Raw genomic sequence first — 226,195 nt, forward strand, 5'->3', positions numbered from 1 at the left:
AGTTGTTGTCCTGAACTGATCGGCCTTGGCCCTGCATGCTGCACTGCCCGTGGTGTTTACCTGATGAACCACGGGCAGTCGCAGGGTTTAATTGCCGCGGTTAAGGGGTGTCTCGGCTTTGGGTAAAGCAGGCTTCACTGGCGTGGAGACTTCGTTCCCCGTGCCCTTGATGCCGGGGTTGGCATTGTCGTTCATGAGCACCGTCGGGTAGTTCTTCTGGGTCCAGGTACGCCAGCTGGAGACGCCAATCATCATCTGCAGCGAGTAATCCAGTGAGTTGAATCCTGGCGTAAAAGGCTCGCCGGATTTGAGGTTACGGTAGAAAGGCGCTACCGCCGCTTCATTGACCTTGCAGCCGGCCACGCGCTCGTAGGTTTCATTGTCGCTGCCGGGAAGCGCGACTGCTCTGAGGCAGCTATCCGGGTAGCTGGGGTTGAACTCTGGTGCACGTTCGCCCCGAGTGTCCATGGCTCGGCCGTGGCAGCTCATACAGCTGGACAGTGGACTGTCGACCGGGCCGTTCATGCGGCCCAAGTACCCCATCTGGTCATCGGGTGCACGCTTGGCGAACATGCGCTTGGCTTCGGGGTTGATCCAGCTCTCTTCAGGACGCTTGCCTGCCTGGTAATCGGCGTAGGTCAGGTTCGGCGAGTTGCCCCACTCCAGACCCACAGCAATCAGATTATCCCAATAGTTGGCCGCTTGACGGTCGCCGTTGAATACAAAGGTACCGAACACCCAGCCGCTATGAGTCGCGTCTGCCTGTTCCTTGACCGCGATATCCATTTGCAGCAGGCGAACTGCCCTTGGCTGGCCGTTACCATCGATGTCGGCTTTCCATACCAGATTGTTACCCTTGAGATAGGGCGCTTCGCTATCGGTGGCATCGGTGAACAACAGCTTGGCGGTGACCGTGCCTACAGGGAAAAGCGTGTTGGTGGTTACGGGCCGTGCCGGGTCTGCCCATACGTTGCCGAAGGTGCTGGCGCCCAATTCGTTGTAGAACCCTACCGCCCAGTTATTCGCCCGCCGTGTCTGGTTGGCGCCCAATTCATGAAAGCGGCTGCGCCTTTCCATGGTCAGTCCGTGGACGGGTTCACGTTTATCGTGCATCCAGGGGGCGTGGTACCAAGGGCGTACGGCGTTGTTCTGCAATTGCCAATCAACTTCGGTATTACCTTCGACAACATAGCTCAGGACCGCGGCCATGTACTTCTCTGGTTCGGTTTTGTAATCAATGCCGCTCCAGGGGAACGCCGCGACAGAAGCGGGCGGTTGCCGGGGGTATTGATTGCTGATGCTGAAGCAGGGGAAATCGCTGATGCAGGGCGCTTTGGCGGAGGTATTGAACTGTTCTATGGCGGCCTTTTCGTAGCCGCTATCGCTGGACAGGGCATGGGCGTTAAGCCCATAGACAGCGGCCACCGCTGTTATGACTGAACACACTATATGCTTATATGACATCGCGCACTCCTTGGGCTTTTTTTCATCACGTGTTGCTGATCAAGTGTTGTTTTAATAAGTGTTAATCACGCGGATCGATGCAAGTTGATCAATCAGGTGCTCGCTAACGACGTCCGCGTCCAATACGCGAAAATGTCTTTGAGCCGAATCTGGATTAGCCGGCTGCCGGGATATCGCAGAACGGATGCAACGCCTGGCGAGTCATTGGCGGGCTGAACGCACCCAAGACCAGAGGGCCAATAGAAAGCCCGCGTGGTGATTACGCTGCGACCTGGATTGCTTGCTGGCATGGACCATCCTGATGCCTTCCCTGGATTCGTGCCGCTCGCGTAATACCGCTGCGCGACTGTGATGTACGGATGGATTGAGTCGAAAGGCTTTTGCTTGGAACCGGCTGCGGATTCAAAGCGGGCTTCACGAGTTCGGAAATGTACTCCGGATCTGATTACGGTAAAACGAATATTTGGCACATCGCCATCATTTCTTGGGTGCTGTGCTTTTTGTTGCAGATAGCCGTCGATATTGGATCGGGAGAGGGTTGATGCAGGCAGACGCTGCGCACGTTTATTCGACGGCGCTATGGCTGGTTTGGTTAATGCGCAGTAGAAGGCAGGGACAGGAAGGTTGCGATGCTTATCGCGAATTGTTGTTGCTTGTGTCGAAAGGTGCGATCTTGATTTCACTTAGGGGGCGCTGAACCTAACTCTCCCAAAGCTAATTCGAGAATACTCAGGCTGGCTTGACTGCAATGCTGCCGATCATGCCTTTTCGAGTGGCTGCGCCTTTTTCAAGACGGTTTCTTCTTCGCGACCCAGGCAGTCATTCCGGTGATGCTTAAACAAGGCGCTGGAGGATGAGGGGCACTGGCGATTGACCATATGCACCGCAACGTTTTTTCTGCAGTTGCTGAAGCGGCCACGCCTAAGCTTGTTCGCGTGTGTTGTGAGGTAGGGCGCATGCGCCCAGAGCCTATGAGACTTGCTGGGCGCGTTCAAGACGGTTTAACGAATGACGGTGCTAGTGAGAACGGGTGGTGTGTCCCCTGCAGTTTCTGTGAATCTATCTGAGTGCTTCATTGCCTTAGCACCGGTTACTTCCCGTAGCGCAACGCTTTCCTTCAGGTACTGGGTTCGATATCCACTCGATACGCCCCAGTAGTAAAAAGCTGTAGCGACAAGGGCTACTACCAACATGTCCCAGCCACCAGTCAGGACACCTATTCCACCAAAATCATCGCTTCCGACGTACGAAAGCAACGCCATGGCTGGCAGATAGAACACTAGCCACAGCGCGGCGCGCAGGTCTTTGGCGAAGCCCTGCCAACCGTTTTTACTTTGGTAGTAAAGGAAGATAGGGAGGGCAGCGATCACCAGGAAGATTACATGACCGGTTAGAGGCCATCTTGCCCAGTACAGAACTAAGGATGCACAGATGAATGCAAAAGGGGAGATTAATCCCATGGCTTTGAGTTTGATGGGGCGTGCTACGTCGCTAGCGTTTTTGCGCAAAGACATTAGGCTAACTGGGCCGGTCAAGAATGAAATGATGACCGCGACTGAAATCACCGCAGCGAGGGTTCCCCACCCCCGAAAGAAAAACAGGAACACAAAGGAAACCACGAGGTTGAAAAACATCGCAGGACGAGGCACATCATAAATCGGATGCAAACTGCCGAAGATTTTCGGCATCGTGTTGTTTTTCTCCATTGCATAGATCATGCGGGCGGTGGTGGCGGTGTAGATTGAGCCGGTGCCGGAGGGGCTGACGAACGCATCGAGGTACAGCAGCATCGCCAGCCAGTTCAGGTTAAGAGCCAAGGCTAACTGTGCAAATGGAGAGGTGAAGTCCAGTCCATGCCACCCTCCTGCAATGCTTGATGGCTCAACAGCCCCAATGAAGGCCACCTGCAGTAGAACATAGACCACCAACGCGATCAGGATGGCTCCCACGAGTGCGAAAGGGATGCTACGTGTAGGATTACGCGCTTCCCCTGCCAGGCTGACAGGACTTTGAAAACCGTTGAAGCTGAATACGATGCCGCTGGTAGCTACTGCAGTAAAAACGGCTGACCAACCGTAAGGTGCAAAGCTGGCGGTTGACGTCATTGCGAAATTTTCAGGATGAAAGCCGCTCCAGATAAGGCAGACACCTGTCAGCGCCGGGACGACCAGCTTGAAAACGGTAATGGCAGTATTGGTCTTGATGAAAAGCTTGACGCCCCAGTAGTTGAGGAAGAAATAGACGAGCACCAATGCGGCGCTTGCAGCAACGCCGAGGTTGGTCAGCTCACCCTTCTCTAGCATTCCCTGTGCCCACGGATATGGCCAGGAGGCCATGTATTGGACGGAGGCAATCGCCTCGATAGGAATGACTGAAACGATTGAAATCCAGTTGGCCCAGGCGGCCATAAAGCCGACTAGCCCACCATGAGAATAACGGGCGTAGCGAACCATACCGCCCGACTCCGGAAACATAGTTCCCATTTCGACGTACGTCAGTGCAATGGCCAGTATGACAACTGCACCGATGACCCAAGCCAATATGGCTGCGGGGCCCGCGATCATGGATGCGTGCCAAGCACCGAATAACCAGCCTGAGCCGATGATCGAGCCCAAGCCGGTGAACATCAGCGACATCGCGCCGATGTTTCGCTTTGAGGTGTGCATGTGGTTCTCCATTTATTTTTTTTATGCGGAGTAAGCCCAAGGCGAGCGAAGCTCGCCTGGGATCAGAGCGCGAATGAGTAGGGATCAGGCGACGTTGAGCGATTGCCAGGCTTTCTGGCGGCGCAGTACGGCTTCCGCTGGCTCGCCCACCAGCTCGGCATACACCGATGGAGCGGTCGCCCCCTCCGTGCTGATCAGCAAGATGCGAGATTCGGCATTGATGCCCACGTCTGCGGCAAGGTTTGAAGACTTGAGGATTTGAATAAGGCCAGAGAGGCCAGCTACGGCTGATTCGCCGGCTACCAGTGGGATATCCTGATTGTTGCCCTGGGCGAGGATGCGCATGGCGTCGACAGCTGCGCCGTCTTCAATTGTCATGAAGTGGTCAACGCTTTCCTTCAGGAACTTCCAAGCAAGAGGAGAGGTTTCGCCACAGGCCAGACCAGCCATGACCGAGTCAACAGAACCTTCAGACTTGGCAGCCTCCCCACTGAGGGCGCTTTGGTACAGGCAGTCAGCCTGTTGAGGTTCAACCATGATGAAGGCGGGACGTTGGGCGCCGTAGACCTCCCAGAAGTAGCTGGCGATGCCTGCTGCCAACCCACCTACGCCTCCCTGAAGAAACACATGCGTGAAGGCTGATTCGTTAGGGCCTGCCTGAGGCGTTTGCTCAACGATTTCTGCCGCAATGGTGCCGTAGCCTTGCATCACGTCACGGGGGATTTCTTCATACCCTTCGTAGGACGTGTCCGACACTACTGTCCAATCGTTCTCAATGGCTAAGGAAGCCGCTTTTTCAACCGATTCGTCGTAGTTGCCCGCAATCCGTACGATCTGCGCACCATAGGTAGCAATCGCTTCTTCACGCTCGATGCTCACATTGGCGTGAAGCACGATAACGCAACGACAACCGATGCTTTTAGCCGCAGCAGCCAAGCCTCGGCCATGGTTCCCGTCCGTAGCGCTGATGACTGTGAAATCGGCGAGCGCTTCTTTGTACTCGCCAGACAACAGGCCGTTGGCTTCAAAGCGCTGCTCAGGGAAGACACGCAGGATCAAACGCACCAACGCTATAGGTGCCCCCAGAGCTTTGAAGCTGCCAAGTTCGGAGCGAGCTGATTCGTCCTTCACCCAAAGCTCACCCACGCCCAAGGTTGTCGCCAGACCAGGGAGTTTTACCAATGGGGTGGCGCCTGGATTGATCCCTTTCCACTGAGCCAGCCAATTGCGGCTCTCAGCCGCTTTCTCGACGCTCATGGTCTGCTTAAGCTCGTTCGGATAGGCTTTGCGAGTTGCATTTTTATTAGCGATCAACATTGATTACTCCAAATTACGGGCAAAAGGGGGCCTCGGCTCATACAGGCAGCAGCCGAAGCACTTGGGATGACTAACGATTCAGGTTCAAGGGCCGATTCAGCGTGAACATTGGGCTGTGCGTTCGGTAATCACCAATGAGTTGAATTGTTCATGGCGTCTTTAAGGATTAAATATTCCCAGAACACAGTCTTATTAATTGATCTGGTGAAATAATATCTCGCTGAACGCTCATTTTTGTTTTGTATTCGGTAGCAAAAACGCAAGTCTGTTCTTCGTTTTCAGCAGTATTTTCACAGATTGCTTGTTTTGCATTTGGATAAAGCTAGGAAGGCTAATCTACCTGGGCTCAAGGGTGAGACCTCCTTCGTCGATTCCCAGTGACGAATGAGTTTTGAAGGAAATGCTGAGATGAGACGTTTTGGGCGGGGCTCAGACAGTACTGCTCTGAGCCCCACTTTCATCGTGGCAGGGAGAAAAAGCCTGAACGGCTCTGATTCGATGTTAGCGCGCGAGGGCTGTGCGTACTACTTCGGCGAAATAACGTGCGCCGGTGGTCAGTACATCATCATTGAAATCGTATTTCGAGTTGTGCAAGGGGATTCCGCCAGTGGCATTCGATTCACCATTGCCGATGAACACGAAATTGCCTGGCACGACCTGGAGGAAAGCGCCAAAGTCTTCGGAGATCATCATCGGATGTACCTCTGCATTGACCTTGTCAGCACCCACAACCTTTGTGGCGGCTTCAACGGCAATCGGTGTGCACTGTTCCCAGTTCACCGTTGGAGCAAACTCATGCGTGTACTCGAACTCACAGGTGGCGCCGTGCATCTCGCAGATTCCCACACTGATTTCGCGCATACGCTTTTCAAGCATCGCCTGGACTTCTGGGGCATAGCTACGGGTATCGCCCTTGATCGTCACGTGCGTAGGAATCGCGTTGCGAATACCGTCGGTGATGAACTCGGTGCAGGAAATGACGGCGGGCACGCTAGGATCGAGGGTACGTGACACGATGGTCTGAAGTGCCAGGACGATTTCCGAAGCGATCACGATAGGATCAATGCCCATATGTGGTCGCGCGGCATGGGTTCCCTTGCCTTTGATGCTGATGACAAAGTTGTCTTCGCTAGCCATGATGCCGCCTGAGCGCGTAGCGATAGTGCCTGCAGGCAAACCAGGCATGTTATGCGCCCCAAACAGGGCATCTACCGGGAAGCGATCAAAGAGACCATCGGCAATCATGGCCTTGGCGCCCCGGCCATGCTCTTCAGCAGGTTGGAAAATAAAGCGAACGGTGCCGTTAAAGTCTCGACTCTCGGTCAGGAGCTTTGCTGCACCCAGGATCATTGTCATGTGACCATCGTGACCGCAGGCGTGCATCTTGCCCGCCGTAGTTGAAGCATGATCACGATCCGGAGCATCTTCGTGGATATGCAGAGCATCCATGTCAGCACGCAGACCAATCACGCCCGTGCCATCACCTACTGACAAGCTCGCCACGAGACCGGTGCCACCAATACTTCGATGCACCTGAAGTCCCATCTCCTGCAAAGCCGCAGCGACGTAGTCGGATGTCTGCAACTCCTCAAATCCGACCTCTGGGTGTTGGTGCAGGTGGTGTCGCCAAGTCACCAGTTGCTGGTGCAGTTCATTTTCGTTAATCACGGGTGCCTCCTTCAATTTTGAAATTACAAAGAGCGATGCCGCTGCCAGTCCTGCTGGCGAGCTAAAACGGATTCGCTTGTTTCGCCGACTAGGGCGCTGTAGACAGAGGGTGCAGTGGCTCCCTCAGTGTTGATGATCAGTACCTTGGATTCGCCGCTCAGCCCCAGCGTCTTCGCTTCATGAGGCGCCATCGCCAAAAGTTGCAGTGCCGCCAGACCTGCGACGCCCGACTCGCCAGCGATTACAGGGATATCGGTTGGGCCGCCTTTGGCCAATAACTGCATCGCGCTAATGGCGTTTTCATCGGAGATGGTCTGGAAGAAATCAATGCTGTTTTCCAGGAAGCGCCATGCCAAGGGTGACGTTTCACCACAAGCCAGTCCGGCCATTACTGAGTCCACCGAACCGGTTGCCCTTGATGCCAAACCGTTCACTGCACTCTGGAAAAGACAATCAGCTTGCTGCGGTTCCACCATGACGAAAGTCGGCCTTTTATCCTGATAAACCTCCCAGAGATAACTGGCGATCCCTGCGGCCATGCCCCCAACTCCTCCCTGTAAAAAGACGTGAGTAAATGGACACTCGCCAGGCGGTGAGTCTTGGGTCTGGGCAATGACCTCTTCAGCAATGGTTCCATAGCCCTGCATCACATCGCGAGGCACGGTTTCATAACCTTCGTAGGAGGTGTCCGAGACTACTGGCCAACCGTGTTTTTTCGATACCTGAGCTGTGTATTCAACGGACTCGTCGTAGTTGCCATCAATACGGACGATGTCGGCGCCAAAGGCGGCGATGGCCAACTCTCGTTCTACGCTCACGTTGGCGTGCAGGACGATGACACACTTGCACCCTACGCTCTGGGCAGCGGCTGCAAGTGCTCGCCCGTGATTCCCGTCGGTGGCGCTCACCACGGTGAAATCACCTAATTCAGCTTTGAATTGACCAGTGATGAGGCCTTTGGGATCAAAAGACTTCTCTGGCATGGTGCGCAGAATTAGCCTGATCAGAGCGATGGGAGCACCCAGGGCCTTGAAGCTCGCGAGGGGTGATCGAGTTGACTCATCCTTCACCATGAACTGCGCAACCCCTAGCTTCTGTGCGATGCCAGGGAGGCTCCATAGAGGCGTGGGCGATTTGCTAAGTTGATCCCAATTCGATAACCACTCGCGGGACTGATGGGCAACTTCGACGGACATGACCGACTTCAAACGTTCCGGGTAGCTTTCCCGACTCGCACGCGGGTTGCAGAACAGCATCTTGTCTTCCTTAATTCTTAACACGAGCGTCCATCGGCTCTTGCACAGCCGCAGGACGCCAGTAGTGAATGGGGTACCAATGAGGCAATGCCTATGGTCAAGCTGTGGCAGTTCGGTACCTGCCTAGGAATTGCCGAACGCGTTCACTGTCGGAGTTGGTGAAGAATTTTTCAGGGGCAGCGCGCTCGATTACGGTGCCTTTGTCGATGAACACGACTTCGTTGGATACGGCACGAGCGAACTCCATTTCATGCGTCACGATGATCATCGTGAACCCGTCTTCGGCGAGTGAGCGCATTACGGCCAGGACTTCCCCGACCAACTCAGGATCCAGTGCTGAAGTAGGCTCGTCGAACAGGATCACCTCCGGATTCATCGCAAGGGCCCGTGCGATAGCAACGCGCTGACGCTGACCGCCTGACAACGACCATGGATAGGCGTCGTGTTTATGGGACAGTCCCACTTTTTCCAACAACTGAACCGCGTGGTCATGGGCTTCCTTGCGGTCAACCTTCATGACATGAATGGGTGCCTCAGTGACGTTTTGCAGGACAGTCAGATGTGGCCACAGGTTGAAGCTCTGAAACACCATGGCAGTCCGTGCGCGCATTGCTGCCAGTTCTCGGTTGGACATTGCTTTTCCGTTGGCGCTTTTCACGCCCATCCGATCACCACCAATGTAGATCTCGCCGCCGTCGGGGACTTCCAGCCAGTTGATGCAACGTAACATGGTGGACTTGCCCGACCCGGATGAGCCAAGGACGCTGACTGTCTGACCCCGTTCAACCTTCAGGTTGATGCCTTTGAGAACTTCGATACCACCGAAGTGTTTGTGGAGGTCACAAACCTCAACGACGGGAGTGTTCTTATTCATGTACTAAACCTCGTTTCTGTGCTCGGCGGCTCAGGCGACGGAGCAATGTCTCTACAACCAGCGTGACTGACCAATACAAGGCAATCACAAAGATGAAAGGTGGGAGAGGGACGAAATATTTGGCCTGCACAGCCGACGCGGCAGCTGTTAAGTCCATCAGGGTGATAATCGACAGAAACGCCGTGTCTTTGAGCAGGCACACGAGTTGGTTACCGAAGAGCGGGCCTGAGCGCATCACCATCTGCGGCAGTAGAATCCGCCAGTACATAGTTGAGTTGATGAACCCGTGGGCGTACGCAGCCTCAGCCTGGCCTGTCGGCAGAGATGTTCTTGCAGCACGCAGAATTTCGGCAAAGTAGGCACCGTGGTAGGTAATCAGCGCGAAGAAACCAGCCGACCAGACATCCAGCCTCAGACCAACGTTAGGAAGCCCGTAGTACAGCAGGTACAGGAAGATCAGGAAGGGAAGCATGCGCATGAGGTCTAACCCCCAGCGAATGAGCTTTCTTGGGATGTTCTCGGTACCCTCCAGAAGGAACGCCAAGAAGCACGCCAGGATGAAAGCCAGTACACCGGATACGCAAAATAGCACCAGCGTATTTTGCAGGCCCTCACCGAACAGGCTCATGTTGTCCCAGATCATTTTAAAACCGTTCATGGGCGCTCCTACATGGCCAGGCGCTTGGCGCGCGAGTCAGCGATTCGCTGGAATCGGACAAGGCCACCAATGATTAAGATGTACAGCAATCCAGCCGCCAAGATGGGTGGCAGAGGGTCGTACGTCACGGCTGCGATCCGGTTGGTGACCCGTGTCAAATCAACGATCCCGATCATGGCAATCGCGGGACTGCTCTTCACCAGAAGAGACATCTCATTCACCAGACCGGGCAGGCTGGTAGTCATCATCTGCGGCAGCATGATTCGACGAAGCGTGAGTCCTGTCGTCATGCCTGCTGCTTTTGCGGCTTCAAGTTGCTCTCTGGAAAAGCTGGTCAGCGCTCCCCGCCAGATTTCTGCATTGAAAGCCGTGGTGTTGATGGTCATTGCAGCGATTGCAACGACTCGTGGGTCTACCTCCCAGCCCATTGATGGCGCGATAACGAAGAGAAAGAGCACCAGCGTCACCATGGGCGTCGCTCGAATCAAGCTAACGTAAACAGCAAGAAACTGACTGACTACCGGGATTTTTGCTGCACGAAGCATTGCGACCACAAGGCCCAGAGCGACCCCTAGAACAATTGATATGCCGGAGATCCAGACTGTCGTCCAGGCGGCGTGAAGCAGAGTGAACCAGTCACTGTCTTCCATCGGTATTTCCTTCGACGTGCTCATTGACTTAGGCAGTCGTGCTCAGTCAAAGAGGGATTTCGACACAGCATCCCTGCTCGTGCGTCGTCGCTGAGCAGGGGAGTGTGGTTGGCTTTATTGCTCAGTCAGCTTCCTGAACTGCTCCACGGAAGATATGGACTCATGTGGCAGATCGTCGAACGATTGCCCCAACCACTTCTTCTGAAGCTCTGCCAATTTCCCAGTATCGCGAAGGTGGTTAACAAACCCGGTAAGGTATTCGAGGAGCTCTGTATTGCCTTTGGCGACCGGCCATGCGATGAAGCCTTTTCCGGAGGTGGCTTCGCCGACTGCGAAGACTTTAGGGCGTTCCTTGACGAGCATGTTCGCTGGGACAATCGAGTTCACGACATAGTCCAGGCGACCATTTGCCAGATCCGCGTAGGCTTCGGGGTAGGATTGGTACTGGACAATCTTGCCCAGTGATCCGCCCATTGTTTTGAGCTTAGCGTCGAGCTGTGTCAGACGTGCGAGTTGTGCGCCACCGGCTTGAACACCTACAGTCAAACCCGAGAGGCTGGCAAGATCCTTGATGCGATCATCGTTCGCACGTTTGATGTAATGCGAGACCTCTGGGGCTACCGGAGCCACAAAGTCAAAAGCGCCCAGTCGCTCTTCAGTTACGCCTGCGCCAGTAATTGCTCCGTCGTATTTGCCGGACGTGATGCCTGCGAGTAATCCTGTCCATGGCATGATGTCTTGTTTAACTTGAAATTTCGCATACTTACGAAGCTCGACGATCACATCTTTGTGAAAACCGTCTGACTCGCCGTCTTTGATGAACTCAAAGGGGTAATAATTGTCCTCTGTTGCCACATTAAGGACGCCTCTTGCCTCGACCTCTTTAAGCGTCGCCGCCTGACTGGCAGACGACGTAAACATGCTTGCACTCAAAATAACAACTGCTGCGCCCGCAGCCAGTAGGTTACCAGCACGTGACGCTAAAGTTTTTTTCGGCGCGTGATTTTTCAGATTCATTGCATGATTCCCAGTTGAATGGTGGCGGGCAGTACCAAACTAAAAGCTGCGGCGTGTTTTGGGATCGCTTTGTTCATGCTTTCTCCATTTCTTATTGTTCTCTGCAGTTGGGAGCAGTCCATACCTGATCAGCAGGATGGGGTGAAATGATCCTACGGCTCCTGCTCCGCACGATTGGCCGAAAATTCCCTTCTGAAATGCATCAATGTTGCAAATTTGGCGTTTTGTTGCGTTGGCTGCCGTGTTCTCCACGTGAAAATGCTGTGTCGACGCAAGGAATCGCCAAAGCTGGTTTTTTTCTGCTGTAATGGCTGAGTCACGTGTGAGATGAATCCCATGAACCTTGATAGCTACGACCGAAAAATCCTCAACCTCCTCCAGGTCAATAACCGTATTTCTCAGAGAGAGTTGGCGGAGGAGGTCAATCTTTCCCCGTCTGCCGTAAACAGGCGGATTTCTGCGCTGGAGTCGGCGGGTGTCATCCAATTCAACGTCAGCATTGTTGATCCCGCGCTCGTAGGGCGACCCATCACTATCATTGTTGAAGTCAAGCTAGAGAATGAAAGGCTTGATCTTCTAGATGAAATCAAAAAACGTTTTGTGAGCTGCCCGCAGGTTCAGCAAGTTTATTACGTTACTGGTGATTTTGACTTCTTGCTGGTGATGAATGTGCGGGATATGGGTGAGTACGAGCAACTCACTCGTGAGCTTTTCTTTTTCGGCAACATCAAGCAATTTAAAACCTTCGTTGCAATGCAAAACAATAAGCGCACGTTTGCAGTGCCCATCGAAAATCAATAACCGAAAGCGGAGGCTGGGGCTGTGGCCCCGCTACCTTGCTGCTCCCATCCACTAAAACCACGAGATACAAGCGTTAGGCGTCCGAGAAAGTAACACTCCACTTCCGCTATAGCTGCGCCTGGGCATCAAATTCTCAATTCTCGCTATGATGCTTAAGCACGGATGCGAGGCTGTTACCTGGAAATCGAACTAAACGTGTGCATACGCCACCGTTATCGCACCACAATAGTGAATGTAGAGGGGTTGTTCAGGAAATATCAACAAGCACTGAAAAACGATGGTTTGCGGTAACACTTATACCAGTGCTGAAATCGACATCGATTCGAATCGTGCTCATGTGGTTACCAACCTAGACTACAGGAAGTGCCTGTTATGAACGCACCCGTGATCTCCCCTGGCCTCAGTCCAGAGCTTTCTAGAAAAATAATCTGGCGGCTTGCTCCCCTTCTTATGTTGATGTACGTGATCAACCAGTTGGATCGAGCCAACGTTGGCTACGCATCGCTTACCATGAACCAGGAAATTGGTATCACGATGGCCCAGTACGGCTTGGGTACAAGTCTGTTCTTCCTGGGCTACATCCTGTTCGAAGTCCCCAGCAACCTTTGTCTTCATCGATTCGGCGCCCGGATGTGGATGATGCGCATCATGGTGACTTGGGGGCTAATCAGCGCCGCGTCATGTCTGATTACCAACGCTACATGGCTGTATATCGCGCGGTTTGCGCTGGGCGTAGCCGAGGCAGGCTTTTTCCCTGGCGTGGTTTATTTCCTGACGCTGTGGCTGCCTACTCGCGACAGGGTCTGGTTGATGTCGTTGTTTGTCATGGCAATCCCGATCACTGGAATGCTGGGCGCGCCCATTTCAACGTTCATCATGCAGAACCTGTCTCTTTTCGGAATGAGCGGCTGGAGGAGCATGATCCTGCTGGAAGCGCTTCCGGCGATCATTATGGGCTTCGTCGTCTTCATCTATCTCCCAGATAATCCCGGCAAAGCCAAGTGGCTAACCACTGTGGAGAAGGACGAGGTCTCTGAAGCGTTGGCGCAGGAGCGCAAAGATGTACCGGGTGCGGTTAACGCCAGTGTCACCGACGTTCTGCGCAACATCAAAGTCTGGGCGTTAGGGCTTGTCTACTTTGGCATCAACGCTACGATCATCAGTCTCCTTTATTTCTTGCCGCAAGTGGTCAAGGGTTTCGAGGCCAGCTTTAACGTCAAGTACAGCGTATTTGAGGTTGGGCAGATCACCGCCATTCCCTTCACGGCGTCGATCATTGCGATGTGCTTCTACGGTCGCTACGTGCGTAGTCGTCCTTTCACGGTCGCCTTCGTTTCCATTCCGATGGTCATCAGTGCGATCTCGTTAGCCAGCGCGCTCTACATGAGCTCACCTATACAGACCATGATCGCCTTCTCCATTGGTGCCACGGGATGTTTCTGCAGCATCAGCACGTTTTGGCAATTGCCTTCCCGGCTACTGAGTGATCGGGGAGCTGCAGCCGGCATCGCTCTTATTACCAGCGTTGGCGTGGCGTCGGGCATGTTTGTGGGATGGTTCATCGGTGCTGTGAAAGACGCCACGGGCTCTTACAACCTGGCGATGCTGGTAGTAGCAGGTTTCATGACACTGAGCGCCATCCTTGTCGCAAGCCTTGAAGCGCAACGCCGAGTTGCGCTGACAACCATAAAAAACTAAGTCCGCTATTGAGACACGCGGTGCCGTGCGCCGCGCTGCCATGAGGTATCAACGTGACCAGCCAAGCCGATATGTACATTCCCAAACCTCTGGGCGGTTCTCTGCCAGTCCCAGAGGCGTTCACCAACGCTTCCCAGGAGAGAGAGCATCGCAAACGAAGTCTTGCTGCGGCTTTCCGTGTGTTCGGCAAACTCGGCCTCGCTGAAGGGATCGCTGGCCATATCACCGTTCGCGACCCAGAGTTCCACGATCACCTATGGGTCAATCCGTATGCCGTTCACTTCTCGAAAATCAGGCCTGAAGACCTCATCCGCATTACTGAGGCTGGAGAGGTCGTGGAAGGTGAGGGGCCGGTAAACGCAGCAGCAGTTGCGATTCATTGCGGGATACACCGAACCAATCCCTCGGTTATCGCTGCCGTACACACGCACTCAGTCTATGGCCGTGCGTTCTCTACACTGCACCAACCGCTGCTTCCGCTAAACCAAGAGGCTTGTGTCTACTTCGAGAACCAAGTGCTGTTCAGCGGAGACGTGGTCGTTTTATCCGGAGATGAAGGCGAGCGTATTGGTCGAGCGTTGGGTAGCAGCAAAAGCGTAATCATGCTTAACCATGGACTGCTGACCGTCGGCAATTCCGTCGAAGCTGCGGCTTATCGATTTATCGCAATGGAGCGATGCTGCCAAATCCAGTTGCTGGCGCAGGCCGCTGGCGAGGTGCGAGCCCTGCCGGATGAGGAAGCTCGGCTGGTCAAAGCCCAGATCGGTTCCGACTATGTCGCATGGTTGGGCTTCAGAGGGTTGATGTCCGCGCACCTGGATGATTAACCCCGCATGCGGTGCTCGGCAGATTCCCGCTGGTAGCTGTCGACTGTCTCAATGAGCCATTGTTCAAAGAGCTTAAACGAAGGGTTCAGCGCGGTATGGTCGGGGTACGCGCAATAGATGAAGTCTGGGTTGGGGAGAGTGGTTGGATGTGCCTGGATCAAGCGTCCTTGGGCAAGCTCTCTCCATATAAGCGAGCGAGGCAACAATGCTACGCCCAGCGACTCCAAGGCAGCGTTGATCGCCATGACGTACATCTCAAAACGGTGGTTGGCCGCTGGTACCTCGCCGGAGTGATGAAGTCCTGCGGTAAGGCTCCAGTCACGCCAGGCATTGGGAATGTCCCTGAGGCTGATACGTGGTAACTGATCTATCTGCTCAAGTGAAAGCGCTTTGCGCCCCTCCATGAGAGCCGGAGAACACACCATCAAGAGGTCGTCGTCATTGAGCAAACAACGCCCCTGCATCCCTGGCCAGAGTGACCGACCGAAGTAAAGCGCAGCATCGAAGTTTGAGTCGTTGAAGAAAATGGGTTGGTCACGGCCAATCAGATGGAGATGGATGTGCGGATATTGACGGTAAAACCCGTGAAGTTTCGGTATCAGCCACTGCGCGCTGAAGCTGACGCCAATGGCAATGTCCAGGATGGTTTCGCGGCTCTGGCGAACCAGTTCCATGGTGTCTCGACGAATTTGCTCAAGGTGGATGCGGATTCTCACCGCGTAACGAGCACCCGCCTCGGTGAGAAGTACCCGCTGGCGCTCTCGCCGAAACAATGTCACCGCCAGCAACGCTTCGAGCTCGTTGATGCTCCTGCTGATGGCGCCGGTGCTGAGCGACAGCTCATCCGCCGCTTTCGCAAAACTTTGATGTCGAGCCGCAGCTTCGAATGCCTGGAGTGCACCCAGGCTCGGGATCCCGTTACGCACACAATGACCTTAGTGATTTCGTTATTTCTATTTAAGCCCAGACAAGTGGTGCCCGAAACGTCATCGCCCACCTGCGTCAACATCTGAAGGAATTTGAGCATGTCTTCATACCATGACTTTCCGTCCACGTCTCTGATCACCGATGCATGCGGCTGGCGCAAAGATCTCCACGCTCATCCTGAACTGGGTTACCAGGAACACCGTACCAGCGGCAAAATCGCCGAGCACTTGGAAAGCTTTGGATTGCAGGTGCATCGCAATATTGGTGGTACGGGCATCGTCGCTACCCTTGACCGAGGCCAAGGGCCCTTCATTGGGCTTCGAGCCGACATGGATGCCCTGCCGATGCAGGAGAAAAGTGAGCACTCTCATCGATCAGTCAATGAGGGGTGCATGCATGCCTGCGGGCACGACGGGCATACCACCATCCTCTTGGCGACCGCAAAGCACCTCTATGATGACCGAGATTTTCAGGGGCGTGTTCATTTCATATTTCAGCCTGCTGAAGAGACCGGCGCCGGCGCCCGGAAGATGATCGAGGATGGTCTATTTGCAAGGTTTCCCATGGACGCGGTGTATGGACTTCACAATTGGCCGGGGCTCTCACAAGGCATGGTCGCGGTAAATCCTGGGGCGATGATGGCATCGCAAGATACGTTTGAAATTTGCATTCAAGGATCCGGTGCGCACGCGGCGATGCCAGAACGGGGTAATGATCCGGTGGTGATCGCAACCCAGCTTGTTTCAGCACTTCAGACCATCGTTTCCCGGCAGATCTCGCCACTGGACTCAGCTGTTTTAAGCGTCACCATGATCGAGGCCGGGACTGCATACAACGTGATTCCCCATACGGCTACCATCCGTGGCACCGTGCGTTGTCTTGATCAGGCTGTGCGTCTGTTCATCCAGGATAAGATCACCACAATGGCTCAAACACTGCCGACCGCTTTCGGCGCGTCTGGAACTGTGGAGTACCGTGAGGGATACCCTGTTACACAGAATGATCCGCAGTGCGCTGAGCATGTCCGTGAGATTGCAAACACCATCCTCGGGGAAGAAAGCGTGAGCTGGGACTGCCGTGCCTCGATGGCCTCCGAGGATTTCGCCTACATGTTGCAGGTTACTCCGGGAGCTTATTTTTGGTTGGGTGCTGATGGGCATACGGACTCTAAGCCCCTTCACCACCCAAATTACGACTTCAACGATGCACTGATCCCTGTTGGCGTGAGGCTTTTCGCAGGGATCGCCAAATCGTATCAATCCAAGTGAGCGGATGATCTACCAATCACGGCCCGTTCATTTGGACGCTGCTGCGCCTTGATCGCCAGCCTGACTGGCACCTTTCTGGTGCCAGCGGAGCAATACCAGCCATGAAACAGGTTCACTATCAGGACGAGGGTCTCTGAGCTCACGCACTCGGCGGAATGGTCTCGTTTAAACGGCGGTGGCGAACAGTGTTTCTGATGGATAAGACGCCTTCCAGACACAAGGCCAGGACTGCTGCGCCTATGGCTAAGTAGGTCGGCCACTGAGTTGGCTTGATCACTTCGCCCAACAACAGGGACGCGCATACCATCAGGATGGGTTCGACGTAAGTCAGCAGACCGTATAGCGAAAGATTCAGCCTTGGAGCCGAAAGGGCTGAGAGTGAGAGAGCGGTTGCACTGATCGCACCAAGGCCGACGATCAGCAGTGGTAGGCGAGCATCGCCGTCCCAACTGCCAAGAAATGAACCGTGCGTGATGAAATAGAGGCTGACCGGCAGGGTCAGGCCCAAGTCGAACCAAAGTCCGCCAAGATTATTCGTACCAATCAGCCTACGCCACACGTAATACATCGGGTAACCCGCGCATACCGCAAACGCGGGCCAAGCGATCTCCTTGGCAACCACCAGTTCGTTGAGCACTCCTAATGCCGCGAGCGCACACGCCAACAATTGAAAGCGGGAAAGCTTGTCCTTGAAGACCACACGCCCCACTACCGCAGTGGTGATCGGGAGCAAGAAATACCCAAGCGAAACATCGAGAGCGTGACCGTTAACCGGGGCCCACATGAATAGCCAAAGCTGTGCGTTCAATAGCGCCGAAGAGAGCACCCGCTTTGCCCAAAACCAACGTTCCCGACGGAGCCGTGAAAGTATCGTCTTCACCTCGCCCCAGTGACCTGTTGTGATCACCAGTACCGTTAAGCACGGCAGAGTCAGCAGCGTTCGCCAACCATAAATCTCTTCTGCATCCATCGCGGTCAGCAGGCTCGTATATCCATACATGACGGCGAACAGCACCGAAGCAAGCACGTTGTAAACCACGCCAAGGGCTGTTTTACCGTTAGTGTTAGACATCTTTTTTTTCGCCGTAGGTTTAGCCCTCTACATCTAGGGCCACGGTTCGAGGTGGTGGGAGCAACATGTGTCGCCTGCTGACCTTCGGGTCACGGGCTGACACAGCCAATACCAAAGGCCGAGGTAGCTCGTGGCCAAAAAACCATTTGGGTATGGATAGTCCGACTGACTGAGATTTTGAATGAGCACGCTACGTTGCTCACGGTGACGCTGGATAAATTATATTTCGGATAAATAGTTTTTTTGCTTAATCTCAGCCTTTTAATGAAATATTATTGAGAAAAATTCTCGTTTCATGATGTTTTTTTTCAGAGGGCGCTAATGAACCTTGATCATTTTGATGTAGCAATTCTAGAAGCCGTTCAGGAGGACGCCTCCATCTCGCAGCAAGATTTGGGCGCGCGGGTCAACCTGTCTCCTGCTGCCGTCAATCGTCGCTTGAAAAGACTGAACACTGAGGGCGTGATCCGGCAGACCGTGGCGGTGTTGGATCCGGCCAGTCTGGGTTACAGACTGACCGTGGTGACCGAGATAGAAGTTGAAAACGAGCGATTGGATCTTCTCGATGAAATGAAGCGGGCATTCTTGGCCTGTCCACAGGTACAGCAATGCTACTACGTCGCCGGCGAATGCGACTTCGTCCTGATTATGTCGGTCAGGGACATGGAGCAATATACAGAGCTGACCAAGGCGCTCTTCTTTGAAAGCAATAACGTCAAGCGATTCAAGACAATGGTTTCAATGAAGAATGTGAAAGTTGGGCTGAGTGTTCCGACCCAAGTCGAGGAGCCTTAAAGCTGGTACAGCTGGTTGTTCAACTCCCTTGTAGGTGGCCATTCGGCTTCGTTTGGCATCTATGTTTTATGGCTTCACTTCACTGTTCATCGATGCGTCAGAAAGATCCTCCTGGCCTGTACGAAACTTCTGAATTTTCTCCCTCGTGTTGTCTACCCGATTTCCCAGGCATAACGTGCGGCTTCGCTGTTTGAGTGACCGGTTTTAGCGAGCCGGAAAAAGGAGTGTTTGAGTGCCACCGACCGTCTCAGGCAACTGTCTGCTTGAGGCATGCTCCATGGCGGCTGTGTGCCGGAGACCTATGGTCTGCCGGTGGACTCCTTAGCCGGTTCGCTAACCGTCACACAGTCGCCACCTTTCATGTTTAGCGACGTGAGGATGTGGCTTTATGCCTAAGGAGCTCTATCAATGGAAAGTTTTTTATCACTTGCCCCTACCCACGACGCTTTCGAACCTGTCGTCTTCATCCGCCACCAGCGCACCCTGCGCGCCGTAGTCCAACACGGCCAGGCCTGGTTCCCACTGTCTGACCTGGCCCGCCTGATGGGCCGATCCCTGACCGAGCGCTGTACCCAGAAACTCGATTCTGACCAGTACCGCACTGTCTGGCTGCTGACCAAGGGCAATTGGGAAGAGTGTCTGCTGATCAGCGAGTCCGGTGCCTTCGCTTTGCTGGTCTATCACTATGTCCCCGAGAACCGTGCACTGCGCCGCTGGCTGGCCCAGGAAGTCCTGCCGGCTCTGGACGGTTATGTTGCCGAGTCGCGGGCTGACAGGCCGGTTATGGCGGATATGCACTGGAAGGGCGGTGTGCTCAGAACACTGCACTGGCACTCGGAGTTGTGGGTCAAGATGCGCGATCTGCCGGAGCTGGTACAGATTCAACACAAGCGAGTACGAGCGTCGTTGTGGCCGCGCTGGATGACTGGCTGGTTTGGTTAGGCGCAATAGACGGTCGGGATGGGAAGGTTGCGATGCTTATCGCGAATAGCCAAAGCCAGATACTGCATGGCTTTGAGGCTATCGTCGGTGAGCTATGGTCACCGGGAGGAGACTGGAGCGGGTGAAGGGAATCGAACCCTCGTTATCAGCTTGGGAAGCTGGAGTAATGCCATTATACGACACCCGCTTTGTGCGCCTGACTTTGTACCAGATAGAGCGGGTTAAATGAAGCGTTGATTTACTGACCGATCATTCAGGCAACATTCGCCGAGAGGCTTTGGTGGGCATCGGCGAATGTATGTGCTTGGTTGGGGCCGGGTACGGCAGGTTTCAAAGAGCAAATGCGTGAGTTCCCTGTGGCTGGTGGTAGGCATGACGGGTATTGCTGGCAGATACCGCACCTGGCTGCAGAAATCCCAGCAGGGCGTGTTTCGAGTCGCGGCAGGCGGCCTTGTTTTCCATGTCGAGGAAATGACCGGCGTCCTGGATGGTGCTGAAGCTGCAGTCTTGCACGTACTTGGTGAAATGGTGGACATCCTGGCCACTGGTGTATTCGTCCAGCGCACCGTTCATGAACAGGACGGGGATTTTGATATTGCTCGCGGCTGCCAGGTAGTTCTGCGGGTCGACTGCCAGCACCTGGGTGATGTGATGATGCATCTGGTCGTATTCGTGCAGGTCCAGACTGCTGACATGCCGATAGTTGAAGCGTTTGAACAACGAGGGCAGGTGCTTGCCGATGGTGTCGTTGATCAGGTGACCGACTTCGTAACGGTTACGTTCGCCCAGGTGTTTCACGCCGCGCAGCAGATAGTCCTGCATGGCGTCGTTGATGACCGGCGAGAACGAACTGACAACGGCTTTCTCGATGCGCTTGGGACGCTGCGCCAAGGCCAGCAGGGTTGCCACCCCGCCCCATGAAAAGGACATGACATGATCGGCATGGAAGTGCTCGATCAGTTCCAGCAGCAGATGGGCTTCTATCTCACGGCTCAGCGGTGCTTCGTGGGTGTTGTGCGGTTTGGAACGACCGGCGTACGGCTGGTCAAACAGGACGATGTTGAACTGTGGGTACAGGTTACGTACGGTCTGCGCATAGGACGCGGTGGTGGCCAGTGAGCCATTGACCATGATGATGGTCTTTTCCGCAGCGTCTGCACGATAGAATTCCGTGTAAACCCTGAACAGTCCTTGTATATCAAGCACAGCGATTTCTGGGCTCATATGTCTTCTCCTGGCGTAGACAAGGGTTACCAAGCAGTCGAAAACGGCCGGCGTTTTTCAACGGCTTGTTACGCGCAAATCAATTTGCACGAGTTTCGTGACAGGTAGGCATATGCCTTGGTTAAAAGCCCATGTCGATCCGAACCATCTGTCCGACAGGTATTGTTATTAGGCGGGCGATTTGTCGTGGGCCTGAATGGCCCTGGTACGGCAAAAAGGTTTCTTAGAATGCGGGTATGACTTGTCGGTCACATGTGGACCGACGTCTGGATTCAAGCAGTCGATCCGGGAACCCGCAAGTGCCGTTCGTATGAAGTCACATTTCGTGGGGTGTGGGCCGACTGACGGTCAGATCGAGTCGACTTCCTGGGCCGTCAGTGCGCGAAACCGGCCCGGTTTCAACCGCTCATCCAGTAGCAAAGGGCCCATGCTTTCGCGGTGCAGGCGCATCACTTTGTTATCGAAGTGGCCGAACATCCGCTTTACCTGATGATAGCGGCCCTCGACGATACTCAGCCGTGCCTGGCGTGGGCCGAGCAGGGTCAGGTGAGCGGGCTGGGTGGTGAGGTTTTCGAAGGCGAAATAGAACCCTTCAGCGAAGCGCGCCACATACCGTTCGTCGATTACCTGCTCGGTTTCAACGTAATACACCTTGGGCAGTTTGGTCTGCGGCTGGGTCAGTCGCCGCGACCACTGGCCGTCATTGGTCAGCAGCATCAGGCCGGTGGTATTGAAGTCCAGGCGCCCGGCGATGTGCAGTTCATGCCGGTCCGGCACATCCAGCAGGTCGAGCACCGTCGGATGCTGATCATCCTGGGTCGCACTCACGCAGCCCATCGGTTTGTGCAGCATGAAGTAACGCGCCGGCTTGCCTGCCTGTAACACCTCGTCGTCCAGTTGCACGAGGCTGAACTCGCGGACCTCGTGCAGCGGGTCACGGGTGGTGTTGCCATCGACCCGGACCCGGCCAGCAATCAAGAGCAGCCGCACTTGCTTGCGGCTGAACTGGGGCAGGTTGCCAAGGAAGCGATCCAGGCGCATGGTCAGGCGCCGTCCTGCGCCAGGGTATCGACAATCCCTGCGCAGCGCGGGCACAGGCAGGCTTTATTGCGCAGGTCATCGGGCAGGGCGGCGAGGCGGGCAGGGTCGATGCTGACACTGAAGCACCAGCAAGCCTGGGCGGCGGTACGCGGATCGGCCAGCGAGCAATCGTTGCTGTAGCCGCATAATGGGCAGCGTTGGGCGATGGCGCTGCTCTGCGGTATTGCACTCATACCGGTACTGCCCGCTCGACGCACACTTGATTGCGGCCGCTTAGCTTGGCCTGATACAGCGCCCGGTCAGCGCGGGCGATCAGATCGTGCAGGTTGTCGTTGGGCAGGCGCTCGGTCAGGCCGACGCTGACGGTGACCTGCAGCATGCTTCCGGAAAAAAAGTAATCGTGTTGCTCAGCCAACCGGCGAATCTGCTCGGCCACGCGCTGGCCGCCGGCCAGGTCGCTGTCTTTGAGCAACACGATGAATTCCTCGCCACCCCAGCGGCAAATCACGTCGGACTGGCGCAGGCAACTCTTGAGGTCTTCTGCGAAGCCCGCCAGCACTGCATCGCCTGCCAAATGGCCATGGGTGTCGTTGAGGTGTTTGAAGTGGTCCAGGTCCAGCAGCAGGGCGGTCACCGGGCCGGGGCTGTCCAGGGTATTGCTGGCCAGCAGATTGAAACCGCGACGGTTGGGCAGGCCGGTCAGGGGGTCGAGCGTGGCCTGGGCTTCCAGGCGGCTCTGGTAGCGGTGCAGGGTCTTGTTCAGTAACAGCATGACGATCAGGGTCACCGCCAGGCAGATCGCCAGGTTCAGGTAGAGTGAATGGCGGATGCCGTCCAGCGCGCCGTTTTCCTTTTTGGTGACGAACAGGAACCAGTTCAGTTCAGGGATGAAGCGCACATTGACGAAGCTGTCAGCGCCTTCGGCGGTGTACTCGTAGCTATCGCTGTTGGCCTGGGGCAGTTTTTCCATGAGCGTGCCCAGGCCGGGCAGGTCCAGCAGCGTCTGGCCGGCCTGCGGATCGTGCGGGCTGCTGCTGGTGCCGGTGAGCACCACAACGCCGCGGGTGTCGACGAAAAATACGCCGCGATCATAGCGCTGCTGGTAGCGGTCGATCAGCTTGACCACTGCATCAACGGTCAGCCCGACCCCGGCGGCGCCGATGAAGCGATTGTTGTAGTCGAACACCTTGTAGTTGATGAAGAAGCTCGGCCGGTCCTGGTTGGCCATGTCCGGATCGAAGCTGATCTCGTAGGGCTCGCTCATGTCCCGAACCCGGTAGTACCAGGCATCGCGGGGTTCGCCGGGCTTGATGGTCTTGAGGATGCCCTTGGCCTGGTAGTAGATCCCGGTCTTTTCGGAAATGAAAAATGAGGTATAGGCACCGTAGTGGTCATGCACCTCGCGCAGGTAGCGGATGATCTGCTCGGGGTTGTTCTCGCCGCTCACCACCCAGTCGCGCATGAAGGTGTCACGCGACATCATTGAGGCGATCAGGGTTGGGCGCACCAGGTCCTTCTGGATTTCCGAGTAAACCGTGTCGGAGGTCAGTGGCAGCTCGGTATGAATGATGTTGTCGCGGATCGAGCTGCGCGAGGCGTAATAGCTCAGCAACGAGGTGACCAGAAAACCGCCTGCCAATAGCAATGCCAAGGTGAACAACAAGGTGCGCTGTGAGGTGATGGCATTGGGAAAAGGCATAACGATTCCGGGTGGCTGGTAAACCGCTGAGGGCGGCATAGTAGACGAAACCTATTGCTGTGCTCTATCACCGCGTGGCCAGCATTTATCGGGCCAGAGTTCTTCAAGGGCTGATCGGGCGCCCCGGCAGCCGTGCAGGCACAGTGTAGACCGGTGCCTGGCCGATCAGCCCCTGCAGCGCGGCGCAGCGGCAATGCACCAGAAGTATCCGGTCGTAATGAATGCCCTGCTGAAAAAGGTTACCGAACAACTCGTCCAAGGTCGCCGGCAGGCGGCCAAACCGGTTGCGTACCGTCAGCACGTCCATCGGGGTCGGTGGCAGTTGTCCGGAGAAAAAACCGCTGTTGCTATTGCGCACTGTCCGGCCGACATCGTCGTAGCTTTCTGCCCCGGCACCCTGGTATTTCGCCAGTGTGTAGTTTTTCAGGCGCCCCGGCAGCGAGGTGCCGGCCAACAGTTTATCGGTGGCGACCAACGGCGGCAGCGCGGGTGTGTGACCGACCGGGCTGGAAATGGCAAACGGGCTGACCCGTTGGCTGACAACCCGGTGCAATCCGGGATCGATCAATATATGGCCGTGAGGCGCATAGGTGTGGATTTGCGTGCCGTTCGGGATTTTCACGGTTTTGCTCCACGGCAGGTGGTAGCCATGGGTGCTGACCACCAAGGTGCGCGCCTGGCCACGGTCTGAGGTCCAAAGCAGGAACTTGCGGCCCAGCTTCCAGACATGCACCGGCAATTGGCCGTACTGCGGGCCGCTGTATGTCCAGCGTTTGAGCCGGCCGCCATTATGAAAGAACGGCTCCAGGCGGGTCTGGCGGGGCATGCTCGGGCCGCCGATCCGTTGTCCCGGCGCCCGAGCCTGAGCAGCGGTACGCAACACGCGCCGGCCGTTGTCGATGAGCTTGCGCTGGGTGTCCAGTATCCGGACAGTGGCCGGGCCCACGCGCCAGAGCGCGAAACTCAAAAGCGATGCCAGTGCCTGTTGTTTTTCCGGGTAGCGACGGCCGGGCAGGTTGGCCATGGCGATATCGGTGCCGAGCACTCCCAGTTCGGTCGCCAGTGTCGCGATGGCCGCCGGTGTCATTGCCAGTGACATGGGCGCCAGCAGCCATTGCAGATGACGCAATTGCCCGCTCCAGTAGCGCAGGGTCTGTTGCGTAGGGGTGACAATCTGCTGACGGGCGTGCTCCAGCGCGTTGGCCCTGAGGGTCTGGCACATGTAGGCAAACGGTTGCCCGGCTGGCAGCGGCTGTTCGTACAGTGACTGATCATGGCGTTGGTGGCGATCGGGCTGATACAGAATGTCGGACCAGGGGCGCAGAATCGAGGGCGGTGTCTGCAGCGGTGCCTGGCTGGTCCAGAACCTGAACAGATAATCCAGGCGTTGCTGATGCCGGTCTGGTACGTAACGCATTACCGTCGTGCGCCAGTCGGAATCAGCCATCGCGTTGAGCAGGTAGCGGTTCATCTGATCGGCGTCGGCGAACTCGATAAAGCCGTTGGCCTGCCCGGCCTGGTACAACACCCGCTGCTTGAGTTGGGCCGGTGCCAGCATCAACAGGCTGCAGCACGGTTGCTGCTCAAGGCCTTCGATGAACGAACTCTGCACTTCAAAGCCCAGTACGCTCCAGCTGGCGGCCGGGTCGCTCAGGGCCTCGACCACGCGGTCGAAGCCGCCACGCTGCAAATTGCCCTGCTTGAGCGCGACGATCGCCTGGCTGATCATCGCGGCGCGCAAGGCGTGTTCCACCTGGGCTTGCTGTTGCGTCCAGAATGTTTCAATGCGCCGGCTGACCAGTGTCAGGAAGTCAGTTCGCTCGATGTGCCCGGCCAGTTGTCGGGCACTGAGCGGCAGTTGTTTATCCGCTTGCCACTGACCCTTACCAGTAGGGTCGTGCCAGATTGCCCACTTGCCACCTTCATCGATGTAGCCCTCGGGCTGTTCAGCCTGATAGCGGCTGATCAATGCCTTGGCGATGTTCATCGGCCGGGTTTCGGGCGTATGAATACGATTGCCAGCCTGACGTACATCGCCCAGCGGGGTTCGTCGTTGGCCAGGGCGCCAGGCGACGAACACCAGGCGTGGGTTGAGATCAAGCCCGTGCTGCTTGTGCAGCCAGTCGCGCATCAGGCCGGTGGCGATGTTCATTGGCGCGGGCAGGCTGTCGAGAATGGCTGGCCGTGCCTGCCACAGCTCTGCGGCGCCGGCCAGTGCCAGCGCCGGTCTGGCTGGCTGCCACATGAATGCGTCGCTGCCGGTCCGCGTAAAAGACTCGGCAGCGCGCTGGCCGGCCCGTTGCAGGGCGTGCATCGGGTCCCCCACATACAGGCGTGCTTCGATCTGGCCGGGTTGTTGGTGATACAACCAATGGCGGTGGATGGCAGAGTCGTTAAGTTCGCCCAGCAGACGTTCGGTCATGTAGCTGGCGTTGTCGCTGATGTATTCGACAGGGCGCCGTCCTGAACCAGGCTGGTGGATGAAGCAGTGTGCAGTTAACGGCGAGCGTACCTGAAACAGCCCAGGCACTACCTCATCACCAAAATGCAACAGCCAGATCTGCGCACTGCGCGACGGGCCAGTGTCGAGCATTGCCTCAGGCGTCTCGGGCGGCTGGGCATAACCCAGCGCATCGAGGGCAAGGTAATAACCCTCGCGGTGCAGGTGTTTGCGCTTGAATTGCCGGGCCAGTTCATCCAGCCAGGACAAACGGGCCAGTTGACGCCAGGTGTCAGCGTGGAGGCGCCAGAACCTGTCAAGCTGTTGTTGGTAGTCGTCTGCCCAGGGTTGGTCGATTATGTGGCGCAGCAAGTCGCTGCGCTTGAATGACGGCAGTTCCGCCAGCGGCGCATCGTCAATCGCTTTGGCCCGCACCAGATACGGCAGCTCTGACTGATCTCCGGCCGTCACCGCCAGCTGGCTCAGGCTCAATTCCAGGCTTTGCTGGTCCGGATCGACGCCGCTATAGGGGCTCTCGATGCGCAACCGCAGCGTGTCCGGGTCCAGCGGTTTACCTGCGGTTTCATGCAGCCAGTCGGTCAGGCGCTTGCGCACATAGCGCGGCCAGGCCGCAGGGGCGTCCATGTCCAGTTGCAGGCTGCGCAGCAGCAGTACCGAGTCGGCCAGCAAGGCATAGCCCGGACGTCTGCGCAGACGGGCCAGTTGCTCAAGGCGCCGGGCATTCAAAAGGCGGGTATCGTCGGTGGCCGGTTCTGGCTCGGGCAGAGGGAGGCGGATATCGAAAAACGGTGAAGTCGCAAAGGCATTGGCAGCGGGCAAACTGTCGGTGCGTTCCTGATCCTGACCGGCAAGCAGTATCGGTCTGGGAGGGATGAAACCGGGATCATGCATGGCAGAGACTCGAATGAGAAAAGCCACGCACTATGTCGTTGTTGTCAGTGCCGATGAGGGTAATTATTTATGGATCGCGCAGAATAACGGTTATGAAATTTTTTGTTGCATTGTCACGAAGCGCCGAGAGGCCGATGGCGTGGGATGCGCGCAACTTTCAGGCGGTTTTCGACGGCCTGGCGACGAATGCTTACCGCACCAGAATCGGTTTTTCCGGTCTTATGTAACGTCCCCCAGAATCGGGCGGATACGCGATCAGCGGCGCTGATTCGCGACCACTCGCGGTCCAGGAGGCCGCCATGTATCGACGATCCCTGCTTGTTCTGTTGGTTCTTTCACTGGCCGGCTGTTATGGAGGCGCCGGTTACTATGAATCGGATGTCTATACCCAGCCTACGGTCGCACGCGGCTATTACGACGGCCCGGGCTACTACCAGGAGCGACGCATCTATGTAGCACCCCCACCGCGCTATTACGGTCCGCCACCGCCCCGTTATTACGCCCCACAGCCGCGTTATTACGGGCCGCCACCGGGGCCGCGGCTCTACGTACCCGGCCGCCCGCCGGGCCAGGCCTGGGAGCATCGTGGCCGCGATTATGACCGCCATCCTGATCGCAACCGCTGGGATGACCGGCGTGATCGTAACCGCTGGGACGATCGTCGCGGCCGCAACCGTTGGGATGATCAACGCCAGCGTGACCACAACCGCTGGGATAACCGGCGCTAACCTTGCCTGATGACTGACGGCGCCTGATACGGCGCCGTTTTCAGGGCGGCGGCGATCAGGTGCATTTGACTTTGCCTGCGAGCTTTTCTAGTGTCCGCGCAACGTTTTTAGCAGGCACCTTCATGACAAGCGACGACCGGATCAAACTCGAACCCAGCTGGAAGCACGCACTGCGTGAAGAGTTCGAAAAACCCTACATGGCTGAGCTGCGCGAGTTCCTGCGGCAGGAACATGCCGCCGGCAAGCAGATCTTTCCGCCAGGGCCGCTGATTTTCAATGCGCTGAACTCAACCCCGCTGGACAACGTGAAAGTGGTGATTCTCGGCCAGGATCCGTACCACGGTCCGGGCCAGGCCCATGGCTTGTGCTTCTCGGTACAGCCGGGCGTGGCGACGCCGCCGTCGCTGGTCAATATCTATAAAGAGCTGCACCGCGACCTGAACATCGACATTCCCAACCATGGTTGTCTGCAATCCTGGGCAGACCAGGGCGTGCTGCTGCTTAATACCACCCTTACAGTCGAGCGGGCCAATGCCGCTTCACACGCCGGGCGTGGCTGGCAGCATTTCACTGACAAAGTGATTGAAGTGGTCAGTGCTCATCAGCCCAACCTGGTATTCCTGCTCTGGGGCGCGCATGCGCAGGGCAAGCGCAAGCTGATAGACGCCACCAAACACCTGATCCTCACCTCGGTGCATCCGTCACCGCTGTCGGCTTACAAAGGCTTTATCGGCAACGGCCATTTCGGGCGGACCAACAAGTTTCTCGAACAGAACGGCCTGACGCCGATTGACTGGCGGCTGCCGGTGCTTTGAGCTGGGCCACATGAACGGGGTTTTGTAGGGGTAATGCCGATCAGTTAAGGGAATTGGCTCATTGTTGCCGTTGATTTTGATCTTCGAGCCGAGATGGCACAAACGACGCCGAACGCGACTTGGGTGCAGGCCGAGGGTAGGCGTCGATTCGGGGGAGAAACCGACATGGATGTCGGTTTCAGGTGCGCTGGGCAGGACGCCCATCGCGCCGGCCCCCGAATCGGCGCCGGACGGAGGGAAGTCTGCCCGCAGGGCGGACCCAAACCAGGAGCAAGCGGTTTTTCCCCATTTTGCCGCTTTCAAAATGGGGTCGCCCAGCAGGGCGAAACCTGCGGTTCAGGCAGCTCGGTAATGGATTTTCCATTGCTCAAAAGAGCGCCGGAGATCGGCGCTACTCTCCTGCGGCTAAGCGCTGTTTCTAACCCAGCGCCGATACAGCGGCTCGGCCAGAAACAGCACGAACAGCAAGCGCATGACCTGCATGGCGGTGACCAGCGGCACCGACAGTTGCAACACCTCCGCAGTCAGGCTCATCTCGGCTATCCCGCCGGGCATCATGCCCAGGGTCAGCGAGCGCACATCCAGATGGGTGAGGGCGCCCAGACCAATGGCCGCGAGGCTGGCGGCCAGCATCATCAGTGACGTGCCCAGCAGGGTGCGGGCCAGAAATGACGGCGCGCGACGAAAGAATGCCCGGTTGAAGTGACAGCCCAGGCCGCTGCCGATCAGCAGTTGCCCCAGTTGGCTGGCACCGTTGGGCAGGCCCAGTTGCAGGTCGTAGCTGATGCTCGCCACCGAGGTGAGCAGCAACGGCCCGAACAGCCAGGGGTTGGGTTGTTTCAGGCGTTGCCATAACCACGCGACCACTGCGCCGCCGAGGCTCAGACCCAGCAGCCAGCGCCAGTCGACGCTGACTGGATGGCTGAGCAGCGCACCATCGCCTATCAGGTATTTGAAAATGGCCGGGACGCACAGCACGACGGCCAATACCCGTAAGCTTTGCGCCGCTGCCACACTGCTGAGGATGGCGCCGTTACGCGCGCCCAGGTTGACCATTTCCTGCGAGCCACCCGGCATGCTGGAAAAGAACGCAGTAGGCCGGTCTTCGCCGGTGCGCAGCATCAGCCACACACCGATCAGACAAGACAGGCCCGTGATCAGCGCGCCGCTGAGGATCAGGCCGAAATGGTCGATGACCTGCTCGACCACGGCGGGGTTGAAGTGCAGGCCAATGCCCACGCCGATGATCAGTTGCCCGAACTTGCGCCCGCCCGGCACCGGGCCCAGTTGCCACGGCGTCAGGCAGCGCACCAGGATGACCGCCAACAGCGAGCCGACCATCCATGGCAATGGCCAGCCGATCAGGCTGGCCAGGTAGCCCCCCGCTACGGCTACAAACGGGGTGGCCCACCAGTTGCGCCAAGAGCTATCAGGCATCAGCCACGGCTGCACGTTGTTTGGCGCGCTTGCGCCAGATGCGGTACAGCGGGAACAGCAGCATGAACACTGTGACTACCCAGACGCCCATGGTAATCGGGCTGTTCCACAGAATGCCCAGTTCGCCATTGGAGATCGACAGCGCCCGGCGCAGGTTCTGCTCCATCAGGCCACCGAGGATGAAGCCCAGCAGAATCGGTGACAGCGGGAAGTCCATCTTGCGCAGGATGTAGCCGAAGATGCCGATGCCGACCATCAGGAACAGGTCGAAGGTCGTCGCGTGGACGGCATAAACGCCAATCGCGGTAATGATCGCGATCACCGGCACCAGCGCCCAGTTCGGCACGGCGAGGATGCGGGTGAAGATCCGGATCATCGGGATGTTGAGGATCACCAGCATGACGTTGGCGATGAACAGCGAAGCGATCAGACCCCAGACGATGTCTGGCTGCTGCTGGAACAGCATGGGCCCTGGGGTGATGTTATACAGCGACAGGGCGCCGATCATCACCGCCGTGGTGCCTGAACCCGGCACGCCGAGGGTCAGCATCGGCACCAGCGCGCCGCAGGCGGTTGCGCCAATGGCGGTTTCCGGTGCCGCCAGGCCACGCATGTCGCCCTGGCCGAACTTGCCGCTGGCGCCCGCGATGCGTTTCTCGGTCATGTAGGCCACAGCACTGGCCAGGGTCGCGCCGGCCCCCGGCAGCACGCCGAGAATAAAGCCCAGCAAGCCACAGCGCAGGTTGACGATAAATACCGCCGCCGCTTCCTTGAAGTTGAACAGCATGCGCCCGGTGGCTTTGACCGCTTCCTGGCCACGATGGGTCTTTTCCAGCAGCAGGAGGATTTCACTGATGGAAAACAGACCCAGCACCAACACCACAAACTGAATGCCGTCAGTCAGATGGATGTTGTCTCCTGTGAAGCGATACACACCGCTGTTGGCATCGATGCCGACCGCCGACAGGAACAGGCCGATCAGGGCCGCGATGAAGGTTTTCAGCGGTCGGTCACCGGCCATCCCGCCGAGGCAGACAATCGCAAACACCATGAGGACAAAGTATTCGGCGGGGCCGAAAGCGATGGCCCATTTGGCCAGCAATGGCGCGAACAGCACCATGCCGCAGGTGGCGATGAAGGCACCAATGAACGAACTCCAGGCAGACAGCGACAACGCGACACCGGCCATGCCCTTGCGAGCCATCGGGTAGCCGTCGAGGGTGGTCATGACCGTGGAGGCTTCACCCGGAATGTTGAGCAGGATCGAGCTGATCCGCCCGCCGTATTCGCAGCCCAGATACACCGCTGCCAGCAGGATCAGCGCCGACTCCGGCGGCAGGCCCAGGGCGAAGGCGATCGGGATCAGCAACGCCACCCCGTTGATCGGGCCCAGGCCCGGCAGCAGGCCGACGATGGTGCCGATCAGGGTGCCAGACAGAGCGGTGACCAGGTTGTAAGGGGTCAGGGCAACGCCGAAGCCTTGGCCCAGATAGCTGAAAGTATCCATATCAATTCTCCAGAACGCTGAGCAAGCCCAAGGGCAGGGGAACGTCCATGGCTTTATCGAATAGCAAGTAGAGGCCGATGCTCATCAGGGTGACCACCACGGCACCGGGCAGCCAGCGGCCGCCATACAGCCTGGCCATGGGAATGCCGATCAGGACGCTGCTGAGAATGAAGCCCAATGGTTCGAACAAGCCGGCAAACACCAGCAGCAGGCCGATGCACACCGCGATCTTGACCAGGGTTTCACGATCCAGTGGCGGTTCGTCCTCGGTATGGACGATGGGCGTGGGACGAAACAGCATGTACAACAGGGCAGCGGACATCAGCCCCAGCATCAGCAGCGGGAAAGCCCGTGGGCCCACCGGTTCGTAAGAAAATGGCGCCTGATAAGGCCAGGCCATCAGCGCCAGGGCCGCACATACCAATAGCAGCACGGCAGCAAGAAGTCGTTGCAAGACCATGATGATCTCCTGCGTTGCGCCTCTTGAGACGCAACGGCTAGTCAGACAAGTGGGTTCTGATTACTGAATCAGGCCAAATTCCTTGGCCAGCAATTTGTAGTCAGCCACCTGTTTCTTGACGTAGGTATCGAGCTCGGCGCCGGTCATGGCAAACGGGAACAGCTCGCGCTGGTCGCGCAGTTTGGCGAAGTCTTCCGAGGCCAGCACTTTGTCGAACGAGGCTTTCCACCAGTTGTAGTCTTCGTCGCTGACTTTCGGGCCGAGGTAGAAACCACGCACCACCGGCCAGACAATGTCGTAGCCCTGTTCCTTGGCGGTCGGGATGTCTTTCATTTCCGGCTCGTCGATGCGCTTGTCGGCGAAGACGGCCAGCAGCCGCATGTCACCGCTGAGGATGTGCGGCATCGAGTCGGAGATGTCGGTACTGCCCACCTGAATGTGGCCGCCGAGCAGTGCCGTGGCAATTTCGCCACCGCCTTCGAGAGCGACATAGCGCAGGGCGCGCGGGTTGATACCGGCGGCCTTGGCGATCAGTGCCGTCTGCATCCAGTCCTGGCTGCCGACGGTGCCGCCGGAGCCGATCACTACTTTGCTCGGGTCGGCCTTCAAGGCTTTGACCAGATCGTCGAGGTTCTTGTAGGGCGAGTCACTGCGCACGGCGATGGCGCCATAGCTGGTGCCTACGGCTGCCAGCCAGCGTACAGCGTTTTCATCGAAACGACCGAATTTGCCCTGCGCCAGGTTGAGCAGCGAGCCGCTGGACCAGGCCACCAGCGTACCGGCATCGGCCGGCCGCTGGGCGACCACCGCGTTATAGGCTACCGCACCCACGCCACCCGGCATGTAGGTCACGCGCATCGGCGAGGTGAGAATCTTCTCGTTGATCAGCGCGCTTTGGACCAGCTTGCAGGTCAAGTCAAAGCCGCCGCCGGGGGAGGCCGGCGCGATGCATTCGGGGCGTTTGGGTTCAGCAGCGAACAACTGGCTGGCCATCAGCATGGCGCCGGCCGCGAGGGCAAGATGGTGCAAGGGTCGTTTCATGGGGCAGTCTCCTGAAGCGTTTCTTGTTTTTAAAGGGTGAAGCAGGGCTGCTGAGAAAATCTCAGGCAGCAGCGTGCACCGGTGTCATCACTGGCATCGGAATTCTGGAAGACGGGATGTAGACAAATGGGGGCGGTGTACCGCGAGCGCAGCGCATCGTGCAGTTCGGGTCAATGAGCGCGCAGCCATGCATGGCGTGGTCATGAGTAAATCCTTTTTATTTTTCTTGTTATGCAGATGCTCGTTGGCACCTTGTGGAACGCTCAGCTTTTCGGGCGTTTGCGCGATGCTAAATCACCAACCTTTCACTAACCTTTCAATGTTGGTTGCCAAATGAACCAAGCAACCTCAAATTGTTTCGGGGCTTCACAGCCATGTACGCCCCTGTACACTCCAGCCGACTCACCCCCTCAAAGGCATTTCTGGAGACCACGATGCGCGTGCTGTTCGTCGAAGATCATCTGCAACTGGCTGAAAGCGTATCCCGGGCGCTCAGGTTGGCCGGGCTGACCGTCGATGTTTTGCACGACGGCGTGGCGGCAGACCTGGCGCTGAGCAGCGAGGAGTATGCAGCGGTGGTGCTGGATGTCGGCCTGCCGCGCATGGACGGTTTCGAGGTACTCGCCCGCCTGCGCGGACGCGGGCGTCACACACCGGTGCTGATGCTCACCGCGCGCAGCGATGTCAAAGACCGCGTGCACGGCCTGAACCTGGGCGCAGATGATTACCTGGCCAAGCCGTTCGAGCTGTCCGAGCTCGAAGCCCGGGTCAAGGCGCTGCTGCGGCGCAGTGTGCTGGGCGGTGAGCGGCAGCAGCGCTGCGGTGCGCTGGTCTACGACCTGGATACCCGGCGCTTCACCATCAACGGCGAACTGTTGACCCTGACCTCCCGTGAGCAGGCCGTGCTGGAAGTGCTGATTGCCCGCTCGGGAAGGGTGATGAGCAAGGAGCAATTGGCCGGCCAGGTGTTCGGCCTGGATGAAGAAGCCAGTCCGGATGCGATCGAGATCTACATTCATCGGCTGCGCAAAAAGCTGGACGGCCACTCGGTGGCCATCGTGACCTTCCGCGGCCTGGGCTATCTGCTGGAAAGCCGCGATGCGCAATGACAGCCTGCGCTGGCGGTTGCTCTGGAGCCTGGCGCTGCTGCTCACGGTACTGATGCTGGCCAGTGGCATGAGCGCCTACTGGAACGGTCGGGAAGTGGCCGACACCGCCTATGACCGAACCTTGCTGGCCTCGGCACGGACCATCGCGGCCGGCCTGACCCAGCGTGATGGCACCCTCAGCGCCGAGATTCCCTACGTGGCGCTGGATACCTTCGCCTACGACAGCGAAGGGCGCATCTACTATCAGGTCAATGACATCAACAAGCGTCTGATCTCGGGCTTCGAGAATCTGCCTTCACCGCCGCCCGGCACCTTGCGCACTGATGACTACCCGGCGCTGGCCAGCTTCTATAACGGTGTTTATCGTGGGCAGGATGTGCGGGTGGTGAGCCTGCTCAAGCCGGTCAGCGAGCCGGGCATGAACGGCATTGCGGAAATTCGTGTGGCCGAAACCCAGGAGGCGCGGGTCGGCATGGCTCGCAGTCTGATGGCCGACACTTTGTTGCGGCTGGGGATGCTCGGTGCCGGTGCCATGTTGCTGGTGTGGTTCACCGTCAGCGCCGCCTTGCGTCCGTTGGAGCGTTTGCGCAGTGCGGTGGAAGACCGTCAGCCGGATGACTTGCGGCCACTGCCGATGGTCGAGGTCCAGCACGAATTGCGCCCGCTGGTCAGCTCGCTGAATCACTTTACCGAACGCCTGCGCCATCAGTTCGAACGCCAGGCACAGTTCATCGCCGACGCGGCCCATGAGCTGCGCACCCCGTTGGCGGCGCTCAAGGCCAGAGTCGAGCTGGGCCTGCGCGAGCATGACCCGCAGCAGTGGCGCAGCACGCTGGAGTCGGCGGCGCAAAGCACCGACCGGCTCACCCATCTGGCCAATCAGTTGTTGTCACTGGCGCGAATCGAAAACGGCGCACGGGCGATTGCCGAGGGGGGCGCGCAGACCCTTGATCTCAGCCAGTTGGCCCGTGAGTTGGGCATGGCGCTGGCGCCGCTGGCCCATGCCCGGGGCGTGGCCCTGGCGCTGGAGGCTGACGAGCCGGTCTGGCTGCGTGGCGAACCCACCCTGCTCAACGAATTGCTCAGCAACCTGCTCGACAACGCCATGGCTCACACGCCTGCTGATGGCAACGTCGTACTGAGGGTCATCGCCCCTGGCATTCTGGAAGTCGAAGACGACGGCCCAGGCATCCCTGAAGCAGACCGTGAGCGGGTATTCGAACGCTTTTATCGGCGTAATCAGCAGAGCGCCGGAACTGGCCTGGGCCTGGCGATCGTCGGCGAGATCTGCCGGGCGCACCTGGCGCAGATCTCGTTACATGACGGGGAGCAGCGGGGCTTGAAGGTGCGGGTGAGTTTCCCGTAGGAGGGGGCGGGCGGCGATCCGCTTCAGCCGCGAAGCGTTCTCTGTAGCGGCCACGCTGCAGGGTGCGGTCAGTACAGCATCCTGCTGGCCTCATCCATGTGCACGCTCAGTTGTCCGCCAGCCGGGTCAAGCCCTAGCTGGGTAAAGGCCGGAAGGTCGACGATGTCTACCTGGGCCAGTGGATGGCTGGTGCCTCTGTTGATGTGCGCGCTGGCCACTTGTACCAGGTCGATGTAGTCCGCCTTTTTCGATACCCGCTGCAGATTCTGGAACTGGCTTGGCACATTGGCCAGCGACTCCTGGAAATCCCAGGTGCATAGCAGGCGTTCGCCGATGGTCGGGTGGATATTGTCGATGACATGGTTGAGGCTGACCGGATCGGCCAGCAGCTCGAAGTGGTCTTCGGCATAGGTCAGGATCGGCAGGATCCCGATCAGGTGTACCAGCCCGGCCAGGGTGGCCTGGTCCGGCTTGAGATGATGATGCCGCTGGCTCAGCGAATAGCAGATGCCGGCCACTTGCAGGCTCTGTTGCCAGATTTCGCGCATCTTCTGTTCGATCACCGGCGACTTGGCGTGGAACATCTGCTCCACTACCAGGCCGATGGCCAGATTGCTGGTGTAATTCACGCCAAGACGGCGAATGGCCGAAACCACGTCGCTGATCTCTACCGCACCACGCAGCATCGGGCTATTGGCGACCCGGATCAGGCGCGCCGACAGTGCTGTGTCATTACCGATTACCCGGCTGAGTGCGGCCACACTGATCTCGGTATCTTCCGCAGCCTGACGAATCTTCAGAGCTACCTCCGGCAAGGTTGGCAGGAACAAGGCATCCCGTTCAATCGCTCTGATCAGGGCCTTTTGTACCTCGGCAGCCATGTTGCTCATGTCAAATCTCGTAGCTGTGGGCTTTTATATGTATGCGGCGGGCTTGCAGGCCCGCCGGATTGGCTCAGCGCTGGATTTCCAGCTTGCTGTCCAGGCTGTAAGGCAGATCCAGAAGCTCCAGGGCCGGGCCTTCGGCACTGCCCAAGTGAACCTGGCCGCCCTCGATGGCGTTATCCTGCAGTACGGCCAGCAGTTCAACGCCGCTGGCGGCCCGTGCGGCGATCACCACATTGCCTACTGCGCTGGCATGCACCGGTGAAAACAGCGCGGCGCCCGGCTCGGGGATTTCCTCGGCTTGCAGGCTCAGGCGATACAGATGACGCTTGAGCTTGCCCAGGTATTGCATGCGCGCGACGATTTCCTGGCCGGTGTAGCAACCTTTCTTGAAACTGACCCCGCCGACTGCCTGCAGGTTGATCATCTGCGGGATGAATTCTTCGCGGGTCGCGGGCATCACCTGGCCAATACCTGCGCGGACCTGGCCCAGCAACCAGTCGTTGAGCGAGCCTTGCGGCAGTTGCGCAACCAGCTGTGCCTGAACCTGCTCGGCCTGTTCAGCCTTGACCCAGAGTTCGGCCCGGCCAGGGCTGACCCGTGTGGCGAGCAGCTCATTGACCTGCACTAGGCTGTCGGTTTCGGCCGGCAGTTCCAGGCCCAGGCTGTTCAACACCTGATCGCCATCTTGCAGGCCGAAGCGCACCCAGGCAGCGCTTTCGTCGGTCAGTTTGGATTTGGAAAACACCGCATACTTGCGCAGGTCCAGCAGTTGCGGCTCGATCAGTTCGCTGGCCATGGCCAGCAGGCAGCCATCGGCTTCAAAGAGGATGCGGAAACTCGACTGCATCCGGCCTTTCTGGGTGCAGCGCGCGCCGAGCCCGGAGCGGGTTGCGCTCAGGTAGTTGATGTTGCAGGTCAGTTGCCCCTGAAGGAACTTGCCGGCGTCTACGCCGCGTACTGCCAGAACGCCCTCATGGGACAACGTGCAGAAAAAAGCTGATTCGGCCATGGTCATCGCAAAATCTAAAAGGAATGACCTACATCATAGTGGTCTGATGACGATAAAGGTATATGCAAGGCTTTTTGACCATCGGGGCGCGACAAGCCCCCGCCGTTCAGGGCGGGGAAGGATAGCGCGGACGGCGTAGCCGTCCTCGGTCGCAGGGGGCGGATGTCAAATAGCCTGATTCGAGCCAGGTCACCCTATGCGCGAGAAGCCTCGGGGTTTAGCCCGAGGTCGAGAGCGCGGACGCCGCAGGCGTCCTGGTTGGGAGTCTACTGTTCTTCGATGTATTGGCGCAGGATTTCAATCGGCACACTGCCGCAGCTAGAGGCGAAGCAGGATGGCGACCAGAGGACACCCCTTCGCTTGAGCCAGGGGTGGAAATCCCCGAACTGCTCACGCAGCAGTCTGGATGATACCCTCTTGAGTGAAGCCACCCGATTCGACAACGCCCCCCATAGCTGGAAAGACCAAACCATAATTCATTCCATGACCCACACCAAGACCCTAAAGCTCCGAATCAAAGACAAGCACGCGAAAACGCTGCTTGCGATGGCGCGCGAGGTCAATCTGGTGTGGAACTACTGCAATGAAACGAGTCATCGCGCCATCCGGGAACACCACCAGTGGCTCTCCGGTTTTGACCTGCAAAAGCTGACCAATGGATTAAGCAAATGCGACGGCGTGCAGATCGGCTCGCCAACCGTGCAGCAGGTTTGCGAGGACTACGCCAAGGCCCGTAAGCAGTTCAAGCGTTCCAGGCTCAATTGGCGGGTGTCCAGCAGGAGCAGCCCCAAGTACAGCCTGGGCTGGATTCCATTCAAGGCTCGTGCCTTGCAATACAAGAATGGTCAGGTTCATTTCGCCGGGTTCAGGTTTGGCCTGTGGGACAGCTACGGTTTAAGCCAGTACGCCCTGCGGGCCGGAAGTTTCAGTGAAGATTCCAGGGGGCGCTGGTATCTCAATATCTGCGTGCAGGTTGAGAGCAAGCCGTGCATCGGCACTGCCGCAGTTGGCATCGACCTGGGCCTTAAAGCGGCGGCAACAACGTCTGAGGGCCAGGTGCTGGTCGGGCGTGAATATCGCACCCTGGAGCAGAAGCTGGGCATCGCTCAGCGTGCTGGCAAGAGGGCACGTGTTCGCGCCCTCCATGCCAGGATCAGGAACCGGCGCAAGGATGCGCAACACAAGTTCTCAACCGCTCTGGTTGAGCGCTGCGCCGCCATTTTCGTTGGCGATGTAGCCAGCGCAAAACTCATCAAGACCCGAATGGCCAAATCCACGCTTGATGCAGGATGGGGCCAACTTAAGACAATGCTGGAGCAGAAATGCCAACGGGCAGGCGTTGTTTTTGAGGTTGTAGCCGAGCGCTATACCACCCAGACCTGCTCGTGCTGTGGAAGCATTTCCACCAGCAGTCCGAAAGGTAGAGCCGGTTTGCGAATAAGAGAATGGACCTGCGTGTGCTGCGGTACAGCCCACGACCGCGATGTAAACGCGGCCCTGAACATTCTCGCGGCGGGGCATCGCCGTCTAGCTGTAGGAATCCACGCTCTTTAGGGCGGGGAGGATGTCAAAAAACCTGTATACTCGCCGCCGGATTTCGAGGAGCGTTTCATGGTCGACGATGTAGAGCTCAATCGCCTGTTCTGGCACAGCCGTCGTGGCATGCTGGAGCTGGACGTACTGCTGGTCCCGTTTGTCCGGGAGGTTTACGCGAGCCTGAACGAGGTCGACCGCGCCTTGTATCGTCGGCTGCTTGAATGCGAAGACCAGGACATGTTCGTCTGGTTCATGCAGCGTGGCGAATCTGACGATGCCGAGTTGCAGCGCATGGTGCGTATGATCCTGGATCGTGTCCAGCCGAAGTAAAGCTTTCGAATGCCGTTGGCAGGCTTCCAGGAGTCTGCTGACGGCTTACCTTGTGGCCCAGACGCTGGCCTGCCTGGCTGTCTGGCTGCTTGATGTTCCCGTTCTGTTGACCCTGTTCGGCTGGCTGGTCTGTGCCGGGCATGCGGCCTGGGTCTTGCCCAGAGCCATTCTGCTCAGCCATGCCCGGGCCTTTCGGGGTGTGCGCCATGGCCGCGATGGCTGGCAGGTCTGGAGCGAAGCACGTGGCTGGCAGCCCGTGCAGATTGTTGCCGACAGCCTGGCTCTGCCGCTGATCATCGTCTTGCGCTTTCGTCCGCGAGCAGGGCAGGGTAGTGGCTGGTTGACCCGCTCTGTATGTATTCCCCGTGATGCGCTGGCGCCGGATACCCACCGACGCCTGCGCGTGCTGCTCAAGTTTGCCCGTTACGCTTGAGAGGTGTCCTTGAGTCAGGCGTTGTAGTTGGCAGGGACCAATACGGTATCAAGGGCTTCAGGCAGCAGTTGCGGATAATCCAGTGTGTAATGCAAGCCTCTGGACTCCTTGCGCTCCATCGCGCAGCGGATCATCAGTTCGGCCACCTGGGCGAGGTTGCGCAGTTCGATCAGGTCGCGGCTGACTTTATAGTTGCTGTAAAACTCGTCAATCTCATCGAGCAGCAAACGTACCCGGTGCTCGGCGCGTTGCAGGCGCTTGTTGGTGCGCACAATACCCACGTAGTCCCACATGAAACGCCGCAGCTCATCCCAGTTGTGCGCGATGATCACATCTTCGTCCGAGTCGGTTACCTGGCTGGCATCCCAGCCCGGCAATTGGGCAGGCATATCGATCTGGTCGAGTTGCCCCACGATATCCGCCGCTGCCGAACGGGCGTAGACGAAGCACTCCAGCAGCGAGTTGCTGGCCATGCGGTTGGCGCCGTGCAGGCCGGTACAGCTGGTCTCGCCGATGGCGTACAGGCCGGGGACGTCAGTGCGACCATGGCTGTCAACCACCACGCCACCACAGGTGTAGTGCGCCGCCGGCACCACCGGGATCGGCTCGCGGGTGATGTCGATGGAAAATTTCAGGCAGCGCTCATAAACCGTCGGAAAGTGCGATTTGATGAACTCGGCCGGCTTGTGGCTGATGTCCAGATAAACGCAGTCGACGCCCAGGCGTTTCATCTCATGGTCGATGGCCCGGGCCACGATGTCGCGAGGCGCCAGTTCGGCTCGCTGGTCGAAACGCGGCATGAAACGTTCGCCATTGGGCAGCTTGAGCACCGCACCTTCACCGCGCAACGCTTCGGTGACCAGAAAGCTCTTGGCCTGCGGGTGATACAGGCACGTGGGGTGGAACTGGTTGAATTCCAGGTTGGCCACCCGGCAGCCGGAGCGCCAGGCCATCGCAATCCCGTCGCCTGAAGCGCTATCCGGGTTGCTGGTATAAAGGTAGACCTTGGCCGCGCCGCCCGAGGCGAGAATGGTGAAGCGCGCTGCATGGGTGTCGACTTCGCCGCTGTTGCGGTTGAGCACGTAAGCGCCCAGGCAGCGTTGGCCTGGCAGGCCCAGGCGCGGCTCGGTGATCAGATCGACGGCCACCCGCTGTTCGAGCAGCTCGATGTTGGGGCGTTGCCGGGACTGTTCCAGCAGGGTCCTGAAAATCGCGGCGCCCGTGGCATCGGCGGCGTGGATGATGCGCCGATGGCTGTGGCCGCCTTCACGGGTCAGATGAAACTCGAACCCTTGAGGCCGTTCGTCGCCTTCCCCGCCACGGGTAAATGGCACGCCCTGTTCGATCAGCCACTCGATGGCTTCGCGGCTATGCTCGACGGTAAAGCGCACGGCGTCTTCGTTGCACAGTCCGCCACCGGCGTTGAGCGTGTCTTCGACGTGCGACTGCACGGTGTCGGTATCATCGAGCACCGCAGCCACACCGCCCTGGGCCCAGAATGTCGAGCCGTCGGACAGGTCGCCCTTGCTCAGGACGGCAATGCGCAGATGCTCGGGTAAGGTCAGGGCCAGGCTCAATCCTGCCGCGCCGCTGCCAATGATCAGGACATCATGCTGAAAATGTTGGCTCATGTATGAATTCCGCGTAGAGCGGCCACTAGTATAAGTAAGGTGGGATCGGCACAATACCCGCGCTTTCATGGCATTGTGAGACCAGAGGCGGGTCCGGATTGTGCGCCAGACTCCGGGTGCGTGCATACCGTTTTTCAGTGTGGTCGTTGTCGATTGCCTGAGTGTCACTGCATGCAGGCGCTCACGCCTGCGGTTATTGGTGCAACGGGAACTTTTCAATGAGCCACGTGCTCAATAGCAGGATGCCTGTAAAGGGACAGCGTCGGCCATGCGCGAGCAGTATCCGCGGCTGATTCGACGTAAAGATTATTTGGCGCAGCCGGCTTCGTTCGTGCTGCGTTTTTCGTGCGGGGCAGCTCAGTGTCCGCAGGAAACTTTGCCTGAGGGGGGAGAACTTTTGTCAAAAGCCCGAGTCTATGTTTGCAAGCCTGAACGATGGCAGTTGCAACACTCCTTCAGGCTCAATGAGGAGTGTTCATGCTAACCCAGGAAGAGGATCAGCAGCTGGTAGAGCGCGTTCAGCGCGGCGACCGGCGAGCATTTGATCTGTTGGTGCTGAAGTACCAGCACAAGATTCTCGGGTTGATCGTGCGTTTCGTGCACGACACCCATGAAGCTCAAGACGTTGCGCAAGAAGCCTTTATCAAGGCCTACCGCGCGCTCGGCAATTTTCGCGGCGACAGCGCCTTCTACACGTGGCTGTACCGCATCGCCATCAACACGGCGAAAAACTATCTGGTGTCCCGCGGTAGGCGGCCACCGGACAGCGATGTGAAATCTGAAGACGCGGAGTTCTACGATGGCGATCACGGCCTCAAGGACATCGAGTCGCCGGAGCGTGCATTGTTGAGGGATGAGATCGAGGGCACCGTGCATCGAACCATCCAGTTACTCCCGGAAGATTTGCGTACGGCTCTAACTTTGCGCGAATTCGACGGTCTTAGTTATGAGGACATTGCGAGCGTCATGCAATGCCCGGTGGGTACCGTGCGTTCTCGGATTTTCCGCGCTCGGGAAGCCATCGATAAAGCCCTGCAGCCGTTGTTGCAGGAATCCTGAGACAGCGGCGCTAGCCAAGAGAGGAACCCGCCATGAGTCGTGAAGCCCTGCAGGAATCGCTGTCCGCGGTAATGGATAACGAAGCGGACGAACTGGAATTACGTCGGGTATTGAATGCCATTGACGATGCTGAGACTCGCGCCACCTGGTCGCGTTATCAGGTAGCACGTGCAGCGATGCACAAGGAGCTCCTGATGCCTCACCTGGACATCTCGGCGGCTGTATCGGCAGCGATCGCCGATGAGGCCTCGCCACTTAAGCCCGGTCGTGGTCCATGGCGGACTCTCGGTCGCCTGGCTGTCGCCGCATCGGTGACCGTGGCGGTGCTGGCTGGCGTACGTCTGTACAACCAGGACGAAATTACCGGTGCACAACTGGCCCAACAGAACCAGCAGCCAGTGAACCTGTCTGTCGCTCAGCCGCAAGGCCCGGCAGTTCTGGCTGGCTACACCACTGAGCAGGCCGGTCCTGCTGCCAATGGTGCGGTCGAAGGTCAGGCAGGTGCTGATGATCAGCGTGTGCCGGGTTATCTGCGCCAGCACGCACAACAGGCCGCACTGAAAGAAACTGAAAGTGCACTGCCTTATGCCCGTGCAGCGAGTCTGGAAAACCGCTAATACCGCTAAGGAAACCTATGCGAGCCACTCCTCTACTATTACCTTTGTTGTTCAGTGGATGGCTAGCCGTTCCAGCGTATGCTGACAATGCGCAAGATCTGCTCAAGCGTCTTGCGCAAGCCGAGCAGCAGCAAAGCTTTCAAGGGGCCTTCGTCTACGAGCGTAACGGTAGCTTCTCTACCCATCGCATCTGGCACAGGGTCCTTGATGGCAAAGTCCGTGAGCGTCTGCTCCAGCTCGATGGTTCTGCCCAGGAAATCGTGCGTGTCGATGGTCTGACGCAATGCGTCAGCGGCACGCTCGTAGAAGGGCTAGCCAATCTTCCGGACCCTTCGGGCCGGGTTCTCGATGCGCGTAAATTATCTGCCTGGTACGACATGAAAGTCGCTGGAACCTCTCGGGTTGCCGGGCGGCCTGCCACGATTCTGGTCATGTCGCCCAAGGATCAGCACCGTTACGGTATCGAGCTGCATCTGGATAACCAGACCGGCATGGCCCTCAAATCGCTGTTGCTCAGTGAGCGGGGCGTGTTGCTGGAGCGCTTCCAGTTTGTCGACTACGACTCTGCGCGGCCGATTGAAGACAAGGTCTTGCAAGCCAGTGGGGACTGTCAGCCTCTGCAGGTGGCAAAGAGCAAACCGGTTGAAAAGCCCGTGGTTTCCAATGCCTGGCACACAGACTGGCTGCCGTCGGGCTTCGAGCTGACCAATCAGTCGGTTCGCGAAGAGCAGGGCAGTCATGCGCGGGTCATCAGTCAGCTATACGGCGACGGTCTGGCGCGCTTCTCGGTATTTGTCGAGCCGGTTGACGGTACCCGGTCTTCTGACATTCGTACCCAGTTCGGTCCCACGGCGGTGGTGTCACGTCGTCTGGGCGTCGGGCAGAACGAGGCGATGGTCACTGTGGTCGGCGAGATTCCCGTCGGCACTGCCGAGCGTATCGCGTTGTCGATGCGTCACTCCGATACGCCTGCCAGTAAATGAGGCGAGCGGGCAGCCGTTGCGCAGAATGTAAAAGGTTTCACTTTGCGCCCGGCTGTCCTGCGGCCTACGATTTGCCTGAGCTGGAAATAAACCGCTGAAATGTTTGGTGAGCTTTGCAAGTTGCAATCAAACGCGTTTTTTTCTATAGGTCACAGCTTTGCAGCTCTGGCCTTTGTCGTTTCTGGCATTGTCAGAAATGAGTCCGGCCGGAATCTGAATCCAGAGCGCGGTGCCTGGGCCTAAGGGCCAGGTTCATGGAACAGTCGCTTTGTATTGCTTAACTTTGCTCGTCAGGAACGGGAGCCGTATGTCGATACTACGCTTGAAATCTTATTTCTCAGTCATGGCTGCTGTGCTGGTGCTGGGTCAGGCTGTTGCTGCTCAGGCCGAGGACCTGCCGGATTTCACAGGGTTGGTCGAGCAAGCTTCGCCAGCGGTGGTGAACATCAGCACCCGCCAGAAAATGCCAGAGCGTGGCATGGCCAGCCAGCAGATGCCGGATCTCGAAGGCCTGCCGCCGATGCTCCGCGAGTTTCTTGAGCGCGGCATGCCGCCGGGGCAGCGTGCGCCGGGGCGTGGCGATCGCCAGCGCGAAGCGCAGTCATTGGGGTCGGGCTTCATCATTTCCAATGACGGTTATGTGCTGACCAACAACCACGTGGTTGATGGTGCCGATGAAATCATTGTCCGCCTGTCTGATCGCAGCGAGCTGAAGGCCAAGCTGGTGGGGACCGACCCGCGCACCGACGTTGCAGTGTTGAAAATCGACGGCAAGGACCTGCCGGTCGCCAAGCTGGGCAGCACCACCAACCTCAAGGTCGGTGAATGGGTGCTGGCCATCGGCTCACCGTTCGGCTTCGATCACTCGGTGACCAAGGGTATTGTCAGTGCCAAGGGGCGTAGCCTGCCGAACGACACTTACGTGCCGTTCATCCAGACTGACGTAGCGATCAATCCGGGTAACTCCGGCGGTCCGCTGTTCAACATGAAAGGCGAAGTGGTCGGTATCAACTCGCAGATCTTCACCCGTTCCGGTGGTTTCATGGGCTTGTCGTTCGCCATCCCGATCGATGTGGCCATGGATGTTGCCAATCAGCTCAAGGCGACCGGCAAGGTCAATCGCGGCTGGTTGGGCGTGGTGATTCAAGAGGTCAACAAAGACCTGGCCGAGTCTTTCGGGCTTGATCGTCCGGCGGGTGCGCTGGTCGCTCAGGTGCTTGAGGACAGCCCGGCCTCCAAGGGCGGGCTGCGGGTGGGCGATGTGATCCTCAGTGCCAACGGCCAGGCTATTGTCATGTCGGCTGACCTGCCACACCTGATCGGTAACCTCAAGGACGGTAGCAAGGCCGAGCTGGAAGTGATCCGCGAGGGCAAGCGTCAGAATCTGACCATCACTGTAGGCGCGCTACCTGACGAGGGTCAGGAAGAAGGTATCCCGGGCACCGGCGCCGAGCGCAGCAGCAATCGCCTGGGTGTGTCGGTGATCGAGCTGACCGCCGAGCAGAAGAAGAGCCTGGAGCTCAAGGGCGGCGTGGTCATCAAAGAAGTGCAGGGCGGCCCTGCCGCGCTGATCGGCCTGCGTGGCGGAGATGTCATCACCCACCTGAATAATCAGGAAGTGGTGTCGGCCAAGCAGTTTACCGAGGTGGCCAAGAGCCTGCCGAAGAACCGTTCGGTGTCCATGCGCGTATTGCGTCAGGGCCGGGCCAGCTTCATTACCTTCAAGCTTGCGGAGTGATTCACTCAGGCTGAGAAGAAAAGAGGGCGGCGCAAGCCGCCCTTGTCGTGCCTGTAGCCGTCAGACATGGGAGGGCGTTGCGGCAAACGTGACGCCTGCGCTTCGCTTCAGGTACAATTCCCGGCTATTTTTCGGCGGGCGACCTGCCTGCGACTTTTTTGAGTGTTGATCCGTGAGTGATTTGAGTCATATCCGCAATTTCTCCATCATCGCCCACATTGACCATGGCAAGTCGACGCTGGCCGACCGCTTCATCCAGATGTGCGGCGGTCTGTCCGACCGTGAGATGGAAGCTCAGGTCCTTGACTCCATGGACCTGGAACGTGAGCGCGGTATCACCATCAAGGCGCACAGCGTCACCTTGTACTACAAGGCCAAAGATGGCATCACCTATCAGTTGAACTTCATCGACACGCCAGGCCACGTCGACTTCACCTATGAGGTCAGCCGTTCGCTGGCGGCCTGTGAAGGCGCACTGCTGGTGGTCGATGCCGGGCAGGGGGTTGAAGCCCAGTCGGTAGCCAACTGCTACACCGCCATCGAGCAGGGCCTGGAAGTGATGCCGGTCCTCAACAAGATGGACCTGCCGCAGGCCGACCCGGATCGGGTCAAAGACGAAATCGAAAAGATCATCGGTATCGATGCCACCGACGCTGTGGCCTGCAGTGCCAAGAGCGGCATGGGTGTGGATGAAGTGCTCGAACGCCTGGTCGCGACCATCCCGGCACCCACCGGCGATATCGACGCGCCGCTGCAAGCCTTGATCATCGACTCCTGGTTCGACAGCTACCTCGGCGTCGTGTCGCTGGTGCGCGTGCGTCAGGGCCGGGTCAAGAAGGGCGACAAGATTCTGGTCAAGTCCACCGGCAAGGTGCACCTGGTCGACAGCGTTGGCGTGTTCAACCCCAAGCACACTGCCACCGCTGATCTGAAGGCCGGTGAAGTGGGCTTCATCATTGCCAGTATCAAGGAAATTCTCGGTGCCCCGGTGGGCGATACGCTGACCCTGAGCACGACCCCTGAGGTCGATGTACTGCCAGGTTTCAAACGTATTCAGCCGCAGGTCTATGCCGGCCTGTTCCCGGTCAGCTCCGATGATTTCGAAGATTTTCGCGATGCATTGCAGAAGCTGACCCTCAACGACTCCTCCCTGCAGTACGCGCCGGAAAGCTCCGATGCGTTGGGCTTCGGTTTCCGTTGCGGCTTCCTGGGCATGCTGCACATGGAGATCATCCAGGAGCGTCTGGAGCGCGAGTACGACCTGGACCTGATCACCACCGCGCCAAGCGTGATCTTCGAGCTCAAGCTCAAGACCGGTGAAACCATCTACGTCGACAACCCGTCCAAGCTTCCTGATGTGTCGTCGGTAGAAGACTTCCGCGAGCCGATCGTCCAGGCCACCATTCTTGTGCCGCAAGAGCACCTGGGTAATGTCATCACCCTGTGCATCGAAAAGCGTGGCGTACAGCGCGACATGCAGTTCCTGGGCACCCAGGTACAGGTGCGTTACGACCTGCCGATGAACGAAGTGGTGCTGGATTTCTTTGATCGCCTGAAATCCACCAGCCGTGGCTATGCTTCGCTGGACTATCATTTCGATCGTTACGAATCGGCCAACCTGGTCAAGCTCGATGTCCTGATCAACGGCGACAAGGTCGATGCCCTGGCGTTGATCGTGCACCGTGACAACGCCGCCTACAAAGGCCGTGCGTTGACCGAGAAGATGAAAGAGCTGATCCCGCGGCAGATGTTCGACGTGGCCATCCAGGCTGCCATTGGTGGTCAGGTCATTGCCCGGACAACGGTCAAGGCACTCAGAAAGAACGTATTGGCCAAGTGTTATGGCGGTGACGTCAGTCGTAAGCGCAAGCTGCTCGAGAAGCAGAAGGCCGGTAAGAAACGCATGAAGCAGGTCGGTAACGTGGAGATTCCACAGGAAGCCTTCCTCGCAGTGCTCAGGTTGGAATAGTCAGGGTCCTATGTCGTCACTAAATTTCCCGCTGTTGTTGGTCATCGCTGTATTCGTCTGCGGCGTGCTCGCGCTGCTTGATCTGGTCTTCCTGGCGCCACGGCGCCGGGCGGCCATTTCCAGCTATCAGGGCAGCGTCGGTCAGCCGGACATGGCGGTCGTTGAGCGCTTGAGCAAAGAGCCGCTGCTGGTCGAATACGGCAAGTCGTTCTTTCCGGTGCTGTTCATCGTGCTGGTATTGCGCTCGTTTCTGGTTGAACCCTTCCAGATTCCATCGGGCTCGATGAAGCCGACCCTCGACGTGGGCGATTTCATTCTGGTCAACAAGTTCTCGTACGGTATCCGCCTGCCGGTGCTCGACAAGAAGGTGATCCCGGTCGGTGATCCGCAGCGTGGCGATGTCATGGTGTTTCGCTACCCGAGTGATCCGAGCGTCAACTACATCAAACGTGTAGTAGGCTTGCCGGGTGACCAGATTCGCTACACCAGCGACAAGCGGCTGTTCGTCAATGGCCAGCCAGTCGCCAGAACCCTGATTGGCAGCGAGCCGGGCACGCTGGGCAGCGCTGAGCTGTACAGCGAGAAACTCGGTGAGGTCGAGCATCAGATCCGTCAGGAAATGAGCCGCTACCGTACGCCGCCTGACACCGAGTGGAGTGTACCGGCCGGCCACTACTTCATGATGGGCGACAACCGTGACAACTCCAACGACAGCCGTTACTGGGATGATCCCAATATTCCCAAAGACGAGCAGGGCATGGTTCCGGACCGCAATATCGTCGGCAAGGCCTTCGCGGTCTGGATGAGCTGGCCTGAGCCCAAGCTCAGCCATTTCCCTACGTTCTCACGGGTAGGGTTGATCAAGTAATTACTGCGGCGCTGTTCGGACAGCGCCGTATGTCATTTGGGAATGTCTGAAGCATCAGTCAGACGGCCTTGGGGAAAAACATGACATTCAACAACAGGCAGTACGGGATGTCGCTGATGGGATTGTTGCTGTTGCTGGGGCTGATCGGCCTGGCAGTGACGATGGCACTCAAGACAATTCCTCACTATCTCGACTACTTTTCCTTGAAGAAGAGCATTCAGCTGGCCGGTCATCAACAAGCCCTTGGTATCGAAACTGTCGATGACTTCTATAGTTATGTCGGTAAGAACATGCAGGTCAATAACATCCAGGATGTAGATTTGAAAAAGGCGTTAAGCGTGAAAGAGGAAGGCGGCAAGTTCAGCGCCCACCTGAATTATGAGCAGCGTGAACATTTGTTTTTCAACCTCGATCTGGTTATCAAGTTCGACGAGCAATTCAGCGTGGCCAAACCGTGAGTGCACCCCTGAGTCGCCTGGAGCGTCAGCTCGGCTATACATTCAAGGACCAGGACCTGATGATCCTGGCATTGACCCATCGCAGCTATGCGGGTCGCAACAATGAGCGCCTGGAATTCCTTGGGGACGCCATCCTCAACTTCGTCGCGGGTGAGGCGCTGTTCGAGCGGTTCGTACAGGCGCGTGAAGGCCAGTTGTCACGCCTGCGTGCCCGGCTGGTGAAAGGCGAGACCCTGGCGCTGCTGGCCAGGGGCTTTGCCTTGGGCGAGTACCTGCGGCTGGGTTCAGGTGAATTGAAGAGCGGCGGTTTCCGTCGCGAGTCGATTCTGGCCGATGCCCTGGAAGCGCTGATCGGTGCGATCTACCTGGATTCGGACATGGCGACTGCGCGCGAGCGCGTGCTGGCCTGGCTGACCAATGAGTTCGACAGTCTGACGCTGGTCGACACCAATAAGGACCCGAAAACCCGGCTGCAGGAATTTCTCCAGTCGCGGGCCTGTGATCTGCCGCGCTACGAAGTGGTGGATATCCAGGGTGAGCCGCATTGCCGGACCTTCTTCGTCGAGTGCGAAGTGACCTTGTTGAACGAAAAAAGCCGCGGCCAGGGTGTCAGCCGGCGTATTGCAGAGCAGGTCGCCGCCGCCGCGGCCCTTATCGCCCTGGGCGTGGAGAATGGCAATGACTGAAACAAACGTGACCCGTTGTGGCTATGTCGCCATTGTCGGCCGCCCCAATGTGGGCAAATCGACCCTGCTCAACCACATCCTCGGCCAAAAGCTTGCGATCACTTCGCGCAAGCCGCAGACCACCCGTCACACCATGCTCGGGATCAAGACCGAGGGTGATGTACAGGCGATCTACGTCGATACCCCCGGCATGCACAAAAACAGCGACAAAGCGCTGAACCGCTACATGAACAAGACCGCCTCGGCGGCGTTGAAAGACGTCGATGTGGTGATCTTCGTGGTGGACCGCACGCGCTGGACTGACGAAGATCAGATGGTCCTGGAGCGTGTGCAATACATCGAAGGGCCGGTGATCCTGGCGGTCAACAAGACCGACCGTCTTGAAGAAAAAGCCGACCTGATCCCGCACCTGTCATGGTTGCAGGAGCAACTGCCCAACGCTTCGGTGGTGCCGATCTCGGCGCAAAACGGTCACAACCTCGAAGCGCTGGAGGCGGTGATCGCCAAGAACCTGCCCGAGAATGATCACTTCTTCCCGGAAGACCAGATTACCGACCGCAGCAGCCGCTTCCTGGCCGCTGAGCTGGTGCGCGAGAAGATCATGCGTCAGCTCGGTGCCGAACTGCCGTACCAGATCACCGTGGAAATCGAAGAGTTCAAGCAGCAGGGCCATACCCTGCATATCCACGCGCTGATTCTGGTCGAGCGTGACGGGCAGAAGAAAATCATCATTGGTGACAAGGGCGAGCGAATCAAGCGCATCGGCAGTGATGCCCGCCGCGACATGGAAGTGATGTTCGATTCCAAGGTCATGCTCAACCTGTGGGTCAAGGTCAAGGGTGGCTGGTCGGACGACGAACGTGCCCTGCGTTCGCTGGGCTACAACGAGCTTTAACAGGCCGTGCTCCGGCCATGCCCAGTCATGGCCGGCAATCTTCTTCTACGAGCTCTCCCATGAGCAATTCCAACGCTCAACCGGCCTATGTATTGCACAGCCGGGCCTACCGCGAAAACAGCGCACTGGTCGACTTCCTGACGCCGCAAGGCCGGTTGCGCGCCGTGCTGCGCAATGCGCGTGGCAAGGCCGGGACCCTGGCGCGACCGTTTCTGCCGCTCGAAGCCGAGTTTCGCGGCAAGGGCGAACTGAAGAACGTATTGCGTATGGAAGCTGCCGGCGTCGGTAGCTGGATGGTCGGTGAAGCGCTGTTCAGCGGCATGTACCTCAATGAACTGCTGATTCGCCTGCTGCCTGCCGAGGATCCGCATCCGGCGGTCTTCGAGCATTACGCTGCAACCCTGCTGGCGCTGGCCGAGGGCTTGCCGCTGGAGCCGCTGTTGCGTTCGTTTGAATGGCGATTGCTGGACGACCTGGGGTATGGCTTTGCCCTGGACACCGACACCAATGGCGATCCGCTGGAAGCCGGCGGCCTTTATCGGCTGCTGGTCGATGCGGGGCTGGAGCGCGTCTGGTTGCTGCAACCAGGTGTGTTCCAGGGCGCAGAGCTGTTGGCCATGGCGCAGGCCGACTGGAGTGCTCCCGGTACGCTGGCCGCCGCCAAGCGGCTGATGCGTCAGGCGCTGGCGGTGCACTTGGGGGGGCGCCCGCTGGTGAGCCGGGAGTTGTTTCGCAAGCCTTGAATAGGCTTTATGCTTTGCGGCCCGCTTCGTCCCATTTTCAGGAGTCCTCCGTGACCCAAAGCTCCCGCATCCTCCTTGGCGTGAACATCGATCACGTGGCCACGCTGCGTCAGGCCCGCGGCACCCGTTACCCAGACCCGGTCAAAGCAGCCCTGGACGCCGAAGAAGCCGGCGCTGATGGCATTACCGTGCACCTGCGCGAAGACCGCCGGCACATCCAGGACCGTGATGTGCTGTTGCTGGCCGAAGTGTTGCAGACCCGCATGAACTTCGAGATGGGTGTCACTGAAGAGATGCTCAGCTTTGCCGAGCGCCTGCGCCCGGCCCACGTATGTCTGGTGCCGGAAACCCGCCAGGAGCTGACCACCGAAGGCGGCCTTGATGTCGCAGGTCAAGAGGCTCGTATTCAGGCAGCGGTGGAGCGTCTGGCCAAGGTGGGCTGTGAAGTGTCGCTGTTCATCGATGCCGACGAGCGGCAAATTGCCGCATCCAGGCGTGTAGGGGCGCCGGCTATCGAGCTGCATACCGGCCGTTATGCCGATGCCCAGACGCCAACGGAGGTGGCCGAAGAGCTGCAGCGCATCGCCGACGGTGTGGCTTTTGGGGTGGGGCAGGGGCTGATCGTCAATGCCGGGCATGGGCTGCATTACCACAACGTCGAAGCTGTGGCGGCGATCAAGGGCATCAATGAACTGAACATTGGTCATGCGCTGGTGGCGCACGCACTGTTCGTCGGCTTCAAGGCCGCCGTGGCCGAGATGAAAGCCCTGATCGTGGCGGCCGCCCGTAACTGAGGTGGCTTTGTAGGGGCCGCTTTAGCGGCGAAGCCTTCGCCGCTAAAGCGGCCCCTACGAGGTTTTGTGTCAGGCGGTGGATTATCTTTTTCAGGCGAAAAGTGGCGATCAGGAGCCAGGCTGTTGCTGTTGTGCCGGCGGTGGGGTCTTGTCCACGCCGGGCACGTGCAGGCTGCCCTCGGTGACCTGATTACCTTCCAGTTGTGGTTGGGTCACCCAGGTCAGGATGTCGTAGTAACGCCGGATGTTGGCTACGAAATGCACGGGCTCGCCACCACGGGCGTAGCCGTAGCGAGTCTTGCTGTACCACTTCTTCTGCGACAGGCGCGGCAGCATTTTCTTCACGTCCAGCCAGCGGTTGGGGTTCAGCCCTTCGTTGACCGCCAGCTTGCGCGCATCTTCCAGGTGCCCGCTACCCACGTTATAGGCTGCCAGGGCCAGCCAGGTGCGATCAGGCTCCGGCACTTCGCTCAGTTGCTCTTTGACCAGCGCAAAGTACTTGGCGCCGCCCTGAATGCTCTGCCGGGCATCGAGACGGTTGGACACGCCCATGGCCTGGGCGGTGTTCTGGGTCAGCATCATCAGGCCGCGTACGCCGGTCTTGGACGTCACCGTGGGCTGCCACAGCGATTCCTGATAACCAATGGCAGCCAGCAGGCGCCAGTCGACTTCTTCTTTCTTGGCTGAGGTCTTGAAGAACTTTTCGTACTTGGGCAAGCGCTCTTGCAAGTGCTGGGCGAAGGTATACGCGCCGACATAACCCAGTACGTCAACGTGCCCGTAGTAACGGTCCTTGAGGCGCTGCAGCGTGCCGTTCTTCTCTGACTTGACCAGGTACGCGTTGATTTCGTTAAGCAGGCTGTTGTCTTCGCCCGGACCCACGACCCAGCGCTGCTTGCGGGTCTCGCCCAGGTCGAAGGCAACCCGCACGTTGGAGAAATACACCTGGTTCATCGCCAGTTCGTTGGAGTCGACCAAGGTCAGGTCGATCTGGCCTTCATCGACCATGCGCAGCAGGTCGACCACCTCAACCGCATCGGACTCTTCATAGTCCAGGGCCGGGAACTGTTTCTTGATCTCGGCCAGTTGCTCGGCATGGCTACTGCCCTTGAGCACCATGATGCGCTTGCCCACCAGGTCGGCGGGGTCGGTCGGTCGTGACTGGCCGTTGCGGTACACCACCTGTGGGGTGACTTCCAGATACGGATGCGAGAAGCGCGCCTGCTGTTTGCGGTTCGGCGTCTCGATCAGGCCGGCAGCGGCCAGCACCGGGCCGCCGGGCTTGCTCATCTGGTCGAACAGTTCGTCGAGGCTGTCGGCGGTTTCGATCTGCAGTTTCACCCCCAGATCGTCCGCGAAATGCTTCACCAACTCGTATTCGAAGCCGGTTTCGCCGTTGCGGTCCTGAAAATAAGTGGCCGGGCTGTTGCGGGTAATGACGCGCAGGACGCCATCCTCCTTGACTCGCTCCAGTGTGTTGGGTTTATCCACACAGGCGCCGAGCATCAGGAAGAGTCCGGTTGCGATGAGCCATCTGACGCAACGAGTGCGAAAATCAGGTCGGGAGAACATTGGCGCAGTATACGCAAAGCGCACCCGGCGCCATATATCGACAGCAAAGCTCGTGTCTGATAAGCAAAAGGGCTTTTTGGCAGCCCGTGACATCCGGGCGCATGCCGTGTAGCCGTTTTGGGTGCCAGAAATGTCGCTTTAGGCTAGAATGCGTGGCCTCAAAGTACACCCCCCTTCCCGAGGCTGTCCCGACGATGTTGATCCTGCGTGGTGCTCCTGCCCTTTCTGCTTTCCGCCACAGCAAATTGCTGGAACAACTGAAACAAAAAGTTTCAGCTGTCAGTGGCCTGTACGCCGAATTCGCTCACTTCGCTGCAGTCACCGGCGCCCTGAGCGACCAGGAACAGCAGGTGCTCGACCGTCTCCTGAAGTACGGCCCGAGCGTGCCGGTTCAAGAGCCTGCCGGTCGCCTGTTTCTGGTAGTGCCGCGTTTCGGCACCATTTCGCCGTGGTCCAGCAAGGCCAGCGACATTGCCCGTAACTGCGGCCTGGAGAAGATCCAGCGCATCGAGCGCGGCATTGCCTTTTATGTACAAGGCCAGTTCGCGGAGTCGGACGCCCAGGCGATTGCCAGCGTCCTGCACGACCGCATGACCCAATTGGTGCTCGGCAGCCTTGAACAGGCCGATGGCCTGTTCAGCAAGGCGCAGCCCAAGCCACTGACCAGCGTCGACGTTCTCGGCGGTGGCCGCGCCGCGCTGGAGCAAGCCAACGTCGAGCTGGGCCTGGCCCTGGCCGAAGACGAAATCGACTACCTGGTGAGCAGCTTCATCGGGCTCAAGCGCAACCCGAACGACATCGAACTGATGATGTTCGCCCAGGCCAACTCCGAGCACTGCCGTCACAAAATCTTCAACGCCAGTTGGGATATCGACGGCCAGAGCCAGGAAAAAAGCCTGTTCGGCATGATCAAGAACACCTATCAGATGCACAGCGAAGGCGTTCTGTCTGCTTATAAAGACAACGCTTCGGTGATCGTCGGCAGCGTGGCCGGCCGCTTCTTCCCGAACCCTGAGACCCGTCAGTACGGCGCGGTGCAGGAGCCGGTGCACATTCTGATGAAGGTCGAGACCCACAACCACCCGACCGCCATCTCGCCATTCTCCGGTGCGTCGACCGGTTCCGGCGGCGAAATCCGCGACGAAGGCGCGACGGGTCGCGGCTCCAAGCCCAAGGCCGGCCTGACCGGTTTTACCGTGTCGAACCTGCACATCCCTGGCTTCGAACAGCCATGGGAAGTCGCTTACGGCAAGCCTGAGCGCATTGTTACCGCACTGGACATCATGATTGACGGCCCGCTCGGTGGCGCGGCGTTCAACAACGAGTTCGGTCGCCCGGCCCTGACCGGCTATTTCCGTACCTTTGAACAAAGCATCCAGACCCCGCACGGCAGCGAAGTGCGCGGTTACCACAAGCCGATCATGCTGGCCGGTGGTCTGGGCAACATCCGTGAAGATCACGTGCAGAAGGGCGAGATCACGGTCGGCGCCAAGCTGATCGTGCTCGGTGGCCCGGCCATGCTTATCGGCCTGGGCGGCGGCGCCGCTTCGTCGGTCGCCACTGGCAGCAGCTCGGCTGATCTGGACTTTGCCTCGGTGCAGCGCGAGAACCCGGAAATGGAACGCCGCTGCCAGGAGGTCATCGACCGCTGCTGGCAGCTGGGCGACGCCAACCCGATTGCTTTCATCCACGATGTGGGTGCCGGCGGTCTGTCCAACGCTTTCCCGGAGCTGGTCAACGACGGCGGCCGTGGCGGTCGTTTCGAGCTGCGCAACGTGCCTAACGACGAGCCAGGCATGGCGCCGCTGGAAATCTGGAGCAACGAATCCCAGGAGCGTTACGTGCTGGCCGTCAGCGTCGAGAACTTCGAGCGCTTCCAGGCCATCTGTGAGCGTGAGCGCTGCCCGTTCGCGGTCGTCGGTGAGGCGACTGAAGAACAACACCTGACCGTGACCGACAGTCACTTCGGCAACAGCCCGGTGGACATGCCACTGGAGGTGCTGCTGGGCAAGGCGCCACGCATGCACCGTTCGGTACAGCGTGAAGCCGAACTGGGCGATGATTTCGACCCCAGCAGCCTTGACCTGGCCGACAGCGTGCAGCGCGTACTGCGCCACCCGGCTGTGGCCAGCAAGAGCTTCCTGATCACCATCGGCGACCGCAGCATCACAGGCCTGGTGGCCCGTGACCAGATGGTCGGTCCATGGCAAGTGCCGGTGGCCGACTGCGCCGTGACTGCAACCAGCTTCGACGTCAACACCGGTGAAGCCATGGCCATGGGCGAGCGCACGCCGCTGGCCCTGCTCGATGCCCCGGCCTCTGGCCGCATGGCCATTGGTGAAACCCTGACCAACCTGGCCGCCTCGCGCATCGCCAGGCTGTCCGACATCAAACTGTCGGCCAACTGGATGTCCGCCGCCGGTCACCCGGGTGAAGACGCTCGCTTGTACGACACGGTCAAAGCCGTCGGCATGGAACTGTGCCCTGAGCTGGGCCTGACCATTCCGGTGGGTAAAGACTCCATGTCGATGAAAACCCGCTGGAGCGACGAGGGCGTCGACAAGAGCGTGACCTCGCCGATGTCGCTGATTGTCAGCGGCTTCGCACCAGTGGTCGACATCCGTCAGACCCTGACCCCGCAACTGCGCATGGACAAGGGCGAGACCGACCTGATCCTGATCGACCTGGGCCGTGGCCAGAACCGCATGGGCGGCTCGATCCTCGCCCAGGTGCATGGCAAACTGGGCAGCAGCGCGCCAGACGTGGACGACGCCGAAGACCTCAAGGCCTTCTTTGCCGTCATCCAGGGCCTGAACGCTGATAACCATCTGCTGGCTTACCACGACCGTTCCGATGGCGGCCTGCTGACCACTGTGCTGGAGATGGCCTTTGCCGGTCACTGCGGTCTGCACCTGTCGCTCGATGGTCTGGCCGACAACGCCAGTGAAGTGCAGGGCATCCTGTTCAACGAAGAACTGGGCGCCGTCATTCAGGTTCGCCAGGACTCCACGGCGGGCGTACTGGCCCAGTTCAGCGCTGCCGGCCTGTCCGATTGCGTTTCGGTGATCGGCAAGCCGGTCAACAACGACGAAGTGTCGATCAGCTACAACGGCGCTGCGATCTTCACCGGCCAGCGCCACGCGCTGCACCGCGAGTGGGCGCAGACCAGCTACCAGATCCAGCGTCTGCGTGATAACCCCGAGTGTGCTGACCAGGAATTCGCTCTGCTGCTCGAAGAAGACAATCCGGGCCTGAACGTCAAGCTCGGCTTCGATGTCAACGAAGACATCGCAGCGCCTTACATCAAGACCGGTGTGCGCCCACAGGTTGCCGTGCTGCGCGAGCAGGGCGTCAACGGGCAGGTCGAGATGGCCGCCGCTTTCGACCGCGCCGGCTTCAACGCCATCGACGTGCACATGAGCGATATCCTCGCTGGCCGTGTCGACCTCAACGAGTTCAAGGGCCTGGTGGCCTGCGGTGGCTTCTCGTACGGTGACGTGCTGGGTGCCGGTGAAGGCTGGGCCAAGTCGGCGCTGTTCAACGCCCGTGCCCGTGACGCCTTCCAGGGCTTCTTCGAGCGCAGCGACAGCTTCACCCTGGGGGTGTGCAACGGCTGCCAGATGCTCTCCAATCTGCACGAGCTGATTCCGGGCAGCGAGCTGTGGCCGCACTTTGTGCGTAACCGCTCCGAGCAGTTCGAAGCCCGTGTAGCGCTGGTGCAGATCCAGGAGTCGCCGTCGATCTTCCTGCAGGGCATGGCCGGTTCGCGCATGCCGATCGCCATCGCTCACGGCGAAGGCCATGCGGAGTTCGCCAGCAGCGATGCGCTGCAACAGGCTGATGCGTCCGGCACCGTGGCGCTGCGTTATGTCGACAACCATGGCAAGACCACCGAAGCCTACCCGGCCAACCCGAACGGTTCGCCACGCGGTATCGGCGGCCTGACCACTCGCGACGGTCGCGTGACCATCATGATGCCGCACCCTGAGCGGGTCTTCCGTGCCGTGCAGAACTCCTGGCGTCCTGACGACTGGAACGAAGACGGCGCGCTGATGCGTATGTTCCGCAACGCGCGCGTCTGGGTGAACTGAGCCGGTGTACAAGCTCGCCTTCTTCGTGCCCGCCAGTCATCTGGAGCCGGTGAAGGCGGCAGTCTTCGCCGCTGGCGGCGGGCGCATTGGCGCTTACGACCACTGTGCCTGGCAAACGCTGGGCACAGGCCAGTTCCGCCCGCTGGACGGCAGTCAGCCGTTCATCGGGCAGAGCGGGGTGGTCGAACAGGTTGCTGAATGGAAGGTCGAGCTGGTCGTCGCCGACGAGCTGATAGGTGCGACAGTGGCTGCGCTCAAGCTCAGCCACCCGTATGAAACGCCAGCCTATGAGGTCTGGCGGCTGGAAGACTTCTGACGATTGACCGTCGATCACCGGTGGGAGCGACCTTGGTCGCGAAGGAGCCGGACCAGACGCAGCCCATGTTGTGCCTGGCAAATGGCTTTCGCGAGCAAGCCCACTCCTACAGGCTACCCTTCAGGGCCTGATCTCGATCAGCGTCCCGTCCTTCACCAGATCCCACACCTCGCGCATGTCGTTGTTCTTCAGCGCAATGCAGCCTTCTGTCCAGTCCAGGGTATGGAAATACCACTCCGGGTATTCTTCATCGATGGGCGTGCCATGAATCATGATCATGCTGCCGGGCTTGACGCCCTCCTTGCGGGCGCGTTCGCTGTCAGCTGCATTGGGGTAGGAAATGTGCATCGACAGGTTGTACTTGTTGCTCGGCTTGCGCCAGTCGAGCCAGTAGAAACCCTCAGGGGTACGTTTGTCGCCTTCCTGCAGCTTGGTGCCCTTGGGGTTCTTGCCCAGCGAAACGCGATAGGTCTTCAACGCTTCGCCGTCACTGATCAACTGCAGTTGCCGGGTTGATTTGATCACCAGCACCTTATCGATGCGTCGCTCTGACAATTTGCCGGTGTTGATCACCTTCTCGCCAACGATCTTCTGTTCGCTGCCCTTGGGCACGATTGTCTGGGTGAAAGCCGCCTGGGAGGCGGATGCGAACGACAGGCACACTACAGCGAACAACCAGCGCATTGACGTTTTCCTGAGGCCGCGTAGCTCGCGGGCCGGGCTTGGGATTATTGGACAGGACGAGAGGGGGGCAGCGCCTGACTATGGACAGGATAGAGCTGTTCGCGCCGGTCTGCGAAGAACCATTCTAGGGTACGCCGGACCGTCATGAAAGCCAGCTCATCCCACGGAATGTCGGCTTCGTCAAACAAGCGCACTTCCAGGCTCTCGACCCCGGCGGCATAGCTCTCGCCGACCAGTTCACCACGGTAGAACACATGCACCTGATTGATGTGCGGTACATCGATCATCGAGTACAGGTAAAGCTGCTGCACACTGGCGCAGGCTTCTTCGACGGTTTCACGGCGCGCGGCCTGCTCGACGGTCTCGCCGTTTTCCATGAACCCGGCCGGTAAGGTCCAGTAGCCCAGGCGCGGCTCGATGGCGCGGCGGCACAGCAGCACCTTGCTGCCCGAAGTCACCAGGCAGCCAGCGACGATGTTGGGGTTCTGATAATGAATGGTCTGGCAATGGTCACACACATAGCGCGCGCGGCTGTCGCCTTCGGGGATGCGCAATGTGACCGGTTTGCCGCAGTGACTGCAGAAATTCATGATGGGTGTTCGATCAGTGAAAGCCGACGCTCATCTTGGCCTTTCGTACAGGCAGTCAGCAAGTTTTCATACACAGTTGCTATGAAGAGAGTCCTGCAAAGGCTTGGGCGCATCGCTGCTTTGGTGCATGATGCCGGGTACAACACGATCGAGATTCCCCATGCTGGATGAGCTACTTCGCCGTGTAGGCAGTCACACGCCAGGTGTCCTGGAGACCGATGAGCGCTTTCCTGAGGCGGCGGTTCTGTTACCAGTGACCCGTAGCGCCGAGCCGGAACTGGTGCTGACCCTGCGTGCCAGTGGCTTGTCGACCCACGGCGGTGAAGTGGCGTTTCCCGGTGGCCGTCGCGACCCGGAAGATCCTGACCTGGTGTTCACCGCCCTGCGTGAAGCCGACGAAGAAATCGGCCTGCCACCAGGGCTGGTGGAGGTGATAGGCCCGCTGACCCCGGTCGTGTCCCGTTACGGCATCAAAGTCACGCCCTATGTGGGCATCATCCCGGATTTTGTCGAATACCAGCCCAATGACGGTGAAATCGCAGCGGTGTTCAGCGTGCCGCTGGAATTCTTCCGCCAGGACGTGCGCGAACACACCCACCGCATCGACTATCAGGGCCGCAGTTGGTACGTACCCAGCTATCGTTATGGCGAGTACAAGATCTGGGGCCTGACCGCGATCATGATCGTCGAGCTGATCAACGTGCTGTACGACGCCAATATCAGCCTGCAACGTCCGCCGCGGCTGTCCGGTTCCTGAACCGCCTATTACAAGAACGCCTGAGGACCTGCCATGAAATACCGCCTGGGATCTGCCCGTGTGCAGACCCACCCTGAAAGCTGGAGCGCGCCCAACGCCACGCTGATCGGCCATGTACGCCTCGAAAAGAACGCCAGCGTCTGGTTCGGCGCGGTGTTGCGCGGTGACAACGAACTGATCCATATCGGTGAGGACAGCAACGTCCAGGATGGCACGGTGATGCACACCGACAAGGGCTGGCCGTTGACCATCGGCAAGGGCGTGACCATCGGCCATAACGCCATGTTGCATGGCTGTACGGTCGACGATTACAGCCTGATCGGCATCAACGCGGTGATCCTCAACGGCGCGAAGATCGGCAAGCACTGCATCATCGGCGCCAATTCATTGATCGGCGAAGGCAAGGTCATTCCGGACGGCTCGCTGGTCATGGGCTCGCCGGGCAAGGTGGTGCGCGAACTGACCGATGCGCAGAAGAGCATGCTCGAAGCCAGTGCCGCCCACTATGTGCACAATGCTCAGCGTTACGCCAGTGATCTGGTGGTGCAGGATGACGATGAATACTGAAGCCCCTGCCGAGAAACCGGTGCGTTCACCCTGCGTGAGCATCTGTGCACTGGATGACAACGACATCTGTACCGGCTGTCAGCGCAGCGTCCAGGAAATCACTGGCTGGAGCCGCATGAGCAACCACCAGCGCCGTGAGGTGCTGGTGCTGTGCCATGAGCGGGCCAAGGCCAGCGGGATACTCTGGACGCTCTGACTCCATCAGCTAACCGAAACCCATCCATGTCGTCTCATGGCTGCTGCGCCAGCCCAGTGGTGTGATGCCACTGCGGCCGCGACTCGACCCAAAGGTGTTTCGCCTTGTGGGCCTCCAGGGGCGTATCCAGGGTAGCCACCGCTACACTGACCCAGTCCGCGAACTGCCCGCCGCTGTTGCTCCAGAACAGCGTCGAGCCGCACTGCGAACAAAACTGCCGGGCCACTGTTGGCGATGACCGGTAAGTGGCAAGCAGGTGTTCACCCCGGTCAATCAGCAAGGTACTGCGCGCCACGCTGGCATAGCTGGCGAATGCCGCGCCATGAGCTTTCTGGCATTGCGTGCAGTGGCAGTGGCTCAAGGCTTTGAGCGGCGCAGATAGCTGGTAGTGGATGGCACCGCACAGGCAGCTGCCTTGGTGGGTCGGTTGCATATTGTAAATTCCCGGTCGATTTGTCGCAGACCAGACGATGTTTCAGCAAGCCCGCAACATCGCTCGTGGTCAGTCCGCCAATCATGATTTCGCGGCGGGTCCTGGACCCAGCCATGACCCGCTGCAACAGCGTCAGTTGTTCAGGCGAGTACTTCGCCGAATAGCGATGGATTGACCATCGGGGCGCGACAAGCCCCGCCGTTCAGGGCGGGGAAGGATCGCGCGGACGGCGTAGCCGTCCCTGGTTACCGTGGGGTGTCTGCTGCTGTTCGATGGACGCACCGCCACAGGATGATGCGAAGTAACATGGCGACACAGATGCCCTTATACGGCGGTATTTCGTTACAAAGACCCCATGGGCATGCACCTTGAAAACACCGTGCCGTCCGCGCCTAATGTCGTCTCCATTGCTCATGGCTCAAGAGCAGTATGCAACGACTTCAAGCCTTCAAGTACGAACTCATGCCAGACGGCCGGCAGGAGCAGCAAATGCGCCGCTTTGCGGGCTCCTGTCGCTTCGTCTTCAACAAGGCGCTGGCATTGCAGAAGGAGCGCCACGAGCAAGGCGAGAACAAGCTCGGCTATGCGGGCCTGTGCAAGTTGCTGACTGAGTGGCGCCATAGCACGCAAACCGCATGGCTGGCCGATGCGCCTGTTCACCCGTTGCAACAGAGCCTCAAGGATCTGGAACGGGCCTACACCAACTTCTTCGCCAGACGAGCCGACTTTCCCCGACTCAAGAAGAAGGGGCAGCGCGATAGTTTCCGCTATCCCGACCCGAAACAGATCAAGCTCGACCAGACCAACAGTCGCCTGTTTCTGCCCAAGCTGGGCTGGCTGCGCTACCGCAACAGCCGCGAGGTGCCTGGCACGGTGAAGAACATCACCGTGAGCCAGTCGTGTGGCAAGTGGTTCGTGAGTATCCAGACCGAACGCGAGATCGATGAGCAGCCCACGGCGCAGGGTGCGGCAGTCGGCATCGACATGGGCATTGCCCGGTTCGCCACGCTTTCGGATGGTTCGTTCTACGCACCCCTCAACAGCTTCAAACGCCATGAGACCGCGCTGTGCAAAGCGCAGCAGGCGATGAGCCGCAAGGTCAGATTCAGCCGCAACTGGAACAAGGCGAAAGCCCGCGTCCAGCGCATTCACTCGCGCATCGGCAATGCCCGCCGCGACTACCTGCACAAGTGCTCTACCACGATCAGCCAAAACCACGCGATGGTGTGTATCGAGGACTTGCAGGTACGCAATATGTCCAGGTCGGCGGCAGGCACGGCAGAGGCGCCGGGAAGAAACGTCCGTGCCAAATCTGGCCTGAACAGGGCCATCCTCGATCAGGGCTGGTTCGAGTTTCGCCGCCAACTGGACTACAAGCTGGCGTGGCGCGGCGGCTGGCTGATTGCCGTGCCGCCGCGAGATACCAGCCGCACGTGCCCTTGTTGCGGCCATGTGTCGGCGGCCAACCGCCAGACGCAAGCGCTGTTCAGGTGTGTGGGATGTGGTTTTGAAGGCAACGCCGATGTGGTTGGCGCGATGAATGTACTAAGGGCGGGACACGCCCGGTTAGCCTGTGAAGTGAGCGCAGAGGTCATGGCGCCAGCAGCAGGAACCCACCGAAGCGACTCGGGGGCGGCTCGATGCCGCGCCTGAGCGCCGTAGGAATCTCCGGCCTTCAGGTCGGGGAGGATGTCAAGGGTTACTTGTCAGCAGGCGGGCATCCTATACGACGTTGAAGGCCAGCGGCCATGGCTTTGTGACGGCTATGCGGGTAGGCTTTGGTGATGGCAAAAAGGCCGGTTTCTGGCTCGAAAATCCGCCTGATTGCAAGATGCCTCTCTTTCTCTTGAAGGAAATTTCCGAGAAAATCCTGACCGCTTGCGCCTGTGCTCCGGGCTGTCTAGGCTGCCCCGCGTCGCTGCTTTCAGCGACAGGGCTTGGCCGCCCGATCAACCATTCATAGGCGCAGCGTGCCATAAAATTCACTGTGGACCTGGTTCTCAGTGTTGCTTCATGGCAACTGTGCGAGGGACACCTTCGGGTGTGCCGAGGTGCCTATGACTCGGTCGGCCAACCCTTGTGCAGTTGCCACCAATTTGCTTGGCCGCGAAGGGTGGTGCTTTCCTCAAGTGCATAGGAGTTTCGCGATGACCAAAAAACTCGTTCCCGATCCACCGACTTCCAGCCCCGTGCCCATTGCGGCGCACGATCTCAACCACTTCGAAATGCAGCTCAACCAGGTCTACGACGTGCTGCGCTGCGCCACCGCGATTGCCTATGAATGTGCCGATAACCTGCAGGGCCAGCCCCGCGATCTGGCCATGGGCAGCATGCACCTGATCGGCCATGCGCGCAAAATGGTCCATGAACTGCTCGATCAGTTGCAGCCGGTGGTGCCGGACACTGATGGTCTGGCGAACTGACCTGCTGCTGGTTATGGTCGTGCACGCGGCGAGCGCTTGACCTCCACTTAACTTGAGGTCTGATACTCGCGCTCCTTCACACCAGGAGCTGCCCTCATGACTCATCGCGCTGCATTCGAACTGTTCAACCCGCAAGGCCTCTACGACCCCACCGGTAACGGCTATTCCCATGGCGCACGGGTCGAAACCCCGGCGCGCTTTGTGTTTCTGGCCGGGCAGGGCGGTGAAGACAGTCAGGGCCTATTGGCCGACAGTTTCGCCGCCCAGGCTCGTCAGGCGCTGGCCAATGTCCGTATCGCCTTGCAGGTCCAGGGTGCGGACTTCAACGATGTGTTCAAGCTGACCCTGCTGATTGTCGATCACAGCCAGCAGCGGTTGGGTGAGTGGGCGGCGGCCATCGATCAGGCCTGGGGGGCGGCAATGAAACCGGCCTGCACATTGATTCCGGTGCCGCGCCTGGCATTGGACGGCATGCTGGTGGAAATCGAGGCGATGGCGGTGATTGCCGGCGGGCATGGCCCTTCATCGGATGCTGGTGCGATCTCCTGAACGCCACCCGCCAGCAGTGTTCCAACTCCATACAAGGCGGAGTTTCAGTGGTCCCGGTCCTTGCCTGGCAAGCAGCCGAGTGCCCGTCACCGCAGTAGTGACGGGCGCTCGGCCGCTGCACTGAGGACACTCACATGAAACCTGAACAACCGCCCGGACCACCCGACCCTTCGCCCATCCAGTTCAGCCCAGCGCCCGCCGTCCAGCCACGAGCGACGCTGTTGTGCCTGAGCCACCTGCGCTGGGACTTTGTCTGGCAGCGACCGCAACAGTTGATGTCGCGGTTGGCCACTGACTACGAGGTGTGGTTCTTTGAAGAGCCGCAGTTCGACGAGCGACCGGAACCGTATCTGGAGGTGCGTGAGGTGGCCGGCGGTATCACGGTGCTGGTGCCATGGTTGCCGCAGGACCTGGGCGAGCAGCGCATCATCAGCCTGCAACGGCAGTTGCTTGATGGCTGGCTGGCGCAGCATCACCAAGCGCCCCTGCTGTTGTGGTACTTCACCCCCATGGGGCTGCGATTTACCCGGCATCTGGTCGGCCAGGTGGTGGTCTTCGATTGCATGGACGAACTGGCGGCGCTGCGCCATGCCCCGCCGGCCCTGGCGGAGCTGGAGCGACAACTGCTGGAGCGCGCCGATGTGGTGTTTACCGGCGGGCTCAGCCTCTGGGAGTCGCGGCGTGAGCGGCATGACAACGTGCACCTGATGCCCGGCAGCGTCGACATCGCGCATTTTGCCCATGCCCGCCTGGTCCAGGCCGAGCCTGCCGATCAGGCTGATATCGGCCGACCGCGGCTGGGGTTTTTCGGCGTGCTCGATGAGCAACTGGACCTTGTGCTGTTGCGCGAGCTGGCCATGCGTCGGCCGCTATGGCAGATCATCCTGATCGGGCCGGTGGCCAGGATCGACCCCGCGAGCCTGCCACGTCAGCCCAACCTGCATTACCTGGGGCCGCGCGACTACCAGACGCTGCCGGCCTATCTGTCAGGTTGGGATGTGGCGCTGATGCCGTTTGCCATCAATGAATCGACACGCTACATCAGCCCGACTCAACCTCTGGAATACCTCGCCGGTGGGCGCCCGGTGGTGTCCACGCCCATCCATGATGTGGTTGAGTGCTACGCCGACAGCGGCGTGGTGAGCATCGCTGCCACCCCGCAGGCGTTTATCGAAGCCATCGGCCTGGCGCTGGATCTGACCCGCCAGCCTGCGCGGCTCCAGGCCTTGGCTGACCGTGCGTTGCAGGGCATGTCGTGGGACAGCACCTGTGAGCGGATCAAGGAGCAGATTGCATCCCTGCGCCACGCCTTGTGATGGCTCAAACGCCATGACATTGGCAGGCAGGATCAGCGGGCGATCCAGGCTGATTTCAACGCAGTATTGGCGAACGCAGCCATTTTGTAGACCACTCTGACCATCGGGGCGCGACAAGCCCCGCCGTTCAGGGCGGGGAAGGATCGCGCGGACGGCGTAGCCGTCCCTGGTTGCAGTGGGGTGTCTGCTGCTGTTCGGTGTACTCACCGCCACAGGATGATGCGAAGTAACACGGCGATACAGTATGCCTTTTACGGCGGTATTTCGTTACAAAGACCCCATGGGCATGCATCTTGAAAACACCGTGCCGTCCGCGCCTAATGGCGTCTTCATTGCTCATGGCTCAAGAGCAGCATGCAACGACTTCAAGCCTTCAAGTACGAACTCATGCCAGACGGCCAGCAGGAGCGGCAAATGCGCCGCTTTGCGGGTTCCTGTCGCTTCGTCTTCAACAAGGCGCTGGCGTTGCAGAAGGAGCGCCACGAGCAAGGCGAGAACAAGCTCGGCTATGCGGGCCTGTGCAAGTTGCTGACCGAATGGCGCAATAGCCCGCCAACCGCATGGCTGGCCGATGCGCCTGTTCACCCCTTGCAACAGAGCCTCAAGGATCTGGAACGGGCCTACACCAACTTCTTCGCCAAGCGAGCCGACTTTCCCCGGTTCAAGAAGAAGGGGCAGCGCGACAGTTTCCGCTATCCCGACCCGAAACAGATCAAGCTCGACCAGACCAACAGCCGCCTGTTTCTGCCAAAACTGGGCTGGCTGCGCTACCGCAACAGCCGCGAGGTGCCTGGCACGGTGAAGAACATCACCGTGAGCCAGTCGTGTGGCAAGTGGTTCGTGAGCATCCAGACCGAACGCGAGGTCGATGAGCAGCCCACGGCACAGGGTGCGGCAGTCGGCATCGACATGGACATTGCCCGGTTCGCCACGCTTTCGGATGGCTCGTTCTACGCACCCCTGAACAGCTTCAAACGCCATGAAACCGCGCTGTGCAAAGCGCAGCAGGCGATGAGCCGCAAGGTCAGATTCAGCCGCAACTGGAACAAGGCGAAAGCCTGCGTCCAGCGCATTCATTCCCGCATCGGCAATGCCCGCCGCGACTACCTGCACAAGTGCTCCACCACGATTAGCCAAAACCACGCGATGGTGTGTATCGAGGACTTGCAGGTACGGAATATGTCCAGATCGGCGGCAGGCACGGTAGAGGCACCGGGAAGAAACGTCCGTGCCAAATCTGGCCTGAACAGGGCCATCCTCGATCAGGGCTGGTTCGAGTTCCGCCGCCAACTGGACTACAAGCTGGCGTGGCGCGGCGGCTGGCTGATTGCCGTGCCGCCGCAAAATACCAGCCGCACGTGCCCGTGTTGCGGCCATGTGTCGGCGGCCAACCGCCAGACGCAGGCGCTGTTCAGGTGTGTGGGATGTGGTTTTGAAGGCAACGCCGATGTGGTCGGCGCGATCAATGTACTAAGGGCGGGACACGCCCGGTTAGCCTGTGAAGTGAGCGCAGAGGTCATGGCGCCAGCAGCAGGAACCTACCGAAGCGACTCGGGGGCGGCTCGGTGCCGCGCCTGAGCGCCGTAGGAATCTCCGGCCTTCAGGCCGGGGAGGATGTCAAGGGGCTTGCCCATCGTCACTCGCAACTTGCTGATCGCCAGCCAGGAACTGTCCCGTCTGGCGGTGCAACTCAATACGCTGGTGGGCAAGTTTGTGGTTTGAACCGTAGGAGCGGATTCATCCGCGAAGCTCTTCGCGGCTGAAGCGGATCGCCGCCCGGCCGCTCCCGGCAATGTTAAGCCTGCGGCCCGAAATTCATCGAACATTGCGCAGGACGAGTGACGCTGTCGGTGGTCTGACGGCAATGACGTCAACCTGGATAGAGTCATGACGCTTGCGCGCATCGGTTTCGCTTGTCAGTACCGCCACCCTGAACGCGGCCTCTCTGAGGTCGAGATCAAACGGGTGGAGAGCCCCTTCAACCCACGTACCACCACCTTGCGCTGGATTAACAGCGTCGAGCCCGCCGTGGCCCAGGCCAGGCTGGTCGAGGTGGTTACGCACAATCTGGATGCGCAACTGCGCCTGCTCGATTACGTGGCGCAGTTGCCACCGGCGCTGCGCATGCTGCGGTTGTCGAGCGATCTCTTGCCGTTCTACAGCCATCCGCAACTGCGCGATTTTTACCAGCAGCCGTCCATCCAGCAGTGGCTGGGCAGTTGTTTCGCTGCGATTGGCGAGCGGGCGCGGGCGGCAGACATTCGGCTGTCGTTTCATCCCGGTCAGTTCTGCGTGCTAGGGTCGGACAATGCCTCGGTGGTCGAAAACAGCCTGGCCGAGTTCGAGTATCACGCCGACATGATCCGCATGCTCGGTTATGGCCGGCGCTTTCAGGATTTCAAATGCAACGTGCATATCGCCGGGCGTTTCGGTGTCGAGGGTATTCGTGCGCTGTGGCCGCGTTTGTCTGAGGTGGCGCAGACATGCATCACCTTCGAGAACGAAGAGAAGAGCTATGGCGTTGATGACTGCCTGCAACTGGCCGATCTGGCGCCTGTGGTGCTGGATATTCATCACTGCTGGATCAACGAAGAGCAGTACATCGACCCCTCTGATCCACGGGTCGCGCAGATCATCGACAGTTGGCGCGGGGTGCGCCCGGTGATGCATTACTCACAACCCCCGGAGCGTTTGCAGGCGCTGGGCTTTGCTGCCGAAGACAAACTGGAAATGAGCGAGCTGCTCAAGGTCGTGACCAAGCGTGAACTGTATGGGCACAGCGAGCGGATGTGGAATCACTGGACCAACGGTTATGCGCGGCAGTTTCTTGAGCGTTTCGACATCATGATCGAGGCCAAACACAAGAACCTGGCCAGCCTGGCGCTTTATCGGGAGTGGCTGCCCGGCCCCGCATAAGGGCCGGGCGGTCGGTTACTTGCCTGGAGTCAGGGTCAGGCGTTGCTTGCCATAGCCGCGCTCGTAGTTCTGCTGCTGCACCGGCAGGATGCTGTACTGCGCCTTGAGCCAGGCATCAATGCTGTTGGCATAGAACGGGCTGGCCGGGTTGCCGGACTGGCCGCTGCTGACCACCGCTTGCAATGGCTCGGCCTGGCTGAAATCAACGATCATGCGCAGGCTGGCGCTTGGCAGTACGTCGAAGCTCTGGCCCCAGGCGTAGGCCGCAGGGTTGAGGCTGCTGTGGTCGCCACCGGCAGGCACCGGGCTGCGCTGGAACAGGCCTTCGCCACCCAGGTGGCGGGCCAGCGGGTTACGCGACGGGGCCCAGTCATAGCGGTGCAGCTTGCCCCATTGCCAGGCTTTACGGTCGCTGCCCAATTGGCTTTCACCGGCGCTGATGGCTGCAGCCAGGCTGCGCGCCAGGATCGCTGGTTTGTCTTCTTTTTGCGGGGTTTTGAGGTCGTCCCAGAACGGGCTGTCGTCGCGGCCCAGCAGGTGGTCGGCCTGCGCCGACCACGACGAGCGGGCATTCGCCACCAAAGCTTGCCAGGCCGGGCTGTCGGCGCCGCCGAGTTCATCCTGAAAGGTCAGCCGGGCACTTTCTTGCAGGAACAATTGGTAGATGGCAGCGTCGGCAGAACCTACGGTCAGGTTGCCGTCGAAGGCCATCAACCGGCTGTAGGCTTCGCGGGCTTTGCCGCGCTCAGCGTCGGGCAGGGCCTCAATGGCCTGCTTGAGCGGCTTGGCCATGCCCGGTGCTTCGAACATGGCTTTGAGTTTGGCGGCGAACAGGGTGCGCTGGTCGTATTGCGCGGCGATGCTGCTGCGCAGGTCCTGCTTGCCGGCGTTGGTCAGTTCCGCGAGGCGTTCGGCGCGCTCCGGGTAGCCCCAGGTGTTGGATAACTGCATGCCGTAGCCTTTGGGGGCTACGCGGTTGTTGGCGGTGCCCAGCCAGCCCTGACGCGGATCCTGGTCGTAAGGGTGGAGCATGGCATCGGCAAAGCCGTCCCAGTCGTAACGGCTGTCCCAGCCCGGTGACGGCAACAGGCCCTGGCCATCACGGCGGTTCGGGTAACGCCCGGTGACCTGCCAGGCGACGTTGCTGGCGTCGGCAAATACCATGTTCAGGCCAATGGCGCGGATTTCCCGGCTGGCATCAAAACCGCGTTCGACGTTGTTGGCGCGCGACAGGTTAAACAGCGCATCAAGGCTCTTGTCGTCCTTGAAGTCCGGGATCTGCAACGCCACGCCCAATGCGCTGGCGGACTCCCCGGCCTGCAACAGCGTGCCGTGGCGGGTGCTGTAGACGGTTTCGCGCACCGGCTGGCTGCCCTTGACCATGAAGGTTTCCTGATGACTCACAGCCGGTTGCCATTTGCCGTCGGCCAGGTACATCAGGCGATTGTTCTCGCGCTTGAGTTTCTCCAGAAACAGGTCCTGATTGTCGCCCTTGAGGTTGCCCATGCTCCAGGCCAGCTTGCCGTTGAACCCACTGAGAAACAGCGGCAGGCCGGCGATGGTGACCCCGGAGGCCTGATACTTGGGCGCGTTGATCTGCACCAGGCTCCAGCCTGATGCGGCGCCCGATGGCACCTGCAGCTCGCTGACCAGCAGGCTTTTGCCGCTGCGGCTGCGTAGCGGGGCGATGGCCCAATTGCTGGAGGCGGCATTGCCCAGCAGGTTGAGGTCGGCCAATTGCAGGGCCACGCGGTTCAAGTCGTTCAGTTCCTTGCCCTGACCGGCCAGGCTCAAGCCCTTGAGCTTGTCGGCCTCGGCAAACGCGATCGCTTCGTCAGGTGCGCTTGGCAGCAGCCAGGCGAGTTTGTCAGCGCCAACCTTCTGGTTAAGCACCAGCGCTGAGAGTTCTTGTTGCAGGTTGACTGACAGGTTGAAGCTCAGCAGGCTGAAAATCAGCGCCGAGTCTTCCGGCTGCCAGTACTCCAGCCGATAACCGGCGCTGGCCAGGTCGCCCGGCAGCTTGTCGCGATAACGGAACAGGTAGGCGTTGACGCCACGGGCGTAGACCTCGAAGAATTTCTGCAGGCGCGGCGATGAACCCTTGTACAGCTCGCTGGCGCTGCGCTTGAGGTTGGCAGCGCGCATCAGCCGGTCCACCGGCAGCGCTTCGGCACCGACCACCTCGGCCAACCGTCCCTGGGCCAGCAGACGCATGCCGAGCATCTGCCCGACCCGTTCACCTGCATGCAGGTAGCCCAGGCTGAACAACGCATCGTGGAACGAGTGGCTTTCGATCAGCGCCATGCCTTGCGGATTGCGGCGGATCGATACGTTTTGCTCCAGGCCCTTGATGGCCACAGTGCCGGCAGACGGCAGCAGGGTCGAGGCATCCTCACCGCCCAACTGGCAGCCGGCAAGGCCGAGAAAACCGGCGGTCGCGGCGGCAAAACCAAATCGGGAAGACAAACGTGAACGGGCGGGCGAGGCCATGGCGAAACTCCGGCGGCGTGGCAACTGCAAAAAGTTGTTACGTTAGTGAGCGGGCAGGCGCTACGCAAGCCGGGAGGGGAGGAATATTTTCAGGGCGCTACATGCTGGTTTATTTGGGCGGGTTGATCCGCGCAGCCAGCGCATAGGCCCGCTGGGTCGCCGGGCGAGCTTCGATGGCATGGAACCAGCGCTTGAGGTTCGGGAAATCATCCAGGTTCTGCTGCTGGAAACTGTGCGGCACGATCCACGGGTAGATGGCCATGTCGGCAATGCTGTACTGGTCGCCGGCCACAAACTCACGGTCGGCCAGGCGCTTGTCCAGCACACCATACAGCCGCGCGGTTTCGTCCACATAGCGTTTGATGGCGTAGGGCACTTGCTGCGGTGCAAAGCGGTTGAAATGGTGATTCTGCCCGGCCATCGGCCCCAGGCCGCCCATCTGCCAATACAGCCATTGCAGGGTTTCCTGGCGACCGCGCAAATCGGCAGGCAGGAACCGGCCGGTCTTTTCTGCCAGGTACTGCAAAATGGCGCCTGACTCAAACAGGCTCAGCGGCTCGCCGCCGTCGGCCGGGGTGTGGTCGACAATGGCCGGAATGCGGTTGTTGGGGGCGATCTTCAGAAATGACGGCTCGAACTGCTCGTTGTTGCCGATATTGACCGGGATGATCCGGTGTTCAAGGCCGGTTTCTTCAAGAAACAGAGTGATCTTGTGGCCGTTGGGGGTGGTCCAGTAGTGCAGGTCGATCATTGACAGCTCCATGCGGTTTACCCGAAGACGTCGTTGTACTCCGGCACAGGACCGGCCTGCAAATGAAAACGGCCTGCAAGGCAGGCCGTCAGGTGTGCTTGGCGATCAGGCGCCGTGGCACTTCTTGAATTTCTTGTCGCTGCCGCACGGGCAAGGGTCGTTGCGGCCAACGTCTTTCAGCGCATTGCGCACCGGCTCCTGGTGGCCGTGGTTGCAGTGCGGGCCATGGACATGACCGTCGTGCTCGTGGTGATGATGGTCGTGGTCGTGGTTGCAGTCAGGACCATGGACGTGGGGCTGGTTCATCGGGGTGTGCTCCAAAATTGAATCGGCGGCCATTATATCTCGCCGTCGACCCCAATACGCACGCTGTCGCGAAACAACAGACCAGTCTTGAGTTTGCCCTCAAGGCGATAAGGGATCGGCTGCCCGCGCTGCTTGAGCTTCTGGGCAATTGGTTTGGCGTGGCGCCACAGGTTGGTACGCACCGGCACCACGAAGATTTCATGGCTGTGCCCGGCGACCAGAAACCAGTCGGTGACCTGATCTTCGGCAAGGATCAGCTCACCCAGCATGATTTTGTAGCGCAAACCGCGCACCAGAAGGCGTGAGTCATTGGGGTTGTCGACCTCGAAATGCAGTTTAAAGTCTTGCTGCAATAGCTGCACTTTGACGGTCTCAACCTTGAGCAGGCGCAGTTGTGGTGGCTGCCAGGCACGTGAACCCCATCCGCTTGAGCAGCCGCTCAAGGTGCCGAGCAGCAGGGCCAGCAGCCAGAGTCGTGGGAATGTCAGTGTCATGCCGATGACCGTCAGGGGCGAGAGTATTGGCAGAGTGTAGGCTATCAGGTTGTTCGTGCGGACAAGCCTGCGCCATACTTTGGATACAGGCTTGAAGAGAGGCAGTGATGAGTCTTTACGAAATCGTCTTCAGCGGTCGGCTGGTAGCAGGTGCCCAGCCAGACAAGGTCAAGGCCAATCTGGCGCGGTTGTTCCAGGCCGACGAGCAACGCATGGCGCTGTTGTTCTCCGGACGCCGGCTGGTTCTGAAGAACAACCTCGACGCTCAGGCCGCCGAAAAGTACCGGGCGACTTTGGAGCGTGCCGGTGCGTTGGCCGAGGTGGTGGATATGCATCCGCGCATCGAGGAAGTGGAACTGGCGCCGCCGCCGGATGCGCCGACCTGGCTGAAAAAGCCCAAGCCGGGTGACGGGCGGTTGCAGGTCACGCCCCGCGACCTGTACATGGCGGCATTCGTCGATGTCGATGCCCCCGACCTGCCGCTGGCCGAGGTCGGCAGCGACCTGCAAGATGCCAAACCTGCACCACAGGCGCCGCGACTGGATCTGTCCGGTATCACTCTGGCGCCGGCTGGCAGTGACATGGGCCAGCACAAGCAGCCCCAGGCCAGACCTGCGCCGGACACTTCACACCTCAAGCTGCTCTGAGCAAGCCTTTGCTACAGCAGGTAGCCGGCACAGCATTTCTTGAATTTCTGCCCGCTGCCGCACGGGCAGTTATCGTTACGGCCCGGCTTGAGCGGCACGGTGGGGTCGATGAAGTACCAGCGCCCCTGATTCTGTACAAAGGCCGAGCGTTCGCGGTGGCTGTGTTCGCCGTGTTCATCGTGCCAGCGTGCGGTGAAGGTCACGAATGCGTGTTCCGGCTTGCCGCCCAACACCTCGGTGTCTTCCACCTCCAGGCCCAGCCAGGTGCTATGCGCGCTCCACTGGGCGATGGCGTTGCGGTCCAGCGCATGTTGTTGGGCCGGCAGCGTGGTGTCGAGCAGGTAATCCACCTGGCTCAAGACATAGGCGCTGTAGCGCGAACGCATCAGCTTTTCCGCGCAGGGTGCCGGCTGGCCGGCATGAAAGCGACCGCAGCAGGCCAGCAACAGATCCCCGCTGCCGCAGGGGCAACTTGCACTACTCATGCATCACCACCAGTACTTGCCAAAATTTTCCGGGTTGGCCCAGAACTTGGCATTCAGCCAGTCGGGCACCTGTTTGTATTCACGCAAATCGTAAGTAAACAGCGTCAGCACCTGTTCATCGCGGCTGAAGCGTTCGCTGGCTTGCAGGGCCAGGGCGAAGAAGTCGGTTTCCTGCCAGCCGCAGGCCTGCAGGTCAGCCAGCACCGCGATGCGGCTGGCGTTGAGGTTGCGGATGCCGCCAAGCAATTGCAGGCCGTCGCGCCGCGGGATGTGTTCAAGGCAATCGACCACCAGCGCCAGGTCGAAGCGTTGGGCGGCCAGTTCGGTCGGCAGTTGCCCGGGCGCGGCGACGGCCAGTTCGGTGTCTGGGTGCGCCTCACGAAAAGCCTGCAGGGCCGGGAACGTTTCGCTGCCGATCAGCAGCAGGCGTTGCGGGGCGTAGCGGTCGAGCAGGGCGGCCAGCGCCTGTTGCGGTGTGCGGGTGGAGAAAGCAGCGGTCATTATCGTTCCTCTTGACTGTGCAAGCGTAGCGTTATCGGCAACGGGCAAGGCCTGAAAGTTTACTGGATCGGCCGGTAAGGGAAATGGCTTTTCGCCGTATGCCTGCACATCGTCTAGTCTGGACCTTTGCGACGATACCCAGTGTGGCAGGGGACCAAACGCCGGTTCGGCGGGCAATTTAATTGTGCCGCGGCGGTGAACCTTCTCGATTTCGCAAAGGACAAACGGTAGCGCACTGGCAAAGTGCCGTCGCAAAAAACCTCCGCGGCAAACCGGCCGCCCCTCGGGAGTGCAGAACAATGAATATGCTTAGGACAGCGGTACCTTTGATCCTGGTGAGCAGTGTGCTGACCGGTTGTGCGGGCTTGCAGAAAGAAGACTGGCCAAAATGTGCCGCTGGCGGCTTCCTCGGTGGCGCGGCGGTGGGGGCGTTCCAGACCGCAGCGGTGGCGGCCAGCCTCGGCGGCGCAGTGGGCGTGATGGCCGGTGCTTATTGCTGGGTGCATGGCGACGGCGACGATGATGGTGACGGCGTACCGAACAGCCGCGACAAGTGCCCGGATACTCCGCGCGGCACGCCGGTCGATGCCACCGGTTGCCCGATCGTGGCCGCGCCTGCACCTGAGCCGATTCCCGCTGCGCCAGCGCCACTGCCGCGTGAAGAGGTAATCAACATCAACAAGGAAGTGCTGTTCGAATTCGACTCGGCGCGCCTGACCGCTTCCGACCGCACCAATCTGGACGTGGTTGCCAGCCGTCTGCGTCAGGAAGCCGCTACCGTGCAACTGCGCGTCACTGGCCACACTGACAGCGTCGGCAGCGATGCCTATAACCAGAAGCTCTCTGAGCGTCGTGCGCATTCGGTAACCGATTACCTGATCAGTTCGGGCGTGCCACGCGCCTCGTTCGTGTCGGTGTCCGGTGAAGGCGAGTCGCGTCCTGTCGCGGACAACAAGACCGCTGAAGGCCGCGCGCTCAACCGCCGCGTTGAAGTGAAAATCAACCGCTGATCCACCGCTCCCTGTACCGGCCCGGCTATGTTGCCGGGCCGGTTATCTGCTCTGCCCCCTGCATTTCCCTGTCGTCACTGGCATTGTGTGCTGGCTTGGCGTTACTGTGCGCGCTGCGCACATGATGCGAAAGCCAAGCGTTTGCATACACGACATGATCAGGGGCCTGAAATGAAGCTGTTCTGGGGGTTGGGAAAAGTGTTGATGCTGGGGTTCTGGGCAGTGGTGCTGATCAACCTGCTGGTTGGTGCTCCCGGTCCCTTTGACGTGGTAATCGACATGGCAGGTTGCCTCATCCTGCTGACCCATCTGTTGGAGCTGGTGCTGTTCAATGCCAGCCTGCGTGGCCGCGCCCAGCCCTGGCGCGATCGCGGCAAGATTCTTGTATTCGGTATCTTTCATCTCCAGGCCATCGGCCGTCCACGCGTCGAGGCTCGTCATGCGTAAATTCCTGTTGCTCGCCACCCTGTGCAGCCCCTTGGCCATGGCTCAGGACATTCAGGTGCAGTCCCATTCGCTGTTGCGCCTGCCGGCCAGTGGCACCGTCTTGCAGGTTCAGCGCCTGGAAGTGGCCGATTACGGCACCTTGCTGGTTCCCGGCGGGGTCACAGACCTGAAGGTCGAACAACTGCTGCTCGGCCACGAAGCCCGGATCGCGATCGTCCCTGGCAGCCAGCCACTGAACGTGCTGATCGGCACGGCGCAACTGGGCACCGGCAGCCAGATCACGGCACGCGGTGCGCCGGGCACTTATCAGAAAGCGCCGACACCGGGACGCAACCTGACCTTGCGTATCCAGGCATTGCAAGCTGATGAGCTCTCGGTGGATGCCCGTGGCGGTACCGGCGCGCCAGGCTACGTGGGCCTGGACGGTGCCAACGGCCAGCCACCGGGTTGCACCTGGGGCAGTGCCGGGCGGGGTTATGACGGTGATACCGGTGGTAATGGCCATGATGGCGCCGCGGGCGGCCAGGTGCGTCTGGAGCTGCCACTGGGCTTTGCCGCCGAGCGCGTCAAGGTTAACGTCGACGGCGGTGCCGGTGGTGCGGCCGGTGAAGGCGGTAAACCAGGCAAGGGCGGTGAGTCCAAGGGCTGCATCGTCTACCGCGCCGATGGCGGCAAGGCCGGCACCGCCGGAGCTGCGGGGCAGGCAGGGGCCGCAGGACCTGCCGGGGTGGTGAACGTACAGCGTTTCTGACCGGCGCCGCCTGAGCGGCTGCGCCGACCTATGACCACAGCGCCGGCCGCGCTGCGGCAAGCGCCACCACCGCCAGGCCGATCAACAGATTGATACCCACCAGCCGGCGGATGCGCCCCAGCACCCCGGCGCCTTCGGCCCACTGTTCGGCTTGCACCGCCTGACGCAGCTCGGGCAACTGTAACGAATGAATGCGTAGAAACACCGCGACCATCACCACATACAGGCCCATCATCGCCTGCACATAACGCGGCGCCAGCTCCAGGCTCGGGTAGTTCAGGCGGGCAAACACCACCCCGGTAACCGGCAAGATCACGATGGCGAGCCACACCCAGGTAAAAAATCGCGGAAACACTTGGACCCATAATCTCAGGCGCAGGGGACCCTCAAGTGCTGCAATGATTGCCGGGCGCAGAATCATCCAGGCGAAGAACATGCCGCCGACCCAGACCAGGGCCGCCAGAACATGCAGGGTGTAGGCAAGAGTCGATACGCTCATGAAGGCTCCTGATGGCGATTTGTCCGACCGCTGACGATGCATTTGCTGCGATGCGTTCAGCGCAGATGGCATTAGCGCGCTATGATAGCGCCCACTTTGAAACACTGAAAATTTATCCAGCCTTTTGCCGTATCCCGAGCCAATGATCAGCACCGAACTCAAAGCCCAGATCCAGGGCGCCTATTCGCGCTTCCTCGAAGCCAAGAGCCTCAAGCCTCGTTACGGCCAGCGCCTGATGATCGCGGAGGTCGCCAAGGTGTTGGGCGATGTCGCGACCGACGATGAAGGGCGGCGTAGCGGGGACCCGGCGGTGGTTGCAGTGGAGGCCGGAACCGGCACCGGCAAGACCGTCGCGTATGCCATTGCCTCGATTCCGGCGGCCAAGGCGGCCGGCAAGCGGCTGGTGATCGCCACCGCTACCGTGGCGTTGCAGGAGCAAATCGTTTTCAAGGATTTGCCCGACCTGATGCGCAACAGCGGCCTTAGCTTCAGCTTTGCTCTGGCCAAGGGGCGTGGTCGCTACATGTGCCTGTCCAAGCTCGACCTGCTGTTGCAGGAGGGTAACCAGAACAGCGCCACTGCCCAGTTGTTCGAGGAAGAGGGCTTCAAGATCGAGGTCGATGAAGTCAGCCAGAAGCTGTTCAACAGCATGCTGCAGAAACTGGCTGGCAACAAATGGGACGGCGACCGCGACAGCTGGCCCCAGGAACTCGACGACCTGACCTGGTCACGGTTGACCACCGACCATAGCCAGTGCACCAGCCGCCATTGTCCGAACTTTCAGCAGTGCGCCTTCTACAAGGCCCGCGAAGGCATGGGCAAGGTCGATGTAATCGTCACCAACCACGATATGGTCCTTGCCGACCTGGCGCTGGGCGGTGGTGCGGTCTTGCCCGACCCGCGCGACACCGTCTATGTGTTCGACGAAGGTCACCACCTGCCCGACAAAGCCATCGGCCACTTCGCCCATTACACGCGGCTGCGCTCCACCGCCGACTGGCTGGAACAGACCGCCAAGAACCTCACCAAGTTACTGGCCCAGAATCCGCTGCCGGGCGACCTGGGGCGTTATATCGAGCAGGTGCCGGAGCTGGCCCGCGAAGTGAAAAACCAGCAGCAGTTCATGTTCGCGGCCTGCGAGCAACTGGCGGACTTTCGTGCCGGTGAAGACACCGAAGGCCGCGAACGGCCGCGCCACCGCTTCGTCGGTGGGGTGATTCCCGAGCATATCCGCGACATCGGCATCGAGCTGAAAAAGGGCTTCTCGCGGCTCAACGACCTGTTTACCCGCCTGGCTGACCTGCTCAAGGAGGGCATGGACGGCGAGGTGAATATCGGCATCGCCAGCCATCAGGCCGAAGAATGGTATCCCCTGTTCGGTGCCCTGCTGGCCCGTGCCCAGGGCAACTGGGAGCTGTGGACCGCCTTCACGGCCGAAGACCCGGACGAAAGCCCGCCCATGGCGCGCTGGCTGAGCCTGGCCGAGAGTGGCGCGATGTTCGATATTGAGGTCAATGCCAGCCCGATCCTGGCCGCTGAGATGTTGCGCCGCAACCTCTGGAATGTCGCCCATGCCGCGCTGGTCACCTCCGCAACCCTGACCGCGCTGGGCAAGTTCGACCGTTACCGGATGCGCTCCGGCCTGCCCAGAGATGCCGTGACAGCGGTAGTGCCCAGCCCGTTTCACCATGCCGACGCCGGTGTATTGCGGGTCCCGGACCTCAAGGCCGACCCGCGCAATGCCGCCGAGCATACCGCGGCGATCATCCGCGACCTGCCGGAGCTGGTCGAAGGCTCCAAGGGCAGCCTGGTGCTGTTCTCGTCGCGGCGGCAGATGCAGGACGTGTTCGACGGCCTGGACCGCGACTGGCGCAAGCAGGTGTTCATTCAAGGCAACCTGTCCAAGCAGGAAACCCTCAACAAGCACAAGGCGCGGGTCGACGGCGGCGAGTCCAGCGTGCTGTTCGGCCTGGCGAGTTTTGCCGAAGGGGTCGACTTGCCGGGGGCGTACTGTGAGCACGTGGTGATCGCCAAGATTCCTTTTTCGGTACCGGACGACCCGGTTGAGGCGGCACTGGCCGAGTGGATCGAAGCCCGTGGTGGCAACCCGTTCATGGAGATTTCCGTGCCCGACGCCTCGCTGAAACTGATTCAGGCCTGTGGCCGCTTGCTGCGCACCGAGTCTGATCGGGGCACCATTACCTTGCTCGACCGGCGCCTGGTGACCCAGCGTTACGGAAAAGCCATCCTCAATGCCTTGCCACCCTTTCATCGCGAGATTTCATGAAGCGCGGTTCACATTGGCTCTGATCGCTGAAACAATGCGAACCGACATTTGACAGGCGCGGCTGAGCCCGCCGCGAAACCGCCAGCCAGGAGCCAAGCGTTGCAGATCCAGGGTCATTTCCAGCTTGAATTCGAAGCCGTACGTGAGGCGTTTGCCGCACTGTTCGACGATCCTCAGGAGCGTGGCGCTGCGCTATGCATCCAGATCGGTGGCGAAACCGTCGTCGATCTGTGGGCCGGCACGGCTGACCAGAGCGGCAGCGAGGCCTGGCACAGCGATACCATCGCCAACCTGTTTTCCTGCACCAAGCCATGGGCGGCAGTCGCTGCATTGCAACTGGTAGACGAAGGCAAGCTGCGCCTCGACGAGCCGGTCGCGCGTTTGTGGCCCGAGTTCGCCGCTGCCGGCAAAGACACCATTACCCTGCGTCAGTTGCTCTGTCATCAGGCCGGTCTGCCGGCGCTGCGTGACCTGCTGCCGGCCGAAGCGCTGTATCAGTGGGACACCATGACCGGCGCTCTGGCGGCCGAAACTCCGTGGTGGACGCCGGGGCAGGGCCATGGCTATGCGGCAATCACCTACGGCTGGCTGGTGGGCGAGATGCTGCGCCGCGCCGATGGCCGCGAGCCGGGTGATGCCATCGTCGGCCGGGTCGCCAAACCGCTGGGGCTGGATTTTTATATCGGCCTGGCCGATGAAGAGTTTCACCGTGTTGCGCACATCGCGCGTGGCAAAGGCAACGCCGGTGACGAAGCCGCGCAGCGCCTGCTGCAAGCCACGATGCGCGAACCGCAGTCGATTACCTGCAAGGCCTTCACCAATCCGCCCTCTATCCTGACCAGTACCAACAAACCTGAGTGGCGGCGCTTCCAGCAACCGGCGGCGAATGGTCATGGCAATGCCCGCAGCCTGGCCGGCTTCTACAGCGGTTTGCTGGATGGCAGCCTGCTCGAATCGGAGCTGCTCGGTCAGATGACCCGTGAGCACAGCCTCGGCCAGGACAAGACCCTGCTGACCTCTACCCGGTTTGGGCTGGGCTGCATGCTCGATCAACCGACGGTCGCCAATGCCACTTATGGCCTGGGCCCCAGGGCGTTCGGTCATCCGGGGGCGGGCGGTTCGGTGGGCTTTGCCGACCCCGATTACGACGTGGCCTTTGGCTTTGTCACCAGTACCTTGGGCCCGTACGTGCTAATGGACCCCCGTGCCCAGAAACTGGCGGGTATACTGCGTGAGTCTTTGCAGTAAGTATTGCTCATAAGTGCTTGTTTAATACCGATTGTCAGTTTCTCTGGTAAAAGCCAACCGTAGAACGGTTTCTTTTTCCACTCTGTCTTGATGCGTGTTATACGACGTTGCTCGCGTCCTTTTGTCTGCCACTTTCGTTGTAGGTCGTCCATGTCCTCGAAAAGAACTCTTGCCATCGCTTTGTGCATCGCCGCCCTGACCGGTTGCGCCCAGACCCCGAAAACCGATGCTGCGGCTGACGCCTCCAGCCCATGGTACTGGCCGTTTGGCTCCGAAGCTGCTGCCGATGGCAAAGCTGACGCGGCGGCCGACAAGGTTGCCAGCAAGCCCGAGGACAAACCCGCTGCCAAGCCTGCACCGTCCATGGTGGCCAAGTCCGAGACCGACAGCCGCTGGTGGTGGCCGTTCGGTTCCAGTGACAGCAAGCAAGCCACGCAAGAAGCCAAGGTTCTGCCGATGCCCGACCCGAAGCTGACCCAAGCGTGGCTGGACGAATATGAACCACGGGTGCGCAGCGCAATCAAGGACAGCAATTTCCAGTTCGAGCGCCGTGACGACCTGCTGGTCATCACCGCCCCGGTCGACTCCTCGTTCAACCCGGATCGGCCGGCCATGCTGCTGCCGGTGACCCTGGGTCCGATTACCCGTCTGGCCAAGGCCGTCGAGGGCGATGCCAAGACTGCCGTGCTGATTCTCGGTCACGCCGACACCAGCGGTGCCAAAGAAACCAACCAGAAGATCAGCCAGGAGCGTGCCCAGTCGGTCGCGGCAATCTTCCGCCTCAGCGGCTTGGAACGTAACCGCCTGAGCCAGCGCGGCATGGGCGCGGTGATGCCGCGTGCCGCCAACGACAGCACCCAGGGCCGTGCCCTGAACCGCCGCGTCGAAATCCTGCTGACCCGCCAAGACACCATGCGCGCGCTGATGAGCCGCTATGACGTACCGGCGGTCGCGCCAACGCTGGTCGCGGTACAGGACGTCAAACCGGCGGCTGCCGCTCCAGCGCCGGCCAAAAAAGCTGCCCCAGCCAAGAAAGACACCGCTAAAAAGGCCGCACCGGCCAAGAAAGAAACCGCCAAAAAGGCAGCGCCAGCCAAGAAAGAAGCGGCCAAGAAAGACACTGCGAAAAAGGCCGAGCCTGCCAAGGCTGTCGCCAAGAAGACCGACGCCCAGGCCAGCAACTGACCTGAGCGGCGACCTGCTGGCGGCCAACATTGACCGCCAGCAGGTCGCCAGCGCTTCAAGCTGTCCTGTGCCGTGCTGTTATGCTTAACTGCCCGGCTCAGCAAAGCCTTGAAGGAGCACCGCCGATGACCTCATCCCTGGCCGATATGCGCCGTGACTACGCCCGCGACGGTCTGACCGAAGCCCAGGCGCCGGATGAACCCTTTGCCCTGTTTGATCAATGGTTCGCTGAAGCGGTGAAGACCGAACACGCGCCGGTGGAAGCCAATGCCATGACCCTGGCAACGGTGGACGCCGACGGTCGCCCGCATTGTCGGGTGCTGCTGCTCAAGGCTCTGGACAGTCAGGGCTTCACCTTTTTCACCAACTACGACAGCGCCAAGGGCCAACAGATGGCCGGGCAGCCGTTTGCCGCCATGACCTTTTTCTGGCCGACCCTGGAACGTCAGGTACGCATCGAAGGGCGAGTGGCGAAGGTCACCGCGCAAGAGTCCGATGATTATTACCAGGTCCGTCCGCTGGGCAGCCGGCTGGGGGCTTGGGCGTCGCCGCAAAGCAGGGTCATTGCCGACCGCGCCGAGCTTGAGCAACTGCTGCACGCCACTGAACAGCGCTTCGCTGACAGCCAGCCGCAATGCCCTGCACATTGGGGCGGCTACCGTTTGGTGCCCGACCGGATCGAGTTCTGGCAGGGGCGTCCGAGTCGCCTGCATGACCGTTTGAACTATCGTTTAACAAATGATGGCTGGATTCGTGAGCGGCTGGCTCCGTAGGATCGCAACTGAATTATCTCCCGCCGCAGCCGTCTGAATATCACTCGGCGCCTGTCTGTATGGCGCCTGAATGAACTCGATATGCAGCCTGCCTGGTCGTGACGGCATCGCTGGCCGGGAGTCTAATGGTTACTCGATCTTCAGGAGATACCCTCATGCGCAAATCTGTATTGCTGGCTGCTTCGTTCGCTGCGATGGCGTTGACACTGGGCGGCTGTACCTCGAACCTCACTGGCGATTCCTACTCGCGTGACGAAGCGCGGGCGGTGCAGACTGTACGCTTGGGGGTTGTCCAGTCCTTGCGTCCGGTGAAGATCGAAGGCACCAAAACCCCGATTGGCGCCGGTGCAGGTGCGGTGGTCGGTGGGGTGGGCGGCAGCGCTATCGGCGGTGGACGCGGCAGTGTGGTTGCGGCGGTGATCGGTGCGGTCGCCGGCGGCCTGCTCGGCTCGATGACCGAAGAGGGCCTGACCCGCACCCAGGGCGTCGAAATCACCGTACGCGAAGACGACGGCAGCATGCGCGCCTATGTTCAGCAGGTGCAGGAAAACGAGATATTCCGGGTGGGCGACCGGGTCCGGGTGATGACCGTCAACGGCACCAGCCGGGTGACCCACTGATCGCAGCTTGATCCGCTTCACAAAAAAACAACCCGATCCACTGTGATCGGGTTTTTTTTGCCCGCCAGATTGTTTTCCCGCCAGCCCGCACGTTCGAATGTAAGGTTGATGGCATTATGCTTTTACTGTGCTTTACTCGCTGTGCCAAACCTACATCGGATGGTGACTTTTCTTTCAAGGGAAAACGAAATGGGCGACAGAAGTGGCGACAAGGATATCGTTTACGCAAAGATTCACCCGTCCATTGGCATTGCACGGGTCGGTAATTCAAAGGACGAGTTTTATATCGGACCGCAGGTCGTCGAACCCAAGCCGCAGCCAGCCGGGTTTTATCGCGATAGCACCGGCGCGCTGAAGCGCGAGGTCGCGCAATTTCGGATATACGGCTATGACGCACAGGGCAAAGTGGTCCGCGAGCTGTATATGGACAAGGAGGTACAGGTCGAGTGGACGGTGGAACTCGCCAACCACAAGGCTGCCTGGTACAACTTCGAACTGGCGCTGGACATTCCTGAGGCTGCAAGCTTGGCGCCAACCAGGCGCAACGCGGACGTGAAAGCCCCGCAACGCAGTGCGCTGTCGATCTTGCCGGGTGCACGGACGATCAAGTCGCCGAATGCGCAGGGTGATGAGTACCGCTTTAGCGGCGGCAAGTTTTTTGACATCGAGGTCCCGCTGGGCGAATTGCGCACCGACGCCCATGGTCGGTTGCAAGTTTTCGGCGGTCATGGCAAATCCGGCTCCTGCGACGGCAAGGCACCGGTAACCTTCGCCAACAATGATGGCTGGTACGACGATACCAGCGACGGCCCGGTGACCGCCCGCGTGCGACTGGACGGACGCGAGCTGGAGGTCGCTCCGGCCTGGGTGGTCGTTGCGCCACCCAACTACGGACCTCAGCAGAAGTCAGTGCGCACCCTCTATGCGCTGATGACTGATCTGGCGGTCCAGGCAGGGCAACTGCCAGCTCCGCTGCATCCCTCTTTCCGCGATGACATCCTGCCGATCTTCAAGGCCATGTGTGACCTGCAATGGATGAACAGCGGCTTTGCGGCCGGCTTCGGCCATGGCATGGCGCAACATTTCCTGGCGCCGGACTATTTGCACAAGCTGTCGCAGCCGGGCGAGACCTATGCCGAACTGCGCCGCACGGTGGCAAACAGTTTCCGTAACCCGGAAGATGGCGATATTTCGATGAAGCCATGGCCGTGGGTTTACGGTGATGCGATGAATGTGCCGATGCCGCTGTCGCCGCGTGCGATGAATGCACTGAGCACGACGCAGTTGGCTTTGCTGGATCGCTGGGCAGAGGGCAAATTCATTGCCGATTACGATCCCAAGCACGTTCCGGAGTATGAATTCGACAAGATCCCGTTGCAGCAGCAACCGGCCACGCTCGACCGTGCCGCGCTGGAATTCTGTCTGGCCGATGCATTTCACCCCGGTTGTGAAGTGACCTGGCCAGTGCGCCACGCGACCATGTACATGGAACCCTACCGCTGGCGTCACCGCAGTGCCGACAATCCCGAGCCTGACTACGGAGCCAACCTGACGCCGACCAGCGTGGCTTCCTACAATGGCCCACTGTATGCGCAGTTCCCGGGCTCGATCACGCGCTGGATGGCGGTGCCATGGCAGACCGATACCGCCAGTTGCCGCTCCGGCTACGACAAGCAATATGATCCGCACTTGCCGACCTTCTGGCCGGCGCGGGTGCCCAATCAGGTCCTCAGTGCCGATAACTACCGCAAGGTTGTGGATGCCAGCCTGAGTAAGGAAGAGCGGCTGCGGGCCTTCAATGAGCGTTCTGACTGGAACCGTACTCTGGGGATCACGGATCCACTGCAGACGATGGTGGATCACTTTGATCGCCAAGGCATCGTCGAGGTTCGTTATAAGGACCTCAACGATCCGGACTTCCCGGATGTGATGCAGGTCGAGGATCGCGGTGGCGATGATTTGAGTTCCGAAGCGCAGGAGCTGGTTGATCACGACATCCGTGAAATGCTCATCGCCGGGACGCCGAGGGTGTGATTCAGCCAGCACGGTGCGCACCTCAACAGCACTGGGACGTTATCGTGTGCGGCGCCGGGCCTGCGGGCTCGGCGCTGGCGCGTCGACTGGCCGGGCGGCATCGGGTGCTTGTGGTGGATCGTGAATTGCCGTCTGGCTTTACGCGCACGGCGCAGACATGGCGCATCGGTGAATCACTTCCAGGTTCGGCTGCCGTGCTGTTACGGCGGCAAAACCTGCTGGAGCGGTTCCTGGCTGACGGCCATGCCGAGCGCTGTGCCAGTGTCTCTGTCTGGGATAGCGTCGAGCCGGTCTGGTTCGACGCCTTGCGCGACCCGGCAGGTCCAGGCTGGCATCTGGACCGCATGCGTTTTGATGCCATGCTGCGCGACGCTGCGCACCAAGCAGGGGCCGCGAACGCTACGGTGCGCGGGCGGCTTGAGGTGCAGCACGATGGCACGCATTGGCAACTGGCTGATGAGCATTCGGGGGCGCAGCATCGCGCCAGGGTGGTCGTCGATGCCACCGGGCGCAATGCAGCGCTGTGCCGCAGCCTGGGTTTGCGCAGGCAGGCGGCGGATGATCTGGTGTGTGTACATGTTCTGTTGGCGGCGCAGGTGGACGATGTCGACCGCAGTACCCGCACTTGTGCAGACCAGGATGGCTGGTGGTACAGCGTGCGTGTGCCGTCAGGTGAACGGGTGCTGGCCTGTCATCTGGATGCCGATGATCCGGCACTGCGTGAGTTGCGTAACGCCAGGGTGTTGCTCGAACGCGCCCGGCGTCTGCCGCTGTTGGCGGCGGTGCTGCCGCCAGATGTCGGGGCTGCGCAGACTCATGTCTGCCCGGCAGGCAGTGTGGCGCTGGACTTGAGCGGGTGCGCGCAGCGGCCAGGCTTCTACGCGGTCGGTGACGCTGTGCTGGCTTTCGATCCGCTGTCGTCGCAAGGTTTATTCCACACGCTGGCGTCGGCTGACAGTGCGGCCAGCGCCATTGAAGGCTATCTGCAAGGCAACGACCTTGCTGCGCACGCCTATTGGTCCGAAATGCAGCAGGTCCAGGACCGTTACTTTACTCATCTGGCGGCCACCTATGCGGGCCCGGTACGTCACCGTGAGCGTCCGTTCTGGGCGCGGCGGCTGGCCTGAACTTGATGAGTGGCGCTGCAGCCTTGTGTAGCGGCCACTCAACTCGGGCTGTCAGCGCTTGGCGCTGGCCATGGCCATTACCGCATAGCCAATCAGCGCGGCCAGCAACGAGCCCGTCAGAATGCCCATTCGGTCTACACCGGCAAACGGGCTGACACCCGGCACAAAGGCCAGTGAGCCAACAAACAGGCTCATGGTGAAGCCAATCCCGCACAGGATCGACACGCCCAGTACCTGACCCCAGTTAGCCTCGCTCGGTAACTTCGCCAGCCCACAAGCCACCACCAGCCAGGTCAGGCCGAATACCCCAAGGGTCTTGCCCAGCAACAGCCCGGCGCTGATGCCCATCGATACCGGGTGGGTGAAGCTTTCCAGGCTTAACCCGGCCAATGGCACGCCGGCATTGGCGAAGGCAAACAGCGGCAGGATGGCGAACGCCACCCAGGGGTGCAGCCCGTGCTCCAGGCTCAACAGCGGCGAGTCTTCACCGGCCTGGGTGCGCAGCGGAATACACATTGCCAGGGCGACCCCGGCCAGGGTCGCGTGTACACCGCTTTTGAGCACGCACACCCACAGCACCAGGCCAACCAACAGGTAAGGCGCCAGACGCACGACGCCCAGGCGATTGAGGATGATCAGCGTCAGCAATGACAGCGCCGCCAGGCCCAGTGCCAGGTGCGACAGTTCACCTGAATAGAACAGCGCGATGACGATGATCGCGCCCAGATCGTCGATGATCGCCAGGGTCATGAGAAACAGTTTGAGCGACAACGGCACGCGCTTGCCGAGCAGCGCCAGCACGCCAAGCGCGAAGGCAATATCAGTGGCCATGGGGATTGCCCAGCCGCCCAATGCCGTGCTGTTGTTCATATTGAGCAGCACGTAGATGGCGGCTGGCACGACCATGCCGCCGATGGCGGCCGCGCCGGGCAGGATGATCTGTGCAGGGTTGGAAAGATGGCCCTCGAGGATCTCGCGTTTGACCTCCAGGCCAATGACCAGAAAGAACAGCGCCATCAGCCCGTCGTTGATCCATAGCAATGCCGGCTTGGCGATTTGCAGGCTGCCGATCTGGGCGACTACCGGGGCCTCGAGAAAGGCATTGTACAGCCAGGACCGTGGCGAATTGTTGATGATCAGCGCAGCCGCAGCGGCGGCGATCAGCAGCAGGCCACCGGCGGCTTCGAGTTGAAAGAAACGGATGATCGTAGTGCGCATGGGCCGGATCGCTCTCCAGAGGGAAGAAAAGACACCGGGTTCGTAACAGCAGGCATTGCGCCAGCATTTTGCACAGCTACGGGGGTGTCCGGAGTTGCGAAAAGTTTAACGGCCCCCCCACAGATTCTGTGGTGGAAGCGTCTCTTAATACTGTAGGACGTTTCTGTAAATTATCGTTGGTCGCGGCTGAGCGGAGAACCGCCCAGCCGCCTGTCATCAATCAGCGAGACCCAGCAGATCTCGCGCTACCGCTTCGGCAATGCGGATACCGTCCACACCTGCCGACAGAATGCCGCCAGCGTAGCCTGCGCCTTCACCCGCCGGGTACAGCCCCTTGACGTTGAGGCTCTGCATGTCTTTGCCACGGGTGATGCGCACCGGCGCCGAGGTGCGGGTTTCAAGCCCGGTGAGCACGGCGTCATGCAGGGCGTAGCCCTTGATCTGCCGGTCGAACACCGGCAGTGCTTCGCGGATCGCATCGATGGCGAAGGCCGGCAGGGCCTGGGCCAGGTCCACCAGTTTCACGCCGGGCTTGTAGGACGGCTCGACGCTGCCCAGTGCGGTGGACGCCTTGCCGGCAATGAAATCACCGACCAGTTGCGCCGGGGCTTCATAGTTGCTGCCGCCCAGCTCATAGGCCAGCGACTCCAGGCGCTCCTGGAACTCGATACCCGCCAGTGGTCCGCCGGGGTAGTCACGCTCGGGGTCGATGCCCACCACCAGGCCGGAGTTGGCATTGCGCTCATTGCGCGAATACTGGCTCATGCCGTTGGTCACGACGCGGTTCGGTTCGGAAGTGGCTGCCACCACCGTGCCGCCCGGGCACATGCAGAAGCTGTATACCGAACGGTTGTTGCTGGCGTGATACACCAGCTTGTAGTCGGCCGCACCCAGTTTCGGGTGGCCGGCATACTTGCCCAGCCGCGCCTGGTCGATCAGGGTCTGCGGGTGTTCGATCCGAAAACCTACCGAAAACGGCTTGGCTTCCATGTACACGCCCCGCCCGTGCAGCATGCGGAAGGTGTCACGGGCGCTGTGACCCAGCGCCAGCACCACATGTTGCGAGTCGATGCGCTCGCCGTTGGCCAGTTCGACGCCTTGTAGCTGGCCGTCTTCGATCAGCAGGTCAGTGACCTTGTGCTCGAAACGCACCTCGCCGCCCAGCGCGATGATTTCGGCGCGCATGTTCTCGACCATGCCGGTCAGGCGGAAGGTGCCGATGTGCGGTTTGCTGACATACAGAATTTCGTCCGGCGCACCGGCCTTGACGAACTCATGCAGCACTTTGCGACCATGAAACAACGGGTCCTTGATCTGGCTGTAGAGCTTGCCATCGGAGAACGTGCCGGCGCCGCCTTCGCCAAATTGCACGTTGGACTCGGTGTTGAGGATGCTTTTGCGCCACAGACCCCAAGTGTCTTTGGTGCGCTGGCGGACTTCCTTGCCGCGCTCCAGCACGATCGGTTTGAAGCCCATCTGGGCCAGCAGCAGACCGGCGAAGATACCGCACGGGCCGAAACCGATGACCACCGGACGGCGATCGAAGCCTTGTGGGGCGTGGCCGACGAACTTATAGCTGACATCTGGCGCCGGACCGATCTGCCGGTCGTTGGCCAGTTTGTCCAGCAGCGCTGCTTCGTCGCGGACCGTGAAGTCCAGGGTGTAGATGAAGAACAGCTCGGTGGATTTCTTGCGCGCATCGTAGCTGCGCTTGAACACGGTGAAATCCAGCAGGTCGCTGTCGGTGATGCCCAGACGCTGGACCAGGGCGGCACGCAGCTCTTCATCGGGGTGATCGAGGGGCAGCTTGAGTTCGTTGATTCGTAACATTGAGGCACATCCGGTTTCGGGCCGCAGGTTCAGCCCGGCAGCACTACAAGAACCGGGCATTATATGCGGCATCGATGCCTAGATGTTATGCGTCAGTCATTTCTTGAGCCACCGTAATAGCCACAGCCGCGTACTGCCTGGCCGTTGATGCGCAACTCTGCGCTCAGATGGCGCAGCGCGCCGCTCTTGCTGTCGACACAGCGTTGCGGGGCAACCCACAGCTCGACGCGCTGGCCGTTGGCTTCGCTGCTCAGGTTGAAGCGGCCATCGGGCAGTTGTTCTTCCAGGTAGGGCAGGGCGACCGGTGGTTGGCCCTGGACATCGATGATCATGCCCTTGCCGCTGACATTCACGTTCCATACCGGGTTCTCGCCATCGGCATGCAGGGTCAGGCGCTTGAAGTTCGGGTCTTCGCAGGCCTGGCCTGTGCGTTCAACCCGGTACCACTGATGCAGGTCCAACTGGCCGTCGCCGCCTTCGGCCTTGCTGGCATTGAAGCGGCCGCGCAGATCAGCGAACACTTTGCCTTGGGCATCGGCCAGGCCGGCGGCTTCCTGCAGGATGGCGGTATTGCCCCGGTCCAGCACCACATAGCGGCGCGGCTCGCCGCAGGGCTGGAACAGCAACTTGCCGTTATCGCCAGTGAGGGTGCCCTGCATACGGGTCATGCCGGCGGTTGAAACCTTGACCGGGGCGCTGGATTGCAGATTGAGCAGTTGGCAGCCCGCGAACAGCGGCAGCATAGAGAAGAGAAGGGCAGAGCGGAAAGCGGACATGCGACGGCCTCACAGACAGATGCCGACACGTTACGCACAGCGGGGATGGATCTCAAGTGAAGAGCGTCGCCTGCGGAGCAGCCTCCCACCGAGTCGCAGGTGTATCTACTATTTGAGCGCGCCTCCCACAAGGCCTGCGTCGAGCCGGAATCTGGCGAACGACAGGTACCTGTGGGAGGCGGCTCTGCTGGCGAATGGAACGTCAGCCGCCCAGATAAGCCTCACGCACTTTCGGGTCGACCAGCAGGTCTTCACCGCTGCCCTGCATCACCACCCGGCCATTTTCCAGCACATAGGCGCGGTCAGCGATTTTCAGGGCCTGGTTGGCGTTCTGCTCGACCAGAAACACCGTCACGCCATCACGGCGCAGTTGCTCGATGATGTCGAAGATCTGCTGGATGATGATCGGTGCCAGGCCGAGCGAAGGCTCGTCGAGCAGCAGCAGCTTGGGTTTGCTCATCAGCGCGCGGCCAATGGCAAGCATCTGCTGTTCGCCGCCGGACATGGTGCCGCCGCGTTGGCTGAAGCGCTCCTTGAGGCGCGGGAACAGGTGCAGGACCTTGTCCATCTGTTCCTGATAGTCGCCCTTGTCGGTAAAGAAACCGCCCATGGCGAGGTTTTCTTCGACGGTCAGGCGGGCGAACACCCGGCGGCCTTCCGGCACTACCGCAATGCTCTTGCGCATGATCACCGAGGACTCCTGGCCCACCAGTTCTTCACCCAGGTAGCGGATGCTGCCGCTATGGGCGCGCGGCGAGCCGCACAGGGTCATCAACAGAGTGGATTTGCCGGCGCCGTTGGCACCGATCAGGGTGACGATCTCGCCCTTGCGCACCTCGACATTGACGCTGTGCAGCGCCTGGATCTTGCCGTAGAAGGTAGAAACGTTTTCGAACTGCAGCATTTACGCTTCCCCCAGGTAGGCTTTGATCACGTCGGGATTGTCACGGATTTGCTGTGGCGTGCCGTCAGCCAGCGGCGTGCCCTGATTGATCACGAAGATGTGGTCAGAGATGGTCATGACCAGTTTCATGTCATGTTCGATCAGCAGCACGGTCGCGTTGTGCTCGTTACGCAAGACACCGATCAGCGCCTTGAGGTCGTCGGTCTCCCGCGGGTTGAGGCCCGCAGCCGGCTCGTCGAGCATCAGGATGCGCGGACGGGTCATCATGCAGCGGGCGATTTCCAGGCGGCGCTGCTGACCGTAGGCCAGGGTGCCGGCCGGGCGGTTGGCGAACTCCTTGAGGTTGACCGCTTCGAGCCAGTGCTCGGCGTAGTCCATCGCTTCGCTTTCGCTGCGGCGAAACGCCGGGGTCTTGAACAGGCCGGCCAGGAAGTTGGTATTCAGGTGGCGGTGCTGGGCGACCAGCAGGTTTTCCACGGCGGTCATGTCTTTGAACAACCGCACGTTCTGGAAGGTCCGCACCACGCCTTTGCGGGCAATCTGATGACCGGCCAGGCCATGGATTGCCTCGCCGTCGAGCAGGATGCTGCCGGAAGTCGGTTTGTAGAAACCGGTCAGGCAGTTGAATACCGTGGTCTTGCCGGCGCCGTTGGGGCCGATGATCGACACCACCTGTTTTTCATTGACGGTCAGGGCCACACCATTGACGGCCAGCAGGCCGCCGAAGCGCATGGACAGACCCGAAGCTTGCAGAAGTGGGCGGCTCATTTGCTCGGCTCCGATTTCAATTTCATTTCGGGGCGCTGCATCGGCAGGAAGCCTTGAGGACGCCAGACCATCATCAGCACCATCATGGCGCCGAACATCAACATCCGGTATTCGCTGAACTCGCGCATCAATTCCGGCAGCAGGATCATGACGATTGCTGCCAGGATCACGCCAAGCTGCGAGCCCATGCCACCGAGTACCACAATGGCAAGAATGATCGCCGACTCGATGAAGGTGAACGATTCCGGTGTCACCAGACCCTGGCGGGCGGCAAAGAAGCTACCGGCGAAACCTGCGAACGCAGCGCCCAGGGTGAAGGCGGAAAGCTTGATCACGGTCGGGTTCAGGCCCAGTGCACGGCAGGCGATCTCGTCTTCACGCAACGCTTCCCAAGCGCGGCCGATCGGCATGCGCAGCAGGCGATTGATGACGAACAGAGCGAACAGCGCGAGCATCAGGGCAACCAGATAGAGGAAGATCACCTTGTTGATCGAGTTGTAGGGCAGGCCGAAGAACTCGTGGAAGGTCTGCATCCCCTCAGCCGCCTTGCGTTCGAACGACAGGCCGAAGAAGGTCGGTTTCTCGATGTTGCTGATACCGTTCGGGCCGCCGGTGAAACCGGTCAGGTTACGCAGCAGCAGACGAATGATTTCACCGAAACCCAGGGTCACGATTGCCAGATAGTCACCGCGTAGACGCAGCACCGGAAAGCCCAGCAGGAAGCCGAACAGCGCCGCCATCATGCCGGCAATCGGCAGGCAGACCCAGAAGCTCAGGCCGAAATAGAACGACAGCAGCGCGTAGCTGTAGGCGCCCACGGCGTAAAAGCCCACGTAGCCGAGGTCGAGCAGGCCGGCCAGACCGACCACGATGTTCAGCCCAAGGCCCAGCATCACGTAGATCAGGATCAGGGTGGCGATATCCACCGCGCCGCGTGAGCCGAAGAACGGCCAGACCAGAGCGACCATGACCATCGCCAGGATGATCCAGCGCTGGGTGCTCGGCAGGGTCAGGAAGTTGCTGGCCTTGGCCGGCATCACCGGCAGGCCTGGCGAGGAGCGCCAGGCGGCAGAGATCTGCTCGCTGAACAGTACGCGCAGGAACATTGCCAGTGCTGCACAAAGGATCACCGCGATGGTCGTGCTGCTGGCATTGAGCACCGCCAGATTGACGCCGACGATTTCCAGCTTCAGACCCAGCACCGGGTAGGCCACGGCCAGCACCAGCAAGGCGCTGAAAAACGCCGATTTGAGTTGTTTGCTCATACTTTTTCAACCTCCGGACGGCCCAGCAGACCGGTCGGCCGGAACAGCAGCACCAGAACCAGCAGGCTGAACGCCACAACGTCTTTGTACTGGTCGCCAAAGATATCGGCGCCGAAGGCTTCGGCTACACCCAGTACCAGACCGCCGAGCATTGCGCCCGGAATACTGCCAATACCACCCAATACTGCGGCAGTGAAGGCTTTGATCCCGACCAGAAAGCCCGCGTTGGGGTTGATCACCCCGTATTGCATGCTCAGCAGCACTGCTGCAACGGCGGCCAGGGCGGCACCGATGACGAAGGTCAGAGCGATGATGTTGTTGGTGTTGATACCCAGCAGGTTGGCCATCTTGATGTCTTCGGCGCAGGCACGGCAGGCGCGGCCCAGGCGAGAGCGGGAGATGAACCAGGTCAGGCCCAGCATGGTCAGCACGGTGACGATGAAGATCAGCACCTGCATGTAGGAAATGACCACTTCATGGGTACTGGCCGAGCCGAACACGAAGTTGCCCGGAATCAGGTTGGGAATCGACTTGTCCTTGGAGTCTTGCGCCAGCAGTACCGTGTTCTGCAGGAACAGCGACATGCCGATCGCGGAAATCAGCGGGATCAGACGGTTACTGCCACGCAGCGGTCGATAGGCGACCCGTTCGATGCTGTAACCATAGGCACTGGTCACCACGATACTGGCCACGAAGGCCGCCGTAATGATCAAGGGCAGACTGCCCAGGCCCATCATGGTCAGCCCGGCGATGGCGATGAAGGCCACGTAGGAGCCGATCATGTACACCTCGCCGTGGGCGAAGTTGATCATGCCGATGATGCCGTAGACCATGGTGTAGCCAATGGCGATCAAGGCGTAGGTGCTGCCAATGGTCAGGCCATTAACCAGCTGTTGAAAGAAATGATAGATGTCTATCTCGGGCATTACAGCGCTCCTGAAGGCCTACACTGAGGTTCACTGGCCAATCGTGTCCCCGTTGCGCGTCAAGGTATTGCTCCCGCGTTGACGCAAATCCAGTGAGCCAGTGTGGCTTCGAGTTGTTCAGGTGGCGATGGAGTCTTGTGGAGCCCACGCACCTCGTAAAACAAAGCCCACTGCGGTTGCAGTGGGCTCTGGTGTTGATCGAAGGTGTGAAGTTACTTCACAGGGGCTTCGGTCTTGGTGCCGTCTTTGTGCCAGGTGTAGACCACGAACTTGAAGTTCTTCAGGTCGCCCTTGTCGTCGAACGACAGGTCGCCGGTTGGGGTCTTGAAGGTGTTGGCGCGCAGCACGGCCGCTACCTTGTCGGTGTCTTCACTCTTGGCCGTGCCGATCGCTTCGGCAAGGATCTGAACGGCAGCGTAGGACGGGAACACGAACGGACCGCTCGGGTCTTCTTTCTTGGCCTTGAACGCATCGACCAGTGCCTTGTTGGCCGGGTCCTGGTCAAAGGAAGCTGGCAGGGTCACCAGCAGACCTTCGGAAGCGTCCTGGGCGATCTGCGAGATCGACGCGTTACCCACGCCCTCTGGGCCCATGAAACCGGCTTTCAGGCCTTTTTCCTTGGCCTGGCGCAGGATCAGCCCCAGCTCAGGGTGGTAGCCACCGTAGTAGACGAAGTCGACGTTGGCCTGTTTCATTTTGGCGATCAGCGAAGAGAAGTCCTTGTCGCCGGCGTTGATGCCTTCGAACAGGGCGACCTTGACGCCGTCTTTTTCCAGGGTCTGCTTGACCGCGGTGGCGATGCCTTCACCGTATTGCTGCTTGTCGTGGATGACCGCAACGACCTGAGGCTTGACCTGCTTGGCGATGTACTCGCCAGCGGCCGGGCCCTGGGCGCTGTCCAGGCCGATGGTGCGGAACACCAGTTTGTAGCCACGTGCGGTCAGCTCAGGGCTGGTGGCGGCCGGGGTAACCATGATGATGCCTTCGTCTTCGTAGACATCCGAAGCTGGCTGGGCGGAGCTGGAGCACAGGTGACCGATGACGTATTTCACGCCGTCGTTGACCACTTTGTTGGCCACGGCAACGGCTTGCTTGGGATCGCAGGCGTCATCGTATTCGACCGCTTCGAGCTTCTTGCCATCAACGCCGCCTTTGGCATTGAGCTGCTCAATCGCCATCTTGGCGCCACTGAACTGCATGTCGCCGTACTGGGCGACAGCGCCGGTCTTGGGACCCGCAATACCGATCTTGATGGTATCGGCTGCGAACGAATGGCTGGCCACGCCGGCCATTACCAGTGCTGCGAACAGCTTGGAAAGCTTCTTGGTACCCTTGATCATGATGCTCCACTCTTGCGTTGTAATTTTTATAATCCTGACGGCCGAGGCTGCAGGACCGAATTGCTCGATACCGGTCCAGACCACCACGCCAACTGTACCGGCACAGTTTAGAGCGCGGCTGGATCGCTTGAAAAGCTGACTGTTCGAGGCTGAACCGATGTATGTCGCCTGATTGACAGAAACTTATAGAATTTCTCTGTAATTCCGCTTTTTTGGCGCTTAAGGGCGCCCGCTTCATGCAATCGTTTGCCTCAGATCGCGCAATGCGCCGCCCGAAGCGGGGCCGGACCAGTATCGGCGGGTTTTTCTCCGGGGTTGGCAGCGCTATGATTGCGCCGATTTTCCCTTCGGTGAGACCCATGAGCCAAGACCCTAGCACCCTCTATGCCAAACTCCTCGGTGAAACGGCGGTTATCCCCTGGCAGCAATTGCAACCATTCTTTGCAAAGGGTGCCCTGTTGTGGGTCGCACCCGATCTGGATCTGATCGCCGTGGCCGAAGCCATGGCCGAAAACGATGCCGCAAAAATCTCTGCCTGGATGGCCGAAGAGCGCGTCAGCAAGCTCTCTGAAACAAGGGCTCTGGACTTTGTCGAACGTGATCCGCAACTGTGGGCGGTGGTCGTCGCACCTTGGGTTGTGATCCAGGAAAGGGCGCTTGCGTGATTTGCGCACAATAACGGTGCATGGTTTTGCGCCGATTCAGGGAGCTGCTTCATCCATAGGCTGGAAGGGTAGCAAAAGGCTATAACGGCATCCATGTCCGGTACTTCAATCCGACCAGCGCGAGCGTTTGGTACGGGTCGGGCTGTTTTGCGAGTAATGGTCCTGGCTGGCGGGCAGCTCGCTGAACAGGTCGAGTGATCGGGGGGCTTCGGCGTCTTGTTGGCGGACCTGAAGCATCATCGAGGCCGGCCACAGGCTGACGGGATCGCGTTCATTCATCTGCTTGATCATCGGCAGCAGCCGCTCCAGCGGCTGGGGTTTGCTGAACAGATAACCCTGTACGTAATCGCTGGCGTACTGGCTGAGAAAGTCCAGTTGGGCGGGGGTTTCCACGCCTTCGGTGACGACCTTCAGGTGCAGGGTGTGAGCCATGACAATGATTGCGTGGACGATTTCCATGTCCTGGGGTGACTGAGGAATGTCCTGAATGAATGAGCGATCGATCTTCAGGGTGTCCAGCGGCAAGCGTTTGAGATACGCCAGCGAAGAGTAGCCAGTGCCGAAGTCGTCGATCGACAGGGATACACCCATGCTGCGAATGCGCTTGAGCAGCAAAATGGTGTTGCTGATGTTACCCATCAGGGCGTTCTCGGTCACCTCCAGTTCCAGACGCCCTGGGGCGACATTGGCCTGGCGCAGGGCGTCCTCCACTTCATCGGCAAGCTCATCGCGGCTCAGGTTCAGGGCCGAGCAGTTGAACGCGATGATCAGTTTGTCGAAACCGTCCAGGCGCAGCGCGCCCAGATCCTTGCAGGCGCGGCGCATCACCCAGTTGTCCAGCTCCCAGATCAGGCCGTTGGCTTCGGCGATACCAATGAACCGGTCCGGGCTGAGCAAGCCGTGTTGCGGATGCTCCCAGCGCACCAGCGCTTCGAGCTTGGCTACATGTCCGGTACGCAAGTCGATGATCGGCTGATAGAACACCTGCAGGCCGGTTTCTTCGCGCAGTGCGTTACGCAGTTCTTCCTCAAGATGCAGTTCCAGGCTGGCTCGGGTCTTGAGTGCCGGGCTGAAAAAGTGCGCCCGGTTGCGACCGTTGCCTTTGGACTGGTAGAGGGCCAGGTCGGCATTTTTGAGCAGTTCGTCGCTGGTCTCACCATCGCGTGGAAACACCGCGATGCCGATACTGGTGGTCATCACCATGCGTCGGCCGGCCAGGGCGATGGGTTCTTTCATCTTTTGCATGACCCGGTTCGCCAGGTGCCGGGCCTCGTCGTATTCCGGCAGGCTGATCAGAATGCAGAATTCGTCACCACCAAAGCGCGCCACGACATCCTGGGTTCGGGTGGCACTGCGGATCCGCTCGGCAATCACCTTGAGCAATTCGTCACCGGCATCGTGGCCAAGGCTGTCATTGATGCGTTTGAAGTGGTCGATATCGAGAAACATCACCGCCAGCAGAGCGCCGGTTGCACTGTGCTCAATGAGCCGTTCGGTGAACAACTGGTTGAAACCACGACGGTTGACCAGGTTGGTCAACGGATCGTAATGCGCCACTTGCTGCAGCGAGACCCGCGCCTGGTCAAGCTGTCTGAGCAGGGTGTTGACCCGCTCCAGGTCACGCTCCTTGCTCTGCAGTTTCTTGTCGGCCATAGCGGCGCTGATACTGCCGGCAATGATCAGCAGAGTAATGGCGGCAATCGTCATGCCCAGTTGCTGGCCGTTCTCGGTGCTGGGCAATTGCAGTGGCGCGTCCAGCGGCAGCACCAGCTGCAAGGCTTGCATGCCGGTCATGTGCATCGCCAGGATGCCGGCACCCAGCAGCACGCTGGCAGCATAGCGGTACATCTGATGAAACATGCCGCTGCCTTTGCGCAAACGGCGCGGTATAACCAGCAAAGCGCCGCTGGCCATGATGGCGATCAGAATCGACAGGCTGAACAGCTTCGGTTCGTAATACTGCGAGGCATCCGAGCGCATGGCCGCCATGCCGGTGTAGTGCATGGCGCTGATTGCCAGGCCGATCAAGACGGCACTGGCCAGCCAGTTCAGGGCAGTCAGCCCGGGTCGGCTCAGGCTGCGGATCGCCACGTAGCCGGCAAACATTACAAATGAAAGCGATGCCAGGGTAATGCCCAGGTCGAAAGTAATCCTCAGTGGCGCCTCGAACGCGAGCATGCTGATGAAATGCATGGCCCACACCCCGCCGGCAAGGCACAACGCGCCCAGTGCGCGCCAGACCCGCTGGTGACGGCGGGTCTCGACATTGACGGTCCGCTCGGCAATTTCCAGGGTTGCGTAGCAGGCGGCGCAGATGACCCCAAAGGCCAGCGCGACCAGAAAGATGTTATGGCTGCAGTTGAGCAGCAATTGACCCGAATCAGGTACGCCAACGTAGACATGCAAACTCGGCCATTCCATAGCGAGCCCTGTGTGTTCACTGCCGGGGTCGCCATGCAGCGGGGGCAATGGCGCGTCGATACCATTATAGAAGCAGAAAAAAAGCTGCCAGTTCCGTCGAAATTTATTTTGCCAAGCAAGTTGTCTGCCGCCATTCGCCTCAAATGGCCGGTTTCAGTAATGAATGTTTACAGACTATGTCCGAGTGCTTGGCCGGATCGTGACTAGTCTGTGTACCACTCGACTCCCTTCGCAAGGATGCCCGGATGAACAAGCCTCTGTCGGATGTTGCCAATCAGGCCGATAACGCCTGGCGGATATTGTTTCTGTTGTTCCTGGCCAACCTGTTCAACTTTTTTGACCGGGCCATCCCGGCCATCGTGGCCGAGCCGATCCGCAAGGAGTGGTCGCTCAGCGATTTTCAGGTGGGCCTGATGGGCACCGCTTTTACCCTGGTCTACGCGATTGCCGGCTTGCCACTGGGGCGTCTGGCCGATACCGGGTCGCGCAAGACCATCATGGGGGTGGGGCTGGCAGTATGGAGCGGGTTGACGGCCGTGAACGGCATGGTCAGTCATTTCTGGAGCTTTGTGTTGGTGCGCATGGGGGTGGGGATTGGTGAGGCCAGTTATGCGCCGGCCGCCAACTCGCTGATTGGCGATCTGTTCCCGGCTCAGCGCCGGGCGCGGGCCATGGGCATCTTCATGCTTGGCCTGCCGCTCGGGCTGCTGCTGGCATTCTTCACCATCGGCTCAATGGTCAAGGCTTTCGACAGTTGGCGGGCGCCGTTCTTCATCGCTGCGGTACCGGGCTTGATCCTGGCGCTGTTCATGTTCTTCATTCGCGAACCGCGACGTGGTGCCGCCGAAAGCGTGGTGGTCAGCGAAGCGCCGATCGAGCGGCCGATCCGGCGGCTGTTGAGTATCGCCACCTTCCGTTGGCTGGTGCTGGCCGGGTTGGCCTATAACTTCGCGACTTATGCGTGCAACTCGTTCATGGTGCCGATGCTGCAGCGCTACTTTCAGGTGTCCTTGCAGGAAGCAGCGGTCGCGACCGGTGTGATCGTCGGTGTGACCGGCTTGATCGGCCTGACCCTGGGCGGCGTAGTGGCCGACAAATTACATGAGCGCTCGCTCAACGGTCGGTTGTTGTTCGCCGCATTCAGCATGCTGGTGGCAACGCTGGCCACTGCCTATGCCTTGCATGCCGGGCTGGTGGCGATCAGCCTGTTCGTGGCGGTGTTCAGCCTGGGCTGGCTGTTTGCCTATAACTTCTATACCTGTGTCTACCCGGCGATTCAGGACGTGGTCGAGCCGCGCTTGCGCGCAACGGCCATGGCGGTGTTCTTTGCCGGGTTGTATTTGCTGGGTGGTGGCCTGGGGCCGGTGGTGGTGGGGCTGCTGTCCGATCATTTTGCCCAGCAGGCAATGCTCGCCGCAGGCGCAGGCGAAATGACCGAAGTGTTCAAGGCTGTAGGGCTGCACGGGGCCATGTACCTGATCCCGGTGGCGTTGCTGGCGACCCTGATCTTTCTGCTGTTGGCCACTGGCAGCTTTGGCCGGGATGCCGAAGCGATGAAGGTGCGGATGCAGGCGGGGTTATAGAGCTGTTGTTGGTGTTCGCGGCTCAAGCCGCTCCTACAGAGCGTAGGAGCGGCTTCAGCCGCGAAGATGCAGCGTCGATCAACCCGCTACCAGCACCCGAATCGACTCCAGGCGCAGCGCGGCTTTATCCAGCATCGCCAGGCCTTTCTCGCGTAAATCGCGCAAGGCTTCCAGCTCACTCTCGCGCACGGTCGGGTTGACTGCGCGCAGGGCGGTCAGGCGCGCCAGCTCTTCATCGGTGTCGGCAGCCAGACGGCGTTGTGCCTCGGCGACCCGCTCGGCGTGGCGCGGTGCGACCTTGGCTTCGCCGGAGTTGATCTTCGGCGTCAGCACATCGCGCTGGGCCTGGATGAACTTGTTGGCACTGGCCTTGGGTACGCTTTCGAGCTGATCGTTGAGGGTGTTGAACGACACCCGGCCCGACAGGTCGTTGCCGTTGCCGTCCAGCAGGCAGCGCAAGGCGGCCGGTGGCAGGTAGCGGCCCAGTTGCAGGGCGCGCGGGGCGACCACTTCGCTGACGTAGATCAGTTCCAGCAGCACAGTGCCGGGCTTGAGCGCCTTGTTCTTGATCAGGGCCACTGCGGTGTTGCCCATTGAACCGGACAGCACAAGGTCCATGCCGCCCTGCACCATGGGGTGTTCCCAGGTGATGAACTGCATGTCTTCGCGGCTCAGCGCCTGATTGCGGTCATAGGTGATGGTCACGCCTTCGTCGTCGCCAAGCGGGAAGCTGGCATCGAGCATCTTCTCGCTGGGCCTGAGGATCAGGGCGTTCTCTGAATGGTCCTCGCTGTCGATACCAAAGGCATTGAACAGGGTTTCCATATAAATAGGCAGGGTGAACTGATCGTCCTGCTCCAGGATCGCCTCGACCAGCGCCTCACCTTCGCCGGCACCGCCGGAGTTGAGTTCCAGCAGTCGGTCACGGCCGCTATGCAGCTCGCCTTCGAGGCGCTCACGCTCGGTGCGCGCCTCGTCGATCAGGGCTTGCCATTGATCGTCGTCGCCGCCTTCGAGTTGCGCCAGCAGGCGCGGGCCGAACTGGTGCTGCAAGGCGTTGCCGGTCGGGCAGGTATTGAGGAAGGCATTGAGTGCTTCGTGATACCACTGGAACAGCCGCGCCTGCGGGCTGGTTTCCAGATAGGGCACGTGCAGTTCGATGGTGTGCTTCTGGCCGATCCGGTCCAGACGGCCGATGCGCTGCTCCAGCAGGTCCGGGTGCGAGGGCAGGTCGAACAGCACCAGGTGGTGAGCGAACTGGAAGTTGCGACCCTCACTGCCGATTTCCGAACAGATCAGCACCTGGGCGCCGAACTCTTCATCGGCGAAGTAAGCCGCGGCGCGGTCACGCTCCAGGATGTTCATGCCCTCATGGAACACCGTGGCCGGGATGCCTGAACGCACGCGCAAGGCGTCTTCCAGGTCCATGGCGGTCTCGGCGTGGGCGCAGATCACCAGCACTTTGGTGCGTTTGAGCATCTTCAGGGTGTCGATCAGCCACTCGACACGCGGGTCGAAGCGCCACCAGCGGTTCTCGTCGCCGTCTTCGGCCTGGGTCTGGAAGCTGACTTCCGGATACAGCTCGGCATGTTCGCCCAGCGGCAGCTCCATGTACTCCACCGGGTTGCGCAGCGGGTAGGGGTGCAATTGACGCTGAGGAAAACCTTGTACAGCGGCACGGGTGTTACGGAACAGCACCCGGCCGGTGCCATGGCGGTCCAGCAGTTCGCGCACCAGGCGTGCCTTGGCTTCTTCATCGCCCTTATTGACAGCGCTGATCAGGGTTTCGCCTTCGGCACCGAGCAAGCCCTGGATGGTCTGGGTTGCAGGGGCGGACAGTTTGCCCTGATCCAGCAGTTGCTGAACCGCCTCGGCCACCGGGCGATAGTGTTCGCTCTCGGTGCGGAAGGCAGCCAGGTCGTGGAAACGATGCGGGTCGAGCAGGCGCAGGCGGGCGAAGTGGCTGTCCTGGCCCAGTTGCTCCGGGGTTGCGGTCAGCAGCAGCACACCGGGGATGACTTCAGCCAGTTGCTCGACCAGCGAGTATTCGCGGCTGGCCTTGTCTTCATGCCAGACCAGGTGGTGGGCTTCGTCGACCACCATCAGGTCCCAGCCAGCGGCAAACAGCGCGTCCTGGGCTTTTTCGTCTTCGACCAGCCACTCCAGGGCAACCAGCGCCAATTGGGTGTCTTCGAACGGATTGCCGGCATCGCTTTCGATGAAGCGTTCGCTGTCAAACAGCGCAACCTGCAGGTTGAAGCGGCGACGCATTTCCACCAGCCACTGGTGCTGGAGGTTTTCAGGTACCAGGATCAGCACCCGGCTGGCGCGGCCGGAGAGCAACTGGCGGTGGATCACCAGGCCGGCTTCGATGGTCTTGCCCAGACCCACTTCGTCAGCCAGCAGAACCCGTGGTGCGATACGGTCAGCGACCTCGCGGGCAATGTGCAACTGGTGGGCGATCGGTTGTGCGCGCACCCCGCCCAGGCCCCACAACGAGGACTGCAACTGGCGGCTGGTATGTTCCAGCGTGTTGTAGCGCAGCGAGAACCAGGCCAGCGGGTCGATCTGCCCGGCGAACAGGCGGTCGGTGGCCAGCCGGAACTGGATGAAATTCGACAGCTGCGTCTCTGGCAGTGTCACCAGCTCGTTTTGGCTGTTGAAGCCGTGATAGACCAGCAGGCCGTCGACATCGTCGACTTCGCGGACCGTCATCTTCCAGTTTTCGAAATGGGTGATGACATCGCCCGGCGAGAATCGCACACGGGTCAATGGAGCGTTACGCAGAGCATACTGGCGGGTCTCGCCAGTGGCCGGGTAGAGCACGGTCAATAAGCGGCCATCCTGTGCCAGAACGGTGCCTAATCCCAGCTCGGCTTCGCTGTCGCTGATCCAGCGTTGCCCCGGTTGATACTGCTGCGCCATGCTGCGTGTCTCCGCGATGAAAAAAGCCGGCTATGGTAACGCAAGCGAACCCTCATGACCAAAGACGGTGAAGAAAAAACGACGCCTTTGGCCCCGTATTTACGGGTGTCTTGCTGCCTGCCGGCACTTATTGCAGAAAACATAGTCGAAAAGCTTCGAACCAAAGCATTAAAGACGACGAAAAGGCCGCCGACAGCCTAAGTAGAGGAGGGCACAATCATGTTGCAACCAATGCTGCCATTAAGTGTGGTGCCTGTGACCTCGCAAATGGACCCTGCCAAGCGCCTGCCAGAGGTTCCCCCCGTCGCGCCGGTGCAACCGAGCTCCAGCGAGAGCACCATTGATCTGCGCCACGAAGATGCCGAGCGTGCAGCGTTGCGCCTGCGTGAAGAGCAAGAGCGCCAGCAGCGCCAGCAACGCGGTGAGCCCCCGATAGAGTTCGAAGAAGAAGCCGAGCAAATAGAAGCCGGGCAACTGGCCGTTCCGGGTGATTCGCTCAACGCCGACAATACAGTGCCGGTGGTGCCGCTGATCGACAACGAGCCGCGTCAGGGTCTTTGGGTGGATGTCGAGGTCTGATCCGGGCTTGTCCGGCTACCGGTTATTGCGCATCATCGCGGTTGAGCCCGCCCGTTCGAGAACCCAGCGCCATGAGCGATGAAAGCAAGCTGATCGATTTAGGTGCCGAGCGCGCCAAGCGCATCCACGACATCAACGACAAACGCCTGGACGACATGCGTAAAGCCTTCGAGCACGCCATGCCGCTGACCAGCAAAAAGCCAAAGAAAAAGCCCAAAAAACGCTGAAGTATCAAGCGCCCCCGGCAATCGGAGGCGCTGCTGCACGCAGGCTGGCTGTCGTCAGCCCGAAAAAACTCTCCATCATTGTGCGCACTGGCCGGATCACTGATCCAGGTCAATGCCTGCCCGTACGCCGGGGATTAATCTAACCCCATCGAACAGCAGCAACCGGAGCAAGCCACCATGTTTTTTCTGGACAACCCACAGACCGTCGTAACCGTGGCCTACGTCAGCGCCAGCATGCTGACCCTGTTCTTCATCAGCATGGGCCTCTTCCTCTGGAAAGACTCGCAGCACTAAGAGTTGCAGCTTTTCACAACGAGCACGCAAGGCATTTTGGGCGACTTCGGTCGCCCATTTTTTTTGCGTGCAGGATGTGTGATCCAAGCCGCTGTTTAGCTTCTGCTCTTCGAACCGAGACATCACAGACGCCGCCGGATGAGACAATTGGCGCCGGAGGGAACCCCGCCTCCAAGGGCGGGGCGAAACCCGCAGTCCAGTCAACCGCGACAATGATCCTTACACCTAACTCCGTCGTTCGTGGATTAAGGCAGGCGAAAAAACTCAGCCAAAAGTAATCTCAGGCAACACCGTCAACTCAACACTCTGCTGCTTGCGCGGTGCCAGAATCTCCGCTTCACCATCGACCACCAACTCATCATTCTGGTTAAACACACGAGTAGCAATCCGCACCCGGAATTTAGGCAGCTTTTCGAGGATTTCCAGGCGTACAGTCAAGGTGTCACCCAGCTTCACAGGCTTCTGAAAACTCATGGTCTGGCCAATGTAGATAGTGCCCGGCCCAGGCAGCTCGCACGCCACCGCCGCACTGATCAGCGCGCCACTGAACATACCGTGGGCAATACGCTCCTTGAACATGGTCTTGGCCGCATACTCGGCATCCAGGTGCACCGGGTTATGGTCGCCAGACATGGCAGCGAACAGTTGAATATCGCGTTCTTCGACGGTTTTGCTGTAGCTGGCAGTCTGGCCGACTTCGAGAGCCTCGTAGGGCGTATTGGTGACTTGAGTCATGCGGTTTTCCTGATAATTGAAAAAACGGGCGATTCATTCAGCCCGGTGCGGGCGCGGTTGTTCGAGGGCGAAGTTCAGCCATTCGAGCAGGTCACGCGTCACCTCATCACGGTTTGTTTCATTGAACAGCTCATGCCGAGCGTCGGGGTACAGTTTAAGCCTTAATGCACTGTGGCCCACCTCAGACAGCGCATGAGTGAGATGTTTCAGACGCTTGCCATCGCTGACCGGATCACATCCGCCGCCAATAATCAGCAGTGGCAGGCCAGGGTCAATCTGCGCCAGTGCGGTGGGCTTGCTGATTTTTTGCAGGCCACCGAGCAGGTCCATCCATAACTGGTTAGTGCAATGGAAGCCGCAAAGCGGGTCGCGCAGGTAATTGTCGACCTCCAGCGGGTCGCGGCTCAGCCAGTCGAAACGGGTGCGTGCCGGCTTGAAGCGTTTATTGAAGGTGCCGAAGGACAGCCGGTCGATCAATGCGCTGCGCCCCTGCTTGCCTTGGCGCAAACGCTCCAGCCGAGCGATCAGCCGGGCCGCCCGGTACAGGGCTGCAGGCTGGTAGTTCGAGCCACTGAGGATCGCCCCCTGCAAGCTGGCGCCATGATGCATCAGCCAGGCCTGGGCGATGTAGCTGCCCATGCTGTGGCCCAGCAAGAACAGCGGCAATTGCGGATGACGTTCATCGATGGTCTGCGCCAGCGTTGCCAGATCGCCAACCACCTTGCTCCAGCCTTGCTGTTGGGCGAAGTGGCCCAGCGTGCCTTGCGCAGCGGTCTTGCCATGGCCGCGCTGGTCATGGGCATACAGGGCGATGCCGGCCTCGCTCAGCGCGGCGCCGAGCCGGGCATAGCGGCCTGCATGTTCTGCCATGCCATGAGCAAGCATCAGCACCGCCCGAGGTTCGTCGTCGGGTAACCAGGCATACACGTACAGGCGGGTATGATCGGTGGCATCGAGCCAGAAGGAATGTTGCTGCATGGCACTTACCTGCACAGTGCGAGATAGGAATGAGTGTATACCGAGGGCTCGGTTACGGTCGGATTGCGTGGGTTAATGGTGTAAGGCGTGGATGCTGACGGGGGATTATTTCTCAACGTGTTGTGTATGAAATTTCCGTCAATAATGTGGGACTGAGATGTCGGGGTTTTCGGCAGGGAAAGTGAAGGCGGGCCTGGATTGATCGAGACAGAATTCGCGGGCTGGAGCAAAAATCAAAGATGTGACTAAATTTTACATTTCAGTCGCATTTGTGACCGCAAGTGCCATCTTTGCCTCTAGGCGCTATTTGGCAAAACTGCTAATCTCGGGCCGTTTTTTGACGCTAAAACGTGAATCGCATAACTCTAATTACGTTCACTCGGCATCGCAGCGCGCGATGTGGAATTCGCTATCGCTAGGAGCAGGCCTGCATGATCGAAACCTTCTGGAAGGATAAATACCCGGCCGGTGTGGCAGCCGAGATCAACCCCGACGAGTATCCGAATGTCCAGAGCGTGCTGAAGCAGTCCTGCCAGCGTTTCGCCGACAAACCTGCTTTCAGTAACCTGGGCAAGACCCTCACTTACGGCGACCTCTACGAATTGTCCGGCGCCTTTGCCGCCTGGATCCAGCAGCATACCGACCTCAAGCCTGGCGATCGCATCGCCGTGCAATTGCCCAATGTCCTGCAATACCCGGTAGCCGTATTCGGGGCCATGCGTGCCGGGCTGATCGTGGTCAATACCAACCCGCTGTACACCGCGCGGGAGATGGAACACCAGTTCAACGACTCCGGAGCCAAAGCCTTGCTGTGCCTGGCCAACATGGCGCATCTGGCAGAAAAGGTACTGCCCAAGACCCAGGTGCGTCATGTGATCATCACGGAGGTGGCAGACTTGTTGCCGCCGCTCAAGCGTCTGTTGATCAACAGCGTCATCAAGTACGTAAAGAAGATGGTCCCGGCCTACAACCTGCCGCAGGCCGTGCGCTTCAACGACGTTTTGGCCAAGGGACGGGGCCGTTCGGTCAATGAAGCTTCGCCGGCCAGCGATGATGTGGCGGTACTGCAATACACCGGTGGTACCACCGGGGTGGCCAAGGGGGCGATGCTGACCCACCGCAACCTGATCGCCAACATGCTGCAATGCCGCGAGCTGATGGGTTCGAACCTCAATGAAGGCTGCGAGGTTCTTATCACCCCGTTGCCGCTGTATCACATCTATGCGTTTACCTTTCATTGCATGGCAATGATGCGCTGTGGCAATCACAACGTCCTGATCACCAATCCGCGCGACTTGCCGGCGATGGTCAAGGAACTGTCGAAATGGAAGTTCAGCGGTTTCGTCGGCCTCAATACCCTGTTTGTGGCCCTGTGCAATAACCAGGACTTCCGCAACCTGGACTTCTCCGCCCTCAAGGTCACGTTGTCGGGGGGCATGGCCTTGCAGCAGGCTGTTGCCGAACGCTGGAAAGAGGTTACCCATTGCCCGATCTGTGAAGGCTACGGCATGACTGAAACCAGCCCGGTGGCCACCGTCAACCCGATCCAGAACATCCAGATGGGCACCATCGGCATCCCGGTGCCGTCGACCCTGTGCAAGGTGATCGACGATGCAGGCAACGAGCTGCCGTTTGGCGAGGTCGGTGAGCTGTGCGTCAAAGGTCCGCAGGTGATGAAGGGCTACTGGCAGCGCCAGGAAGCCACCGAGGAGATCCTCGACGCCGAAGGCTGGTTGAAAACCGGCGATATCGCGGTTATCCAGCCGGACGGCTACCTGCGCATCGTTGACCGCAAGAAAGACATGATCCTGATCTCCGGTTTCAACGTGTACCCCAATGAACTGGAAGACGTGCTGGCAACCCTGCCGGGCGTATTGCAGTGTGCGGCCATCGGTATCCCGGACGAGAAATCAGGCGAGTCGATCAAGGTCTTCGTGGTGGTCAAGCCGGGCATGACCCTGACCAAGGATCAGGTCATGGAGCACATGCGGGCCAACCTGACCGGTTACAAGGTGCCGCGTGCGGTTGAGTTCCGCGACGCGTTGCCGACTACCAACGTCGGCAAGATCCTGCGCCGTGAGCTGCGTGACGAAGAACTCAAGAAACTCGGCGTCAAGAAGTAACCCCGTTAGCCCTGTAGGAGCGGCTTTAGCCGCGAATTCTTTTTTTTTAGCCGCGAATTCTTCGGTCTTCGCAGCTAAAGCAGCTCTTACAAGCCCCGGCCGTTCCCGCAGCCATCCCCCTATCTGCATCAAATCTGCGACAATCCCCGCTTTGCCCCCTTTCGAAAAGACCCTGCGCAGCTGATGACCGCCGAATCGCCTCCTATCGACCAATTGTTGAAAAAACTCGATCACGTCGAAACCCGCGAGCGGCATCGCTTGCGGCGGCAGATTCATGAGTTGCGCAAGCACCCCGACGAAGTGAAGCTGGCGCAGTGGGTCGAGCGTTTGCAGGCGTCCTGTGCGCGGGTCGAGTCGCGCCAGCGCAGTGTGCCGGCGATTCGTTACGACGATAACCTGCCCATCGCGGCCAAGCGCGACGAGATCAAGGCCGCACTGCTCGAGCATCAGGTGCTGATCATTGCCGGTGAAACCGGCTCGGGCAAGACCACCCAGTTGCCGAAGATCTGCCTGGAGATCGGTCGCGGTCAGCATGGCCTGATCGGCCATACCCAGCCACGCCGGATCGCGGCGCGCAGTGTTGCCAGCCGCGTGGCCGAAGAGCTGGGCACACCGCTGGGCGCGCTGGTGGGCTATCAGGTGCGCTTTGAAGATCAGAGCGACGAAAGCACCCTGATCAAGCTGATGACCGATGGCATCCTGCTGGCCGAGACCCAGCATGACCGCTTTCTTGAGCGTTACGACACAATCATTGTCGACGAGGCCCACGAGCGCAGCCTGAACATCGACTTCTTGCTCGGCTTTCTCAAGACCCTGTTGCCGCGTCGCCCGGACCTGAAGGTCATCATCACCTCCGCGACCATCGACCTGCAGCGCTTTTCGGAGCATTTCAACGACGCGCCGATCATCGAGGTTTCCGGGCGCACCTTCCCGGTCGAAACCTGGTACCGGCCGTTGACCAGCGAGCAGGACGAAGAAGGCAACAGCGTCGAGGAAGACCTGACTGTCGATCAGGCGATCCTCGCGACGCTTGACGAGTTGGCCGAGCTGGAACGTCGCGAGCGCAAGACGCCCGGCGACGTGCTGGTGTTTTTGCCGGGTGAGCGCGAGATTCGTGACGCTGCCGAGGTGCTGCGCAAGGCGCAACTGCGCCACACCGAAATCCTGCCGCTGTATGCGCGGCTGTCACCGGCCGAGCAGCAACGGATCTTCCAGTCGCATCCGGGTCGTCGTGTGGTGCTGGCCACCAACGTGGCGGAAACGTCCCTGACCGTGCCGGGCATTCGCTATGTGATCGACATCGGCACTGCACGCATCAGCCGCTACAGCTACCGCGCCAAGGTCCAGCGCCTGCCTATCGAGGCGGTGTCCCAGGCCAGTGCCAACCAGCGCAAGGGGCGCTGTGGCCGGGTCGAGCCAGGGATCTGCATCCGTCTGTACAGCGAAGAAGATTTCCTGTCGCGGCCGGAATTTACCGACCCGGAAATTCTGCGCACCAACCTGGCGGCGGTGATTCTGCAGATGCTTCATCTGCGTCTGGGCGATATCAGCGCATTCCCGTTCATCGAGCCGCCGGATGGCAAGGCGGTCAGTGATGGTTTCAACCTGTTGCAGGAGCTGTCAGCGGTCAACCGCGAGAACCAGCTCACGCCGTTGGGCCGTCAACTGGCACGCCTGCCGGTGGACCCGCGAATGGGCCGGATGCTGCTTGAAGCAGCGAAACAGGGCAGCTTGCAGGAAGTGCTGATCGTCGCCAGTGCGCTGTCGGTGCAGGATGTGCGTGAGCGTCCGCCCGAGCGTCAGCAGGCCGCCGATCAGGCCCATGCGCAATGGAAAGACGCCGATTCCGACTTCGCTGCGCTGGTCAACCTGTGGCGCGGTTTTGAAGAGCAGCGCCAGGCGCTGACGTCCAGCCCGCTGCGTAACTGGTGCCGGCGCAACTTCCTCAATTACCTGCGCTTGCGCGAGTGGCGCGACGCACACCGGCAACTGACCCTGATCTGCCGCGAACTCAAGCTGCCGATCAACCCGGAGCCGGCTGATTATCCGAAATTCCACAAGGCGATTCTCTCCGGCCTGCTGAGCCAGATCGGCCAGAAGACCGAAGAGGGCGATTACCTCGGTGCCCGGCAACGGCGCTTCTGGATTCACCCTTCATCGGGCCTTGGGCGTAAACGGCCACAGTGGGTGATGGCTGCCGAACTGGTGGAAACTACCAAGCTGTACGCGCGTATGGTAGCCAAGGTCGACGTCGACTGGATCGAGCCGCTGGCCGGGCATCTGATCAAGAAAAACCACTTCGAGCCGCACTGGGAGAAAAAGCGCGGGCAAGTGGTGGCGTTTGAGCAGATCACCCTGTACGGCCTGATTGTGGTCGGCCGCCGTCCAGTGCACTACGGGCCTATCGACCCGGTGGTGTCGCGCGAGCTGTTCATTCGCGAAGCTTTGGTGCGCGGCGATATCAACTCGCGGGCCAAGTGCCTGAGCGCCAATGCGCGGTTGCTCGAACAGCTCGACGAACTCGAAGCCAAGACCCGGCGCCGTGACATTCTTGCCGACGAAGAAACCCTGTACGGCTTCTACGAGGCGCGCCTGCCTGCGGAAATTCATCAGACGGCGACCTTTGACAGCTGGTATCGCATGGGCAGTCAGAAGGACGCGAACCTGCTGATCATGCGCGAAGAAGACGTACTGGCCCGCGAGGCCAAGGAAGTCACGGCCGCGCAGTACCCCGACAGCCTGCGCCTCGGTGAACTGACCCTGCCGCTGAGTTATCACTTCGAGCCTAACCATCCACGCGACGGCGTCACCCTGCGTGCGCCTGCACCTCTGCTGTTGTCGCTGCCGGCCGAGCGCCTGGAGTGGCTGGTGCCGGGTCTGCTGGAAGCCAAGTGCATTGCCCTGGTGCGCAACCTGCCCAAGGCGATCCGCAAAAACTTCGTGCCGGTGCCGGACTTCATCAAGGCCGCTTTGCAGCGCATCAGTTTTGGCGAGGGGTCGCTGCCTGAGGCGCTGGGCCGTGAGTTGCTGCGCATGACCGGCGCCCGGGTGCCGGACGAAGCCTGGATTGAAGCTGCCGAACAGCTCGAAGGGCATCTGAAGATGAACCTGGAGGTGGTCGACGGTAATGGCAAGTTTCTCGGCGAAGGGCGTGATCTGGATACCCTGACCGCCCGCTTTGCCGAAGCCGGCCAGGCCGCCCTGGCGGTGCCGCAGACTGCCAAAAGCCAGCAGCCAGTTGAAGCCAAGGGCTTCGCCAAGGTCGATGAAAAGACCCAGCACAAGGTCGCCGGGCTGTCGATGACGGTGTATCCGGCACTGGTCGAAGAGGGCGGCAACGTCAAGGAAGGCCGCTTTTCGACCCAGGCCGAGGCCGACTACCAGCACCGCCGTGCTTTGCAGCGCTTGTTGTTGCAGCAACTGGGCGATACCGCCAAATTCTTGCGCGGCAAGCTGCCGGGGCAAACTGAACTGGCCCTGCTGCACCGTGACCTGGGCCGTGTCGAGGCGCTGATCGAAGACATTCTGCTGGCCAGCCTGGACAGCTGTGTGCTTGAAGGCGAAGCCAATCTGCCGCGTGACGGCGCCGGGCTGTTGTCGCTGGCCGAGCGCAAGCGCGGCGAGTGGGCCGAGCATGCCGAGCGGCTGGCGCGCCTGACTCTGGAAATCCTCAAGCTATGGCACGGTCTGCAGAAAAGCTTCAAGGGCAAGATCGACCTGGCCCGAGCCGTGGCACTCAACGATGTCAAGGCGCAACTGGGCCGGTTGGTCTACCCAGGCTTTGTCCGCGAGACGCCGGCGCAGTGGTTCAAGGAATTGCCGCGCTACCTCAAGGCCATCGAACTGCGTCTGGAGAAACTCCCGGGCCAGTTGCAGAAGGACCGGGTGTGGAGCATCGAACTGGGCGAGTTGTGGGCGCAGTACCAGGCCCGCGCCGACAAACATGCCCAGGAAGGCAAGCGTGACCCGGAACTGACCACCTGGCGCTGGTGGCTGGAAGAGTACCGCGTCTCGCTGTTCGCCCAGCAGCTCGGCACCCGCATTCCGGTCTCCGACAAACGCCTGAGCAAACAGTGGAGTCAGGTGCAAGGCTAAACGCTGGTAGGAGCGGCCGCGATAGCTCGCAGCCGGGGCGCTGTGGCACACTTCACGCCTTGCGTGCTATTGCCGTGGTGCCCTGCTGACGTCCATTGAGCGCCGTGGGTATTCGCGCTACGCCAGCAAGTTGGTACGCTGGTGCCATTAAGGCCAGCAAGACCCATAATCCAAGAGAGGAACGACCGTGCATAACGTCGTCATCAGCGGCACTGGCCTGTATACCCCGGCCCACAGCATCTCCAATGAAGAGCTGGTGCAATCCTTCAATACCTGGGTGACCCGATTCAACACGGACAACGCGGCAGCCATCGAGCGCGGTGAAGTCCAGGCACAAGCGCCTTCCGATGCGGCGTTCATCGAGAAAGCCTCGGGCATCAAAAGCCGTTTCGTGATGGACAAGCAGGGCATTCTCGACCCGCAACGCATGAAGCCGCTGCTGGCCGAGCGCAGCAACGACGAGCCGTCGATTCTCTGTGAAATGGGCGTGGCGGCAGCGCGCCAGGCGCTGGAGCGCGCGGGCAAAACCGTAGCGGATGTCGACGGGGTAATCGTCGCCTGTTCCAACCTGCAGCGGGCATACCCGGCGATTTCCATCGAGATTCAGGCGGCTCTGGGGATCGAGGGTTACGGTTTTGACATGAACGTAGCCTGTTCTTCAGCCACCTTCGGTATTCAAAACGCCTACAACAGCGTGCATCTGGGCCAGGCTCGGGCGTTGCTGGTGATCAACCCGGAAATCTGTACCGCGCACCTGAATTTCCGCGACCGCGACAGCCACTTCATCTTCGGCGATGCCGCCACTGCTGTGCTGGTGGAACGCGCCGACCTGGCTACCTCGGCGCACCAGTTCGAGATTGTCGGCACCCGTTTGCTGACTCAGTTCTCCAACAACATCCGCAACAACTTCGGCTTCCTCAACCGCACTGCCGAAGAGGGCAACGATGCGTGGGACAAGCTGTTCGTGCAGGAAGGCCGCAAAGTGTTCCGTGAGGTGTGCCCCATGGTCGCGCAGCTGATCGGCAGCCATCTGCAGGACAACGGCCTGAACGTCGCTGACGTGCAGCGCTTCTGGCTGCATCAGGCCAACCTGAGCATGAACCAGTTGATCGTCAAGAAGCTGCTGGGGCGTGATGCCAGCAGTGAAGAAGCGCCGGTGATTCTCGATCGCTACGCCAACACCAGTTCGGCTGGTTCAGTGATCGCCTTCCATAGCCATCAGGATGATTTGCCGCAAGGCGCACTGGGTGTGCTTAGCTCGTTCGGTGCAGGCTATTCGATTGGCAGTGTGATCCTGCGCAAACGCTGATCCACCGCACCAGGCACAAAAAAACCGGGCGTTCAGGGTATCGTCGGATGATGGGGAACGATACTCAAACGCCCGGTTTAGCACACTCGGGTTGGGCCTCTGGCTGTGCCAGAGGCCCGCTACAGCAGATTAGAACTTGACTTCGGCGTCCAGCTGCAGGACGTCAACGTCTTTGTCGCGGCCAGCACGGCTGGCGAAGTCAGCTTCGGCCATCAGGTAGGTCGCGCCCAGCGAGAAGTTCTTGTCGATTTCGTAACCGACCTTGAACTTGTGGCCGCGCGAACCGGTGGTGCCGTTGGCGAAGTCGGAGTCGGTGAAGGCACCGACTACAGCGTTACGCTGCACGTCGCGGTAGTTGTAGTCCAGGCTGAAGCCGAATGCCTTGGTCTTCACACCGGCCAGCCAGGCAGTATCGTGACCGTCGGTGGACTCGTCGTTGACCACGTACTGACCGTACAGGCCCAGTGGCACGGCCAGGCCGCTGATGTCGATCTGACCGAAACCTTCGTACAGACGGAACTCTTCTGTAGTGTTGCCGTTCACCCGCAGCGCGCAAGGGGTGGTGGTGGCAGTGCCACAGGCGCTATCAGTGTCGTTGTCGAAGCCGTAGACGCTACCGCCCAGAGTGACTTTCAGGTTGTCCAGCGGGGCGAATTTGACACCGGCCTGGCCAGCGTACAGGCGCAGGTCGTTCTTGAACTCGACGCCGTTGCCGTCCACGTTGTCTTTGAGGGTGTAGTGACCGGCGCTGGTGAACAGCTCGGTCTTGCCTGCCAGTGGCAGCTTGTAGGTCAGGGCCAGACCTTCGGGGTTGATGTCGCTATCCCAGATCACGTCGCCCATGCTCACCCATGGCTGGTTCATCTTGCCGCCGATGATCGACAGGCCGTTGATGGCGTCCGGGTGGTAGTCGATGTAAGCCAGGTCCAGCCAGATGGATTTCTTCGAGAAGTAGCCGTCCAGGTCCTGGTTGGTCGAGCGCGCATCGTTGCCGCCGCCGGTGGCGATACGGATACCGCTGTTAACCTGCGGGTTGATTTCGGTGTAGGCACCCAGGCGGGCACGGATACGCTGACGATCCTTGTCGCGGCCGCCGTTGTCGGCTTCGCCAGCGATGTCGATGTTTTCCTGACGCACACGTACGTCGCCTTTGATCTGCGTCTTGGCAGCCCATGCAACTTTCTTCTCGAAATCGCTCTGCGCAGCAGCAGACTTGGTGGCAGCAGCTTGTTGCTCCTTGGCCAGGTCAGCTTGCAGCTCAGCGTGCTGGGCAGTGCTGATCGAGCCGTTTGCCTTCAGCATGTCGAGCAGTTTGGCGTCGACTGCGGCACTGGCCGGAACGCTCATGGCCAATACCAGACCGCCACACAGGGCTGCCGCAGTACGAGTAGAAACAGGACGCATAAATATCTCCGAGGCTGGGTGCGCCGGCGGCTGCCATGGCGCAGGACATCCCTGACGGGATTTGGTTCAGGTCTTTCAACCGGTTCTAAAAACAGGCGCCAGTATTACTGCCAGGCATTACAGAAAAGTGGCAAAGTGGTGGCATGTGGATGACAATCTCGTTGCATTTGATGGGCTGTGATGCCCGGAATAGAGCGGTCGGTAATGTCTTTCTGGGAAACCGGGCGTGCAATCGGTGATACTGGCGACCTCCACTGGCCAGAGAGAACCCGCAGATGTCCGTACATGTCGTCGATAGCCTGAGCGCGGTTTCTGCGGCTGACTGGGATGCCTTGCTGCCAGATCAGCAGCCGTTTTTACGCCACGCCTTTCTCAGCGCTCTGGAAGACAGCGCCAGCCTGGGGGCCCATTCCGGTTGGCGTGCCGAGCATGTGTTGCATGAGCAGGCGGGGCAGTTGGTCGCAGCCATGCCGGCCTATCGCAAATGGCATTCCTATGGCGAGTACGTGTTCGATCACGGCTGGGCCGATGCCTGTCGCCGCGCGGGCATTGCCTATTACCCCAAGCTGCTGGCCGCCGTGCCGTTCAGCCCGGTCAGCGGTGCACGAATCCTTGCCAGTAGCGCTCAGGCCGGTATGACCTTGCTCGAAGGGCTGCCGGGTTATCTGCATGGCCAAGGGCTGTCCAGTGCCCACGTAAACTTCACCGACCCGGCTGCCGATACGTTGTTGGCCGAACAGGACGGCTGGCTACAGCGCTACGGCTGCCAGTACCACTGGCACAATCGCGGCTATCGGGATTTTCAGGATTTTCTCGATGCGCTGAGCTCTCGCAAGCGCAAACAGATGCGCAAAGAACGTGAGCAAGTGGCAGGGCAGGGCATTGAGTTCGAATGGCTGAGCGGGTCGCAGATGAGCGAGGCGCTATGGGATTTTGTCTATGCCTGCTACGCCAATACTTACGCCGTGCGCCGCCAGACGCCGTACCTGACCCGCGAGTTCTTCAGCCTGTTGGCCGAGCGCATGCCCGAAGCGATTCGAGTGGTCCTGGCCCGGCAAGGCAACCGCCCGGTGGCCATGGCCTTCAGCCTGGTCGGCGGCGACAGTTTCTATGGTCGCTATTGGGGCTGCCTGGCCGAGTTTGACCGGCTGCATTTCGAAACCTGCTTCTATCAGGGCATGGACTACGCCATCGCCCATGGCCTGCAACGCTTTGACGCAGGTGCCCAGGGCGAGCACAAACTGATTCGCGGCTTCGAACCCCAAATCACTCATTCCTGGCACTACCTGCTGCATCCAGGACTCAAAGACGCTGTGGCGGATTTTCTTGAGCAAGAGCGGGTCGGTGTACTGGCCTATGCCGAGGATGCCCGCAACGCGCTGCCGTATCGGCAGGCGTAATGAGCGAACCGCTGAGAGACAAGTCGATACAGGGAGATGCTGTGAAAAAAGTTTTGTGGATGTCGTTTGCTGCGGCATTACTTACTGGTTGCGTTGGGCATTATCCGCAACCTGACATTCATGCTCCTCATGCCGTGCTAGAGGCTGAAGAGGGTGATAGTCAATTGTTGTTCAGCAGGTTCGAGGCCTATTGGGCATTCTATGACGTGGGCTGCACCGACACTGAGGAAACAGGTGTCCTGGGGCAACGCAAGGAAGGTGCTGGCGCGCGCTTTCTGCTCAAACCTGACCGGCGCATTTTCATCAATGTATTGGGATCGGGCGGGCTGAGAAAAACGGACGGTTATTATTCGCAGTACTGCGCCAACGTGGGCAGTTTCATCCCCGCTGCCGGAATCACCTACCGGGTGAGCCAACAGCTCAGGGCCGGAGATTGCGCGATCAGCATTATCGATACTCGCACCGGCAAGCCTGCCGACAGCTTTCGTCGCGAAGTCGGGCAAGGCCAATGCCGGCTCAACACGCGCGATAATTGACCGGCTTGCCACACCAAAATCTTCAGGCACGAGCGCAGCTCGGGAGAGCGTGGGCCGGAAAAGACCGCCGCCCACCCGAGCTGCCGTTTGCCGCAGATGCGGATCAATCCACCCCCACAAACCCGCCCGTCTGGTGCTGCCACAACCGCGCATACAGCCCGCCCTTGGCCAGCAGCTCGGCATGGTTGCCGATCTCGACAATCCGCCCCTTATCCAGCACCACCAGGCGGTCCATCCGTGCGATGGTCGACAAGCGGTGGGCAATGGCGATCACGGTCTTGCCCTGCATCAGGGTTTCCAGGCTCTCCTGAATCGCCGCCTCAACCTCCGAGTCCAGCGCCGAGGTGGCTTCGTCCATAATCAGAATCGGCGCATCCTTGAGCAGCACCCGGGTAATCGCAATGCGTTGACGCTGGCCGCCAGACAGCTTGACGCCGCGTTCACCCACATGCGCGTCGAAGCCGGTACGCCCCTCGGCATCGGACAGCAACGGGATGAATTCATCAGCCTTGGCGCGGTGCACCGCTTCCCAGAGTTGCTCATCCGTGGCGCCGGGATTGCCGTACAGCAGGTTGTCGCGGATCGAACGGTGCAGCAGCGAGGTGTCCTGAGTGATCATGCCGATCTGCGCACGCAGGCTCTCCTGAGTCACCTCGCAAATGTCCTGGCCGTCGATCAGGATGCGCCCGCTTTGTACGTCATACAGACGCAGTAACAGATTGACCAGGGTCGATTTGCCCGCACCGGACGGGCCGATCAGGCCAATCTTCTCGCCGGGCCTGATGTCCAGATCCAGGCCATGGAGGATGCCCCGGCCGTTGCCATAGTGAAAATCGACCGCAGCGAACTTCACGCCGCCCTGGCCAATCTGCAGTTGCCGGGCATCCGGGCGATCGGTGACCGCCACCGGTTGCGAGATGCTTTCCAGACCATCCTGCACGGTGCCGATGTTCTCGAAAATGCCATTGACCACCCACATGATCCAGCCCGACATATTGACGATACGGATCACCAGGCCCGTGGCCAGAGCGATGGCCCCCATGCTGATCAGCGACTGGGTCCACAGCCACAATGCCAGACCGGTAGTACCGACGATCAACAGGCCGTTCATGCCAGTGATGGTCACGTTCATGGCCGTCAGTACGCGGCCGGCCAGTTGGACCTTCTCGGTGTTCTCGCGGATCGCTTCCTGGGCGTAGCGCTGTTCGTGATTGGTATGGGCGAACAGCTTGAGGGTGGTGATGTTGGTGTAGCCATCGACGATACGCCCCATCAGTCTGGAGCGGGCATCGGAAGCTTCCACTGAACGCTGTTTGACCCTCGGCACGAAGTACCGCAGCGCCAGGACATAGGCAGCGATCCACAGCACCAGCGGGATCACCAGCCGCCAGTCGGCTTCGGCAAACAGCACCAGCGCGCTGATCGAGTAGATCAGCACGTGCCACAGTGCGTCCATGGCCTGCACCGCCGAATCGCGCAGCGAGTTGCCGGTCTGCATGATGCGTTGGGCGATACGCCCGGCAAAGTCGTTCTGGAAGAAGTTGATGCTCTGCTTGAGCACATAGCGGTGGTTCTGCCAGCGGATCATGCTGGTCATGCCGGGGCTGATGGTCTGGTGCACCAACAGGTCATGGAGGGCGACAAAGATCGGTCGCAGCAGCAGGGTGACCACCACCATCCAGAGCAGTTCGTTACGGTGTACGCTGAAAAACTCGCCAGGCGCGGTGGTCTGTGCCAGGTCGATGATCCTGCTCAGGTAGCTGAACAGCGCCACTTCGATCAGCGAAACCACCAGGCCGACGACCAGCAGGGCGGCGAAGCTGGGCCAGACCTGGCGCAGGTAGTGCAGATAGAAGGGCAGAACCCGATTGGGCGGTGCGGCACCGGGATCGTCCCGGAAGATGTCGATTAATTGCTCGAAACGACGATAAAGCATGGGGTCTGATTCCCGCCGGCAGCGGGCTCTCCTTGAGGGTGGGAAGCGGTCCCGTCCGGCCTGCCCCGCAGGGCAGGCTGGCCCCCGATCACTCCACGCGCTTGGCGGACTTGATCAGGATCGGGTCGACAGGCACGTTCTGCATGCCTTTCTGGTTGGCGGTACGGGCATTGACGATCTGGTCGACCACGTCCATGCCTTTGACTACCTTGCCGAACACCGCGTAACCGAAGTCACGCACACCGTGGTCGAGCATGGCGTTGTCATTGGTGTTGATAAAGAACTGGCTGGTGGCCGAGTTCACGCTGCTGGTGCGGGCCATGGCAATGGTGCCGCGTACGTTGTGCAGGCCGTTGTCGGCTTCGTTCTTGATCGCCGCCTGGGTCGACTTCTGGCTCAGTTGCTGGGTGAAACCACCGCCCTGAATCATGAAGCCGGGAATCACCCGGTGGAAAACCGTGTTGCTGTAAAAATTGCTGTCGACGTAACTCAGAAAGTTCTTGGTGCTGATCGGCGCTTTGTCGTCGGCCAATTCCAGTTCGATCTGGCCGAAGCTGGTGTCGAGCACCACGTGCGTCCTCTTGGCTGGCTCGGCTGCCATCAGGTTGGCCGAGAACATCACGGTGCAGGCGGCGAGGGCGAGAGTCTTGAACATAATGCAGTGAGTCCTTCGGTGGTGGTTGCGACTGAGGTCGGCTAGCAAACCACAGCTAGCCAGGTAAACACCAGTGCGAGCCTTGCCTCAGACTTCCTGTGCGGCAATGAATTGCAGCAGGGTACGGTTGAATGCCTCGGGCTGATCCAGCGGTGTGGCATGCCGGGAGTTTTCGATGACCACCAGCCGGGCATTGCGGATCAGCTTCACGTAAGCCTGCTTGACTGCCACCGGGGTGTAATCACGGTCGCCGCTGATCACCAGGGTCGGGCAGTTGATGCGCGACAAGCGTTCCTGCACGCCCCAGCCAACAATCGCGTCAAAACTGGCCAGGTAGGCGCGCTTGTCGTTGCGTGCCCAACGCTCGGCAATCTTGCGCCGCAGATCGGCCTGGTCAGGGCGCGGGAACAGCAGTTTGCCCAGCGCCTGGCCGAGGGCCTGCATGCTCAGCAGGCGTGCCAGGCTCCAGCGCTTGAACCACTGCCACACCTCATTGGCGCTGCGCACTTTGACCTGCGGGCCGCTGTTGACGATGCACAGGCTTCTAAGCCATTGCGGATGATCCACTGCCAGTTGAAAGCCGATCATGCCGCCCATCGACAGGCCCACCACATGCACCGGTTCCAGGTGCAGGTGCTCGATCAGGGCTTCGACATCGGCGCTGAAGCCCTTGATGCTGTAACGCTCGCGGGGTTTGTCGGAGCGGCCGTGACCGCGAATGTCCAGGGTGATGACCCGGTGCTGGGCGGCCAGCGCCGGGATCTGGTATTCCCAGTCCAGGCCGCTGGAGCCCAGACCGTGAAGCAGCAGCACCGGGCTGCCCTGGCCGTACTCCTCGTAGTGCAGTGGACAACCGTCGTGTTCAAAAAAGGCCATGCGTGACTCCTGTCAGGCTTGGGGTGGGGCCGCGAATGGCGCATCCAGCGGCGCGGTATCAAAGGTACGGATCAACTCGATCAGAATTTGCGTTGCCGGACCCAGCGGTTTGTCTTTGGAAGAATAAAGATAGAACGCCGGGTTGCGATTGCCGCCTTTATCCAGCGGCAGCAGTTTGAGGACGCCTTCACGCAGTTCACGCTGGATCATGTGCCGGGGCAGCCAGGCAAAGCCCAGACCGCTGCTGACGAAGGTCGTTGCCGTTCCCAGGCTGCCGACGGTCCAGCGCTGTTCGGCGCCCAGCCAGCCGACGTCACGTGGCTGCTGGCGGCCCGAGTCGCGGATCACCACTTGTAACTGGCTTTCCAGGTCCTGAAAGGTCAGCTCGCGATTGGCCTGATGCAGCGGGTGTTCAGGGTGCGCCACGGCAACGAATTCGACCCGGCTCATTTCCGTGCCGAGATAACCGGGAATGCTCAGCGCGCTGATCGCCAGGTCTGCGACCCCTTCGAGCAGCACTTCTTCGACCCCGGACAACACCTCTTCACGCAGGCGCACCCGGCAGCCGCGGCTTTGCGGCATGAATGCGCTCAGCACGCGGACAATCCGTGCGGTGGGGTAGGCCGCATCGACCACCAGCCGTACTTCGGCTTCCCAGCCCTGCTCCATGTGGTAAGCGAGGTCTTCCAGCTGACTGGCCTGCTTGACCAGTTGCCGTGAGCGGCGCAGCAGCACACCGCCGGCCTCGGTGAGCACGGCCTTGCGCCCGTCGATACGCAGTAGCGGCACGCCCAGTTGCTCCTGCATGCGCGCCACGGTGTAGCTCACCGACGATTGCGAGCGGTGCATGGCTTCTGCTGCCTGGGCGAAGCCGCCGTGGTCGACCACAGCTTGCAGGGTGCGCCATTGATCAAGAGTGACGCGGGGGGCTTTCATCGGCTGTTGCTCCTGTTTATTGTCCGGTCATCACCGGGACACCTCTAAAAACTACCTGCGTGGCCATCGCGTTGTTGAAATCAGGCTCGTGCGCGAGTCCGATCAAAATGCTCATTTACAACATGTAAACTCCGCTTTCTCGCCTGATTTCGCCTAGCGCTGACTGCCTCGCCTACGTTTTTAGAGGCACCCCTGAGTAAGGAGACTGCCCGATGAACCGAATCTGTTGCGTTGTGCTGGCCATGCTGCCGACTGCCGCGCTGGCCTATCCCATCGAAGTGCAGAAAAGCACGCCCGGGGTGCAGGTCGATTACCGCAGCCACGACACCTACCACGACACCGGGTCGCTGACCCTGGACAACTATGGCCAGGTCGACGCGCGTTGCCGGGTGGAATTCATCAATGGCCCGGAAGCGCCGCGTGTCCGCCGTGTCGAGGTCAAGGCCGGGCAAAGTCTCAACGTGGTGTCGAAATTCAATCGCAGCATCATCAAGCTGCGGGTCAAGCTGGAATGCGAACCGGCAGCGTAAAGCAATCAAGCAAAATATTCGATTGGTCGTAGCAATTTTTTGCGCTTTTTAACGGATGAGTCGATGATTAAGCTGTGCTCCATCACATCAAATATGACTTCAAGGAGCACAAACCATGTCTCGCGTACTGATCATCGAAAGCAGCGCTCGCCAGGAAGGCTCGGTATCCCGCCAGTTGACCCGGCAGTTCATCGAGCAATGGAAGGCCGCCCACCCACAGGACGCTATCAGCGTCCGTGACCTGGCCGTCGAGCCAGCGCCACACCTGGACGCCACCTTGCTCGGTGGCTGGATGAAGCCCGATGATCAGCGTGATGCCAGCGAGCAGGCCGCCCTTGAGCGCTCCAACCTGCTGACTGATGAATTGGTCGCTGCCGATGTACTGGTGCTTGCCGCACCGATGTACAACTTCGCCATCCCCAGCACCCTGAAAGCCTGGTTCGACCATGTGTTGCGTGCCGGTGTGACCTTCAAATACGGCGAGACCGGCCCGCAGGGTCTGCTGACCGGCAAACGCGCTGTGGTCCTCACCGCCCGTGGTGGCCTGTACACCGGCGGCGCCATGGACCATCAGGAACCCTACCTGCGCCAGGTGCTGGGCTTCATCGGCATCCATGAAGTGACGTTCATCCACGCCGAAGGTTTGAACATGGGTGGTGAGTTCAGCGAAAAAGGCTTGAACCAGGCACTGGCCAAGCTGGCCGAAGTGGCCTGATACCACGCTGTCATACCGCCAACAAGGAGCCTCTGTAGGAGCAGCTTCAGCTGCGAAGCTTTCACAGGCTTTCGCGGCTGATGCGGATCACCGCCCGCCGCTGCTACATGGCTCACGTTGGTGCTCGTCTGGACAGTGCCTCGCCTGACCCGCTATGGTCGCCACCGGTCTACAAGGGGCAATCATGGGTTATCTATTTACCGTCGCGCTGATTCAGGCGCTCTCTTTCAGCCTGATCGGTGTGTATCTGGCCGGGCATGTCGACAGCTATGTCGCCGTGCTGATCCGCGTGCTGCTGGCCGGGCTGGTGTTCATCCCGCTGACCCGCTGGCGCCAGGTCGAACCGGGCTTCATGCGCGGCATGCTGCTGATCGGTGCCCTGCAGTTCGGCATTACCTACGTATGCCTGTACCTGAGTTTCAGGGTGTTGACGGTGCCGGAAGTGTTGCTGTTCACCATCCTGACCCCGTTGCATGTGACCCTGATCGAAGATGCCCTGAACCGGCGTTTCAACCCTTGGGCATTGTTGGCCGCACTGGTTGCGGTATTGGGGGCCGGGGTCATTCGCTACGACGGCCTGGACGGCGAATTTTTCGGCGGTTTTCTACTGCTGCAATTGGCCAACTTCACCTATGCCGCCGGGCAGGTGCTGTACAAGCATCTGGTCGCTCGTTACCCCAGTGATCTGCCCGATTACCGGCGCTTCGGCTATTTCTTTGTCGGCGCACTGCTGGTAGTGCTGCCGGCCTGCCTGGCGTTCGGCAATCTGCAAAAGCTGCCCGATGCGGGGCAGCAATGGTGGGTGCTGGTGTTCCTTGGCCTGTGTTCCACGGCGCTGGCCATGTACTGGTGGAACAAAGGCGCGTGCCTGGTGCCGGTTGCCAGCCTGGCAGCGATGGGCAATCTGCATGTGCCGCTGGGGCTGTTGATTAACCTGCTGATCTGGAATCAGGACCAGGACTACACCCGGTTACTGATCGGCGGCGGGGTGATCATTGCCTCGGTATGGCTCAGCCGTCTGGGCAGCCGTCGCGAGCCGTCAGCGCTCAGGTGACGGCTTTGCGCCGTCAAATAAATAGCGGGTTTGAGGGCGAGAAGACGTTTGGTCGGCGTGGAGTCAAAAATTTGTGGCGGGGTTGATGTGCGTCAACTGGCCACTATGGCGAGCAGGTAGAACGTCGGCCTGCGCCGCGCTGCCTGATGGGTAGGGAGGCTCTGAAATCCCTGTCTCAAGGAACGCCTCATGCCCTCTGAACTGCCAGCCGGCGGCCGTCATATCGAACTTGCTGCCGACGCCAATATTCTTTCCACCACCAATGGCAAAAGCCGTATCAGCTATGTGAATGGCGAATTCGTCGAGATCAGTGGCTTCACCGAAGCAGAACTGCTCGGGCAGCCGCACAACATCGTGCGGCACCCGGACATGCCCGCGCCGGTGTTCAAACACATGTGGCAAACCCTGGGCAGTGGCCGCTCATGGATGGGACTGGTCAAGAACCGCTGCAAGAACGGCGACTATTACTGGGTCAGTGCCTATGTGACGCCGATCCTGCGTAATGGCCAGATCGTCGAATACCAGTCGGTGCGCAGCAAGCCTGAAACCGCGCACTGGCAAGCTGCCGAGCGGCTGTATGAGCGGTTGCGCAATGGACCGGTGGTGCTGCGTGCAGGCGGTTTTCGCCGTCGCTCAATGGCCCGAGTGGGAGCCTTGATCGGCAGCGGGGCCGTGGCCGCAGGTTGGGCGTTGGCGTTGCCGCCCAGCAGCGTACTGGTGCTGGGCGGTCTGTGCAGTGCCTTGGCCATGCTCGGGGTGGGCAGTATTTTGAGGCCGGTGCAGCAACTGGCGCAGCACGCCCAGGCCCTGACCGATAATCCGGTCAGTCAGTTGCTCTACACCGGTCGCAGTGACGAGCTTGGCCAGATCGAATTTGCTTTGCGCATGCTACGCAACGAAACCGGCGCAGTGATCGGCCGTATCGCTGATGCCTCGCAAAAGGTCGGTGAGCAAACCCAGGGGCTGCTCGATGAAATCGATGCCGGCAATGCGTTGTCGGTGCAACAGCAGGCCGAGACCGATCAGGTGGCGGAGCTGGTCAATGCCGTGGCCAGCAGTACCCTGCAAGTGGCCGGTCATGAGCAGAGCGCCGCCACGCTGGCCAGCCAGGCCGGTGAGGCGACCCTGTGCGGGCAGCGCATCGTGGCGCGCACCTGTGAATCGATTGCCAGCCTGGAAGCGGACATCCAGCAGGCGGTCGAAGTGGTCAATCACTTGCAAAGCCATAGCAGCGAGATTGCCACGGTCCTGGATGTGATTGGTGGCATTGCCGAACAGACCAATCTATTGGCCCTCAATGCCGCCATCGAAGCGGCGCGGGCCGGTGATCAGGGCCGCGGTTTTGCGGTGGTCGCCGACGAAGTCCGCGGTCTGGCCGCGCGTACCCAGCAATCGACCATGGATATTCATCATATGATCGAGGGGTTGCGCAGCAAGGTACTGAGCGCCGTCAGCGTGATGGGCAGCAGCCGCGAACAGGCGGCGGCCAGTGTCGGCCAGGCCAGCCAGGCGACTGATGCGTTGCGCGATATCGGTTTGCGGGTCGAAGCCATCGCCCGCATGAATGCCCAGGTGGCAGCGACCATGCACGAGCAGAGCCGCCGCACCGAGGCAATCAATCACAACATTGGCAGCATTCGCCGGGCGGCGGAGCGCAATGTCGAGGCCAGCGGCAACAACCGTGGCCGTGCCAGCCAGGTCCTGCAACTGAGCACCCGCCTGCACGGGCTGGTGCAGCAGTTTCGCAGCAGCGCCAGCCAGCGCCGCTGATCGCTGGCAAGCAACCGCGCCGGTTACTCAGCGATAACGCTCAAGCCAGTGGGCATACGGCGCCGGCAGGGTCCAGGAGGCGTTGTCCACGCCCAGTTCCTTGGCGGCGAAGTAGCTCCAGTGCGGGTCGGCCAGGTGCGCACGGCCCACCGAGACCAGATCCAGATGACCGGCCTTCACGGCTTCGTTGGCCAGTTGCGGGGTGCCAAAGCCCCAAGCCGAGGTCACCGCAATACCGGCTTCGCGGCGGACCCGCTCGGCAATCGGCCCCATGAATGCCGGACCCCACGGAATGTTGGTTTCTGCAATGGTGAAGCCGACACTGACACTCAGCAGATCCAGGCCGCCGGCCTTGAACCGGCGCGCCAGCTCGATGGACTCGGTGAGGGTCTGTTCGTCACGGCCGTCGTATTCCAGCACGCCGAAACGCGCGGTCAGCGGCAGGTTCTCTGGCCACACTTCACGCACGGCCGCCAAGGTCTCGAGCAGGAAGCGGCTGCGGTTATCGAAGCTGCCGCCGTAAGCATCCGTGCGCTGGTTGCTGTGTTCGGAGAAAAAGCTCTGGCCCAGATAGCCGTGGGCGAAGTGCAGTTCGATCCATTCAAAGCCTGCGTCACGGGCACGACGGGCGGCATCGACGAAGTCCTGCTTGACTCGCTGGATGTCCGAGAGGGTCATCTCGCGTGGCACTTTCGGCAGGTGGTGGCCGAAAGCGATGGCCGACGGGGCAATGGTCTGCCAGCCGCGTGGATCGTTTGCTGCGATATGGTCATCACCTTCCCACGGGCGATTGGCGCTGGCCTTGCGACCGGCGTGGGCAATCTGGATGCCGGGCACGGAGCCAGCCGCCTTGATCGCTTTGACCGCCGGAATGAATGCCTGCGCCTGCTCGTCGGTCCAGATACCGGCACAACCTGGGGTAATACGGCCTTCGGGCGCCACCGCAGTGGCTTCGACCACCACCAGGCCGGCACCACCACGCGCCATACCGGCCAGATGCACATGGTGCCAGTCGTTAACCACGCCTTCTTCGGCGGTGTATTGGCACATCGGGGGAATGGCGATGCGATTGCGCAGGGTCACGTCTTTAAGGCTGAAGGGTTCGAACAGGGCGGTCATGGAAAACTCCGTTACAGTCGGTACAATTGTTAATACGATAGTTCGATAGTATTCGAAATATGGCGAATGTTGAAGCCCCCCGTTATGATGCCGCCCTATGAGAAGCTTCAAACACCCCATCCTTCAGGACTTCACCCTCGAACGTGTGCTCTACGCGTTGAGCGACCCGGTGCGCATGCAAATTGTCCGCTGCCTGGCGGGCGTTGAAGAGGCCAGTTGCGGTGAACTGGACGGCGGCCGCCCTAAATCCAGCATGTCCCATCACTTTCGCGTGCTGCGCGATGCCGGCCTGGTGCACACCCGCAATGTCGGTACTACGCACATGAACTCATTGCGCAAAGACGAAATGAGCGAGCGCTTTCCCGGCTTGCTGGATGCGATTCTGGCCCAGGTCTAGCCCAGACCTCAGCAGCCCCAGCCCGTAGGAGGGGCTTCAGCCCCGAAGCGAGCTGATTTATTCCCTGTCTTTTTCGACAAAAATCCTTTTTAAAACAAAAGGTTAATTGCGCATATACCGCTCGGTATATGGACTCCTGCTGCTGCCGGTCATAGCTTGAGCCTTGGAAATCTCAAGTTACATCTGCAACCAGGAGAAAAACGAAATGGGTCGATTGCAAGGCAAGGTCGCGCTGATTACTGGCGGCGCAGGCGGTTGCGGGCTGGCCGCGTCAGAGCTGTTTGCCAAAGAGGGCGCCAAGGTGGCGATTCTCGATCTGCCGGGCAGCGATGGTGAAGCCGTTGCCGCGCGGATCAACGAGGCGGGCGGTACTGCGTATTTCTTTGCCGCCGACGTTGCCAATGCCGCGCAGGTCGAGCGCGCCGTGCGCCAGGCCGAGGCGCATTTCGGTCCGGTCACCGTGTTGATGAACCACGCCGGCACCATTGCTGCCGGTCCGTTTCTGGAAACCACCGAAGCCGATTGGGACCGGCTGATGGGCATCAACGTCAAAGGCATGTTCCTGGTCACCAAGGCGGTACTGCCCGGCATGCTTGCGGCGGGTGGCGGCAGCATCGTCTGCACCTCGTCCATCTCGGCGGTGGTCGGCACGCCGATGGAAGTCGCCTACTGCACCACCAAGGGCGCCTGCCACATGTTTGCCCGCGCGATTGCCGTGGAGTATCGCGACCGCAATATCCGCAGCAATGCGGTATGCCCAGGCTTTATCGGCACGGCCCATGGCCTGCGCGAAATCGAGCTGCTGCAGGGCCATGGTGTGGATGTCTCCGAGCAAGCCATCGCCAGCATGCAGGGCCGCCTGTGCGCCCCGGCCGAAGTGGCTGCCGCTGCGCTGTTTCTGGCCAGCGACGAGTCGAGCTTCGTCAATGGCACTCACCTGTTCGTCGACAACGGCTACACCGCGATCTGAACCGCGCACCAGAATAAAAAGAGCTGCAACGCTGCACTGAAAATTCCTGCCAAAACAAACTCTTACAATAGAAGAGGCAGCAATGGAAAACATCGGCACTTATGTCATTTACCTGATCATGGTCTGCGCCGTGATCGGCGCCATCGCATCGATCTACAACCCCGAGTCGGAGCTGGGCAAGGAGTTTACCGCCGGCATTAACAGCATCGGCCCGATCTTCTTGCCGGTGGCCGGGATCATGGCCGCCATCCCTTATATTTCACAGTTCATCAGCGTGTTCATCGCGCCAGTGTTCCAGGCCATGGGCGCCGATGCTGGGATTGCCGGGCCGATTTTCATTGCCGCAGACCTGGGCGGTTATCAACTGGCCCAGGCGTTGTCGAGCAGCCCCGAAGGCTGGATAGTCGGGCTGATTACCGGCTTTCAATGCGGCTCGACGGTGATTTTCGTGATCCCGGTGGGCCTGGCGATGCTCGACAAGCGCGACCACAAATACATGGCGCTGGGCATTATGGCTGGGCTGCTGAGCATCCCGGTCAGCATCATCATGATTGCCCTGCTGATGCAGGGCATGGGCCTGAACGTGCGCCCGGACATTGCCACCACCGGTATACCGACTCAGGCGTTGCACTTCACGCTGACGGGGCTGATCCAGAACCTGATGCCGCTGATCCTGTTCTGTTGCGCCCTGGCCGCTGCCTTGCGTTACCTGCCGAACCTGATGGTGGCGATCTTCCTCAAGCTCGGCCAACTGATGTATGCGTTGGTGACCCTGGTGCTGGTGGCCTCGATTGTCGAGTACTTCACCGGCTTCTTCAGCTCGACCTTCGGTCGCTGGGGTTTTGCGCCGATCATCGCCGATAAAGAGGACCAGATGCGTGCACTGGAAATCGCCGGTTACGTGAGCATCATGCTCTGTGGCGCTTTCCCCATGGTATGGCTGATCAAGCGCTACCTGTCAGGTCCGATTGAGAAGGTCGCCGGTCGGGTAGGGCTGTCGCCGGTGGGCGCTGCGGGGATTCTTGCCGCGTCGGCCAATATCCTGGCCATGTTCCGTCTGCTGGCCGACATGCCGCCCAAAGACAAGGTACTGGTGGTGGCTTTTGCCGTGTGCGCGGCGTTCACCTTTGGTGACCACTTGGCCTATTCAGCCAACTTCCAGCCCTCGATTATCCTGCCGCTGATTATCGGCAAGCTGGTGGGCGGCGTGATCGGCATGGGCCTTGCTTGGTGGTTGGCGGTGCCCAAGGCGATCGAGCTGGGTCAACAGGATGAGTCCGAGCGCCGCTTCAGTGCAGCCCCCGGTCTGTCCTGACCCACGCCAATAAAGTGCTATAAGGGCCGGCGCACCTGCGTCGGCCCCTTATATTCACCGCTGAGCGGTTACGTACCATTTTGGGGTATCTTGCCCGCAGAGGGTGCGCAGCAAGGATTTTCCGGACATGAGCATGGCAAGCATAAACGCCGATGATGCACAGCGGCTGGCCCCCCTGATCAACGCGGTAGGCACCGATCGGCTCGGTCCGGCAATCGATTCACTATTACGCCAATGGCTCGATTTCGACATGAGCTGCGTGTACCTGTTTCGCTTCAACCACAACGCTGTATTGGTGCACGACGGCTACAACCAGTGCGTACCGCAACGCACTCTCAACGCCTATATCCGTGGCGGCTATTTGCTTGACCCGTTCTACGTGGCTTGCATAAACGACCACCCGGCCGGGCTATGGCGCATGAGTGAGCTGGCGCCGGATTGCTTTTTTTCTTCAGGGTTTTCCATCTCTCAGGACATCCATCCCTGTGTATCGTCCGGGCACGGCACGCTGATCGAAGAAATCGGCTTCATCATCCCTCTGCAGCCGCGTGTTGCCATCGTCTATTCGCTGATGCGCAACCTCAGCGGTGGCCCGTTTCAGCTTTGGGAAATGCGTGCCCTAGAGGCGCTGGCACCGTTGATCAACTCATTGTTCGAGCTGCACTGCCGGATCCGCTACAGCGACAGCTGCAAAGCCAGCGACCCTAGCGACGCCAAGTCAGAAGATGCTTTTATGGAGATTCTTCAAGGGCAACTGACTGAAACCCAGCGCTACATTGCCAAGCTGATCCTGCAGGGCCATAGCAGTTCGTCCATCGCGGCGGTGCTGGGGATTTCGGAAGGAACGGTAAAGGTGCACAAGCACAACATCTACCAGCGCCTAGAAATATCCAACAACGCTGACCTGTTTCGGTTGTTCATCGATTACCTGACCCGAGTGGCGTAGGAGCGGCCGGACGGCGATCCGCTTTAGCCGGGAAAATATCTCTGTGGGAGCGACCTTGGTAGCGCAGAGGCCGGCTGCTCCCACAGAGATTTGTGATACTTAACCGAACAGTACTGCCGCTAAAGCGGCTACGGTATAGGCGTCAGCTACCGCCACCTGCGCCACCGCCGCCGCCAGCACCTCCAGAGCCGCCGCCGCTGGAGCCACCGGCACCACTGGCGCCACCTGGGCCGGCACTGCCTGCGCCACTCGCTTCACCGGTGCTGCCGCTGGTGCCACTGCCGGTCGAACCGCTGCCGCTTTGGGTACCGCTTGATTGACCGCCGTTGCCGCTGCTGCCGCTCATCCCGCCGTTGCCACCAGAGTTGGTGCCGGGGGTGGTGGCGCCACTGGGGTTGCCGCTGTCTTGCGACATGCCGGGGTTAGCCGTGGTGCCGGATGGGCTGGTGGTCGTGCCGTCGGTGTTGGTGGCGGCAAAGCTCAGGGGAGTGATAACGCCCAGGCACAGAGCCAGGGCCAGTTGGTGAGGCCGAATCAATTTCATGGTGGTACTCCTTTTTGTTGATCACCAACGATTCGGCTGCGTAAGCGGGGCGAGGGTGCCATGTGGGGCGACGGGTGGTCGTGTGCCGAGCGGCTCAAGTGGCTCCGGCGACAGGCTCAACAAGTGCTCACCGAGGGCCGATCACGATTTTCGTGTTGCTCTCGCACAAACAACCCGACCGCCAGCGCGCCACACACTCCCAGTACACCGGTCACGACAAACGCCGCGCTGTAGGTTCCGGTAGCCTGAATGATCAAGCCGGTGAGTGTCGGTGCGAACAGGCCGGCGCAGTTGCCCATACCGTGCATCAGCCCGCCGGCAGTGCCCACGTAGTAGCCTGGAACAGTGTCCTGGATCAGCGCCCAGTAGGCTGATGCGGTGAGCATCAGAAAACCGATGGCCACTGACATGAACACGACGACCAGCTCGATGGACTCGGCACGCCCGCTCATGGCGATGCACAGCGCCGCCACGGTGAGGCAGGTCACCAGCACTATTTTGCGCGAGAACAACTGCCGACCGGTTTTCTGGTAAATGCGGTCGATCAGAAAGCCCCCGGCGGCCATGCCGCAGGCACCGACCAGCCATGGGAACGCGCTGATCCAGCTCATTTGCTGCAGGCTGACGCCCTTGGTGTCGATGAGGTAGCTGGGGAACCAAGTCATGAAAAAGTACAGCGTGTAGTTGTAGCAAAACAGTGAGAAACCGGTGCACAGTACCGAGGGCCGCAGCAGCACCGACAGCAGGCTGGGCTTGTTGGCAGGCTGGTCGTCGACATTGGCCGTGACCTCGCGGCCGGCCTGGATGTCGGCGAGTTCTTCGGCGCTGACCTTTGGATGGTCGGCCGGGTTATCGGTGGCGATGAACTTCCAGGCCACGGCCCAAAGCACGCCGATGGCACCGACAATCACGAACGACCATTGCCAGCCAAGCGAAATGGCCAGAAATCCGATGACTGGACCGGCCAACGCACCGCCCAATGGCCCTCCCGCCTGGTTGATGCCCACGGCGCGGGCGCGTTCACGGATCGGAAACCAGTTGTTGACGACCTTGTTGGCTGTGGTTGGTACCGGACCTTCACCCACTCCAAACAGCGCTCGCACGATTAGCAGCGTCCAGAAGCTGTACGCCATGGCGGTCATGGCACAGAGTCCGGACCAGATGCACATGGCGTAGAGAAACACCCGTTTGGGCCCGTACTTGTCGGCCAGGTAACCGCCGATGAAGTTGAACGCGGCGTAGCCGACGAAGAAACCGCTGAATACCAAGCCTTTTTCTGCCGGGGTCAGCTCGAAGCTCTTGGTTATGAAGGGCATGGCCACCGAAAGTGCGGCACGGTCCATGTAGTTGATAACCATGGCAATGAACAGCATGGTTACGATGAACCAACGGTACCGGCTTTTATTTTTTTCCATTGAAGTTCGCCTGTGCAGGCACACGCAAGCTCGCGGGAGCCTGCGTGCGTTTTGGATGAAGCGGGACGAGTTATTGGTTCTGCGCTGCGACGGCTTCGTCGACCATATCGAACAGGGTGTAGCGAGGCACCCAGCCGAGTAGGGCACGAGCTTTGGCGGCCGTACTGTGCGGTTGGCCCAGATCGGCAGGCAGGCTGGCTTCGACATAACGACGGCCAGTGGCGTTGGCTAGGTAAGGAATGAAAGTGTCCAGGCCTACCAGGCTCGGTGGCGCCAGGTTGAAGGTTTCGCCGATGGCTGCTGGCTTATCCAGCATCAGCAGTAGCGCATCGACGATATCGCGTACGTCGGTGAGTTCCTGGGTGTGGGCATTACCATCGGCATCGCGGGCCAGCAGCAGCGGGTTGTCGTCGTCGGCCAAGGGTTCGAGGATATCTAGCAGGCGTTGCACATCGCTGGCGGCAGAGTTGGCATTGTGGCTGCTGGCGGCGCGCAGCGAATCAATCCGACCCTGTAACGAGAACGCCGGACGCGAGTATTCGCCGTTCGGGTCGATGACCTCGGCCGCCGCTTCGATGTGCGAAAACACTGCGGTGCTGACCTTGAGGTTCGCGGTGGTACGGGCAAAGAAGTCCAGCATGTCCTGGCCCAGCAGCTTGGTCATGCCGTAGAAACTGTACGGCTCACGCGGGTGATTTTCATCGACCGGGCGGTAACGGGCAAAGCGCGTGGGGTACACCTGGTCGCTGGAGGCAAAGATCAGCCGCACCGGACGCACCGCCGCTTGCTGTGCGGCGGCGTCGAACACGTTGTAGCTTCCAGTGACATTGGCCTGCCAAAGACGGTCGCGATCTTCAGTACGAAACGAGATCAGTGCCGCAAGATGGAACACCGCCTCAGCGCCTTCCATGGCCTGACGCACGGCATCACGATCGGCGAGGTTGCCGGTAATGCACTCGATACCCGCTACCTGAGCCTTGGCAAGATTGGGGTCGCCCGGCAGTACAACGGTGCTGATCGTGTGGCCGCGAGCGGTCAAAGCCCTGGCAACCTGGCTGCCCACGCGACCGGTGGCACCGGTGATGAATACTTTCATTTTTTGCATTTCCTTGATTGTTTTTGGATAGAAATGGACTGCAATCAGGGTGTGAAAAAATGACGGGGACGGCAATCGGCTAATTCCGGATTGGAAGTGACAATCCCGTCAGGCGGGAATCGGGTGCAGCTCATACAGCCTGTAGAAACTGTCGCCGACAGAGCAGCCTCTCATCAGGAAAAACGCAAACCATTGATTTTAGTGGATATCTTTTAGGGGGCGGGGCGGCGTACCGGTCTGCTCGCGACAGGGCCAGTAAAGTCGGCTGCACACCGTCAACGTCGAGCAACAGCACCCGGTCGTCGGCTCGCAGCAGTCGCGGTAGGGAATCGGTCGGTCACTCGGTTCAGTATAAGGGCAGGTCAGTGGCCTCCGCTTGTAAGGCTTAAAGCAGTGATAGCACTGCATTGCCCTCCGGCACGTATTAATTTTTCCTGTCGTTTACCTGGGGCGCAGATTTTTTCAACGCCCGACGAAAGTCTTCAGTTTGTGCGAGTGTGCCGATTTTTTTAACACTTCAGATGGCGGCACACAATGACACGTTGATAACCTCTCACGCTGCCCATTTCGGGCATCGTTGCGCAGCCAGCCTACGCATTCTCTGCCATATGCGACGCCTCCTTCACCGGCGGCAACGCCAACCCTCCCTGCGCGGGCTCGCGCCCGGCCAGCCCCAGACGCATGTCCGCGCCGCTCGGCTGTTGATACAGCGTCAGGCCAAACTCGGGCAACACCGACAACAGATAGTCAAAGATATCGCCCTGAATCCGCTCGTACTCCGCCCACACCGTGGTGGTGGTGAAGCAGTAGATCTCCAGTGGCACGCCATGCTCGTCGGCGGCCATCTGGCGGACCATGCAGGTCATGTTCTGGTGCACTTCGGTGTGGTTTTTCAGGTAGGCCAGGGCGTAGGCGCGGAAGGTGCCGATGTTGGTCATGCGGCGGCGGTTGGCGGCCATCGCGGCGACGTTGCCTTGCGCGTGGTTCCACTCCTTGAGCTCGGCCTGTTTGCGGGTCATGTACTCGGTGAGCAGCTTGACGCCGGACAGGCGCTGTTCTTCTTCGTCGGTCAGAAAGCGGATGCCGCTGACGTCGATGAACAGACTGCGCTTGATGCGTCGCCCGCCCGATTGCTGCATGCCCCGGTAGTTGCGAAAGCTCTCGCTCATCAGCCGCCAGGTAGGGATCGAGACGATGGTCTTGTCGAAATTCTGCACCTTGACCGTGTGCAGGGTGATGTCGACCACGTCGCCATCGGCGCCGACCTGGGGCATTTCAATCCAGTCGCCGACGCGCAGCATGTCATTGCTGGTCAGTTGCACGCTGGCGACGAACGACAGCAGGGTGTCTTTGTAGACCAGCAGGATGACCGCCGACATTGCACCCAGACCCGACAACAGCAGCAGCGGCGAGCGGTCGATCAAGGTGGCGATGATGATGATCGTGGCGAAGATGTAGAGAATCATCTTGGCCAGTTGCACATAGCCTTTGATCGAGCGGGTGCGCGCGTGCACGGTGCGCGCGTAGATATCCAGCAAGGCGTTGAGCAGCGCGCCGATGGCGAAGGTCATGAACAGGATGGTGAACGCCATGGCAATGTTGCCCAGCACGTTCTTGCCGGCAGTGCTCAGCTCCGGCACCAGATTCAGGCCGAACTGGATGACCAGCGACGGGGTCATCTGCGCCAGCCGGTGAAAGACCTTGTTGTGACGTAGATCGTTGAGCCACTGCAGCGAGTGCTGGCGGCCCAGGGCCTTGACCGTATGCAGCACCACAAAGCGTGCCAGGCGACCCAGTATCAGCGCTGCGACCACCAGCAGCAGCAGGCCGAGGCCGGCTTGTACCCATGGGTGCTTTTCCAGCAGGCTCCATAGCTCTTGAGCACGGAGCATGAGTGATTTGGTATCCATTGCGACGACAGGGCACTCTTGGTGAATGAACCGGCGATTAGAACATCCACGGATGACAGATGGCAGGCGTGATCGGAAAAAAGGCAGGATCTGACAGGTCGGGTTCAAGCCGTTGATGCGTGCCGAGCTTACTAAATACCAAAAGTATCCTACCTTTGGTATTTAGTGCGTTGCGGCCAGCGACGCGTAATCAACGGGTTTCAGGAGCCATTCCATGCATGCATTGATTGTCGTCGCCCATGCCGATCAGCAGTCGTTCACCCACGCGGTGACGGCTGAAGTCGCAAAAGGCATCACCGATTCGGGCCACACCCTTGAGGTCGCCGACCTGAGTGAGCAGGGCTTTGACCCACGCTTCGGCGCGCCAGACCTGGCGAAGTTCCGCAATCAGGCCCAGGTGCCTGACGATGTCCGGTTTGAACAGCAGCGTATCGAACGCGCTGGCGCGCTGGTGCTGGTCTATCCGATCTATTGGTGGTCGTTCCCTGCGTTGCTCAAGGGCTGGATCGACCGGGTGTTCACCAATGGCTGGGCGTATGAGGAGCGGGCCGATGGTGGCCTGGACAAAAAACTCGGTGATCTGAATGTGCATCTGCTGGCGATTGGCGGGGCGAACCTGCGCACGTTTGCCCGTCACGGTTACTTTGGCGCGATGCGTACCCAGATCGACCATGGCATTTTCGATTATGTCGGCGCGTCGGTGCGTACCTCGGAGTTGCTGCTGCCCGCCGAAGGGAGTTTTCCCGAGGCGCACTTGCAGATAGCACAAGGCATCGGCCGTCGGGTATTTGCCTGAGCCGGGCAGGTGCGGCAGTATGCGGGCGCATTCGATAAGCAAAGGCCAGACATGTCGACTCAGCCAGAGCCAAGCCAGCACAGCACGCCCCGCCCGCGCACGCGCATGACCCGGCAAGACCGCTTCGTGCAGTTGCTGCAGGTGGCCTGGCAACTGGTCAGCGAGGAGGGCACCGATGCCCTGACTCTGGGGCGCCTGGCGGAAGCGGCGGGCATCACCAAGCCCACGGTGTACGAACACTTCGGCACCCGTAACGGCTTGCTGGCGGCGCTGTACCAGGATTTTGAAAGCCGTCAGAACCACATCATCGATGAGGCCATCGCGGCCGGTGAGCCAACCCTGCAGGGCAAGGCACAGGTCATTGCGGCCAGTTATATCGCCTGCGTACTCACCGAAGGCCGCGAGATTCCCGAAGTGCTGGCCGCGCTCAGCGGCTCGCCGGAGCTCGCCACCCTGAGAAAGGCCTGCCAGAAAAGCTACATCGAAAAGTGCCGACGGGTGCTGGCGCCTTTCACCGGAGCGGCAGGGTTGTCGCAGGCGGCCTTGTGGGCGATGTTGGGGGCGGCTGATTCGCTTGCGGCTGTGGCGGTGGAAGGCGAGATCAGCGAGCAGCAGGCGGTGGATGAGTTGTATCAGGTGATTGTCGAGATGCTGCGCAGGCAGGCGCAGGCCTGACGCTGTTGCAGGCGGTTATGTCTCGGTGCAGCCCATCCATTGGCCACTTCCGGCCGGATAGTTCGCATCACTTCCGCTTGCCAGCAGGTTACGAATAAACCGCTCAGGCTCGCGGACCCGCCCCAGCAGGTTGGCCTGCGCCTTGGCGATCACTTCCATATCCGCCATGGGCCGTTTCTCGCTGCCATAGGGCGTCGCCTGGGCGGCCTGTATCGTCTCGCCATTGCTGTGAACCAGAGTCACCTGCGCACCCGGTTGACGATCTGCACTGAGCCAGCGGGCATCGAGTTCCGGGTCGACGTCGGCGTGGACTTTCGCCGCCAGGGCCCGCAGTTCTGACGAATGCAGGTTCGCTTCGCTGTACCAGTCGGTTGCCGGCAACTGCATCAGGGTGGCCGCCAATGTGTAGGGCAGGCTGAACTGCGCGTCGGTGGCGCTGGCCGGCGCGTAGACCATGAAGTCGTCGCACAGGCGTGCAAAGGTGCGCACATTAATCTGCGCAATGTCTTCTGGCGCCCAGCCGCTGGTGCGAATCAATTGCTGTGCACACTCCAGTGCGGTGGCCAACCAGCGGCAGGCCGGGTAGCGCTTGAAGCTGCCGAAGCGCAGATACCAGTCGCACCCCAGGCCTTCGATCAGGTCCCGTTCGGCAAAGCGGTCGGAGCCGATCATGCGCCAGTAGCCTTGCGGCCCGTCCAGTACATCCTGGCTGCCGGCCAGCCCGGCGCGAGCCATCAGCGCGGCCTGCACCCCGGCCTGGGCGGCCGGGGCCACGCCATCCTTGAGGGTGACGATAGGCCGCTGTTGCCAGTTGTATTTGTGCAGGCTCGGCACGCAGGCCAGGGTGGCGGCGAAGCCCAGGGTATGGTGCATCTGCTGTTCATCGAAGCCGCAGGCGCGGGCGTAGACCACCGCGGCGCCAATGGCCTGGTGCTGGGCCACGCCGTAGGCCTTGGCGAAGCTTTCGGCGCTCGGTTGCAGGGCGTTGATCAGGCGATTGTTGATCTCGAAACCCGCTGCCAGGGCGGCCAGCAGGTCGGCTTCGCTGATCGCCCCCGGATGGCTGTCCAGCGCGGCCATGGCGGCGGCTACCAGGCTGGAGCCCGGATGCCCCATGCCTTTGCCGTCGATTTCCACGCCGTCGTCATGGTCAAGGGCGTTGATGATAAAGGCGTTGGCAAAGGCTGCCGCCGCCGGGCTGTAGTCACTGCTGCCGGCAAATACCTGACACTGGCCCAGGCCGCCGCTGGCCCGCGCCAGCGCCCGGGCCTGGTCACCCAGCCCGGTGCCGCTGGCCGCCCAGCCGCAGCCCAGGGCATCGAGCACGTGGAGTTTGAGCTTGGTAACCAGGGTGGGCGGCACGTCGCTCAGTTGCAATTGGCAGGCGAAGCGCGCCAGGGTTGTCGTCAGGGTCATGAGAGGTCAACGCTTGAAGTATCGGGCCTGCACACGTCGTTCGATACGGCTGGCCAGCAGCGACAACGGCAGGATGGTAATAATGAAAAACAGCGCAACGAAGGTCAGGGTTTCCAGCGGTCGGAAGGTTGCGGTGCTTAACCGTTGTCCTTCGTACAGCAACTCGCCCACGGCGATGTAGCTGCCCAGTACCGAGTTTTTCACGGCCATCACGCACTGCCCGACGAAGGCCGGCAGGATGCGCAAAAAGGCAATCGGCGCACTGACGCGCCAGAGCACCTGCAACGGTGTCATGCCGTTGGCCAGGCCCGCTTCGATGTGCCCAGGGTCTACTGCTTGCAGCCCGGAGCGGAAGATCTCGGCGAAGAACACGCTGGTGTACAAGCCCAGCGCCAGGGCGCAGGTCCAGTAGCCCGACAGCTTCAGGCCCACCAGAATTGGCAGGCAGTAATAAGCCCACACCACCAGCACCAGCGGTGGCACCGCGCGGACGGTTTCGATCACCGCCTGGGCCGGCAGGCGCAGCACCCGGGCCTGGGCGCCGCGCAGCAGCGCCAGCAGCACGCCGAGGCCAATGCCCAGGGTCAGTGACACGGCAAGGATGCGCAGCGTGGTGAGAATGCCGCCCAGCAGCAGTTCCCGATAGGTGAACAGGACGCTGAAGTCCCACTGATAGTCGATCATTTTTCGGGGCGCTCCTGCACCACGGGTTGCGCACCGAGAAAGCGTCGCACCGGCGCCGAGGCAGGCCGGGCCAGCAGCGCCTGCGGTGAGCCTTCATCAATGATACGGCCCTGGTCGAGCAGCAGGATGCGATGGCAAACCTGCAGGGCAAAGTTCATTTCGTGGGTCACCACGATCATGGTGGTGCCGCTTTGGGCCAGGTCGGTCATCACGGCCAGCACTTCGCCAACCAGTTCCGGGTCCAGCGCCGAGGTGGGCTCGTCGAACAGGATCAGCCGCGGTTTCATGACCAGCGCCCTGGCAATCGACACCCGTTGCTGCTGACCGCCGGAGAGGGTCACCGGGTAGGCGTCTGCCTTGTGCTCCAGGCCCATCCGCCGCAGGGCTGCCAGCCCCTCTTCGATGGCTTGCTCGCGGGGCACGCCACGCACGATACGCGGCGCTTCGGTGACGTTTTCCAGCACCGTGCGGTGCGGCCACAGGTTGAAATGCTGAAAAACCATGGCCATGGCAGCACGTTGGCGGGCCAGCACGCGAGTCGGGACCGGACGCCGCTGTGGCCCGTGAACGCCGATTTCCTCGCCGTCGAGCCACACCTGGCCGCTGTCCGGGCGCTCCAGCCGGTTCAGGCAGCGCAGCAGCGTCGACTTGCCCGAGCCGCTGGAGCCGATCATGCCCAGCACTTCGCCGGCGGCCAGTTCGAATGACACCTCATGCAGCACCGGACGGCCATGAAAGGCCTTGCCCAGTGCGTTGACGCGCAGCAGGGGGGCGTTGCTCACTGAGGCACCGGCACGTGTTTGGCCCAGATACGCGCCAGAGTGCCGTCTTTTTCCAGGGTTTCCAGACGCTGGTCCAGCCAGGCACGCAGTTGCTCACGGTCCTTGCGCAGGCCCATGTTGGTCGGTTGCTCCTGCACCGGCGACGGGATGACCATGGTGCCTTGGCCGCGCTTGGTGATGTACAACGCCATCTGCACATCGTTGGTCAGCATCGCGTCGGCGCGGCCGCTTTCCACTTCCAGTTGCAGGGCATCATTGTTGGGCACGATCACCCATTGAGTGTGGGTCAGCTTCGGTTGCAGCAGGTTCGCGGCAGCCGAGCCATCGATGGCCGACAGCTTGATGGCGGAGGTGTTGATCTTGTCCCAGGTGGCATAGCGGCTGGCGTCTTTTTCCAGGGTCAGCACGCCAATCTTGTGGGCACCCATCGGCCGGGTGAAGTCCACGGCCTTGGCTCGTTCGGGGGTATTGTTGAAACCGCCCAGCAGGTCGAAGCGATTCGATTGCAGGCCGGCCACCGCGGTGCCCCATTGTGTGTCAACGTACTCGACCTGCACATCGGTACCTTCGAGTACGGCCTGGACGATATCTGGCACCAGACCGGTCCACTGGTTGCTCAACAGATCCTTCTGATACCAGGGCGCGGCATTGACCGCACCGACGCGCAACAGATGACCGCCCAGAGCATCGGCAGGCTGAGCGGCTTGAACGTTGCCCAGGCTTGCACCGACAAAGGTGCCCAGCAACGTTACCAAGGTGGTCAAACGAGTAATGAACGGCTTCATGACATTCCCTGTAGGCTATAAAGAAATCCAGTCTATGAACTATAGTTCATGTATTGAAATTCATATTTAGCATAAGTTTATTCCGTTATGGCGATGAGCAATAAGCAGCTTGAGGTGTTCGTCCGGGTGGTGCAGCTCGGTTCGGTGACCGCCACCGCGCAGGCCCTGGGGATGTCTCAACCCTCGGTAAGCAAAAGCCTGGCACTCACCGAGCAGCAGCTGGGTTTCACCCTGTTCGAGCGCAGCGGCGGCAAGATGAAAGCCACCGCCGAGGCCCGCCAGATGTTCGACGAGGCGCTGCGTATGCAGGAGGGCATTGCCCGCTTCGAGCGGTTTGTCGATAACGTCAAGCGCTACCGGGTGGGGCAGTTGCGTGTCTGTGCCACCCCGGCGCTGGCGATCAACGTGTTGCCGCTGATCGCGCCCAAGCTGCGCCAGGCCTTTCCCGATCATGGGCTGGTGTTAGACATGTACCTCAACAACGAGATCGAGGACGCCATCGCGCGTCGTCAGTACGATCTGGGGTTTCTCATCCAGCCGCTGGACGAGCAGGCGCCACCGGCCGGGCTGGTATGCGCCGGGCGCATGGTCTGTGTGATGCAGGACGGGCATCCGCTGGCCGGGCGGGCGGCGGTCAACTGGGCTGACCTGGACCCGCGTGAGGTCATCTACATCACCACCGACCCGCGCCTGGTGGCAATGATGGCCAGTGCCGTTCCGGGCTTTCGTGAACGGCCGGTGTCGTCGCTGGAGACCAACCGCTACAGCCTGGCCATCAACCTGGTTCGTCAAGGCCAGGGGATGACCATCGTCGACGAGTTTTCCCTGGCCGGCACGCCGCGCCAAGGCCTGGCGGTACTGCCGTTCGAGCCGGCCATGCCTGTTGCCGTAGTGGCGGCGATGGCCGGGCGCAGTTCGATGAGCGATACCGCGCTGCGCTGCATTGACGCGCTGCGCGAAGTCCTGGAGGCCGCGCGATGACAGGGTTGCTATCGGCCATATTTTGTTAACAATAGCGGCCCTGATTTCATGGCCGCGCCAATCGGCATGCTGTGCCTTCTTTATCTTCATTACATTAAGGTCCGTTGATGAGCGACCTCACCGTCGAGCTGATCCCCACCGCCCCTGACCAGATTGATCTGATCCGCAACCTGTACCAGTTCTATGCCTACGAGTCTTCCGACTGGGAGCAACAGGACGTCGAGCTCGATGGCCGTTACTACATTCATGAAGAGCATCTGGTGCGCTACTGGCAGGAGCCTGACTGGAGCGCCAGCGTGTTGCTGATCGATGGCGAGGTGGCGGGGTTCATGCTGGTGGAGCGAAGCGAGTTGCCGGGTATCGATGCACTGGAGTTGGCCGACCTGTTCATCCTCAAGAAGTACCGGCGTCGCGGAATCGGTCGGGCACTGATGGGCCAGGTGCTGATGAGCGGTCACGAGAACTGGCTGGTGCGCTACTCCCAGCAGGACGATGCGGCCAATGCGTTCTGGAACAAGGTGCTGGAGGATCTGCCGCGCCCGGCCAGGGCCATCGAACTGGACGACGACCCGGAGCTGGTCAATTACCTGGTGACGCGGGTAACGCATTAACACGCCTGTTAGGGGTGAATGCCTGTCAGTCGAGGCCAATCACGACTGCTTTCCCGCATTGTCCTGACCATCGAGGCGCGACAAGCCCCGCCGTTCAGGGCGGGGAAGGATAGCGCGGACGGCGTAGCCGTCCCTGGTTGCAATGGGGTGTCTGCTGCTGTTCGATGGACGCACCGCCACAGGATGATGCGAAGTAACATGGCGACACAGATGCCCTTATACGGCGATCTTTCGTTACAAAGACCCCATGGTCATGCAGCTTGAAAACACCGTGCCGTCCGCGCCTAATGTCGTCTTCATTGCTCATGGCTCAAGAGCAGCATGCAACGACTTCAAGCCTTCAAGTACGAACTCATGCCAGACGGCCAGCAGGAGCGGCAAATGCGCCGCTTTGCGGGCTCCTGTCGCTTCGTCTTCAACAAGGCGCTGGCGTTGCAGAAGGAGCGCCACGAGCAAGGCGAGAACAAGCTCGGCTATGCGGGCCTGTGCAAGTTGCTGACCGAATGGCGCAATAGCCCGCAAACCGCATGGCTGGCCGATGCGCCTGTTCACCCATTGCAACAGAGCCTCAAGGATCTGGACCGGGCCTACACCAACTTCTTCGCCAAGCGAGCCGACTTTCCCCGGTTCAAGAAGAAGGGACAGCGCGACAGTTTCCGCTATCCCGACCCGAAACAGATCAAGCTCGACCAGACCAACAGTCGCCTGTTTCTGCCCAAGCTGGGCTGGCTGCGCTACCGCAACAGCCGCGAGGTGCCTGGCACGGTGAAGAACATCACCGTGAGCCAGTCGTGTGGCAAGTGGTTCGTGAGCATCCAGACCGAACGCGAGATCGATGAGCAGCCCACGGCACAGGGGGCGGCAGTTGGCATCGACATGGGCATTGCCCGGTTCGCCACGCTTTCGGATGGCTCGTTCTACGCACCCCTGAACAGCTTCAAACGCCATGAAACCGCGCTGTGCAAAGCGCAGCAGGCGATGAGCCGCAAGGTCCAATTCAGCCGCAACTGGAAGAAGGCGAAAGCCTGCGTCCAGCGCATTCACTCGCGCATCGGCAATGCCCGCCGCGACTACCTGCACAAGTGCTCGACCACGATCAGCCAAAACCACGCGATGGTGTGTATCGAGGACTTGCAGGTACGCAATATGTCCAGGTCGGCGGCAGGTACGGCCGAGGCACCGGGAAGAAACGTCCGGGCCAAATCTGGCCTGAACAGGGCCATCCTCGATCAGGGCTGGTTCGAGTTCCGCCGCCAGCTGGACTACAAGCTGGCGTGGCGCGGCGGCTGGCTGATTGCCGTGCCGCCGCAAAATACCAGCCGCAGGTGCCCGTGTTGCGGCCATGTGTCGGCGGCCAACCGCCAGACGCAAGCGCTGTTCAGGTGTGTGGGATGTGGTTTCGAAGGCAACGCCGATGTGGTCGGCGCGATCAATGTACTAAGGGCGGGACACGCCCGGTTAGCCTGTGAAGTGAGCGCAGAGGTCATGGCGCCAGCAGCAGGAACCCACCGAAGCGACTCGGGGGCGGCTCGGTGCCGCGCCTGAGCGCCGTAGGAATCTCCGGCCTTCAGGCCGGGGAGGATGTCAACCTGTAGTTCAGCACTTGCCCTGGGGTGGTCGTCCAGGGCCCATATCACTCATGCAGCGGCGGCAGGCGGCGTTTTATCGGGGTTTTCTTAACGATGGCGGTGTTGGTTTCGGCGTACAGGTTGAGTCTGTCGAGCAAGCTGTCGAGCTGGTCCATGCTGCGCACATGCATACGGGCGATGAAGCAGTCTTCGCCGGTCACTTTGTCGCACTCGGTGAACTCCGGGATGGCCTTGATCTGCCGTTCGACCTCTTGCAACTGACCGGGCAGCGGGCGAATACGCACAATGGCCTGCAGCAGGTAACCAAAATGTGTCGGGTCGATTTCCACGGTATAGCCTTTGAGCACGCCGCGTTCTTCGAGGCGGCGCAAGCGTTCGCCGACACTGGGCGATGACAGCCCGGTGATGCCGGCCAGGGTCTTGAGCGAGAGCCGCGAATCGTCCATCAGGGCGGCGATCAGTTGTTGGTCGATCAGATCAGTCATGGCGTCCTCGTAAGGTGTTTTTGGATTTTTGCCTAATTAGTAAAGGTAAATGCGGCTTTCAACCATGTTCTTGCCATAGTGAGAGCAGGATGCAGCTTGCCATACTCATGGCTCATTCGAGGAGCCTGACAATGGACAACCTGATACGTCGCGGTTCGTGGGAAATGACCGGTGCCATGCTGATCAGCGGCACCATCGGCTGGTTTGTGCTGGTGTCTGGCGTACCGGTGCTGGAGGTGGTGTTCTGGCGCTGCGTGATCGGCGCGCTGACGTTGCTGGCGATCTGTGCCTGGCTGGGTTACCTGCGCCGTGACCTGCTGAGCCGCAGCATCGTGGCGCTGGCGATGTTCAGTGGCGTGGCCATCGTCGGTAACTGGCTGCTGCTGTTCGCGGCCTATTCCAAAGCCTCCATTTCGATTGCCACCGCAGTTTACAACCTGCAGCCGTTCATGCTGGTGCTGCTGGCCGGCGTGTTTCTCGCAGAGCAGATCACCGTGCAGAAGCTGACCTGGCTGGGCGTCGCCTTCGCCGGCATGCTGGCGCTGGTCAGCGCCCACGGCGCTGCGCAGCAGTCCGCTGACCAATACCTGGTCGGTGTGGCGCTGGCGCTGGGCGCGGCACTGCTATACGCCATCGCCGCGCTGATTATCAAACGACTCAAAGGCACACCGCCGCACCTGCTGGCGCTGATTCAGGTGGGCACCGGCATTGTGCTGTTGGCGCCGCTGGTCGAAGGTCACAGCCTGCACGCGTCGAGCAGCGGCTGGGCGGCGCTGCTGACTTTGGGGGTGGTGCACACCGGGGTGATGTATGTGCTGCTCTACGGCGCGATCCAGAAGCTGCCGGCCGCGTTGACCGGTGCTTTGTCGTTCATCTACCCGGTGGCGGCGATCTTCGTCGACTGGCTGGCTTTCGATCATCGCCTCGATTGGCAGCAATGGCTTGGCGTGGCTGCGATCCTGTTGGCCGCCGCCGGTATGCAGCAAGGCTGGTGGTGGCGGTCGGGCAGGATCAACGCCCGGGCATGACACGAGAAATCAGATCCAGCCCGACAAGCCAATCATCACCACCGGCAACGCCACTGCGGCAATCACCGTCTGCATCGCAATGATCCCGGCCATCAACGGTGCATCGCCACCCAGTTGCCGGGCCATGATGTAAGACGACGAAGCGGTCGGCAGGCTCTGGAACATAATCGCTGCGATTGCCGCCTCACCGCGCAAGCCCAGTGCATGGCAGGCCAGCAGCGTCACCCCTGGCATCACCAGGAATTTTGACAGTGACGACATGCCCACTGGCTTCAGCCAACTGCCCGCGGTCGAGAAATTCAACGCCGCCCCCACACACAACAGTCCCAGCGGCAATGAAGCCTGGCCCAGCGCCTTGAGTGCGGGCTCAAGTCCTGCGACCAGGGGGACTTCAGCCCACTGCAGGAAAATACCGAGAAAGCACGCCAGCACCAGCGGATTGAGCGCCAGTTGCCTGAGTGTGGCCTTGAGCGACAACCGTCCGGCACTGCCGTAGCGGGCAAACACCAGCACGCAGAGAATATTCACAGTCGGTACGATGGTCGCGTTGGCCACCGCTGCCAGGGCGATACCGTGGCTCCCGAACAAGCCGGCCGCCGCCGACACTCCCACATAGTTATTGAAGCGGATACTGCCCTGAAACAGCGAGGTGAAGGCTGCATCATCGACCTTGAACAGCCCGCGCAACGTGACGAACGCGACGGCGACCCCGACCGTTGACAGCACCAGAACGCTGACCATCTCGCGTACCGGCACCTCATCGAGTTGTGCCGTCGCCAGGCTGTGCAGGAACAGCGACGGCAGCAGCAGGTAATAGCCCAGGCGTTCAGCCTGCGGCCAGAAGGCCTCGCTGAGAAACTGCCGATGGCGCAGCCAGGCGCCCAGAGCAATCAGTAAGGCGATGGGCAACAGGGCCAGAATCAGGGCGGTGGTCATGGCGTGCCTCAACACAGAGAGTCGAGTCACGATAACGGCAGCCAAAGGCAAGAAAAATCGATATTAACTTGAGGCTTTCTCAAGTAATTCTCATGGGTTGGGCTGCCCTGCGAATGACCGATCGATGGCCTGTGCCCGCACCGCCTCTGCCAGCGCCACCGCCAGACGTCCGGCGGGGCGGTCTTCGCGTTCCAGCAGTACCACACGGCGCATCCGTTGCGGCTCGCCGAACGGCAGGCACACCAGCTCAGCGAAGACTGTGAGGTTATGCGCCGAGATCGGAATCACGGCAACTCCCAAACCCTTGGCGACCATGCGGATGATCGCGTCCTGGCTGTCCAGCTCCATGCTGGTCTGGACCCGCAAACGCTGGCGACGCAGTTCGCGTTCGATGGTGCGCCCGGCCCAGGCGCGGCGGTCGAAGCGGATAAACGGATAACTCTGCAACAGGCGTTTGGCATCGCGGCTTGGCGCTGAGGGTGGGGCAATGATCCAGAAGCCCTCCTCGAACAATGTGGTGCTGACCAGGCCATGCGGGTAAGGCTTGACCGGCTCGGTGGTAATGGCGGCGTCCAGATCACCGGCGTCGATCAGCCCCGCCAGTTCGGCCGACATCCCCGATGAGACGTTGACCCGCAAGTGCGGATGACTGGCGCCCATCGCCGCCAGCGCTGCTGGCAGCACACCGGCCAGCGCGGTCTGGATCGCGCCTATGCGCAGCCGCCCGCGTAATTCGCTGCCATCACCCAGTTCGGCGGCGATGCTGTCGTAGAGGGCCAGGATTTCCCGGGCACGCTCCACCGCCAGATGGCCGGCTTCGGTCAGTACCGGCAAACGCCGCGCACGGTCGAACAGCGGCGCATTGAATTCCTCTTCCAGGCCGCGTACATGCAGGCTGACTGCCGACTGGGTCAGATGCACCGCCTCGGCGGCCCTGGCAAAGGAGCCGTGTTGGGCAATGGCGACCAGCGTGCGCAAGGCGCGTAAAGACATGGGGGGGGGCTCCGAACGGCGGGAACTAAGGCGTGGCCTGAGCAGCATAATCAATCGGCTGATCAGGCGGCCAGATTCATAGCCGTAGTTCGCTGTCCAGAGTACTTGGCTTAGCGCCGGAGCGGGCTTGGTCGCGAAGCGAGCAGCAGGGAAGGTCAGGCGACCTGACGCAGGTTTTGCAGAATCAGGGGCCGTGCCCAGCCATTGTCGAAGTCCAGTGCACGCTGCTGACTGACCAGGGTTGCTTGGTCGTAAGGCTCGGCCGGCTTCTCGGCCAGATCCCATTCCAGCTCGGCGATCGGCAAATGCAGCGGGCGAGGTCGTGGGGCGGCGCTTGGCGACTTGCCACTGTCATCGTACGCATGGAACACCGTCGGGCGAACCCACTCGGTATCGAACTCCAGGTTACGCTGCTGCTCGATCAGTTCCATGGCACTGAATGGTTCGGCAGCCGGTGGCAGCAGATCCAGTTCAAATTCGGCAATCGGCAGAAACAGCGGCTCAGGAGGACGCACTTGAGTGTCAGTCACCGGGCAGGCGCGCTGTTCAACGATTTTGCTCAGGGTTTGGGCGCCAGCAATCGGCTCACCGGTGCTTTGATCCAGAATTTCAGGGAAAGCGGTTGTAGTGACCGCCTTGTCATCGCCAGACTGTTCGGCCATTGCTCGGGCAAACGCATCTGACCAGAGCTGGGTTACATCCCCCAGGACCCGGTTGTTGCGCAGACTGAAGTCGCCACTGTGCGACAAGTACCCGATTGATTGAACATTATCTGACATGGCGATCAGTACTGACTCTGGCTCTGGCAAAATGCCTGATACCGAAGTTATCGGCCGCTTTGGCCGATCATTAATTTATTTTTCGAGTGTGTAAAGCCATGAGCGAGCAGTCAGGTGGCAGCGTGATCCGGGTCGAAGCCCTGGACCCGGCCGGGCAGGAACAAGCCCATTACTGGGCGCAGCGTCTCGGTTTGGCGTTGCAGGCCGAACAGGCCGACTTTGCCTTGCAGATCAGCGCCGACGGCCTGCAGTTGCAGCAACTGGGCAAGGATGCGCCCGGTGCGGTGCGGGTGGATTTCGTCGACGGTGCGGCAGCGCACCGACGCTTGTTCGGCGGTGGCAGCGGGCAGATGATTGCCAAGGCGGTGGGCCTGCAACCCGGTGTGCGGCCACGGGTGCTGGATGCCACGGCGGGGCTGGGCAAGGACGCTTTCGTACTTGCTACTCTGGGCTGTGAAATGCAGTTGATCGAGCGTCAGCCGATCATCGCCGCACTGCTCGAAGACGGTCTGGCCCGTGGCCGGCAAGACGCCGAGGTGGGCGACATCCTGCGCCGCATGCAATTGCTGAGCGGTAATTCCATCGAGCTGATTCGCAACTGGCAGGGCGAGCCGCCGCAGGTTATCTACCTGGACCCGATGTTTCCGCACCGCGACAAGAGCGCGCTGGTGAAAAAGGAAATGCGCCTGTTCCGCCCGCTGGTCGGTGACGACCTCGATGCCCCGGCGCTGCTGCATGCCGCTCTGGCGCTGGCCAGCCATCGGGTGGTGGTCAAACGCCCGCGCAAGGCCCCGCCTATCGAAGGTGCCAAGCCGGGCTATACCCTGGAGGGCAAGTCCAGCCGGTACGACATCTATCCGAAGAAAGCGCTAAAACCCTGAGGCTTGCATTTGTAGGAGATGCTTGTAGGAGCTGCTTTAGCAGCGAAACACGGTAAGGCTTTCGCGGCTAAAGCGTAGCGCCGCCCGGTCGCTACGGTTTTGCATAAGCCCTGACGAACAGCTTCACCACCTCCTGCACGTGGGCCTCGACACTGGCCGGGTCGCGCTCGGCGCAACAGCCCACCAGCAGGCGAAAGTGGTCGATGCCCTTGATCAGACTGAGAAAGTGCCCCGCCGCGCTGTGCGGCGACGGGATCTGCAACTGCCCGCTCTGATCGGCACGGATCATGAAACGCTGCATGCCGTCGAGCACCCGTTGCGGGCCCGCCTTGAAAAAGGTCTGCGACAGGACCGGGTCCTGAATCCCCAATGTGGCCATCAAGCGGTGCAATTGCAGGGATTCGGGGCTATTGATCAAGTGCTCGAAGGCCCGGGCAATCGTCAGCAGCATGTCTGCCACGGGCAAGTTGTCGTTGAATTCGAAATACGGATCAGGCAACAGCTCTTCGCAGCAAGCGGTCACCGCCTCGATGAACAAGGTTTCTTTGTCAGTGAAATGGCTATAGACGGTGAGCTTGGACACCCCGGCTTCGCTGGCGATGCTGTCCATGCTGGTGCCGGTGTAGCCATGCCGGATGAACAGGTTTTTCGCGGCCTCAAGGATGGCACGGCGCTTTTCCAGATCCTTGGGACGGCCAGGGCCAGGTGTGGACGGTAAATCAGGCATTTTTGGGTCTAATAATGTACTGGTGAGTTTTGTATTTTTTAATATACTCGCCGGTACAAATATTCCAAGCCCACACTCACGGAAGAATCCGCCTACATCATGCCGCGTCATATCCTGTCTCCGATCCTCGCTATCGGCTTGGTAACGCTACTGACCGCTTGTGGTCAGGAAGCAGCTGCGCCAGTTACCGTCCGTCCGGCTCTGGTGGTGCAACCCCTCCCTGCGTCACGTTCCATGGACAGCTACCCCGGTGAGGTCCGTGCCAGGTTCGAGCCGGAGCTGGCCTTCAGAATCGGCGGCAAGGTCAGTCGCCGCCTGGTCGAGGAGGGGCAGCGGGTCAAGGCCAACCAGCCGCTGGCTGAGCTCGATGCTCAGGATGTACGCCTGCAACGCGAGGCGATGCGTGCTCAAGTGGCAGCGGCCGAGGCCAACCTGCAACTGGTGCGCGCCGAGCGCGACCGCTACAAAACCCTGCTGGGCAAGCAGATGGTCAGCCAGTCGCAATACGACAATGCCGAAAACCTCTATCGCTCTGGTGAGGCGCGCCTCAAGCAGCAACGCGCGGAACTTACCGTGGCCGATAACCAGGCCGACTACACCGTATTGAGGGCGCCGCAAGAGGGCGTGATTGCCAGGCGTAGCGTGGAAGTTGGCCAGGTGGTCGCTGCCGGGCAGACAGTCTTCACCCTGGCCGCCGATGGTGAGCGGGAGGTGAGTATCAGCCTGCCGGAGCAGAATTTTGCCCGTTTCAAGATCGGTCAGCCGGTTACGGTTGAACTGTGGACCCAACGTGACCGGCGTCTGCCGGGGCGGGTTCGCGAGCTCTCGCCAGCCGCCGATCCGCGTTCGCGCACCTTCGCTGCCCGCATTGCTTTCGAGGCCGGTCAGGTGCCGGTCGAGCTGGGCCAGAGCGCGCGGGTCTATGTCGCCAACGAGCATGCAGTCGCGTTGGCGGTGCCGTTGTCAGCGGTCAGTGCCGAGCAGGGCGCCAGCTATGTCTGGCGGGTTGAGGCCGACAGCACCCTCAAACGTGTTGCCGTGCAGCTTGGGCCATGGGGCCAGGAAACCGTGCCGGTGCTCGAAGGGCTGCGCGCCACCGATTGGGTGGTGGCCGCTGGCGTACATGTGCTGCGCGAAGGTGAGCGAATCCGCCCGGTGGATCGCAGTAACCGGGTGGTCGACCTGGCTGGCAAGGAGTAACCCGCGATGCACTTCAACCTTTCCGAATGGGCGCTGCGGCATCGCCAGGTGGTGCTGTACCTGATGATCGTGCTGGCCGTGGTCGGTGCGTTGTCTTATAGCAAGCTGGGGCAGAGCGAAGACCCGCCGTTCACCTTCAAGGTCATGGTGGTTCGTACCCTGTGGCCGGGTGCCAGCGCCGAGGAAGTGGCGCGTCAGGTCACCGACCGGGTCGAGAAAAAGCTGATGGAAACCGGCGAGTACGAACGCATGACCTCGTTCTCCCGGCCCGGTGAGTCCACGGTGATCTTCATGGCCCGCGATTCGCTTTTTTCGGCGTTCCTGCCCGAGCTGTGGTACCAGGTGCGCAAGAAGGTCGGCGATATCCGGCACACCCTGCCGGCCGGGGTGCAGGGGCCATTCTTCGATGACGAGTTCGGCACCACGTTCGGCAATATCTACGCGCTGACCGGCCAGGGCTTTGACTACGCGGTGCTCAAGGATTATGCCGAGCGCATCCAGATTCGCCTGCAGCGGGTCAAGGATGTCGGCAAGGTCGAACTGATCGGCGTGCAGGACGAGAAAATCTGGATCGAGCTGTCCAACGTCAAACTGGCGACCCTGGGGGTTCCATTGCAGGCTGTCCAGCAGGCGCTGGAAGCGCAGAACGTAGTGGCCTCGTCGAGCTTCTTCGAAACCTCACAGGAGCGTATTCACCTGCGGGTCAGCGGGCGCTTTGTATCGGTCGATGAGATTCGTGACTTCCCGATCCGCGTCGAGGGTCGAACCTTGCGTATCAGTGACCTGGCCGAGGTGACGCGTGGTTTCAACGATCCTCCGGCGCCAGGCATGCGCTTCATGGATCAGGACGCGATTGGCGTGGCCGTGGCAATGAAAGGTGGCGGCGATATCCTGGTGCTGGGCAAAGCGCTGCAAGCCGAGTTTGCCCGCTTGCAAGCCAACCTGCCGGCCGGCATGGAACTGCGCAAGGTGTCTGATCAACCGGCGGCGGTGCGCACCGGCGTGGGCGAGTTCGTTCAGGTGCTGGCCGAGGCGTTGATCATCGTCCTGCTGGTGAGCTTTTTCTCATTGGGCGTACGCACTGGCATGGTGGTGGCGCTGGCCATCCCGTTGGTGCTGGCAATGACCTTTGCCTGCATGTTCTATCTGGGCATCGGCCTGCACAAGATTTCGCTGGGCGCGCTGGTACTGGCGCTGGGGTTGCTGGTGGACGACGCGATCATTGCCGTGGAAATGATGGCGATCAAGATGGAGCAAGGCTACGACCGGCTCAAGGCGGCCAGCTTTGCCTGGACCAGCACCGCGTTCCCGATGCTCACCGGCACCTTGATTACGGCAGCAGGCTTTCTGCCCATCGCCACTGCACAATCGAGCACCGGTGAGTACACCCGCTCGATCTTCCAGGTCGTGACCATCGCCTTGCTGGCCTCGTGGGTGGCGGCGGTGATGTTCGTCCCATGGCTGGGTGAAAAACTGCTGCCGGACCTGGCGAAAAAGCACGCGCTGCGGCATGGCAGCGGGGTTGAGCCTGACCCCTACGCGACGCCGATGTACCAGCGGGTACGGGTGGTGATCGAATGGTGCGTGCGGCGCCGCAAGACGGTGATTGTTGCCACCGTGGCGCTGTTTGTACTGGCGCTGGTGATGTTCCGCTTCGTGCCGCAGCAGTTCTTCCCGGCGTCCGGACGTCTTGAGTTGATGGTTGACCTGAAGCTGGCCGAAGGCGCGTCGCTGAGCAATACCACCGAACAGGTCAAACGCCTGGAGGCACTGCTCAAGGATCATCCCGGTATCGAAAATTATGTGGCCTATGTCGGCACCGGTTCACCGCGTTTCTACCTGCCGTTGGACCAGCAACTGCCCGCAGCGAGCTTTGCCCAGTTTGTGGTACTGGCCAAGACCATCGAAGACCGTGAGCAATTGCGCAGTTGGCTGATCAGCGCCCTTAATGAGCAGTTCCCGACCTTGCGCTCACGAGTGACCCGGCTGGAGAACGGCCCGCCGGTCGGCTACCCGGTGCAGTTCCGGATTACCGGCGAACACATCGACGAGGTTCGGGCGCTGGCGCGTAAGGTCCAGGCCAAAGTGCGCGAGAATCCGCACGTGGCCAACGTCCACCTGGACTGGGAAGAGCCCAGCAAGGTGGTGCATTTGAACATCGACCAGGACCGCGCCCGGGCACTGGGAGTGAGCAGCGGCGACGTGGCGAAATTCCTCCAGTCGTCGCTGACCGGCTCCAGCGTCAGCCAGTTTCGTGAAGACGATCAGTTGATCGATATCGTCATGCGCGGCACCCGCAGTGAGCGTGAGCGGTTGCAGGACCTGTCGAGCCTGGCCGTGCCGACCAGCAACGGCACAAGCATCGCTCTGGCGCAGATCGCGACCCTCGAATACGGCTTCGAAGAAGGCGTCATCTGGCATCGCAACCGCCTGCCGAACGTCACGGTGCGCGCTGACATCTACGGTCCACAGCAGCCGGCTAGCCTGGTCAAGGAGATTCTGCCGAGCCTTGCCCAGGTGCGTGCCGAACTGCCCGATGGCTATCTGCTGGAGGTCGGCGGTACGGTGGAGGATTCCGAGCGTGGCCAGAGCTCGGTCAATGCCGGGGTGCCGTTGTTCATCGTGGTGGTGCTGACCCTGTTGATGATCCAGCTGCGCAGCTTTTCGCGGATGTTCATGGTGTTCATCACCGCGCCACTGGGGCTGATAGGCGTGACCCTGTTTCTGTTGGTGTTCAACCAGCCGTTCGGCTTTGTGGCCATGCTCGGCACCATCGCCCTGTCGGGAATGATCATGCGCAACTCGGTGATATTGGTCGATCAGATCGAACAGGACATCGGCTCCGGGCAAGACAGCTGGCACGCGATCATCGACGCCACGGTGAGGCGCTTCCGCCCCATCGTACTCACCGCGCTGGCCGCAGTGCTGGCGATGATCCCGCTGTCACGCAGCCTGTTCTTCGGCCCGATGGCGGTGGCAATCATGGGTGGCCTGATCGTCGCCACGGCCCTGACCCTGCTGTTCTTGCCGGCCTTGTATGCGGCGTGGTTCAGGGTGAAAAAGCCGGAGTAGGACCGGCCGGGCGACGATCCGCTTTGGTCGGGGAAAGAGTCGATGCTTTCCCGGCTAAAGCCGGTCCTACGGGAGCCGCGAGATCACAACGCGCCAAATACCTTCTTCGCCAGGCTGGTCGCGGCAGCGGCCGGGTTGGCGCGGATGCTCTGCTCCTGCTTGGCAATCATCTCGAACAAACCATTGAGCGCCTGCTCGGCCACATAGTTTTCGACGTTGGCGTTCTTCGCGTCCAGCACGCCCAGCGCGGCAGCCTGGCCAGCGAAAGCGTTGTATTTCTGCGCCACGCCAACCTTGTCGGTGGCCTGCTTGACGATCGGCAGGAACTTGGCGCGAATCGCCTCACGACTGGTTTTGTCCAGGTATTGGGTAGCCGAATCCTGGCCGCCGCTGAGAATCGCCTTGGCATCAGCCACGGTCATCTTCTTCACCGCATCGACCAGCAACGCCTGAGCCTGTGGCACCGCGGCCTCGGCGGCCTGGTTCATGCTGGTTTCGAGTTGATCGACCTCAGCGCCCATACCGAATTGGCGCATCTTCTTGGCGACCTTGCCCAGATTGCCCGGCAGTTCAATGCGCACGTCCTGGTTATTGCTGAAACCGCCCGGTGTGCCCAGTTGCTTGACCGCGATCTGCGCACCCTGGGTCAGGGCATCCTTGAGTCCGCCGCTGGCGTCCGATTGCGACAGATCGCTCAGCGACAGGGCGAAAACATTAGCCGAGAGCAACAGGCCTGCACACAGGCCAGCGAAAGTGAACGAGGGGCGAAACATGGCAGGATCCTTTTCCGGTTGAAACATCTTGAATGGAGCAAGTGCTGCAAGAGTATCAGGGAAGTGCCGGATTGACCCGGATGCGCAGCGGCTGCCGGTCACTGCCATCCAGGTTCACGCTGTGCCGTTCAGTGCTGATGAACAACAGGCGCCCGTCGGCCTCTATGCGCGCGCTGACGGCGTAGCTGTGGCCGGGCGTCACCTGTGCAGGATCGTATTGCAGATGAAAAGGCAGTGGTACCTGAGTGTTGATGGGCGTGTTGTACTGGGCCAGCGTGGTCGCTGGTGCGTCGGCGCGTGACACGTCTTGCAGGCTGACACTCAGCGTCGCGGCAGGCGGCAGGGCACTGCGTTGCAGGTAGAACACCTCGCCTTCAAGGCTGGCGGTGCCGGGTTTGTGCATGGCCGAGCAAGCACTCAGTAGTGCTGTCAGGGCGATAAGGGGGATGGCTTTCATGCCGGGGCTCCTTGAGAAACCGCCTGCCCGGAGCAGGCGGGTTGAACATAACACTAGCCAGCTGCAGGTGCTTCGTCGTCTGCGCCCTGCAACGTGACCTGGTGAATCGACAGGCGGATTTCTGCGGTCAGTACCCGCTTGGCGGCGCCTTCGGCCATCTCGCCAAGCTGCGGGTGGTAGCTGAGTTTGCCATTGACGTCTTTGCGCAATACGCCCTGGTCGAGCAGGGTCTGGATGAAGTGGCGGAACAGGCTTTTGTCGAAGAACTCCGGCGCATTGAGGCCATGCAGGATCGACAGGCGCTGTGCCATGACTGTGCACAAGTCTTCCAGTTCTTCTGCGCTCAGCGCGTGCTGGCCGTTATCCAGCAGCAGCGCGACAGCCATATAGAAGCGCTGCAGGGTCTGGGCAATGGCGCGTGACAGCACAGTCAGTTGCACGAACTCCCGCGAGCTGGGCTCGGGGCGCAGGTACACGTCATTTTCCAGGCGCAACAGACCTTGCTCGACAAACGCTGCCAGCCACTGTTCGATGACTTCGTCCAGTTCGGCCAGCGACCAACGGATGAACAGCTCCGACTGCAGATAAGGGTACAGGGCACGGGTGTAGCGCAGGATCAACTCGCGGCTCATCCGTGACCAGCTCTGGAAGAAGCAGGCCAGCAGCGAGGGCAGGGCAAAGATATGCAGGACATTGTTGCGGTAGTAGGTCATCAACACCGCGTTCTGCTCGTCCAGATAATAGATGCGCCCCAGCGCGTCCTTTTGCTCGGCCAGCAGTTCCATGCTTTTCACATGCTCGATCAGCGCCTTGCCGTCACCGTCCGGCAGCGTGGTGTGCGCGGAGTAAGGCACCTGGCGCAGTAGCGTCAGGAACAGATCCAGGGTGCGCTCCAGCGCCTGGTCACCCAGTGCCAGGCGCGGCGTGGACAGCAAGGCCAGGGCCACCAGATTGACCGGGTTGATGGCGGCCGCCTCGTTGATCCGTTGCGCCACGCGCTCGGCCAGCTGGTTAGTGGTCGTGCTCAGCCATTGCGGGCGATCGTGCGGGCCGACCGACTGCTGACGCCAGTCTGGTTGTTGCTGGTCAAGAAATTCAGCCAGGCGGATCGGTTCGCCAAAGTTGACCGCCACCTCGCCGAAGCGTTTTTTCAGCGCGCCGAAGACCTTGAACAGATCGAACACCGATTCTTTCTTTTTGGTCTTGCCGCGCAATTCACCCAGATAGGTACGGCCTTCGAGTACCCGTTCATAACCGATATAGACCGGCACGAAGACCAGCGGCATGCGTGGATTACGCAAAAAGCTGCGCAAGGTGATGGCCAGCATGCCGGTCTTGGGTTGCAGCATGCGCCCGGTGCGCGAGCGGCCGCCTTCGACAAAGTATTCGACCGGGAAGCCTTTGCTGCACAGGGTGTTGAGGTATTCGTTGAATACCGTGCTGTAGAGCGGATTGCCTTTGAAGCTGCGGCGCATGAAAAACGCCCCGCCACGGCGCAGCAGGTTACCGACCACCGGCATGTTGAGGTTGATCCCGGCGGCGATGTGCGGCGGGGTCAGGCCATTGCGGAACAACAAATAGGAGAGCAGCAGGTAGTCGATGTGGCTGCGGTGGCACGGCACGTAGACCACCTCATGCCCTGGTGCGACCTTTTGCACGTTCTCGATGTGATTGACCTTGATACCGTCGTAGATCTTGTTCCAGAACCAGCTGAGCAGCACTTCCATGAAGCGGATGACGGTATAGGTGTAGTCCGAGGCGATCTCGTTGGCATAGCCCAGCGCCTGCTCACGGACCTTGGCTTCAGGCAGGTTGTCGCGTTCGGCGGCTTCCTTGATCGCTTGCACCACCAACGGTGCTCTGATCAGGTCCTTGACCAGATTGCGTCGGTGCGAAACGTCCGGGCCGATAACCGAACTGCGCACATTGCGAAAATGCACCCGCAGCAGCCGCTGGGTCATGCGCAAGGTCAGGGCCGGTCCCTTGTTCTGCGCCAGCAGGTCGCGCAAGTGAATGGGCGCGGAAAACTGCACACGGGTCTTGCGGCCCAGAATCAGAATGGTCACCAGCCGCCGCAACCGCCCGGTCACCGCCCAGCTGTCAGCGAACAGCAACTTCCAGGCGCTGGACTCATGGTCGGGCGACTGTCCCCAGAACACACTCACCGGAATGATCTGCGCATCCTCGCCCGGATACTCATTGAGCGTATTGAGCAACCGCTCCAGCACCGGTGGCGCCCCGCGTTTGTCATGGCGCCCCAGCCAGTCTGGCTCCGGGGTCAGATAGAAGAACCCGGCTGGCTCTAGCTGACCATTGACCGCGACTTCCAGTACCGGACGCGGCAGGCCCACCTTGGTGCACTCCCGATCCACCACTGCCAGATCACTCAGCGCTGGCGACTGCAAGGCATAAAACACCGGCTTGCTGCGATCCAGATCCAGCTTCAGCGACGACTGATTGATCGTCTCCGAACGAACCCAGAGAAACAACACACGGCGCAAGGCACCGAAGACAAGGCGGTGCAACGGAGATCGGGTCATACGGAGTCTGCTAACAAGGAAGGCATGGGCGGCCGGGGCGACAGTGTGCCGTATCCGCCAGGGAACGGCAAAAAGACCGGTGTCGTCTATTGGTGTCAAGAATCGTAGGAAAGTTCGCAGCGACAGCCCCAAGCAGGAGCTCGCTGTCCATGCTTGGCTCGTGATCTTGCTCTGCTGTAGCTTTGCTTTTGCTCTCGAACCAAGATGGCGCAGACGACGCGAATCGCGACTTTGGCGCAGGCCGAGGGTAGGCGTCGATTCGGGGGAGAATCCGACATGGATGTCGCTGCTCTTGATATCAGGAGCAGGTGCGCTGGGCAGGACGCCCATCGCGCCGGCCCCCGAGGATCAAACAACCGCGGCAATGACCCTTGCACAAAACGAAAGGCCTTCGCGGCTAAAGCCGCTCCTACGGGCGATCCCGCGCCAGGCCAGCTGATGTCAGGAGGTGCGCCAGATAATCTCTTGTTCACCTTCGGCACTGATCCTGATCCACCGGTCAGCGTCCTCCTCACCATCATCCTCCGCCCAACTGCCCGGCGCACAGCGTACCTCAACAGCCAGCGCCGCAAACGCCGCATGGGCGCAGGCAATATCGTCGTCCCAAGGCGTCTTGTCACTCTCCAGAAACAGACTGTTCCACTTGCCCACTGCCTTGGGCACCCAGGTCACCGGCACCTCGCCGGCCCGGCACTTCCAGGTCTGGCCTTTCTGCTGCCACTCACTGCACGGCCCCAGCGCGACACTCAACCAGGCAGTAATCGCCTTGTGATCGACGTCTTCGTCCTTCAGGTAAATCTCGATATCAGGTTGACGCATGATGGCCTCGAAAAATGGCTTACTGCAGCACGAAATAATCGTAGCGCATGGAAACGGTGACCTTGAACGGGCCAGGGTAATCGATGACCGCTGCCCGGCGCTCGGCGCTGGCCCGCCAGCCATGTGGCGTCATCGCCAAGAGATCGGCACGCGACTGGCTGTCGATCAGCTTGAGGGTATAGGTCAGGGTCTCGCTGTGAGCCAGCTCCATCCCCTCCGGTACCAGTGCCAGATGCTTGTCATCGGCGTAGTCGCGGACTTCGTCGTACAGCTTCTGGCGCATCTCCATCAGATGGCCGCTGGTCGGCCCTACGCGCATCAGGCCGCCGCCAGGCGTCAGCAGACGCCTGGCCTCAAGCCAGTCCAGCGGGCTGAAGACGCTGGCCAGAAACTGACAACTGGCGTCCGGCAACGGAATGCGCGCCATGCTCGCGACCAGCCAGGTCAGGCTGCTGTCACGCCGGCAGGCGCGTTTGATTGCCTCGCGGGAAATATCCAGCGCATAGCCATCGGCTTTGGGCAGTGCCTCGGCAATTTGCGCGGTGTAATAGCCTTCGCCGCAGCCGATGTCCAGCCAGCGCCCCGGCGCTCGCTCGGCGGCCAGTTCCGCCAGACGGCGGGCCACCGGCGCGTAATGGCCGGCGTCGAGAAAGCGCCGCCGGGCTTCGACCATCGCCTGGTTATCGCCCGGGTCACGGCTGTTCTTGTGCTGCACCGGCAGCAGATTCAGGTAACCCTGGCGTGCACGGTCGAAACGATGATTGGCCGGGCAGGCCACGCCGTTGTCGGCGTTGGCCAGTGGCGCTGCGCAGATTGGACAGGTGAGCATCAGGCGAGCAACTTGACCAGGGTCTGATAGTAGATCTCGGTCAGCACGTCGAGGTCGCTGGCCAGGATGCGTTCGTTGACCTGGTGGATGGTGGCGTTGACCGGGCCGAGTTCGACGACCTGGGTGCCCAGCGTGGCGATAAAGCGACCGTCAGAGGTGCCGCCGCTGGTCGAAGCCTGGGTTTCGCGACCAGTAATGTCACGGATGCTCGCCGACACGGCATCAAGCAGCGCGCCTGGCTCGGTCAGAAATGGCAGGCCCGACAGCGCCCAGTCGATGTGCCAGTTCAGGTCGTGCTTGTCGAGAATTGCTGCGACACGCTGTTGCAGGCCTTCGACAGTGGACTCGGTAGAGAAGCGGAAGTTGAACACCGCGACCAGCTCACCGGGAATCACGTTGGTGGCACCGGTGCCCGAGTTGAGGTTGGAGATCTGAAAGCTGGTCGGCGGGAAGAATGCGTTGCCTTCGTCCCAGTGCTCGGCAGCCAGTTCCGCCAGGGCCGGGGCGGCCAGATGAATCGGGTTTTTGGCCAGATGCGGGTAGGCCACGTGGCCTTGTTTGCCGCGCACCTGCAAGGTGGCGCCGAGCGAGCCACGGCGGCCGTTCTTGACCACGTCACCGACCAGGGTGGTGCTCGACGGCTCGCCGACGATGCACCAGTCCAGACGCTCGTTACGTGCTGCCAGGCGTTCGACCACCGCCTTGGTGCCGTGGTGCGCCGGGCCTTCTTCATCGCTGGTGATCAGAAAGGCCACCGAGCCTTTGTGATCGGGGTAGTCGCGCACGAAGCGTTCGCTGGCCACCACCATCGACGCCAGGCTGCCTTTCATGTCGGCTGCACCACGGCCGCAGAGCATGCCGTGCTCGTCGATCAGCGCGTCGAACGGGTCGTTCTGCCAGGCCTGTACCGGGCCGGTGGGCACCACGTCGGTGTGGCCGGCAAAGCACAGCACCGGGCCGTCACCGTTGCCATGGGTGGCCCAGAAGTTATCGACGTCTTCGATGCGCATCGGTTCGAGCTTGAAGCCGGCCGCGCCCAGGCGTTGCATCATCACCGCCTGGCAATCGGCATCGAGCGGCGTAACCGATGGCCGACGAATCAGGTCGCAGGCCAGTTGGAGAGTGGGCGAGAGGTCGGCTGGGGCCGTCATGAACAAGACTCCGGTTGCAGGGCGCAGAATGTGCGAGGTGCGAAAAGGCCGATATCTTAAAGCAAAATCGCCCGCTCCATGCGCCTGAATCGGCGGCTTTGCGACAGTCCGTTGCTGGCGGTGGGTGTCCTGCGCGGCGTCAACGCCTATAATGCGCGCAGGTTTTCGAGGTCATGAACATGAGCACAGCAGATCCACGTTTTGCCGGTATCGCCCGGTTGTATGGCAGCCAGGGGCTGGAGCGCCTGCAAGCGGCCCATGTCGCGGTGATTGGTATTGGTGGCGTGGGTTCGTGGGCTGCTGAGGCGCTGGCGCGCAGTGGCGTGGGCGAGATATCGCTGTTCGATCTGGACGACGTCTGTGTCAGCAACACCAACCGCCAGTTGCATGCGCTGGACGGTACTGTGGGGCGGGCCAAGGTCGAGGTGATGGCCGAGCGTATTCGGGCGATCAACCCGGAGTGCGTGGTGCATGCGGTGATGGACTTCGTGACCCCAGACACACTGGCTGAGTACATCACTCAAGAGCTGGATTTTGTGATCGACTGTATCGACAGCGTCAAGGCCAAGGCCGCGCTCATTGCTTGGTGCAAACGGCGCAAGATCGGCCTGGTGACCACCGGCGGTGCAGGCGGGCAGATCGACCCGACGCAAATTCAGGTCTGTGACCTGAACCGTACCTTCAACGATCCGCTGGCGGCCAAGGTGCGTTCGACCCTGCGCCGCGACTACAACTTCTCGCGTACCCCCAGCCGCAGCTACAGCGTGCCGTGTGTATTTTCCAGCGAGCAGTTGCGTTATCCGATGCCCGACGGCAGCGTGTGCCAGAGCAAGACCTTTGTCGGCGAGGGCGTGCGTCTGGACTGTGCCGGAGGCTTTGGCGCAGTGATGATGGTTACCGCGACCTTCGGCATGGTCGCGGCGAGCAAGGCGGTGGACAAACTGGTAGCCGGGACCCGCCGGCCAGCGGAACGGGTCAAGCCAGCAAACTGTTGAAAAACTACCTGCGTTGCCATTGCTACGTTAAAAACAGGCTCACAATGCTCATTTACACCCGTAAACTCCGCTTGCTCGCCTGTTTTTGCCTTGCGCTGCCTGCCTCGCCTACGTTTTTCAACGGCTTGCTCGCCGAAGCCGCTCAGGACTGAGCAGCCAGTTCGCGCATGCGTTGCAGCACGGCGTTCAGGCCGTTGCTGCGCGACGGCGATAATTGACGACCAAGCCCCAGGCTGTCGAACCATTGCGCCACATCGACCTGGCGCAACTGCTCGGCGGACAGGCCGTTGACCCGCACCAGCAGCAGTGCCAACAGGCCGCGCAACAGCCGCGCATCGCTGCTGGCGCGAAACTGCCAGCGGCCTTCAGCGGCGTCAGCGAGCAACCAGACCTGGCTTTCGCAGCCGTGTACCCGATGCTGTTCGGACTTTTCCGCTTCGCTCAGTGCGCTCAGGCGTTCACCCCACTGCATCAGCAACCGGGCGCGTTGCTCCCAGCCCTGCAACTGGCTGAAGGCTTGCTGCGCCGCGACGGCTTCTGAACCCAGCGTCATGCCAGCAGCTCCAGCGACTGGTCCAGAGCACTGAACAGGCGCAGCAGGTCGTCCGAGTCGTTGTACAGCCCCAGCGACACCCGAATCGCGCCGGGCAGGCCGAGGTGTTTGAGCAGCGGCATAGCGCAGTGATGGCCGGCGCGCACGGCGATGCCCTGTTCGGTGAGCAGGTGGGCCAGGTCGGCGTTATGCACGCCCTCGACCACAAAGCTGACCAACGCCAGTTCAGGCGCGCCCAGCACGCGGACCCGATCGCGCTGCTGCAGGCCTTCAAGCAGACGTTTGTGCAATTGCGCTTCGTGGTCGGCGACCGCTCGCTGGTCGAGGCTGTCCAGGTAATCGAGCGTCGCCCCAAGCCCGATCACGCTGGCGATGGGCGGGGTTCCGGCTTCAAAGCCCAGCGGCGCGGCGCGAAACTCGGCATGCCGATAGTCGGCGGTCAGTACCATCTCGCCGCCGAACTGCCAGTGGGCCAGCTTGGGCAGCGCTTCGTTACCCGCGTAGATCACGCCCAGGCCTTCGGGGCCATACAGCTTGTGGCTGGAGAAAACGTAGAAGTCGCAGCCCAGCGCCTGCACATCATGGCGACCATGCACCACCCCTTGCGCGCCATCGACCACCGTCAGCGCCCCTTGGGCACGGGCCAGGGCCAGCAGGCGTGGCAGCGGTTGCCAGGCACCGAGCACATTGGAAAACTGGCTGACAGCCAGCAGGCGAGTATTCGGGCCGATCAGCGCGCTGGCCGCGTCGAGATCGATCAGGCCGTGCGCATCAAGTGGCAGGATCACCAGTTTCAGATTGCGCCGCTGGGCCAGTTGTTGCCAGGGCAACAGGTTGGCGTGGTGCTCCAGGGCGCTGATAGCAATCTCGTCACCGGCGCCGAACACGCCTTCCAGGCCGTAGGCAAGCAGGTTGAGAGCCGAGGTTGCGCCGTGGGTAAAGATGATCTGCCCGCTGTCAGCGGCATTGAGCCAGTGGCTGACCTTGCTGCGCGAGGCTTCGAAGGCCTGGGTCGCGTGGGCACCAGGCAGGTGCTGGGCACGGTGTACGTTGGCCGTACCGTTGCAGTAGTAATGCATCAAGGCATCGAGCAATGCCTGGGGTTTTTGCGTGGTGGCAGCGCTGTCCAGATAGGTCTGGCCTTGCCGCTGCAGGGCGTCGATGGCAGGAAAGTCGGCGCGCCAGGGAGAAATCAGGGGCATTGGTCCGTCCGGCTTGTCAGGCGGGGCCAGGCCGCGGGGTTGCCCGCGCACCTGGACCCGTACACGGCATCAGTTGTGAGCGTGCAGTGCTTCGTTCAGCTCGATGGCCGACTTGTGGGTTTTGCATTCCACAGCGCCGGTTTGCGAGTTGCGACGGAACAGCAGGTCGGTCTGGCCAGCCAGATCGCGGGCCTTGACGGTGCTGACCAGTTCGTTGTTCTCATCGAGCAGCGCGACTTTGGTACCGGCAGTGATGTAAAGACCGGCTTCAACGGTGTTGCGGTCGCCCAGCGGGATGCCGATACCGGCGTTGGCACCGATCAGGCAGCCTTCGCCAACGCTGATGATGATATTGCCGCCACCGGACAGGGTGCCCATGGTCGAGCAGCCGCCGCCCAGGTCCGAGCCCTTGCCGACGAACACGCCAGCCGATACACGGCCTTCGATCATGCCCGGGCCTTCAGTGCCGCCGTTGAAATTGACGAAGCCTTCGTGCATGACGGTGGTGCCTTCACCAATGTAGGCACCCAGGCGCACCCGGGCGCTGTCGGCGATACGCACGCCGGCCGGCACCACGTAGTCAGTCATTTTCGGGAATTTGTCGACCGAGAAGACTTCCAGCAGCTCGCCTTTGAGGCGCGCTTCGAGTTGCCGCTCGCCCAGCTCGCCCAGATCGACTGCACCGGCGTTGGTCCAGGCGACGTTTGGCAGCAGCGGGAAAATACCGGCCAGGCTCAGGCCGTGCGGCTTGACCAGACGGTGCGACAGCAGATGCAGCTTCAGGTAGGCCTCAGGGGTCGAGGTCAGTGCGGCGTCTTCGGCCAGCAGGGTGGCGACCAGCGGCTTATGGCTCTCGGCCAGACGGGTCAGCAGTGCGGCTTGTGCAGCATCGACAGGCTTGACCGCTTCGGCCAGTTTCGACGCCAGGTCGGTGTTGAATGCGATGGCCTGGTTACCGCCGCTGTAGCCCAGCAGTGGCGCGACTGCCGCGACCAGCTCGGCCGATGGCTTGAGCAGCGGCTGAGCGTAGAAGACTTCCAGCCAGTTGCCTTGACGATTCTGGGTGCCGACACCGAAGGCCAGGCTGAACAGAGTAGTGGACATGCATATTCCTCTTGAGTGATCAGGGGGTTGCCAGCAGCTCGTGGGCTTACTGCAACGCCGCCGCATACAGTTCGGGTTTGAAGCCAATCAGGGTTCGCTCGCCGAGATCGAGCACCGGGCGCTTGATCATCGACGGTTGCGCCAGCATCAGCTCGATGGCCTTGTTCTGGTCGAGGTCGGCTTTTTGCGCCTCCTCGAGCTTGCGAAACGTCGTACCGGCGCGGTTGAGCACCACTTGCCAACCGTGTTCGTCACACCATTGGCTCAGGTGTTCGCGGTCGATGCCCTGGGTCTTGTAGTCGTGAAAATCATGGCTCACGGCGTGTTGTTCTAGCCATGTACGGGCTTTTTTCATCGTGTCGCAGGCCTTGATGCCGTAAATGCGTACGATCTTGCTGTCGTTGGCGGTATTGGCCATTGCCGAAACTTCCCATGCATCGCTGAAAACAGCCGGTGATTATGCCATGCCCACACGTGCTGTGCCCGGCCTGTCTCGATATCTGTCGGACAATCACAGACAGAGGGGGCATATTCAGATGCCGGATTAAGGTACGTAGCGTCAGCGTACTATGCCGTTGAAAATCTCCGTGGCCTTACCGTCTTTCTTGATCGTGAGTTTGTTGTTCTGCGCCAGGGAATCTACTGCTTCCGAGCAGCCATCGACTGTGACGCTGCCGTCCACTGATTCCGTTGCTGTGCTGAAGCTCACCGCGTAGGTAGTGGCAGGACAAGCCCGGCCGCCTTCTCCAGTGGAGATAACCAGCACGTAACGGTCAGGGCCGAAGGCATAAGCTTTCTCTACTGTGACATAGGTCGAGAACTCGGGCTCTTCGAGCACTTGTTCAAGGATATTCATCACTCCGGCGCGAGACTGATAGTTGATGGCATCGGCGCCAGTGGTGAATGGGCCCACCTGATCGCCGGAGATTAGCACCGGTTGATAGGTGACGCTGGGAGCAGCAGGAGCCAGGCTGGCCGAGGGGGCCGGTTTCGTTACGAGTCCTGTCGATGTGGTGGGGCTGGTGCACTGGCCGTTTTCGCAGATCCGGTCGCCCTTACAATCAGTGTCTTTACCGCATTGTAAGGGCGCTTGGGCTGGGTGGCTGATCTTCTCGACAGGTTTGTCGCAGGCACTGAGGCAGAGGGCCAGGATGGAGAATGCAAAGACGCGCTTCATTAGCGAATTCCTTTTCATGAATGATGGCGCGGTAGTATCGCCAAACCTCTTGTGAAAGTCTTGGCCATTACCTTACGGGTATCCAGCGCATATCGTCCGGCGTGCGGGTGACAACCCACGGCACATTGCATGCCGTGGGGCAGGGCAGGCGTGTCAGCGGGTTACAAACGCCCGAATCCGCTCAGCGGCTTCGATGCACTCGGCCAGTGGTGCGACCAGGGCCAGGCGCACGCGGCCGGCGCCGGGGTTGAAACCGTCCACTTCCCGCGACAGGTACGAACCTGGCACCACGGTGACGTGCTGTTCGGCGTACAGGTCGCGGCAGAACGCGGCGTCGTCCTGGCCGACGCTGGGCCACAGGTAGAAGCTGCCGTCCGGGCGTTGCACGTCCATCACCGGGCCAAGGATGTCGAGCACGGCGTCGAATTTCTCACGGTACAGGTCGCGGTTGCTGCGCACGTGGTCTTCGTCGTTCCAGGCCGCGATGCTGGCCAGTTGGGTTTGCACCGGCATGGCGCAGCCGTGGTAGGTGCGATACAGCAAGAAGGCCTTGAGGATCTCGGCGTCGCCGGCCACAAAGCCGGAGCGCAGGCCTGGCAGGTTGGAGCGCTTGGACAGGCTGTGAAACACCACGCAGCGCTTGAAATCCTGGCGGCCCAGTTCGGCGCAGGCACTCAGCAGGCCGGGTGGCGGGCTTTGCTCGTCGAAGTACAGCTCGCTGTAGCATTCGTCGGCGGCGATCACGAAGTCGTACTGGTCGGCCAGGGCGATCAGTTTTTTCAGGGTTTCGAGCGGAATCAGTGCACCGGTGGGGTTGCCCGGCGAGCACAGGAACAGGATCTGGCAGCGCTGCCAGATGTGCGGGGCGACGGCGTCAAAGTCCGGGTTGAAGCCGTTGTCGTTCAGGCACGGCAGGTAATGCGGCTGAGCGCCGGCCAGAAACGCCGCACCTTCGTAGATCTGGTAGAACGGGTTGGGGCTGACCACCAGGCCATCGGCTTCGCGGTTGACCACGGTCTGGGTGAAGGCAAACAGCGCCTCACGGGTGCCGTTGACCGGCAGTACGTGGCGGGCCGGGTCGATCCAGCCGGCGGGCACGCCAAAGCGTCGTTCGCACCAGTGGCCGATGGCTTCACGCAATGCCGGCAGGCCCAGGGTGGTCGGGTACACCGCCATCTGGTCGAGATTGTCAGCCAGCGCCTTGGCCACGAACGCCGGCGATTTGTGTTTGGGCTCGCCGATCGACAGGGCGATGGGGCGCTTGTCGGGGTTGGGCGTCACGCTACCGAGCAGGGCACGCAGCTTTTCGAACGGGTAGGGCTGAAGCTGTTGCATGGCGTTGTTCATGAGGCAAATGTCTCAAGGTGCAAGGCGCCCTGAGCCGGGCGCCGTAAATGGATAAATTCAGATACTCAGGCGAAACCCGCCGTCCGGTTCGCTGTTGACGTTCAACTGTTCGACAATGGCTTCCTGCAGGCGGGCACACAGTTGCGGGTCGGACAACGGCTGGTTGTCGGCATCGGTGATGAAAAACACGTCTTCGACCCGCTCGCCCAGGGTGGCAATCTTGGCGTTCTGCAGCGACAGGTCGAACTCCAGGAAGATCTTGCCAATCCGTGCCAGCAGTCCGGGGCGATCCGGGGCCAGCAGTTCCAGCACTGTGACCGGGCGCTGGGCGTCGTTATGGATGGTGACCTGCGGAGCAAAGCTGAAGTGCTTGAGCTGGCGCGGCACCCGGCGCTTGATGATGGTCGGGTAGTCGTCCGGGTTGCGCAGGGCCTCGGTCAGGCCCTGGCGAATTTCTTCGATGCGCTGCGGATTGTCGCCAATCGAGCCGCCATCGCTGTCGAGCACGATGTAGGTGTCGAGGGTGAACTGGCTGCTGGAGGTGATGATCCGTGCGTCATGAATGTTGAGGTTCAACTGGGCCATGGCGGCCACCGTTACAGCGAAGAAATCGTGCTGGTCGGCGGCGTAGATGAAGATCTGCGTCGCGCCCTCGAATTCACGTTGGGTGGTTTCCTTGATCAGCACCAGCGGGCCGCCGTTGACTGGCTGTTGCAGGATCGCATCGCTGTGCCAGGCCACGTCACCGGCGGTATGGCGCAGAAAGTAATCATCGCCCAGCCCTGACCAGAGCTGTTCCACATCGTCCGGGTCGGTGCCATTGCGCACCAGAATGTCCAGGGCGGCGGTCTGGGTGCGGCGAATCTGCTCTTCACGGTCCACCGGGTTTTCCAGGCCGCGGCGCAGTGCACGCTTGGTCTCGGTATACAGCTGGCGCAACAGGCTGGCCCGCCACGAGTTCCAGAGGGTCGGGTTGGTGGCATTGATATCGGCCACGGTCAGTACATACAGGTAATCCAGATGCACTTCATCACCGACAAACAGGGCGAAGTCGTGAATCACCTGCGGGTCGGACAGGTCCTTGCGTTGTGCGGTCGTCGACATGACCAGGTGGTTGCTCACCAGCCAGACAATCAGCCGCGTGTCCCACACCGGTAGCTGGTGGCGGTGGCCGAAGACTTCGGCGTCGACGGCGCCGAGTTCCGAGTGATCGCCACCGCGGCCTTTGCCGATATCGTGGTACAGCCCGGCCAGGTAAATCAGCTCCGGCTTGGGCAGGCGGGCCATGATCTTGCTGGCCAGCGGGAATTTCTCCGACACCTCGGTGTACTGCAACTTGCGCAGATGTTTGATGAGGTTGAGGGTGTGGGCATCGACGGTATAAATATGAAACAGGTCGTGTTGCATTTGCCCGACGATATGCCCGAATTCCGGCAGGTACAGGCCGAGGATGCCGTAACGGTTCATGCGTCGCAGATTGCGGTGGATGCCCGTCTCGCATTTGAACAGCTCGATGAACAGGCTGGTATTGCGAATATCGTTGCGGAACTCGTCGTCGATCAGGTAGCGGTGCTCACGCAGCAGGCGGATGGTATTGGCCCGCACGCCTTTGATCTCGGGGTTTTGTGCCATCAGCACGAAAATCTCGATGATCGCAAAAGGGGTGCGCTTGAAGACATTCGGACGCGTAGCTTCTATATAGCCATCATGGAGCTGGAAGCGTGAGTTCAGTGGCTGGGTGTTGCCGTCATCCTCACAGAGGATGACTTCCTCGAAGTGCTGGATGATCAGGTCGCTCAACTGGGCGATGCTCATCACCACCCGGTAATACTTCTGCATGAAGTTTTCGACGGCACGCTTGGAGTCGGTGTCCTGGTAGCCAAGCAGCTCAGCAATGGAGCGTTGATGGTCGAACAGCAGACGGTCTTCGGCGCGTCCGGCCAGCATGTGCAGGGCGTAGCGCACCTTCCAGAGAAACTCCTGCGAGGAGGCCAGCAACTGGTTCTCGCTTTCCAGCAGAAAGCCGGCACCGGCCATGGCCTGCAGGTTCAGGGTGCCGTACTGGCGACGGGCGACCCAGAGGATGGTCTGGATATCGCGCAGGCCACCCGGTGAACCCTTGACGTTGGGTTCGAGGTTATATTCCGTGTCGTTGTACTTGTGGTGGCGGGCGCGCTGCTCAGCCCGTTTGGCGAGGAAGAAATCCTTGCTCGGCCACAGGTGACCGGTGCTGGTGGCTTCGAGCATGTGCTCGCGCAAGCGTTCCGGGCCTGCAATGGTGCGGCTTTCCATCAGGTTGGTGATGACCGTCAGGTCGGCTTTGGCTTCGCTGGCGCACTCTTGCACCGAGCGCACGCTTTGCCCGACTTCCAGGCCGATATCCCACAGCAGGGTCAGAAACTGCTCGATGGAGTCGCGAAAGACTTCGTGATCGTCCTTGTCGAGCAGGATCAGCAGGTCGATATCGGAATAGGGGTGCAGCTCGCCGCGCCCGTAGCCGCCCACCGCCAGCAGGGCGATGTCGGCCTGAGGTTGCCATTGGAACTGGCTCCAGGCCTGTTGCAGGATGTTATCGACGAACCAGGCGCGGTCCTCGATCAGGCGACGGATCTCGCGGCCTTCGCGAAAGCGTTGGTCAAGCACCTCGCGCGCCTGGCGAATGGCCTTCTTGAACGCGGCGATGGGGCTGGACTTCAGGGCCAGTTCAGCCTGGAACTGGCCGCGGTCGAACAATTCGGGATCCACCTGCGGCATGGGCGTGGCTTTCCTTCGGGTCAGTGGTTGTCAGCCAGCGTTGGTACGGGCGATGGTGTCGTCGCTGCGCAGGGTGAAGATCTCGTAACCGTCAGCGGTGACGACCAGAGTGTGTTCCCACTGTGCCGAGAGCTTGCGGTCCTTGGTGATCGCGGTCCAGCCGTCGCCGAGGATCTTGGTTTCGGCGCGGCCCTGATTGATCATCGGCTCGATGGTGAAGGTCATGCCTTCCTTGAGCTCCATGCCCGTGCCGGCCTGGCCATAATGCAGCACCTGTGGCTCCTCGTGAAAGACCTTGCCGATGCCGTGGCCGCAGAACTCACGGACCACCGAAAAGCCGTTCTTTTCAGCGTGCTTCTGGATGACTTCACCGATATCGCCCAGCCGGGCGCCAGGACGGACGACCTCGATTCCTTTATACAGGCACTCCTGAGTGACGCGTGACAGGCGTTCGGCCCACTCGGGCACCTGGCCGACATGGAACATCTTGCTGGTGTCACCGTAGTAGCCATCCTTGATGACGGTGATGTCGATGTTCAGGATGTCGCCGTTCTTGAGCGGTTTGTCGGCCGGAATGCCGTGGCACACCACATGGTTGATCGAGGTGCAGATCGATTTGGGAAAGCCTTTGTAGTTCAGCGGTGCCGGAATCGCTTGCTGAACGTTGACGATGTAATCGTGGCAGATGCGGTCCAGTGCCTCGGTGGTGACGCCGGCCTTCACGTGGGGCTCGATCATTTCCAGTACTTCGGCGGCCAGGCGGCCCGCGATGCGCATCTTTTCGATGTCTTCGTGATTTTTAATGCTGACAGTCATTCGGGCGCTCTCGGTAATGCACAAAGCGCCGATTCTAACAGACCGCCGGGCCTCTGGTGGCGATCCCCGGCACCGGATACGCAGGGCGATCAATCAGCCTGTAATAACTGTGGGTTTTGTTTGTCAGCTTTATGTGATATAAAGTGCGCCGCTTTGCAGGGGCTGCCCCTGGAGCATAAACCCACACACGTGTCGACACGATGACCTGGGTGCCGTTGGCAAAGCCGCCGGTTGGTCATTGGGATGCGTGGAGGCCTAACCCGACTTATCAAGGAACTATCATGTCCCAAGTCAATATGCGCGATATGCTGAAGGCCGGTGTGCACTTCGGCCACCAGACCCGTTACTGGAACCCGAAAATGGGCAAGTACATTTTCGGCGCGCGCAACAAGATTCACATCATCAACCTGGAAAAAACCCTGCCGATGTTCAACGACGCCCTGTCGTTCGTAGAGCGTCTGGCTAACGGCAAGAACAAGATCCTGTTCGTCGGCACCAAGCGTTCCGTTGGCAAGATCGTTGCTGAAGAAGCAGCACGCTGCGGCTCGCCATACGTCGATCACCGCTGGTTGGGCGGCATGCTGACCAACTTCAAAACCATTCGTCAGTCGATCAAGCGTCTGCGCGAACTGGAAGTCCAGGCTGAAGACGGTACCTTCGCCAAGCTGACCAAGAAAGAAGCCCTGATGCGCAGCCGTGATCTGGAAAAACTGGATCGCAGCCTGGGTGGTATCAAGGACATGGGCGGCCTGCCTGATGCCCTGTTCGTTATCGACGTTGATCACGAGCGCATTGCAATCACCGAAGCCAACAAGCTGGGCATCCCGGTCATCGGCGTTGTCGATACCAACAGCAGCCCGGAAGGCGTTGACTACGTGATCCCAGGTAACGATGACGCCATTCGCGCCATCCAGCTGTACATGGGTTCGATGGCTGATGCCGTCATCCGTGGTCGCAACAACGTTGCTGGCGGCACCGAAGTCTACGAAGAAGCTCCGGCTGCTGCTGTAGAAGGCTGAGTGACCAACGCCAGGCGTTGACTCAGTACGCAAAAAGGGGGCTTGGCCCCCTTTTTGCCACCTCGGAAAACATCGGCTGGCGCGGCCATGGCTATGTTGTCATCTGCTGCTGCCAAGATGGTTTTTCAAGAATTTGAACGCCCGTGACTTCGGGTGGTGTGGTTAAAACCTATCCAAGAGGATTTTGAAATGGCAGAGATTACTGCGGCGCTGGTCAAAGAACTGCGTGAGCGTACCGGCGAAGGCATGATGGATTGCAAAAAGGCCCTGACCAAGGCCGGCGGCGACATCGAAAAGGCAATCGACGACATGCGCGCTTCCGGTGCCATCAAGGCTGCCAAGAAAGCTGGCAACGTTGCTGCTGAAGGCGCTATCGCCATCAAGGACGACGGTAAATCCGCTGTCCTGCTGGAAGTCAACTCGCAGACCGACTTCCTGGCCCTGCAGGAAGACTTCAAGGCATTCGTTGCTGCCAGCGTCGAAAAAGCCTTCGCAGAGAAGCTGACCACTGTCGAGCCACTGATCGAAGCTCAAGAAGCTGACCGTCTGGTACTGGTCGGCAAGACTGGCGAAAACGTCAACATTCGCCGTCTGGTCCGTGTTGAAGGTGACGTGCTGGGTGCTTACCTGCACGGCAACAAGATCGGCGTGGTTGTGGTCCTCAAGGGCGGCGACAGCGAGCTGGCCAAAGACATCGCCATGCACGTTGCGGCGACCAACCCTGAGTTCCTGCTGCCTTCGGAAGTTTCGGCTGAAGCGATCGAGCGCGAGAAGGGTGTCTTCCTGCAACTGAACGAAGACAAGATCAAGGGCAAGCCTGAGAACATCGTTGAAAACATGATCAAAGGCCGTATCTCCAAGTTCCTGGCTGAAGCCAGCCTGGTCGAGCAGCCTTTCGTCAAGAACCCGGAAGTCAAGGTTGGCGAGCTGGCCAAGAAAGCCGGTGCCGAGATCGTTTCCTTCACTTACTTCAAAGTGGGTGACGGCATCGAGAAGCCGGTTGATAACTTCGCTGAAGAAGTTGCCGCTCAAGTGGCTGCCAGCAAGAAGTAAGACGGTTTTCAACTGTCGTACTGCAGGCTGAAAAAGAGGCTGCCCGCTCATGCGTGCGGCCTCTTTTTCAAAAGAAACAGAGGAATTTTTGCTTGCAGGCATGGTCTGCAAGGCAGCTTTTTCTGGCGCCCCGGTAGCGTCAGACTAAAGTTGACGCAGGTCTTCAGGCCTGTATGGATTTCATAATCAAGTAATGCCGCAGGAGAGATTCGCAATGGCTCAGCAGGGCAGTGGTCATCAGGCTCGCTATAAACGCATTCTACTCAAACTTAGCGGCGAAGCCCTGATGGGCTCCGAGGATTTCGGCATCGATCCCAAGGTGCTCGACCGCATGGCGCTGGAAGTCGGCCAACTGGTCGGCATCGGTGTTCAGGTAGGGTTGGTGATTGGTGGTGGCAACCTGTTCCGTGGTGCTGCGCTGAGCGCGGCCGGCATGGATCGGGTGACAGGCGATCACATGGGCATGCTTGCCACCGTGATGAACGCGCTGGCCATGCGTGACGCCCTGGAGCGCGCCAATATCACTGCCATCGTGATGTCTTCCATTTCCATGACCGGCGTGACCGATCACTATGATCGGCGCAAGGCCATGCGTCACTTGAACGCCAAGGAAGTGGTGATCTTCGCAGCCGGCACCGGCAATCCGTTCTTCACCACTGACTCGGCCGCGTGCCTGCGGGCCATCGAAATCGATGCCGACGTTGTGCTCAAGGCAACCAAGGTGGATGGCGTGTACACCGCTGATCCGTTCAAGGACCCTAATGCCGAGAAGTTCGATCACCTGTCTTACGATGAGGTGCTCGATCGCAAACTGGGTGTGATGGATCTGACTGCAATCTGCCTGTGCCGCGACCACAAGATGCCGTTGCGTGTCTTCAATATGAACAAGCCCGGCGCCCTGCTCAATATTGTGCAAGGTGGCGCTGAAGGAACCCTGATCGAGGAAGTTCGATAATGATCAACGACATCAAGAAAGATGCCCAGGAACGTATGGGCAAGTCGCTCGAAGCGCTGGGTCGTAACCTGGCTTCGATCCGCACTGGCCGTGCACACCCCAGCATCCTCGACAGCGTCAAGGTGACTGCCTGGGGCAGCGAGATGCCACTTAACCAGGTTGCCGCAATCAGCGTCGAAGACGCGCGTACCCTGAAGATCGTCGCTCACGACAAGAATCTCAGCGCGGCCATCGAGAAGGCCATCCTGACCTCCGACCTGGGGCTGAACCCTAGCAGTGCCGGTACCACCATTCGTGTGCCGATGCCTGCCCTGACCGAAGAGACCCGCAAGGGTTACACCAAGCAGGCGCGTGGTGTGGCAGAAGACGCCAAGGTTGCAGTGCGCAACGTGCGTCGTGATGCTCTGGCTGACCTGAAGAAGCTGTCCAAAGACAAGGAAATCAGCGAAGACGAAGAGCGTCGTGCCGCCGATGAGCTGCAAAAGCTCACCGACAAATATGTCGCGGAAGTCGACAAGGCACTGGAAGCCAAAGAAAAAGACCTGATGGCCGTTTGAGGTCGGGGTTTTTTAATGGAAAAGACCAAGCAGGCGGCACTGTCTTCAGTGCCGCGCCATGTCGCGATCATCATGGATGGCAACAATCGCTGGGCGAAAAAACGCCTGCTGCCCGGTGTCGCCGGCCACAAGGCTGGTGTGGATGCGGTGCGCGCCGTGATCGAGGTGTGTGCCGAGGCCGGGGTCGAAGTGTTGACCCTGTTTGCGTTCTCCAGCGAGAACTGGCAGCGCCCGGCCGATGAGGTGGGTGCGCTGATGGAGTTGTTCCTCACAGCGCTGCGTCGTGAGACCCGGCGCTTGAACGAGAACGAAATCAGCTTGCGGATCATTGGTGATCGCAGCCGTTTTCATCCAGAGTTGCAGGCGGCCATGCGTGAGGCCGAGCAGGCTACCGCCGGCAGCAATCGCTTTGTGCTGCAGGTCGCTGCCAACTACGGCGGCCAGTGGGACATTGCCCAGGCTGCGCAGCGGCTGGCGCGCGAAGTGCAGGCAGGTCATCTGAAGCCTGAGGACGTCACGCCCGAGCTGTTGCAATCTTGCCTGTCTACCGGCGATCTGCCGTTGCCCGATCTGTGCATTCGCACCGGTGGCGAGCACCGGATCAGCAATTTTCTGCTTTGGCAGCTGGCCTATGCCGAGCTGTACTTCTCCGACCTTTTTTGGCCGGACTTCAAACACGACGCCATGCGCACTGCGCTGGCCGATTTTGCTTCGCGCCAGCGCCGCTTTGGTAAAACCAGCGAGCAGGTCGAAGCCGGAGCCCGTGCCTGATGCTCAAACAACGGATCATCACTGCGCTTATTCTGCTGCCGATTGCCCTGTGTGGGTTCTTTCTGCTTAAAGGTGCCAATTTCGCGCTGTTCATTGGTGCGGTTGTGGTGCTGGGCGGTTGGGAGTGGGCCAGGCTGGCAGGGTTTGCCAGTCAGTCGATGCGTATCGGTTATGCCGCGGCGATCGCTGTGCTGCTGTTTCTGCTTTATCTGTTGCCGGGCCTGGCGCCTTGGGTGCTCACCGCTGCGGTCATGTGGTGGCTGGTGGCAACCTGGCTGGTGCTCACCTACCCGGTGTCCAGCGAGCATTGGGCCAGTGCACTGTGCAAGCTGGCCATCGGCCTGGCAATTCTGCTGCCGGCCTGGCAAGGTCTGGTGCTGATCAAGCAGTGGCCGCTGGGTAACTGGTTGATCCTGTCGGTTATGGTGCTGGTATGGGCGGCAGACATTGGTGCCTATTTCACTGGCAAGGCGATCGGCAAACGCAAGCTGGCGCCAAAAGTCAGTCCTGGCAAGAGCTGGGAGGGTGTTTATGGTGGCCTGGCGGTCAGTCTGATGATCACCTTCGTGGTGGGTGTCATGCGTGACTGGTCATTCGGTGAGTTTGTCGCGGGCTTGGCCGCTGCGGCGGTTATCGTGCTGATTTCCGTTGTTGGTGATCTGACCGAAAGCATGTTCAAGCGTCAGTCCGGGATCAAGGACAGCAGCAATCTGCTGCCGGGTCATGGCGGTGTGCTGGACCGTATCGATAGCCTGACAGCCGCAGTGCCGGTGTTCGCGGTGCTGTTGTGGATCGCTGATTGGGGTGTGATGTGAGCAAGGTGCAACAGGTAACGGTGCTTGGCGCGACCGGTTCGATTGGTCTGAGCACGCTGGATGTCATTGCTCGCCACCCTGGGTTGTTCAAGGTTTTCGCGCTGAGCGGTTTCACGCGACTGGATGAGCTGTTGAAGTTGTGCGTGCGCCATCAGCCGCGCTATGCAGTGGTGCCGACGTTTGAAGCTGCCGGACGCCTGCAGGCCGCGCTGATCGGTGCTGGCCTCGGAACCCGAGTGCTGCTGGGTGAGGATGGGCTCTGCGAAGTGGCTGCGCACCCTGAGGTCGATGCAGTCATGGCCGCTATCGTGGGGGCCGCCGGCTTGCGCCCGACCCTGGCGGCGGTGGAGGCAGGCAAAAAAGTGCTGCTGGCCAACAAGGAGGCGCTGGTGATGTCCGGCGCCTTGTTCATGGAGGCCGTGCGCCGCAGTGGTGCGCTGCTGCTGCCGATCGACAGTGAGCACAATGCAATTTTCCAGTGCCTGCCCGGTGACTTTTCTCGCGGGTTGGGCGCAGTGGGTGTCCGGCGGATCCTGCTGACCGCTTCCGGTGGGCCGTTCCGGCAGACCCCGCTTGAGCAATTGCAGGCAGTAACGCCTGAGCAGGCTTGCGCACATCCTGTCTGGTCGATGGGGCGCAAGATCTCGGTCGACTCGGCCACCATGATGAACAAGGGCCTCGAACTTATCGAGGCCTGCTGGCTGTTCGATGCCCGGCCCGACCAGGTCGAAGTGGTCATTCATCCGCAAAGCGTGGTTCACTCGCTGGTCGATTACGTGGATGGTTCGGTGCTGGCTCAACTGGGCAATCCGGACATGCGTACCCCCATCGCCAATGCGCTGGCCTGGCCTGCGCGTATCGATTCGGGTGTCGAGCCGCTGGATCTGTTTCGTATCGGTCAGTTGAATTTCGAAGCGCCGGATGAACAGCGCTTTCCCTGTCTGCGCCTGGCGCGCCAGGCGGCGGAGGCGGGCGGTAGTGCGCCGGCGTTACTCAATGCGGTCAATGAGGTGGCCGTGGCCGCGTTTCTCGATCGGCGCATTGGCTATCTGGATATCGCGAGTATGATTGAGTCGGTCCTGAATCAGGAGCCGGTGGTCCCGGTCAATGAGCTGGAGACTGTTTTCGCCATGGATGCCCGGGCGCGGACCTTGGCTGCGCACTGGCTGGAACGCAATGGGCGATGAAATTTTCGGACGCTTGGGGTTTTGTGCGGCATCAGGGGCAAGCGACAGGCTTGCGATGATTGACTCACTGGCCGGCAAGCCGGTCCCCGGAGAAAGTTGATGAGCGCTTTGTACATGATCCTGGGGACTCTGATCGCCCTGGGTGTGTTGGTGACCTTCCACGAGTTCGGCCATTTCTGGGTGGCGCGTCGTTGCGGGGTCAAGGTTCTGCGGTTCTCGGTTGGCTTTGGTACGCCGCTGGTGCGGTGGCATGATCGTCATGGCACCGAGTTCGTCGTGGCCGCCATTCCGCTGGGCGGTTATGTGAAGATGCTCGACGAGCGCGAAGGGCATGTGCCGCCCGAGCTTGCCGGGCAGTCGTTCAATCGCAAGACGGTCTATCAGCGCATCGCCATTGTCATCGCCGGTCCTGCGGCCAACTTCATTCTCGCCATCGTGTTTTTCTGGGCGCTGGCCATGCTGGGCAGCCAGCAGGTTCGACCGGTCGTCGGTTCGGTCGAGCAAGGCAGTATCGCTCAGCAGGCCGGTTTGCAGGCCGGCCAGGAAATCGTGGCGGTTGACGGCAAGGCGACCAGCGGTTGGGCGGCGGTGAACCTGCAGCTGGTGCGTCGTCTGGGTGAAACCGGCACGGTCGATCTCAAGGTGCGTGACGAAAGTTCAGCTACCGAGACTTCTCGTCAGCTGGTGCTCAACGATTGGCTCAAGGGCGCCGAGGAGCCGGATCCGATCCGCTCGCTGGGGATCCAGCCGTGGCGCCCGGTGCTGTCACCGGTGCTGGCCGAGCTCGACTCCAAAGGGCCAGCGCAGGCAGCCGGTCTGAAAACCGGTGATCGCCTGGTGGCGTTGAACGAGCAGCCGGTCAGTGAGTGGCAACAGGTGGTCGACTGGGTGCGTGAGCGACCCGGTGCGCAGATTTCCGTGCGTATCGAGCGCGATGGTGTGCAACTGGATATTCCCGTCACGCTGGCGACCCGTGGCGAGGCTGCGGCCGCGACCGGCTACCTCGGTGCCGGTGTGAAAGGCGGTGAATGGCCCGCGCACATGCTGCGTGAAGTCAGCTACGGGCCGCTGGAAGCGGTGGCCGAAGGCTTCAAACGCACCTGGAACATGAGTGTGCTGACCCTCGAATCCTTGAAGAAAATGTTGTTCGGGGAGCTATCGGTAAAAAACTTGAGTGGACCGATAACCATTGCTAAAGTGGCGGGCGCTTCAGCCCAGTCGGGCGTGGGTGACTTCCTGAATTTCCTGGCGTATCTGAGCATAAGCCTGGGGGTTCTCAATTTGCTGCCCATTCCAGTGTTGGATGGGGGGCATTTGCTGTTCTACCTGATCGAGTGGGCGCGTGGTCGCCCGTTGTCGGAAAGGGTACAGGGTTGGGGCGTTCAGATCGGTATCAGTCTGGTGGTGGGCGTTATGCTGCTCGCGCTGGTCAACGATCTGGGCCGACTCTGAAGCTTCGTTCCGTTACGAATCTGCCGCATCAGCGGCAGCTTGTTTATTGCCAGTTGGAATAAAAGGACTTCATGAAACGTCTGCTGCTAACTGCGGCTCTTGCCGCACTGATGATTGCTGAAGTTCACGCCGAGTCCTTCACCATCTCCGATATTCGTGTCAATGGCCTGCAGCGGGTATCCGCCGGCAGCGTCTTTGGTGCGCTGCCATTGAACGTCGGCGAGCACGCAGACGATGGTCGTCTGGTCGAAGCCACTCGTGCGCTGTTCAAGACCGGGTTCTTCCAGGACATCCAGTTGGGCCGCGAGGGCAACGTCCTGGTCATTACTGTAGTCGAGCGTCCGTCGGTAGCCAGTATCGAGATCGAAGGCAACAAGGCCATTTCCACTGAAGACCTCACCAAAGGCCTCAAGCAGTCAGGCCTGGCTGAAGGCGAGATCTTCCAGCGCGCCACCCTTGAGGGCGTGCGTAACGAGCTGCAGCGTCAGTATGTTGCCCAGGGCCGCTACTCGGCTGAAGTGAAGGCCGAAGTCGTGCCGCAGCCGCGTAACCGCGTGGGCCTGAAGATCAACATCGACGAAGGCACCGTTGCCGCTATCCAGCACATCAACGTGGTGGGCAATACGGTGTTCCCCGATCAGGACCTGATCGACCTGTTCGAGCTCAAGACCACCAACTGGCTGTCGTTCTTCAAGAACGATGACAAGTACGCCCGTGAGAAACTCTCCGGCGACCTGGAGCGCCTGCGCTCCTACTACCTGGACCGCGGCTATATCAACATGGATATCGCCTCGACCCAGGTCTCGATCACGCCTGACAAAAAGAGCGTGTACATCACGGTCAACGTCAACGAAGGCGAAAAGTACAGCGTCAACTCGGTCAAGCTCAGTGGCGACCTCAAGGTGCCCGAGGATCAGGTCAAGTCGCTGATGCTGGTGCAGCCTGGCCAGGTGTTCTCGCGCAAGGTCATGACCACGACTTCCGAACTGATCACCCGGCGTCTGGGTAACGAAGGCTACACCTTCGCCAACGTCAACGGCGTGCCGACGCCAAATGATCAGGATCACACCGTCGATATCACTTTCGTGGTCGATCCGGGCAAGCGTGCCTACGTTAACCGCATCAACTTCCGCGGCAACACCAAGTCGGCCGACGAAGTGCTGCGCCGTGAAATGCGCCAGATGGAAGGCGGCTGGGCTTCGACTTATTTGATCGATCAGTCCAAAACCCGCCTGGATCGTCTGGGCTTCTTCAAGGAAGTCAACGTCGAGACCCCGGCCGTGCCGGGCACCGACGACCAGGTCGATGTGAACTACACCGTTGAAGAGCAGGCCTCCGGCTCGATTACCGCCAGCGTCGGTTTCGCCCAGAGCGCCGGTCTGATCCTCGGTGGCTCGATCAGCCAGAACAACTTCCTCGGTACCGGTAACAAGGTCAGCATCGGCCTGACCCGCAGCGAATACCAGAGCCGTTATAACTTCAGCTATGTTGATCCGTACTGGACGCCCGATGGTGTGAGCCTGGGCTACAACGCCTTCTATCGCAGCACCAACTACGATGACCTCGACGTCGACGTGGCAAGCTATGCGGTAGACAGCTACGGTGCCGGTATCAGCCTGGGTTACCCGATCAGCGAAACCTCGCGTCTGACCTATGGCCTGAACGTGCAACAGGACAAGATCAAGACCGGTACCTACACCGTTGAAGAGATTTTCGACTTCATCGACCGTGAGGGTAGCAGCTTCCTGAACTTCAAAGCGTCTGTCGGCTGGTCCGAATCGACCCTCAACAAAGGCGTGTTGCCGACCCGTGGTCACTCGCAAAGCCTGGTGCTTGAGTCGACCCTGCCAGGCAGCGACCTGTCGTTCTTCAAGCTTGACTACCGCGGCCAGTACTTCTATCCGATCAGCGACACCTACACCCTGCGTCTGCACACCGAGCTGGGTTATGGCGACGGTTACGGTTCGACCAGTGGCCTGCCGTTCTACGAGAACTACTACGCCGGTGGCTTCAACTCGGTACGTGGCTTCAAGGACAGCACCCTTGGTCCGCGCAGTACGCCGAGTCGTGGTTTTGATCCTGTGACAGGTGAGGGGCGTCCCGGAACCATCGCCGACCCGGATCAGGATCCGCTGCCATTTGGTGGCAACGTGCTGGTGCAGGGCGGTGTGGAGCTGATGTTCCCGCTGCCGTTCATCAAGGACCAGCGCTCCTTGCGCACTTCGCTGTTCTGGGACGTGGGTAACGTCTTCGACAGCAACTGCGATTCCAGCCGCACCCGAAACGGTGAGCGAGTCGAGTGCAATAACGTCGACTTCTCCGGCATGGCCAGTTCTGTTGGTGTCGGTGTGACCTGGATTACCGCGCTTGGCCCGCTGAGCTTCGCGCTGGCGATGCCGATCAAGAAACCGGACAACGATTCCGAAACCCAAGTGTTCCAATTTTCCCTGGGTCAGACCTTCTAAGGGTCTGGCTCCCGAAAACGATAACGAATTCTGTAGGAGTGTATCGTGCGTAAGTTGACTCAATTGGTACTGCTGGCCACCGTTCTTGTTGCAACCCCGGCGTTGGCAGACATGAAAATTGCCGTGCTGAACTATCAGATGGCCCTGCTGGAATCCGATGCGGCGAAGAAGTACGCCGTGGATGCCGAGAAGAAATTTGGCCCTCAGTTCACCAAGCTGAAAAGCCTGGAAACCAGTGCCAAGGGTATCCAGGACCGTCTGGTCAGCGGCGGCGACAAGATGGCCCAGCCTGAGCGCGAGCGTCTTGAGCTGGAATTCAAGCAAAAGGCCCGTGATTACCAGTTCCAGTCCAAGGAACTGAGCGAAGCCAAAGCCGTTGCTGACCGCGAAATGCTCAAGCAGCTGAAGCCTAAGCTGGATCAGGCTGTTGAAGAAGTTATCAAGAAGGGTGGTTTTGACCTGGTGTTCGAGCGTGGCGCCGTGATCGACGTCAAGCCTCAATACGACGTGACCCGCCAGGTCATCGAGCGTATGAACCAGCTGAAGTAACCATGAGCGCCTCCATCAAGCTCGGCCGTTTGGCCGAGTTCCTGGACGCCACCTTGCGTGGCGACGGGGACAAGGACATCGCCGGACTCGCCACTTTGCAAGAGGCGGGTCCTGAGCAGGTCAGCTTTCTGGCCAACCCGCAATATCGCAAGTTTCTCAATGAGACCCAGGCCGGTGCCGTGCTGCTCAAACCAGCTGATGCCGAAGGCTATGCCGGCGATGCGTTGCTGGTGCCGGATCCGTATCTGGCTTATGCGCGCATTTCGCACCTGTTCGACCCCAAGCCAAAAGCTGCTGCCGGGATTCACCCGACGGCGGTTGTCGCTGATGATGCGCAGGTCGATCCGAGTGCAAGTATCGGCGCTTTTGCGGTGATCGAGAGCGGCGTGCAGATCGGCGCGAATGTTACGGTCGGTGCTCAATGCTTCATCGGTGCACGCAGTGTGATTGGCGAGGGCGGCTGGCTGGCGCCACGTGTCACGCTGTATCACGATGTGCGCATTGGTCAGCGAGTGGTCATTCAGTCCGGTGCCGTGCTGGGCGGCGAAGGCTTCGGGTTTGCCAATCAGAAGGGCGTCTGGCAGAAAATTGCCCAGATCGGCGGCGTGGTCATTGGTGACGATGTGGAAATCGGCGTCAACACGGCCATTGATCGCGGTGCGCTGGCCGATACCCGCATCGGTAACGGTGTGAAGCTGGACAACCAGATTCAGATTGCCCACAACGTGCAGGTCGGTGACCACACCGCGATGGCGGCTTGTGTCGGTATCTCTGGCAGCACCAGGATCGGCAAGCATTGCATGCTCGCCGGTGGTGTGGGTCTGGTCGGACATATCGAGATTTGCGACGGCGTGTTCATCACCGGCATGACCATGGTGACTCACTCGATCACCGAGCCTGGCTCCTATTCGTCAGGTACGGCCATGCAGCCGGCAGCGGAGTGGCGCAAGAGTGCGGCACGACTGCGCAAGCTCGATGATATGGCTCGTCGACTGCAGAAACTGGAAAAGATCGTCGAAACGGTGACCTGCGACGCCGCTGGATCATCTGAAGGCTGATATCTTTTTCCCATCAGGCGAGTGCGGCCGCTGGACCGCCTCCCTGAGTTGTAGAAGAGCGCCGCAGTTGTGTGCGCTCTCACTCTTTACTACAGGCTTCCCCTCGAAATGATGGACATCAACGAAATACGCGAATATCTGCCTCATCGTTACCCTTTCCTGTTGGTGGATCGCGTGGCGGAGCTGGATCTTGAGGGCAAGACCATTCGCGCCTACAAGAACGTCAGTGTCAACGAGCCGTTCTTCAATGGTCACTTTCCCCAGCATCCGATCATGCCGGGCGTATTGATCATCGAGGCCATGGCTCAGGCTGCGGGTATCCTGGGTTTCAAAATGCTTGACGCCAAACCTGCTGATGGCACTCTCTATTACTTCGTGGGTTCGGACAAACTGCGTTTTCGCCAGCCAGTGGTGCCGGGCGACCAGTTGACGCTTGAGGCCAAATTCGTCAGCCGCAAGCGCCAGATCTGGAAGTTCGAGTGCCAGGCCTCGGTCGACGGCAAGTCGGTTTGCTCCGCCGAAATCATCTGTGCGGAACGCGAACTATGAGTTTGATTGACTCTCGCGCAATCATCGATCCGACGGCCGTACTGGCCGACAACGTTGAAGTCGGCCCTTGGTCGATCATCGGGGCCGGTGTGGAAATTGGCGAGGGTACTGTGATCGGCCCCCACGTGATTGTGCGTGGGCCGACGCGCATCGGTCGTCACAACCGTATCTACCAGTTCTCTTCCGTTGGTGAGGACACCCCTGACCTCAAGTACAAGGGCGAAGACACACGCCTGGTGATCGGTGATCACAACGTGATTCGTGAGGGTGTGACCATCCATCGCGGCACCATTCAGGACCGCGCAGAGACCACGCTGGGTGATCACAACCTGATCATGGCCTATGCGCACATCGGTCATGACAGCGTGATCGGCAACCACTGCATTCTGGTCAACAACACTGCCCTGGCCGGTCATGTGCATGTTGATGACTGGGCGATCCTGTCCGGTTATACGTTGGTGCATCAGTACTGTCACATTGGCGCACACAGTTTTTCCGGGATGGGTACTGCGATTGGCAAGGACGTGCCGGCGTTCGTCACCGTGTTCGGCAACCCCGCCGAGGCACGTAGCATGAACTTTGAAGGCATGCGCCGGCGTGGGTTTTCCGAAGAGGCCATTCTGGCCCTGCGCAAGGCCTACAAGACGGTCTACCGCCAGAGCCTGACGGTCGAACAGGCGATTGCCGAACTGGCTGAGCCGGCTGCGGCGTTTCCTGAAGTCGCGATCTTTCTCCAGTCGATTCAATCGTCCACCCGCGGCATCACCCGCTGATCATGGCCAGTCCATTGCGTATCGCTCTGGTCGCGGGCGAGGCGTCCGGCGATATTCTGGGTTCCGGCCTGATGCGGGCCATCAAGGCGCGTCATCCGGATGCGACCTTCATCGGCGTTGGCGGGCCGCTCATGGAGGCTGAGGGCATGACCTCGTACTTTCCCATGGAGCGCTTGTCAGTCATGGGGCTGGTTGAGGTGCTGGGCCGCTTGCGCGAGCTGCTTGGGCGGCGCAAAGAGCTGATTCAGGCGCTGATCGCCGAGCAACCGGATGTGTTCATTGGCATCGATGCGCCGGACTTTACCCTCACCATCGAACTGAAGCTGCGTCAGGCCGGGATCAAGACCGTGCACTACGTCAGCCCGTCGGTCTGGGCCTGGCGTCAGAAGCGCGTGCTGAAGATTCGTGAAGGCTGCGACCTGATGTTGACCCTGCTGCCCTTCGAGGCACGTTTCTACGAAGAAAAGGGCGTGCCGGTGCGCTTTGTCGGTCATCCGTTGGCCGATACCATCCCGCTTGAGGCTGACCGGGCTGCGGCGCGCGCTGAACTGGGCTTGGGTGACGGGCCGGTGGTGGCGTTGATGCCGGGCAGTCGGGGCGGCGAAGTCGGGCGCCTGGGCGCCTTGTTCTTCGATACCGCTGCGCGGCTGCTCGCCGAACGTCCTGATCTGCGTTTTGTCCTGCCTTGTGCCAGCCCGCAGCGTCGGGCGCAGGTCGAACAGTTGCTGCAAGGTCGTGATCTGCCGGTGACGCTGCTTGATGGCCGCTCCCATGTCGCTCTGGCCGCCTGTGACGCGGTGCTGATCGCGTCGGGCACTGCCACGCTCGAAGCGCTGCTGTACAAACGGCCGATGGTCGTGGCCTACCGCCTGGCTCCGCTGACTTTCTGGATTCTCAAGCGGCTGGTCAAGAGTCCTTACGTGTCGTTGCCCAACCTGTTGGCCGGTCGCCTGCTGGTTCCTGAGCTGTTACAGGATGCGGCAACTCCCGAGACGCTGGCTGGCCAGTTGCTGCCCCTGATCGACGCAGGGATGGTGCAGACCGAAGGCTTTGACCAGATTCACCGCACCTTGCGCCGCGACGCCTCCAACCAGGCGGCACAAGCGGTGCTGGAACTGATAGGTCGTAACCCCGAGTGAGTGTGAACGCTATGCAGATGGGCCTTGATTTCACCCTGGTCGAAGAGCTGGTTGCCGGTGTCGATGAGGTGGGGCGTGGCCCGCTGTGTGGCCCGGTGGTCACCGCAGCGGTCATTCTGGATCCGGCGCGGCCGATCATTGGCCTTAACGACTCCAAGAAACTCACCCAGGCGCGCCGCGAACAGCTGTTCGACGAAATCTGCGAAAAGGCCCTCGCCTGGCATATCGCCCGCGCTGAGGTCGAGGAAATCGACCAGTTGAATATTCTCCATGCCACGATGCTGGCCATGCAACGCGCGGTCGAAGGGCTGAGCGTGACCCCGAAGCTGGCCCTGATCGATGGCAATCGCTGCCCGAAGCTGGCGGTGCCATCGGCGCCGGTGGTGCAGGGTGATGCCAAGGTGCCGGCGATTGCTGCGGCATCGATTCTCGCCAAGGTCAGTCGCGACCGGGAAATGGCCGCGCTGGAACTGATCTATCCCGGCTACGGGATGGGCGGGCACAAGGGCTACCCCACGCCTGTTCATCTGGAGGCGCTGGCGCGTCTGGGCCCTACGCCTATCCATCGGCGCTCGTTCGCACCGGTACGTGCTGCCTGGGAAGCGCGCGATGCCATAGCCCTGCAAGTGCCGGACGGTTTGCTTCAGCACTGACGTTTGCGTCTGGGCTGGGTACAATCCCGAGCTTCGTTTTACCTGTCTTCGCGCTATAGGATCTCCATGTCGGCTTCTTTCGTTCATCTGCGCCTGCACACCGAATACTCTCTGGTCGACGGTCTGGTGCGAGTCAAGCCACTGGTCAAAGCGTTGACCGGCATGAACATGCCTGCCGTTGCGGTCACTGACCAGAGCAACATGTGTTCGCTGGTCAAGTTCTACAAGGCCGCGCAGGGCGCGGGGATCAAGCCGATCTGCGGTGCCGACCTGTGGCTGGCCGGCAAGAACGCCGATGCGCCGCTCAGCCGTCTGAGCCTGCTGGTCATGAACCCGCAGGGCTATCGCAACCTTACCGAGCTGATCTCTCGCGGCTTCACCGAAGGGCAGAGCAACGGCCATGTCGTGGTTCAGCGCCAGTGGGTGGCTGAGGCCAGCGACGGCCTGATCGCCCTGTCGGCAGCCAAAGAGGGTGAGATCGGCATGGCGCTGCTCTCCGGTAATACTGATGAAGCCGATCAGTTGCTTAGCGAATGGATGGCGGTTTTTCCTGATCGGTTTTATATCGAGGTGCAGCGCACCAACCGGGTCAACGACGAAGAACACCTGCACGCTGCAGTGGCGCTGGCTGATAAACATGGCGCGCCGCTGGTGGCGACCAACGATGTACGCTTTATCAAGCAGTCAGACTTCGAGGCCCACGAGACCCGCGTGTGCATCGGTGAAGGCAGGGCGCTGGACGATCCGCGCCGTTCGCGCAATTACAGTGATCAGCAGTACCTCAAAAGCCCTGAGGAAATGGCCGAGCTGTTCAGCGATCTGCCCGAGGCCATTGAGAACACGGTCGAAATCGCCAAGCGCTGCAACATCGACGTCAAGCTGGGCACTCACTTTCTGCCCAACTTCCCGATTCCCGATGGCATGACCATCGATGAGTACTTTCGCAAGGTGTCGTTCGATGGCCTGGAAGAGCGTCTGGCCGTATTACTCCCGCCGGATTCTGAAAACTACCAGGCGCGCAAGCAGGTCTACATCGACCGGCTGAATTTCGAGCTGGACATCATCATCCAGATGGGCTTTCCCGGCTACTTCCTGATCGTTATGGACTTCATTCAGTGGGCCAAGAACAATGGTGTGCCGGTAGGTCCGGGCCGTGGTTCGGGTGCCGGCTCGCTGGTCGCCTACGTGCAGAAGATTACCGACCTCGACCCACTGGAATACGACCTGCTGTTCGAGCGGTTTCTTAACCCCGAGCGGGTTTCGATGCCCGACTTCGACGTCGACTTCTGCATGGACGGCCGCGACCGGGTAATCGACTATGTGGCCGAAAAATACGGCCGCAACGCAGTGAGCCAGATCATCACCTTCGGTTCGATGGCGGCCAAGGCGGTGGTGCGCGACGTGGCGCGGGTGCAGGGCAAGTCTTACGGCCTGGCTGACCGGCTGTCGAAGATGATCCCCTTCGAAGTCGGCATGACCCTGGAAAAGGCTTACGAGCAAGAAGAAATCTTGCGTGACTTCCTCAAGAACGATGAGGAAGGCGCAGAAATCTGGGAAATGGCGCTCAAGCTTGAGGGCGTGGTGCGTAACGTCGGCAAGCACGCCGGTGGCGTGGTCATCGCGCCAACCAAGCTGACCGACTTTGCGCCGATCTATTGTGATGAGGCCGGTGATGGCCTGGTAACCCAGTTCGACAAGGATGACGTCGAGTCGGCGGGCCTGGTGAAGTTCGACTTCCTTGGCCTGCGTACGCTGACCATCATCGACTGGGCGCTGGACACCATCAACCGCGACCGGCGCCGCGATGGCGAAGAGCCGCTCGATATTGCATTCATCCCGCTGGACGACAAGCCGACCTACGAGCTGCTGCAGCGCGCCGAGACCACGGCGGTGTTCCAGCTCGAGTCGCGGGGTATGAAAGAGCTGATCAAAAAGCTCAAGCCCGACTGCCTCGAAGACTTGATCGCACTGGTGGCGCTGTTCCGTCCGGGACCTTTGCAGTCCGGCATGGTTGACGACTTCATCAACCGCAAGCACGGCCGCGCCGAGCTGGCCTACCCGCACCCTGACTACCAGTACGAAGGCCTGCAGCCGGTGCTGGCACCGACTTACGGCATCATTCTGTATCAGGAACAGGTGATGCAGATCGCTCAGGTCATGGCTGGCTACACCCTCGGTGGCGCCGACATGTTGCGCCGCGCCATGGGTAAGAAAAAGCCCGAGGAAATGGCCAAGCAGCGCGGCGGTTTCATCGAGGGTTGCGCGGCGAACAATATCGACGCCGACCTGGCGGGTAACATTTTCGACCTGGTAGAGAAGTTTGCCGGTTACGGCTTCAACAAATCCCACTCGGCCGCCTATGGCCTGGTCTCTTACCAGACCGCCTGGCTGAAGATGCACTACCCGGCGCCATTCATGGCCGCGGTGTTGTCGGCCGATATGCACAACACCGACAAGGTCGTGACCCTGATCGAGGAAGTGCGCAGCATGAAGCTGCGCCTTGATGCGCCGGATGTGAACATCTCCGAATTCAAGTTCACCGTCAGCGACGACGGGCGCATTCTCTACGGCCTTGGGGCGATCAAGGGCGTGGGCGAGGGGCCGGTCGAGGCGATTACCGAGGCGCGCAAGGACGGGCCATTCAAGGATCTGTTCGATTTCTGTGCGCGGGTCGACCTCAAACGGGTCAACAAACGCACGCTCGACGGCTTGATCCGCAGTGGTGCGCTGGATCGTCTGGGGCCGTATTTCGAGCTGGAGCCCAAGGCCTATCAGGCCAATATCGACCGTAATCGTTCGTTGCTGCTGGCGGCCCTGGAGGAAGCCATCCAGGCCGCCGAGCAGACCGCGCGCAGCCGTGACAGCGGTCACTCGGACCTGTTTGGCGGGTTGTTCGAGGCCGAAGACGCCGATGTCTACGCTAACCATCGCAAAGCCCGCGAGATCACTCTCAAGGAGCGTTTGCGTGGTGAGAAAGAGACCCTGGGTCTGTACCTGACCGGTCACCCTATCGATGAGTATGAGGGCGAGATTCGCCGCTTTGCTCGCCAGCGCATCATTGATCTGAAGCCTGCACGTGATACTCAGACGGTAGCCGGCCTGGTGATTGCTTTGCGGGTCATGAAGAACAAGAAGGGTGACAAGATGGGATTCATCACCCTGGACGACCGGTCGGCGCGTATTGAAGCCTCCTTGTTCGCCGATGCTTTCCACTCGGCGCAGTCGTTATTGCAGACTGATGCTATCGTGGTGGTCGAAGGAGAAGTGAGTCACGACGATTTCTCCGGTGGCCTGCGGTTACGGGCAAAGCGGGTCATGAGTATCGAAGATGCGCGCACCGGCCTTGCTGAAAGCCTGCGCCTGACCGTAAGTGCCGAGGCACTCAAGGGTGACCGTCTGCGTTGGCTGGGCGAGCTGTGCAAGCGCCATCGCGGTGCCTGTCCTGTGACCCTCGATTACACCGGGCTGGACGCCAGAGCGGTTCTGCAGTTCGGCGAAAGTTGGCGAATTGACCCTGCTGACAACCTGATTCAGGCGCTGCGTGACCAGTTCGGACGCGAGAACGTCTTTCTCCAGTATCGTTAAACGCTTAAAATCCAGAATTTTTAATCTCGACCTGAATGTGCCTCTTCCGTAAGGTGGGGCGCTAACGGATCAACCGGCCGGCCTCTTGGCCGTCGACCCAAGACGGATGCCTATGAACCCGAATTTTCTCGATTTCGAACAGCCTATCGCTGACTTGCAAGCCAAGATCGAAGAGCTGCGCCTGGTAGGCAATGACAACTCGCTGAACATCAGCGACGAAATCTCCCGGCTGCAGGACAAGAGCAAAACGCTCACCGAAAGCATTTTCAGCAACCTGACCAGTTGGCAGATTGCCCGGATGGCACGTCATCCGCGCCGTCCTTACACCCTGGACTACATCGAGCACATCTTTACCGAGTTCGATGAGCTGCATGGCGATCGGCACTTCTCCGATGATGCCGCCATCGTTGGTGGTGTTGCGCGTCTGGATGACCAGCCGGTGATGGTGATCGGTCACCAGAAAGGCCGTGAAGTGCGTGAGAAGGTGCGCCGCAATTTCGGCATGCCGCGCCCTGAAGGCTATCGCAAAGCGTGCCGCCTGATGGAAATGGCCGAGCGCTTCAAAATGCCGATCGTGACCTTCATCGATACCCCTGGTGCTTACCCGGGCATCGATGCTGAAGAGCGCAACCAAAGCGAAGCCATTGCCTGGAACCTGCGTGTCATGGCCCGCCTGAAAACCCCGATCATCGCCACCGTGATCGGTGAGGGTGGCTCGGGCGGCGCATTGGCCATCGGTGTCTGCGACCAGCTGAACATGTTGCAATATTCGACCTACGCGGTGATCTCGCCGGAAGGCTGTGCGTCGATCCTGTGGAAAACCGCCGAGAAGGCCCCGGACGCCGCTGAGGCCATGGGCATCACTGCCGAGCGCCTCAAGGGCCTGGGCATTGTCGATAAGGTGATCAAGGAGCCACTGGGTGGCGCGCACCGCGATCCGGTGCTGGTTTCGGCGACTATTCGTGAAGAGCTGCTCGGCCAGCTGTCCATGCTGAAGAAGCTCGACACCGACGCGCTGCTGGCTCGTCGCTATGAGCGTCTGATGAGCTACGGCGTCTGACATGCTGCTGGTCGGCCATGGCGTCACGCCTGGCCGGCCGGTTTCTTGCCATGAACGATATTGAGCTGCGCGCCGCGCTCGCCAGCGCGCTGACTGACGCAAGCCAGGCCCCGGCCTTGCTCATCGCTTTCTCCGGTGGTCTTGACTCCACTGTCCTGCTGCATCTGCTGAGCGATCTGCGCCAGCACCAATCCCTCCCTGAGCTTCACGCCATTCATGTTCATCACGGCCTGCAGGCCGTAGCTGACACTTGGCCGCAACATTGTCGTGAGGTCTGCGCGGCGTTGGACGTGCCACTTAGTGTCAGGCACGTGCAGGTGGCTTCAGGCGCGAGTCTGGAGCAGGCGGCGCGTCAGGCGCGTTATGCGGTATTTGCCGATGTGCTGGGGGCAGAGCAGTGGTTGCTCAGTGCCCAGCACCGTGATGACCAGGCTGAAACCTTACTGTTGCGGTTATTGCGCGGTGCCGGCGTGCGCGGTCTGGCGGCCATGACGCCGCGACGCAGGCTTGGTCAGGGGTATCTGGTGCGGCCCTTGCTGGAGGTGCCGCGCGCTGCTCTTGAGGCGTATGCCCGGCGTCACGGGCTACGCTGGATCGAGGATCCGAGCAATCAGGATGTGCAGTTTGCGCGCAACTTGCTGCGCGGGCAGGTGCTGCCGTTGTTGCGTTCGCGCTGGCCGCAGGCGGCTGCCAGCCTGGCGCGCAGTGCTGCGCATCTGGCTGAGGCGCAGCAGTTGCTCGGTGAGCTGGCAGAGCAGGATCTGCAGCGTGCTCGTTTGCCGAGTGGGTTTGACTGGCTTGGCCTGCCAACTCTGGCGCTGACGCCGCTGAGCGGTTTGTCTGCGGCGCGGCAACGCAATGCTCTGCGTCATTGGCTGGCGCCGCTGAGCCGGCTGCCCGACACCGATCACTGGGCCGGCTGGGAAGACTTGCGTGATGCCAGTGCCGCGGCGCATCCGCTGTGGCGTCTGGCTGACGGAGAGCTGCACCGGGCCGCTGGCCATCTGTGGTGGCTGGCCGGTGACTGGCTGCGCCCTGCGGTTGGCGTCATGGCCTGGGATGATCCCCGGCAGCCATTGGTATTGCCTGGTAACGGCCGGTTACGCTTTGACGGCGCAGCGCCGTCGGGAGTATTGCAGGTACGCTATCGCCAAGGCGGCGAGGTGATGCAGTTGGCCGGGCGCGGGCAGCGTGACCTCAAGCGCCTGCTCAACGAGCGCGGCGTGCCGGGTTTTGCGCGCAGCCGTCTGCCACTGGTGTTTCAGGGCGATCAGTTGCTGGCAGTTGCCAACCTCGCGGGGCTTGATTGTCCGCTGCCCGGCGCAGGCAAACTGATCTGGTGCGCACCGACGAGCGACCAATGTTTGAGATAAAAAGGCCTTTCCGGTAGACTACGCTCCCTTCTTGATACAGCTTGTGTCAGTCGATTCTGAACGACACCAGTTGCCGGTTTTACCTCCAGTGTTTGCTGGGCAATCTTCAAAGTGTGGCGCTATGCAAAGGACAGGACAGGCTTATGCTCGGTCGTTCTTCAACGCAGCAGTTTTCGGAGTGCACCATGTACCCTGTCGGTAACCGGGGGCTTCGGCCTTCCTTCGCTTTCCCCGGCGGCTCTGACCGCTTTAACGCAGACTTCTAGGGTTTTTCATGACGCGCTACATCTTCGTCACGGGCGGTGTTGTTTCTTCATTGGGGAAAGGCATTGCCTCTGCATCTTTGGCGGCCATCCTGGAGGCGCGGGGACTTAAGGTCACCATGCTCAAACTGGACCCGTACATCAACGTCGATCCGGGCACCATGAGCCCGTTCCAGCACGGTGAAGTGTTCGTTACCCACGACGGCGCCGAAACCGACCTGGACCTGGGTCACTACGAGCGGTTCATCCGCACCACGATGACCCAGAACAACAACTTCACCACCGGTCGTGTGTACGAGCACGTGCTGCGCAAAGAGCGCCGTGGTGATTATCTGGGTGCGACCATCCAGGTCATTCCGCACATCACCGACGAAATCAAGCGCCGCATCATCAAGGGTGCTGCCGACGCTGATGTGGCGTTGGTCGAGATCGGCGGTACCGTGGGCGACATCGAGTCGCAACCGTTTCTCGAAGCTATCCGCCAGTTGCGTTTCGAAGTCGGCGCCAAGCGCGCGATGCTGATGCACCTGACTCTGGTTCCTTACATCGCTACCGCTGGCGAGACCAAGACCAAGCCTACCCAGCACTCGGTCAAGGAACTGCGCTCGATCGGCCTGCAGCCAGACGTTCTGGTATGCCGTTCCGATCACCCGATCGATGTCTCGTCGCGTCGCAAGATCGCCCAGTTCACCAACGTTGAAGAGCGTGCGGTGATCGGTCTGGAAGACGCCGATACCATCTACAAAATCCCGGGCATCCTGCACTCCCAGGGTCTGGACGATTTCGTCGTCGAGCGCTTCGGCCTGCAGTGCGGTGGCGCGGACCTGTCCGAGTGGGACGCGGTGGTCGACGCCAAGCTCAACCCTGAGCACGAAGTCACCATCGCCATGGTCGGTAAATACATGGAGCTGCTCGACGCCTACAAGTCGTTGATCGAAGCCATGAGCCACGCCGGTATCACCAACCGCACCAAGGTGAACCTGCGTTACATCGACTCCGAAGACATCGAAAACCAGGGCACTGGCCTGCTCGAAGGGGTGGATGCCATTCTGGTACCGGGCGGCTTTGGTCTGCGCGGCGTGGAAGGCAAGATCACCGCCGTACAGTACGCCCGTGAAAACAAGGTGCCGTACCTGGGTATCTGCCTGGGCATGCAAGTGGCGGTCATCGAGTTCGCCCGTAACGTGCTGGGCTGGAAAGACGCCAACTCCACCGAGTTCGACCGCACCGTCGAGCATCCGGTGGTCGGCCTGATCACCGAGTGGGAAGACGCCACTGGCGCGGTCGAAACCCGCACCGAAAGCTCCGACCTGGGCGGCACCATGCGTCTGGGTGCCCAGGAATGCCAGTTGCAAGCCGGTTCCAAGGTTCATGACTGCTATGCCAAGGATGTGATCGTCGAGCGTCACCGTCACCGTTATGAGGTCAACAACAACCTGCTGCCGCAACTGATTGAGGCTGGCCTGCAGGTTTCGGGTCGCTCCGGTGACGGCGCACTGGTTGAAGTGGTCGAGGCACCGGATCATCCATGGTTCGTCGCTTGCCAGTTCCACCCTGAGTTCACCTCGACGCCACGTGACGGCCATCCGTTGTTCAGCGGCTTCGTCAAGGCCGCCCTGGCTCAACATCAGAAGAACGCCTGATTCGGGATACCAAGTACATGGCTCAGAAAACCATCCGCGTCGGTTCCATCGAGATTGCCAACGACAAGCCTATGGTGTTGTTTGGCGGCATGAACGTGCTCGAGTCCCGTGACCTGGCCATGCAGATCTGTGAAGAGTACGTGCGGGTGACCGAGAAACTCGGCATCCCGTACGTGTTCAAGGCCAGTTTCGACAAGGCCAATCGTTCGTCGGTCAACTCGTACCGTGGCCCTGGCCTGGAAGAAGGCCTGCGCATCTTCGAAGAGATCAAGCGCACCTTCAACGTACCGCTCATCACTGACGTGCACGAGCCGCATCAAGCGGCTCCTGTCGCCGAGGTCTGCGACATCATCCAGTTGCCTGCCTTCCTGTCGCGCCAGACCGATCTGGTCGTGGCGATGGCGAAGACTGGCGCGGTGATCAACATCAAGAAGGCCCAGTTCCTCGCGCCTCAGGAAATGAAACACATCCTGACCAAATGTGAAGAAGCGGGTAACGAGCAACTGATTCTCTGCGAGCGCGGTTCGAGCTTCGGCTATAACAACCTGGTCGTGGACATGCTCGGCTTCGGCATCATGAAGCAGTTCCAATACCCGGTGTTCTTCGACGTGACCCATGCCCTGCAAATGCCGGGCGGTCGCAGCGATTCCGCCGGAGGCCGTCGCGCCCAGGTTCTGGAACTGGCCAAGGCCGGTTTGTCTCAGGGCCTGGCGGGGCTGTTTCTGGAAGCCCACCCGGATCCGGATCAGGCCAAGTGTGATGGTCCATGTGCCTTGCGCCTGAACAAGCTTGAGCCGTTCCTCACCCAGCTCAAGGCGCTTGACGATCTGGTGAAAAGTTTCGCCTCTGTCGAAACCGCCTGATAGCGGTTTCCGGTAAAGTGCCGTGCCCGGTGGTCTTGCCTGTCAAGACGCCGGGCCACCATCGGGCCTGACTGTTTTTCGCCCGCTGTGTATCGTTTTTACTGCTGTGTCGTTCTCGTCTATCCCGGAGTGTTTACAACAATGGCAAAAATCGTCGACATCAAAGGTCGTGAAGTTCTCGACTCCCGTGGCAACCCCACCGTGGAAGCAGATGTACTGCTCGACAACGGCATCATCGGTTCGGCCTGTGCGCCGTCCGGTGCCTCAACCGGCTCGCGTGAAGCGCTTGAGCTGCGTGATGGCGACAAGAGCCGTTACCTGGGCAAAGGCGTTCTGAAAGCCGTTGCCAACATCAATGGTCCGATCCGCGACCTGCTGCTGGGCAAGGATCCGGTAGACCAGAAAGCTCTGGATCGCGCCATGATTGAGCTGGACGGTACTGAGAACAAAGCCACCCTGGGTGCCAACGCCATCCTCGCGGTGTCCCTGGCTGCTGCCAAGGCCGCTGCCCAGGATCAGGACCTGCCGCTTTACGCGCACATCGCCAACCTCAACGGCACGCCGGGTCAGTACTCGCTGCCGGTGCCGATGATGAACATCATCAACGGTGGTGAGCACGCTGATAACAACGTCGATATCCAGGAATTCATGGTTCAGCCGGTTGGCGCCAAGACCTTCTCCGACGCGCTGCGCATCGGCACCGAGATTTTCCATCACCTCAAAGCCGTGCTGAAGGCTCGTGGCCTGAACACTGCCGTCGGTGACGAAGGTGGTTTCGCCCCTAACCTGACCTCCAACGAAGACGCCCTGAGCGCCATCGCCGAAGCCGTTGAAAAAGCCGGCTACAAGCTGGGCACCGACGTGACCCTGGCACTGGACTGCGCGGCCAGCGAGTTTTATGAAGGCGGCAAGTACAACCTGTCCGGTGAAGGCAAGTCGTTCGACGCCGAAGGTTTTGCTGACTACCTCAAAGGTCTGACTGAACGTTTCCCGATCATTTCCATCGAAGACGGTCTGGACGAGTCTGACTGGGCTGGCTGGAAGATCCTGACTGACAAGATCGGTGCCAAGGTGCAACTGGTTGGCGACGACCTGTTCGTGACCAACACCAAGATCCTCAAGGAAGGCATCGAGAAGGGTATCGGTAACTCGATCCTGATCAAGTTCAACCAGATCGGCACGCTGACCGAAACCCTGGAAGCCATCCAGATGGCCAAGGCCGCCGGTTACACCGCAGTGATCTCGCACCGCTCCGGTGAAACCGAAGACTCGACCATTGCCGACCTGGCCGTGGGCACTGCTGCTGGCCAGATCAAGACCGGCTCGCTGTGCCGCTCCGACCGCGTCTCGAAGTACAACCAGCTGCTGCGCATCGAAGAGCAACTGGGTTCCAAGGCTGTGTACCGCGGTCGTGCAGAGTTTCGCGGTTGAGTCATAAGTGTTAAAACGGCAAGACTCGCAGGCAACCTGTGCGGGCCTTGGCCAACGTTGTAATGTATTGAGCCTGGCATCTGTCAGGCTCAATGCTGTTTGTCGCATGTGGGCACCTCTAAAAACTAGCTGCGTTGCCATCGCTGCGTTAAAAACAGGCTCACAATGCTCATTTACAACCCGTAAACTCCGCTTGCTTGCCTGTTTTTGCCTTTCGCTGGCTGCCTCACCTACGTTTCTAGAGGCACCCATGTGTTGGCTCTGCCGTCTTCTTACCGGGTAACTGATATTTCAATGCGCAGTCCTTACTGGTTGTTTCTTGTCCTTCTGCTGTTGCTGGGCGGTCTGCAATATCGACTTTGGGTGGGTAATGGCAGCCTTGCGCAAGTCGCCAGCCTGACCAAACAGATTGAAGAGCAGCGGGCCGAGAATGAAAGCCTGCTGGAGCGCAACCGGGTTTTGGACGCGGAGGTCATGGAGTTGAAGAAGGGCCTGGAAACCGTCGAAGAGCGTGCCCGTCACGAGCTTGGCATGGTCAAGGACGGCGAAACCCTCTATCAACTGGCCCGCTGAGTAAGCTGATGACTAGCGTATTGCCTGCCTTCTGGGCAGTTATTCCTGCAGCGGGTGTGGGTGCCCGCATGGCAGCTGACCGTCCCAAGCAGTACCTGCAATTGGGCGCTCTGACTATTGTTGAACACAGCCTGCTGTGTTTTCTCGATCATCCTCGCCTCAAGGGGCTGGTGATCAGCCTGGCGGCGGATGATCCCTACTGGCCGGCCTTGCCCTGCGCGCTGGATTCACGCGTCCAGCGTGTCGATGGCGGCAAGGAACGGGCCGATTCGGTGCTCAATGCGTTGTTGCATCTGCATGCGCAGGGTGCTGACGATGACGATTGGGTGTTGGTGCATGATGCGGCGCGGCCTAATCTGTCGCGTGGCGACCTGGATAACTTGCTGTCGGTACTGGCCGATGACCCGGTGGGTGGTCTGTTGGCGGTGCCAGCGCGCGATACGCTCAAGCGCGCTGATGACCAAGGGCGGGTGACGGAAACCGTGGACCGCAGTTTGATCTGGCAGGCGTATACGCCGCAGATGTTTCGCCTGGGCACTTTGCATCGGGCTTTGGCTGACAGTCTGGTGGCTCACGCTGCAATTACCGATGAAGCTTCGGCTATTGAATGGGCCGGGCAGGCGCCGCGGTTGGTCGAGGGGCGGTCGGACAATATCAAGGTCACGCGGCCGGAAGATCTGGAGTGGTTGCGGCAGCGGCGCTCGTTTGGTGGGGCTTGAAAGAGCCTTGAGCGGTGTACATTCGCCGCTGCGGTGGTGGGTGTTAGTCACCTTTGCGCTTTTACAGCGGGTCACTTTTGCCTAGCGCGCGTTTGGCTTGAGCTCGTTGCCGTTGCCGTTGCCGTTGCCGTTGCCGTTGATTTTGATCTTCGAGCCGAGATGGCATAGGCGACGCCGAACGCGACGATTGGCGCAGGCCAAGACCGGAGCAAGCGGTTTGGTTCCTTTGCCAAGACAAAGGAACTCGCCCAGCATGGCGAAACCTGCAGCCCAGCCACCGCTAGGCAAGATTTTCCATCTCTTTAAATGCCAAATGTTAATTCGCGGCTAAAGCCGCTCCTACTAACCCCCGCCCACATATTCTTTACGCTGCGCCAACCCCTGCTTGAGGTAATCCACCAGCTTGCGCACTTTCGGCGACAGGTGGCGTTGCTGCGGATACAGCGCCCACACCGCGGTATTGGGCGGCTGGTGCGCTTCAAGTAGCGACACCAGCGCACCGCTTTGCAAGTGCTCCAGCACGTAATAGTCCGGCAACTGACACAACCCCATGCCATTCAAGGCGGCGTCCAGCACCGCCTGACCGCTGTTGCAACGCCAGTTACCCTGGATCCGTTGTGAAAACTCCCGACCGTTGTATTGCAGCAGCCAGGTGTCGCTGCTGCCGATCAGGCAGTTATGGCGGTTGAGCTCCGACAGGCTGTGCGGTCGGCCGTAGCGCTCCAGATAGGACGGTGAAGCGCACAGATACATGCGTCGCGGTGCCAGGCGGGCGGCGACCAGTCGTGAATCCTGTAGCCGCCCGAGGCGAATCGCCAGGTCTAGGCCCTCGTGAACCAGATCCAGCGTATCGTTAGACAGCTCGATGTCGATGCGCAACTGTGGGTACTGCTCCATGAAGCGTGTCACCAACGGTGCGATGAAGCGCTCGCCGTAAGCAACGGCGCAGGTCATGCGCAGCAAACCCTTTGGCTCGCTGGTCAGGTCGCCCACGGCACGCAAGGCTTCCTCGCGGCCATCCTGCAAACGCTGGCAGTGCTGCAAAAATGTCTGGCCGGCTTCGGTCAGCGCCACGCGCCGGGTGCTGCGATACAGCAAGCGGGTCTGCAGACGCTCTTCGAGGCGCACGATCTGCCGGCTAATGTGCGATGACGACACCCCCAGACGCTGCGCGGCGGCGGTGAATTGCCCGCATTCGGCAACTGCGACGAACTCGTCCATTCCTTCCCAGCCACTGCTGAACATCGATTATCCCTGTATGGCAATAATGTTTTGCTTTTACCCGATTATTCACCAGAGCAGCCTGTAATACACTGCTGAAATCACTTTTTACCCTTCAAGCCCATAAAGCCTCCCAAGGAGAACCGCATGATCAAGTCGCGTGCCGCTGTAGCTTTCGCCCCTAACGAACCCCTGCGTATCGTTGAAGTCGATGTCCAGCCGCCTCGTGCTGGCGAAGTGCTGGTGCGTGTCGTGGCCAGCGGCGTCTGCCACACCGATGCCTACACCCTGTCGGGTCAGGACTCTGAAGGCATCTTCCCGTGCATTCTCGGTCACGAGGGTGGCGGTATCGTTGAGGCGGTGGGTGAGGGTGTCACCTCGCTGCAGGTGGGCGATCACGTCATTCCGCTGTACACCGCCGAGTGCGGCAAGTGCAAGTTTTGCACCTCCGGCAAGACCAACCTGTGCCAGGCGGTGCGTGCCACTCAGGGCAAGGGCCTGATGCCTGACGGCACTACCCGGTTCAGCTACAACGGCGAGCCGGTCTACCACTACATGGGCTGCTCGACGTTCTCCGAGTACACCGTGCTGCCGGAAATCTCCTTGGCCAAAATCCCCAAGGAGGCGCCGTTGGAGAAGGTCTGCCTGCTGGGTTGCGGCGTGACCACCGGTATCGGTGCGGTGCTCAACACCGCCAAGGTCAAGGAAGGCGACACCGTAGCCATCTTCGGTCTGGGCGGCATCGGCCTGGCGGCGATCATCGGCGCCAAGATGGCCAAGGCCTCGCGCATCATCGCTATCGACATCAATCCGGCCAAGTTCGACATCGCCCGTGAGCTGGGAGCCACCGATTTCGTCAATCCAAAGGATCACGAGCGTCCGATCCAGGAAGTCATCGTCGAGCTGACCGATGGCGGCGTGGACTACTCCTTCGAGTGTGTCGGCAACGTCAACCTGATGCGCGCCGCGCTGGAATGCTGCCACAAGGGCTGGGGCGAGTCGGTGATCATCGGTGTTGCCGGCGCCGGTCAGGAAATCTCTACCCGTCCGTTCCAGCTGGTCACCGGCCGGGTATGGCGCGGTTCGGCATTCGGCGGCGTGAAAGGCCGTACCGAGTTGCCGTCCTATGTGCAGAAGTCGGAAACCGGCGAAATCCCGCTGGACAAGTTCATCACCCACACCATGGGCCTGGACGAGATCAACCATGCGTTTGAACTGATGCATGAAGGCAAGAGCATCCGTTCCGTCGTCCACTTCTAAGAGCGCTGCAAGTTTCAAGCAGCAAGTGGAGTTCGCTCTTGCTTGCCGCTTGTAGCTTGAGGTTTATAGCTGGAGGCTCCATGAGTCTGGAAAATATCTCCTGCCAGAAAAGCTTCGGCGGCTGGCACAAGCGTTACAAGCATCACTCCAAGGCGCTGGGCTGCGACATGGTGTTCGCGGTCTATCTGCCGCCGCAGGCCGAACAGGGTGGCAAGCTGCCGGTTCTATACTGGCTGTCGGGGCTGACCTGCACTGACGAGAACTTCATGCAGAAAGCCGGTGCCCAGCGCCTGGCCGCCGAGCTGGGGTTGATCATCGTGGCGCCGGATACCAGTCCGCGCGGGCCGGATGTTGCCGGTGACCCGGAGGGTGCCTGGGATTTCGGTCTGGGCGCCGGTTTTTATCTCAACGCCACCGAGCAGCCATATGCCCGGCACTACCGGATGTACGATTACGTGGTCGATGAACTGCCCGCGTTGATCGAAGAGCATTTTCCGGCTTCCCAGGCCCGTGGTATCAGCGGCCACTCAATGGGTGGTCACGGTGCGCTGGTCTGTGCGCTGCGCAATCCGGGTCGCTACCAGTCGATCTCGGCCTTTTCGCCGATCAGTAATCCGGTTGATTGCCCGTGGGGACAGAAGGCCTTTTCGCGTTACCTGGGCGAAGACCGCTCGCGCTGGCGCGAGTGGGATGCCAGCCTGCTGTTGGCCCAGGCCACGCAGAAGCTGCCAATCCTGGTCGACCAGGGCGACCGTGATGATTTCCTGGTCAACCAGCTCAAGCCCGAGGCGCTGGTACAGGCTGCCAAGGCGGCCGGACATCCGCTGAACCTGCGTATGCAGCCTGGCTATGACCATAGCTACTACTTCATCGCCAGCTTCATCGAAGAACACCTGCGCCATCACGCGACGGCCCTCAAAGCCTACTGACAGGCCGCCCCAAGGTCTGCCAAAGCAGGTAGAATCTCGCCCTGACTTTTCTCGGGGCGTTTTTCTATGCGTATAGGCCATGGCTACGATGTGCACCGTTTCGCCGAAGGCGATTTCATTACCTTGGGCGGCGTGCGGATAGCACACGGTTTCGGCCTGTTGGCACATTCCGATGGCGATGTCCTGCTCCACGCCCTGAGCGATGCTCTGCTGGGTGCAGCAGCGCTGGGCGATATCGGCAAGCACTTCCCGGATACCGACCCGCAGTTCAAGGGCGCCGACAGCCGCGTGCTGCTGCGTCATGTGATCAAGCTGGTCGGGGAGAAGGGCTGGAAGGTCGCCAATGTCGACGCCACCATCGTTGCCCAGGCGCCCAAGATGGCCCCGCATATCCAGGCCATGCGCGAGCTGATTGCCCAGGACCTGCAGGTCGATCTCGATCAGGTCAACGTCAAGGCCACTACCACGGAAAAACTCGGCTTCGTCGGCCGTGAAGAAGGCATCGCGGTGCATGCCGTCGCGTTGTTGTTGCGCGCATGACCGAACTCGAACTGCTTGGCCCGCGGGCTTATGGCGATGCGCTGGGCACCGCGCAACTCAAGGCGGTGGCCGAAGATTTCCAGGTCGATGAAGTACTGGACATCCCGTTGTCTGGCGATGGCGAACACCTGTGGCTGTGGGTCGAGAAGCGTGAGCTGAACACCGAGGACGCTGCGCGTCGTCTGGCGCGGGCTGCGGGCGTGCCGTTGCGCACGGTCAGTTATGCCGGCCTCAAGGATCGCCAGGCGCTGACCCGCCAGTGGTTCAGTATCCAGTTGCCGGGCAAGGCTGACCCTGATCTGGCTGGCGCAGAGGATGCCAGCCTGGCGATCCTCAAGCGCGGCCGGCATCGGCGCAAATTACAGCGCGGTGCCCACTCGGCCAACGGTTTCACCTTGCGTCTGACTGCGCTCAATGCCGACAAGGTGGCCTTGGACAAACGTTTGCAGGCCATTGCCGCGCAGGGTATTCCCAACTACTTCGGTGCCCAGCGCTTTGGTCATGACGGCGGCAATTTGCCGCACGCTCGTGAATATGCCGAGCGCATGGCGTTGCCCGAGCAACGCGCGGTACGCTCGCGGCTGTTGTCGACGGCGCGCAGTTATCTGTTCAACCGGGTACTGGCCGCACGGGTCGCCGACGGCAGCTGGAACCGCGCCCAGGTCGGCGACTTGCTGGCATTCACTGACAGCCGCAGCTTTTTCCCGGCCGGGCCTGAGGAATGCAACGACCCGCGGCTGGCGATTCTCGACCTGCACCCGACCGGCCCGCAGTGGGGCGAGGGTAATTCACCTGCGGCGGCGGCCACGGCGGAACTCGAGAATGGCGTGGCTGCGCAGGAGCCGGCATTGCGTGACTGGCTGGTAAGGGCGGGAATGGAACACGAGCGTCGCATCCTGCGACTGCCCATCGGTCGTCTGACGTGGCATTATCCCGAGCCTGACATTCTGCAACTGGAATTCGTCCTGCCGCCTGGATGTTTCGCGACCGTACTGGTCCGCGAACTTGTCGATCTGGTGCCGGTGGGGCTTACGGATAACCCATGCGTATTCTGATTTCTAACGATGACGGGGTCGCCGCGCCCGGTCTGGCAGCGTTGTATGCAGCGCTGTCGGATTATGCCGAGTGCGTGGTGATCGCCCCTGACCAGGACAAGAGCGGTGCCAGCAGTTCGCTGACCCTCGATCGTCCACTGCACCCGCAGGTGCTGGCCAACGGTTTTATCAGCGTCAACGGCACCCCGACCGACTGCGTCCATCTGGGCCTTAATGGTCTGTTGCCGGACGAACCGGATATGGTGGTGTCCGGGATCAATCTGGGCGCCAACCTGGGCGACGATGTGCTGTATTCGGGGACTGTGGCCGCTGCGCTGGAAGGCCGGTTTCTGCAACGCCCGAGCATCGCCTTTTCGTTTTTGTCGCGTCAGCCGGACAACCTGGCCACGGCGGCGCATTACGCGCGCCTGCTGGTCGAAGCGCACGAGCAGCTCGATCTGCCTGCGCGTACGGTGCTGAATGTGAACGTGCCCAATCTGCCGCTGGACCGGATACGCGGTATCCAGTTGACCCGCCTGGGGCATCGCGCCCGTGCGGCTGCGCCGGTCAAGGTGGTCGACCCGCGCGGCCGCGCCGGCTACTGGATTGCAGCCGCCGGAGATGCGGAGGACGGCGGTGCCGGGACTGATTTTCATGCCGTGATGCAGGGCTATGTGTCGATCACGCCATTGCAGCTTGATCGCACCTATCGGGATGGTTTCGACAGCCTGAACGTCTGGCTGGAGGGGCTGCGTTGAATTCAAGGGATGATCTGCTGCGCCGTGGTATCGGCATGACCTCGCAACGCACCCGCGAGCGTCTGATCCAGCGTCTGTACGAAGAGGGACTGAGCAACTCCCGGGTACTGGATGTAATCCTCAAGACGCCCCGGCATCTGTTTGTCGATGAGGCCCTGGCGCACCGCGCCTATGAAGATACGGCTTTGCCGATCGGCCATAACCAGACCATCTCCCAGCCATACATGGTGGCGCGCATGAGCGAGTTGCTGCTGGAGGCTGGCCCGTTGGACAAGGTGCTGGAGATTGGCACCGGTTCAGGCTACCAGACGGCGGTATTGGCGCAACTGGTTGAACGGGTGTTTTCTGTCGAGCGGATCAAGGTCCTGCAGGACCGTGCCAAAGAGCGTCTGGTCGAGCTGAATCTGCGCAATGTGGTGTTCCGCTGGGGGGATGGCTGGGAAGGCTGGCCGCCGCTGGCGCCCTACAACGGCATCATCGTGACTGCAGTGGCCGCTGATGTGCCTCAGGCGCTGCTCGATCAGTTGGCGCCTGGTGGGCGGATGGTCATCCCGGTTGGGGCGGGTGAGGTTCAGCAACTGATGCTGATCATCCGTGAGGAACATGGCTTTTCCCGACACGTACTGGGTTCGGTGCGCTTTGTGCCGTTACTCAATGGACCGCTGGCGTGAGTGGTCGCAGTGAATTCTGCCCGCGCTTACCGGTCTATCCAGCACCCCGGATGTGGCAAGGTGGCACTAGCGAGCGGTGGCTGTGCACCAGAGGCTAGCGTTCGTAATGGTTACACTGGCGGTTCAGTGGTGTTGCGACACAATTGAAGTCTTTCCAATTCAGTCACCAGTAAAGGGAGTGGCGGGTGAGTCATAGGGTCATTCGACAGCTTGGTTCTTTCACAGGTTTTCAGCATCTGCTGCTGGGCGTTGTGCTCAGTGTTGTGCTGGTTGGCTGTGCCAGCTCGCCTTCGGGCGGCGTGAGCGTCGTCGATCGCAACGGTAATGCCGTCGCGCAACGGGCGCCGGTCACCAAGGGGCAATACGTGGTCAAGCGCGGTGATACCCTGTTTTCCATTGCCTTCCGCTATGGCTGGGACTGGAAGGCTCTGGCGGTGCGCAATGGAATCCCCGAGCCTTTCACCATTCGTCCGGGTCAGACAATCCGTTTTGACGGGCGCTCCGACCCGGCTCCAGTCGTGGCGACCCGTGCTCCGGTGGTGACTTCCAGTTCCACCACCAGCAGTGGTTCAGGCTCTGTAAAAACCACGGTCATTTCCAAGCCGGTGGCTGTCACGCCAGTGGTCATTGCGCCTGCGGCAACCACTCCGGGCGGTGTTGCCGAGCGTTCGCCGAGCGGCTGGACATGGCCGGCCAGTGGCGTGTTGATAGGCAAATTTTCATCAAACGGTAGTTTGAATAAAGGAATTGATATCGCCGGGGATTTGGGACAGCCTGTTTTGGCAGCGTCTGATGGATCTGTTGTTTACGCCGGAAGTGGATTACGGGGCTACGGCGAATTGATCATCATCAAACACAGCGATACCTACGTCAGCGCCTACGGTCACAACCGCAGGCTCTTGGTACGGGAAGGACAACAAGTCAAGGCAGGGCAGACAATTGCCGAGATGGGGTCAACGGGAACTGACCGGGTGAAGCTGCACTTTGAGATTCGCCGTCAAGGAAAGCCTGTGGACCCTCTGCAATTTTTGCCGCGCCGTTGAGTGTTGCCAGCCTGTTCCTGACGTAATTAGGAACAGGCTCAAGTGTTGCCACGGAGATCAGGCGACGCTGGAGCTTGAGGTCGAACTCACCAAAGGACTATAACAATGGCTCTTAGCAACGGGGCGCCGGAGTTTGACATCGATGATGAAGTGCTCCTCATGGACGCTGGCATTGTCCTGGAGCAGGTGTCGGACGAGAAGCAGCCGTCTACTGCAGTCTCGGCTCGCACCAAGGCCAAAACTTCCTCGTCGCTCAAACAGCATAAGTACATCGATTACACCCGGGCGTTGGACGCCACCCAGCTGTATCTGAACGAGATCGGTTTCTCTCCCTTGCTGTCCCCGGAAGAAGAAGTCCATTTTGCACGCCTGTCGCAAAAGGGTGATCCGGCCGGCCGCAAGCGCATGATCGAGAGCAACCTGCGGCTGGTGGTCAAGATTGCCCGGCGGTACGTCAACCGCGGTCTGTCTCTGCTTGATCTGATCGAAGAAGGTAACCTGGGGCTGATCAGGGCGGTTGAGAAGTTTGATCCCGAACGCGGCTTCCGGTTCTCGACCTATGCGACCTGGTGGATTCGCCAGACCATCGAGCGGGCGATCATGAATCAGACGCGGACCATCCGTCTGCCGATTCATGTGGTCAAGGAGCTGAACGTCTATCTTCGTGCCGCGCGCGAGTTGACCCAGAAGCTCGATCACGAGCCTTCCCCGGAAGAGATCGCCAACCTGCTGGAAAAGCCGGTCAGCGAAGTCAAGCGCATGCTCGGGCTCAACGAGCGGGTGTCCTCTGTCGACGTCTCGCTGGGGCCTGATTCGGACAAGACCCTGCTCGACACCCTCACCGATGATCGGCCAACCGACCCGTTTGAACTGCTGCAGGACGATGACCTTTCCCAGAGCATCGACCAGTGGTTGTCAGAACTGACCGAGAAGCAACGTGAGGTTGTGATCCGCCGCTTCGGTCTGCGTGGTCATGAAAGCAGTACCCTGGAGGATGTGGGGCTGGAGATCGGCCTTACCCGAGAGCGGGTGCGGCAGATTCAGGTCGAGGGGCTCAAGCGTCTGCGCGAGATTCTGGAAAAGAACGGTCTCTCCAGCGAATCCCTGTTCCGCTAGGCTGGCGAGCGAAAAAGCCGATATCAACCAACCCGATGTTGATATCGGCTTTTTCATATCTGCATATTCTTATGACATATTGCTGACAATAGCGTTTATATGTCTGCATTTTTATCCTGTAACCAACACTTTCAGCGACTGATGACTGCGCGTGTAATCCATTGCTTACCCATGTTGTAAGTCGTTGTAGTCCTGGGTTGCAGATTATTAGCTATAGAGTATTGGGAAGTTTCCCATCCTGTTGATTTGAATGGGGTTTCAGGTTTCTGGCGTAAAGCTTCGCCGGTTGTTTCCGGTTTTCAGGGCATTGCCCTGAGCGAAAAAATCACTAGTATCTGAACTGTGCCAACGGAGTGGCGCAGGCGCTCAAGGAAGAACACCTCAAGGACATCGCAGGATGCGATTCATCAGGATGATGAAAAGGATCAAATGGACCATGGAAAAAATGTGGGCGGTCATACCGCCCCTTTTTTTGCCTGCCCGAAAGTGTCGGCAGGCGCTGCGCGAATGGCCCGCGCAGAACCCTGGAATCAACGCTCCAGATCGGCGATCTTGCCGGTCTTGCCGTCCCACTCGGCAGCATCCGGCAAAGCGTCCTTGCGTTCGGTGATGCTTGGCCAGATTTCTGCCAGTTCGGCGTTGATCTCGATGAAGTTCTCCATGCCAGCCGGGATCTCGTCTTCCGAGAAGATGGCCTGGGCCGGGCATTCAGGCTCGCACAGTGCGCAATCGATGCACTCATCCGGGTGAATCACCAGGAAGTTCGGGCCTTCGTAGAAGCAGTCCACCGGACAGACTTCTACGCAGTCGGTGTACTTGCACTTGATGCAGTTGTCGGTGACGACGAAGGTCATTTCTAATTTTCTCCTCAGGCGGCGGCAGCATCGCTGTGTCAGCCAGCGATACCGGGCTCGGGAATGACACCGGGCCGAATGAAAGCACGTGCAGGTAAGCGGCCTTAAGGCAGGTTGGTTGAATCCGCCTGCCGCTTGACCTTGGTTCGCTGCGTGTTCACGCGGCTCATATGACTGCTCGACCAGATTCAAACTGAGAGCATCCCAAAACCGCGCAGGATTCTAACAGCTTGTTACGCTTCGCGTCATAGTCGAGTTTGCAATGAATACAATAAGTCCAGAGCCTGACGCGGAGTCAGGTCATCGGGCTTGATCCGCCCCAGTTCTTCAAGTACCGGATGGGGCAGGCTGGCGAACAGGTCGTTTTGCACGGGGGCTGCAGGTTTTCCGGCTTTGGCCTTGGGCAGGTCGTGGGGCAGGCTGGTGGTTTCCAGGCGTTGCAGATGCTCTTTGGCACGGCTGATGACCCGCGCCGGAACGCCGGCCAGCTGGGCCACGGCAAGGCCATAGCTCTGGCTGGCAGGGCCTGGCAGCACCCGGTGCAGGAACACGATCCGTTCGTTGTGTTCGGTGGCATTGAGATGTACGTTGCTGACCAGCGGCTCGCTCTCGGGCAGCACGGTCAACTCGAAGTAGTGGGTCGCGAACAGCGTATAGGCGCGCAATTGGGCGAGACATTCTGCCGCAGCCCAGGCCAGCGACAATCCGTCGAATGTGCTGGTGCCACGACCGACTTCGTCCATCAATACCAGGCTGCGGTCGGTGGCATTGTGCAGGATATTGGCCGTCTCGCTCATCTCGACCATGAAGGTCGAACGGCCGCCGGCCAGGTCGTCACTGGAGCCAATCCGGGTGAAGATCCGGTCGACCAGCGACAGCTCGCAAGCCGCAGCCGGGACGAAGCTGCCGATATGGGCCAGCAAGACAATCAGCGCGGTCTGACGCATGTAGGTCGACTTACCGCCCATATTGGGACCGGTGATCACCAGCATGCGCGTGTTGTCGTCCAGTGCCAGGTCGTTGGCCACGAAGGGGCTGGACAACACCTGCTCGACCACCGGGTGGCGGCCTTGCTCGATCTTCATGCACGGTTGCGCGACGAAGTCCGGGCAGTTGAGGTCCAGATTGAGGGCCCGTTCTGCGAGGTTGCTCAGGACGTCCAGCTCGGCCAGGGCCGCTGCGGTGTCCTGTAACGGCGCAAGATGGCCGATCAGGTCTTCAAGCAGGGTTTCGTAGAGGATCTTCTCCCTGGCCAGGGCGCGGCTTTTGGCCGACAACGCCTTGTCTTCGAACTCCTTGAGTTCCGGGGTTATGAAGCGTTCGGCGCCCTTGAGGGTCTGGCGCCGAATGTAGTCGGCCGGTGCCTGTTCGGCCTGCTTGCTAGGCAGCTCGATGAAGTAGCCATGGACACGGTTATAGCCGACCTTGAGGTTGGCCAGGCCGGTGCGGGCCTTCTCTCGGGCTTCAAGGTCAATAAGGAACTGGCCGGCGTTCTCGCTCAGCGATTGCAGCTCGTCCAGCTCGGCATCGTAGCCGGTCTTGAGCACGCCGCCGTCGCGGATCACCGCGGGCGGGTTATCGATGATTGCGCGTTGCAGCAGGTCTGCCAGTTCCGGGTAAGTGCCGGCGGTTTTCGCCAGTTGTTGCAGGTGCGGCGCTTCCAGATCGGCCATCGCCTGTTGCAGCTCGGGCAGGGCGCTCAGCGCATCGCGCAAACGAGCCAGATCACGAGGGCGCGCGTTGCGCAGGCCGATCCGCGCCAGAATGCGCTCGATATCACCGATTTCCTTGAGCTGCGGTTGCAGGCTTTCGAAGCGGTAGCGGTCCAGGAAGCAGGCGATCGCGCTCTGGCGGGCCTGGATCACGCCAAGATCGCGCAGCGGGCGGTTCAGCCAGCGAATCAGCATGCGGGTCGCCATCGGTGTCTGGCAGCGGTCCATGACCGACAGCAGGGTGTTGTCGCGCCCGCCTGCCAGGTTGGTGTCCAGTTCCAGGTTGCGCCGGCTGGCACCATCGAGAATCACTGTATCGTCCATGCGCTCGTGGCGCAGGCTGCGCAGGTGAGGCAGGGCGGTACGCTGGGTTTCTTTGGCATAACCGAGCAGGCAGCCGGCAGCGCCGATGGCCAGGGTCAGGGTTTCGCAGCCAAACCCCTTGAGGTCCTGAGTACCGAACTGTTGGCACAGGCTCTTGTGCGCTGTGTCACGCTCAAAGTCCCAAGGCGCGCGGCGTCTGGCGCCACGGCGTTTTTCTGCCGGCAGGCCCTGTGGCCAGTCGTCGGGGATCAGCAACTCGACCGGGTTGATCCTTTCCAGTTCGGCCAGCAGGTTCTCCCAACCCTTGATCTCCTGGACGCTGAACAGGCCGCTGGTGATGTCCATCACCGCCAGGCCGAACAAGCGCTCATCGCCGAGCAGGGCGGCCAGCAGGTTGTCACGGCGCTCATCGAGGAGCGCCTCATCACTGATCGTACCGGGAGTGATGATGCGAACCACCTGGCGTTCTACCGGTCCCTTACTGGTGGCCGGGTCGCCGATCTGCTCGCAGATCACCACCGACTCGCCGAGTTTGACCAGTTTGGCCAGGTAACCTTCGAGTGAGTGGAAGGGAATGCCGCACATGGGGATGCTTTGACCTGCCGACTGACCGCGGGCGGTGAGGGTGATATCCAGCAGCTTGGCGGCTTTTTTCGCATCTTCGTAGAAGATTTCGTAGAAGTCGCCCATGCGATAGAACATGAGTTGGTCTGGATGCTGGTTTTTCAGTTTCCAGTACTGCTGCATCATCGGGGTGTGGGCGGACAGATCGGTAATGGCTTTATTCATCAGTGGGTCAGGCGGGTTCGTTCTATAAAGTAAGGGCGCTTCAAGGCAGACGAGTTGTCTGCCGACCAATGACATCAAGGTTACCATGCGCATCAGGTCGAATCATGACCTCACGTTTTGCTGCTGCCTTCTACCTCGATTCCCTGTGTAGACTTTGCGCCCAACTTATCCAGATCAATGGCATCAGGAGTGCTGCATGGACGACCTTACCCGGCTTGCCGGCTTGCTTGGTGAGCATCTGCAACGTCTGCAGGCTCAGGTCAGCACCGCCGAGTCTTGTACCGGTGGCGGTATTGCCGAAGCCATTACCCGCATAGCGGGCAGTTCGGCCTGGTTCGAAGCCGGCTATGTGACCTATTCCAATGCGCAGAAAACCCGCCAGCTGGATGTGCCGCAAGAACTGTTCGCCAGCGTGGGTGCAGTCAGTCAGGAGGTTGTGCAGGCCATGGCCCTCGGTGCGCAGCGTCACAGTGGTGCACGGTTTGCGGTGGCGGTCAGTGGTGTCGCCGGGCCAGGCGGCGGCTCTGCGTCCAAGCCGGTCGGTGCGGTGTGGCTGTGCTGGGTGGCCGGCGAGCAGATCATTGCCCGTTGCCATGTGTTTGCCGGTGATCGGGATGCCGTGCGCCGACAGACGGTAAAGGCTGCGCTAGAGGGGCTCGTAGGGCTTTGTGCTGGAGAAAACTCCAAACAGGGGTAGGCGTTCGCTCAAGGCTGTGGAATAATACTGGCTACTTATACAGGTGTTGTGGCCGCAAGGCCCTTTTTGAATTTGATTACGTGAGGACTTCAATGGACGAGAACAAGAAGAAAGCCTTGGCTGCGGCCTTGGGTCAGATCGAGCGTCAATTCGGCAAAGGTGCCGTAATGCGCATGGGTGACCACGAGCGCCAGGCGATTCCTTCCATCTCTACCGGCTCGCTGGGTCTGGACATCGCGCTGGGCATTGGTGGCCTGCCCAAAGGCCGGATCGTTGAAATCTATGGTCCGGAGTCTTCCGGTAAGACCACCTTGACCCTGTCGGTCATTGCCCAGGCCCAGAAAATGGGCGCTACCTGCGCCTTCGTTGACGCCGAGCACGCGCTGGACCCCGAGTATGCTGGTAAATTGGGTGTCAATGTCGACGACCTGCTGGTGTCGCAGCCCGATACTGGTGAGCAGGCGCTGGAAATCACCGACATGCTGGTGCGTTCCAACGCTGTTGACGTGATTGTTGTCGACTCCGTGGCAGCACTGGTACCCAAGGCTGAAATCGAAGGCGAGATGGGTGATATGCACGTGGGCCTCCAGGCCCGCCTGATGTCCCAGGCGCTGCGCAAGATCACCGGTAACATCAAGAACGCCAACTGTCTGGTCATTTTCATCAACCAGATCCGGATGAAGATCGGTGTGATGTTCGGTAGCCCGGAAACCACCACCGGTGGTAACGCCCTCAAGTTCTACGCTTCGGTCCGGCTCGACATCCGCCGTACCGGCGCTGTGAAAGAGGGGGATGAAGTGGTCGGTAGTGAGACCCGGGTCAAGATCGTCAAGAACAAGGTTGCGCCACCGTTCCGTCAGGCTGAGTTCCAGATCCTGTACGGAAAGGGCATTTACCTTAACGGCGAAATCATCGACCTGGCTGTGGCCCATGGCTTCCTGGAAAAATCCGGCGCCTGGTACAGCTACCAGGGCAACAAGATTGGCCAGGGCAAGGCCAACTCGGCCAAGTTCCTTGCCGAGAATCAGGAAATTGCCAAGGCACTTGAAAAGCAGATTCGAGACAAACTGCTCAGTGGTGGTGCCGCTGCTGCCGACAACCGCACAGCGGACATCGATGAGTCCGCTGACGATATGGCTGAAGCTGACGCCGATATCTGATTGCGCTCATGACCACCGTACTCGATACGCCTGTCGCTGTACGGCGTTCTGCAATGGACCTGCTCGCACGACGCGAGCATGGTCGTGTCGAGCTGACGCGCAAGTTGCGTCAGCGCGGCGCCCCGCCTGAAATGATCGAAGCTGCTCTGGATCGTCTTACCGACGAAGGACTGCTTTCCGAAGCCCGTTACCTTGAGAGTTTTGTCGCCTCGCGTGCACGTTCCGGCTACGGTCCCTTACGCATTCGTGAGGAGCTGGGGCAGCGTGGTCTGGCGCGTGCCGATATCGAGCAGGCGCTAAAAGAGTGCGAGGTCGATTGGCGAGCTCGTCTGTCTGAAGTCTGGCAGCGCAAGTTCGCAGGCCGGCGACCCGCCGATGCGCGTGAGCGGGCTCAACAAACCCGCTTTCTGGCTTATCGGGGTTATCCAATGGATCTGATTGGCCGCTTGTTAAACGGCCGAGAAGACGACTGATCCGTTCAGAGCGCGCCGAGCGCTGAGGATTGTTCTGCTGCCGACGCTATGGTTTTCTCAGCCCGGTTCTGTGGCTCGTTGATCACGTCTATCAATTCTCTGAGGCGCCCCTGCTGACGGCCGGTGGAGTTGAACGTCAGACGGCTGAGCTGGCTGAAGCGTTCTTCGTCGTGATCGGGATGGTAGCTGTGTTGCTCAAAGCTGCCGCTCAGGCACAGGTCGGCAAATTCCTCACGTATCTGCTCCAGCGCTGTTTCGCTAAGCGCATGATGCATGCGGATCACAAAGGTCTTCTTCAGCCAACGGGTTGAATGGAAATTGCTGTAAAAGCGATTGATCTCATCGACGGCCTGTTCAGGGCTGTGCACCAGACGCATGAGCTTCATGTCGCTGGGCAGTATGTAGCGGTTGTCCTGCAACTGGTTTTTCATGAAGTCCAGCGCGCTCTGCCAGAAGCTGCCGTCAGCTGTGTCGAGCAGTACCACCGGTACCAACGGGCTTTTGCCGGTCTGGATCAGGGTCAGTACTTCCAGGGCTTCGTCCAGCGTGCCGAAACCACCTGGGCAGAGCACCAGCGCGTCCGCTTCCTTGACGAAGAACAGCTTGCGGGTGAAGAAGAAGTGGAACGACAGCAAATGGTCGCTGCCATCGACGATCGGGTTGGCGTGCTGTTCGAACGGCAAGGTGATATTCAGACCCAGGCTGTGACTGAAACCTGCTCCTTCATGAGCTGCGGCCATGATGCCGCCACCGGCACCGGTGATGACCATCAGGTCGGCTCTGGCCAGTTGTTCACCCAGGTTTCTGGCCATGGCATAAAGCGGATGCTCTACAGGTGTACGGGCAGAACCGAATACGGTGACTTTACGGCGCCCCTTGAACTGTTCCAGTACGCGAAAGGCATTGTCCAGTTCGCGCAGGGTCTGCAAGACGATCTTGGCGTTCCAGCGGTTGCGGTCATCTTCGGCCATGCGCAGCACCGTCAGGATCATGTCGCGGTACAGCGGCAGGTTGGCGGTGGCTGGTGCGATCTGCCTGATGTGCTCCTCGATCTGCGAGGTGATGTCCAGGCCGTTGCTCTGGAAGTGCCGGGCTAAAACGTCGTTGGCTACATACGGCATAAAGGTCTTCTCCTTCGACAGGCATTGGTTGCTTTTGAACAAGCGCACTTTCGAACGGTGCTGAGGTGTCCTGTCGGTGTACGTGGTTGACGGAATACGTGGGGTGTCCGCACGTAGTCCGTAAAGCGCAGAGCATCTGCAACGCATGTAAAGATTTATAGCGTCAGCGCGCCGCTGATGTCGACTTGATGATGTTTCTCTTCATGAACAATGAGGTCGCGATGCCCACTCGTCAGGCGGGCAGGTGGTCGCCCGTTGCTCTGATTTACTTAGAACAGGACTCGCTCACAAGCATTGCAGAGCGGGTTGGTGTGGGTGCGATGAGGTATGCAGGGAGGCTGCAGATGGTATTCATCGAACTGGAAGTGGATCAGGCACTTTACGATGCGTTGGTACAGGCGGCTAGGGACAACAGGCTGACGCTGCGTCAGGAGTGCCAGCGGCGCTTGTGCGGTGAAGGAAGGCGTTCACGTTATATCAATGCCCTGATTGCCGAACTGCGTGCCGATGATGAACAGCGGCGCGCAGTGCTGGCAGCCAAGCGCAGGGCGGGTGGCTGAAGGCTTGCTAGGCTGTTGAAAAATTACCTGCCTCGCCTACGTTTTTCAACGGCCTGCTACTTCTTGGTCTTGGCGGCAGGCTTTGCGGTGCAGTCGGCGTTGCTGAAGGTCTGGGCCATGATCGGCCGGTTGGTTTTGTATTCGCTGAATTGATATTTCAGCACTGCACCTTTGGTCATCAACTGGCGATAGCCATTATTGTGGCAAACACTGGCGCCCAGTTGAGCGCGCACGGTGTCAGGATTGGCACGCATTTGTTGGGCCTGGCCCTCACGCACGCTCAGATGATTGATCAGCTCGTGGCCGTTGACGGTGTAACCTTGATCCAGAAGGTCTTCATTGATGGCCCGTGGGGTACCGACGCTGCTCTCTTTGGCGACCTTTTCCAGCATCTGGCTCAGTTCATACTCCTGCTTGGAGGCCGCCTGGGCAGCCAGAGGGGCTACCAGCAGCAGGGTAAGGGTTGGGGCGATGAGGCGCAGCATGGAATTCTCCTGATTCGGTGGTGAGGGTCTGACCAGCGCCATCGATTGGCGTTCACCGTAGTGGCACAAGTATAGGGCTTGCCAGGCTGCTTCACACCTGGGCACTTGCCGGTCGGGCTCTGGTAGACTTCGCGCACTTTTCTGTTCTGTCGGGTATCTGTTGTGCCGATGCTGTCGTTGTGCAGGTTCATTCTGCAATGAGCCATGCCGTATCCCGTTTGCGCCAGGACCGCCTGGCGCGCAGTAGCAAACCTTTTCTGGCTCGCGGTTCGCGGGCGCCGCGTTGTCCTGATTGCCGGGTCATTTTCAGCTATTGCCTGTGCGCCTTGCGCCCCAAAGTGGCCGCCAGCTCCGGGATATGCCTGCTGATGTACGACACCGAGCCGTTGAAACCGACCAACACCGGTTGGCTGATTGCGGATGTGATCGCAGACACTCATGCGTTTGGCTGGTCGCGCATCGAGGTTGACGCGCAACTGCTGAGCCTGCTGGACGATCCCCAGTGGCAGCCTTATCTGGTGTTTCCAGGCGAGTTCGTGGCGCAGGAGCGGGTGGTCGATAAGGTCATTCCTGAACCGGGCAAGCGGCCGTTGTTCATTCTGCTTGATGCGACCTGGACCGAAGCGCGCAAGATGTTTCGCAAAAGTCCGTATCTGGAGCGCTTTCCGGTGCTGAGCCTGGCGCCGGAGCAGCTTTCGCGTTATCGCCTGCGGCGTTCAAAGCGTGAAGACCATTTTTGTACGGCCGAAGTCGCCGCATTGTGTTTGGAGCTGGCCGGGGATGTCGAGGCGAGCCATGTGCTGGATGCCTGGCTGGATGTTTTCACTGCCCACTATCTGGGTGCCAAGTTCCAGCGGCCAATTGATCCTGACGATGCGGCGCACAGTCTGGTGAAAGGCTTTCGGTAATATATAAGCGTGCATCAAGAGGCTAATTGCCATCTTCTGGCGGGTATCTCGCTTGACCCGCACCGGATGGCTGGGCATTCTTGGCGCCGCCCTGAGGCTTGATTTTCCGGGCGTGGTTCGCTGGGGCAATGGAGAGTGGCCGGCATCTCCCGGATGCCTTGTTGAGTACCCGTACTCACTATAAGAACAGGATCAGACCATGACCTACGATATCTTGATCGCCGATGATCACCCGCTGTTTCGCAGTGCCTTGCATCAGGCCCTGAGCCTGGGGCTTGGCCCTGAGGTGAGACTGGTCGAGGCCGAGAGCATCGCGCAGATCGAGGCGCATCTGCAAGGCAAGACCGACTGGGATCTGGTTCTGCTGGATCTGAACATGCCGGGCGCCTATGGCTTTTCCGGTCTGGTATTGCTGCGTGGGCAATATCCGCAGATTCCGGTGGTGATGGTCTCGGCTCAGGAAGAGGCCGCGATTGTCGTACGTTCCCGTGAGTTCGGTGCCAGTGGTTTCATTCCCAAGTCGAGTCCTCTGCAGACGATCCAGCAGGCAGTGCGTGCCGTGCTTGACGGCGATACCTGGTGGCCGCCGCAGGCCGATGAGCCGGTCAGTGTCTCGGCTGAAGCCAAGGCCGCCAGCGCCGGTCTGGCCAGCCTGACACCCCAGCAGTTTCGGGTTTTGACCATGGTTTGTGAGGGGCTGCTCAACAAGCAGATCGCCTTCGAACTCAATGTATCGGAAGCAACCATCAAGGCCCATGTGACCGCCATCTTCCGTAAGCTCGGTGTGCGTACCCGCACCCAGGCGGCGCTGTTGCTGCAACAGCTGGAATCAATTGCGGCGCACTGATCGCACCACAGGTTCACGTTTTTTTGACTGAGCCTCGCTTAGCTTCCCTCATCCTTTCTGCATGGCAGTTTTTGTATGTTGTCGCCTTTCAAGGGCCAGACCGGCCTTAAACGTGTTCTCAATGCTGCGGGCTATTCATTCGATGGTCTTAGCGCAGCCTTCAAGGGCGAAGCCGCTTTTCGTCAACTGGTCTTGCTCAATGTGCTGTTGATTCCGCTGGCATTCTTGCTTGATGTCAGTCGTGGCGAGCGGGCGCTGCTGATTGCTGTGTGCTTGCTGGCGCTGATTGTCGAATTGCTCAACTCGGCGGTGGAAGCGGCGATTGACCGTATCTCTCTGGATCTGCATCCGTTGTCCAAGAACGCCAAGGACATGGGCAGCGCCGCGCAACTGGTAGCCCTGAGCATGATCGCCGCAGTATGGATGGTGGTGTTGCTCGGCTGAAGCCTTTTAGTCTTGATAAAGGCTTGGCAACACAATCTGGTCGCTGCGCTGGACACCGGCGGTGAACGCGCGGCACAGCTCAAGAAACTCGCGCATGGCCGAGGTCTGGTATTTCTGTTTGTGCCAGATGAAATAGAACTGCCTGGACAGATCCAGCTCTGGAGTGTCCAGCGCCACCAGGCTGCCGCGCCGAAACGCATCGCGCAGTGCCAGCCTGGAAATGCAACCAATCCCCAGCCCTGATTCAACTGCGCGTTTGATGGCCTCGGTGTGCTCCAGTTCCAGACGCACGTTAAGACCGTTACGATGATGACGCATGGCCTGGTCGAAAGTCAGGCGAGTACCTGAACCCTGTTCGCGCAGAATCCATGCTTCACGGGTCAGCTCTTCCAGGTTCGCCCGGCCTTGTCGGGCCAGTGGGTGTTGTGGGGCGCAGAACACCACCAGTTCATCCTCGACCCAGGACTGCACTTCAATGTCCGGATGGCTGCAGTCGCCTTCAATCAGGCCCAGATCAATTTCATAATGGGCCACCTGCTGTACAACATGCGCGGTGTTCTGCACATGCAGCTTGACCTGGCTTTCCGGGTGGCGCTGCATGAAGCCGCCGATCAATAGGGTCGCCAGATAATTGCCGATGGTCAGCGTGGCACCCACCGCCAGCGAACCGAAGCCGGATTTACCGTTGAGCAGGTCTTCGATTTCCTTGGCCTGGTCGAGCAGGGCCACAGCCTGCGGCAGCAACTGGCGCCCAGTCGCGTTAAGGCTCAGGCGCTTGCCGGCACGGTCAAACAACTGGCAGCTCGACTGGCGCTCCAGTTCGGTAATCGAAGTGCTGGCCGCTGACTGCGACAGCGACAGCATGACCGCAGCTTTGGACACGCTTTCCTGCTGCGCGACGGCGACGAAGACTTGAAGCTGGCGGAGAGTAAATCGCATATCTATATAACCGATAACCCATATCTTGATAATCCAGTTAACAGATATTGTGTCTGCCACTAGAATGGCGCGCAATAGTGCCTGTGCTGGCGTGGATGATTTTTTTCAGGAGTTTTCCCGTACATGAGTAACATGTATCACGAGCGTGTCCTCAGTGTTCATCATTGGAACGACACCCTCTTCAGCTTCAAGTGCACCCGGGACCCAGGTCTGCGTTTCGAGAACGGTCAATTCGTCATGATCGGTCTGCAGCAGCCCACCGGGCGTCCGCTGATGCGTGCCTACTCTGTCGCCAGCCCGAACTGGGAAGAGCATCTGGAATTTTTCAGCATCAAGGTGCCGGACGGCCCGCTGACATCGCAGCTGCAGCACCTCAAGGAAGGCGACGAGATCCTGATCAGCAAAAAGCCTACCGGTACCCTGGTCCTCGACGACCTGCTGCCGGGCAAGCATCTGTACCTGCTGAGCACCGGCACTGGCCTGGCGCCATTCATGAGCGTCATCCAGGATCCGGAAACCTACGAGCGCTTCGACAAGGTCATTCTGGTGCACGGCGTGCGTTGGGTCAGCGAAGTGGCTTACCACGAGTTCATCACCGAAATCCTGCCACAGAACGAGTTCTTCGGTGAGGCGGTGCGTGAAAAACTGATCTACTACCCGACCGTGACCCGCGAGCCTTATCATAATCAGGGCCGTCTGACCGACCTGATGCGCAGTGGCAAACTGTTCGAAGACATCGGCCTGCCGCCGATCAATCCACAGGACGACCGTGCCATGCTGTGCGGCAGCCCGAGCATGCTGGATGAAACCAGCGAAGTGCTCGACAGCTTCGGCCTGAAAGTTTCGCCGCGCATGCGCGAGCCGGGCGACTACCTGATCGAGCGTGCTTTCGTCGAGAAGTAAGCCCTGCGTAATAAAAAACCGCCGTTTCGTCAGAACCGGCGGTTTTTTTGTGCCTGTTCGTCAGGCTGAAAGCACAACCTCAAGCACCCGAATGACCCCGGCCTGCGGGTAGTGCCAACGTACATCCAGATCCCAGAACTGTGCGCCGTAGCGGCGTTCTGGGGACGGGGTCTGATAGGCCGGCTTCGGATCCTGCGCCAGGCATTGTTCGATCAATTCCACCAGCGGCTCTGCCAGCCGTTGAGCGTGCTCATGGGCCTGTTGCAAGGCATCGTCCTGCCATAGCACCGCAATCAACGAGGGCGCGGCGCTGGCCATGCCATTGTGAGCGTCGGGGATGCTGTCGGCGTAAGGCACATAGGGTTTGATATCCAGCACCGGTGTACCGTCGAGCAGGTCAATGCCCGACAGCCACAGGCGGCCGGGTTCGACCTTGTCCAGGCGCACCACCGACTGGCCGATGCCGTTGGGCCGGTGGGTCGCCCGGGTGGCGAACACCCCCATGCTCTGGTTGCCGCCCAGGCGTGGTGGCCTGACCTTCAGCCGCGGCGTTTGTTCCAGCGCCTGATGGAAGACGAACAGCAGCCAGACATGGCTGATCTGCTCCAGCCCCTGCACGGCATCGCCCTGATCGAAGGGCGGTAGCAGCTCCAGAACCCCCCGCGCCGCCGGCGCCAATTGTGGCTGACGGGGGATGGCGAACTTCTCCTTGAAACAGGAGCGGACGATACCGACCGGTGAAACCTGATAACTCATGGCTGAGCAGGGCGCAGGCGCTGGGCGAGACCTTTGAGGAAGTTGCGCAGCAACTGATCACCGCACTCGCGATAGTTGTTGTGGCCGACCTTGCGAAACAACGCGCTGAGTTCCGGCTTGGAGACCGGGAAGCCGGTGGCATCGAGAATCGCGTGCAGGTCTTCTTCCTTGAGTTCGAACGCCACCCGCAGTTTTTTCAGCACCAGATTATTGGTGACCGGCAGCTCGATGGGCGGCGCCAGCCGGCTTTGGTCCTTGCCGCGTTTGTAATAGACCAGGCCATCGAGAAAGTGCGCCATGACCGTGTCCGGGCAGCGGACAAAGCCTTCTTCCTCTTCGCGCTTGATCCAGCCGGCCACTTCGGCGCGGGTTACGGTCTGGTCGGCCAGTTTCAGAATCTCGACGATCTTGTTGTCGCCGGCCGCCAGGATGTAGCGCACGCTGCGCAGGATATCGTTGTTAAGCATGGTGAAAGGTCCAGTGAAGCGATTTCAGAATTTTTCCCGGCTACTCAGGTAGCGCCATTGTCCTTCAGGCAGCTTGCCCATTGACACGGTGCCAATGCGCAGCCGGCGTAAGCTGACAATCTGCACGCCGACTGCCGCGCACAGTTGCGCGACGAGATCCGGTTGCGGGTTTTTCATGGCCAGGCGCAGGCGATTTTCGCTTTGCCAGCTAGCCTTGACGGCAGGCAGTTCCTTACCTTTCCAGGTGACACCATGGTTCAGGCGGTTGAGGCCGTGAGCGACCATCTCGCCGCTGACCTGGACAAGATATTCCTGCTCGATCTTGCTGCGATCGTCGGTCAGCTTGCGCAGGGTTTTCCAGTCCTGGCTGAACACCACCAGGCCGCTGGCGTTGTCCTGCAGAGTGGAAATGGCCTTCTGGCGCAGAAAGTGCCCCTTGAGCACGCGTTTACCGAAGCTCAGTTCATTGCACAAGGTGCCCGGTGTGATCGACTGCAGCGCAGCGTCAAGGCTCATGCCTGCCGGTTTGTGCAGGATCAGGGTCACGGGATCCGGGGCGGTGGCCTTGGCATCGGCGTTCAGTTCGACCTTCTGCTGGGCGGTGACCTTCAATTGCGGCTCTTCGATCACCTCGCCGTCGACAGTCACCCAGCCGCCTTCGATGTAAAGCTCGGCCTCCCGGCGCGAACAGCCGGTCAGCTCGATAAGGCGTTTGGAGAGGCGTATAGGGTCTGACATTGCTGGTAACCGTTGAAAGAGGTGAATGGCGCAATTGTACGCTGGCTGGCACGCCTGAACGTACGGATATCAGCCGCGGCGTGCCAGTGTCATGCGCAACATGGGGTAGGGCTGGCCGAGGCCATCGACGGCTGTACGGCCGCTGATCTTGAAGCCTTGTTTCTGGTAGAACCCCAAGGCCTTGGGATTCTGTTCGTTGACGTCCAGTTCACGGATACCGAAGTGTTCGATAGCGTGGGCCAGCAGTTGTCGCCCCAGACCCTGGCCGCGATAGTCGGCCGCGATGAACAGCATTTGCAGCTTGCCGCCGCTGACGCCGGCAAACCCGTTGATCAACTCGCCGTCACGGGTACAAAACAGGCTTACCGAATCGAGGTACTGTTCGAACAGCAGCTTCCTCAGCCGGATGATGTAGTGTTCGGGCAGAAACAGGTGAGTGGCACGCACCGAGCCTTCCCAGACATCGAGCAGGCGCGGATAGTCGTTTTTCTCGGGGATGTAGAAATCCATCTCGCAATCCTTCAACCAGTTGCCGAAAATGAAAAGCCCTGCCAATGGCAGGGCTCGAAAGCACGCCAGGCGGCTTACAGCACTTCAGCCCACAGGTCGTATTCGTCTGCGTCAGTGACCCGGCAGATGATCTTGTCGCCAGGTTTGACCGGGCTGTCGTCTTCCAGACCAATGTAGACGTTGCCGTCGATTTCCGGGGCATCGAAGAAGCAGCGGCCGACTGCGCCGCGCTCGTCGACTTCGTCGATCAATACTTCGATTTCCTTGCCAATCTTCATCTGCAGGCGTGCCGCGCTGATTGCCTGCTGGTGAGCCATGAAGCGATCCCAGCGTTCCTGTTTGACGTCATCGGGGACTTCAGGCACGTCCAGGTCATTGGCCGGTGCGCCTTCTACCGGCGAGTACTGGAAGCAGCCGACGCGGTCGAGCTGGGCTTCGGTCAGCCAGTCGAGCAGGTACTGGAAGTCCTCCTCGGTCTCGCCCGGGAAGCCGACAATAAAGGTCGAGCGGATGATCAGCTCCGGACACTGTTCGCGCCAGTTCTTGATCCGCGCCAGGGTCTTGTCTTCAAAGGCCGGGCGCTTCATCAACTTGAGTACTTTCGGGCTGGCGTGCTGGAACGGGATATCCAGGTACGGCAGGATCTTGCCGGCGGCCATCAGCGGGATCAGCTCATCGACGTGCGGGTATGGGTAAACATAGTGCAGGCGAACCCATACGCCCAGAGTGCTCAGGGCCTGGCACAGTTCGGTCATGCGAGTCTTGACCGGCTGGCCGTTCCAGAAGCCGGTACGATACTTGACGTCCACGCCATAAGCGCTGGTGTCCTGAGAGATGACCAGCAGTTCCTTGACGCCCGCCTTGACCAAACGCTGCGCTTCGTCCAGTACATCACCCACCGGGCGGCTGACCAGCTTGCCGCGCATCGACGGGATGATGCAGAAGCTGCAGCTGTGGTTGCAGCCTTCGGAAATCTTCAGGTACGCATAGTGGCGCGGGGTGAGCTTGATGCCTTGCGGTGGCACCAGGTCGATCAGCGGGTTGTGCTCGTGATTGGGCGGCACCACCTCGTGAACGGCGGTAACCACTTGCTCGTACTGCTGGGGACCGGTGACCGACAGCACGCTCGGGTGCACATTGCGGATCACGTTCTCGTCGACGCCCATGCAGCCGGTCACGATCACCTTGCCATTCTCGGCAATCGCCTCGCCGATCACTTCCAGCGACTCAGCCTTGGCCGAGTCGATGAAGCCACAGGTGTTGACCACCACCACATCGGCATCCTGATAGGTCGGCACGACTTCGTAACCTTCCATGCGCAATTGGGTCAGGATGCGTTCGGAGTCTACAAGCGCCTTTGGGCACCCTAACGATATCATTCCTACACGTGGGGCCTTCGCTGTCATCATAATAGGGTGATCCTCATCAGGGCTTTTTTCTAATGGCTAAAAACGGCGCGCGAGTATACAGCTATTTGCGCTTTTCTGACCCACGTCAAAGCACAGGCAGTAGTGCCGATCGTCAGTTGCAGTATGCCCAGCGGTGGGCAGCTGAGAAGAACCTGGTTCTTGATGCTTCCCTTTCGATGCGCGACGAGGGGTTATCGGCTTACCACCAGCGGCATGTTACCCAGGGCGCCCTGGGCGTGTTTCTCAGAGCGATCGAGGACGGCCGCATCGCAAGTGGATCTGTTCTCATCGTGGAAGGCCTGGACCGGTTAAGTCGTGCAGAGCCGATTCAAGCGCAAGCGCAACTGGCGCAGATCATCAACGCCGGCATCACTGTAGTGACTGCAAGTGACGGTCGTGAGTACAACCGGGCCAGTCTCAAGGCCCAGCCAATGGACCTGGTCTATTCGCTCCTGGTCATGATCCGGGCGCATGAAGAATCGGACACAAAGAGCAAGCGCGTGAAGGCGGCGATCCGTCGGCAGTGTGAGGGCTGGCAGAACGGAACATTCCGAGGGCAGATCCGGAACGGCACTGATCCTATCTGGTTGACCTGGACAGGAAGTGAATGGCAGTTCGTACCGGAGCGGGTCGCGGCCGTCAAACGAGCGCTACAGCTGTATCAGGAGGGCAATGGTGCAGTACGAATTGTCAGGGCACTGCACGACGAAGGCCTGGTGTATATGAAGAAAGGCGCAACGACGTTACAGATCTACCGCCTGATTCGACTGCAGGCTCTGCGAGGTGCCAAGACGCTCACTATCGACGAAGAACAGTTTGTTCTAGAGGGCTACTACCCACGGTTGTTATCGGAGTCAGAATGGGCAGATCTGCAGCAACTGACGGGTGAGCGTTTTCGACGTCGCGGTCATGGTGAAATCCCTGGCATCGTGACGGGGATGGGAATCACATATTGCGGCTATTGCGGTACGGTCCTGCTTGGGCAAAACATCATGGGGCGGCCACGCAAAGCTGATGGGTTGGTTGCCGATGGCCACCGCCGCCTTCACTGTCTTGAGTACAGCCGAGATGCGGGTTGTCCTGCCAGCGGCTCTATCAGTGTCGTGCCAATCGAGCGTGCCTTGCTCAGTTACTGCTCTGACCAGATCAACCTGCAGCGTCTCCTGCAGGAGGGCGACGGCGGTCAGGGTGTGCGGCAACAAATCGTGTTGGCCAAGGCCAAGATCGAGAAAATCACCGCGCAGCTGGACAAAATCACCGATGCGCTGCTGGCCGACGATGACGCCCCGCCTGTGGCTTTCATTCGCAAGGCTCGTGAGCTTGAAGCTCAGCAGGCAGAACTCAAGACTGAGATCACACGCCTCGATGGCGAGCTGATAAAGGTTGCCAGGGCCGCGCAACCGGCGAAGGCTGAGCTGTGGTCTGAGTTAGCCGAGCGCGCTCTGCAGCAAGACACTGATGCGCGGGAGAAGGTGCGTCAGTTGGTAATGGATACGTTTCAACGAATCGTCATCTACATGCGCGGGATCGGATCAAGTGACAGAAAGTCGTCGGTGATCGACGTACAGCTGATCTCCCGCACTGGGCAGAACCGCGTTCTGCAGATCAATCGGCGCAGTGGTGCCTGGGTGGCCAGCGAAGACTGGTGACTTCAAACGGCCATTTCAAATGATGGCTTCTTGATACCGTTAGTCGGATATATACTGTTCGTCCATACAGTCATGCAAGGAGCTTTCATGTTGCAGTGTGTTCCAACTGGCAGTGCTACCGACGGGTTCACCTCCTACGAAAACCTGCTTCGTAGGGTCAATCGACAGCTCAATGTCGCCTCTCAAGCTCATCGACACACAGTCATCGCCCGACAACCTGATGAATGTATTGGCGATTGGGAGGCGTTCCTGGAACAGCTCGATCTGGAGGACAGTGTGGAGGTTACCCGGATAGGGCGCAGCGCAGCGCGACTGCAATGGACAAATCGCCATCCCGGTTGATGAGCCTAAGGTTAATCTTAAATATTAGCCGCAGGCATTGATTAAATGTTTGCCTTAGGCTAACTTCTCTCCGTCGATCCGGCAGCGCTTGCTGTCCGGATTTATATGGAGATAACCGATGCATGTCGTAAACCTGTCAACTGAAGTCCGCTCCCACCTGGCTAGGCAGCTTGCCTATAGCCAGAGCACAGGCACGGGCTTTCTCTGCGCTTATCTGTTGTCCACTCCGGACAAGACCGTATCCGATGTCGCCACGTTGATGGTTTTTCCAGGAGCGTCCGACACGTTAGTCATGGCCTATCTGTTCGGAGATCAGAGCAGCACTACCCTGCCAAGTAGAGCGCTGACGCCAGAGCAGATAGGCGAGCTGCTGAACCAGCAGGCTAATTCTGCGCCAGACCGCGCCAACTACCCGACAGAGCTGCAGGTACACAACGACGTGGTTTCTTCATTGCGTTTGGCGATCAAGCTGAAGGAAGGCGCGTTTCTGCTGCCTACTGGAGGGAAGGCGGATCTGCACCTGATGCTTGAGAGAACTCAGCCACTGGGCGACCGATCGACGTTTCGCTACGTACTGAACGGTGCAAGCAAGACCATGGCGGCGCTGTTGCCGGTGAATGAAGGGGTCGCCCTACAGCTATTGGTTGCAGTCGCCGCCGACATAGTTGGCGCACCAGGCGGCGACCGCTCATGAGCACAACTCACCAACTCTTGTTGATCGCCGCAATGGTTGTCACTCAAGGCGTGGCCATGGGCCTGCCCTACTGGATGGGGCGGTTGGCAGGGCAAGCCATCAGGGACGCCCTCCAGGAGAAGATCGACCTTCTGCAAGGTGAACTGCAAGCGGCCAATGAGCGCGGCTTGCTGCTGTGCGTGCGCAGCACAACTTATCAGGCTCAAGACAATGGAGGGAACCATGTGTAACTACCTGACAGATCACCGAGTTCGGATGTTGCTCGCAGGCATTGCTATCGCGTTGTCCAGCGTCACGGCCTTGTCGGTCGGCATGGCCATGACCTCCTTGATTCAAGACCCGCTCCTGGGCTTCGTCTTTGCTTCGGCTGCAGTCTTGCTTGACCTGTTCAAGTATCTGGCTTGGCCGATCGCGTTGGGCCTGCTGGCCAATCAGAAACGTGTATACGCAGGGTTGATGATCGTCGCAGCACTGATCCTGGGATCAGTATCTGCGTGGGCAACCTATGATCGGCTGCTGTCCTCGATCATGAGTGGGCAGGCGAAACACGCCGTTGCTCAGCAGCGGATCGCCGATTTGCAAGATTTGCGATCTGCTGCATTACGTCAGTTGGCCACCTTTGAGGATGAAGCGCGCTCGATCGGCCTGCAGGCTCAGCAGCTTCGTGAGCGTGGGATTATCACCAAGGCTCAAGACCTTGAAGCGAGCGCATCGGCACGCATCGATGCGCAACGTGCCCAGGTCCACCAACGGCTGGAGGTCATTACGCACGACATCGGCCAACTGCAAACCCAGACGCTCAGCATCGTGCAGTTGCCCGTTCTTGTGGTCGTCTTGCTGTGCTCTGGGTTTGCGATAGCGCTTGAGGCCGTGCCGGCGTTGATCGGTTCAGCGTTGAGGGTGGGTGTTATCGGAACAATTACTGAGCCTGTAGTCGCAGCAACAGTCGAAGAACCTTCGACAACGCTTGCTGTTGCTCCAGCAACGCCGGCAACCACGTCAGTAATCAGCCAGCAACAGGATCTGTTCGGGGCCGCTGATGGTGATCTGATGCAGCGACTGCTGGAAAACCTCAAGGTAACCGCTTCTGGGTCACCAGTGCGCGTGCGGGAGTTCGCAGCAACGCTGAGGATTGGTAACAAACGGCTCATGAAGTTATTTCAATCCGCTATCGATCTTGGTGCGCTGCGCAAGACGAAAGCCGGCTACGTAGTTGCTTGAGGGTTGAGGCTGCTATGAAAACTAAGAATGAAGTTAAACAACAGGGTACATCCATGATCGGTATTCCAGAAACCGGCACGTTAAAGCACAGCTGTGTCAGTGCCAATGTAAACAGTGGTTTCCAGCTCACGACTATTGATGGGCGCCAGGCAAGGCTGGCGGTCGTTGATGAGTACGGCAATATTGTCGATGTGGGTGATGCTGTTGCCAAAGAAGTATGGAATGTATCTGTAAAAGTTTATAAAAATTTCCAAATCGGACAAGGCCACATCGTGGTGCATAGCGCACCACCAGGCACACCTCAACAAGGACAGAACAAATGAGCAACGACGCCTACAACTCCCGGACTGCTGACAAATTCGTTCTCAGGTTGCCAGAAGGCATGAGGTCGAGAGTGAATGTTGAAGCGACCGATACTCATGTAAGCATGAACACCTACATGATCCAGTCTATCGCCATGCGCCTGGAAAAGGAGGCGCGCTTGGACATGCTCATCAAGCTTTTGGAGAACGCATTGGCCAAGGAAAGCGTGAAAGAGCTGAAGCTTGATCTGGCATTCAGTGGTGTGCCGGGCAAGCCTGAAGACCTCAGGTCCCTCCTGGCCGGCCCGATCTCGCTAGCCTGACTTGATACCGCATGGCCGATCAGGAGACTGCCACCGGTTGGCCTACATGCCGGTGATCTTTGCGTCGATCGCTCGGCCTATGATCTGCCAATTTTCATCAAGCGCGACAGTTTGGTAATCCTTGTTCAGCGGAACCAAGTAGCCGATGCCTGCGTCAAGGTCGTACTTTTTGAACGTGCTCTCACCGGTAACCAGGTTGCGAGCGATATAAAATTTCCCGCTCAACAGATCGAAGCCCTCAGGTTGCACCAAGATTGGTGTGCCCTCCGGGAAGCTCGGGTGGCTGTCCGAGGTCATCGACCTTCCTTTAACCTTCAGCCAATACCCATTAGGCCCAGCATTTTCGTATGAGCTGAGCCATTCGTCTGAGATGCCGACCGGATAGCAACCGGAGGACTCGATACCCTCTCCAGCAGCAACCCAAGTGATAAGCGGGTAATCCCTTGCTTGTCGTTTGGGTTGAACCATGGGGCTGGTGTTAGACAAGCCTTCAATTTCTGCCGCTAAGCGCGGGCTGAAACTTTCGACAGGCTCACCCAGCATTCTCGCCAAAACTGAGGCGAAGCGCGCATTCAGTGCGTTGATACCACTCAGGTAGTGATTCACTGATACCGGGGTTATGCCAGCGGCATCAGCAATCTTCCTCTGATTGAGCTTGAGAGCGTTCTTCTTCGATAGATAGAGCGCCT

General features: G+C 60.1%; 213 protein-coding genes, 1 tRNA gene and 1 pseudogene (1 of these 215 cut by a window edge). 121 read left to right on the forward strand and 94 right to left on the reverse strand.

Annotated elements, in window-relative coordinates; all coding sequences use genetic code 11:
- Positions 1 to 87: 87 nt before the first annotated feature.
- Entirely contained in the window at positions 88 to 1,077 is a 990-nt protein-coding gene (locus tag PSCI_RS15120; protein WP_144403254.1) for a hypothetical protein, read from the reverse strand.
- Positions 1,078 to 1,086: 9 nt separating this feature from the next.
- On the opposite strand from PSCI_RS15120, the gene PSCI_RS29105 reads away from it, so the two are divergent.
- Positions 1,087 to 1,440, forward strand: coding sequence for a hypothetical protein (locus PSCI_RS29105; protein ID WP_144403255.1), 354 nt, complete (start codon positions 1,087 to 1,089; stop codon positions 1,438 to 1,440).
- Between the two features lie 1,025 nt (positions 1,441 to 2,465).
- On the opposite strand, the gene PSCI_RS15125 is transcribed toward PSCI_RS29105, so the two are convergent.
- The 8 genes from PSCI_RS15125 to PSCI_RS15160 all read right to left on the reverse strand — a co-directional run bounded on the left by PSCI_RS15125 (position 2,466) and on the right by PSCI_RS15160 (position 11,570).
- Entirely contained in the window at positions 2,466 to 4,130 is a 1,665-nt protein-coding gene (locus PSCI_RS15125; protein WP_084709984.1) for an APC family permease, read from the reverse strand.
- An 84-nt stretch (positions 4,131 to 4,214) separates the two neighbouring features.
- A complete protein-coding gene (locus PSCI_RS15130; RefSeq protein WP_045488324.1) occupies positions 4,215 to 5,447 on the reverse strand; it encodes a diaminopropionate ammonia-lyase in 1,233 nt (410 codons plus the stop codon).
- Between the two features lie 501 nt (positions 5,448 to 5,948).
- Positions 5,949 to 7,115 carry a M20 aminoacylase family protein gene (locus PSCI_RS15135; RefSeq protein ID WP_045488326.1) on the reverse strand — a complete coding sequence of 389 codons (1,167 nt, stop codon included), beginning with the start codon at positions 7,113 to 7,115 and terminating at the stop codon, positions 5,949 to 5,951.
- A gap of 23 nt (positions 7,116 to 7,138) precedes the next feature.
- On the reverse strand, positions 7,139 to 8,371 hold the full coding sequence (locus PSCI_RS15140) for a diaminopropionate ammonia-lyase (RefSeq protein ID WP_045488329.1): 1,233 nt from the start codon (positions 8,369 to 8,371) through the stop codon (positions 7,139 to 7,141).
- A gap of 97 nt (positions 8,372 to 8,468) precedes the next feature.
- Positions 8,469 to 9,245 carry an amino acid ABC transporter ATP-binding protein gene (locus tag PSCI_RS15145; RefSeq protein ID WP_045488332.1) on the reverse strand — a complete coding sequence of 259 codons (777 nt, stop codon included), beginning with the start codon at positions 9,243 to 9,245 and terminating at the stop codon, positions 8,469 to 8,471.
- Positions 9,238 to 9,903, reverse strand: a complete 666-nt coding sequence (locus tag PSCI_RS15150; protein WP_045488334.1) for an amino acid ABC transporter permease — start codon at positions 9,901 to 9,903, stop codon at positions 9,238 to 9,240. Before PSCI_RS15150 ends, PSCI_RS15145 begins: the two co-directional genes overlap by 8 nt.
- An 8-nt stretch (positions 9,904 to 9,911) precedes the next feature.
- Positions 9,912 to 10,553, reverse strand: coding sequence for an amino acid ABC transporter permease (locus PSCI_RS15155; RefSeq protein ID WP_045488337.1), 642 nt, complete (start codon positions 10,551 to 10,553; stop codon positions 9,912 to 9,914).
- 114 nt (positions 10,554 to 10,667) lie between these two features.
- On the reverse strand, positions 10,668 to 11,570 hold the full coding sequence (locus PSCI_RS15160; protein WP_045488341.1) for a transporter substrate-binding domain-containing protein: 903 nt from the start codon (positions 11,568 to 11,570) through the stop codon (positions 10,668 to 10,670).
- A 336-nt stretch (positions 11,571 to 11,906) separates the two neighbouring features.
- Between PSCI_RS15160 and PSCI_RS15165 the strand changes: the two genes are divergently transcribed.
- From PSCI_RS15165 to PSCI_RS15175, 3 genes are all read left to right on the forward strand, one after another.
- Positions 11,907 to 12,371, forward strand: coding sequence for an Lrp/AsnC family transcriptional regulator (locus PSCI_RS15165; RefSeq protein ID WP_045488344.1), 465 nt, complete (start codon positions 11,907 to 11,909; stop codon positions 12,369 to 12,371).
- Between the two features lie 372 nt (positions 12,372 to 12,743).
- A complete protein-coding gene (locus PSCI_RS15170; protein ID WP_045488346.1) occupies positions 12,744 to 14,069 on the forward strand; it encodes an MFS transporter in 1,326 nt (441 codons plus the stop codon).
- Positions 14,070 to 14,122: 53 nt separating this feature from the next.
- Positions 14,123 to 14,896 carry a class II aldolase/adducin family protein gene (locus PSCI_RS15175; RefSeq protein ID WP_197540951.1) on the forward strand — a complete coding sequence of 258 codons (774 nt, stop codon included), beginning with the start codon at positions 14,123 to 14,125 and terminating at the stop codon, positions 14,894 to 14,896.
- Here the strand turns inward: PSCI_RS15175 and PSCI_RS15180 are convergent.
- Positions 14,893 to 15,822 (reverse strand): LysR substrate-binding domain-containing protein, encoded by a 930-nt coding sequence (locus tag PSCI_RS15180; protein WP_045488349.1) that lies wholly within the window; start codon positions 15,820 to 15,822, stop codon positions 14,893 to 14,895. The two genes, PSCI_RS15175 and PSCI_RS15180, sit on opposite strands and share 4 nt — an antisense overlap.
- Positions 15,823 to 15,921: 99 nt before the next feature.
- Here PSCI_RS15180 and PSCI_RS15185 point away from each other — a divergent pair, with 99 nt between their 5' ends.
- On the forward strand, positions 15,922 to 17,091 hold the full coding sequence (locus tag PSCI_RS15185) for a M20 aminoacylase family protein (protein WP_045488352.1): 1,170 nt from the start codon (positions 15,922 to 15,924) through the stop codon (positions 17,089 to 17,091).
- Between the two features lie 139 nt (positions 17,092 to 17,230).
- On the opposite strand, the gene rarD is transcribed toward PSCI_RS15185, so the two are convergent.
- Positions 17,231 to 18,163: an EamA family transporter RarD gene (gene rarD / locus PSCI_RS15190; protein WP_045488355.1), complete on the reverse strand. Its 933-nt coding sequence runs from the start codon at positions 18,161 to 18,163 to the stop codon at positions 17,231 to 17,233.
- 321 nt (positions 18,164 to 18,484) lie between these two features.
- Here rarD and PSCI_RS15195 point away from each other — a divergent pair, with 321 nt between their 5' ends.
- On the forward strand, positions 18,485 to 18,958 hold the full coding sequence (locus PSCI_RS15195) for an Lrp/AsnC family transcriptional regulator (protein ID WP_045488357.1): 474 nt from the start codon (positions 18,485 to 18,487) through the stop codon (positions 18,956 to 18,958).
- Positions 18,959 to 19,366: 408 nt separating this feature from the next.
- The gene (locus PSCI_RS15200; protein WP_045488360.1) at positions 19,367 to 19,900 is read left to right on the forward strand and encodes a BRO-N domain-containing protein; all 534 of its coding nucleotides are present in this window, start codon (positions 19,367 to 19,369) and stop codon (positions 19,898 to 19,900) included.
- A 113-nt stretch (positions 19,901 to 20,013) separates the two neighbouring features.
- On the opposite strand, the gene PSCI_RS15205 is transcribed toward PSCI_RS15200, so the two are convergent.
- The 6 genes from PSCI_RS15205 to PSCI_RS15230 all read right to left on the reverse strand — a co-directional run bounded on the left by PSCI_RS15205 (position 20,014) and on the right by PSCI_RS15230 (position 27,216).
- Positions 20,014 to 20,087: transfer RNA gene (locus tag PSCI_RS15205), tRNA-Gly, on the reverse strand.
- Between the two features lie 143 nt (positions 20,088 to 20,230).
- Positions 20,231 to 21,124, reverse strand: coding sequence for an alpha/beta fold hydrolase (locus tag PSCI_RS15210; protein WP_045488363.1), 894 nt, complete (start codon positions 21,122 to 21,124; stop codon positions 20,231 to 20,233).
- 348 nt (positions 21,125 to 21,472) lie between these two features.
- The gene (locus PSCI_RS15215) at positions 21,473 to 22,165 is read right to left on the reverse strand and encodes a pseudouridine synthase (protein ID WP_045488366.1); all 693 of its coding nucleotides are present in this window, start codon (positions 22,163 to 22,165) and stop codon (positions 21,473 to 21,475) included.
- A gap of 2 nt (positions 22,166 to 22,167) precedes the next feature.
- A complete protein-coding gene (locus PSCI_RS15220; RefSeq protein WP_045488369.1) occupies positions 22,168 to 22,398 on the reverse strand; it encodes a cysteine-rich CWC family protein in 231 nt (76 codons plus the stop codon).
- Positions 22,395 to 23,864, reverse strand: coding sequence for a sensor domain-containing diguanylate cyclase (locus tag PSCI_RS15225; RefSeq protein WP_045488371.1), 1,470 nt, complete (start codon positions 23,862 to 23,864; stop codon positions 22,395 to 22,397). The genes PSCI_RS15220 and PSCI_RS15225 overlap by 4 nt, the downstream gene beginning before the upstream one ends.
- Positions 23,865 to 23,967: 103 nt before the next feature.
- On the reverse strand, positions 23,968 to 27,216 hold the full coding sequence (locus tag PSCI_RS15230; RefSeq protein WP_045488373.1) for a dermonecrotic toxin domain-containing protein: 3,249 nt from the start codon (positions 27,214 to 27,216) through the stop codon (positions 23,968 to 23,970).
- A 299-nt stretch (positions 27,217 to 27,515) separates the two neighbouring features.
- On the opposite strand from PSCI_RS15230, the gene PSCI_RS15240 reads away from it, so the two are divergent.
- Both PSCI_RS15240 and ung read left to right on the forward strand, forming a co-directional pair.
- Positions 27,516 to 27,944 carry a hypothetical protein gene (locus PSCI_RS15240; RefSeq protein ID WP_045488378.1) on the forward strand — a complete coding sequence of 143 codons (429 nt, stop codon included), beginning with the start codon at positions 27,516 to 27,518 and terminating at the stop codon, positions 27,942 to 27,944.
- A 122-nt stretch (positions 27,945 to 28,066) separates the two neighbouring features.
- Positions 28,067 to 28,759, forward strand: coding sequence for a uracil-DNA glycosylase (ung, locus tag PSCI_RS15245; RefSeq protein ID WP_045488380.1), 693 nt, complete (start codon positions 28,067 to 28,069; stop codon positions 28,757 to 28,759).
- A gap of 405 nt (positions 28,760 to 29,164) precedes the next feature.
- Here ung and PSCI_RS15250 read toward each other — a convergent pair whose 3' ends face one another.
- Genes PSCI_RS15250 through PSCI_RS15265 form a run of 4 tightly spaced genes read right to left on the reverse strand, consistent with a single transcriptional unit; the run spans position 29,165 to position 33,204 of the window.
- On the reverse strand, positions 29,165 to 30,196 hold the full coding sequence (locus PSCI_RS15250) for an AbrB family transcriptional regulator (RefSeq protein WP_045494393.1): 1,032 nt from the start codon (positions 30,194 to 30,196) through the stop codon (positions 29,165 to 29,167).
- Positions 30,189 to 31,703: a tripartite tricarboxylate transporter permease gene (locus PSCI_RS15255; RefSeq protein ID WP_045488382.1), complete on the reverse strand. Its 1,515-nt coding sequence runs from the start codon at positions 31,701 to 31,703 to the stop codon at positions 30,189 to 30,191. The genes PSCI_RS15250 and PSCI_RS15255 overlap by 8 nt, the downstream gene beginning before the upstream one ends.
- A 1-nt stretch (position 31,704) precedes the next feature.
- Positions 31,705 to 32,163, reverse strand: coding sequence for a tripartite tricarboxylate transporter TctB family protein (locus tag PSCI_RS15260; protein WP_045488385.1), 459 nt, complete (start codon positions 32,161 to 32,163; stop codon positions 31,705 to 31,707).
- Between the two features lie 60 nt (positions 32,164 to 32,223).
- Complete coding sequence (locus PSCI_RS15265; protein ID WP_045488388.1) at positions 32,224 to 33,204, reverse strand: Bug family tripartite tricarboxylate transporter substrate binding protein; 981 nt, start codon at positions 33,202 to 33,204, stop codon at positions 32,224 to 32,226.
- A gap of 434 nt (positions 33,205 to 33,638) precedes the next feature.
- Between PSCI_RS15265 and PSCI_RS15270 the strand changes: the two genes are divergently transcribed.
- Together PSCI_RS15270 and PSCI_RS15275 are read left to right on the forward strand one after the other, a co-directional pair.
- Complete coding sequence (locus PSCI_RS15270) at positions 33,639 to 34,313, forward strand: response regulator (protein ID WP_045488390.1); 675 nt, start codon at positions 33,639 to 33,641, stop codon at positions 34,311 to 34,313.
- On the forward strand, positions 34,303 to 35,679 hold the full coding sequence (locus PSCI_RS15275) for a sensor histidine kinase (protein ID WP_045488392.1): 1,377 nt from the start codon (positions 34,303 to 34,305) through the stop codon (positions 35,677 to 35,679). Before PSCI_RS15270 ends, PSCI_RS15275 begins: the two co-directional genes overlap by 11 nt.
- 68 nt (positions 35,680 to 35,747) lie before the next feature.
- On the opposite strand, the gene PSCI_RS15280 is transcribed toward PSCI_RS15275, so the two are convergent.
- The 3 genes and pseudogenes from PSCI_RS15280 to PSCI_RS28655 form a co-directional block, all read right to left on the reverse strand.
- Complete coding sequence (locus PSCI_RS15280; protein WP_045488394.1) at positions 35,748 to 36,569, reverse strand: HDOD domain-containing protein; 822 nt, start codon at positions 36,567 to 36,569, stop codon at positions 35,748 to 35,750.
- A gap of 64 nt (positions 36,570 to 36,633) precedes the next feature.
- Positions 36,634 to 37,575 carry a CAF17-like 4Fe-4S cluster assembly/insertion protein YgfZ gene (gene ygfZ / locus PSCI_RS15285; protein WP_045494396.1) on the reverse strand — a complete coding sequence of 314 codons (942 nt, stop codon included), beginning with the start codon at positions 37,573 to 37,575 and terminating at the stop codon, positions 36,634 to 36,636.
- A 266-nt stretch (positions 37,576 to 37,841) separates the two neighbouring features.
- Positions 37,842 to 38,021: pseudogene (locus PSCI_RS28655) on the reverse strand (IS200/IS605 family transposase); the annotation flags it as partial.
- Between the two features lie 37 nt (positions 38,022 to 38,058).
- Between PSCI_RS28655 and PSCI_RS15290 the strand changes: the two are divergent.
- Genes PSCI_RS15290 through PSCI_RS15300 form a run of 3 tightly spaced genes read left to right on the forward strand, consistent with a single transcriptional unit; the run spans position 38,059 to position 39,874 of the window.
- The gene (locus tag PSCI_RS15290; protein ID WP_084709986.1) at positions 38,059 to 39,129 is read left to right on the forward strand and encodes an RNA-guided endonuclease InsQ/TnpB family protein; all 1,071 of its coding nucleotides are present in this window, start codon (positions 38,059 to 38,061) and stop codon (positions 39,127 to 39,129) included.
- A gap of 57 nt (positions 39,130 to 39,186) precedes the next feature.
- Entirely contained in the window at positions 39,187 to 39,441 is a 255-nt protein-coding gene (locus tag PSCI_RS15295; RefSeq protein ID WP_045488395.1) for an FAD assembly factor SdhE, read from the forward strand.
- Positions 39,425 to 39,874 carry a protein YgfX gene (locus PSCI_RS15300; RefSeq protein ID WP_045488397.1) on the forward strand — a complete coding sequence of 150 codons (450 nt, stop codon included), beginning with the start codon at positions 39,425 to 39,427 and terminating at the stop codon, positions 39,872 to 39,874. The genes PSCI_RS15295 and PSCI_RS15300 overlap by 17 nt, the downstream gene beginning before the upstream one ends.
- Positions 39,875 to 39,888: 14 nt before the next feature.
- Here the strand turns inward: PSCI_RS15300 and nadB are convergent, their stop codons facing one another.
- Positions 39,889 to 41,505, reverse strand: a complete 1,617-nt coding sequence (nadB, locus tag PSCI_RS15305; RefSeq protein WP_045488399.1) for an L-aspartate oxidase — start codon at positions 41,503 to 41,505, stop codon at positions 39,889 to 39,891.
- 477 nt (positions 41,506 to 41,982) lie between these two features.
- On the opposite strand from nadB, the gene rpoE reads away from it, so the two are divergent.
- From rpoE to pdxJ, 11 genes are all read left to right on the forward strand, one after another.
- On the forward strand, positions 41,983 to 42,564 hold the full coding sequence (rpoE, locus tag PSCI_RS15310) for an RNA polymerase sigma factor RpoE (RefSeq protein ID WP_045488402.1): 582 nt from the start codon (positions 41,983 to 41,985) through the stop codon (positions 42,562 to 42,564).
- Between the two features lie 32 nt (positions 42,565 to 42,596).
- Entirely contained in the window at positions 42,597 to 43,181 is a 585-nt protein-coding gene (locus PSCI_RS15315; protein WP_045488405.1) for an RseA family anti-sigma factor, read from the forward strand.
- Between the two features lie 17 nt (positions 43,182 to 43,198).
- Positions 43,199 to 44,164, forward strand: a complete 966-nt coding sequence (locus PSCI_RS15320; protein WP_045488408.1) for a MucB/RseB C-terminal domain-containing protein — start codon at positions 43,199 to 43,201, stop codon at positions 44,162 to 44,164.
- Positions 44,165 to 44,471: 307 nt separating this feature from the next.
- Positions 44,472 to 45,902 (forward strand): DegQ family serine endoprotease, encoded by a 1,431-nt coding sequence (locus PSCI_RS15325; protein WP_045488412.1) that lies wholly within the window; start codon positions 44,472 to 44,474, stop codon positions 45,900 to 45,902.
- Positions 45,903 to 46,074: 172 nt separating this feature from the next.
- Positions 46,075 to 47,871 (forward strand): translation elongation factor 4, encoded by a 1,797-nt coding sequence (gene lepA / locus PSCI_RS15330; RefSeq protein ID WP_045488415.1) that lies wholly within the window; start codon positions 46,075 to 46,077, stop codon positions 47,869 to 47,871.
- 10 nt (positions 47,872 to 47,881) lie between these two features.
- A complete protein-coding gene (gene lepB / locus PSCI_RS15335) occupies positions 47,882 to 48,739 on the forward strand; it encodes a signal peptidase I (protein WP_045488418.1) in 858 nt (285 codons plus the stop codon).
- An 80-nt stretch (positions 48,740 to 48,819) separates the two neighbouring features.
- Positions 48,820 to 49,197 carry a DUF4845 domain-containing protein gene (locus tag PSCI_RS15340; protein WP_045488421.1) on the forward strand — a complete coding sequence of 126 codons (378 nt, stop codon included), beginning with the start codon at positions 48,820 to 48,822 and terminating at the stop codon, positions 49,195 to 49,197.
- Entirely contained in the window at positions 49,194 to 49,883 is a 690-nt protein-coding gene (rnc, locus tag PSCI_RS15345; protein ID WP_045488424.1) for a ribonuclease III, read from the forward strand. Before PSCI_RS15340 ends, rnc begins: the two co-directional genes overlap by 4 nt.
- The gene (era, locus tag PSCI_RS15350) at positions 49,876 to 50,778 is read left to right on the forward strand and encodes a GTPase Era (RefSeq protein WP_045488427.1); all 903 of its coding nucleotides are present in this window, start codon (positions 49,876 to 49,878) and stop codon (positions 50,776 to 50,778) included. The genes rnc and era overlap by 8 nt, the downstream gene beginning before the upstream one ends.
- Before the next feature lie 59 nt (positions 50,779 to 50,837).
- Complete coding sequence (recO, locus tag PSCI_RS15355; protein ID WP_045488430.1) at positions 50,838 to 51,521, forward strand: DNA repair protein RecO; 684 nt, start codon at positions 50,838 to 50,840, stop codon at positions 51,519 to 51,521.
- Positions 51,522 to 51,571: 50 nt separating this feature from the next.
- A complete protein-coding gene (gene pdxJ, locus PSCI_RS15360; protein ID WP_045488433.1) occupies positions 51,572 to 52,315 on the forward strand; it encodes a pyridoxine 5'-phosphate synthase in 744 nt (247 codons plus the stop codon).
- 108 nt (positions 52,316 to 52,423) lie between these two features.
- Here pdxJ and mltF read toward each other — a convergent pair whose 3' ends face one another.
- Positions 52,424 to 53,887: a membrane-bound lytic murein transglycosylase MltF gene (gene mltF / locus PSCI_RS15365; RefSeq protein ID WP_052483407.1), complete on the reverse strand. Its 1,464-nt coding sequence runs from the start codon at positions 53,885 to 53,887 to the stop codon at positions 52,424 to 52,426.
- 194 nt (positions 53,888 to 54,081) lie between these two features.
- Between mltF and purL the strand changes: the two genes are divergently transcribed.
- Both purL and PSCI_RS15375 read left to right on the forward strand, forming a co-directional pair.
- Positions 54,082 to 57,978 (forward strand): phosphoribosylformylglycinamidine synthase, encoded by a 3,897-nt coding sequence (purL, locus tag PSCI_RS15370; RefSeq protein WP_045488438.1) that lies wholly within the window; start codon positions 54,082 to 54,084, stop codon positions 57,976 to 57,978.
- 4 nt (positions 57,979 to 57,982) lie between these two features.
- Positions 57,983 to 58,294, forward strand: coding sequence for a Nif3-like dinuclear metal center hexameric protein (locus PSCI_RS15375; RefSeq protein WP_045488440.1), 312 nt, complete (start codon positions 57,983 to 57,985; stop codon positions 58,292 to 58,294).
- Positions 58,295 to 58,414: 120 nt separating this feature from the next.
- On the opposite strand, the gene PSCI_RS15380 is transcribed toward PSCI_RS15375, so the two are convergent.
- Together PSCI_RS15380 and PSCI_RS15385 are read right to left on the reverse strand one after the other, a co-directional pair.
- On the reverse strand, positions 58,415 to 58,978 hold the full coding sequence (locus tag PSCI_RS15380) for a L,D-transpeptidase family protein (protein ID WP_045488443.1): 564 nt from the start codon (positions 58,976 to 58,978) through the stop codon (positions 58,415 to 58,417).
- Positions 58,979 to 59,022: 44 nt separating this feature from the next.
- Positions 59,023 to 59,568: an NUDIX hydrolase gene (locus PSCI_RS15385; RefSeq protein ID WP_045488446.1), complete on the reverse strand. Its 546-nt coding sequence runs from the start codon at positions 59,566 to 59,568 to the stop codon at positions 59,023 to 59,025.
- A 160-nt stretch (positions 59,569 to 59,728) separates the two neighbouring features.
- Here PSCI_RS15385 and PSCI_RS15390 point away from each other — a divergent pair, with 160 nt between their 5' ends.
- From PSCI_RS15390 to PSCI_RS15400, 3 genes are read left to right on the forward strand one after another with little or no spacing between them, the layout of a single operon-like run.
- Positions 59,729 to 60,325: a CoA pyrophosphatase gene (locus tag PSCI_RS15390; RefSeq protein WP_045488449.1), complete on the forward strand. Its 597-nt coding sequence runs from the start codon at positions 59,729 to 59,731 to the stop codon at positions 60,323 to 60,325.
- 33 nt (positions 60,326 to 60,358) lie between these two features.
- Positions 60,359 to 60,892, forward strand: coding sequence for a gamma carbonic anhydrase family protein (locus PSCI_RS15395; protein WP_045488451.1), 534 nt, complete (start codon positions 60,359 to 60,361; stop codon positions 60,890 to 60,892).
- Complete coding sequence (locus PSCI_RS15400) at positions 60,882 to 61,088, forward strand: DUF1289 domain-containing protein (protein WP_045488454.1); 207 nt, start codon at positions 60,882 to 60,884, stop codon at positions 61,086 to 61,088. The genes PSCI_RS15395 and PSCI_RS15400 overlap by 11 nt, the downstream gene beginning before the upstream one ends.
- Positions 61,089 to 61,122: 34 nt before the next feature.
- Here PSCI_RS15400 and PSCI_RS15405 read toward each other — a convergent pair whose 3' ends face one another.
- Positions 61,123 to 61,521, reverse strand: a complete 399-nt coding sequence (locus PSCI_RS15405) for a GFA family protein (protein ID WP_045488457.1) — start codon at positions 61,519 to 61,521, stop codon at positions 61,123 to 61,125.
- Positions 61,522 to 61,950: 429 nt separating this feature from the next.
- Here PSCI_RS15405 and PSCI_RS15410 point away from each other — a divergent pair, with 429 nt between their 5' ends.
- From PSCI_RS15410 to PSCI_RS15435, 6 genes are all read left to right on the forward strand, one after another.
- Entirely contained in the window at positions 61,951 to 63,174 is a 1,224-nt protein-coding gene (locus PSCI_RS15410; RefSeq protein ID WP_045488460.1) for an RNA-guided endonuclease InsQ/TnpB family protein, read from the forward strand.
- A 494-nt stretch (positions 63,175 to 63,668) separates the two neighbouring features.
- Positions 63,669 to 63,944, forward strand: a complete 276-nt coding sequence (locus tag PSCI_RS15415; RefSeq protein ID WP_144403258.1) for a DUF6124 family protein — start codon at positions 63,669 to 63,671, stop codon at positions 63,942 to 63,944.
- 96 nt (positions 63,945 to 64,040) lie between these two features.
- Positions 64,041 to 64,493: a RidA family protein gene (locus PSCI_RS15420; RefSeq protein ID WP_045488463.1), complete on the forward strand. Its 453-nt coding sequence runs from the start codon at positions 64,041 to 64,043 to the stop codon at positions 64,491 to 64,493.
- Positions 64,494 to 64,627: 134 nt separating this feature from the next.
- Positions 64,628 to 65,809: a glycosyltransferase gene (locus PSCI_RS15425; protein ID WP_084709988.1), complete on the forward strand. Its 1,182-nt coding sequence runs from the start codon at positions 64,628 to 64,630 to the stop codon at positions 65,807 to 65,809.
- A gap of 354 nt (positions 65,810 to 66,163) precedes the next feature.
- Complete coding sequence (locus tag PSCI_RS15430) at positions 66,164 to 67,387, forward strand: RNA-guided endonuclease InsQ/TnpB family protein (protein ID WP_045488466.1); 1,224 nt, start codon at positions 66,164 to 66,166, stop codon at positions 67,385 to 67,387.
- 309 nt (positions 67,388 to 67,696) lie between these two features.
- Positions 67,697 to 68,725 carry a UV damage endonuclease UvsE gene (locus tag PSCI_RS15435; protein ID WP_045488469.1) on the forward strand — a complete coding sequence of 343 codons (1,029 nt, stop codon included), beginning with the start codon at positions 67,697 to 67,699 and terminating at the stop codon, positions 68,723 to 68,725.
- Positions 68,726 to 68,740: 15 nt separating this feature from the next.
- On the opposite strand, the gene PSCI_RS15440 is transcribed toward PSCI_RS15435, so the two are convergent.
- The 4 genes from PSCI_RS15440 to PSCI_RS15455 all read right to left on the reverse strand — a co-directional run bounded on the left by PSCI_RS15440 (position 68,741) and on the right by PSCI_RS15455 (position 72,766).
- A complete protein-coding gene (locus tag PSCI_RS15440) occupies positions 68,741 to 71,215 on the reverse strand; it encodes a penicillin acylase family protein (protein ID WP_045488472.1) in 2,475 nt (824 codons plus the stop codon).
- Between the two features lie 109 nt (positions 71,216 to 71,324).
- Entirely contained in the window at positions 71,325 to 71,966 is a 642-nt protein-coding gene (locus PSCI_RS15445) for a glutathione binding-like protein (RefSeq protein ID WP_045488474.1), read from the reverse strand.
- Positions 71,967 to 72,071: 105 nt separating this feature from the next.
- Positions 72,072 to 72,272 carry an SEC-C metal-binding domain-containing protein gene (locus PSCI_RS28660; RefSeq protein WP_084710242.1) on the reverse strand — a complete coding sequence of 67 codons (201 nt, stop codon included), beginning with the start codon at positions 72,270 to 72,272 and terminating at the stop codon, positions 72,072 to 72,074.
- Positions 72,273 to 72,304: 32 nt separating this feature from the next.
- The gene (locus PSCI_RS15455) at positions 72,305 to 72,766 is read right to left on the reverse strand and encodes an LEA type 2 family protein (protein WP_045488476.1); all 462 of its coding nucleotides are present in this window, start codon (positions 72,764 to 72,766) and stop codon (positions 72,305 to 72,307) included.
- Positions 72,767 to 72,873: 107 nt separating this feature from the next.
- Here PSCI_RS15455 and PSCI_RS15460 point away from each other — a divergent pair, with 107 nt between their 5' ends.
- On the forward strand, positions 72,874 to 73,413 hold the full coding sequence (locus PSCI_RS15460; RefSeq protein ID WP_045488479.1) for a hypothetical protein: 540 nt from the start codon (positions 72,874 to 72,876) through the stop codon (positions 73,411 to 73,413).
- 11 nt (positions 73,414 to 73,424) lie between these two features.
- Here PSCI_RS15460 and PSCI_RS15465 read toward each other — a convergent pair whose 3' ends face one another.
- Both PSCI_RS15465 and PSCI_RS15470 read right to left on the reverse strand, forming a co-directional pair.
- Positions 73,425 to 73,898, reverse strand: a complete 474-nt coding sequence (locus tag PSCI_RS15465) for a YchJ family protein (RefSeq protein WP_045488481.1) — start codon at positions 73,896 to 73,898, stop codon at positions 73,425 to 73,427.
- A 3-nt stretch (positions 73,899 to 73,901) separates the two neighbouring features.
- Positions 73,902 to 74,399, reverse strand: a complete 498-nt coding sequence (locus PSCI_RS15470) for a DUF6231 family protein (RefSeq protein ID WP_045488483.1) — start codon at positions 74,397 to 74,399, stop codon at positions 73,902 to 73,904.
- A gap of 299 nt (positions 74,400 to 74,698) precedes the next feature.
- Between PSCI_RS15470 and PSCI_RS15475 the strand changes: the two genes are divergently transcribed.
- From PSCI_RS15475 to PSCI_RS15485, 3 genes are all read left to right on the forward strand, one after another.
- Positions 74,699 to 75,409 (forward strand): OmpA family protein, encoded by a 711-nt coding sequence (locus PSCI_RS15475; protein ID WP_045488485.1) that lies wholly within the window; start codon positions 74,699 to 74,701, stop codon positions 75,407 to 75,409.
- 171 nt (positions 75,410 to 75,580) lie between these two features.
- Positions 75,581 to 75,856, forward strand: coding sequence for a DUF1145 domain-containing protein (locus tag PSCI_RS15480; RefSeq protein WP_045488487.1), 276 nt, complete (start codon positions 75,581 to 75,583; stop codon positions 75,854 to 75,856).
- Entirely contained in the window at positions 75,849 to 76,607 is a 759-nt protein-coding gene (locus tag PSCI_RS15485) for a hypothetical protein (protein ID WP_045488489.1), read from the forward strand. The genes PSCI_RS15480 and PSCI_RS15485 overlap by 8 nt, the downstream gene beginning before the upstream one ends.
- Positions 76,608 to 76,635: 28 nt before the next feature.
- Here the strand turns inward: PSCI_RS15485 and PSCI_RS15490 are convergent, their stop codons facing one another.
- Positions 76,636 to 77,106: a CopD family protein gene (locus PSCI_RS15490; protein WP_045488491.1), complete on the reverse strand. Its 471-nt coding sequence runs from the start codon at positions 77,104 to 77,106 to the stop codon at positions 76,636 to 76,638.
- A gap of 142 nt (positions 77,107 to 77,248) precedes the next feature.
- On the opposite strand from PSCI_RS15490, the gene dinG reads away from it, so the two are divergent.
- The 7 genes from dinG to PSCI_RS15525 all read left to right on the forward strand — a co-directional run bounded on the left by dinG (position 77,249) and on the right by PSCI_RS15525 (position 86,380).
- Positions 77,249 to 79,393 carry an ATP-dependent DNA helicase DinG gene (gene dinG, locus PSCI_RS15495; protein WP_045488493.1) on the forward strand — a complete coding sequence of 715 codons (2,145 nt, stop codon included), beginning with the start codon at positions 77,249 to 77,251 and terminating at the stop codon, positions 79,391 to 79,393.
- Positions 79,394 to 79,492: 99 nt separating this feature from the next.
- Complete coding sequence (locus PSCI_RS15500; RefSeq protein ID WP_045488495.1) at positions 79,493 to 80,641, forward strand: EstA family serine hydrolase; 1,149 nt, start codon at positions 79,493 to 79,495, stop codon at positions 80,639 to 80,641.
- A gap of 150 nt (positions 80,642 to 80,791) precedes the next feature.
- The gene (locus tag PSCI_RS15505) at positions 80,792 to 81,826 is read left to right on the forward strand and encodes an OmpA family protein (protein WP_045488497.1); all 1,035 of its coding nucleotides are present in this window, start codon (positions 80,792 to 80,794) and stop codon (positions 81,824 to 81,826) included.
- A 125-nt stretch (positions 81,827 to 81,951) separates the two neighbouring features.
- The gene (gene pdxH, locus PSCI_RS15510; RefSeq protein WP_045488500.1) at positions 81,952 to 82,599 is read left to right on the forward strand and encodes a pyridoxamine 5'-phosphate oxidase; all 648 of its coding nucleotides are present in this window, start codon (positions 81,952 to 81,954) and stop codon (positions 82,597 to 82,599) included.
- A 155-nt stretch (positions 82,600 to 82,754) separates the two neighbouring features.
- A complete protein-coding gene (locus tag PSCI_RS15515; protein ID WP_045488502.1) occupies positions 82,755 to 83,219 on the forward strand; it encodes a glycine zipper 2TM domain-containing protein in 465 nt (154 codons plus the stop codon).
- A gap of 189 nt (positions 83,220 to 83,408) precedes the next feature.
- Entirely contained in the window at positions 83,409 to 85,253 is a 1,845-nt protein-coding gene (locus tag PSCI_RS15520; protein ID WP_045488505.1) for a LodA/GoxA family CTQ-dependent oxidase, read from the forward strand.
- On the forward strand, positions 85,250 to 86,380 hold the full coding sequence (locus PSCI_RS15525; RefSeq protein WP_144403260.1) for an NAD(P)/FAD-dependent oxidoreductase: 1,131 nt from the start codon (positions 85,250 to 85,252) through the stop codon (positions 86,378 to 86,380). Before PSCI_RS15520 ends, PSCI_RS15525 begins: the two co-directional genes overlap by 4 nt.
- A 51-nt stretch (positions 86,381 to 86,431) precedes the next feature.
- On the opposite strand, the gene nhaA is transcribed toward PSCI_RS15525, so the two are convergent.
- The 8 genes from nhaA to PSCI_RS15565 all read right to left on the reverse strand — a co-directional run bounded on the left by nhaA (position 86,432) and on the right by PSCI_RS15565 (position 95,407).
- The gene (nhaA, locus tag PSCI_RS15530; protein WP_045488509.1) at positions 86,432 to 87,598 is read right to left on the reverse strand and encodes a Na+/H+ antiporter NhaA; all 1,167 of its coding nucleotides are present in this window, start codon (positions 87,596 to 87,598) and stop codon (positions 86,432 to 86,434) included.
- A gap of 216 nt (positions 87,599 to 87,814) precedes the next feature.
- The gene (locus tag PSCI_RS15535) at positions 87,815 to 89,428 is read right to left on the reverse strand and encodes an NAD(P)/FAD-dependent oxidoreductase (RefSeq protein ID WP_045488510.1); all 1,614 of its coding nucleotides are present in this window, start codon (positions 89,426 to 89,428) and stop codon (positions 87,815 to 87,817) included.
- Between the two features lie 92 nt (positions 89,429 to 89,520).
- Complete coding sequence (locus PSCI_RS15540) at positions 89,521 to 90,204, reverse strand: COG3650 family protein (RefSeq protein ID WP_045488512.1); 684 nt, start codon at positions 90,202 to 90,204, stop codon at positions 89,521 to 89,523.
- Positions 90,205 to 90,406: 202 nt separating this feature from the next.
- Positions 90,407 to 91,108 (reverse strand): ABC transporter ATP-binding protein, encoded by a 702-nt coding sequence (locus tag PSCI_RS15545; protein ID WP_045488514.1) that lies wholly within the window; start codon positions 91,106 to 91,108, stop codon positions 90,407 to 90,409.
- Positions 91,109 to 91,876 carry a high-affinity branched-chain amino acid ABC transporter ATP-binding protein LivG gene (gene livG, locus PSCI_RS15550; protein ID WP_045488516.1) on the reverse strand — a complete coding sequence of 256 codons (768 nt, stop codon included), beginning with the start codon at positions 91,874 to 91,876 and terminating at the stop codon, positions 91,109 to 91,111.
- Positions 91,873 to 93,141 carry a high-affinity branched-chain amino acid ABC transporter permease LivM gene (locus tag PSCI_RS15555; RefSeq protein ID WP_045488518.1) on the reverse strand — a complete coding sequence of 423 codons (1,269 nt, stop codon included), beginning with the start codon at positions 93,139 to 93,141 and terminating at the stop codon, positions 91,873 to 91,875. Before PSCI_RS15555 ends, livG begins: the two co-directional genes overlap by 4 nt.
- Complete coding sequence (livH, locus tag PSCI_RS15560) at positions 93,138 to 94,067, reverse strand: high-affinity branched-chain amino acid ABC transporter permease LivH (protein ID WP_045488520.1); 930 nt, start codon at positions 94,065 to 94,067, stop codon at positions 93,138 to 93,140. The genes PSCI_RS15555 and livH overlap by 4 nt, the downstream gene beginning before the upstream one ends.
- A gap of 212 nt (positions 94,068 to 94,279) precedes the next feature.
- Positions 94,280 to 95,407 (reverse strand): branched-chain amino acid ABC transporter substrate-binding protein, encoded by a 1,128-nt coding sequence (locus tag PSCI_RS15565; protein WP_045488522.1) that lies wholly within the window; start codon positions 95,405 to 95,407, stop codon positions 94,280 to 94,282.
- Positions 95,408 to 95,766: 359 nt separating this feature from the next.
- Between PSCI_RS15565 and PSCI_RS15570 the strand changes: the two genes are divergently transcribed.
- Positions 95,767 to 96,072, forward strand: coding sequence for a DUF2288 domain-containing protein (locus PSCI_RS15570; RefSeq protein WP_045494410.1), 306 nt, complete (start codon positions 95,767 to 95,769; stop codon positions 96,070 to 96,072).
- A gap of 105 nt (positions 96,073 to 96,177) precedes the next feature.
- Here PSCI_RS15570 and PSCI_RS15575 read toward each other — a convergent pair whose 3' ends face one another.
- The gene (locus PSCI_RS15575) at positions 96,178 to 98,493 is read right to left on the reverse strand and encodes a putative bifunctional diguanylate cyclase/phosphodiesterase (protein WP_045488524.1); all 2,316 of its coding nucleotides are present in this window, start codon (positions 98,491 to 98,493) and stop codon (positions 96,178 to 96,180) included.
- A 245-nt stretch (positions 98,494 to 98,738) separates the two neighbouring features.
- Here PSCI_RS15575 and PSCI_RS15580 point away from each other — a divergent pair, with 245 nt between their 5' ends.
- Positions 98,739 to 100,076 carry a spinster family MFS transporter gene (locus tag PSCI_RS15580; RefSeq protein ID WP_045488526.1) on the forward strand — a complete coding sequence of 446 codons (1,338 nt, stop codon included), beginning with the start codon at positions 98,739 to 98,741 and terminating at the stop codon, positions 100,074 to 100,076.
- Between the two features lie 78 nt (positions 100,077 to 100,154).
- On the opposite strand, the gene rapA is transcribed toward PSCI_RS15580, so the two are convergent.
- The gene (gene rapA, locus PSCI_RS15585; protein WP_045488528.1) at positions 100,155 to 103,001 is read right to left on the reverse strand and encodes an RNA polymerase-associated protein RapA; all 2,847 of its coding nucleotides are present in this window, start codon (positions 102,999 to 103,001) and stop codon (positions 100,155 to 100,157) included.
- Positions 103,002 to 103,220: 219 nt separating this feature from the next.
- Here rapA and PSCI_RS15590 point away from each other — a divergent pair, with 219 nt between their 5' ends.
- From PSCI_RS15590 to PSCI_RS30200, 3 genes are all read left to right on the forward strand, one after another.
- The gene (locus PSCI_RS15590) at positions 103,221 to 103,580 is read left to right on the forward strand and encodes a hypothetical protein (RefSeq protein WP_045488530.1); all 360 of its coding nucleotides are present in this window, start codon (positions 103,221 to 103,223) and stop codon (positions 103,578 to 103,580) included.
- Between the two features lie 71 nt (positions 103,581 to 103,651).
- On the forward strand, positions 103,652 to 103,807 hold the full coding sequence (locus tag PSCI_RS29525) for a hypothetical protein (RefSeq protein WP_173426688.1): 156 nt from the start codon (positions 103,652 to 103,654) through the stop codon (positions 103,805 to 103,807).
- Positions 103,808 to 103,984: 177 nt separating this feature from the next.
- Positions 103,985 to 104,101 carry a cytochrome c oxidase subunit CcoM gene (locus PSCI_RS30200; RefSeq protein ID WP_442965448.1) on the forward strand — a complete coding sequence of 39 codons (117 nt, stop codon included), beginning with the start codon at positions 103,985 to 103,987 and terminating at the stop codon, positions 104,099 to 104,101.
- Between the two features lie 264 nt (positions 104,102 to 104,365).
- Here PSCI_RS30200 and PSCI_RS15595 read toward each other — a convergent pair whose 3' ends face one another.
- Both PSCI_RS15595 and PSCI_RS15600 read right to left on the reverse strand, forming a co-directional pair.
- A complete protein-coding gene (locus PSCI_RS15595; RefSeq protein WP_045488532.1) occupies positions 104,366 to 104,836 on the reverse strand; it encodes a MaoC family dehydratase in 471 nt (156 codons plus the stop codon).
- 33 nt (positions 104,837 to 104,869) lie between these two features.
- Positions 104,870 to 105,814 carry an alpha/beta hydrolase gene (locus tag PSCI_RS15600; RefSeq protein ID WP_045488534.1) on the reverse strand — a complete coding sequence of 315 codons (945 nt, stop codon included), beginning with the start codon at positions 105,812 to 105,814 and terminating at the stop codon, positions 104,870 to 104,872.
- A gap of 431 nt (positions 105,815 to 106,245) precedes the next feature.
- Here PSCI_RS15600 and fadD1 point away from each other — a divergent pair, with 431 nt between their 5' ends.
- The 3 genes from fadD1 to PSCI_RS15615 all read left to right on the forward strand — a co-directional run bounded on the left by fadD1 (position 106,246) and on the right by PSCI_RS15615 (position 113,341).
- Positions 106,246 to 107,937 carry a long-chain-fatty-acid--CoA ligase FadD1 gene (gene fadD1 / locus PSCI_RS15605; protein WP_045488536.1) on the forward strand — a complete coding sequence of 564 codons (1,692 nt, stop codon included), beginning with the start codon at positions 106,246 to 106,248 and terminating at the stop codon, positions 107,935 to 107,937.
- Between the two features lie 183 nt (positions 107,938 to 108,120).
- Entirely contained in the window at positions 108,121 to 112,032 is a 3,912-nt protein-coding gene (gene hrpA / locus PSCI_RS15610) for an ATP-dependent RNA helicase HrpA (protein WP_045488539.1), read from the forward strand.
- Between the two features lie 187 nt (positions 112,033 to 112,219).
- The gene (locus PSCI_RS15615; protein ID WP_045488542.1) at positions 112,220 to 113,341 is read left to right on the forward strand and encodes a beta-ketoacyl-ACP synthase III; all 1,122 of its coding nucleotides are present in this window, start codon (positions 112,220 to 112,222) and stop codon (positions 113,339 to 113,341) included.
- Positions 113,342 to 113,470: 129 nt separating this feature from the next.
- On the opposite strand, the gene PSCI_RS15620 is transcribed toward PSCI_RS15615, so the two are convergent.
- Positions 113,471 to 114,745 (reverse strand): putative porin, encoded by a 1,275-nt coding sequence (locus tag PSCI_RS15620; protein WP_045488546.1) that lies wholly within the window; start codon positions 114,743 to 114,745, stop codon positions 113,471 to 113,473.
- Positions 114,746 to 115,020: 275 nt separating this feature from the next.
- Here PSCI_RS15620 and PSCI_RS15625 point away from each other — a divergent pair, with 275 nt between their 5' ends.
- Complete coding sequence (locus PSCI_RS15625; protein WP_045488549.1) at positions 115,021 to 116,145, forward strand: GNAT family N-acetyltransferase; 1,125 nt, start codon at positions 115,021 to 115,023, stop codon at positions 116,143 to 116,145.
- A complete protein-coding gene (locus PSCI_RS15630; protein WP_144403261.1) occupies positions 116,145 to 116,681 on the forward strand; it encodes a hypothetical protein in 537 nt (178 codons plus the stop codon). The genes PSCI_RS15625 and PSCI_RS15630 overlap by 1 nt, the downstream gene beginning before the upstream one ends.
- A gap of 103 nt (positions 116,682 to 116,784) precedes the next feature.
- Here PSCI_RS15630 and PSCI_RS15635 read toward each other — a convergent pair whose 3' ends face one another.
- The 4 genes from PSCI_RS15635 to PSCI_RS15650 all read right to left on the reverse strand — a co-directional run bounded on the left by PSCI_RS15635 (position 116,785) and on the right by PSCI_RS15650 (position 121,084).
- On the reverse strand, positions 116,785 to 118,617 hold the full coding sequence (locus tag PSCI_RS15635) for an ABC transporter ATP-binding protein (RefSeq protein WP_045488552.1): 1,833 nt from the start codon (positions 118,615 to 118,617) through the stop codon (positions 116,785 to 116,787).
- Positions 118,618 to 118,705: 88 nt separating this feature from the next.
- A complete protein-coding gene (locus tag PSCI_RS15640; protein WP_045488555.1) occupies positions 118,706 to 119,272 on the reverse strand; it encodes a peptidylprolyl isomerase in 567 nt (188 codons plus the stop codon).
- A gap of 87 nt (positions 119,273 to 119,359) precedes the next feature.
- Positions 119,360 to 120,148 carry an alpha/beta fold hydrolase gene (locus PSCI_RS15645; RefSeq protein ID WP_045488557.1) on the reverse strand — a complete coding sequence of 263 codons (789 nt, stop codon included), beginning with the start codon at positions 120,146 to 120,148 and terminating at the stop codon, positions 119,360 to 119,362.
- Between the two features lie 12 nt (positions 120,149 to 120,160).
- Positions 120,161 to 121,084 carry a LysR family transcriptional regulator gene (locus tag PSCI_RS15650; RefSeq protein ID WP_045488560.1) on the reverse strand — a complete coding sequence of 308 codons (924 nt, stop codon included), beginning with the start codon at positions 121,082 to 121,084 and terminating at the stop codon, positions 120,161 to 120,163.
- 212 nt (positions 121,085 to 121,296) lie between these two features.
- Between PSCI_RS15650 and PSCI_RS15655 the strand changes: the two genes are divergently transcribed.
- The 4 genes from PSCI_RS15655 (at position 121,297) to PSCI_RS15670 (ending at position 125,153) form a co-directional block, all read left to right on the forward strand.
- The gene (locus tag PSCI_RS15655; protein ID WP_045488563.1) at positions 121,297 to 121,614 is read left to right on the forward strand and encodes a hypothetical protein; all 318 of its coding nucleotides are present in this window, start codon (positions 121,297 to 121,299) and stop codon (positions 121,612 to 121,614) included.
- Between the two features lie 115 nt (positions 121,615 to 121,729).
- Complete coding sequence (locus tag PSCI_RS15660; RefSeq protein WP_045488566.1) at positions 121,730 to 122,329, forward strand: FMN-dependent NADH-azoreductase; 600 nt, start codon at positions 121,730 to 121,732, stop codon at positions 122,327 to 122,329.
- A 184-nt stretch (positions 122,330 to 122,513) separates the two neighbouring features.
- Positions 122,514 to 123,383, forward strand: a complete 870-nt coding sequence (locus tag PSCI_RS15665) for a carboxylate/amino acid/amine transporter (protein WP_045494418.1) — start codon at positions 122,514 to 122,516, stop codon at positions 123,381 to 123,383.
- A 189-nt stretch (positions 123,384 to 123,572) separates the two neighbouring features.
- The gene (locus PSCI_RS15670) at positions 123,573 to 125,153 is read left to right on the forward strand and encodes a methyl-accepting chemotaxis protein (RefSeq protein WP_045488569.1); all 1,581 of its coding nucleotides are present in this window, start codon (positions 123,573 to 123,575) and stop codon (positions 125,151 to 125,153) included.
- Between the two features lie 27 nt (positions 125,154 to 125,180).
- On the opposite strand, the gene PSCI_RS15675 is transcribed toward PSCI_RS15670, so the two are convergent.
- A complete protein-coding gene (locus PSCI_RS15675) occupies positions 125,181 to 126,272 on the reverse strand; it encodes an NADH:flavin oxidoreductase/NADH oxidase (protein ID WP_045488572.1) in 1,092 nt (363 codons plus the stop codon).
- Positions 126,273 to 126,369: 97 nt separating this feature from the next.
- On the opposite strand from PSCI_RS15675, the gene PSCI_RS15680 reads away from it, so the two are divergent.
- The 4 genes from PSCI_RS15680 to PSCI_RS15695 all read left to right on the forward strand — a co-directional run bounded on the left by PSCI_RS15680 (position 126,370) and on the right by PSCI_RS15695 (position 129,900).
- Complete coding sequence (locus PSCI_RS15680) at positions 126,370 to 126,669, forward strand: ArsR/SmtB family transcription factor (protein ID WP_045488575.1); 300 nt, start codon at positions 126,370 to 126,372, stop codon at positions 126,667 to 126,669.
- Between the two features lie 205 nt (positions 126,670 to 126,874).
- Entirely contained in the window at positions 126,875 to 127,639 is a 765-nt protein-coding gene (locus PSCI_RS15685; protein ID WP_045488578.1) for an SDR family NAD(P)-dependent oxidoreductase, read from the forward strand.
- 82 nt (positions 127,640 to 127,721) lie between these two features.
- Positions 127,722 to 128,954: an ethanolamine utilization protein EutH gene (gene eutH, locus PSCI_RS15690; RefSeq protein WP_045488581.1), complete on the forward strand. Its 1,233-nt coding sequence runs from the start codon at positions 127,722 to 127,724 to the stop codon at positions 128,952 to 128,954.
- Positions 128,955 to 129,096: 142 nt separating this feature from the next.
- A complete protein-coding gene (locus tag PSCI_RS15695; protein WP_144403383.1) occupies positions 129,097 to 129,900 on the forward strand; it encodes a helix-turn-helix domain-containing protein in 804 nt (267 codons plus the stop codon).
- Positions 129,901 to 130,042: 142 nt separating this feature from the next.
- On the opposite strand, the gene PSCI_RS29445 is transcribed toward PSCI_RS15695, so the two are convergent.
- The 4 genes from PSCI_RS29445 to PSCI_RS15715 all read right to left on the reverse strand — a co-directional run bounded on the left by PSCI_RS29445 (position 130,043) and on the right by PSCI_RS15715 (position 134,865).
- Positions 130,043 to 130,444, reverse strand: a complete 402-nt coding sequence (locus PSCI_RS29445; protein ID WP_045488584.1) for a hypothetical protein — start codon at positions 130,442 to 130,444, stop codon at positions 130,043 to 130,045.
- Between the two features lie 116 nt (positions 130,445 to 130,560).
- Entirely contained in the window at positions 130,561 to 131,859 is a 1,299-nt protein-coding gene (locus PSCI_RS15705; RefSeq protein WP_045488587.1) for an MFS transporter, read from the reverse strand.
- A 70-nt stretch (positions 131,860 to 131,929) separates the two neighbouring features.
- Entirely contained in the window at positions 131,930 to 132,955 is a 1,026-nt protein-coding gene (locus PSCI_RS15710) for an NAD-dependent epimerase/dehydratase family protein (RefSeq protein WP_045488590.1), read from the reverse strand.
- A gap of 590 nt (positions 132,956 to 133,545) precedes the next feature.
- Positions 133,546 to 134,865, reverse strand: a complete 1,320-nt coding sequence (locus PSCI_RS15715) for a mechanosensitive ion channel family protein (RefSeq protein ID WP_045488593.1) — start codon at positions 134,863 to 134,865, stop codon at positions 133,546 to 133,548.
- A gap of 214 nt (positions 134,866 to 135,079) precedes the next feature.
- On the opposite strand from PSCI_RS15715, the gene PSCI_RS15720 reads away from it, so the two are divergent.
- Together PSCI_RS15720 and PSCI_RS15725 are read left to right on the forward strand one after the other, a co-directional pair.
- Entirely contained in the window at positions 135,080 to 135,661 is a 582-nt protein-coding gene (locus tag PSCI_RS15720; protein WP_045488596.1) for an NAD(P)H-dependent oxidoreductase, read from the forward strand.
- Positions 135,662 to 135,712: 51 nt separating this feature from the next.
- Positions 135,713 to 136,336, forward strand: coding sequence for a TetR/AcrR family transcriptional regulator (locus PSCI_RS15725; RefSeq protein WP_045488598.1), 624 nt, complete (start codon positions 135,713 to 135,715; stop codon positions 136,334 to 136,336).
- 15 nt (positions 136,337 to 136,351) lie between these two features.
- Here the strand turns inward: PSCI_RS15725 and PSCI_RS15730 are convergent, their stop codons facing one another.
- From PSCI_RS15730 to PSCI_RS15745, 4 genes are read right to left on the reverse strand one after another with little or no spacing between them, the layout of a single operon-like run.
- Positions 136,352 to 137,752, reverse strand: coding sequence for an MmgE/PrpD family protein (locus tag PSCI_RS15730; RefSeq protein ID WP_045488600.1), 1,401 nt, complete (start codon positions 137,750 to 137,752; stop codon positions 136,352 to 136,354).
- Between the two features lie 6 nt (positions 137,753 to 137,758).
- Positions 137,759 to 138,436, reverse strand: coding sequence for an amino acid ABC transporter permease (locus tag PSCI_RS15735; RefSeq protein ID WP_197540953.1), 678 nt, complete (start codon positions 138,434 to 138,436; stop codon positions 137,759 to 137,761).
- Complete coding sequence (locus tag PSCI_RS15740; RefSeq protein WP_045488602.1) at positions 138,433 to 139,218, reverse strand: amino acid ABC transporter ATP-binding protein; 786 nt, start codon at positions 139,216 to 139,218, stop codon at positions 138,433 to 138,435. Before PSCI_RS15740 ends, PSCI_RS15735 begins: the two co-directional genes overlap by 4 nt.
- Complete coding sequence (locus PSCI_RS15745) at positions 139,215 to 140,003, reverse strand: substrate-binding periplasmic protein (RefSeq protein ID WP_045488605.1); 789 nt, start codon at positions 140,001 to 140,003, stop codon at positions 139,215 to 139,217. Before PSCI_RS15745 ends, PSCI_RS15740 begins: the two co-directional genes overlap by 4 nt.
- A 93-nt stretch (positions 140,004 to 140,096) precedes the next feature.
- Between PSCI_RS15745 and PSCI_RS15750 the strand changes: the two genes are divergently transcribed.
- The 3 genes from PSCI_RS15750 to PSCI_RS15760 all read left to right on the forward strand — a co-directional run bounded on the left by PSCI_RS15750 (position 140,097) and on the right by PSCI_RS15760 (position 143,140).
- A complete protein-coding gene (locus tag PSCI_RS15750) occupies positions 140,097 to 140,984 on the forward strand; it encodes a LysR family transcriptional regulator (protein ID WP_045494427.1) in 888 nt (295 codons plus the stop codon).
- Positions 140,985 to 141,091: 107 nt separating this feature from the next.
- The gene (locus PSCI_RS15755; protein ID WP_045488607.1) at positions 141,092 to 141,595 is read left to right on the forward strand and encodes a GNAT family N-acetyltransferase; all 504 of its coding nucleotides are present in this window, start codon (positions 141,092 to 141,094) and stop codon (positions 141,593 to 141,595) included.
- A 321-nt stretch (positions 141,596 to 141,916) separates the two neighbouring features.
- Positions 141,917 to 143,140 (forward strand): RNA-guided endonuclease InsQ/TnpB family protein, encoded by a 1,224-nt coding sequence (locus tag PSCI_RS15760; protein WP_045488610.1) that lies wholly within the window; start codon positions 141,917 to 141,919, stop codon positions 143,138 to 143,140.
- 88 nt (positions 143,141 to 143,228) lie between these two features.
- On the opposite strand, the gene PSCI_RS15765 is transcribed toward PSCI_RS15760, so the two are convergent.
- Entirely contained in the window at positions 143,229 to 143,669 is a 441-nt protein-coding gene (locus PSCI_RS15765; RefSeq protein WP_045488613.1) for an Lrp/AsnC family transcriptional regulator, read from the reverse strand.
- A 131-nt stretch (positions 143,670 to 143,800) separates the two neighbouring features.
- Between PSCI_RS15765 and PSCI_RS15770 the strand changes: the two genes are divergently transcribed.
- Complete coding sequence (locus PSCI_RS15770; protein ID WP_045488616.1) at positions 143,801 to 144,697, forward strand: DMT family transporter; 897 nt, start codon at positions 143,801 to 143,803, stop codon at positions 144,695 to 144,697.
- Between the two features lie 9 nt (positions 144,698 to 144,706).
- Here PSCI_RS15770 and PSCI_RS15775 read toward each other — a convergent pair whose 3' ends face one another.
- From PSCI_RS15775 to PSCI_RS15785, 3 genes are all read right to left on the reverse strand, one after another.
- Complete coding sequence (locus tag PSCI_RS15775) at positions 144,707 to 145,633, reverse strand: AEC family transporter (protein ID WP_045488618.1); 927 nt, start codon at positions 145,631 to 145,633, stop codon at positions 144,707 to 144,709.
- Positions 145,634 to 145,723: 90 nt separating this feature from the next.
- On the reverse strand, positions 145,724 to 146,626 hold the full coding sequence (locus PSCI_RS15780) for a LysR substrate-binding domain-containing protein (RefSeq protein WP_045488621.1): 903 nt from the start codon (positions 146,624 to 146,626) through the stop codon (positions 145,724 to 145,726).
- A gap of 155 nt (positions 146,627 to 146,781) precedes the next feature.
- A complete protein-coding gene (locus PSCI_RS15785) occupies positions 146,782 to 147,405 on the reverse strand; it encodes a hypothetical protein (RefSeq protein ID WP_045488623.1) in 624 nt (207 codons plus the stop codon).
- A gap of 98 nt (positions 147,406 to 147,503) precedes the next feature.
- Here PSCI_RS15785 and PSCI_RS15790 point away from each other — a divergent pair, with 98 nt between their 5' ends.
- A complete protein-coding gene (locus tag PSCI_RS15790; RefSeq protein WP_045488625.1) occupies positions 147,504 to 148,286 on the forward strand; it encodes a class I SAM-dependent methyltransferase in 783 nt (260 codons plus the stop codon).
- A gap of 91 nt (positions 148,287 to 148,377) precedes the next feature.
- On the opposite strand, the gene PSCI_RS15795 is transcribed toward PSCI_RS15790, so the two are convergent.
- Positions 148,378 to 149,013: a TetR/AcrR family transcriptional regulator gene (locus PSCI_RS15795; RefSeq protein WP_045488627.1), complete on the reverse strand. Its 636-nt coding sequence runs from the start codon at positions 149,011 to 149,013 to the stop codon at positions 148,378 to 148,380.
- Positions 149,014 to 149,112: 99 nt separating this feature from the next.
- Here PSCI_RS15795 and PSCI_RS15800 point away from each other — a divergent pair, with 99 nt between their 5' ends.
- On the forward strand, positions 149,113 to 150,213 hold the full coding sequence (locus PSCI_RS15800; RefSeq protein ID WP_045488629.1) for an efflux RND transporter periplasmic adaptor subunit: 1,101 nt from the start codon (positions 149,113 to 149,115) through the stop codon (positions 150,211 to 150,213).
- Between the two features lie 6 nt (positions 150,214 to 150,219).
- On the forward strand, positions 150,220 to 153,285 hold the full coding sequence (locus PSCI_RS15805; RefSeq protein WP_045488631.1) for an efflux RND transporter permease subunit: 3,066 nt from the start codon (positions 150,220 to 150,222) through the stop codon (positions 153,283 to 153,285).
- Positions 153,286 to 153,368: 83 nt separating this feature from the next.
- On the opposite strand, the gene PSCI_RS15810 is transcribed toward PSCI_RS15805, so the two are convergent.
- From PSCI_RS15810 to dapE, 6 genes are all read right to left on the reverse strand, one after another.
- Positions 153,369 to 154,058: a DUF4197 domain-containing protein gene (locus PSCI_RS15810; RefSeq protein WP_045488634.1), complete on the reverse strand. Its 690-nt coding sequence runs from the start codon at positions 154,056 to 154,058 to the stop codon at positions 153,369 to 153,371.
- Between the two features lie 55 nt (positions 154,059 to 154,113).
- Positions 154,114 to 154,515: a YbaY family lipoprotein gene (locus tag PSCI_RS15815; protein ID WP_045488637.1), complete on the reverse strand. Its 402-nt coding sequence runs from the start codon at positions 154,513 to 154,515 to the stop codon at positions 154,114 to 154,116.
- 53 nt (positions 154,516 to 154,568) lie between these two features.
- Entirely contained in the window at positions 154,569 to 157,055 is a 2,487-nt protein-coding gene (plsB, locus tag PSCI_RS15820) for a glycerol-3-phosphate 1-O-acyltransferase PlsB (RefSeq protein WP_045488640.1), read from the reverse strand.
- Between the two features lie 441 nt (positions 157,056 to 157,496).
- Positions 157,497 to 157,874, reverse strand: a complete 378-nt coding sequence (locus PSCI_RS15825; protein WP_045488643.1) for a hypothetical protein — start codon at positions 157,872 to 157,874, stop codon at positions 157,497 to 157,499.
- Between the two features lie 19 nt (positions 157,875 to 157,893).
- Positions 157,894 to 158,703 (reverse strand): putative RNA methyltransferase, encoded by an 810-nt coding sequence (locus PSCI_RS15830; RefSeq protein WP_045488646.1) that lies wholly within the window; start codon positions 158,701 to 158,703, stop codon positions 157,894 to 157,896.
- Positions 158,703 to 159,854, reverse strand: coding sequence for a succinyl-diaminopimelate desuccinylase (gene dapE, locus PSCI_RS15835; RefSeq protein ID WP_045488649.1), 1,152 nt, complete (start codon positions 159,852 to 159,854; stop codon positions 158,703 to 158,705). The genes PSCI_RS15830 and dapE overlap by 1 nt, the downstream gene beginning before the upstream one ends.
- Positions 159,855 to 160,033: 179 nt before the next feature.
- Between dapE and tcdA the strand changes: the two genes are divergently transcribed.
- Positions 160,034 to 160,849: a tRNA cyclic N6-threonylcarbamoyladenosine(37) synthase TcdA gene (gene tcdA / locus PSCI_RS15840; RefSeq protein WP_045494430.1), complete on the forward strand. Its 816-nt coding sequence runs from the start codon at positions 160,034 to 160,036 to the stop codon at positions 160,847 to 160,849.
- A gap of 142 nt (positions 160,850 to 160,991) precedes the next feature.
- Here tcdA and PSCI_RS15845 read toward each other — a convergent pair whose 3' ends face one another.
- The 8 genes from PSCI_RS15845 to map all read right to left on the reverse strand — a co-directional run bounded on the left by PSCI_RS15845 (position 160,992) and on the right by map (position 169,802).
- The gene (locus PSCI_RS15845; RefSeq protein WP_045488651.1) at positions 160,992 to 161,402 is read right to left on the reverse strand and encodes a SufE family protein; all 411 of its coding nucleotides are present in this window, start codon (positions 161,400 to 161,402) and stop codon (positions 160,992 to 160,994) included.
- The gene (locus tag PSCI_RS15850; RefSeq protein ID WP_045488654.1) at positions 161,399 to 162,604 is read right to left on the reverse strand and encodes an aminotransferase class V-fold PLP-dependent enzyme; all 1,206 of its coding nucleotides are present in this window, start codon (positions 162,602 to 162,604) and stop codon (positions 161,399 to 161,401) included. The genes PSCI_RS15845 and PSCI_RS15850 overlap by 4 nt, the downstream gene beginning before the upstream one ends.
- A 69-nt stretch (positions 162,605 to 162,673) precedes the next feature.
- Positions 162,674 to 163,708: a 2,3,4,5-tetrahydropyridine-2,6-dicarboxylate N-succinyltransferase gene (dapD, locus tag PSCI_RS15855; protein ID WP_045488656.1), complete on the reverse strand. Its 1,035-nt coding sequence runs from the start codon at positions 163,706 to 163,708 to the stop codon at positions 162,674 to 162,676.
- 46 nt (positions 163,709 to 163,754) lie between these two features.
- The gene (locus PSCI_RS15860) at positions 163,755 to 164,126 is read right to left on the reverse strand and encodes an ArsC family reductase (RefSeq protein ID WP_045488659.1); all 372 of its coding nucleotides are present in this window, start codon (positions 164,124 to 164,126) and stop codon (positions 163,755 to 163,757) included.
- A 141-nt stretch (positions 164,127 to 164,267) separates the two neighbouring features.
- Positions 164,268 to 164,885, reverse strand: a complete 618-nt coding sequence (locus PSCI_RS15865; RefSeq protein WP_045488661.1) for a hypothetical protein — start codon at positions 164,883 to 164,885, stop codon at positions 164,268 to 164,270.
- Positions 164,886 to 165,038: 153 nt separating this feature from the next.
- Complete coding sequence (dapC, locus tag PSCI_RS15870; RefSeq protein ID WP_045488663.1) at positions 165,039 to 166,232, reverse strand: succinyldiaminopimelate transaminase; 1,194 nt, start codon at positions 166,230 to 166,232, stop codon at positions 165,039 to 165,041.
- A gap of 57 nt (positions 166,233 to 166,289) precedes the next feature.
- Positions 166,290 to 168,986, reverse strand: a complete 2,697-nt coding sequence (locus tag PSCI_RS15875; RefSeq protein WP_045488665.1) for a [protein-PII] uridylyltransferase — start codon at positions 168,984 to 168,986, stop codon at positions 166,290 to 166,292.
- A gap of 30 nt (positions 168,987 to 169,016) precedes the next feature.
- Complete coding sequence (gene map / locus PSCI_RS15880; protein ID WP_045488666.1) at positions 169,017 to 169,802, reverse strand: type I methionyl aminopeptidase; 786 nt, start codon at positions 169,800 to 169,802, stop codon at positions 169,017 to 169,019.
- Positions 169,803 to 170,083: 281 nt separating this feature from the next.
- Between map and rpsB the strand changes: the two genes are divergently transcribed.
- The 23 genes from rpsB to ispD all read left to right on the forward strand — a co-directional run bounded on the left by rpsB (position 170,084) and on the right by ispD (position 196,307).
- Positions 170,084 to 170,821: a 30S ribosomal protein S2 gene (gene rpsB / locus PSCI_RS15885; RefSeq protein ID WP_045488668.1), complete on the forward strand. Its 738-nt coding sequence runs from the start codon at positions 170,084 to 170,086 to the stop codon at positions 170,819 to 170,821.
- A 189-nt stretch (positions 170,822 to 171,010) separates the two neighbouring features.
- Positions 171,011 to 171,874: a translation elongation factor Ts gene (gene tsf, locus PSCI_RS15890; protein ID WP_045488670.1), complete on the forward strand. Its 864-nt coding sequence runs from the start codon at positions 171,011 to 171,013 to the stop codon at positions 171,872 to 171,874.
- A gap of 214 nt (positions 171,875 to 172,088) precedes the next feature.
- A complete protein-coding gene (pyrH, locus tag PSCI_RS15895) occupies positions 172,089 to 172,829 on the forward strand; it encodes a UMP kinase (protein ID WP_045488672.1) in 741 nt (246 codons plus the stop codon).
- A complete protein-coding gene (frr, locus tag PSCI_RS15900) occupies positions 172,829 to 173,386 on the forward strand; it encodes a ribosome recycling factor (RefSeq protein WP_045488684.1) in 558 nt (185 codons plus the stop codon). Before pyrH ends, frr begins: the two co-directional genes overlap by 1 nt.
- Before the next feature lie 15 nt (positions 173,387 to 173,401).
- A complete protein-coding gene (gene uppS / locus PSCI_RS15905; protein WP_045488687.1) occupies positions 173,402 to 174,157 on the forward strand; it encodes a polyprenyl diphosphate synthase in 756 nt (251 codons plus the stop codon).
- The gene (locus PSCI_RS15910) at positions 174,157 to 174,972 is read left to right on the forward strand and encodes a phosphatidate cytidylyltransferase (protein ID WP_045488690.1); all 816 of its coding nucleotides are present in this window, start codon (positions 174,157 to 174,159) and stop codon (positions 174,970 to 174,972) included. Before uppS ends, PSCI_RS15910 begins: the two co-directional genes overlap by 1 nt.
- Positions 174,969 to 176,159, forward strand: coding sequence for a 1-deoxy-D-xylulose-5-phosphate reductoisomerase (gene ispC / locus PSCI_RS15915; RefSeq protein ID WP_045488693.1), 1,191 nt, complete (start codon positions 174,969 to 174,971; stop codon positions 176,157 to 176,159). The genes PSCI_RS15910 and ispC overlap by 4 nt, the downstream gene beginning before the upstream one ends.
- Positions 176,160 to 176,258: 99 nt before the next feature.
- On the forward strand, positions 176,259 to 177,611 hold the full coding sequence (gene rseP, locus PSCI_RS15920) for a sigma E protease regulator RseP (RefSeq protein ID WP_045488695.1): 1,353 nt from the start codon (positions 176,259 to 176,261) through the stop codon (positions 177,609 to 177,611).
- A gap of 71 nt (positions 177,612 to 177,682) precedes the next feature.
- Positions 177,683 to 180,076, forward strand: coding sequence for an outer membrane protein assembly factor BamA (bamA, locus tag PSCI_RS15925; protein WP_045488696.1), 2,394 nt, complete (start codon positions 177,683 to 177,685; stop codon positions 180,074 to 180,076).
- 45 nt (positions 180,077 to 180,121) lie between these two features.
- Entirely contained in the window at positions 180,122 to 180,625 is a 504-nt protein-coding gene (locus PSCI_RS15930) for an OmpH family outer membrane protein (protein ID WP_045488698.1), read from the forward strand.
- A 2-nt stretch (positions 180,626 to 180,627) separates the two neighbouring features.
- Positions 180,628 to 181,683: a UDP-3-O-(3-hydroxymyristoyl)glucosamine N-acyltransferase gene (gene lpxD / locus PSCI_RS15935; protein ID WP_045488701.1), complete on the forward strand. Its 1,056-nt coding sequence runs from the start codon at positions 180,628 to 180,630 to the stop codon at positions 181,681 to 181,683.
- Positions 181,684 to 181,791: 108 nt separating this feature from the next.
- A complete protein-coding gene (fabZ, locus tag PSCI_RS15940; RefSeq protein ID WP_045488704.1) occupies positions 181,792 to 182,232 on the forward strand; it encodes a 3-hydroxyacyl-ACP dehydratase FabZ in 441 nt (146 codons plus the stop codon).
- A complete protein-coding gene (lpxA, locus tag PSCI_RS15945; protein ID WP_045488706.1) occupies positions 182,229 to 183,005 on the forward strand; it encodes an acyl-ACP--UDP-N-acetylglucosamine O-acyltransferase in 777 nt (258 codons plus the stop codon). Before fabZ ends, lpxA begins: the two co-directional genes overlap by 4 nt.
- Positions 183,006 to 183,007: 2 nt before the next feature.
- Positions 183,008 to 184,144 carry a lipid-A-disaccharide synthase gene (gene lpxB, locus PSCI_RS15950; RefSeq protein WP_045488707.1) on the forward strand — a complete coding sequence of 379 codons (1,137 nt, stop codon included), beginning with the start codon at positions 183,008 to 183,010 and terminating at the stop codon, positions 184,142 to 184,144.
- Between the two features lie 11 nt (positions 184,145 to 184,155).
- A complete protein-coding gene (gene rnhB / locus PSCI_RS15955; RefSeq protein WP_045488710.1) occupies positions 184,156 to 184,797 on the forward strand; it encodes a ribonuclease HII in 642 nt (213 codons plus the stop codon).
- Positions 184,798 to 184,863: 66 nt separating this feature from the next.
- Positions 184,864 to 188,382: a DNA polymerase III subunit alpha gene (dnaE, locus tag PSCI_RS15960; RefSeq protein WP_045488713.1), complete on the forward strand. Its 3,519-nt coding sequence runs from the start codon at positions 184,864 to 184,866 to the stop codon at positions 188,380 to 188,382.
- 112 nt (positions 188,383 to 188,494) lie between these two features.
- Entirely contained in the window at positions 188,495 to 189,442 is a 948-nt protein-coding gene (gene accA, locus PSCI_RS15965; protein ID WP_045488716.1) for an acetyl-CoA carboxylase carboxyl transferase subunit alpha, read from the forward strand.
- A gap of 50 nt (positions 189,443 to 189,492) precedes the next feature.
- The gene (tilS, locus tag PSCI_RS15970; RefSeq protein ID WP_144403263.1) at positions 189,493 to 190,815 is read left to right on the forward strand and encodes a tRNA lysidine(34) synthetase TilS; all 1,323 of its coding nucleotides are present in this window, start codon (positions 189,493 to 189,495) and stop codon (positions 190,813 to 190,815) included.
- A gap of 274 nt (positions 190,816 to 191,089) precedes the next feature.
- On the forward strand, positions 191,090 to 192,721 hold the full coding sequence (locus PSCI_RS15975) for a CTP synthase (protein ID WP_045488719.1): 1,632 nt from the start codon (positions 191,090 to 191,092) through the stop codon (positions 192,719 to 192,721).
- 17 nt (positions 192,722 to 192,738) lie between these two features.
- Entirely contained in the window at positions 192,739 to 193,584 is an 846-nt protein-coding gene (gene kdsA, locus PSCI_RS15980; protein ID WP_045488722.1) for a 3-deoxy-8-phosphooctulonate synthase, read from the forward strand.
- Positions 193,585 to 193,725: 141 nt separating this feature from the next.
- Positions 193,726 to 195,015, forward strand: a complete 1,290-nt coding sequence (gene eno / locus PSCI_RS15985; RefSeq protein WP_045488724.1) for a phosphopyruvate hydratase — start codon at positions 193,726 to 193,728, stop codon at positions 195,013 to 195,015.
- Positions 195,016 to 195,309: 294 nt separating this feature from the next.
- On the forward strand, positions 195,310 to 195,588 hold the full coding sequence (gene ftsB, locus PSCI_RS15990) for a cell division protein FtsB (RefSeq protein ID WP_045488725.1): 279 nt from the start codon (positions 195,310 to 195,312) through the stop codon (positions 195,586 to 195,588).
- 8 nt (positions 195,589 to 195,596) lie between these two features.
- Positions 195,597 to 196,307, forward strand: coding sequence for a 2-C-methyl-D-erythritol 4-phosphate cytidylyltransferase (gene ispD / locus PSCI_RS15995; protein WP_045488726.1), 711 nt, complete (start codon positions 195,597 to 195,599; stop codon positions 196,305 to 196,307).
- A gap of 81 nt (positions 196,308 to 196,388) precedes the next feature.
- Here ispD and PSCI_RS29450 read toward each other — a convergent pair whose 3' ends face one another.
- The gene (locus PSCI_RS29450; protein ID WP_158497588.1) at positions 196,389 to 196,562 is read right to left on the reverse strand and encodes a hypothetical protein; all 174 of its coding nucleotides are present in this window, start codon (positions 196,560 to 196,562) and stop codon (positions 196,389 to 196,391) included.
- An 87-nt stretch (positions 196,563 to 196,649) separates the two neighbouring features.
- Complete coding sequence (locus PSCI_RS16000) at positions 196,650 to 197,552, reverse strand: LysR substrate-binding domain-containing protein (protein WP_045488728.1); 903 nt, start codon at positions 197,550 to 197,552, stop codon at positions 196,650 to 196,652.
- A 123-nt stretch (positions 197,553 to 197,675) separates the two neighbouring features.
- Between PSCI_RS16000 and PSCI_RS16005 the strand changes: the two genes are divergently transcribed.
- The 8 genes from PSCI_RS16005 (at position 197,676) to rpoS (ending at position 204,879) form a co-directional block, all read left to right on the forward strand.
- Positions 197,676 to 198,788, forward strand: a complete 1,113-nt coding sequence (locus tag PSCI_RS16005; protein WP_045488731.1) for an S-(hydroxymethyl)glutathione dehydrogenase/class III alcohol dehydrogenase — start codon at positions 197,676 to 197,678, stop codon at positions 198,786 to 198,788.
- A gap of 80 nt (positions 198,789 to 198,868) precedes the next feature.
- Complete coding sequence (gene fghA, locus PSCI_RS16010; RefSeq protein WP_045488733.1) at positions 198,869 to 199,717, forward strand: S-formylglutathione hydrolase; 849 nt, start codon at positions 198,869 to 198,871, stop codon at positions 199,715 to 199,717.
- 66 nt (positions 199,718 to 199,783) lie between these two features.
- The gene (gene ispF / locus PSCI_RS16015) at positions 199,784 to 200,257 is read left to right on the forward strand and encodes a 2-C-methyl-D-erythritol 2,4-cyclodiphosphate synthase (RefSeq protein ID WP_045488736.1); all 474 of its coding nucleotides are present in this window, start codon (positions 199,784 to 199,786) and stop codon (positions 200,255 to 200,257) included.
- On the forward strand, positions 200,254 to 201,312 hold the full coding sequence (gene truD, locus PSCI_RS16020) for a tRNA pseudouridine(13) synthase TruD (protein WP_045488739.1): 1,059 nt from the start codon (positions 200,254 to 200,256) through the stop codon (positions 201,310 to 201,312). Before ispF ends, truD begins: the two co-directional genes overlap by 4 nt.
- Positions 201,300 to 202,049 carry a 5'/3'-nucleotidase SurE gene (gene surE, locus PSCI_RS16025; RefSeq protein WP_045488742.1) on the forward strand — a complete coding sequence of 250 codons (750 nt, stop codon included), beginning with the start codon at positions 201,300 to 201,302 and terminating at the stop codon, positions 202,047 to 202,049. Before truD ends, surE begins: the two co-directional genes overlap by 13 nt.
- Positions 202,050 to 202,084: 35 nt before the next feature.
- Entirely contained in the window at positions 202,085 to 202,720 is a 636-nt protein-coding gene (locus PSCI_RS16030) for a protein-L-isoaspartate(D-aspartate) O-methyltransferase (protein ID WP_045494436.1), read from the forward strand.
- A 185-nt stretch (positions 202,721 to 202,905) separates the two neighbouring features.
- The gene (locus tag PSCI_RS16035) at positions 202,906 to 203,763 is read left to right on the forward strand and encodes a peptidoglycan DD-metalloendopeptidase family protein (RefSeq protein ID WP_045488745.1); all 858 of its coding nucleotides are present in this window, start codon (positions 202,906 to 202,908) and stop codon (positions 203,761 to 203,763) included.
- A gap of 105 nt (positions 203,764 to 203,868) precedes the next feature.
- Entirely contained in the window at positions 203,869 to 204,879 is a 1,011-nt protein-coding gene (gene rpoS, locus PSCI_RS16040; protein ID WP_045488748.1) for an RNA polymerase sigma factor RpoS, read from the forward strand.
- Between the two features lie 530 nt (positions 204,880 to 205,409).
- Here rpoS and fdxA read toward each other — a convergent pair.
- Both fdxA and mutS read right to left on the reverse strand, forming a co-directional pair.
- The gene (gene fdxA, locus PSCI_RS16045; protein WP_045488752.1) at positions 205,410 to 205,733 is read right to left on the reverse strand and encodes a ferredoxin FdxA; all 324 of its coding nucleotides are present in this window, start codon (positions 205,731 to 205,733) and stop codon (positions 205,410 to 205,412) included.
- A gap of 245 nt (positions 205,734 to 205,978) precedes the next feature.
- The gene (mutS, locus tag PSCI_RS16050) at positions 205,979 to 208,546 is read right to left on the reverse strand and encodes a DNA mismatch repair protein MutS (RefSeq protein ID WP_162484355.1); all 2,568 of its coding nucleotides are present in this window, start codon (positions 208,544 to 208,546) and stop codon (positions 205,979 to 205,981) included.
- 208 nt (positions 208,547 to 208,754) lie between these two features.
- On the opposite strand from mutS, the gene PSCI_RS16055 reads away from it, so the two are divergent.
- From PSCI_RS16055 to recX, 3 genes are all read left to right on the forward strand, one after another.
- A complete protein-coding gene (locus PSCI_RS16055; RefSeq protein WP_045488758.1) occupies positions 208,755 to 209,255 on the forward strand; it encodes a CinA family protein in 501 nt (166 codons plus the stop codon).
- 92 nt (positions 209,256 to 209,347) lie between these two features.
- The gene (recA, locus tag PSCI_RS16060) at positions 209,348 to 210,415 is read left to right on the forward strand and encodes a recombinase RecA (RefSeq protein ID WP_045488768.1); all 1,068 of its coding nucleotides are present in this window, start codon (positions 209,348 to 209,350) and stop codon (positions 210,413 to 210,415) included.
- A gap of 8 nt (positions 210,416 to 210,423) precedes the next feature.
- Positions 210,424 to 210,888, forward strand: coding sequence for a recombination regulator RecX (gene recX, locus PSCI_RS16065; RefSeq protein WP_045488771.1), 465 nt, complete (start codon positions 210,424 to 210,426; stop codon positions 210,886 to 210,888).
- 5 nt (positions 210,889 to 210,893) lie between these two features.
- Here the strand turns inward: recX and PSCI_RS16070 are convergent, their stop codons facing one another.
- Complete coding sequence (locus tag PSCI_RS16070) at positions 210,894 to 212,009, reverse strand: TIGR00730 family Rossman fold protein (RefSeq protein ID WP_045488774.1); 1,116 nt, start codon at positions 212,007 to 212,009, stop codon at positions 210,894 to 210,896.
- A 344-nt stretch (positions 212,010 to 212,353) separates the two neighbouring features.
- Here PSCI_RS16070 and PSCI_RS16075 point away from each other — a divergent pair, with 344 nt between their 5' ends.
- Positions 212,354 to 212,569, forward strand: a complete 216-nt coding sequence (locus tag PSCI_RS16075; protein WP_045488776.1) for a hypothetical protein — start codon at positions 212,354 to 212,356, stop codon at positions 212,567 to 212,569.
- 56 nt (positions 212,570 to 212,625) lie between these two features.
- On the opposite strand, the gene PSCI_RS16080 is transcribed toward PSCI_RS16075, so the two are convergent.
- A complete protein-coding gene (locus PSCI_RS16080) occupies positions 212,626 to 213,054 on the reverse strand; it encodes a quorum-sensing-regulated virulence factor family protein (protein WP_045488778.1) in 429 nt (142 codons plus the stop codon).
- Positions 213,055 to 213,251: 197 nt separating this feature from the next.
- On the opposite strand from PSCI_RS16080, the gene PSCI_RS16085 reads away from it, so the two are divergent.
- The 3 genes from PSCI_RS16085 (at position 213,252) to PSCI_RS16095 (ending at position 215,253) form a co-directional block, all read left to right on the forward strand.
- On the forward strand, positions 213,252 to 213,962 hold the full coding sequence (locus tag PSCI_RS16085; protein WP_045488780.1) for a tRNA-uridine aminocarboxypropyltransferase: 711 nt from the start codon (positions 213,252 to 213,254) through the stop codon (positions 213,960 to 213,962).
- Between the two features lie 199 nt (positions 213,963 to 214,161).
- Entirely contained in the window at positions 214,162 to 214,809 is a 648-nt protein-coding gene (gene erdR, locus PSCI_RS16090; RefSeq protein WP_045488785.1) for a response regulator transcription factor ErdR, read from the forward strand.
- Between the two features lie 75 nt (positions 214,810 to 214,884).
- Complete coding sequence (locus PSCI_RS16095) at positions 214,885 to 215,253, forward strand: diacylglycerol kinase (RefSeq protein ID WP_162484335.1); 369 nt, start codon at positions 214,885 to 214,887, stop codon at positions 215,251 to 215,253.
- 6 nt (positions 215,254 to 215,259) lie between these two features.
- On the opposite strand, the gene PSCI_RS16100 is transcribed toward PSCI_RS16095, so the two are convergent.
- Positions 215,260 to 216,192: a LysR family transcriptional regulator gene (locus PSCI_RS16100; protein WP_045488788.1), complete on the reverse strand. Its 933-nt coding sequence runs from the start codon at positions 216,190 to 216,192 to the stop codon at positions 215,260 to 215,262.
- 123 nt (positions 216,193 to 216,315) lie between these two features.
- Here PSCI_RS16100 and fpr point away from each other — a divergent pair, with 123 nt between their 5' ends.
- Positions 216,316 to 217,095 carry a ferredoxin-NADP reductase gene (fpr, locus tag PSCI_RS16105; RefSeq protein WP_045488791.1) on the forward strand — a complete coding sequence of 260 codons (780 nt, stop codon included), beginning with the start codon at positions 216,316 to 216,318 and terminating at the stop codon, positions 217,093 to 217,095.
- A gap of 60 nt (positions 217,096 to 217,155) precedes the next feature.
- Here the strand turns inward: fpr and tsaA are convergent, their stop codons facing one another.
- From tsaA to rimO, 5 genes are all read right to left on the reverse strand, one after another.
- The gene (gene tsaA / locus PSCI_RS16110) at positions 217,156 to 217,851 is read right to left on the reverse strand and encodes a tRNA (N6-threonylcarbamoyladenosine(37)-N6)-methyltransferase TrmO (RefSeq protein WP_045488794.1); all 696 of its coding nucleotides are present in this window, start codon (positions 217,849 to 217,851) and stop codon (positions 217,156 to 217,158) included.
- On the reverse strand, positions 217,848 to 218,318 hold the full coding sequence (locus PSCI_RS16115) for a DUF1456 family protein (RefSeq protein WP_045488797.1): 471 nt from the start codon (positions 218,316 to 218,318) through the stop codon (positions 217,848 to 217,850). Before PSCI_RS16115 ends, tsaA begins: the two co-directional genes overlap by 4 nt.
- Positions 218,319 to 218,342: 24 nt before the next feature.
- On the reverse strand, positions 218,343 to 219,056 hold the full coding sequence (locus PSCI_RS16120) for an rRNA pseudouridine synthase (RefSeq protein ID WP_045488800.1): 714 nt from the start codon (positions 219,054 to 219,056) through the stop codon (positions 218,343 to 218,345).
- 69 nt (positions 219,057 to 219,125) lie between these two features.
- Entirely contained in the window at positions 219,126 to 219,566 is a 441-nt protein-coding gene (locus PSCI_RS16125) for a GNAT family N-acetyltransferase (protein WP_045488803.1), read from the reverse strand.
- A 74-nt stretch (positions 219,567 to 219,640) separates the two neighbouring features.
- Complete coding sequence (rimO, locus tag PSCI_RS16130; protein ID WP_144403384.1) at positions 219,641 to 220,972, reverse strand: 30S ribosomal protein S12 methylthiotransferase RimO; 1,332 nt, start codon at positions 220,970 to 220,972, stop codon at positions 219,641 to 219,643.
- 35 nt (positions 220,973 to 221,007) lie between these two features.
- On the opposite strand from rimO, the gene PSCI_RS16135 reads away from it, so the two are divergent.
- From PSCI_RS16135 to PSCI_RS28235, 7 genes are all read left to right on the forward strand, one after another.
- Entirely contained in the window at positions 221,008 to 222,624 is a 1,617-nt protein-coding gene (locus PSCI_RS16135) for a recombinase family protein (RefSeq protein WP_045488809.1), read from the forward strand.
- Between the two features lie 87 nt (positions 222,625 to 222,711).
- On the forward strand, positions 222,712 to 222,966 hold the full coding sequence (locus tag PSCI_RS30205; protein WP_084709993.1) for a DUF1654 domain-containing protein: 255 nt from the start codon (positions 222,712 to 222,714) through the stop codon (positions 222,964 to 222,966).
- A gap of 118 nt (positions 222,967 to 223,084) precedes the next feature.
- The gene (locus PSCI_RS16145) at positions 223,085 to 223,660 is read left to right on the forward strand and encodes a hypothetical protein (RefSeq protein ID WP_045488814.1); all 576 of its coding nucleotides are present in this window, start codon (positions 223,085 to 223,087) and stop codon (positions 223,658 to 223,660) included.
- Positions 223,657 to 223,890, forward strand: coding sequence for a hypothetical protein (locus PSCI_RS16150; RefSeq protein WP_045488816.1), 234 nt, complete (start codon positions 223,657 to 223,659; stop codon positions 223,888 to 223,890). Before PSCI_RS16145 ends, PSCI_RS16150 begins: the two co-directional genes overlap by 4 nt.
- A complete protein-coding gene (locus PSCI_RS16155) occupies positions 223,883 to 224,881 on the forward strand; it encodes a hypothetical protein (protein WP_045488818.1) in 999 nt (332 codons plus the stop codon). Before PSCI_RS16150 ends, PSCI_RS16155 begins: the two co-directional genes overlap by 8 nt.
- A 14-nt stretch (positions 224,882 to 224,895) precedes the next feature.
- Positions 224,896 to 225,204, forward strand: a complete 309-nt coding sequence (locus tag PSCI_RS28675; protein WP_231906429.1) for a hypothetical protein — start codon at positions 224,896 to 224,898, stop codon at positions 225,202 to 225,204.
- On the forward strand, positions 225,201 to 225,506 hold the full coding sequence (locus PSCI_RS28235) for an Arc family DNA-binding protein (protein ID WP_052483411.1): 306 nt from the start codon (positions 225,201 to 225,203) through the stop codon (positions 225,504 to 225,506). The genes PSCI_RS28675 and PSCI_RS28235 overlap by 4 nt, the downstream gene beginning before the upstream one ends.
- Before the next feature lie 42 nt (positions 225,507 to 225,548).
- Here the strand turns inward: PSCI_RS28235 and PSCI_RS16170 are convergent, their stop codons facing one another.
- A protein-coding gene (locus tag PSCI_RS16170; RefSeq protein ID WP_331711507.1) for a S24 family peptidase crosses the window boundary here: on the reverse strand, positions 225,549 to 226,195 show its 3' portion. The gene runs 22 nt beyond the window's last position; the window shows 647 of its 669 coding nt (coding positions 23–669); its start codon lies off the right edge, out of view; it ends in the stop codon at positions 225,549 to 225,551.

The sequence above is a fragment of the Pseudomonas sp. StFLB209 genome (genome assembly GCF_000829415.1).
Taxonomy (GTDB): Bacteria; Pseudomonadota; Gammaproteobacteria; order Pseudomonadales; family Pseudomonadaceae; genus Aquipseudomonas.

Bases quoted from the DNA above. Each gene is read 5' to 3' on its own strand.
- PSCI_RS15120 (WP_144403254.1), bottom strand. From the start codon at position 1,077: ATGGAAAGGCGCAGCCGCTTTCATGAATTGGGCGCCAACCAGACACGG.
- PSCI_RS15125 (WP_084709984.1), bottom strand. From the start codon at position 4,130: ATGCACACCTCAAAGCGAAACATCGGCGCGATGTCGCTGATGTTCACC.
- PSCI_RS15130 (WP_045488324.1), bottom strand. From the start codon at position 5,447: ATGTTGATCGCTAATAAAAATGCAACTCGCAAAGCCTATCCGAACGAG.
- PSCI_RS15140 (WP_045488329.1), bottom strand. From the start codon at position 8,371: ATGCTGTTCTGCAACCCGCGTGCGAGTCGGGAAAGCTACCCGGAACGT.
- PSCI_RS15145 (WP_045488332.1), bottom strand. From the start codon at position 9,245: ATGAATAAGAACACTCCCGTCGTTGAGGTTTGTGACCTCCACAAACAC.
- PSCI_RS15150 (WP_045488334.1), bottom strand. From the start codon at position 9,903: ATGAACGGTTTTAAAATGATCTGGGACAACATGAGCCTGTTCGGTGAG.
- PSCI_RS15155 (WP_045488337.1), bottom strand. From the start codon at position 10,553: ATGGAAGACAGTGACTGGTTCACTCTGCTTCACGCCGCCTGGACGACA.
- PSCI_RS15160 (WP_045488341.1), bottom strand. From the start codon at position 11,570: ATGAATCTGAAAAATCACGCGCCGAAAAAAACTTTAGCGTCACGTGCT.
- PSCI_RS15165 (WP_045488344.1), top strand. From the start codon at position 11,907: ATGAACCTTGATAGCTACGACCGAAAAATCCTCAACCTCCTCCAGGTC.
- PSCI_RS15170 (WP_045488346.1), top strand. From the start codon at position 12,744: ATGAACGCACCCGTGATCTCCCCTGGCCTCAGTCCAGAGCTTTCTAGA.
- PSCI_RS15185 (WP_045488352.1), top strand. From the start codon at position 15,922: ATGTCTTCATACCATGACTTTCCGTCCACGTCTCTGATCACCGATGCA.
- rarD (WP_045488355.1), bottom strand. From the start codon at position 18,163: ATGTCTAACACTAACGGTAAAACAGCCCTTGGCGTGGTTTACAACGTG.
- PSCI_RS15195 (WP_045488357.1), top strand. From the start codon at position 18,485: ATGAACCTTGATCATTTTGATGTAGCAATTCTAGAAGCCGTTCAGGAG.
- PSCI_RS15200 (WP_045488360.1), top strand. From the start codon at position 19,367: ATGGAAAGTTTTTTATCACTTGCCCCTACCCACGACGCTTTCGAACCT.
- PSCI_RS15210 (WP_045488363.1), bottom strand. From the start codon at position 21,124: ATGAGCCCAGAAATCGCTGTGCTTGATATACAAGGACTGTTCAGGGTT.
- PSCI_RS15215 (WP_045488366.1), bottom strand. From the start codon at position 22,165: ATGCGCCTGGATCGCTTCCTTGGCAACCTGCCCCAGTTCAGCCGCAAG.
- PSCI_RS15220 (WP_045488369.1), bottom strand. From the start codon at position 22,398: ATGAGTGCAATACCGCAGAGCAGCGCCATCGCCCAACGCTGCCCATTA.
- PSCI_RS15225 (WP_045488371.1), bottom strand. From the start codon at position 23,864: ATGCCTTTTCCCAATGCCATCACCTCACAGCGCACCTTGTTGTTCACC.
- PSCI_RS15230 (WP_045488373.1), bottom strand. From the start codon at position 27,216: ATGCATGATCCCGGTTTCATCCCTCCCAGACCGATACTGCTTGCCGGT.
- PSCI_RS15240 (WP_045488378.1), top strand. From the start codon at position 27,516: ATGTATCGACGATCCCTGCTTGTTCTGTTGGTTCTTTCACTGGCCGGC.
- ung (WP_045488380.1), top strand. From the start codon at position 28,067: ATGACAAGCGACGACCGGATCAAACTCGAACCCAGCTGGAAGCACGCA.
- PSCI_RS15250 (WP_045494393.1), bottom strand. From the start codon at position 30,196: ATGCCTGATAGCTCTTGGCGCAACTGGTGGGCCACCCCGTTTGTAGCC.
- PSCI_RS15255 (WP_045488382.1), bottom strand. From the start codon at position 31,703: ATGGATACTTTCAGCTATCTGGGCCAAGGCTTCGGCGTTGCCCTGACC.
- PSCI_RS15260 (WP_045488385.1), bottom strand. From the start codon at position 32,163: ATGGTCTTGCAACGACTTCTTGCTGCCGTGCTGCTATTGGTATGTGCG.
- PSCI_RS15265 (WP_045488388.1), bottom strand. From the start codon at position 33,204: ATGAAACGACCCTTGCACCATCTTGCCCTCGCGGCCGGCGCCATGCTG.
- PSCI_RS15270 (WP_045488390.1), top strand. From the start codon at position 33,639: ATGCGCGTGCTGTTCGTCGAAGATCATCTGCAACTGGCTGAAAGCGTA.
- PSCI_RS15275 (WP_045488392.1), top strand. From the start codon at position 34,303: ATGCGCAATGACAGCCTGCGCTGGCGGTTGCTCTGGAGCCTGGCGCTG.
- PSCI_RS15280 (WP_045488394.1), bottom strand. From the start codon at position 36,569: ATGAGCAACATGGCTGCCGAGGTACAAAAGGCCCTGATCAGAGCGATT.
- ygfZ (WP_045494396.1), bottom strand. From the start codon at position 37,575: ATGGCCGAATCAGCTTTTTTCTGCACGTTGTCCCATGAGGGCGTTCTG.
- PSCI_RS15290 (WP_084709986.1), top strand. From the start codon at position 38,059: ATGACCCACACCAAGACCCTAAAGCTCCGAATCAAAGACAAGCACGCG.
- PSCI_RS15295 (WP_045488395.1), top strand. From the start codon at position 39,187: ATGGTCGACGATGTAGAGCTCAATCGCCTGTTCTGGCACAGCCGTCGT.
- nadB (WP_045488399.1), bottom strand. From the start codon at position 41,505: ATGAGCCAACATTTTCAGCATGATGTCCTGATCATTGGCAGCGGCGCG.
- rpoE (WP_045488402.1), top strand. From the start codon at position 41,983: ATGCTAACCCAGGAAGAGGATCAGCAGCTGGTAGAGCGCGTTCAGCGC.
- PSCI_RS15315 (WP_045488405.1), top strand. From the start codon at position 42,597: ATGAGTCGTGAAGCCCTGCAGGAATCGCTGTCCGCGGTAATGGATAAC.
- PSCI_RS15320 (WP_045488408.1), top strand. From the start codon at position 43,199: ATGCGAGCCACTCCTCTACTATTACCTTTGTTGTTCAGTGGATGGCTA.
- PSCI_RS15325 (WP_045488412.1), top strand. From the start codon at position 44,472: ATGTCGATACTACGCTTGAAATCTTATTTCTCAGTCATGGCTGCTGTG.
- lepB (WP_045488418.1), top strand. From the start codon at position 47,882: ATGTCGTCACTAAATTTCCCGCTGTTGTTGGTCATCGCTGTATTCGTC.
- PSCI_RS15340 (WP_045488421.1), top strand. From the start codon at position 48,820: ATGACATTCAACAACAGGCAGTACGGGATGTCGCTGATGGGATTGTTG.
- era (WP_045488427.1), top strand. From the start codon at position 49,876: ATGACTGAAACAAACGTGACCCGTTGTGGCTATGTCGCCATTGTCGGC.
- recO (WP_045488430.1), top strand. From the start codon at position 50,838: ATGAGCAATTCCAACGCTCAACCGGCCTATGTATTGCACAGCCGGGCC.
- mltF (WP_052483407.1), bottom strand. From the start codon at position 53,887: ATGTTCTCCCGACCTGATTTTCGCACTCGTTGCGTCAGATGGCTCATC.
- purL (WP_045488438.1), top strand. From the start codon at position 54,082: ATGTTGATCCTGCGTGGTGCTCCTGCCCTTTCTGCTTTCCGCCACAGC.
- PSCI_RS15380 (WP_045488443.1), bottom strand. From the start codon at position 58,978: ATGCGCTGGTTGTTCGCTGTAGTGTGCCTGTCGTTCGCATCCGCCTCC.
- PSCI_RS15385 (WP_045488446.1), bottom strand. From the start codon at position 59,568: ATGAATTTCTGCAGTCACTGCGGCAAACCGGTCACATTGCGCATCCCC.
- PSCI_RS15390 (WP_045488449.1), top strand. From the start codon at position 59,729: ATGCTGGATGAGCTACTTCGCCGTGTAGGCAGTCACACGCCAGGTGTC.
- PSCI_RS15395 (WP_045488451.1), top strand. From the start codon at position 60,359: ATGAAATACCGCCTGGGATCTGCCCGTGTGCAGACCCACCCTGAAAGC.
- PSCI_RS15400 (WP_045488454.1), top strand. From the start codon at position 60,882: ATGAATACTGAAGCCCCTGCCGAGAAACCGGTGCGTTCACCCTGCGTG.
- PSCI_RS15405 (WP_045488457.1), bottom strand. From the start codon at position 61,521: ATGCAACCGACCCACCAAGGCAGCTGCCTGTGCGGTGCCATCCACTAC.
- PSCI_RS15410 (WP_045488460.1), top strand. From the start codon at position 61,951: ATGCAACGACTTCAAGCCTTCAAGTACGAACTCATGCCAGACGGCCGG.
- PSCI_RS15415 (WP_144403258.1), top strand. From the start codon at position 63,669: ATGACCAAAAAACTCGTTCCCGATCCACCGACTTCCAGCCCCGTGCCC.
- PSCI_RS15420 (WP_045488463.1), top strand. From the start codon at position 64,041: ATGACTCATCGCGCTGCATTCGAACTGTTCAACCCGCAAGGCCTCTAC.
- PSCI_RS15425 (WP_084709988.1), top strand. From the start codon at position 64,628: ATGAAACCTGAACAACCGCCCGGACCACCCGACCCTTCGCCCATCCAG.
- PSCI_RS15430 (WP_045488466.1), top strand. From the start codon at position 66,164: ATGCAACGACTTCAAGCCTTCAAGTACGAACTCATGCCAGACGGCCAG.
- PSCI_RS15435 (WP_045488469.1), top strand. From the start codon at position 67,697: ATGACGCTTGCGCGCATCGGTTTCGCTTGTCAGTACCGCCACCCTGAA.
- PSCI_RS15440 (WP_045488472.1), bottom strand. From the start codon at position 71,215: ATGGCCTCGCCCGCCCGTTCACGTTTGTCTTCCCGATTTGGTTTTGCC.
- PSCI_RS15445 (WP_045488474.1), bottom strand. From the start codon at position 71,966: ATGATCGACCTGCACTACTGGACCACCCCCAACGGCCACAAGATCACT.
- PSCI_RS28660 (WP_084710242.1), bottom strand. From the start codon at position 72,272: ATGAACCAGCCCCACGTCCATGGTCCTGACTGCAACCACGACCACGAC.
- PSCI_RS15455 (WP_045488476.1), bottom strand. From the start codon at position 72,766: ATGACACTGACATTCCCACGACTCTGGCTGCTGGCCCTGCTGCTCGGC.
- PSCI_RS15460 (WP_045488479.1), top strand. From the start codon at position 72,874: ATGAGTCTTTACGAAATCGTCTTCAGCGGTCGGCTGGTAGCAGGTGCC.
- PSCI_RS15465 (WP_045488481.1), bottom strand. From the start codon at position 73,898: ATGAGTAGTGCAAGTTGCCCCTGCGGCAGCGGGGATCTGTTGCTGGCC.
- PSCI_RS15470 (WP_045488483.1), bottom strand. From the start codon at position 74,399: ATGACCGCTGCTTTCTCCACCCGCACACCGCAACAGGCGCTGGCCGCC.
- PSCI_RS15475 (WP_045488485.1), top strand. From the start codon at position 74,699: ATGAATATGCTTAGGACAGCGGTACCTTTGATCCTGGTGAGCAGTGTG.
- PSCI_RS15480 (WP_045488487.1), top strand. From the start codon at position 75,581: ATGAAGCTGTTCTGGGGGTTGGGAAAAGTGTTGATGCTGGGGTTCTGG.
- PSCI_RS15485 (WP_045488489.1), top strand. From the start codon at position 75,849: ATGCGTAAATTCCTGTTGCTCGCCACCCTGTGCAGCCCCTTGGCCATG.
- PSCI_RS15490 (WP_045488491.1), bottom strand. From the start codon at position 77,106: ATGAGCGTATCGACTCTTGCCTACACCCTGCATGTTCTGGCGGCCCTG.
- dinG (WP_045488493.1), top strand. From the start codon at position 77,249: ATGATCAGCACCGAACTCAAAGCCCAGATCCAGGGCGCCTATTCGCGC.
- PSCI_RS15505 (WP_045488497.1), top strand. From the start codon at position 80,792: ATGTCCTCGAAAAGAACTCTTGCCATCGCTTTGTGCATCGCCGCCCTG.
- pdxH (WP_045488500.1), top strand. From the start codon at position 81,952: ATGACCTCATCCCTGGCCGATATGCGCCGTGACTACGCCCGCGACGGT.
- PSCI_RS15515 (WP_045488502.1), top strand. From the start codon at position 82,755: ATGCGCAAATCTGTATTGCTGGCTGCTTCGTTCGCTGCGATGGCGTTG.
- PSCI_RS15520 (WP_045488505.1), top strand. From the start codon at position 83,409: ATGGGCGACAGAAGTGGCGACAAGGATATCGTTTACGCAAAGATTCAC.
- nhaA (WP_045488509.1), bottom strand. From the start codon at position 87,598: ATGCGCACTACGATCATCCGTTTCTTTCAACTCGAAGCCGCCGGTGGC.
- PSCI_RS15535 (WP_045488510.1), bottom strand. From the start codon at position 89,428: ATGTTACGAATCAACGAACTCAAGCTGCCCCTCGATCACCCCGATGAA.
- PSCI_RS15540 (WP_045488512.1), bottom strand. From the start codon at position 90,204: ATGTCCGCTTTCCGCTCTGCCCTTCTCTTCTCTATGCTGCCGCTGTTC.
- PSCI_RS15545 (WP_045488514.1), bottom strand. From the start codon at position 91,108: ATGCTGCAGTTCGAAAACGTTTCTACCTTCTACGGCAAGATCCAGGCG.
- livG (WP_045488516.1), bottom strand. From the start codon at position 91,876: ATGAGCCGCCCACTTCTGCAAGCTTCGGGTCTGTCCATGCGCTTCGGC.
- PSCI_RS15555 (WP_045488518.1), bottom strand. From the start codon at position 93,141: ATGAGCAAACAACTCAAATCGGCGTTTTTCAGCGCCTTGCTGGTGCTG.
- livH (WP_045488520.1), bottom strand. From the start codon at position 94,067: ATGCCCGAGATAGACATCTATCATTTCTTTCAACAGCTGGTTAATGGC.
- PSCI_RS15565 (WP_045488522.1), bottom strand. From the start codon at position 95,407: ATGATCAAGGGTACCAAGAAGCTTTCCAAGCTGTTCGCAGCACTGGTA.
- PSCI_RS15570 (WP_045494410.1), top strand. From the start codon at position 95,767: ATGAGCCAAGACCCTAGCACCCTCTATGCCAAACTCCTCGGTGAAACG.
- PSCI_RS15575 (WP_045488524.1), bottom strand. From the start codon at position 98,493: ATGGAATGGCCGAGTTTGCATGTCTACGTTGGCGTACCTGATTCGGGT.
- PSCI_RS15580 (WP_045488526.1), top strand. From the start codon at position 98,739: ATGAACAAGCCTCTGTCGGATGTTGCCAATCAGGCCGATAACGCCTGG.
- rapA (WP_045488528.1), bottom strand. From the start codon at position 103,001: ATGGCGCAGCAGTATCAACCGGGGCAACGCTGGATCAGCGACAGCGAA.
- PSCI_RS15590 (WP_045488530.1), top strand. From the start codon at position 103,221: ATGTTGCAACCAATGCTGCCATTAAGTGTGGTGCCTGTGACCTCGCAA.
- PSCI_RS29525 (WP_173426688.1), top strand. From the start codon at position 103,652: ATGAGCGATGAAAGCAAGCTGATCGATTTAGGTGCCGAGCGCGCCAAG.
- PSCI_RS30200 (WP_442965448.1), top strand. From the start codon at position 103,985: ATGTTTTTTCTGGACAACCCACAGACCGTCGTAACCGTGGCCTACGTC.
- PSCI_RS15595 (WP_045488532.1), bottom strand. From the start codon at position 104,836: ATGACTCAAGTCACCAATACGCCCTACGAGGCTCTCGAAGTCGGCCAG.
- PSCI_RS15600 (WP_045488534.1), bottom strand. From the start codon at position 105,814: ATGCAGCAACATTCCTTCTGGCTCGATGCCACCGATCATACCCGCCTG.
- fadD1 (WP_045488536.1), top strand. From the start codon at position 106,246: ATGATCGAAACCTTCTGGAAGGATAAATACCCGGCCGGTGTGGCAGCC.
- hrpA (WP_045488539.1), top strand. From the start codon at position 108,121: ATGACCGCCGAATCGCCTCCTATCGACCAATTGTTGAAAAAACTCGAT.
- PSCI_RS15620 (WP_045488546.1), bottom strand. From the start codon at position 114,745: ATGCGTCCTGTTTCTACTCGTACTGCGGCAGCCCTGTGTGGCGGTCTG.
- PSCI_RS15625 (WP_045488549.1), top strand. From the start codon at position 115,021: ATGTCCGTACATGTCGTCGATAGCCTGAGCGCGGTTTCTGCGGCTGAC.
- PSCI_RS15630 (WP_144403261.1), top strand. From the start codon at position 116,145: ATGAGCGAACCGCTGAGAGACAAGTCGATACAGGGAGATGCTGTGAAA.
- PSCI_RS15635 (WP_045488552.1), bottom strand. From the start codon at position 118,617: ATGCTTTATCGTCGTTTCGAGCAATTAATCGACATCTTCCGGGACGAT.
- PSCI_RS15640 (WP_045488555.1), bottom strand. From the start codon at position 119,272: ATGTTCAAGACTCTCGCCCTCGCCGCCTGCACCGTGATGTTCTCGGCC.
- PSCI_RS15645 (WP_045488557.1), bottom strand. From the start codon at position 120,148: ATGGCCTTTTTTGAACACGACGGTTGTCCACTGCACTACGAGGAGTAC.
- PSCI_RS15650 (WP_045488560.1), bottom strand. From the start codon at position 121,084: ATGAAAGCCCCCCGCGTCACTCTTGATCAATGGCGCACCCTGCAAGCT.
- PSCI_RS15655 (WP_045488563.1), top strand. From the start codon at position 121,297: ATGAACCGAATCTGTTGCGTTGTGCTGGCCATGCTGCCGACTGCCGCG.
- PSCI_RS15660 (WP_045488566.1), top strand. From the start codon at position 121,730: ATGTCTCGCGTACTGATCATCGAAAGCAGCGCTCGCCAGGAAGGCTCG.
- PSCI_RS15665 (WP_045494418.1), top strand. From the start codon at position 122,514: ATGGGTTATCTATTTACCGTCGCGCTGATTCAGGCGCTCTCTTTCAGC.
- PSCI_RS15670 (WP_045488569.1), top strand. From the start codon at position 123,573: ATGCCCTCTGAACTGCCAGCCGGCGGCCGTCATATCGAACTTGCTGCC.
- PSCI_RS15675 (WP_045488572.1), bottom strand. From the start codon at position 126,272: ATGACCGCCCTGTTCGAACCCTTCAGCCTTAAAGACGTGACCCTGCGC.
- PSCI_RS15680 (WP_045488575.1), top strand. From the start codon at position 126,370: ATGAGAAGCTTCAAACACCCCATCCTTCAGGACTTCACCCTCGAACGT.
- PSCI_RS15685 (WP_045488578.1), top strand. From the start codon at position 126,875: ATGGGTCGATTGCAAGGCAAGGTCGCGCTGATTACTGGCGGCGCAGGC.
- eutH (WP_045488581.1), top strand. From the start codon at position 127,722: ATGGAAAACATCGGCACTTATGTCATTTACCTGATCATGGTCTGCGCC.
- PSCI_RS29445 (WP_045488584.1), bottom strand. From the start codon at position 130,444: ATGAAATTGATTCGGCCTCACCAACTGGCCCTGGCTCTGTGCCTGGGC.
- PSCI_RS15705 (WP_045488587.1), bottom strand. From the start codon at position 131,859: ATGGAAAAAAATAAAAGCCGGTACCGTTGGTTCATCGTAACCATGCTG.
- PSCI_RS15710 (WP_045488590.1), bottom strand. From the start codon at position 132,955: ATGAAAGTATTCATCACCGGTGCCACCGGTCGCGTGGGCAGCCAGGTT.
- PSCI_RS15715 (WP_045488593.1), bottom strand. From the start codon at position 134,865: ATGGATACCAAATCACTCATGCTCCGTGCTCAAGAGCTATGGAGCCTG.
- PSCI_RS15720 (WP_045488596.1), top strand. From the start codon at position 135,080: ATGCATGCATTGATTGTCGTCGCCCATGCCGATCAGCAGTCGTTCACC.
- PSCI_RS15725 (WP_045488598.1), top strand. From the start codon at position 135,713: ATGTCGACTCAGCCAGAGCCAAGCCAGCACAGCACGCCCCGCCCGCGC.
- PSCI_RS15730 (WP_045488600.1), bottom strand. From the start codon at position 137,752: ATGACCCTGACGACAACCCTGGCGCGCTTCGCCTGCCAATTGCAACTG.
- PSCI_RS15735 (WP_197540953.1), bottom strand. From the start codon at position 138,436: ATGATCGACTATCAGTGGGACTTCAGCGTCCTGTTCACCTATCGGGAA.
- PSCI_RS15745 (WP_045488605.1), bottom strand. From the start codon at position 140,003: ATGAAGCCGTTCATTACTCGTTTGACCACCTTGGTAACGTTGCTGGGC.
- PSCI_RS15750 (WP_045494427.1), top strand. From the start codon at position 140,097: ATGAGCAATAAGCAGCTTGAGGTGTTCGTCCGGGTGGTGCAGCTCGGT.
- PSCI_RS15755 (WP_045488607.1), top strand. From the start codon at position 141,092: ATGAGCGACCTCACCGTCGAGCTGATCCCCACCGCCCCTGACCAGATT.
- PSCI_RS15760 (WP_045488610.1), top strand. From the start codon at position 141,917: ATGCAACGACTTCAAGCCTTCAAGTACGAACTCATGCCAGACGGCCAG.
- PSCI_RS15765 (WP_045488613.1), bottom strand. From the start codon at position 143,669: ATGACTGATCTGATCGACCAACAACTGATCGCCGCCCTGATGGACGAT.
- PSCI_RS15770 (WP_045488616.1), top strand. From the start codon at position 143,801: ATGGACAACCTGATACGTCGCGGTTCGTGGGAAATGACCGGTGCCATG.
- PSCI_RS15775 (WP_045488618.1), bottom strand. From the start codon at position 145,633: ATGACCACCGCCCTGATTCTGGCCCTGTTGCCCATCGCCTTACTGATT.
- PSCI_RS15780 (WP_045488621.1), bottom strand. From the start codon at position 146,626: ATGTCTTTACGCGCCTTGCGCACGCTGGTCGCCATTGCCCAACACGGC.
- PSCI_RS15785 (WP_045488623.1), bottom strand. From the start codon at position 147,405: ATGTCAGATAATGTTCAATCAATCGGGTACTTGTCGCACAGTGGCGAC.
- PSCI_RS15790 (WP_045488625.1), top strand. From the start codon at position 147,504: ATGAGCGAGCAGTCAGGTGGCAGCGTGATCCGGGTCGAAGCCCTGGAC.
- PSCI_RS15795 (WP_045488627.1), bottom strand. From the start codon at position 149,013: ATGCCTGATTTACCGTCCACACCTGGCCCTGGCCGTCCCAAGGATCTG.
- PSCI_RS15800 (WP_045488629.1), top strand. From the start codon at position 149,113: ATGCCGCGTCATATCCTGTCTCCGATCCTCGCTATCGGCTTGGTAACG.
- PSCI_RS15805 (WP_045488631.1), top strand. From the start codon at position 150,220: ATGCACTTCAACCTTTCCGAATGGGCGCTGCGGCATCGCCAGGTGGTG.
- PSCI_RS15810 (WP_045488634.1), bottom strand. From the start codon at position 154,058: ATGTTTCGCCCCTCGTTCACTTTCGCTGGCCTGTGTGCAGGCCTGTTG.
- PSCI_RS15815 (WP_045488637.1), bottom strand. From the start codon at position 154,515: ATGAAAGCCATCCCCCTTATCGCCCTGACAGCACTACTGAGTGCTTGC.
- plsB (WP_045488640.1), bottom strand. From the start codon at position 157,055: ATGACCCGATCTCCGTTGCACCGCCTTGTCTTCGGTGCCTTGCGCCGT.
- PSCI_RS15825 (WP_045488643.1), bottom strand. From the start codon at position 157,874: ATGCGTCAACCTGATATCGAGATTTACCTGAAGGACGAAGACGTCGAT.
- PSCI_RS15830 (WP_045488646.1), bottom strand. From the start codon at position 158,703: ATGCTCACCTGTCCAATCTGCGCAGCGCCACTGGCCAACGCCGACAAC.
- dapE (WP_045488649.1), bottom strand. From the start codon at position 159,854: ATGACGGCCCCAGCCGACCTCTCGCCCACTCTCCAACTGGCCTGCGAC.
- tcdA (WP_045494430.1), top strand. From the start codon at position 160,034: ATGAGCACAGCAGATCCACGTTTTGCCGGTATCGCCCGGTTGTATGGC.
- PSCI_RS15845 (WP_045488651.1), bottom strand. From the start codon at position 161,402: ATGACGCTGGGTTCAGAAGCCGTCGCGGCGCAGCAAGCCTTCAGCCAG.
- PSCI_RS15850 (WP_045488654.1), bottom strand. From the start codon at position 162,604: ATGCCCCTGATTTCTCCCTGGCGCGCCGACTTTCCTGCCATCGACGCC.
- dapD (WP_045488656.1), bottom strand. From the start codon at position 163,708: ATGTCCACTACTCTGTTCAGCCTGGCCTTCGGTGTCGGCACCCAGAAT.
- PSCI_RS15860 (WP_045488659.1), bottom strand. From the start codon at position 164,126: ATGGCCAATACCGCCAACGACAGCAAGATCGTACGCATTTACGGCATC.
- PSCI_RS15865 (WP_045488661.1), bottom strand. From the start codon at position 164,885: ATGAAGCGCGTCTTTGCATTCTCCATCCTGGCCCTCTGCCTCAGTGCC.
- dapC (WP_045488663.1), bottom strand. From the start codon at position 166,232: ATGAACAACGCCATGCAACAGCTTCAGCCCTACCCGTTCGAAAAGCTG.
- PSCI_RS15875 (WP_045488665.1), bottom strand. From the start codon at position 168,986: ATGCCGCAGGTGGATCCCGAATTGTTCGACCGCGGCCAGTTCCAGGCT.
- map (WP_045488666.1), bottom strand. From the start codon at position 169,802: ATGACTGTCAGCATTAAAAATCACGAAGACATCGAAAAGATGCGCATC.
- rpsB (WP_045488668.1), top strand. From the start codon at position 170,084: ATGTCCCAAGTCAATATGCGCGATATGCTGAAGGCCGGTGTGCACTTC.
- tsf (WP_045488670.1), top strand. From the start codon at position 171,011: ATGGCAGAGATTACTGCGGCGCTGGTCAAAGAACTGCGTGAGCGTACC.
- pyrH (WP_045488672.1), top strand. From the start codon at position 172,089: ATGGCTCAGCAGGGCAGTGGTCATCAGGCTCGCTATAAACGCATTCTA.
- frr (WP_045488684.1), top strand. From the start codon at position 172,829: ATGATCAACGACATCAAGAAAGATGCCCAGGAACGTATGGGCAAGTCG.
- uppS (WP_045488687.1), top strand. From the start codon at position 173,402: ATGGAAAAGACCAAGCAGGCGGCACTGTCTTCAGTGCCGCGCCATGTC.
- PSCI_RS15910 (WP_045488690.1), top strand. From the start codon at position 174,157: ATGCTCAAACAACGGATCATCACTGCGCTTATTCTGCTGCCGATTGCC.
- rseP (WP_045488695.1), top strand. From the start codon at position 176,259: ATGAGCGCTTTGTACATGATCCTGGGGACTCTGATCGCCCTGGGTGTG.
- bamA (WP_045488696.1), top strand. From the start codon at position 177,683: ATGAAACGTCTGCTGCTAACTGCGGCTCTTGCCGCACTGATGATTGCT.
- lpxD (WP_045488701.1), top strand. From the start codon at position 180,628: ATGAGCGCCTCCATCAAGCTCGGCCGTTTGGCCGAGTTCCTGGACGCC.
- fabZ (WP_045488704.1), top strand. From the start codon at position 181,792: ATGATGGACATCAACGAAATACGCGAATATCTGCCTCATCGTTACCCT.
- lpxA (WP_045488706.1), top strand. From the start codon at position 182,229: ATGAGTTTGATTGACTCTCGCGCAATCATCGATCCGACGGCCGTACTG.
- lpxB (WP_045488707.1), top strand. From the start codon at position 183,008: ATGGCCAGTCCATTGCGTATCGCTCTGGTCGCGGGCGAGGCGTCCGGC.
- rnhB (WP_045488710.1), top strand. From the start codon at position 184,156: ATGCAGATGGGCCTTGATTTCACCCTGGTCGAAGAGCTGGTTGCCGGT.
- dnaE (WP_045488713.1), top strand. From the start codon at position 184,864: ATGTCGGCTTCTTTCGTTCATCTGCGCCTGCACACCGAATACTCTCTG.
- accA (WP_045488716.1), top strand. From the start codon at position 188,495: ATGAACCCGAATTTTCTCGATTTCGAACAGCCTATCGCTGACTTGCAA.
- tilS (WP_144403263.1), top strand. From the start codon at position 189,493: ATGAACGATATTGAGCTGCGCGCCGCGCTCGCCAGCGCGCTGACTGAC.
- PSCI_RS15975 (WP_045488719.1), top strand. From the start codon at position 191,090: ATGACGCGCTACATCTTCGTCACGGGCGGTGTTGTTTCTTCATTGGGG.
- kdsA (WP_045488722.1), top strand. From the start codon at position 192,739: ATGGCTCAGAAAACCATCCGCGTCGGTTCCATCGAGATTGCCAACGAC.
- eno (WP_045488724.1), top strand. From the start codon at position 193,726: ATGGCAAAAATCGTCGACATCAAAGGTCGTGAAGTTCTCGACTCCCGT.
- ftsB (WP_045488725.1), top strand. From the start codon at position 195,310: ATGCGCAGTCCTTACTGGTTGTTTCTTGTCCTTCTGCTGTTGCTGGGC.
- ispD (WP_045488726.1), top strand. From the start codon at position 195,597: ATGACTAGCGTATTGCCTGCCTTCTGGGCAGTTATTCCTGCAGCGGGT.
- PSCI_RS29450 (WP_158497588.1), bottom strand. From the start codon at position 196,562: ATGCTGGGCGAGTTCCTTTGTCTTGGCAAAGGAACCAAACCGCTTGCT.
- PSCI_RS16000 (WP_045488728.1), bottom strand. From the start codon at position 197,552: ATGTTCAGCAGTGGCTGGGAAGGAATGGACGAGTTCGTCGCAGTTGCC.
- PSCI_RS16005 (WP_045488731.1), top strand. From the start codon at position 197,676: ATGATCAAGTCGCGTGCCGCTGTAGCTTTCGCCCCTAACGAACCCCTG.
- fghA (WP_045488733.1), top strand. From the start codon at position 198,869: ATGAGTCTGGAAAATATCTCCTGCCAGAAAAGCTTCGGCGGCTGGCAC.
- ispF (WP_045488736.1), top strand. From the start codon at position 199,784: ATGCGTATAGGCCATGGCTACGATGTGCACCGTTTCGCCGAAGGCGAT.
- truD (WP_045488739.1), top strand. From the start codon at position 200,254: ATGACCGAACTCGAACTGCTTGGCCCGCGGGCTTATGGCGATGCGCTG.
- surE (WP_045488742.1), top strand. From the start codon at position 201,300: ATGCGTATTCTGATTTCTAACGATGACGGGGTCGCCGCGCCCGGTCTG.
- PSCI_RS16030 (WP_045494436.1), top strand. From the start codon at position 202,085: ATGACCTCGCAACGCACCCGCGAGCGTCTGATCCAGCGTCTGTACGAA.
- rpoS (WP_045488748.1), top strand. From the start codon at position 203,869: ATGGCTCTTAGCAACGGGGCGCCGGAGTTTGACATCGATGATGAAGTG.
- fdxA (WP_045488752.1), bottom strand. From the start codon at position 205,733: ATGACCTTCGTCGTCACCGACAACTGCATCAAGTGCAAGTACACCGAC.
- PSCI_RS16055 (WP_045488758.1), top strand. From the start codon at position 208,755: ATGGACGACCTTACCCGGCTTGCCGGCTTGCTTGGTGAGCATCTGCAA.
- recA (WP_045488768.1), top strand. From the start codon at position 209,348: ATGGACGAGAACAAGAAGAAAGCCTTGGCTGCGGCCTTGGGTCAGATC.
- recX (WP_045488771.1), top strand. From the start codon at position 210,424: ATGACCACCGTACTCGATACGCCTGTCGCTGTACGGCGTTCTGCAATG.
- PSCI_RS16070 (WP_045488774.1), bottom strand. From the start codon at position 212,009: ATGCCGTATGTAGCCAACGACGTTTTAGCCCGGCACTTCCAGAGCAAC.
- PSCI_RS16075 (WP_045488776.1), top strand. From the start codon at position 212,354: ATGGTATTCATCGAACTGGAAGTGGATCAGGCACTTTACGATGCGTTG.
- PSCI_RS16080 (WP_045488778.1), bottom strand. From the start codon at position 213,054: ATGCTGCGCCTCATCGCCCCAACCCTTACCCTGCTGCTGGTAGCCCCT.
- PSCI_RS16085 (WP_045488780.1), top strand. From the start codon at position 213,252: ATGAGCCATGCCGTATCCCGTTTGCGCCAGGACCGCCTGGCGCGCAGT.
- erdR (WP_045488785.1), top strand. From the start codon at position 214,162: ATGACCTACGATATCTTGATCGCCGATGATCACCCGCTGTTTCGCAGT.
- PSCI_RS16095 (WP_162484335.1), top strand. From the start codon at position 214,885: ATGTTGTCGCCTTTCAAGGGCCAGACCGGCCTTAAACGTGTTCTCAAT.
- PSCI_RS16100 (WP_045488788.1), bottom strand. From the start codon at position 216,192: ATGCGATTTACTCTCCGCCAGCTTCAAGTCTTCGTCGCCGTCGCGCAG.
- fpr (WP_045488791.1), top strand. From the start codon at position 216,316: ATGAGTAACATGTATCACGAGCGTGTCCTCAGTGTTCATCATTGGAAC.
- tsaA (WP_045488794.1), bottom strand. From the start codon at position 217,851: ATGAGTTATCAGGTTTCACCGGTCGGTATCGTCCGCTCCTGTTTCAAG.
- PSCI_RS16115 (WP_045488797.1), bottom strand. From the start codon at position 218,318: ATGCTTAACAACGATATCCTGCGCAGCGTGCGCTACATCCTGGCGGCC.
- PSCI_RS16120 (WP_045488800.1), bottom strand. From the start codon at position 219,056: ATGTCAGACCCTATACGCCTCTCCAAACGCCTTATCGAGCTGACCGGC.
- PSCI_RS16125 (WP_045488803.1), bottom strand. From the start codon at position 219,566: ATGGATTTCTACATCCCCGAGAAAAACGACTATCCGCGCCTGCTCGAT.
- rimO (WP_144403384.1), bottom strand. From the start codon at position 220,972: ATGACAGCGAAGGCCCCACGTGTAGGAATGATATCGTTAGGGTGCCCA.
- PSCI_RS16135 (WP_045488809.1), top strand. From the start codon at position 221,008: ATGGCTAAAAACGGCGCGCGAGTATACAGCTATTTGCGCTTTTCTGAC.
- PSCI_RS30205 (WP_084709993.1), top strand. From the start codon at position 222,712: ATGTTGCAGTGTGTTCCAACTGGCAGTGCTACCGACGGGTTCACCTCC.
- PSCI_RS16145 (WP_045488814.1), top strand. From the start codon at position 223,085: ATGCATGTCGTAAACCTGTCAACTGAAGTCCGCTCCCACCTGGCTAGG.
- PSCI_RS16150 (WP_045488816.1), top strand. From the start codon at position 223,657: ATGAGCACAACTCACCAACTCTTGTTGATCGCCGCAATGGTTGTCACT.
- PSCI_RS16155 (WP_045488818.1), top strand. From the start codon at position 223,883: ATGTGTAACTACCTGACAGATCACCGAGTTCGGATGTTGCTCGCAGGC.
- PSCI_RS28675 (WP_231906429.1), top strand. From the start codon at position 224,896: ATGAAAACTAAGAATGAAGTTAAACAACAGGGTACATCCATGATCGGT.
- PSCI_RS28235 (WP_052483411.1), top strand. From the start codon at position 225,201: ATGAGCAACGACGCCTACAACTCCCGGACTGCTGACAAATTCGTTCTC.